Below are 230,265 nucleotides of genomic sequence, written 5' to 3' on the forward strand. Positions count from 1 at the left end.
GAGGCATACAGCGCCTTGACGTGATCCCTGGAGACATTGGGGTAAAAGGTGATTTGGTATTGCTGGTCGCGGGTACAGTCGTTGACTTCGAGAATGCCGCTGGGGCCGATGGTCCGATGAAGCGGCGCGCCGACTGGGCTGCCATCCCGAGCCAGGGCTTGCAGTGCCACCTGGGTGTTGCCGATGGGTACAAACCGGGTACTTTCAAACAGATGCACCAGGGTCAACCCACCCTGGGCTTTGCATTGAGCGACGGTACGGCTGGGTTTATCGGAAGAAGCCGGCGCGACCAGTGCGACGTCTTCCCCAACCTTGAACACCTGCTCCACGGCAAGTGCCGAACCACCCAACAGGCTGTCGGCCCATGCGTCGAACGTGTTCAGGCAGGTACGAAAATCCGCTAGAACGCGAGTGACATCCGGCGCCTTGGGATCCATGGGGGCCAACACAAAGCCAGCGATCACCGGAATCAAGAGCCAGCCCTGTCAACCAGGGCTCTAACGAAAACAACCATCTGCAATCCCTCGCACTGTTCAATCAGGCGAGGGACTTTGCAGAGGTTTTCAGGGCAGGGGAGTAGAGCTTATCCGGCGCTTGCGTGGGAAGTTTCAGCAACCTTGTCGCGCAGCACCAGGCTGCACAGCGCCGGCAGGAACAACAGCGTCAACACCGTGCCCACCAACACGCCGCCAATCAGCACATAGGCCAGCGACGACCAGAACACTGACAGCGTCAGCGGAATAAACGCCAGCGCCGCTGCCAGTGCGGTGAGGATTACCGGGCGCGCACGGCGCACTGTGGCTTCGATGATGGCCTCGCGAATCGCCATGCCGTGATCCTGGTTCTGGCGGATCTGGTCGGTAAAGATCAGTGTGTTGCGCATCAGGATGCCGCCGATGCCGATCAGCCCGAGAATCGCGTTGAAGCCGAATGGCTGGTTGAACAACAACAAGGTCGGCACTGCACCGATCAGGCCCAGAGGCGCGGTAGCGAACACCATGAACATCACGCCGAACGAGCGCACCTGGAACATGATCACCGTGAGGGTCAGCAGGATCATGATCGGGAACAGCGCCGCCAGGGCCACGTTGGCCTTGGCGCTTTCCTCTACCGGGCCGCCGATGTCGATTTTGTAACCACTGGGCAGCTTGGCGATCAGCGGTTGCAGGTCTTTGTACACGGCCATTTCCACATCGGGCGGTTGCACGCCGTCGATGATGTCGGCGCGCACTTCCACGGTGGTGGCGCGGTCACGGCGCTTGAGGATCGGTTCTTCCATCACCGCCTTGAAATGTCCGACCTGGGCCAGCGGCACCGACGTACCGGCGCTGTTGGTCAGCGTCATGTTATTGAGGTTGGCAAGGTCTTCGCGTTGGCTGCCCTGGGCGCGGGCCACCACTGAGACGGTGCGGTTGCCTTCGCGGACTTCGGTGATCGGGTTGCCGCTGAGCAGGGCGTTCAACTGGGACTTGACCTCGTCGGGGGTAAAACCCAGCAAGCGCAGGCGGTCCTGGTCCAGCACCAGGCGATAAGCGCTGGCACGCTCGCCCCATTCGAGGAATGTGTCCCTGGTCAGCTTGTTGCCGGCCACGACCTGGCGAACGTCTTCAGACAGCCCACGCAGCACATTCAGGTCTGGCCCGGAGACGCGAAACACCACCGGGAACGGCACCGGCGGGCCGAAGACGAGCTGTGTGACCCGCACCCGCGCCGATGGAAATTCACCTGCCGCAATGCGCTCGCGCATACGCAGTTTCAGCGCATCGCGGGCGTGGGAGTCGGGGGTTTGCACGATCAGCTTGGCGAACGCCGGGTCGGGCATTTCAGGGTTCAACGACAGGAAAAACCGCGGTGCACCGCCGCCCACATACGTGTCCACCATGCTGGTCTGCGGCTCTTGCAACAGGGCTTTCTCCACCTGCGCTGCCACCGCTTCGGTGCTTTTAAATGCGCTGCCGGGTGGCATATACACTTCAAGAATCAGCTCCGAGCGGTCGGAGTCGGGGAAGAACTGTTTCTTCACCACCGCCATACCCAGGCCGCACAGCACGAACGCGGCCACCACCAGCCCGGTTACCAGCCAGCGCCCGCGCACGCAGGCCTCCACCAGGCTGCGCAGTTTCTGGTAGTAGCGCCCGGCATAAATCGCATCATGCCCGCCGGGGACTGGCTTGATGTGCGGCAACAACTTCACGCCCAGGTAAGGCGTAAACACCACGGCCACCAGCCAGGATGAAATCAGCGCGAAACCTACGATCCAGAAAATATTCCCGGCGTATTCGCCCGCCCCGGAGCGCGCAAACCCAACCGGGAGAAAACCGATGATGGTGACCAGGGTCCCGGTCAGCATCGGCGCCGCCGTGGAACTCCAGGCGTAGGTGGCCGCGTGGATCCGATCAAAGCCTTCTTCGAGTTTGACCACCATCATCTCGATGGCAATGATCGCGTCGTCCACCAACAAACCCAGGGAAATGATCAGTGCGCCGAGGGTCACACGGTCGAATTCACGGCCGGTGACCAGCATGATCACGAACACGATCGAGAGCGTCAGCGGCACGGCTGCCGCCACTACCAGCCCCACGCGAAAGCCCAGGGCCAGCAGGCTGATCAGCATCACCACGGCCAGGGCAACGAAGAATTTGAGCATGAACTCGTTGACCGCCAGGCTGATGTTTTTCGCCTGGTCGGAGACTTTGGCGAAGTTCACGCCCAAGGGCAGGTCGGCCTGGATCCTGGCTTCCTGGGCCAGCAGGCTCTTGTCCAGTTCCAGGCCGTTCCAGTGTTTTTCCATGATCACACCCAGCATCAGCGCGGGGTCGCCCTGGTGACGGATGCGGTAGCTGGGCGGGTCTTCATATCCGCGGCTCACGGTGGCGACATCAGCGATGCGCAGCACGCGGCCATTGACTTGCAGCGGCACGTTTTCGATCAGCGCGAGGCTGTCGAAGGCGCCGTCGATGCGTATGTAGGCGCGGGCGCCGGCGGTTTCGACGAAGCCTGCGGGCGCCACGGCGTTTTGCGCGGCGAGGGCGGCGAAGATTTGCTCGGGCTTGATGCCCAGAGTTGCCAGGCGCTCATAGGAAAACTCCACAAACACGCGCTGGGCCTGTTCACCAAGGATATTGACCTTCTTTACCCCCGGCAGGTTGAGCAAACCCTGGCGCAGCTCCTCGGCCATTTGTACTTGTTGGCGGTGGGGCAGGTGTTCTGCCTCCAGGGCATACAAGGCGAAATACACATCGGAATATTCATCGTTGAAAAACGGCCCGATCACGCCCTTGGGCAGTTGCGCGGCTTCGTCGCTGAGCTTTTTGCGTGTCTGGTAGAACAGCGCCTGGATCTCGCTCGGGCGTGTGGATTCGAGGAAGGTCATGCGCATCGACACGAAACCCGGCTGGGCGATGGTCTCGACGCGGTCGTAGTAGTCCAGTTCCTGCAGGCGTTTTTCCAGGCGGTCGGCCACTTGCTCCTGCATCTCCTGGGCGGTGGCGCCGGGCCAGGCGGCGGTGATGGTCATGACCTTGACGGTGAACGAAGGGTCTTCGGCGCGGCCCAGCTTGCCGAACGCGAAGACCCCGGCGACGAGGATCGCAATCAGCAAAAACAGGGTGACAGCGCGGTGTTTGACGGCCAGTTCGGAGAGGTTGATCCCGCGCATACTCATTGATCCTGCTTACGGTTGAGGGCCAGCGCTTGGGAGGGCAGCAAGCGCACCGTATCGCCGCTGTGCAACAGGTGAGCGCCGAGGGCGACGATGGTTTGGCCGGGTGTTACGCCGCTGTCGAGCAAGGCGTCCTCCTGGCCGAGGCTGGCGACCTTCACCGGGGCGAAGCTGAGTTTGAAATCGTCGCCAATCACCCATACGCCCGTGCCTTGCCCTGCATCCTGCAAGGCGCCAATGGGTACGCGGGTTTGCAGGGGCTGGCCGTTGCCTTGCAAGCGCACGGTGATGGTGGAACCGAGGGCGAAACGTTCGACCGCACCCTGCAGCACATAACGTGCGCGGTAGGTGCGGGTCACGGGGTCGGCGCTGGCGGACAGTTCGCGCAGAGTGGCGGTCACGGCCTGGTCCGCTGCGCCAAAAGGAAGCGCCAGGGCTTTTTGCGTAGCCAGGTCACGCTGGTTCTCCGGCAGATTGACGATGGCTTCGCGGGCGCCGTCATGGGCCAGGCGCGCCACGATTTGCCCTTCGGCTACCACCTGGCCGCGATCGGCCAGCACGTCGGTGATGATGCCGTCGCCATCGGCCTTGAGTACTGAATAAGTGCGACGGTTTTCGATCTGGCTGGCATCCGATTGCGCCGCGGCCAGTTCGGCCTGGGCGACGCGCAGGTTAGTGGCCGACTGATCGAAGATCTGCCGCGACACCGCGCCGGTACTGGCCAGGCGCTGGTAACGGTTTTCGTCATCGCGGCGCTGGCGCAGTTGGGCCTGGGCGGCGTTGACGCGGTTTTTTGCCGAGCGCAGCGCCAGTTCGAAGTCGCCAATGTCCAGCACCAACAGGGTGTCGCCACGGGAGACGTGCTGGCCGGGGTCGACCTTGCGTTCGATCACCTTGCCGCTGACCCGAAAGCCCAGGTCGCTTACCGTGCGCGCGGCCACTACACCGGTATAGGCGCTTTGCTGGGTGCCGGCTGCTTCGACCTTGGCGGCGAGTACCGGGCGCGGCACTGGCACCTGGGCGGTATCGGCCTTGCTGTTGCAGCCATTGAGGAACATCAACAGGGCCAGGGGCATGAGAAAACGCAGGGGGAGAGGGGGCATGGCGAACTCCGGAAACCATTGTGCAAAAAATTACGGTCGTAATTTTTTGCTTATATTATGGTTGAAATATAAATTAATCCAGCCCCCCGATAATCCCAGTCAGCTATGTGCAGATCTCCTGTGGGCTTGTTCGCGAAAGCGCAGTGCCAGTCACTGATGAGTCAACCGAACCACCACTATCGCAGCATAGGCATCTACACAACTTTGTAGCTGCCGCACGCCCCGTAACCACGATGCGAAGCGAGCCGCTCTTGATCTTGATCTGCTCTTGATCTCAGGCGCCCCGTTAAACCACGCTGGCCGGAATTCGACTGGGATTTGGGGGGTAAACCGGCAGGGATGCCGGTTTAGCCGCCCCGCGCCATGGATGGCACGTGGCGGCGGCCCCCCAAATCCCTGTCGGATTACGGGCACACCGAGCCCAGGAGCCGCCGTAAGGGCGGAACCCTAAGTGGCCGTTACCGCAGGAATGGATATGCACCCGGTATAACTGCGTCGCCTGTCAGGCCGCCTTCGCGAGCAAGTCGAATCGTCGCACCGCCCCTCCCACAGTTGGATCGCGGGGTGTCAGGTAGTTAGGTGTCGGCTGGCAAGCCACCATCGCAGGCAAGCCCGCCTACAGGCTAAAGAATTGTTCTATATGTAGAACGATCAGGGCCAGTTTTGCCATCTAGTGCTCAGAGGTGAGGCGAATTAAGCTGTACTCACTTTGGAGGTACATCATGAAAAAGCTAATTGGTATCTACACCAGCCCCCGCGCCCACTGGGTCGGCGATGGTTTCCCGGTACGCACGCTGTTTTCCTACGACACCATGGGCAAGCACATCAGCCCATTCCTGTTGCTGGATCACGCAGGCCCGGCTGAATTCACCCCGACTGAACAGCGTCGCGGCGTCGGCCAACACCCGCATCGCGGTTTTGAAACCGTGACCATCGTCTACGACGGCGAAGTCGAGCACCGCGATTCCACCGGTGCCGGCGGCAAAATCGGCCCGGGCGATGTGCAATGGATGACTGCAGCCAAGGGCATTCTCCACGAGGAATTTCACTCCCAAGCTTTCGCTCGTAGCGGCGGGGCGCTGGAAATGGTGCAACTGTGGGTCAACCTGCCGGCCAAGGACAAAATGGCGGATGCCGGTTACCAGACCATCGTGGATGGCGATATCCCGGTGCTGCCATTGGCTAACGACGCGGGGCAATTGCGCCTGATCGCCGGTGAGTTCGCCGGTACTCAGGGCCCGGCCCGCACCTTTACGCCGATTGACGTGTGGGACTTGCGCCTCAACGCCGGTAAGGCGGTCACGCTGGACCTGCACGCCGGGCGCAACACGGCCTTGGTGATCCTCAGCGGCACTGTGTTGGTCAACGGCAAAGAAGTCGCGCGCCAAGGGCAACTGGCGTTGTTCGAGCGTGACGGTGATCAGATCACCCTGGAGTCCAATGACGACGCCAAGGTGCTGCTGCTCAGCGGTGAACCCATCGACGAGCCCATCGTCGGCCACGGTCCGTTCGTGATGAACACAGAGCAGGAGATTCACCAGGCGTTCGCCGACTTCCAATCGGGCAAGTTCGGGCAGATGCACGCCTGACGGTTCACCGCAAAAAACCTGTAGGAGCGAGCTTGCTCGCGAAGAACTTCAACATACTGCGTTCAATCAGACAGAACGCGTTATCGTTGTGGTTTTTCGCGAGCAAGCTCGCTCCTACATTTTGTTCCCAGGGTTCTTATTTCATGCGATCTTCTCGGCATTCGCCCTGGAGTCGCCTGGATGCCCTCATTTATCGCTGATCACCCGATGTTGTGCGCCGTGGCGTTGATCCTTATCGACATTGCCGTGTGGCGCCTTATTTCCCCCAGCCTGGCCAACTGGAAACTGGCGGCGCGGCTGGTGATCTTTGCGGTATTCAGTGCCGTGTTGTTCAACGACGGCATGAACCCCATGCAAGCGGCGCCCTATGCCGACGACACCACCTTGCACCTCGCCGCCACGGCGTTGCAGATCGGCTGGTGGCTGTTCGCGGCGCGCACCCTTACGGTGTTGCTCGGCGCGGTGATGATGCAGCGGGTCGGCCATACCGGGCGTTTATTGCAGGACCTGCTGGGCGCGGTGATTTTCCTGATCGCGATCATCGCCGCCATGGCCTATGTGCTCGACCTGCCGGTCAAAGGCGTACTGGCCACCTCCGGCGCCGTGGCGATCATCGTCGGCCTGGCGCTGCAAAGCACCTTGAGCGATGTGTTTTCCGGGATCGTCCTCAATACCACCAAGCCTTACCAGATCGATGACTGGATCTCAATCGACGGTACTGAAGGCCGCGTCACCGACATCGACTGGCGCGCCACGCGCCTGCAAACGTCCCAGGGCAGCCTGGCGGTGATCCCCAATTCCCTGGCGGCCAAAGCCAAGATCATCAACTTTTCGCGCCCGGCAGACATGTTCGGCCTGGCGGTCAGCCTGCAAGTCAGCCCCCATGCGCGCCCGCAAACCGTGATCGAGGCCCTGGAGCGTGCCATGCAGGGCTGCCGGCCGCTGCTGGCCAAGCCCGCCCCAAGCGTGGCGTTCAAGGCCTCCACCAGCGGCGGCGTGGAATATGAAATCAGTGGGTTTGTGCCGGCCATGGGCCTCAAGCGTGAAACACGCAACCAGCTTTACGACCTGGCCTATCGGCATTTGCAGGCGGCAGGTGTGGGGCTGTTGTCCTCCACCGAAGGCAGCACGCCGCCATCCGTGTCCGGCGCCCGCGCTCTGCTTGAGCGCTCATCGATCTTCTCCACCTTGCGTCAGGAAGAAAAAGACACCTTCAGCCAGAACATGACCCTGCACACCTACCGCGCCGGTGAGATGATCCTGGCGGCGGGAGAGCTCAGCGATCACCTGTTCATCATCGAGTCTGGCGTGGTCTCGGTGCTGTTGATCAAGGACGGGCACAAGTTCGAGGCCGGGCGCATGGGGCCGGGGGAGGTGATCGGTGAGTCCGGCATCCTTTCCGACCAGGCGGCACTGGCGGATTTTTCGGCCAAGACCTACTGCACGCTGTACCGCATCGAAAATGAATACCTCAAGCCGTGCCTGGACGCTCGGCATGATATCGGCGAAGCCATGAAAGCGCTGCTGGATTTCCGTCGCCATGCCGCCCAGGCCCTGACCGAAGACGTACCCGTGGTGCCGGTCAAGAAGGGCTTCATCCAGTGGCTGAGGAAGCGTGGCCTGTAGATTGGTCACCTGTTCTTCGCCCGGATTGGCTATTTCTCCAGAACGCTGCGCTGATTACTCTGCGCACCTGTCCCAACGTTCTGGAGTCTCATCATGCAAACCCGTACCGATTTCTACACCGCTTCCCCAGACGCGATGAAAGCCATGCTCGCCCTGGAAGCGGCGGTAGGCAAACTCTCCATCGAATTGCCACTGCTGGAACTGGTGCGCCTGCGCGTCTCGCAAATCAACGGCTGCGCGTTCTGCCTCGACATGCACACCGCCGATGCGCGCAAAGGCGGCGAGACCGAGCGGCGTCTGTACACCCTGTCGGCCTGGCGCGAAACGCCATTTTTCACCCCTCGTGAACGCGCCGCCCTGGCCTGGGCCGAAAGCCTGACCCTGCTCAGCCATACCCACGCCCCGGATGAAGACTTCAACGCCCTGGCCGCCGAATTCAGCCCACAGGAGCAAGTCGACCTGAGCGTGGCCATCGCCACCATCAACAGCTGGAATCGCCTGGCGGTGGGGTTTCGCAAGATGCCCAAGTAAGGCATCAGTTGGCTTTGAAATAACCACGCGGGGTGCTGCCGGTCATGCCTTTGAAAAAGGCGATCAACGCACTGTCGCTGGCAAAGCCCAGTTCAAAGGCGCAATAGCCCAGGCTGCGTCCGGTGGCGAGCAGTTCGATCACCCGCATCAGTCGCCACTGTTGGCGCCACTGCTGATACCCCAGGCCGGTCTCCCTGAGAAAAATCCGGCCAATGGTCTTGGTGCTGGCGCCAATGTGCTGCTCCAGTTCCTGCAATGTCGGTGGCAAGCGGTCGAGTTGGGCCAGCAAGGGTGCCAGGCGCTTGTCTTGCGGCAACGGCAGGAGCAGGGGCTGCTCGACCGCGTGGCGGATTTCGTCCAGGCACAGCCCAAGCAAGTGGGCATAGCGGCCGGTGTGCCAATCGGTCTCGAAGGGTGCCATAGCCATCGGTTCCAGTACGGCCCGCAGCAAGGTACTCACTTGGATCACTCGCACCTGCGCGGGTAACTGCCCGGCCAGGGCCGCGCTCACGTACACCGACCGGTAATCGACCGCGTGCTGCATCACCGCGCGATGGGGCAGGCCGCAAGGTATCCAGGCAGCGCGGGTGGGCGGCAGCAGGCACAGCTGGGTGTCCAGCGTGATGCGCGTGCAACCTTGCTGGGTGAACAGCAACTGCCCGCGCTGGTGGCGATGCATGCCGGAGTCGTGATTGCCCAGCACCGCAGCGATGCCGATCACGGGAGCGGCAAACGCGTCGGGATTGAAAGACGCAGTCGCTTCAAGCCAAGCCATGGTTTGTCCGATTTCATGGATAAAATGTCGAAGTCTGGATAATACCCCAGTTGGCGCGCCCTAGAATTCGTCCATTGTTTTTATGGATGGACCTGGTGATGAAGTCTGGAAATTTGCTGATGCTGACGATGGCCTTGCTGATGTTCCCGCAATTGGCCCAGACCCTGTACAGCCCGGCCCTGGGCGATATCGGCCGGGTGTTCGCGGTCGAGCCTGAGCGGGCGGGGCAGACACTGTCGGTGTACTTCCTGGCCTTCGCTTTTGGTGTAGTGGTATGGGGGCGCTTGAGCGATCGTTGGGGGCGGCGGCCCGTGATGCTGATCGGGCTTGGGGTTTATGCAGGCGCCTCGGCGCTGGCCTTGAATGTGACCACATTCAGCGGTTTGTTGCTGGCCCAGGCGTGTGCTGCTTTCGGTGCGGCGGTGGGGTCGGTGGTCACGCAGACCGTGTTGCGTGACCGGTTCCACGGCGCTGGACTGGCCCAGGTGTTTTCGCTGATGGGCATTGCGCTGGCGGCCAGCCCCGCCATCGGGTTATTCAGCGGTGCGAGCCTGGTGGAGTGCTTCGGCTATCGCGGCGTGCTTGGCACGTTGCTGCTGCTCGCATTGGGGTTGTGGGCCTGGTGCCTGTGGGCCCTGCCGGAAACACGCCCGGCATCGTTGCCCACGGCCGCCCTTGGCCAGACACTCGGATTGATGCTCAAGGATGCCGGAATCTGGCGCTCGGTCGGATTGGTGGCAGCCTTCAATATTGCGCTGTTCAGCTATTACAGCGTGGGGCCGTTTATCTTCGCGCACCTGGGGCGCTCCACTGCCGAGTTCGGCTACAGCGGCGTGCTGCTGGCGTTGGGGTCCGGCCTGGGGGCGTGGCTGAACAAAACCTTGCTCAAGCGTGGTATGGACAGCGATCAATTGGTGTTTGTCGCTGCTGCAGTGGCGGTGGTGGGGAGCCTGCTGGTACTGGCCCTGCAACACAGCTGGTTATTGGTATGGCCGATGTTGCTGGTGGTGCTGGCATTCGGCATGGCGATACCCAATGTGCTCGGCGGCGCGTTAGTCGACTACCGCGATCGCCTCGGCACTGCCGCCGCCTTGTTTGGCTTGCTGTATTACCTGGTGATTGGTGGCGGGCTGACCCTGGTGGCATGGACCCAGGACCTTGGCTGGAGCCTGTTGGTATGCAGCTTGGCGGCGTTGTGGCTGGCAACGCCGCGGGTCTTCAGAAGTTGACCGATGCACTCAAGCGCGCCGTCAGCGGTGCGCCCTGGAACAGGTAGTCATCGCCCATGTATTCGCCTGCGTCGCGCCAGTAGCGCTTGTCGAACAGGTTGTCGACGCTCAGGCGAAACACCGTCTCGTACCCATCGACCTTGGTGGTGTAACGGCTGCCGACATTGACCACCGCGTAATCACCCACCTGTACATTACCGGTGCGATTGGCGTATTTCTTGGCGCTGTATTGCACGCCGCCCAGTACCGCCAGGCCATTGACCCACGGCAAGGCATAGTCGGCGTACAGGCTGGCGCGCAGCTTGGGCACGTTGATCGCCTGGTGGCCTTCATAGTCCGGCGTGCCGCTGCCGCTGACCCGCGCTCGAATCGCTGCCACGCTGGTTGCGATTTGCAGGCGGTCGGTGGCCCAGCCGTTGGCGGACAATTCCAGGCCGGTGTTCTTCTGCTGGCCTTGCTGCAGGTAGGTGAAACCTTCACCTTCGGGCTTGGCGTATTGGTAAGCCTGGCGCGTCTGGAACACGGCAGCGGCAAAACTGATGCGGCGCCAGTCGTATTTAACCCCGGCTTCGATCTGGCGCGAGACGGTGGGGGCGAGGGTTTCATCCTGGTTTTTTGCGAACCACGGCGCCGTGCCGCCCAGTGACAGTCCCTTGCTGTAGCTGGTGTACAGCGAAACGTTGTCCACTGGTTTGTAGATCAGCGAGGCCTGGGGCAGGAACACGTATTGTTGGGTGTGGCGTGTCTGGTTGCCGGTGACGCCGTCAAAGGCTTTTTCATCCAGGCGTACTTCACGGCCACCGAGGATGGTTTGCCATTGTTCGTTGAAGCGAATACGGTCAGTGACAAACAGGCCGTATTGGCGGCTGTCGAGGTTGCGGTGGCTGTCGTTCAGCGGTTTGTCGGTAGGGGGAAAACTCGGAACTCGTTCGTTGATATTGGCGGTGCCGATAAATTCGTTGACCGACTTGCGTTTGTCGATCACCCGGCGAAAGGCGCTAGTGCCAAACGTCAGTTCGTGGCCTAGGCCGCCGGTGTCGAACAGGCCGGTCATGGCTGCCTGGATTTCGTCGTCGCGGCGAGTGTCGTCAGGGCTGCGGTAATCGTAGACGTCGTAATTGCCTTCGGGGCTGAAGTAGTTAGGTACGCTGGTTGAACTGCAACTGGCCGACCCGTAGCAGCCCCACGCAAACGAGCTGTAATCGTCAATCACCACCTTGCTGCGCGCCGCGCTGACACTGCCTTTCCATTGATCGCTGAAACGGTATTCAAACTTGCCGTTGAGGTTCAGCGAATCAATCCCCACCTGCTTGCCGCCGGTCTGGTGCCCCAGCAGCTTTTTCGGCGAGGCGTCATGGGGCACTTCCGTACCCCCCAACAGTTGATACCCCGGTACCGAACGTTGTTGCTTGTTCTGGTACTCGGCATCCAGTTGCAGCACGGCGTCGGGGCTGATGTTCCAGTCAAAGGCCAGGGACAGGAAATCGCGCTGGCCATTGGCGTGTTCCACATAGGAATTGAGGTCTTCATGGGCGACGTTGGCACGCAGGCCGAACTGCTGCTCGCTGCCAAACCAGCCGCCGACATCGGTGGCGATATAACCGCTGCCGCGATCATCGGTAGACACCGTTACCGAGCGCACATCCTCCGGCCGCTTGGTCACGTAGTTGATCACGCCACTGGGCTCGGAAATGCCGCTCTGCAAACCGGCCAGGCCCTTGAGCACTTCCACCTGCTGCTTGTTTTCCAGGGCGACGTTCTGCTCGCCTGTGATGGTGCGCCCGTTGATCTTGTAGCTGCTGGCCGCATTCAGCGAGAAGCCGCGCACCACGAAGTTTTCGTAATAGCCGATGGGCGCGTAACTGTCGCCCACCGAGGCATCGTTGCGCAGCACTTCACTGAGCAAGCGTGCCTGCTGGTCCTTGATCAAGGCTGCGTTGATCACCGTGATCGAGGCCGGAGTGTCGAGCAATGGTGCTTCATTGAAACCGCCCACCGAAGCGGTTTCATTGCGGTAACCGGACTCATCCAGGCCCTGGACCTTCACCGCCGGCAATTGGATCTCGGCGGCCAGGCTGCTGCCGATGCCGCCACTGAGCAGCAGGCCGAGGGCAAAACGTGAAGTGACGACGGGTCGAAAACGCAGAACCATGGGCAGGGCCTTAAACGCAGGGCGGGGGGGCGCATAAGCTAGGCATAACGGCCAGGTTTTACAAGCGTTCGGTACTCGCGCACACCGAGCCTGGGCGAGGTGCCGAGTGGAGGGGCAAGAACATTTGATTACTTTGCCGCTTTTGCAAGGTGACCCGCCGGTGGGCGGAACCGATAGTGGCCGTTACAGCACAATGGATATGTACTCGGTCTGGTTAAAGGTGGGAGGGGGCTTGCCCCCGATGGCGGTGGGCCAGCCCCAGATGTATTGGCTGACACTCCCTCATCGGGGGCAAGCCCCCTCCCACCTTTTTGAATGCGTTTCAACGTGAGCGCTTGAGGGTTTCGCTGGGCAGTTCCTTGAATAGTGCTCGATAGCTATTGGAAAACCGCCCCAAATGCCAGAACGACCAATTCATCGCCACCTCGGCCACGGTGGTATCCGCGCCACTCAATAGCTCCCGCCGCGCCCCATTCAACCGACGCAACCGCAACCACTGCGCCGGACTCATCCCGGTGTAGGTCTTGAACCCTTGTTGCAATTGGCGTAACGGCACACCCGCAATCTGCGCCAGCTCCAACAGGTTGGCAGTTTCATCCGGTGCATCCGCCGCCCATTCACCGATACGCGCCATCAACCGGCGTTCTTCATTGCGTTTTTGCAAGGAGCTGCCGTCCAGGCACACGCAGGCGTTGTCGAGGATAAACAGGCAATCGTCGAGCAACTGCTGGGTCAGGGCATCACGGCTGATGGGGTCGGTCAGTGCCGACAGGCGCGTAAGGGTACCGCTGAGCCAGCGAGTGAACAGCGCGTTTTGCTGACAGGCCAGTGGCGCCATGAACAACCCTTCCAGTCTGGCCATGTCCAGCCCATGGCGCTGCACGAACTGCGGGCCGAACACCACCGCCACTTCGCGGTAGTTCTGCGGGGTGATCCAGGTATTGCGGCTTTCGCCGTTAAGCAGGTACAGCGCGTTGTCGCTGCCATCGAAGCAGAACGACAGCGAGCCTGGCGGCGCGTTGAAGTGCTGTTCCACGCGGGTGTTCATACATTCTTCGTACACCTGCACGCCTTGCAGGTCGAGGTAGCGCACGCGCCCGGCGAAATGTCCGGGGGACATTTGCTGGTAATGCTGCACCCAACCGGGTGTCGCACTGCATTGGGCGGTCACATCGCCGGTAGCGAAGGCCTGTACGCGCAAAGCGGTTGCCTGTGTCATGGGGGATCCGTGCGCACTCTATTGGTGCGTTGTACTGCGTGCAAAGTGGATAGATGCCGTTTCAAGGCCGGCCCAAGATAGACCTCAATGTGTCGACTGTACAAGCCGGCGCCGCATCCCACCCAAGACGAGGTCCTTATGAATGCCCCCTTCGATCAGCTCTCCACCTGGCTGAAAGAACACAAGATTACCGAAGTCGAATGCGTGATCAGTGACTTGACTGGCATTGCGCGCGGCAAAATTGCACCCACCAACAAGTTCCTGCATGAGCGAGGCATGCGCCTGCCGGAAAGTGTGCTGCTGCAAACGGTAACCGGGGACTTTGTCGACGACGACATCTACTACGACCTGCTGGACCCGGCTGATATCGACATGATCTGCCGTCCGGTGGCCAACGCCACCTACGTGGTGCCCTGGGCCATCGAGCCCACCGCCATCGTGATCCACGACACCTTCGACAAACAGGGCAACCCGATTGAACTGTCGCCGCGCAATGTGCTGAAAAAAGTCCTGCAGCTGTACACCGACCAGGGCTGGCAGCCGATTGTCGCGCCGGAAATGGAGTTCTACCTGACCCAGCGCTGCGAAGACCCGGACCTGCCGTTGAAAACCCCCATCGGTCGTTCGGGGCGTGCCGAAACCGGGCGCCAGTCATTTTCCATCGATGCCGCCAACGAATTCGACCCGCTGTTCGAAGACGTCTACGACTGGTGCGAAGCCCAGGGCCTGGACCTCGACACACTGATCCACGAAGACGGCCCGGCGCAGATGGAGATCAACTTCCGTCACGGCGACGCCCTGGACCTGGCCGATCAGATCACTGTGTTCAAGCGCACCCTGCGCGAGGCCGCGCTCAAGCACAACGTGGCCGCCACGTTCATGGCCAAGCCGGTGGCCGACGAACCCGGCAGCGCCATGCACCTGCACCAGAGCGTGGTGGAAATTGCCACCGGAAAACCGGTGTTCGTCGATGCCGACGGCAACATGAGCCCGTTATTCCTGCATCACATCGGCGGCCTGCAGAAGTACATCCCCAAGCTGCTGCCGATGTTTGCACCCAACGTGAACTCGTTCAGGCGCTTTTTGCCGGACACCTCGGCGCCGGTCAACGTCGAATGGGGTGAAGAAAACCGCACCGTCGGCCTGCGCGTGCCGACTTCCAGCCCCGAGGCGATGCGCGTGGAAAACCGCTTGCCGGGTGCCGATGCCAATCCCTACCTGGCGATCGCCGCCAGCTTGTTGTGTGGCTACCTGGGCATGATCGAGCAGATCGAGCCCAGTGCGCCGGTGGAAGGCCGTGCCTATGAGCGCCGCAACCTGCGCCTGCCGTTCACCCTCGAGGATGCCCTGGCACGCATGGAAGACTGCGACACGGTCAAGCAATACCTGGGCGAAAAATTCGTGCGCGGCTACGTCGCGGTCAAGCGCGCCGAGCATGAGAATTTCAAGCGGGTGATCAGTTCCTGGGAACGTGAGTTCCTGCTGTTGAGCGTCTAAAACAACGATAAAAGGGGTGACGATATGCGTCTTGTGAACAAGTTTCTGCCGTTGGCACTTGCACTTGTACTGCCAGCGGCATTCAGTGCCAGCGCCCAGGCAGCGTCGACGGTGAGCGTCTACAACTGGACCGACTACATTGGTGAAACCACCTTGGCGGATTTCCAGGCCAACACCGGGATCAAGGTGGTCTACGACGTGTTCGACTCCAACGAAACCCTGGAAGGCAAGTTGCTCGCCGGGCGCACCGGCTATGACGTGGTGGTGCCCTCCAACCACTTCCTGGCGCGGCAAGTGAAGGCTGGCGCGTTCCTCACGCTGGACCGTGCGCAACTGCCAAACTTCAAGAACCTCGATCCCCGGTTGCTCAAGCTGCTGGAGCAGAACGACCCGGATAACGCGCACTCGGTGCCGTACCTGTGGGGCACCAATGGCATCGGTTACAACGTCGACAAGGTCAAGCAGGTGCTGGGTATCGAGCGCATTGATTCATGGGCGGTGCTGTTCGAGCCGGACAATCTCAAGAAGCTCCATGAATGCGGTGTGGCCTTCCTTGATTCGCCGGATGAGCTGTTCCCGGCGATCCTCAACTACATGGGCAAGGACCCTCGCAGTGAGAACGCCGAGGACTACAAGCAGGCCGAAGCCAAGCTGCTGACGCTGCGGCCGTACATCACTTATTTCCATTCCTCCAAGTACATCTCGGACCTGGCAAACGGCAATATCTGCGTGGCCTTCGGTTATTCCGGCGATGTGTTCCAGGCCGCCAACCGCGCCAAGGAAGCCAAAAACGGGGTGAACATTGCTTACTCGATTCCCAGGGAAGGCTCCAACCTGTGGTTCGACCTGCTGGCAATTCCTGCCGACGCCACCAACCCCAAAGAGGCCCACGCGTTCATCAACTACCTGCTCGAACCCGAAGTGATCGCCAAGGTCAGCGCCTCGGTGGGCTACGCCAACGCCAACCCGGCGGCCAAGCCGTTCATGGCCCCGGAACTGGTCAACAATCCTGAGGTTTACCCGCCCCAGGAAGTCCTCGACAAACTCTACATTTCCACCACGCCCACGCCGGCGACCATGCGCGTGATGACCCGCGCCTGGAGCAAAGTGAAGTCCAACCGATGATTCAGTCCAACGAACATGCGCAGTCCTATTACCGCGCGACAGCCAACACCATGCCGCAGCGGCCTGCACTCGACGCTGATCTGAGCGTCGATGTGTGTGTGATCGGCGGCGGGTTCACCGGGGTCAACACGGCCATCGAACTGGCCCAGCGCGGGCTCTCGGTGATTGTGCTGGAGGCCCGACGCATTGGCTGGGGTGCCAGCGGGCGCAACGGTGGGCAGTTGATTCGGGGTATCGGTCATGATGTCTCGGGGTTTGCCAAATACGTGGGTGAGGAGGGCGTGCGCTATCTGGCGCGAGCCGGTATCGACTCGGTGGCGTTGGTGGGCGAGCGCATCGGCGAGCATGGTATTGATTGCGACCTGCGCTGGGGTTTTTGTGAACTGGCCAACACCCCGGCGCAATTCGCCGCGTTCAAGAATGAACAGGCGCAGTTGGCGGCCATGGGCTATGCCCCTGAAACCCGGTTGGTGGGCGCGCAGGACATGGCCCAGGTGGTGGGCTCGACGGTGTACGCCGGAGGCCTGGTCGACATGGGCTCCGGGCATCTGCACCCGCTCAACCTGGTGCTTGGCGAGGCGCAGGTGGCCGAGGCCCTCGGGGTGCGGATCTTTGAACAGACCGAGGTGCTGGAACTGATCCATGGCAACACTGTGCAGGTGCGTTGCGCCGGTGGCAGCGTGCGCGCCGCCCATCTGGTGCTGGCGTGCAATGCGCATCTGGAGAACCTGGAGCCGCGCCTGGGCGGCAAGGTGCTGCCGGCGGGCAGCTACATCATCGCCACCGAGCCGTTGCCGGAAACGGTGGCCGAGCAATTGATTCCGCAGAATCTGGCGCTGTGCGACCAGAAAGTCGGGCTGGATTACTACCGGCTGTCCGCCGACCGGCGCCTGCTGTTTGGCGGTGCCTGCCATTACTCGGGGCGCGATCCCCAGGACATCGCCGCCTACATGCGCCCGAAAATGCTCAAGGTCTTCCCGCAGTTGGCCGACACCGCCATCGAGTTCCAGTGGGGCGGCAAGATTGGCATCACCGCCAACCGCTTTCCCCAGGTCGGGCGGTTGAAGCAGTACCCCAATGTGTTCTATGCCCAGGGCTATTCCGGCCATGGCCTCAACGTGACCCACTGGTGCGCACGGCTGCTGGCCGAAGCGATTCACGCGGGTGCAAGTCGCGGCCTGGATATTTTCAGCCAGGTGCCGCACATGACCTTCCCGGGCGGCAAGGCGCTGCGCTCGCCGCTGTTGGCGTTGGGTATGTTGTGGTATCGGTTGCGGGAGGTGCTTTGATCACACAAAGGGCGCAGGCAATCGCTGTACTGGGCGCCTTATTCACTAACCTCAGTTTCAGTCAGCACCTTGCGAAACGTCTCCACCAGCGGTCGCAAATTAACGCGGTGCCAGGCCGCCCACAGCGGTGTGGTGTAGGTCAGCCACGGCAACTCTCGCAACACCACGCCGGGCGGGGCATTGCGGCTCAGGCCCTTCTGCACCATCGCTACCCCGAGCCCTGACGCCACCAGGCCCAGTGCGGTAAAGGGTTCGCTGGCTTCCATGGGAATCTGTGGGGTGAAACCGGCACGGATGCAGGCGGCGACGAAATCATCGGCGGGGTTGGCGCCGGCTTTGCGCTGCACGCCGATCCATTGTTGATCGGCCAGGTGTTCGGGCAGCAGTTCGCGTTGCCGGGCCAGCGGATGCTGTTCGGGCAGGGCCAGCAGCATCGGGTCGTCGAGCACCTGCAAGGCGCTCAGGTTTGGATCGTCGTCGGCGGGGGGCTCGCTTACCAGGGCGATGTCCAGACTGCGTTGGCGCAGGCCCTCCAACTGTTCGAGGGAGGGCTGGTTATACAGCTTGATATGCACGGTGGGGCGATCGTCGCGCAGTATGCGCAAGGCATTGGGCAGAACACCGGCGTGCATGGCATTTTCGATATAGCCGATGCACAGGCCGCCTTCTTCCCCACGGCCCAGGCGCTTGCCCAGTGATTCCAGACGGTTGGCATGGGTCAGCAGCGCCTTGGTTTCAGCCAGAAAGGTCTGGCCGTCGCGGGTCAGGCGGATGCGCTGCTGGCTGCGTTCGAACAGGGTCAGGCCCAGGCGCTCTTCGAGCTGGGCTATTTGCCGGCTCAGGGGCGATTGGGAGATGTGCAAGCGCTCGGCGGCGCGGCCGACGTGTTCCTCTTCGGCGACCACTTCGAAGTAGCGCAGTTGGCGTAGATCGATCATGTAAGACCTGCAAGGACTCAAGTTGGTCGCAGTATGTCTTGGACGGTCTGACTAACGCAATCTAGCATCTGCTCAACGGTCACAACCAACCGATTGAGGATCTCACCATGAGCTTGAAAGACAAACTCCCCGGCGTACTAGGCTTTGGCACCGCACCCTTGGGCAATATGTTCCGCGCCATCCCTGAAGACGAAGCCCAGGCCACCGTCGAAGCCGCCTGGAACCACGGCGTCCGTTACTTCGATACCGCGCCGTTCTACGGCTCGGGCCTGTCGGAAATCCGCTTGGGCCAGGCCCTGTCCCACTACAACCGTGATGACTACGTGCTCAGCACCAAGGTCGGCCGGGTGATTCTGGATGAAGTCGAAACCGGCGCCCGCGACCTTGGCGAAAAAAGCGGCGTGTTCGAACACGGCCGCCCGAATAAAATCCTCAATGACTACAGCGCCGATGCCACCCTGCGTTCCATTGACGATAGCCTCAAGCGCCTGCAAACCGATCGCCTCGACATCGTGTGGATTCACGATATCGCCCAGGATTTTTACGGCGACCAGTGGCTGGACTACTTCAACCAGGCCCGTACCGGCGCCTTCAAAGTGCTGACCCGCTTGCGCGAGGAGGGTGTGATCAAGGCCTGGGGTCTGGGCGTCAATCGCGTCGAGCCGTGTGAACTGACCCTGGACCTGACTGAGGCGCAGCCCGACGGGTTCCTCCTCGCCGGCCGCTATACGCTGCTGGACCACGAGCGCGCACTGCAACGCCTGATGGACGCCGCCTTGGCCCAGCAGGTTGAAATTGTGGTCGGCGGCCCGTACAGCTCTGGCATCCTCGCCGGCGGCGCACACTTTGAATACCAACCCGCTAAGCCTGCGATCATCAGCAAGGTCGAGCAGATCAAGGCGATTGCCCAGGCATTCGGCGTCAGCGTGAAAGCCGCGGCGTTGCAGTTCTCCGTGGCACACCCGGCCGTGGCGGCGGTGATTCCCGGTGCCAGTCGTCCGGGGCGCATTGCTGAAGACGTTGCGGCGTTGTCAGAACAGATTCCAGCAGCCTTCTGGCAAGCGCTACGCGAGGCCCGACTGATTTCGGATCGTGCGCCTTTGCCTCTCTAATCTTAAGGAAGCTAACCATGAAAATTGATGTGAGCGGCAAAGTAGCCATCGTCAGCGGCAGCACTGCCGGTATCGGCTTGGGCATCAGCCAGGCCCTGGCGCAATCCGGCGCAACGGTGGTAGTGATCGGGCGGGACGCGGGCAAGGTCGACGACGCTTTGGCCAGCATTCGCCAAGGGGTGCCCGGCGCTGACCTGCGTGGGCTGGTGGCCGACCTTGGCACCCTGGAGGGCGCCGAGAAACTGTTCGCCGCCGAACCTCGCGCCGATATCCTGGTCAACAACCTCGGCATCTTCAACGATGTGGATTTCTTCGACGCGCCAGACAGTGAGTGGACGCGCTTCTATGAGGTCAATGTGATTTCCGGCGTGCGCCTGTCGCGCCATTATGCGCCGGGCATGGTCGAGCAGGGCTGGGGGCGGGTGATCTTTGTGTCGTCGGAATCCGGGGTGGCGACGCCGGCCGACATGATCAACTACGGCGTGACCAAAAGCGCCAACCTGGCGGTCTCCCACGGCCTGGCCAAGCGCCTGGCAGGCACCGGGGTGACGGTGAATGCGATTTTGCCGGGGCCGACCTTTACCGACGGCCTGGAACAGATGCTCAAGGACGCCACGGCCCAGTCCGGTCGCAGTGCGCGGGAAGAAGCCGATGTGTTCGTGCGTAATGCGCGGCCCACCTCGATCATCCAGCGTGCAGCCAATGTGGATGAAGTGGCGAACCTGGTGGCGTACATTGCTTCACCGCTGTCGTCTGCCACTACCGGTGCCGCTTTGCGCGTAGACGGTGGCGTTGTCGACAGCATGGCGATCTGATTTTTCCCCTGATTGGAGTATTTATTGTGGCAACAGCGTCTTCAGTAATTGAAATCCCGGCATCAGCCGACCAGGTCTGGCAACTGATTGGCGGCTTCAACAGCCTGCCCGACTGGCTGCCCTTTATCGCCAAGAGTGAGCCGAGCGAAGGTGGCCGTGTGCGTCACCTGACCACCGCTGACGGCGGCCAGATCGTCGAGCGTTTGCAGACCTTTGACAACGTGGCGCGCATTTACAGCTACACGATTGAAGAATCGCCGTTTCCGGTGAGCGCGTATCTGGCGACCGTGCAGGTTGAAGCGCTGACCGAGTCGTCGGCCAAAGTCACCTGGTCCGGCGTGTTCACTCCGGCAGCGGGCACCACGGATGCGGCGGTGGAGGAGTTATTTGCCGGCGTCTACAGCGGTGGCTTGGAGGCGTTGCGCGGCAACTTCCCCAACTGAACCGGTGTTATCGGGAAAAAACTGGTGATGGGCGAGGATCGCTGCAACTGACTCAGCAGGCGTCCTCTGCGCCGTATCGAGCCTGAACGGCGGCTCATCCCAGCATTCATACTCATGCACCAGCACCGACTGCCAGGTCGGCGGCGCCAGCCCGGGAACATCGCCCACGCGGCTTTCCACACGGCGCCGATGCTCGTGCTGATCAGCACACACCACCTGGATATTGATCAGTTCAACCTGCGCTGCCGTCGCCACGGCTTGCCAGGCTTGGCGGCTGTCCCTGACCGGGTTCACGCAATCGGCGATGACCCGATGCCCCAGGCGCAAATTGCTCAGCGCCAATGCATTGGCCACGCTGTAGCCGCTGGCGCCCACATCCCCCGCCAATACGGCGGCATCGCGCAGCGCCTGTTCGATCACATCAATACGCAGGTAAACCGCGCCGGTCTGTCGCGCCAGTTCCCTGGCAACGGTGGTCTTGCCGCTGCCGGGCAGACCGCTGAATACGATAAGCATGGTCATCAACTCTTTGCAGGAGCGAGCTTGCTCGCGAAAAACGTCAACGATAACGCGTACTTCCAGGTAAAACGTGTGGTCTTCACTATTTTCGCGAGCAAGCTCGCTCCTACAGTGTTATTAGAACTGCTTCACTTCGACAACAGGACCTGCGCCCCATGACCCTGCCATTCGTGAAGATGCACGCCCATGGCGACGACTTCATCATCATCGACCGCCGTGGCCAGGACAACCCCATCACTGCACAGGTCGCCGCCCGCCTGGGCAACCGCCGCTCGGGTATCGGTTTCAATCAGTTGGCGGTGATACTCGACTGTGGAGACGCCGCCGCACATGTCCAGTTCTGGAACCCCGACGGCACGCGGCTGCCAACCTGCGGCAGCGCGACTCGTGGGGTGGCCGACCGCCTGATGCACGAGACCGGCATCGACACCGTCGTATTACGCACCGACCGCGGTTTGCTGACGTGCACACGCGTCGACGGGCAGCGCGTGTCGGTGGACATGGGCGCGCCGTCGCTGGACTGGGCGGCGGTGCCGCTGGCCGAGGCGATGGACACCCGCGTGCTGCCCATGCACGGTAACCCGGCGGCCTGCAGCATGGGCAACCCGCATTGCACGTTTTTTGTGCAAGACATCGCTGCCATCGATGTCGCGGCGGTGGGCCCGGCGCTTGAAGCTCACCCGCTGTTCCCGGCCAAGACCAATGTGCATTTTGTGCAGGTGTTGAGCCGTGGCCGTATCCGCCTGCGCATCTGGGAGCGTGGCGGCGCGGTGCCGTTGGGCTCCGGTTCGTGCTGCTGCGGTGCGGTGGTCAATGGGATTCGGCGCGGGTTGCTCGATGACAGCGTGGAGGTCGAATGCGACGGCGGCACGGTCACGGTGCAGTGGGACGGGCAGGGCGGGGTGATCTTGACCGGCCGTGTCGAGCCGATCATGCAGGGCGCCGCATACCTGGGCTAGAACGTCACGGTAAACGTAGTACCGGCCGTGGCGCAGGACGTCACCGCCACATCGCCACCATGCACCTTGGCCAGTTCGCGCACGATATACAGGCCGAGGCCGACGCTGCGCACATCGCTGCCCTGGTCGGTGCCACGGGTCATGGGCTCGAACAACCTGGCCAGCAGTGTTTCGGGAATCGCCAGGCCATGGTTGTGCACCGCGACCGCGCAGGCGTTGTCGCCCAGGCGCGAGGTGATGGTGATCGGTTGCAGCAGGTCGCCATAGGCCACGCTGTTGGCAACCAGGTTACCGATCATCTGCTGCACTCGGTCGGCATCCAGGCACGCCTGGCCGTTGCCTTCGGCCTGATGCACCAGCGTGGCCCTGGGAAAGGCCACCCGCAACTCATCCACCGCATGTTGAATAACGCCGTGCAAATCCAGCGGCACCGCCTTGATGGTGATGCCTTGGCCGACCCGCGCCTGGGTGAAGTCCAGCAGGTCGGCGATCATGCGATGGGCGCGTTCGGCCGACTGGCCGATATGCCCCAACAGTTGGCGCTCCTTGGCCGTGCGCTCGCCGCGCTGCAGAAAGTCCGAAGCCATGCGGATTGCGGTAAGGGGGTTTTTCAAGTCATGACTGACAATCGCCACCATTTGTTCGGCAAACAACGCCCGGCGCTGGGCAACCGCATAGGCCGCGCTGAGTTCGGCCTGGGCCTGTTGCAGGGCGACCTCGGTGGCGGTTTTTTCCTGGAGCAGCGCTTCGGCCAACTTGCGTGCATTGAGCAGTTCGCGCTCGTATTTGTCGCGGTCGGTGGTGCCGAACAGTGCCAGGTCATGCACCACGCCGTCGGCCTGCCGGCGCTGGTTGGCATTGAGTAATACGGTCACTTTGTGCCCGGCGCAATGGCGGATGTCGAGCTTCACTTCGGTGACGCTGCCGTGCATGCGTAGCATCGGTGCCAGGTGGGTCTGGTAGAAAATCCGCCCGCCCATGGTCAGCAGGTCCTGGAAGCGCCGCCCTTGCAGCTCGGCGGCGCTGAACCCGAGCCAGTCGCTCAAGCGCGGGTTGACGTGCAGGATCGTGCCGTCTTCGTGGGTTACGGCCAGGGCGCAGGCGGCGCTGTCGAATAGCGACTCAGCAGGCATCGGCAGGCGCCCAGGGGGCCAGGAACCGGTCCATTGCCGCTGCGCACGCCTGGGGTGCACTCATATGCGGGCAATGGCCGACATTGTCCACCAGGCAATAAGTGCTGTTGGGCAGCACGCGGTGCAGGTATTCACCCACGGCTACGGGGGCAATCAGGTCGTCAGTCGATTGCAGGATCAACACCGCAGTAGGCAGGCCCTCTACATCCTGGCGGTTATCCGAAAGGAAGGTCACCCGGGCAAATTGCTTGGCGATGTCCGGCTCGGTGCGGCAAAAGCTCTCGGTCAACGCCTCACCCAGTGCCGGTTGGTCCGGCGCGCCCATGATCACCGGGGCCATCGCGCTCGACCAGCCCAGATAGTTGCTGTCGAGGGTGTCGAGCAGGTCGTCGATATCCTCGCGCTTGAAGCCGCCAACATAATCGTCAGTGTCGATATAGCTCGGCGATGGGCCGATCATCACGTGCGCAGCAATACGCCCGGGGACAAAACGGTCGGCGAGGGTGCCAATCATCGCGCTGACGGAGTGGCCCACCAGGATCACCGGGCCTTGGGCATAGGCGTCGATAATCTCGTTGAGGTCGCGGGCGTAGCCGTCCAGGGCCAGGTATTTGGCTTTGTCGAACGCGCTGAGGTCCGACCGGCCCGCACCGACCAGGTCGTAGAGAACCACGCGAAAGCGCTGGCTAAAGTGCGGCGCCAACTGGTTCCACATCGCTTGATTGCAGCCAAAGCCGTGGGAAAACACCAGCGTCGAAGGACCGTCGCCCATCACATTCACATTGTTGCGGTAGCGCAGGTCCATGGCGTTCTCGTAGCTGGCAATTTGCTATGCGGGGTAAGGCCGCAGTTTAGATAGTCGCGCACCTGGGGTCACGCGTTATACGTCGATAAGGTAAAGTCGGCAGCTTAAGGAAGAAACCTCAGGTAACAAAACATGATAGGAAATTGGCGTCAAAAGGTCTCGGGTTTGCTGGCCCTGGTGCTCCTCGGCGTGCTGAACATAGCCCAGGCGGACACTTCACCGATCGGGGTCGCCCTCGACCAGCGGGTGATTGACCTCACTAACACCCTCGACGCAACCACCACCCAGCGCCTTAAAAACCAGCTTGGCGACCTTGAAGCGCGCAAAGGCGCGCAAGTCGCGGTGTTGCTGGTGCCGACCACGGGCGGCGCCGCTATCGAAGACTATGCCAACCAACTGTTTCGCGCCTGGAAGCTGGGGCGCAAGGACGTCAACGATGGCATCCTGCTGGTAGTGGCCAAGGCTGATCGCGCAGTGCGCATTGAAGTGGGCTACGGCCTGGAAGGCATCGTCACCGACCTGCTGGCTCATCGCATTATTGAAGAACAGATCACCCCGGCGTTTCGCCAAGGTGATTTTGCCGGCGGTGTGCAACAGGGCGTGGACGCATTGACCGTACTGGTGGACGGCGGTGACTTACCGCCATTGGCGGGCGCCGGGATCAACCCTCAATTTATCGCGTTGCTGGTGGCGTTTATCCTGGGCGGCTTGGGCGGCGTGGCGATCGCTGCCGGCAAGCTGCATTGGCGCCGGGCGTTGATCGTCACCGTGGCGGCCACGCTGTTGCTGACGCTGCTGGCGGGCGGTCGCGAGTGGCCGATGTTCCTGTTTGTCATGCCGCTGACGCTGTTGATAGGCGGCGCGATATTCGGCGCGCTGTGGCAGGTGCGTACGCTGTTTTACTGCGTAATCGGGCTGCTGGCTTATATCCTCGGGTTGGTGGTGGCAAACCAGTACGTGGACGTCAGTTTCATCCATTGGCTGCTGTGGCCACTGGGCGTCTTGGTGGTGCTGGGGTTGTACCTGGTGCTACTGCTGATCATGAGAGAGACCTGGCGCACCAGCCGTGCAGGTTTTAGTGTGCGACTGCTGGCGGCGGTAGTCGTGTACGTGGTGGCAGGGTGGGTGATTGACGGCGGCCGCGACGGCTGGCTGTTGGCGTTTCCCATCGCATCGTTTGTCGCGCTGATCATCTTCGGCAAGGTCGGCGAAGGGACGGGATCGGGTAGCGGCTCCAGTTCGAGTTCCAGCAGTTCCAGCTCCAGTGGCAGTTCGTCCGGTGGCGGTGGTTCCAGTGGTGGCGGTGGGGCTTCCGGCAGTTGGTGACGCGTTAGCCGATACCCACACTTTCGAACCCCCCCATGGCAAGCGGGTCTTTGGCAATGCCATGGGGAGGCACAAAGGTTTGGACAGCAAACAGCCGGTTGCAGTGTTACGCCTTGACCCAATCGCCCTTGCCATCGGATTTGATTTCGAAATCAATGGGGTCACGGTTGGCGTTGCCTGGAGCGTTTTCAACGGCCTTTTCGTCCGACGGCAGGAAGTTGCGATCTAACTGGCTGCGGGCAGTGTTGACCTGAGAGTTGTCGACGGCCTTTTCGTCCGCAGGCAGGAAGTTCTGATCCAACCGACTACGGTTGGCGTGGGCCCTGTATTCGTCGCCGATGTTCTTCCAGCCGCCCTTGCCATCGGACACTTCTGCATCGTCCCCAATCTGGTTTTCTTCCTTGGGGTTGTATCTGGCTTTGTCGTTGTCGATCCTGCCGTTGTCAACGGGTTGGTATGCAGGGAAAGATGGGCTGGAACCATTGATTGAAGACACGATTGCACCTCTCTGATAGCTGGGATATTGACCCGCCAGGACGTGGTCCCGGCTCGGCGTTTCGCAGGCTACAGCGCCATGAGCAGTCGCTCAATGCGGCCCATTTCGGGTGAATGTAACCGAGTGAAACCGCTGTGGTCGCGGGTTTCCAAATAGTGAGAGTGGCGATAGGTGCAATCCGGCAAAAGGGGCAGCAGAGTCAGGCTGGATGTAAGAAAGCGTCGTTGGTTCTCAGGTTTTCATTTGTAGAAATACATTTGACGGCTCAGTGGTGTGCGCTTGTTTCACGATTGGAAACAGTTATGTAATGACCTTTCTTAGACAGTTCTCACCATTTCATGCCACGCCATCCCACCGTGATCCGACGGCGAAGGACGCACATAGGTGTAGCCCATGCGGGTGTACAACGGCACGTGCTGGTGCTTGCACATCAGGTGAATCGTCTGCTTGCCCATTGCTGCCATGCGCTGCACGAACGCGGTCATCAGTTTTTTTGCATAGCCTTTGCCTTGATGTGCCGGGTCGACCACCACCGACATGATCACCACATTCGGCGCCTCGGCCACATGGCCTACCAACTCCTTGAATGCCTCATCCGACATCACCACATTGTGGGCACAGCCGGAATTGATGAAACCTGCGATTTCGCCATCCGCCTCCAGGATCAAAAAGCCCTGGGGATACTGGGCGATGCGCGTGGTGATTTTTTCCAGGGTGGCGGCTTCGTCGCCTTCGTATGCGCTGGTTTCGATTTCAAAGCAGCGGTGGGCGTCGGTGGGCAGAGCGGTACGCAGGGTAAGGGTGGGCATGGGTGGTTCCAGGGCGTTGAGCGAAAGGCAACATCATAAAGAAACGTCGAGCTTATGGCACAGCAAGGCCATTTGCTTGGAGGGGAAGGTGTGAGGTTCAACTGAAATATCGGATGCAGAGCGCAGGCCTGACTGATGCGACTCAGTCCAATGTGGGAGGGGGCTTGCTCCCGATGAGGGAGTGTCAGTAAACGCATCTTGGACTGACCCACTGCCATCGGGAGCAAGCCCCCTCCCACATTTGGACGACCTAGAATTCCCCGGAATACTTTACTGCCGCCGCCGCCCGCGACGGCACATTCAAACTGCGCAGCAATGACGACACATGAATGCGCACGGTAAACGGCGAAATATCCAGGGCCTTGGCGATTTCCTTGTTGGTCTTGCCCTGGGCAATCAGGCGCAGCACTTCCTGCTGGCGGGTGGTGAGGGTGTGGGTGTCCAGCGGCAGCAGGCCCGAAGGCGCGAACTTGACCAGCACTTCGCCGTTGCGGATCGCCAGCAACGCCTGGCCGATGTCGTCGGGGGCGATGTTCTTGCCGATGAAACCGTCGGCGCCCAGGGCCATCACCTGTTCGATCAGCGCCGGGTCGTCGACCATCGACACCACGATCAACGTTGTGCGCCGCAGTTGCTGGCGCAGTTCGGCCAGTTGGCTGATGCAAGTCAGGCCGGGGAAGCGCAGGTCGAGGATCAGGGTGTCGACTTCGTTCGGCTCGCACAGCAGCGCATTCACCGTGGCCAGGTCGCCGGCCTCTTGCACCTGGGCGTCGGGTAGCAGGCGCCGCACGGTGCGCGCCATGCCTTCGCGAAACATCGGGTGGTCGTCGGCGATGATGATCCGGCCGGTCATGGTGAGCTCCTTCCTGGGGCAAGGTGGTGTCGAGGCATGCTACTTTACCAGCGGGCCGAGGGCCCCTTTTCCAAAGATGATCTGTCAAGGATATGACTATGAGTCCCGAGACCAACTCCGAACTCGATCAGGCTAACCTGCGCATCGTGGTGGCCACCATCGCCATTGTGTATATCAGCGTACTGGGTTTTTTGCCCGGGCAGTCGCTGGACACCTACCTGCCGGTGATCCTGTATATCTTCGGGTTCCTGCTGGCGTCCATCGTGTTGCGCCAGGTGATCGCACGTTGGCCCGGGCATTACCCGGCGCGGCGCATCTTCGGCATGATCCACGACTACACCGGCACGTCGTTCGGCCTGGTGGTGGGTGGTGAGGCGGCGTTGCCGCTGTATGCGGTGATGGTCTGGGTGAACCTGGGCAACGGGATGCGCTACGGGTCGCGCTACCTGGCGATTGCCACGGGGCTGGCGTTGCTGGCGCTGCTGATCGTGTACCAGCTTACGCCGCTGTGGCAGGCGCAACCGTTCATGGTGTTGATGCTGATGATCACCAGCACGGTGATCCCGGTGTACGCCCATATCCTTCTGGAGCGCACGCGCAAGGCTTCGGAACAAGCCATTGCCGCCAACCTGGAAAAATCCCGCTTTCTCGCCCAAGCCAGCCATGACCTGCGCCAGCCGATCCACTCCATTGGCCTGTTCACCGCCTGCCTGCGCGAAGCACGGTTGGGGGATGACGAGCGGCGGCTGGTGGACAATATCGATCGCTCGCTGCTCAACGTGTCGCAACTGTTCCGTTCGATCCTCGACCTCTACACCCTCGACAACGGTCGCCTGTTGCCCAAATACCAGGTGATCCACCTGGGCGACTTTCTCGCCGACCTGGTGCGTCAGAATGCCGAGGCCGCACGCTGGGCCGGCGTGGAGTTGCGCTTGCGCCCCTGCACTCACTGGGTACGGGTGGACCCGGGCATGTTGGCAACCATGGTGCAAAACCTGCTCTCCAATTGCTTCAAGTACGGCGCGCAGCGGCCAGTGCTGATCGGCGTGCGTAGTCGTGAAAACGGCTTGGTCATAGAGGTGCATGATCAGGGGCGAGGGATTGCACGGGAGCATCTGTCAAAGGTCTTCGAAGAGTTCTATCGCGTGCGCCAATTGCGTGACAAGGATGTCGAAGGCGTGGGCCTCGGGCTGTCCATCGTCAAGCGCCTGGGGCAATTGATGGGGATGCAGGTGAGCCTGCGTTCGCGGTTGGGCCAGGGCACCTCGGTGAGCCTGCACGGCCTGGCCCTGGCCACCGCGCCGCGTCAACTGGCGCTGCGCGACGATGTGCGCCAGGCCGGTCTGCTCACCGGTCTGAAAGTGTGCCTGGTGGAGGATGACCACAACGTGCTGCTTGCCACCCAGGCGCTGCTGGAGCGATGGGGGTGCCAGGTGCAGGCTGAGTCGAGTGGGAAGGGGCTGGTCAGCGACTGCGATATCATCGTCGCCGACTACGACCTGGGTAATCACGCCACTGGCATTGAATGCATCGACGAGCTACGCCAGCAACGCGGTTGGGCGGTGCCGGCGTTGATCCTCACCGGTCACGACGTGGAGAGAATCCAGGCCGCGTTGCACGACCGTCAGATCGCCATCTTGTCCAAACCGGTGCGCCCTGCGGAACTGCGCGGCAGGTTGCGTGACCTCAGCCAGGAAAAAGTTACTGCATGAACGGTGTCAGCCCGTTGCCACGTGCGCCTTTTGGCTGGCAGTAGGCGGCAGGTTTCATCAGGCCAAAACTGGCGATCGCAAATGCACCGCCGCTGGCCCCGCTTGGTACGGAGCAGTTGTATTCGCCGGACGCAGTGTTGGCGACATAGTAAGTGGTCATGGAATCGCTGCGCACATTGGAAATACGTTTAACCGGCTCGCCCAGGTTGGTTTCCGACAGCTTCTTGAGGTGATCTTCAGTGGGCTTGATATTGCTGCAACCGGCGACGCCGATGATCAAGGCGCCCAGCAGGGCAAGGCGAGTAACAGGGGAGTGGAGTTTCATGGTGCGTCTTCCTTGGGATTGTTTTGGTTTTTCCAGCGCGCAACAAACCCGCACGCAATGAATGCGCGGTGCTGAGGAAGCGTTGGAAGTGCCGAGGAATATAGCGCCGCAGGCGGGCAGGGTCGATTAGCACAAATGGGCTAATGGCAATTTGAAGTCATGGAAGGAACAGGCAGTGTTGGAGATAAAACGAGCTACGCCAGACGACGCCGACAGAGCGTTCGAGATTCGCCGTGACGCCATTCGCGGTCAGTGCATTGGCGCCTACAGCGCGGAGCAAATGGCGCTCTGGACCCGAGGTTGCGCAAGTGATGGCTACAGCGTGTTGATGGACAAACCGTTCTACCTGGGCTGGGTGAACGGTGAAGCTGTCGCTACCGGTATGCTCGATCCTGACCACCATGAGGTGGGAGCGTTGTTCGTGCGGCCTGCGTTCACTGGGCGCGGCTATGGCAAGGCGATGCTTGCGCATGTGGAGGGCATTGCACGGCAGATGGAGATTGAAAAGGTAGTGCTGGACGCCACCTTGAATGCGGTGAGTTTCTACCGCTCGTGTGGTTATGTGGGGGATGAGCAGGCGGTGTATCACTCACCCTCGGGGTTGGTGCTGGCGTGTGTGCCGATGGTGAAGCGGCTGCGGGTCATGCCGGCGTTTTGAATGCTGCGCGCAATTGCTCAATGACCTGAGCAACGCCTGGGCCCCGAATCCGTGGCGAGGGAGCTTGCTCCCGATAAGTATCGATATCTACACAACTCTCTAGCAGCCGACCGTAACCACGATGCGAAGCGAGCCGCTCTTGATCTGCTTTTGATCTTGATCTTAGGCGCCCCGTCAAACCACGCTGGCCGGAATTCGACAGGGATTTGGGGGGTAAACCGGCAGGGATGCCGGTTTAGCCGCCCCGCGCCATGGATGGCGCGTGGCGGCGGCCCCCCAAATCCATGGCGGATTACGGGCACACCGAGCCTAAGCGAGGTGCCGAGTGGTGGGGCAAGAGCGCTTTGGTTACTTTCGCGCTTTTCGAAAGTGACCCGCTGTAAAAGCGGAACCAATATCAGCCGTTACCTAAATAACGGATATGTACTCGGCCTGATCCAACATCCTGGTCGGCCCTGAGGCCGCCATCGGGAGCAAGCCCCCTCCCACAGGACCGCCTACACAGGGCAATCAATGCATCTTGCTATGGTCCATCTGGCTGTGATCCATGCCGTCCAGGCCACGGGCATTGGCCTTCACCTCAACGGTCTGCTTTTCACCCTTGGCATCCTTCACCGTAAGGGTCAGCGGCACCTGGTCGCCTTCCTTGATCTGGCCGGTCAGGCCCATCAGCATGACGTGATAGCCGTTGGGGTCGAGCTTGACGGCTTTACCCGCCGGCAGGGCCACCGAGTCAACCGGGCCCATGCGCATCACGTCGTCCTTCATGCTCATCTCATGGATCTGCACGTCCTTGGCCACCGGCGAGGCCACGCTGAGCAGTTGGCTGTCGCTGTCGGCGGTGAGGGTCATGAAGGCACCGCTGGACGGCTGGCCCGGTACGGAGGCGCGTACCCAGGCGTCGGTCACTTGCACCTGGGCGCTGGCGTGGGCGGCGAGGCCGAGCAGGGTAAGGCCGAAGGCAAAGCGTTTCAGGGATTGAGCGGTAGTCATTAGCAGACCTCCATGACGGTGAGCAGGTCTTCTGCGCACTCTTGAGCGGTAAGGGATGCCTGCAAGCCAAGGCGCAGGTTGCCACGGGTGTCGAACACGAAGCTGGTGGCGGTGTGGGACAAGGTGTAGGTGTCGCCGGCGGGGATCTTTTCATAAAAGATCCCGAACTCCTTGGCGGCCACGGCGATTTCTTCCGGGGTGCCGTAGAGGGCTTCGAAGCTGGGGTCGAAGGCCTTGACGTACTTGTCGAGAATCTCGGGGGTGTCGCGTTCCGGGTCCAGGGTGATGAACACCACCTGCATGATCTTGCCGTCGCGGCCCATCAGCTTCTTGGCCTGGGCGGCGCGTGCCAGGGCGGTCGGGCAGACCGCTGGGCATTGGGTGAAACCGAAGAACACCACGGGCATCAGGCCACGGTACGAGCTCAGGGTGACGGTTTCGCCGTCGGTGTTCTTGAGCTTGAAGGTACGGCCCATGATCTTGTCACTGAGGTCCTTGCCGTACTTGAAGTTCAGTTTGGGGCTGTAGTCACAGCCGCCCAGCAGGCTGCCCAGGCCCAACAGGCCCATGCCGGTCAGCACTTTGCGGCGGGTGAATAACGTACTCATCAACTGTGCATCCTGTGAAACGCCTGCAGGGCTGTGAAGCGGCCGATCAGGCTTGGAAAAGGAGTAACGAGAAGGGTGCAGAGTCTATCAACCCTGGCCACCCTGCGTAATCTGCGACGTTCTGCCACAGGGGCGCACCGTACTTCATCCTTTTGCGGCTTCAGTGGTAGAGTCGCCGCCATGAAATTGCGCCACTCTGACCGTTCGCTGATCGCCTGGGCCCTGTACTTCTGCGTGCTGATGAACCTGTTCGCCTGCGGTTTGGGGCACGGTCAGATGATGGGCCAGCAGCTCAATGGCATCGGTGGGCTGTTCTGTTCGGTGGAAGGTGGCCAGTTGCCAATTTCCGATAAAGGGTTGGCTGACCCGAGTTCCAGCAACATCTCGAACTACTTTGCCTGCCCGGTCTGCAACGCCATTACCGTCGCTATCGTATTCCTGATCGGCCTGGCCTGGCTTCTTGGCCTCGGGCAAACCCCGCGCCCGGGCCATGAGCGGCGCAACAAGGCGCCACCGCGTTACTCCTGGCCCTCGGCCAACCCCCGCGCTTCCCCTGCATTCTGACGTATGCCTTGGGCCTCCTGAGACCAGGGGGCATTCTGCCGTCACGATTATGGGTGCTATCCATGAATCAACTATTGCCTGCAGGCGCCAGCCGCCTGGTCAGCAAGGCGTCCCGTCGCCTGCGCGCGGAGCCCGCGCTGCCCGATTACCCGAGTAATGCCCGTTGCTTTGTGCACCTGGATGCACGCCTGTTGCCCCATTGGCATACCTTGTTCGATATCTGCCCGGCATTGCTCAAGCTTGACCCGCCGGAGGGGCTGAACCTGTTCCGCAGCTTTATGACCTGGGCCTATCGCAATCAGCCGCCGTTGGATTGGACCTACCATCTGAACGTCTGCCGCTGGCTGCTGGGCTCGATGTACCGTGCGCAAATAGATAACGAGCCGATAGAAACCTTTATGGCTGCCGCGGCGGCGTGCTGGGTGACGACCGATCAAAGCCCGGCCCAGGGCGTGGTTCTGGCCTGGCAAGACACACGGGTTGTCGATTGGAAGGGCAGGCCGCTGGTTGATATCGAACGCCAGGTGTTGCCTGCCCCGGCAGGGGATTTTGCCTGGTGCCCGTTGACCCGCCAGGCCGGCTTCAGCGGCTGGCAACCGGTGCCTTGAAGTGCTGGTCGAACTATGACGTGAGGCGACGTAAGAAGCGCGAACTTTTTGTAGGATGAAACTGTTTTTTCATACTGCTGATGGGAACGGTATTTTTTTACCCGCAAGAGTGCGATGTTCACGTTCGACGCCAAAAACACAAGAGGCTGCGATGAAGAAGATGTTCGAGACAACCCCTTTGCCCAGTGATCACTACGATGTTGTCAGTCGGGCGCTGCACTGGTTGATGGCCCTGGTTTTCACCTGGATCTATTGCACGGCGGTGGCCCACTACCTGGCTTCCGACTCTACGGTGGACAAACTGCTGTGGCCCTATCACAAGCCCACAGGGTTGTTATTGCTGGTGCTGCTGATACTGCGGGCCAGCTGGAACCTGTTGCACCGGCACCGTCGTCCTCCAAGCGTGAACCGCTGGTCATCGATCGGGCATGGCGCGCTGTATGCGCTGATGTTGCTGATCCCCGTGATCGGGCTGCTGCGCCAGTACGGCTCCGGTCGCGAATTTTCGGCGTTTGGCCTGACGATCATGGAGGGCCTGGAAGGCGAAAAGGTGCAGTGGATGATTGATCTGGGCCGCGACTTCCACAGCGAACTGGGGTGGACGATGCTGGTATTGATTGTCGGGCATATCGGCGCGGTGCTTGTGCATTCGCTGCGAGGCGAGCCTCAGGTATTGCGACGCATGTTCAGTCGTCGGGCTTGAAGCGCTGACGAGAGATTCGGAAGGCCCGCACGCTTCACAGCGTGGTGCGCTGCCATGCGACCTTCGAGCGGATGACTAGGCTTTGTGAACCATTGGTTTTCAGGTTTATCCGCTTATGCCTTCCTTGCACCAAAACACCCCGTCACTGACGGTTTTCGACCCGCGAGGGTTGACCGTGCGTAGCGTGGCTTACCACCGCAACACGCTACAACAGCAACCTCTGGAGTATGTCACACGCCAGGTATTCGGCGCCCGGGGCTTCCTGCAACAACAATGGGACCCCAGGCTATCTGACCTGCATGGCCTTGACGACGCTGTGCCGCCCAATCTGTCCCATCGCCATAGCCTCACCGGGCTACCCCTGAGTACCGATAGCGTGGATGCCGGTAGCCAGGTCATGCTGCCTGGCAGCGCTGGTCAGGTCGTGCAGCAATGGGACAGCCGTGGCGCCCGGCAGCGGTTTGAGTACGATCAGTTGCTACGCCCCGTGGCGGTGTTTGAGCGTGCCGCAGACGAAGCGGCAGAGCGCTGCGTGGAGCGCATGACCTACGCCGGCATGACGTCTCGGGAGGCGGCACGTAATCGCTGTGGCCGCTTGATCCGCCACGATGATCCAGCCGGTACGCTGTTCTTCGATCATTACAACGTACAGGGCAGCGTCACGGTGCAAACCCGGCGTTTGCGCGCACAATACACTGCGTCCGACTGGCCGCTGGCGGAGAGTGAACGCGACGCACACTTGCAGGCTGAGGCATTCACGACCACCTGGCGGTACGGCGCGCTGGGCCAGGTGCTGGAACAGGTCGATGCCCTCGGCAATCGTCAGCAATCGCGTTACGGCGTAGACGGCTTGTTGACCCACAGCGAAATAGTCTTCAAGAGCGGAGCGCGCAAGACCTTGGTGGATCAGCGCACCTTCAACGCCGCGGCGCAGGTGTTGGCCGAACGCACGGGCAATGGCGTCGTCAGCGTGGCCGAGTACGCCGATGCCGATGGCCGTCTGATGCGCTTGAGCGCCCACCTCAAAAACACGCCGGGTAGGCTCCTGCAAGACCTTTCATACCGCTACGACCGGGTCGGCAACGTGCTGCGCATCCACGACGCGGCGCAGCCGACGCGGTGGGCGACTAACGTTCAGGTGGCGGCGGTCAGTACGTTCGAGTACGACAGCCTGTCACGATTGATCAAGGCCACTGGCCGGGAAAACTCCCGTAGCGCCGGCACATCCGCGCTGCCGGGCAGGGTCACGTTCGGGGCCACGGACGACAATCTCTGGCGCAACTACACCCGACACTACGCCTACGACCCGGCCGGCAACCTGACGCAGATGCGCCATGTTCCTTCCTCCGGCAGCGGCTTTACCCAGCACATGCGCGCAGGTGAACACAGTAACCACAGCGTGATCGAGCGGGAGGGGGCGACGGCGCCCGGCCTGGGCAATCGCTTTGATCAGGCCGGCAACCTCAAGGAACTGGCGCGTGGGCAGGCGCTGACCTGGAATGTGCGCAACCAATTGGTTCGTGTTGCACAAGTGCTGCGTGACAGCGGCGAACATGACGATGAGGTCTATGTGTACGACGGCGCCGGCCAGCGGGTCAGCACACGCCGAGTGGCACACGCCGGCTCACAGACCCATACCCATGAAGTGCTGTATCTACCGGGCCTGGAGCTGCATCGCCAGGGCACCTCGGGTGAATGGCGCAATGTGCTGCTTGCTCAGGCCGGGCGCACTGCGGTCAGAGGGTTGCAATGGCAACAGGGGCGCCCCGAGGGCATGGTGGACGAGCAACTGCGCTTCAGCCTCTGCGATCACCTGGGCAGCAGTACCTTGGAGCTTGACGAAAAGGCAGCCTTGCTGAGCCAGGAAAGTTATTACCCGTTCGGTGCGACCGCCTGGTGGGCCGCGAAGAGTGCGCTTGAAGCAAGCTATAAAAACCGGCGTTACTCGGGCAAGGAGCGCGACGCCAGCGGCCTGTATTACTACGGGTTCAGGTATTACGCACCCTGGTTGATGCGGTGGATAAGTGCAGACCCGGCGGGGGATGTGGATGGGTTGAACCTGTATGCCATGGTCGGGAACAATCCTGTCGGCTACGTGGATGACAACGGCTTGCAGCGCAATCCTCTGGTTGAAGTGGTCATCATCATTATCATGGCGGTGTTGGCTGGGCCAGCCATTGGCCTGGACGCAAGCCAAGCCGCGCAGATAGCTATCGCGGGATTCATGATGGCAGTTGTGGGCGCAACGTTGTGGGTTCGCCAGCAGGCAAGAACTGACAGGAGCTGGGAAAACGAGCGCAGTGCAGTTTATCGAGAACTGGCCATGGAAAATGCCCGGAATATATTGCAAGGGGCCAACCCCAGCGAGGAGGAGATCACTGCGTTTGCGGATTTTCTTCATCAGTTCCGAGTGAACAAATCCGACAGTGGGAGCTACGCCTACGGATTGATACCTGATGATTACGGTGGCATTTATGCCTACACCGGACCCGGTCAGGGCAAGCACGCGGCTTTGAAAGCTGCCCAATCACACAAAAACCCGAATCGGGAGTTAAAAAGACTGGGATTTGAAGCGATGACGCTGCGCCCTCCGCGACATGAAAGGGTTGGCCCACTGCCGGCAGCCGGGCTGACAGCTACCGAAGTACGCCCGCTGACAAAAGCCGCAAGTGCGGGGCGACGAGGTTCTGGCGCAGTTGAAGAGGTGACGGCAGCTGAACGCCCAGGGCCTTCTTCCGGTCGAGCGCCGGAACGCCTTGTGATCGACGAATCAAATATTCTGAACGAGTTGCGTGGGCGTGATGGGGGAATTATCAGGGACGTCCTCAACAGGCTGGCATCCAGGGAATGGGCCATGGAAAGAGGGCACGCTTACGGAAATAACATCCGAGGCTTTGATTTGCCGGGGTATCGCGGCCAGCGCGGTCGCGGTGCGTATCGGCTATTGATTCAGCACGTCAGTGGCTTTCACTATCGGGCTGTCAGGGTGATGAATCCACACCGAGGGTGACGCGTTCTTTTGTCTTGAAGGCCGCTGCCTCGGCAACGGCCTTCAGTGCTGCTAATCGGCAGGATTGTCCTCCTCGGTGTCGTTTTCGTCCTCGCTTACGGTGTACCAGGCCCAATACGTTTGGCGCCGCAGGCCGCCATTGGCGTTGAGCACACTTACAGTGCGCCCCAGAGCATCATGCACCTGTCGCTCGCTGGGGCGTGAGGCGTTGAATGCCTCGTCATCGATGTACCCGGCACGGTCGGCGAAGTAAGGCCGCCAGGTCCGCGCCACGCCACCTCGGTTGTCGTATTCGACGCGCCCACTGATGCGCCAACGGCGACTGGCTTCGACTTGATCGGCGCCCTCGCTTAATGTCCCTGCGTGGTCGACCTCAAACGCGGGGCCTGATTGTGCCTGCTCCTGGGTTTGCCGCACGCGACCAAAACCATCACTGAAGGCGAGGGCTACGTGGATCTGCCGATCGGCCTCACCTGGCGTTCCCTGCCAGTGGTCGTCATGCAGCACCACGGCGTGCACCGGTACTCGACGGGCGGTCTTGATCAGGCTTATGAGCGTTTGATGATGGGGCTGCTGGCTGGGCAGGTGGTTGATGCGCGACAGCGCTGAGGCCCGAATGTGCCCGCTGGGCAGCAGGTAACCGCTGCTCACCCAGTGCCCCTGCACACTGGCAGGCGGGATGCGGCCCATCCAACTGAACACGTCATAAAAGCAGGCGCTCTGGGCATTGTTAAGGGCCGTGGCAGGATCGGCCAGCGCTTGTGTCGGGCCGCTGTCGAGGGCGCGGGTGACGGATTGCCAGTTGTCATAGCCGACAGGCGCGCCCTGTTCCTCACCCCCAAGGCCAGTGGCAATCAGATGTCCGCGGGCATCGTATTGCGCGTACTGCCGGGTGCGCTGTGCGTCGGTGACTATCACCGGCAGACCGTTCCGGTAGTCGTAGTCGGCTTGGGTCGAGCAGCCGTCCGCTGACTGAACCTTGATCACGTGTAGCCAGTAGGCATCGTATTCGGTCTGCGTCGCGGCGTGGCTCATGCTGGCCTGGTGGCGACGAGGCCGGTAGAACCCTTCAGGTTGCGCGTAACGGTTATAGCCGCGGCCGACCGACCAAAGTGTCATTGCATCGTCCTGCCCTGCAATCGCCGAGAGAAACGCGGACATCGGGCGATAATGTTGTTCGGTCAAGGTGGCGGTGATCTGTGGGTCCTGATAGACACTCAATGCCGGCGCATCGAGTTCAGCCACTTCGACGTAAGCGGGCAAAGCCTGGAAACTCGCGGTTCCGGGCGGTAACGGCGTGGTGTGCTCCGCCAGGCAATAGTGCTGCACCGACAGCCCGCCGAGTTGGCGCTGGTCACCCGGCCTCAAGGGGTTGGACGCGTCCTCGGCGACGAATTGTTCATAGCCGATCTGCCCGTGCGGCCATGCTTGCCTGGGTAGCGTCAGTACGTTGCTGCGCTGCTGGTAAGGCAGTTGCAGGCGCCAGCGTTGCGGTGCGTCCAGGTGAATGAAGCGGGCGAGGGTTTCGTTGAGGTAGTAAGCCTGTTGTGCCGGGTCGTGCGCCGCACGCCACCACTGCTGCTCATGGGGTTGGCCGGACGGCGCGGCGTCAGTGGCGCTCTTGCGGCGGGCATAATCGACCACCACGCTGTGCACAAGGCTTGCGTAGGTGTCCCAGCGCAGATTCAACAGGTGCCGACAGCGCGGATCATCCTGTTGGCGCTCGTAGTGACAGGTGATCGATTCCAGCAGCAAAGGCAGCAGTGTCGCCGGTTCGCCAGCCTTTCGCGACGGGCTTATAAGGCGTACCAGATAACGTTGCTGCTGCACCGAGTAGGGCACGCCGTTCGGCGGTTGATCGGCGGCGGCGTAGACCTCCTCGCGCAACAGGCTACCGGCCAGCGCACGCCGCACTTGATGCCAGGTCGATGCCTGCGGGTTGGCAATCAGGGTGTCCAGAGTGCGCCCGGTCTCCAACTGGCTCAGCAGGGTCGGCCCCACCACAGGCGCATGCCGATCCCCTGCATAAAACCCCTCTCGCGAAAGCTCAAGTGTATTGAACCAGCGCTTGGTCAGTATCCCCGATGCGGTATTGGCGGACGGCGGCATATCGCTTTCCAGCACCAGGCCGAAGCCGATGAACCGGCGCTCAACGCTGTCGTGACAGGCTTCACGGTAGCGAAAATACTGGGTCAGCCGATTGCCGCTGACCTGGTCTGTTTGCCGCTGATGCCGAACCACCGGCACGGGGAAGGGCAGGCTGCTGACTGAGGCTTTCCCCGATGACTGGCGCTGGTGTTTTTCGTCGAGCCATTCCTGGGCACTGCTGCGGTAACTCAGTTGGGTGGCCGCTCCCATGTTGTTGAGGGTTGCCGTCAACAAATAAGGTTTTCGGCGGACAAAGTCGAAGCGCCAATGCCGGGGTTTGATGTGCGGCACGCTCAGGATCAGGCTGGAACAGCCCAGGCCTTGAAGGTCGGCGAAACTGACCTGACACGTCGCGTCGTGGAGCACGCCGTCTGGCCAGGGCAACGTCACGGGCGGCATCAGCCCGCTGCCGGCGCGGTTCATGAGAATCAGCAGTTGTTCGGGCTGCAGGTAAATCAGGTCCACCGCGCCTGAACCGTCGAGGTCAGCCAGGCGGATATTGGCGGCTTCGAAGCTGGCGTAGTCGAACGGCAATGCCGCAAACATGAACCCCTTGCCGAAGCGTCCGCGGCCCAGGTTTGGCCAGCATCTGATTTCATTATGGCGAATACGCACCAAGTGCTGTTGACCGCTGCCCAACGGGTCGCAGAAGGCGACCAGTTCGGTCGATGTATGGCTGAGCGTGGGCAGACCCTCGTCGGCGTGCTCGTAGGGCACTTGGAGGCCGGCGCCATACCCCTCGCCCTGATGATGGGCATACAAACGTACGCTGTGATTGCCGATCAACGCAAGGTCCAGGCGGCCGCTGCCCATCAGGTCAGCGAATTGCCCGTGGGGATGGAAAAACTCCTGGGGTATTGCCGCGAACGGCGTAAAACTTGACCATTGTTGCTGCGTATCGAGGGTGAAAAAACCGCTCATGCCCGGTTGGGCCACCACCCATTCGAGGTGCCCGTCACCATTAAGGTCTGCCAGGGCCTGACGGGTGGCCTGGGCAGTGTCGGCGACGGGAATGCGTGGCAATGCCTGCCATGGCCCATAGGTCACCGCATCGAGGCCGGTCGCACGCGCAGCCCTGAGCGGTTCGCGGTAATACCAACTTTTGTCGGTACGGTGCAGGATGCCCGGCAGACCGTCGTTGCGCAGGTCCACCAGTTGATAGTGTTGCCCATCGTTGACACCCGCCATGCCGTCGAACGGCTGGTAGCGGGCGGGTTCCAGTACCGGCTTGAAGGCGCTATAGGCCAGTTCCAGGGGCGGCCAGGCGCTGGCCGCTCCCTGAGCGTCATATGCCTGGTTGTGCAAGGCATTCAAGCAACTGCCTGCGGCGTGACGGTCGGTGTGTTCCAGCAGCAGTCGCCGGGTCAGCACCGGGTTGGCGCCCATGCTCGGCTCATCCGGGAAGTAATGAAACATCAGGACTTGCCGGCAAAGCCGCTGGGTGCCGAGTTCAAAACCGTAGGCGTAATTGCAGAACGGGTCGCCGCGCGAGAGCCACGGCCGTTGCTCGGCGTAGGTCGGCACCTGGCTCAGCTCGATGTGGCGTTCGCCGTAGTCGAGCAGCAGCTCGAAGTGCCATTGTTTCTCGGCGAGCACATCGGTATTCCAAAGCGCCAAGTGTTCGCAGTGTCGCAGGTTGCCGTAGCACACCCTGGCCAGGTAACGCTGCGCACGGTAATCCCTGGTGATTGGAGCGCGCTGGTCTTCTGGCTTGTAGTGGTAATAAATCTGCTCTCCCAGGGGATTGAGACTTTCCTGCAACAACCATTGGGCCACATGGTGGCTGTCCTCCGGGTCTGTGCAGCGAGCCATCAGGGTTTTGCCGAACAGATGTACGCAGCCGTCCGCACCCTGTACCAGCCAGAACCCGGCAGTATCACTTGAGGATGACCAATGTTCGATCCGATCGAACCTGCCCTCGACGATGGGTACATAGCGCACTACCCGATGCGCTTCACCCAGGGACAGGCCGTTGTACTGGTCGCAAGCGGTGGCGTGAATCTCGCCATGGGCGTCACGCTCCGGGATCAGCTCGACACCTTGGGGGCTGACGAAACGGTCATCTTCGCCGTAGGCCGGGATACCCTTGCGTGTATCACGGCTGATCGCGCCCGCCGACAGTGTCCAGCCGAGTCCGAACGGGCCATTGCCTTGTGAGCTGCGATACCCGAGGCTCAACGCAGGGGCGAAACCGCGTCCGGGCGAAATCGGCAAAGGCACGTCCAGGCACGCCTCGCCCCGTGAGCCGACAGGCCCCCAACTGACGCCAGGGCCCTGGATGGCACCGCCGCCCTTGGGCAGGGCAGGGATTGCCGGCTGCAAAAAATCGGATGACTGCATGCTCATCGCAGGCCTCCGCTGTTCCTGGCGGTGTAACGCAGGTGCACGATGATATCGGTCAAGGATTTGAGCAGGTCCCCTTGCCGCGTATGGTTGGGGAAGCTCAGTTGCCAGGTGGAAATGGCGCCGGTGTATTCGAACGGCAGATAACGTTCGTCACCGTCGAAGTTCAAAGTAAACAGGCCGCTGTCGTTGAGCCCGTTGGACAGGGCGATTTCCTGCCTGGCGCGCCAGTCTTTCTTTGCTGCAACCTCGGGTTTATCAGAGGTGGGCGCAAGCTGCGTGGTATTGCCGGTCTGGGTCAGGAGGGCCTTGATGTCTTCGTAGGGCCCCAGGGTGGCAGGCAGTGAGACACTGACGCTTTTGATCCGTCGTAGGTAGTGGCCAGGGTAATCGTCGTCGAACAGCTTGCGGGTCAGTTCGAAGCTCAGCGTACCGTTAGTCAGCAGTTCGGCTTTAAGCGTTGCCCAGGGTTTATCGCCTGTGGCTGAAGCGTCTTGGTCGTGAAGCTGACGCAACGACACGGTTTTGGTGATCTCCAGCAGGCGTTCGTTCTGGGTGGCGTAGGCACTGCTCATGCTCAGCAAATTCTGTTTAAGGGCTTCGCCGGCGCTGAGGCCACGGTATTGGCGAACCCAGAGCCCGGTTTGAATGAAGTGTTTGTCCCACTCCGCGCGCTCCTCTTGCCAGCACGCCTCGGCGGCCAGGCACAGGGACAGGGTGGCGTCATACGCCTGGTAGTAGAACGTCGAAAGCTGGCCGTTGAGCCATTGATAGAGCTGAGCGTTGGTAAAGCGTTTACCCAGTAGGTCATACAAGGTTCGCGCCTGGGTGAACGAGGTTTGGGCCAGGCGCAATTGCAGGCGGGTATGTTGCTCTTGTTCGGTGTAAGCCAGCAGTTGTGCATCGACCTGGGCCAGTTCCAGGCGCGCCTGCTCCAGGGCATTGCCCCATTCGGCGGCGCGGCGGGCGAACAGGTCGGAGCGGTCGAGGTGGGCGGCGTTGGCGCGCTGTTCGTTGGCCATGCCTTGGGACATGGCTTGCAGCGCGTGAAAGGCACCTTCGTAACGCACGCCGCCATTGGAGGTGCCGAAAATATTCGGTATCAGCATCGCCAGGCCCGCGCCGGCTTGAGCAACCGCGGCTGCCGTTTCCCAGTGTGCGCTGTCCTGATACGCCTGGGTGGCCTGGGCTTCTGCCGGGCTGATGCCGACCTTGAGTTGCTGCTCGAAGAAGGCCACCCGGGCCTCGACGATGCGACGTCCGGCCAGCAAGGCATGCTTGTTTCTGGTATCGACCTGCACGGCCTGGGCTTGTTGCTCGACGGCTAACCTTGCCAGTTCCCAGGCCTGTTGTTGCTGGGATTCTACAGAGTGGGCCTGCTCCTTGCGCTCCCACAGTGACAGCAAGGTCACTCCCAACTGGATCAGGTTATCGACGGCCTGCAACGCGTGCCCCAGTACCACCTGGAAGCGATAGTGCCCGGCGTGCGCAGTGCGCAGGGTTGTCTGCACGCCGGCGCCGCCGGTGCCTTGCTGGTAGGCGGCCAGCAACGTTTGGGGTGTCAGCGTGGCGGCGTAGAGCGGCAGGCTCATGGGCTTGCCGGTCAGGTCAAGGTGATGGCGAAGGTTGTACAGGCGCGCATCAACCTTGTCCCAGCGCATCAGCAGGTCTGGGCTCAGGGATCGGCACAGCCGTGCTGTGCCGGCAGGCACCGGCGTTATGCCAAGTGACGAGGGACTTTGCAGTTTGTCCAGGGTCGTGGTCACCCAGGGATCAACAGCATTGAGCGGTGGGCGCAGCCCCAGCAATCCTTTAGCGCGGATGTACCACAGCTTGGCCTCGGCCAGACTGTCGCGGCTCATTTCCCGGTAGGCCGCGTCACCGCGATTAAGCAGGATATCGACATACAACAGGTACAGCGCCTGGCGAAAATGCACGGGGCTGCTTTTGGCCAGTCGATGAGCGCAGAGCAAGGTCTGGCTGGGTTGTGGCGTAGTGTCGGCCAACAGCATCGGCTGACGCCAATGGGCAGACTGGTGAGCAGGATCGAAAAGAAAACGTATCCAGACTTCGGCGTCGGCATATTGCTGTTCCAGGTTCAAACGGTGCGCCAACAACCAGGGCAGGTAAAGAAACAGCTCCCAGTAATACGCGCCATGGGCACCCTGGAAGTCCAGCAGGCTGTAATTCTTTTCGCCCGCCAGCGGTGGCTCACGCCAGGCGTCCGTTGGCAAGGAGAACAGGTGATGCACATCAGCCCCTGCGGTTTTTGTCAGCAGGCTCGCGACGCAGGTATTGGTACGAATGGGCGCGCGTTTGTGCTTAGGCGTAACGCCGTACTCGATGGCGCTGCCGTCGAAATCGATGAACTCCGCCGTGCCATAAGGCGCCGATGTGAGACGACGAATACGCGGGGCCAGCGGTATGACAGGAGGATTGCTATGGGTGCCGAGCGTGAATGTGGCAGTTTTCAGCGCATAGCCCAGAATGGTAGGCGAGGGATAGCGCACATCGCTTTCCAGTATCAACACGCCGTGGATAAGGGTCAATGAGGTCGGAGGAGGATTGCCGGGGTCCTCGCCATAAGGTCTCATCGTCTGCGGCGCGAACTCGATCGGCACGTCAAAAAAATGCTTTATGGACAGTTCCGGGAAGGCATCGCGCAGGTTGCGGCGCGAGTGTTCGGCCTGCCCGACCAGCACGGTATTGTTCCTGTTCAGGGTTTCCGGCAAAGCAGCATCGGCTTGTTTCATATACATCAGTACGGGTCTGTACAGACGTTGTTTTTGGTAGAGCGTGACAGTGCCGATGAACAAGTCGTGCTTATGGTCCGGTGGCGAGCCGTGATCTTCATGGAATGTCAGCGAAACGAGGTAAGCAGAATCCGGGGCGTTGGAAAAATACTCGAAGGCTTCGCGTGAAATTTATGCCCCGTCCAGGTCCAGGGTGACGGAATCTGTGGGGGGGCTGGCATTTTTTTTCGGTGGTAGGGCAAGACTGAACGGTTCATTACTTTGATTGCGAATAAAGTCAGCCTGCTCGACTCCGGTTTTCTGGCATTTGAGGCTCAGCCCTATTTGCACGGAGGACACTTCAATGAGCACGGCGCTCTTGAGATGGATCTGTGAGGTGGCGCTCAACTTCAGTGTTTCATTTGCCCGGGGCACGCCGTTTGTACTCAAGGTCAGGGTAAACGTGACCAGGTCGTTGTCGTAGTTGAAGATCAGGGTGCGATGCGGCTCGAAGCCTTCTGCGAGCCTGGTCGTCACCTCCAGTATCGAGGTCGTGGTATTGAACTTGATATCGGCGCTCGTCAGCGCACGGATCTTGTTCTGGTGGCCTGCATAATTCCAGCCGTTGACAGCGCCATGAGGCGCGTCATGGGTTAAAGCCTCCACGTTTACCTGCGCGGTTTTCGTAGCCCTGAACTGAAACCTGGCATGGTTGTGGTGTGCAAACATGGCCAGGTAGCGCCCCGCCAGTTCCAGGTGAGACTCATCGAGCCACAGGCGCGTCTTGCGGGTGCTACCGATGCTCTCAAGCCAATGGGTGTTGAAGTGTTCGTCCACGCGAATGGCTTGGTAAAAGTTTCTATGGGTACCGTTGTTCTGCGCGGGTGCTGGAGCGTCCGGATGGGCGATGAGGCCCAGAAACAGCGACGGTGCGTGGGTGTTCGCGTCTACAACGGCAATCGTATGGGTGGCACTCATCAAGTCCTCTGAACTCAACTCGTCGAGGTCTTTGGCGATGTTGTATTCCTGGATGCACAGTTGCGGCGTGCTCCAGCTGTCATCGAGCTTTTTGAACGAGAAGTACAGCCGGAACTGCAGGTAGGTACTCTGTATCCGGGTATCCAGGCGTTGCTGGTAGTCCTTGTCGGATTCAACGTCGCCGCGTCCAAACGGGGTGATGTCTTTGGTGGAGGACATCGGATTGATACATTGGGCCCACACCAGGAAAAGACGGCCATTGAACACCACTGGGCGGATCGTCTGTTCGGGAACATTGTCGTCGATGGATAGATGGATTTTTTTCCATCCAGACCAGGCCGTTGGGTTGGGAGCGGCGCCCTCGACTGGGCGCTCAGGCATAGCCAGCGTGCGCCAGTAATAGGTGTTTTCAGAGCTTGATTTGCCAATGAAGTAATAGGCGCTGCTGGCGAAGCTGTCCTTATCGCCATCGATATAGCCATTGAGGGTTCTGATATTGGCGAGTTCTTCGAAGCGATTGAGGTAACCGTGGACAGCCTTCAAGAGCGATGCCGGCTCGGTCCGGAACTGGTTCAACTCGTCTTCCAGTTGTCTGAAACTGTCGCTCTTGTCGTGGCGCAGGGTGGGGCTCAGGTAACTGGCCGGGTACTGGCGAAGTTGTTGGTTGGCACGCCACAGCGAGTAGGTCAGCAAGGTGTCTCGCCATTCGGTCTGCTGGGCATGGCTCATGCCTGTTTCTTCGTAGCCGGGTTCCAGGCCCAGGTAGATGGCGTTGATGTACTGCTGAAGGCTGGCAATCGCGCTGGCAATACGAGTAGTGGGCACCGCGTGGCTGACCTGGGGGTCGAGCAGCCAGTAGGTGTAGACATCGTCGACGCGCTTGAAGGTGTCGGCCAGTTGCAGTGCCTGCACGGTGGGATCTTCGGGCAGTACGGTGTTCATGTAGAACGCCAGCATCGCGTCGCGCAGCTGTTCGTTGAGGTATTGGGTGATGGGGGCAGACATGGTCGTTCCTTGATCCGGTCGCAACAAAGCGGTGTTATGGGGCGGTAGTGATCAATGCCGAACCGACGTGTTTCCAGTCCTCATTCATCAATGTGGCGTGCAGGTCGGTCGCCTTGAGCAGGGTTTTGGCACAGAGCCCGGTGAGTCTGACGGTTTGGTGGCAACGCAGGATCCAGTCCAGGTCGGCCAGGGTTTTTACCTGTTTGTTCGGGAGATGGTCGACCAGATGCTCGATCTCGCCGGCGTCCCACTTGAGCAGGGCGGCCAGTCGTGGGCTGGCCGAGGTGTCGACGTTTGCCGCAGAGGGTGTGTTGGCGCGTTGCAGGTAATCGAGAACGCTGTGTTGGGCAAGCCCATAGGTGTCGAGGCAGTGGGCAAAGCGCTGCAGCAGGTACAGCGTGTTCAGTGTCAGCTTGAGCAGCGAGCCTTGCGTCTGCTCCTGGCTCAACCAGTGCGGGTGGAGCAAAAAGGTGTGCAGGGTCTGGCGGCTCACCGTCAGCTCCAATAACACTTCGGCGTCCGGCAACAGCAGCAGCAGATGTTTGACCAGGTCAAGGGGCGATTGGGCGGTGGCCGCACGGGCAATCTGTCGGGCGGCGAGCTTGCGCGATTGCAGGTACAGTGCCGGATCGCCAGGCAAATGCGATGGGGCGCTGAACAGCGCATCGATTTTGTCCTTCAAGGGCTGCAGCTGCCGATAGAACTCGCCCAGCTTCTTGGTAACTGCGTGTTTGGCATCGGCGTGCAGGGTAGCGTTGCGGGTCGGGTCCAGGCTCAGGGTTCGAGCTTCAATGAGTTGCACAAGTGCCTTGGGCAGTTCGCTGGGAGCTGGCGGCTTGAGCTGGGGGTGGCTGTGCAGCAGGCCCTGGACGATGAGGGCATGCCAGGGAATAGGCGCGGCCCTGGTGTCAGGTTCGGGCTGGGGCAGCGTAAGGTCAGCGATGTCTTCTTGCGCCAGCAGCCCCTGTCGGGTCAATTGCACCAGGTCATCAAGCTGGGTGAGGTACGCCTGGACCTGGGCCGGCTGTGCGTCTTCCTCCAGGACTAAACGACGGCGAAGTTGATCAACCGATTGGCGCGCGTCCTTGAGCCAACCGAGCAGCCAATCCATTTGCATCAGCATATCGAGCATGTCTGGCGGTGCATTGACGCCGGAGCTGCGTAGGGAGGGGGTGACCAGTTGGGCTGTGTAATCCGTACCGCCGAGCAGTGCCGCCACGTGATGACTGTCGAGCACCGATAACCCGAACAACCGTGCGATCCGGGCCTGGCGGTACAGGGCGCTATAGAACGTCAGCGTTCGGCAAGGCGAAGGCAGGTATTGACGCGCCTGTCCGATCAGCCAATGCAAGGCGTCGGGGGTGTCCCCAAGGTTCAGACCGGCACATAGCCGATGTCGCAGGTTGTCCGGCAGCGCTTCATGCAGCGCCAGATTTGGCACATCCACCCGCAGTGTCTCGCCGGGCATTGAAGCGTGGTTGAACACCTGGTCGTACAGCGACAGGCGATTGCCCGACGCCCACACAGGAAGCTCATCCAGCATCGCCGCAAACTCTTCAAGTGGCAGGCCATGACGCCGCTCCAGGTAGCGGTAGACACCCAGCGCCCGCAGGGTATTGTCGTTGCAGGGCTGATGCGGATCAGCATCCTGCTCACGTCGCACAACGCTGATCAACAGCGCGTCCAGATCCTCAAACGGCAGTTGCGTCCAGCGTTGCAGGCGAATCATTCGGTGCAGGCGCTGGTAGCGGTTCCATGAGGTGTTTTGCAGTTCTGTGTGCTCTATCGACAGCGGTTGCCGCGTCTCGGCATTGCTGGTTATTGGGCCGTTCACGTAGGCTGCCCGTTCATGTGTCTGCAGCTCGGGCGTCGGCCTTGGCAGTGCGGCGGCAGATACATTGCCCGAGAGCACCGGCAGGTACCTGCCACATGCCAGTAATGCCTGAGCCTGGTCGCGAGTCAGAGCGGTTTGGTGCAGCCAATGGGGCGTTTTTCTGAGCGACTCCTCCTGGAGGCCATAGTGCCGCGCGAAAAACTCAGTGGCGTGCACATTCCCCGAGTTTTCCAGAAACGGTTCCGTCAACAAGTTTTGCTGTGCAGGGCTCAAGCCGCACAGCAATCGCTGTGCTTCATAGGCCGCGTGCCTGACGACGCCGTAGGCGTTCTGAGCGCGTTGGGTAATGGGCAGCTTCAGACTGATGCGATAGCTGAGTTCACCCAGTTGCGGCTTGCCTGCGGACAAGCTGAGCCAGCATTGCCGATGGGCTCGTTCAAACGGCAGTGCGAACGGAAAACGTTGAAGACCAAGCACCGTATCCAGCGAGCGTCCACGGTTTTCACCGGTGGTCTTTCCAAGGTATGTGTCGATCTGGTGAGTGAGGGTTTCATTAATGATCGACAGTTGGGGGATCACAGCCGTCAGGCTGTGTTCGTCGATGGGCAATGCCTTGAGCTCAGGTCGCCGCTGGTCCAGGGTGACTTTGCCGGCTCGGCCTTTTCCGCTGTCCTCAAGCACCTGGGCAAATAAATACAGCGCCTTTAGATAGGCTGCCGGTGAATCGACGGCAGCCATGGAGGAAGCCGAGCAAAGCAGCTCCCAGTCTTCCTTGAAGAGCCTGGTGTAGGTGGGCGAATGCGTGTCCATTTTGGTGAATCTCCTGAAAGCCCAGTGCCAATGCCATGGGCAACGGCACGCTAGCATGGGCGTCCAGGCCGGCTCGGTCGGCCGGGTCGCCGAGTAGGCGAGGAGAAATCACTGGTGAAGCTCGATAGCGCGACAGACCCCGTGGGGCCGTCGCTTGAGCTTTCATTTGCGGGTCAATCAGGCCGCGAGGGGTTTGTTGGTCGAGGCCTTTTTGTAGGCCGCTTTCATCGCCTCCATTTCGGCCCCCAGCTCTTCAAGTATTGCCTTGCCCAGCAGTTTTTTCGCCTGGGGAAACATCTCCGTTTCTTCCTCTTCGATGTGGTGCTCAAGCAGTTCCTTGACCACTTTCACACGGCCTGAAAATTCGGTGGAGGAGGGTTCGGTCTGCTTCAGGTCGGGCAGCACCAGCGAGTCGACGGTGCGGTGCTCTTCCTTGGCCTCGTGGTACATGATGTCTTGTTCCTTGCCACCGGCTTTTCTAAAAGCGGGATAAAGGATTTCTTCTTCGAGCTTGGTGTGCAGGGTGATTTCCATCTCGAGCTTGGCTAGCAACTCGGTGCGCTTTTTAACCCCGCGCTCGGTGGACTCGCTTAGTTGGGTCAGCAGGGTCTTGACGCGTTCATGGTCGGCTTTAAGCAGGTCGATGGCATTCATGTGCAACCTCACGGGTAGTTGTCGGGCATGTCGAAACGCACGCCTCGTAGTGAGGGAATTGCATCAGCCGTACCAACTTTAATCGGGGTTAAATAACTATTTAAATCAAATAGATAGGGATTTATATGGGCGGGTTCGTCGTGCAGCTTGCATGGTCTGGCCCTTTCGAGATTGCACAACGCACTCCTGCCGGTCACGTGCCGGGCTCGCGTGAGCGTTCCTGAAAATTCTAATGGAACCCTTGAGCGATCTGCTTGACCTAACCTTTAGACCTCAGGAGGTGAATCATGCAAATAGAATATATCTGGATCATATTGGCAGTGATTCTGCTGCTCTTGGAACTGTGGGCGATCAATATCGTCTTGCGCAGTACCGGTGGCTGGGAGACCAAGGGACTGTGGGTGGTGGTACTGGTTTTTGTGCCGCTGTTGGGGTTGATCGCATGGGCGATGTTCGGCCCCAAGCGCGAGATGGCCGAGCATCGCAAGAGCTGAGTCGGTGAGCCATATAAAAACAGGCGCCCATGGGCGCCTGTTGTCATTCGTTAGCCATGATCAGCCGGCCACAGCTCTGGCAATCGCCTCATTGAACGCCGGCAAATCGTCCGGCGTCCGTGAGGTGATCAAGGTCCAGCCATTGGCTTTGCATTCCTTGACCTCAGCATCCACTACGCCCGCAGCGCCAGCGTTTTCCAAGTCGATGCGTACGCTTTTGTACGAGGTCAGGGTTTTGCCCTTGACCACGCCTGCGTCGATCAGCGCCCACGGGCCGTGGCAGATCGCTGCGATGGTCTTGCCGGCCTGAGCGAACTCGTTGATCAAGCGCAGCGCCGCGGCATCCTGACGCAAAGTGTCGGCATTCACCGTCCCGCCCGGGATGACCAATGCATCGAAGTTGCTGCCGACCACATCAGACAATTGCACATCGGACTCAACTGTCCCGTCCTTTTCGGTATCGCCGACAAAGGTCTGGGTGGTGCCGCCCTTGCTGGAGGCGTGCGTCACCGTCGCGCCATAGCCACGCAGGGTTTCCAGGGGTTTGAGCAGCTCGTCGCGCTCGATCCCGGTGTTGGACGTGATGACGAGGATTTTCTTACCCGTGAGTTGCGAACTCATACTCAGATGCCTCCGGTGTCAGGTTGATTATTTGGTGTATTTGCTTTGCAGTTCCTTGGCCATTTTCAAGTGAGCTTCAAGGGTTGGCAGCGTCTTGGTGGCGAAAGCCTTCAGCTCGGCACTGTCCGAAGAGGCCGCTTCTTTCTTGAACAGTTCTACGGTTTTTTCATGGGCGGCCACCTGGTTGTTGGCGTAGGCCTTGTCGAACGATTCGTCGCGCATTTCCAGAATCGCTTTCTTCGCCTTGTCGGTCAGGGCGGCGTCATCCGGAACCTCGATATCGAGTTTTTTTGCCAAGGCCATCAGCTCGTTATTGGCTTTGGTATGGTCAGTCACCATATGCTGCGCAAAGGTTTTTACGTCTGCCGAGCTGCTTTTTTCCAGCGCCAGCTTGCCGGCTTCCACCTCGGTAATACCGCCCTCGGCGGCGTTGTCGACAAAGTCGTTGGACGTGGCCGCTATAGCGGTCGAAATCGAGCCGGCAACGAGTGCGAACGTCAGGCCCATTTGTTTCATCAGTCGAGTTGTCATGGGGTCTCTCCTCAGGAAATGGCGCGATGCCGTACCCAAGTGTTGAGCGGGGGGGCGAGCAAAAGGTTTAATTTTTTTTGCGCGTGTTTGCCCAACGGTCAGGTGTGGCAATTTCCTTGAACCAATTCAAATTCAGCGTGTTCTGCTGCATAAGGCCGCCACTGTTTGGAAGGCCGTTATAGGCAGGAGATTGCACTGTGAACGAACACAAGAGCGCCGATAAAACCCCCGACCCCGTCAGCTCTGAAGACGCGCAGAAGGGTAAGGCTGAAGGTCTGAAAGGGCAGACGCTGGAGCGTGCGAACCCGAAGACCGAAACCATCGACAAAGTGGTGACACCCACCTCGATCAAGGACATTGAACGCCAGACGGATGCGATCAACGAGAAGCTCGACAAAGGGCATTGAGCATGGCCCGCTCCATCAGCGCTGCCCAGTTGGGCATCGAGCTAAAACCCGATGATGACGCCAGTCTGTTCAAGTGGTTCATCGCCAGCTTCCTGATGGGCAAACGCATCCAGGCGCCCATCGCTGCCCAGGCTTACAAGGTGATCATTGAGGAGGAGGGGCGTGATACGCCGCGCAAATTGCAGCACTGTACATCGCGGGAGTTAGTGGCGATGTTGGGGCGGGCGCATTACGTGCGGTATGACGAAACCACGGCGCAGCGCCTGTTGGACCTGAGTGCCCGGCTCAATGCCGATTACGGCGGCAAGATTACCGGGATTCGGCAGGCCAGCGAAGATCGCCAGGCGTTTGAACAACGCTTGGCGGCGTTCGATGGCGTAGGTCCCAAGACCATCGAGATTTTCATGCGCGACGCGGCGGATATGTTGTTTTGATGCCAACGCTGTATGTGGGCTGCACTGGTTGGAGTCTGGGCGAGGAGCCAAAAGGTGGCACTGTCGGGCTTTTTTTATAAGTGACCCGCCGTCAGGGCTGAACTCTTTACTAGGTCTAAAACGGCAGGTTTTTAAGCATCGAACGATATCTGTGGATACACAGTCGTTGCTTATTGCGAACCGATATAGCTGACTGTCAACTCTGACAGTAGAAGCTTTTTTACCTGTGCGTATCTTTAAAGGCGTTTACACGCCGGCCTCAAACGGCTGGGTTTCGATAACGTTGAGCAAGGGTATGCAAAAATGGCTGATATAGAGCAACGTGTTAGAAAAATAGTGTCTGATCATTTAGGGATTTCTGAGGCTGAGTTTAGTAATGAGGCATCTTTCATTGATGACCTGGGTGCCGACTCTACGACCCTTGTTGAACTCGTCATGTTTTTGGAGGAAGAGTTTTTTTTCGAAATTCCAGACGATGTCGCCGAAACCATAACCACGGTGCAACAGGCGATCAATGTCATTACGAAAGTGGTTAAGCGTTAATGCTGCAATCAAACCTCCATCCGTAGCACTTCGATGCCTGATTGCTCATAAGCCTCCACCCCCGGCGCATCCCATTCGGTAATGAGCGTATGAATACGGCTGCACGGTGCCACCACAAACGGTTCCACTGCACCGAGTTTGTCTGAGGTTGTCACTGCAACCACTTGGGACGCGCTGTCTATCAAGGCTTGCTTGACTGCCACTTCGGCAAAATGCAGCGAGGTAATGCCCACTTGCGGGTGCAGTGCGCACACGCCGGTAAACAGCAGGTCGGCCTTGATGCTCTGGATCAGGCGTAGCGCTTCATGCCCGCCGGTTGAAAGGGTGGCGGGGTTGAGTTGGCCTCCGGCCAGGATCAGCGTTACATGCGGATGGTCCGCCAGGGCGATGGCGATCATCGGCGATGGGGTGACCACCGTCAGGTGGATCGCCTGCGGCAGTGACTGGGCGATCTGCAGGGTGGTGGAGCCGGAATCGAACAGCACGATCTGGCCGTCTTCAACTCGCTCGGCCGCCAGGCGCGCGAGGTGGCGTTTGACTTCGGTGGTTTCGCCGACACGAGTGAAGAAATCCTTGCCGGTGTCCTTGGGCCGGGGCAGGGCGCCGCCGTGTACGCGCTGCAATAAACCGGCGGCGGCGAGTTCGCCGAGGTCGCGGCGAATGGTGTCCTGGGACACGGCGAAATGCTCGACCAGCTCGGAAGCCGTGACCTTGCCGTCGCGTTCGAGCAACAACAGAATTTTTTGTTTGCGCAGGGAAGGCAGGTCAATGGCTTGATGGGTGTTGTGCATGTTTGTGCGCTGTTTTGCGGGTTTGTGCGAGATTAATCGTCGGGCGCGTTAAACGCAACGGCTGGTTGCGTGGGCGATGGCCGGTTACTCTCTGTGTTCAGTTCAGGGAGAGGTGACCCGATGTCGTTGATCACAACCATCGAAGACTTACGCAAGCTGGCGCAAAAACGTGTACCCCGGATGTTCTACGACTACGCCGATTCCGGCTCCTGGACTGAGAGCACCTACCGCGCCAATGAAAGCGATTTTGCGCGCATCAAGTTCCGTCAGCGCGTGGCGCGCAATATTGATGAGCGTTCGATCCGCGCCAGCATGATTGGCCAGGACATGGCCATGCCCGTGGCCCTGGCACCTACCGGCCTGGCAGGTATGCAGCATGCCGATGGCGAGATCCTGACCGCACGAGCCGCTGCGGCGTTCGGCCTGCGCTACACCTTGTCGACCATGAGTATTTGCTCGCTGGAAGACATTGCCGAGCATGTCGGCCAGCCATTCTGGTTCCAGCTTTATGTGATGCGCGACCGTGGGTTTATCGAGCAACTTATCGAACGCGCCAAGGCTGCCGGGGTGGATGCGCTGGTGCTGACGCTGGACTTGCAGATCCTGGGGCAACGCCACAAGGACTTGATCAACGGCTTGTCGGCGCCGCCCAAACTGACCCTGCCCAATATCCTCAACATGATGACCAAACCGCGCTGGGTCATGGGTATGCTCGGCACCCAGCGGCGTGGCTTCGGCAATATCGTCGGGCATGTGAAGGGCGTGGCCGACATGAGTTCGCTGTCGTCCTGGACTGCCCAGCAATTTGACCCGCGCCTGAGTTGGGACGATGTGGAGTGGATCAAGCGGTGCTGGGGCGGCAAGTTGATCATCAAGGGCATCCTTGACGTGGAGGATGCTCGCCTGGCGGCCGACTCCGGCGCGGATGCGTTGGTGGTGAGCAACCACGGTGGTCGGCAACTCGATGGCGCGCCGTCGAGTATCAGCCAGTTGCCTGCCATTGTTGAGGCCGTAGGCAACCGTATTGAAGTGTGGCTCGACGGTGGTATTCGTTCCGGCCAGGACGTGCTCAAGGCCATGGCGTTGGGCGCCAGGGGCACCATGATCGGTCGCCCGCACTTGTATGGCCTGGGGGCGATGGGTGAGGCGGGCGTGACCAAGGCGCTCGATATCATCGCCCGTGAGTTGGACGTGTCGATGGCGCTGTGTGGCTATAACGATATACGCGATGTGAACCGCGAAATTTTGCTGCCTGGCACCTTTCCTGAAAGTGCTGCCTGAGCAAAAAAACGTAAAAATATAAAAAGAGTTGTCCACGAAAACCGTGGGTATCTCTGTGGATAACTTTGCGAAGGCCCGGCTGCGTTGGCGATTTGCGTGAAGATCATTATTTGATCAACTTGTGTTTCGGGCCAGTATGGGCAGGGTTTGCGCTTGACAGCCAAACGCGAACCCAGTGTCGAAAAGTGTATTTATGACGCGTTGTCGCGCCCTGTGGAGTGTGTCACTACCCGGGCGGGTATCTGCGTGCGCATCAGGTTTTCCAGCGCCTTGCCATAGTTGCGAGCGGCCAGGCTCATGCTGTTGTTATGGCTGGCAACGGGCACCAATAACAATTGCTTGGGGTTGCTGGGCGGCTTCAAATAGTTGCTGGCTGAAGCGCGTGGTTACGTGCGGTAGCTACAAAGTTGTGTAGATATTTATGCGGTGATGACCAGGCAGTTGATCGCCGACTGACGGTTATTGTCAGAAATTTCCTACAGGAGTACAAATGTACTCCATGACCAACCTGACTCCCCGCCGTACCGCCATCCTGACCTTCATTCGCGAGCGCATCGCGCACCAAGGCCAGCCCCCCAGCCTCGCCGAGATCGCCGAGGCGTTCGGCTTCGCCTCGCGCAGCGTCGCCCGCAAGCATGTGGTGGCCTTGACCGAAGCCGGTTTCATTGAGGTCAACCCCAACCAGGCCCGTGGCATTCGTTTGCTCAATCAACCCGCGCGTCCCGAGTGGCTGGATGTCCCGGTACTTGGCCGCGTGGCGGCTGGCCGGCCCATCGGTGCCGATGCGGACGTGCACAGCCACTTGCAACTGGATCCGGCCACTTTCGCCAAGACCCCTGACTACCTGCTGCGAGTACAGGGCGATTCGATGATCGAAGATGGCATTCTCGACGGCGACCTGGTGGGCGTACGTCGCAGTGCCGAAGCCTTGAACGGGCAGATTGTGGTGGCGCGTCTGGATGGTGAGGTCACTATCAAGCGCTTCGAGCGCAACGGCGAGCGGGTGCGTTTATTGCCGCGCAACCCGGCATATCAACCCATTGTGGTCGGCCCCGACCAGGACCTGGCCATCGAAGGGGTGTTCTGTGGCCTGGTGAGGCAAGGCTGATGGGCGCCGTGGTTGCCCTGGACTCGCTGTTCAATGGCGGGCGAGTCTGGAAGGGCCGGCCCGCCGCACCACCGGCCAGCGTGCACCCCACGGGGCTGGCGGCGCTGGATGCGGTGCTGCCCACTGGCGGCTGGCCGGAAGCGGCCTTGAGTGAAATCCTCATGGCCAAGGACGGGGTGGGCGAATTGCAACTGGTGCTGCCAACCCTGGCACGCTTGTCGGCCCTGGGTGAGCGCATTGTGCTGGTGGCGCCGCCCTATACGCCGTATCCCCACGCCTGGCAGAGCGCCGGGGTAGATGTGCGTCAGCTTTCCATTATCCAGGCCCAGGAGCGCGATGCGCTGTGGGCGGTGGAACAATGCCTGCGCTCCGGCAGTTGCGGTGCGGTGTTGTGCTGGCCGCGCAAGGCCGATGATCGGGCCTTGCGGCGCTTGCAGGTGGCGGCGGAAACCGGACAGACCCTGGCATTTGCCTGGCGCTCCTTGAATGAGGCGGTCAATGCCTCGCCCGCGGCCTTGCGCCTGGCGGTCGAGGCAAAGCCTGCACAAGTGCGCGTGCTCAAGTGCCGGGGCGGGTTGGCCCATCCGGCACCGATTGCCCTGGCGGGGCATTGAGGTTGCCATGCGTTGGGTCTGTATCGTATTCCCGCAATTGGCGCTGGACGGGGCGCAGCGTGTGCATCCCGAACCTGACCAGCCTCTGGCACTGCTGGCCGGCACGCCGCAGCGGCGTGTGCTGCAAACCGTCAACGCCGCCGCCCGTGCCCTGGGCTTGCGCCCTGGTCAATCGTTGACGGCAGCCCATGCCCTGGCCAAGGGCTTTGCCTGTGTGGAATACGACCCTCTGGAAATCGAGCGCTTGCAGCAGTTGCTTGCCGCCTGGGCCTACCGTTTCAGTTCCCAGGTCAGCCTGTATTACCCGCGCGCCTTGTTGTTCGAGATCGAATCGAGCCTGGGCCTGTTTGGGCCCTGGTCGCAGTTCGAGGCGCGCTTGCGCAAGGAGTTGACCGACCTTGGCTTTCGTCACCGCATCGTCGCAGCGCCCAATCCGGCGGCGGCGCGGGTGTTGGCAAACCTTTACGATGGCCTGGCCGTGGCCGATGACAACGCCTTGATGCAGGCCCTGGCGCCACTGCCTGTCGACCGCGCCGGTCTTGACCCGCAGGCCGCCACCGCCTTGTCACGCATGGGCCTGCGCACCCTGGCCCAGGTGCAGGCATTGCCGCGGCATACCCTGGCGCGACGTTTTGACGCCAGCCTGCTCAAGCACCTCGACGCCCTGAGCGGGCAACGCCCCTTGGCCCTGGCGTTCTATCAGCCGCCGGACCAGTTCGAGGCGCGCATCGAGTTGAACTTCGATGTGCAATCCCACCAGGCCTTGCTGTTTCCATTGCGGCGCTTGACCGGCGACTTGTCGGCCTTCCTTTGCGGGCGCGACAGTGGCGTGCAGCGCTTTGACCTGCACCTGGAACATGCCCAGGCGCCCGACAGCGTGATCAAGGTGGGCTTGCTCAGTGCCGAGCGTGAGCCTTTGATGCTGTTCGAACTGGCCCGTGGCCGCCTGGAACAGGTCCAGGTCACCTCGCCGGTGCGCGGTTTGCGTCTGGTGGCCGAGGACTTGCCGGTGTTCGTGCCCCAGCGCCAGGACCTGTTCGACGACCGCCCGCAGCAAACCCTGCCGTGGGAACAATTGCGCGAACGCTTGCGTGCGCGCCTGGGGGATGAGGCGGTGCAGGGCCTGCGCTTTCACGCTGACCATCGTCCCGAATGCGCCTGGCAAGCCGCGACCGACAGCCGTCCATGCCCGAGCTTGAACAAGGTGCGGCGCCCCGGCTGGTTGCTGTCCGAACCGACGCTGCTGGCCGAGCAGGGCGTGCACATTCTGATGGGCCCGGAGCGCATCGAATCCGGCTGGTGGGATGGCGCCGATATCCGCCGCGACTATTACCTGATCCAGACCCGCGCCGGCCAGCAAGGCTGGGCCTACCGCAATGTGGGGTGCAGCGATGGACTGTGGCTGCAAGGCTGGTTTGCATGAGCTCTGTAGGGGCGAGTAGCGCATGAGTTACGCCGAACTGCATTGCCTGTCCAACTTCAGCTTCCAGCGCGGTGCCTCCAGTGCACTGGAGCTGTTCCAGCGGGCCAAACACCAGGGCTACAGCGCCCTGGCAATCACTGATGAATGCACCTTGTCGGGCATCGTACGGGCCTGGCAAGCAGCGAAAGCGGTGGATTTGCCGCTGATTATCGGCAGTGAAGTGCGCATCGAAAACGGCCCCAAACTGGTGCTGCTGGTGCAAGACCTCAACGGCTACCAGCATCTGTGCCGTCTGATCACCCTGGCCCGTCGCCGTGCTGAAAAAGGCCGTTACCGCCTGCTGCAGGAAGACTTTGAACAACCATTGCCCGGCCTGTTGGCGCTGTGGGTGGCGCAGGACCATGACACCCAGGCCTCGATCCAATGGCTGTGCCGCACTTTCAACGGGCGCCTGTGGCTGGCAGTGCAGTTGCATTGCGGCCAGGACGATGGGCGCCACCTGGAGCAGCGCCTGGACCTGGCCGCCCGGTTGCAGATCCCGGCGGTGGCTTGCGGCGATGTGCACATGCATGCTCGTGGCCGCCGTGCCCTGCAAGACACCATGACCGCCATCCGCCATCACGTCGCGGTGGCCGACGCCGGTACCTTGTTGCATCCCAATGGCGAGCGGCACTTGCGCAGCCTCGATGCCCTGACCGCGCTGTACCCGCAAGCGCTGCTTGACGAAACCCTGGCGATTGCGCGGCGTTGTACCTTCGACCTCAGCCAGTTGCGCTATCACTACCCACGCGAACTGGTGCCGACAGGTCATGACGCCGCCTCCTGGTTGCGTGCGGTGACCGAAGAAGGCATTGCCCGGCGCTGGCCCGAGGGCGTCGATGCCAAGACCTTGCAGCAGATCGACAAGGAACTGCTGCTGATCAGCGAGTTGGGCTACGAAAGTTATTTCCTCACGGTGCACGACATCGTGCGCTTCGCCCGCAGCCGCTCGATCCTGTGTCAGGGCCGTGGCTCGGCGGCCAATTCGGCGGTGTGTTTTGCCTTGGGTATCACCGAAATCAACCCGAGCTTGAGCGACTTGCTGTTCGAGCGCTTCCTTTCCAAAGAGCGCAATGAACCGCCGGACATCGACGTAGACTTCGAGCACGAGCGCCGCGAAGAAGTGCTGCAATACGTATTCCAGCGCTACGGCCGCAATCGTGCAGCGTTGACGGCGGTGGTCAGCAGCTACCACGCCGCCGGCGCAGTGCGCGATGTAGCCAAGGCCCTCGGGCTGCCACCAGACCAGATCAACGCGTTGGCCGACTGCTGCGGGCGCTGGAGTGATGACGCGCCACCTCTTGAACGTCTGCGTGAAAGCGGTTTCGATCCGGACAGCCCACTGCTGCGCCGCGTGTTGACGCTCACCCGGCAACTGATCGGCTTTCCCCGGCACCTGTCCCAGCACCCCGGCGGTTTCGTGATCTCCGAATACCCGCTGGACACCCTGGTGCCAGTGGAAAATGCGGCCATGGCCGAGCGCACCATCATCCAGTGGGACAAGGATGACCTCGACGCCGTCGGCCTGCTCAAGGTGGATATCCTCGCCCTCGGTATGCTCAGCGCAATCCGCCGCTGTTTCGATTTGTTGCGTCGGCATCGCAACCTGGATTTGAGCCTGGCAGGCATCCCAAAGGAGGATCCGGCGACCTACGCCATGATCAGCAAGGCTGACACCATCGGCGTGTTCCAGATCGAATCGCGGGCGCAGATGTCGATGTTGCCCAGGCTCAAGCCGCAAACGTTCTATGACCTGGTGATCGAAGTCGCCATCGTGCGCCCTGGGCCGATTCAGGGCGGCATGGTGCATCCGTATTTGCGCCGCAGGAACAAAGAGGAAGCAGAAACCTATCCTTCACCCGAATTGGAGGCCGTGCTTAAACGCACCCTGGGTATCCCTTTGTTCCAGGAACAAGTGATGCAGATCGCGATGGTCGCCGCCGACTACAGCCCTGGCGAGGCCGACCAGTTGCGCCGCTCCATGGCCGCCTGGAAACGTCACGGCGGCCTGGAGCCGCACCAGAAGCGCCTGCGCGACGGTATGCTGGGCAACGGCTACACCGAAGCCTTTGCCGCGCAGATTTTCGAGCAGATCAAAGGCTTTGGCAGCTATGGTTTCCCCGAGTCCCACGCGGCCAGTTTTGCCCTGTTGACCTACGCCAGTTGCTGGCTCAAATGCCATGAACCGGCGGCCTTCGCCTGTGCCCTGATCAACAGCTGGCCCATGGGTTTCTACAGCCCGGACCAGATTCTGCAGGACGCCCGGCGCCATCGCTTGCAGATTCGCCCGGTGGATGTGCAGGCCAGTGACTGGGATTGCAGCCTGGAGCCCATCGATGGCCAGCAACCAGCGATTCGTATGGGCTTGCGCATGATTTCGGGGTTTCGCGAGGACGACGGGCGGCGTATCGAAGCCGCACGCCACCGGCAACCGTTCAGCGACATCGCCGACCTGGACGCACGCGCCGGCCTGGATGCCCGGGCCCAGGCGCTGCTGGCGGATGCCGGTGCGTTGCGCGCCCTGGCCGGCAACCGACACCAGGCGCGTTGGGACGTGGCCGGTGTGCACAAGCAGCTCGGCTTGTTTGCCGGCCAGCCAGGTCAGGATGAAACCGTGGTGGCATTACCCGTGCCCAGCGTAGGCGAGGACCTGCAAGCCGATTACGCCACGCTGGGCACCACCCTTGGGCCGCACCCCTTGGCCTTGTTGCGCGCCGAGCTGCGCAAGCGACGCTGCCGCAGTTCCCAAGAGTTGCTGGCGGTGGAGCATGGGCGCAATGTGAGCATCGCCGGGTTGGTGACCGGTCGCCAGCGCCCTGGTACGGCCAGTGGCGTGACCTTTGTCACCCTCGAAGATGAATTCGGCAACCTCAATGTAGTGGTCTGGCGCGACCTGGCCGAGCGCCAGCGCAGGGCGCTGGTGGGGTCGCGCCTGCTCAAGGTGGATGGGCGCTGGGAGGCGGTGGGCGAGGTGCGGCATTTGATCGCAGGGCGCCTGACCGATTTGACGCCGCTGTTGGATGGCATGGTGGTGCGCAGCCGGGATTTTCATTGAGTTCAGTGGTTTCTGCATTCCAGCGTACACAAGATGAAACCATCCACCGTCGGCGCGCTCCAAAACTTGCGATCGTCCTCTCCTGCGCACAGAGCCCAATGATGCAATTTTTATCCAACCCCCACGGCTGTGAAGGCTGGGCCGGCGAAATGGCTCAGCGGATACGCACCTTTGACTGGTCAACTACCGACCTTGGCCCTTTGGATCAGTGGTCCACAAGCCTGGCTTGCACCGTGCAAATGATGCTGGCCTCACCCGTGCCGATGGTGATGCTGTGGGGGCAGGCGGGGTACATGATCTACAACGACAGCTATTCGGCATTTGCCGGCGGGCGCCATCCTTACCTGTTGGGCACGCCGGTGGAACTGGGCTGGCCGGAAGTGGCCGAGTTCAATCGGCATGTGGTGGATACGTGCCTGGCGGGCGGTACCTTGTCGTTCAATAACAAGGAACTGGTGTTGTCGCGTCACGGCCGACCGGAAAGCGTGTGGCTGGATCTCTACTACAGCCCGGTGGCGGGTGACAACCAGCAGCCGGCCGGCGTGCTGGCGATTGTGGTGGAAACCACCGAGTTGGTGAAGTCCGAGCGGGTACGCCAGGAGCTTACCCATAATCTGGAGCAACGCGTGGCCGCCGAGGTGCAGGCGCGCTCTGCCGCCGAAGACCAGTTGCGCCAGTCACAAAAGCTGGAAGCGATTGGCGGCCTGACCGGGGGCGTGGCCCATGACTTCAATAACCTGCTGCAAGTGATCGCCGGCAATCTGCATTTGCTTGCCCGGCATGAGCCGGACAATTGCCAGGTGCAACGTCGCGTGACCGCGGCCATCGCGGCAGTCGAGCGTGGGGCCAAGTTGTCATCGCAATTGCTGGCGTTTGCCCGTCGCCAACCGTTATCACCCGCGGTGTACAACCCGCAGCGCATTTATGCCGGCCTGGGCGAGTTGCTGCAACGGGCGCTGGGGGAAACCATCCATATCGACGTGCAATTGCCCCAGGACTCCTGGTGCATCAATGTCGACCGCAACCAGCTGGAAAACGCCTTGCTCAACCTGGCTATCAACGCCCGGGATGCCATGCAGGGCGAAGGGGTGATTCGGATCACCGGGGAAAACGTCATCCTCAACCCTGACGATTGCATCGGCAAAAGCATCAAGCCTGGCGAGTATGTGCGCCTGGCGGTGGCCGACACCGGTGTGGGCATGTCCCAGGCCACCCTCAAGCGCGCCTTCGAACCCTTCTTTACCACCAAACGCGAAGGCCACGGCACCGGTCTGGGGCTGAGCATGGTGTTTGGTTTTGTGCGCCAAAGCGGCGGGCATGTGGATATGTGGAGCGAGGAGGGCAAGGGCTCACTGGTGCAGATGTACTTCCCCCACAGCCTGGAGCCCGAGTGCCTCGACGACTACAGTGACGTGGACCCGCAAGGTGGCGGCCAGGAAACCATCCTGGTGGTCGAGGACAACGAAGGCGTGCGCCTGACGGTGGTCGAGTTGCTGCAGCAGTCGGGTTATACCGTATTGACCGCCGAAGATGGCGACCGCGCGATGCAGGTGTTGCAGCGCGGCGCAGCGCCGGACCTGATCTTCACCGACGTGGTGATGCCAGGCCGGGTCAAGAGCACTGACCTGGCCACTTGGGCGCGTACGCAGAACCCGCCGGTGGCGGTGCTGTTCACCTCCGGCCACACCCGCGACATCCTGTCCTCCAATCATTTGCTCGGCGCCGACATCCACTTGCTGAGCAAACCCTACAGCCCCGAGGCCCTGACTCAACGCGTGCGCAGGGTGCTCAGTGCAAGACAAGGTTGCCCATGACATCACAGCGCAACATCCCTGCGGTTACCGCCCAGCAACCGGGCTTTGTCAGGGTGCGTGGCGCCCGTGAACATAATCTGCGTAACGTCGATGTGGATATTCCACGCGATGCCCTGGTGGTGTTTACCGGGGTATCCGGCTCCGGCAAATCGTCCCTGGCGTTTTCCACCGTGTATGCCGAGGCGCAGCGTCGCTATTTCGAATCGGTGGCGCCCTATGCGCGACGCTTGATCGACCAGGTGGGCGTGCCGGATGTGGACAGCATCGAGGGCTTGCCGCCGGCGGTGGCCCTGCAACAGCAACGTGGCACGCCGAGTGCGCGCTCTTCGGTGGGCAGCGTCACCACGCTGTCGAGCTTGATCCGTATGCTGTATTCACGCGCCGGCAGCTACCCGCCGGGGCAGGCCATGCTGTATGCCGAGGACTTTTCCCCGAACCTGCCCCAGGGCGCGTGCCCGCAATGCCATGGCTTGGGCCGCGTGTATGAAGTGACCGAAGCGCTGATGGTGCCCGATCCGTCCTTGACCATCCGCCAGCGTGCGGTGGCGTCCTGGCCGCTGGCCTGGCAGGGCCAGAACCTGCGCGACATCCTTGTGACCCTGGGCTATGACGTCGACATCCCCTGGCGTGACCTGCCGAAAAAACAGCGCGACTGGATCCTGTTCACCGAAGAAACCCCCACCGTGCCGGTATACGCCGGCTTTACCCCGCAGCAGACCCGCGATGCGTTGAAACGCAAGCTCGAACCCAGCTACCAGGGCACTTTCAGCGGCGCACGGCGCTACATCCTGCACACCTTCGCCCATACCCAAAGCGCACTCATGAAAAAGCGTGTGTCGCAGTTCATGCAAGGCAGTGCCTGCCCGTTATGCCACGGCAAGCGCCTGACCCAGGCGGCACTGTCGGTGAAGTTTGCCGGGGTGGATATCGGAGAGTTGTCACAACTGTCCCTGGCGCAATTGGCCCAATTGCTGCGGCCGGTGGCGGCGGGGCAGGACAAGATGAAATTGTCGGTGGAAAAGCGTCTGGCAGCCCAACGCATCGCCCAGGACTTGCTCGAACGGGTGAACACCCTGATCGAGTTGGGGCTGGGCTATCTGTCGCTGGAACGCAGCACGCCGACCTTGTCCTCCGGAGAGTTGCAGCGTTTGCGCCTGGCGACCCAGCTGGGCTCGCAGTTGTTTGGCGTCATCTATGTGCTGGACGAGCCCTCGGCGGGCCTGCATCCGGCGGACGGCGAAGCGTTGTTCAGTGCGCTTGAGCGCTTGAAGGCCGCGGGCAATTCATTGTTTGTAGTGGAGCACGACCTGGAAACCATGCGCCGCGCCGACTGGTTGATCGACGTGGGCCCGGCAGCCGGTGAGCATGGCGGGCAGGTGCTGTACAGCGGGCCGCCTGCGGGGTTGGAGGCTATCGAGGCGTCGCAGACCCGTGAATACCTGTTTGCTCCACAGCGCCCGGCCAACGTGGCGCGGCGCGAGCCCACTGCCTGGCTGAAGCTCGAAGGCGTGACGCGCAATAACCTCGATGACCTGAAGGTGGACTTCCCGCTGGGCTGCTTTACCGCGGTAACCGGTATTTCCGGCTCGGGCAAATCCAGCCTGGTCAGCCAGGCGTTGCTGGAACTGGTGGCCACGGGCCTTGGGCGCGTGCTGGAAAATGACGACGAGCCAAGCCTGGAAGACGCCGCACCGCAAGCCAGTGGCGGGCGCATCAGTGCCGGGCTGGAACACATTCGCCGCCTGGTGCAGGTGGACCAGAAACCTATCGGCCGCACGCCGCGCTCTAACCTGGCGACCTACACCGGGCTGTTCGACAACGTGCGCAAGCTGTTCGCCGCTACGCCGGCGGCCAAGAAACGCGCTTACGACGCCGGGCAGTTTTCGTTCAATGTCGCCAAGGGGCGGTGCCCGAACTGCGAGGGTGAAGGCTTTGTCAGCGTTGAGCTGCTGTTTATGCCCAGCGTGTACGCGCCATGCCCCACTTGCCACGGTGCGCGTTACAACCCCGAAACCCTGGCGATCAAATGGCAGGGTTTGAACATCGCCCAGGTGCTGGGCTTGACGGTCGAGCAGGCAGTGGAAGTCTTTGCCGAGCAGCCTGGCGTACTGCGATCGTTGCAGGTGCTGCGCGATATCGGCCTGGGCTATCTGCGCCTTGGCCAGCCGGCCACCGAACTGTCCGGCGGTGAAGCCCAGCGCATCAAGCTCGCCAGCGAACTGCAACGCAACGCCCGCGGCGCTACGTTGTATGTGCTCGACGAGCCGACCACCGGCTTGCACCCCAAGGATGTCGACCGCTTGCTCAGCCAGTTGAATCAACTGGTCGATGCGGGGCATACCGTGGTTGTGGTCGAGCATGAGATGCGCGTGGTGGCCCAGAGTGACTGGGTCATTGACATCGGGCCGGGGGCAGGGGACCTGGGCGGGAAGGTGGTGGCGTGTGGTACGCCGCACAAGGTTGCCAAAAGCAAGCAAAGCCGAACCTCGCCTTATCTAACCCAGGCGCTGATCTAGCAGTTGTTGATGTCCAAATGTGGGAGGGAGCAAGCCCCCTCCCACATTAAGCCAAGCGCTAGTCAGTGAGATTATGCTGGATCTGCTCCTTGGCCAGCTTCACCACATTCTCCACGGTAAACCCGAACTTCTCCTGCAACTTGGCCAATGGCGCCGACGCGCCAAAGCTGTTCATCACCACCTTGGCACCGGTTTGCCCGACATAGCGATCCCAACCCAGGGGCCCCGCCTGTTCCACCACCACCCGCGCTTTTATCGCAGGCGGCAAGACGCTGTCGCGGTAGGCTTGATCCTGGTCTTCAAACAACTCCCAACTCGGCATCGATACCACTTGCGCGGCCACGCCTTCGCCCTTGAGTTGCTCGTAAGCAGCCACCGCCAGGCTGACCTCACTGCCTGTCGCGATCAGAATGACTTCAGGCTTATCCGCAGCGGCCAATACATAGGCACCTTTGGCCGCACCGGAGGCGCACGCATACTGGGTGCGATCCAGGGTTGGCAGCGCCTGGCGCGACAGCACCACGCAGCTCGGCCGATCGGTCTGCGCCAGGGCCACCTTCCACAACTCCAGGGTTTCATTGGCGTCGCCCGGGCGTAGGGTCAGCAGCCCCGGCGTGGCGCGCAGTTGGGTCAGGTGTTCGATTGGTTGGTGCGTCGGCCCGTCTTCACCCACGCCGATGGAGTCATGGGTAAACACGAAAATCACCGGCAATTCCATGATCGCCGCCAGGCGGATCGGTGGTTTCATATAGTCGCTGAACACCAGGAAGGTCGAGGTGTACGGGCGCAGGTAGGACAGTGCCATGCCATTGGCAATTGCGCCCATGGCGTGCTCGCGGATGCCGAAGTGCAGGTTTCGCCCGCTGTAGTCATCGGCGCTGAAGCGCCTGGCGCCGTCGAACGTCAGGTTGGTTTTGGTCGACGGCGACAGATCCGCCGAGCCGCCCAGCAACCAGGGGATCTGTTGGGCGAAGGCATTCAATACCTCGCCGCCGGAGGCCCGGCTGGCGACGCCCTTGGCATCGGCGGCGAAGCTGGGCAGGTGCGCCTGCCATTGCTCGGGCATTTCGCCGGCGCGCATCCGGTGCAGTTCATCGGCCCGTTGCGGGTCGAGGGATGCCAGGGTCTGGTTCCATTCGGCGAACAGCGGTTCGGCGCGTTCGTAGAGGGCATCACGCAGTACCGTGCGGGCTTCGTCGGGCACCAGGAAGCTCGAATCCTGCGGCCAGCCATAGGCAGCCTTGGTCAGGCGAATCTCGTCTTCGCCCAGAGGCTCGCCGTGGGCGGCGGCGGTGTTGTGCTTGTGCGGCGAGCCATAGCCGATCACGCTGTCGACCACGATCAGGGTCGGCGCGCCGGTATTGGCCTTGAAGGTTTCCAGCGCCACGCTCAACGCCTGCAAGTCATTGGCGTCGGTGACGTGCTGGGTGTGCCAGCCGTAGGCCTGGAAGCGCTTGATCACGTCTTCGCTGAAGGCCAGTTCAGTGTGGCCCTCGATGCTGATGGTGTTGTTGTCGTAGATCCAGCACAGGTTATCCAGCTTCAAGTGGCCGGCCATCGAGGCCGCCTCGCTGCTGATGCCTTCCATCATGTCGCCGTCACCGCACAGGGTGTAGACGTCGTAGTCGAACAGCACCTGGCCGTCGCGGTTGAAGCGTTCGGCCAGCCAACGCTGGGCCATGGCCATGCCCACGCTGTTGGCGCAGCCCTGGCCGAGCGGGCCGGTGGTGGTTTCCACGCCGGTGGTCATGCGGTATTCGGGGTGGCCTGGGGTCTTGGAACCCATCTGCCGGAACTGCTTGATATCGTCGAGGCTGATGGCCGGCTGGCCGGAGCGCTGGCCGTGGGCGTCAATCTCCACCACACCGGCCAGATGCAACAGCGAATACAGCAGCATCGACGCATGCCCCACTGACAACACAAAACGGTCACGGTTAGGCCAATCGGGATGTTCGGGGTGATAACGCAGGAAGCGACTCCACAACGTATAACCCACCGGCGCCAGGCCCATGGGCGTGCCCGGATGCCCCGAATTGGCCTTCTGTACAGCGTCCATGGCCAGGGTGCGAAGCGTGTTGATGCATTGAGTGTCGGCAGCAGTGGCAGCGTGATTCATGAAACCTGTCTCCCTCGGGTGGCGATCTACAGTGGAGGGCAGGGCACGGCAAAGGTTTGATCCCATCGCATGCTGCACGACGAACGGGACTGTATTGACCTCAAACATGACAAGACCCATTGGAATGGGCTAGCTTCAAGGGCGTAGACCATTGATCAATTTGTGGAGGTACGCCATGCCAGTGAAACACGACCTGTATGAGGACTTGGGTGTCAGCAAGGAAGACGTTCACAAGCGCAGGGCGGACGACAAACGGCTGGATTCGCTGCTCACTCAATATGACGATGCCGACGCGAATGTGCTGGAGGCGGAAAAAGCCAGTGCCAGCGATGAGAAAGTGGAAAACCTGAAGAAGAAACGGCTGCTGATCAAGGACGAAATCGCCGGGCGATTAGGCTAGGCGCAAAACGGCAATATTTGTTCAGATTTGTATGCGGGACATCGCAGGACTGTGTCTTTATGATGCGCCCCGTCCACCCGGCTCTGGGGACTGTTGCGGCGCAAGGATTGTGCCGCTGAGTCGGGGAGGACACCCTATTTCAGGCCAGCAGTGTGCCCAGACATTCATCAATGGAACGCTGCTGCGTCTCGCCGTAAAGCTGCAACTCATCAATCGTCTTGCGCCCCAGCGCCTGTTCGAATTGCGCCTGGTTGGCGTTGGCCGCGTAATGACTCTGCGCCGCATCCCCCAGGTTTGACTGGAAAATCCCCGCCGCACTGACCGGCAGAAAATCCTCATATACCAATGGCTCCACCGCCACGTGATCGGCGTTGACCAGCGCTTGCAACGTTCGCGGCTGCTCGGGCTGGCCGCGTGCCGCCAGGCCCTTTGCGGTAACGAAGTAACGAAAGTACGCCAGGCCCTGCTCGCGCATCTGTGCGGGGGTATCCGGGAACGCCGTAAAGTGCCGTTCCATCAATTGCACATAACGTTCGGCGTTGGCCTCATTGGGGAACGCGCCGAGTTCATCGCGGGCGGCGTTCAGCAGTTGGTCGTACAGGGCGCGGCCTTTAGGCGTGAGCGCTACACCGCGTTGTTCGATTTCGCCAAAGCGTGCGCTGTGGCTGCCGTGGGCGTCGGTGAACGCGATCGGTTCGTCGAGCGCCTTGAAGCTGGTCTGGCGCAGCAGGATCGGGCAATGGCGCCGGGGTGGGCCTTCAATCACGGCTTTGGGCGTAATGCCTTTGCCGGGCATGGCGGCCTGTACCTGGTCGATGTCCAGGGTGCGTGGCGTGAGATGGTTGATATGCGGGCCCCTGAAGGCGACCACGTCGGCGATCAGGCGGTGCTGGTTGCTCAGTTGCTCGTATTGCGCGCCTGTCACGGTGGCGGTGTTATGCCAGCGGAACGTCTCCAGCGCCTCGTCGATGAAAGCCTGGGCGTCGCGGGCATTCAAGCCGCCCTGTGTTTCGGCCTGTTCGATCAGCGCCAGGGCGCCGGGGGTGAAGATCGAGCGCTTGGCCAGGGCACTTTCGGCGAAGGTGCGCAGCTCCAGGTTTTCGATCAGCTCCAGGCGCAGCAGCGAGGTGAACACCCGGAACGGGCTGGTTTGCAGCGCGTGCTCATGCACGGCGCGAAAGGCCGTGGAATGCACCGGCACACCGGCGGGGGTGAGGTCGTAGTAGCCCACCGGTTGCATGCCCATGACCGCGAACAGGCGGCTGATTGTCGCCAGTTCTGCGGCAGTACCCAGGCGGATGGCACCATGGCGCTCCATGTCCAGGCGCTGGATTTCTCCGGTGCGCTGCAACTGCTGCACCAGCTCAGGTTGGCTGTCGAGTACGCGTGCATTGCTTTGGGCCACCAGTTCCAGCAGCGCGCCGTACAGAGGTACTTCATCGCGGTACATGTCGGACATGGCCTTGGAAAAGCCCTTGCGGATCTCATCGGGGCTGACATGTGCAGTGGCGTGCATAGAAAAATTCCTGATGGCTGTGGCGAGCAAAATGACCTTTGCCCGATTTTGTTGAGGCGCAGGCCGGCTTGCAAACGAAGATTCTTCTGGACTTCATTCTGCAAATGAATGAGATGCCATGAACAGGAGCAAACCCAGCCCCAGCGGCTTGTCAACGCCTGGTGCTGTGAGTCTTCATGTGCAACCGGGCACCATTGGGTTCTACACTGCGCCTCACTGTGTAGGTGATGGAGGACTCAATGACGGCCGTACCCGCAAACCGCCTGCTTGACACGATTGAAGGCCAGCGCCTGGCGACGCAAGATGCCGAGCGTTGGCGTGAGTGGGGCCCGTACTTGAGCGAACGCCAGTGGGGCACCGTGCGCGAAGACTACAGCGCCGATGGCGACGCCTGGGCCTACTTCCCCCATGAACAGGCGCGCAGCCGCGCTTATCGCTGGGGCGAGGACGGCCTGGCCGGTTTCAGCGACAAGGCACAACGCTGGTGCCTGGGCCTGGCGCTGTGGAACGAACGGGATGCGATCCTCAAGGAGCGCCTGTTCGGCCTCAATAACGCTGAAGGCAACCACGGTGAAGACGTCAAGGAACTGTACTTTTTCGTCGATGGCGTACCGAGCCATGCCTACATGCGCATGCTCTACAAATACCCCCATGCCGCCTTTCCCTATGCCGACCTGATCGCTGAAAACGCTCGCCGTGGGCTGGGCGATACCGAGTATGAAATCCTTGATACCGGCGTGTTTGAAGACAACCGTTACTGCGACATCAGCGTCGAATACGCCAAGCACCAGCCCGACGATATTTTCATGCGTGTCACCGTGCACAACCGCTCGGAGCAGCCGACACGTCTGCAGGTGCTGCCCCAGTTGTGGGCGCGCAATGACTGGAGCTGGACCTTTGATGCGCCCAAACCCAGGTTGACGCTGGACGGCGACCGCGTGCTCGCCCGTCATCATGAGATGGACGATCGCCAGCTCACCGCCTGGGGCCAGGATGGGTGGCAATGGTTGTTCTGCGAAAACGAGAGCAACTTCGCCAAACTGGGCGGGCAGCCGACGTCCGGGCCGTTCAAGGATGGCATCAACGATTACGTGGTGGAGGGTGATCAAGGGGCCATTCGCGGTGACGCGGGCACCAAGGTGGCGGCGCGATTCAGTCTTGAATTAGCGGGCCTGGAAAGCAAAAGCCTCTATCTGCGCTTTGCCCCTCTGGACGCCCCCGAGGTCAACGCACGCAAGTTGTTCGAACAGCGCCGCCGCGAGGCCGATGACTTCTACGCAGCCCTGCAACAGGGTATCGCCGATGACGATGCGCGCAATGTGCAGCGCCAGGCCCTGGCCGGCTTGCTGTGGTCCAAGCAGTTGTACTATTTCGACGTCAACCAGTGGCTCGACGGCGATCCGGCCCAGCCTGCGCCGCCGCCCGAGCGTTTGCATATCCGTAATACCCATTGGCGGCACCTGTCCAACTTCGACATCCTGTCCATGCCCGATACCTGGGAATACCCGTGGTACGCCTCCTGGGACCAAGGCTTCCAGGCGGTGGCCATGGCGCTGATCGATCCCGGCTACGCCAAGCAACAGCTGCTGTTGCTGGTTAAAGACCGTTTCATGCACCCCAACGGCCAATTGCCCGCCTACGAATGGCGCTTCGACGATGCCAACCCGCCAGTGCATGCCTGGGCCAGCTGGCGCGTGTATCAGCAAGACAAGGCGCTGACCGGCGTGGGCGATATGGACTTTCTGGAGCGGATCTTCCACAAGCTGCTGCTGAATTTTTCCTGGTGGGTCAACCGCAAGGACGCTGAAGGCCGCAACCTGTTCCAGGGTGGTTTTCTGGGCCTGGACAATATCGCCTTGTTCGACCGCTCGGCCACGCTGCCGCCGGGTTACCAGTTGGACCAGGCCGATGGCACTGCCTGGGTCGCGGCCTATGCCCTGGATCTGATGCGCATCGGGCTGGAGCTGGCCAAGCGCAACGCCGTGTACGTGGACATTGCGGTAAAGTTTTTCGAGCACTTCCTGTATATCGCCGGCGCCATCAACCGCGTCGATGACAGTGCCGAAGGCTTGTGGGATGAGCAGGACCTGTTCTTCTACGACGTACTGCACCGTCCCGACGGCCAGAGCGAACCGGTGCGTTTGCGGTCCATCGTCGGCCTGATGCCGCTGTTCGCTGTGCTGGTGCTGGAACAGCGCGAACATGAAGGCTTGAAAGGCCTGCGCGAGCGTCTGCTGGGGTTTATGCATCACCGGCCCGACCTGGCCAAACTGGTCTCGCGCTGGAACGAACCGGGGCAGGGCAATCGCCTGTTGTTGGCGTTGCTGCGTGGCGAGCGTACCAAGGATTTGCTGCGCCGCATGTTGGATGACCAGGAGTTCTTGTCGACCTTCGGTGTGCGCGCCTTGTCCAAGACCTTTGCAGAGCAACCCCTGGCGCTGAAGATGAATGGCGACACCCTGTGCGCCAGTTACCAGCCCGGCGAATCCGACTCTCGCCTGTACGGCGGCAACTCCAATTGGCGCGGGCCGCTGTGGATGCCGGTGAACTACATGCTGATCGAATCGCTGCGTGAATTTCACCGCTACTACGCGGATAACTTCTCAGTGGAATACCCCACAGGCAGCGGCTATCTGGCGTCGCTGGAAGACGTGGCCGACAGCCTCAGCCAGCGCCTGACCGGATTATTCCTGCGCGATGAAAATGGCCTGCGGCCATCCATGGCAGGGTATGCGCAGCTGGAGGCGGACCCGGCCAGCCGCGATCTGGTGTTGTTTCATGAATACTTTCATGGCGAGACAGGGCGAGGGTTGGGGGCGTCGCACCAGACGGGGTGGAGCGCCCTGGTCGCCTTGCTGCTGCAGCCAAAGGTCTAGCACCCATGGCGCGCATAGGTATCGGTAGCTACACCCCTTTGGCGCCGCGCCGCGTGCGCTCGATCTCTTCAAGCAAGCCATCTATGCCCGCCAGGCGTGCGCGGTTGTCATGTTCCCAAGGGTGAAACCCCGGTTTGAAATAATGCAGCCACGGCCTGAGCATCCGCGGGAATACGCCCTTGGGGCCGTACAAGTACTTGACCATGCGCCACAGCCCCTTCAGCGTGCCGCCCGAGCTGCGGTCGGCAATCAGCAGCCGCACGTGGAAGTCCAGCACCACTAGCCAGAACATGACGGTGGTGGTCAGCATGGTGCCGGTGCGCAGCAGGTAGCGTGCGGGGCCGGGTTTGATTACCTGGTTCCATACATCGAAGGCTACGGCTTTATGTTCGGTTTCTTCCAAGGCGTGCCAATACCACATCTGCTGGTAACCCTTGAGTGAATCACCAAAGCGCGAGGGGTCGCTCAACAGGATTTCCGCCAGCATCGCAGTGTAGTGCTCAAGGGCGATGGTCACCGCCAGGTTGAACGACGGCGGCAGGTGTTTCTTCTGCAAGTCGAGGAAGAACTTCAGGCGTCGGTCGAGGGTGTGCGCCGGCAAGCCCGCCGCTTGCAGCAGGTCGTTATAGGCCACATGTTCGCGGCTGTGCATGGCCTCCTGGCCTATGAAACCCTGGATTTCCTTTTTCAGTTCGGGATCGTCGATCTGCCCGCGGTAGTGGCGCACGCTGTCCATGAAAAACAGCTCGCCCTGGGGAAACAGCAACGACAGGGCGTTGAAGAAGTGGCTGATCACCGGCCCTTGTTCATGCCAGTCTTTGATGCGCTCGGCAGGCAAGGCAAAACGGATATCGCGACGGATCGGCAACATGCTGCGTCCTCCTGTTCAGAGATGGGACTGGTCGTTGGTTTCAAAGACCTGTGTGCACGGCTTGGGCGCCATGCGTTTGCTGGCAAACACCACCAGTGCCTGATAGGCCGACGGCAGGCAACGGGCGAGCAGGTCGAGAAAATAGGCGTCGCGGCCGATCAGCACACGGCGCTTGTTTTTGCGTACACCTAGCAGGATCACTTTGGCGGCCTGGTCGGCGTCGGTAATGAACAGCTTTTCGAAATCGGCGCGGGCCTGTTGTTCGCTGTGGATGAGGAAACCGGTCATGTTCGCGTCGATACGGCTGCTGCGGCAGATATCAGTACGAATACCACCGGGGTGCACACAGGTGGCCGATACGCCGCAGCGTTGCAGGTCGAGTTCCTGGCGCAGAGCCTCGGTGAAGCCGCGCACAGCAAACTTGGTGGCGTTGTAACCGCTCATGCCGGGTTGGGCGAACAGGCCGAACACGCTGGAAGTATTGACTATGTGGCCTTCGCCGCTGGCCTTGAGATACGGCAGGAACGCCTTGGTGCCATGCACCACGCCCCAGAAGTTGATGCCGACGATCCATTCCAGGTCGGCGTAGTCCACGCCTTCGACGGTACTCGACAGCGCCACCCCGGCATTGTTGAACACCAGGTTGACCTGGCCATGTTCCGCGGCACAGCGTGCAGCCCAATCCTGCATGGCTTGGCGGTCAGAGACGTCCAGCACCTGCGTGGTAACGGTCACGGGCGACAAGGTCGATGTGCGGATCAGCTCCAGGGTCTGTTCCAACCCCTGGTTGTTCTTGTCGGCCAAGGCCAGGTGGCAGCCTTCGCGTGCCAAGGCTAAAGCCAATGCGCGGCCCATGCCGGAGGCTGCACCGGTGATCGCCGCAACGCGGCCATTGAATGACTTCATGACAGGCTGCCTTCTGTGGCGGAGTGAGGGGCTGGTACGGGACGTGGCAGAGCGGGCGCCGGCAACGGGCTGGCGACGTAGTCCTTGAGCGCAAAGTGACGGGTGAGCTGTTTGAAACGCCAGGTAGAACCGGGCCACAGCGTGGTGTTCTTGCCGGTGCGTGGGTCCAGGTACCAGCTCTGGCAGCCGCCGGTGTTCCAGATGGTGCGCTTGAGCTTGTCCTGCAACTGGTGGTTGTAGGCGTGCTCTACGGCGGGTTTGACCTCGACCGTGGCAATGCGCTGGCGCCGCATATGTTTCAAGGCATCGAGGATGTAGGTGACCTGAGCTTCGATCATCAGGATCATCGAGTTATGCCCCAGGCCGGTGTTGGGTCCGACGATCAGAAACAGGTTGGGATAGCCCGGCACGGTGGTGCCTTTGAAGGCATGGGCGCCGTCGCTCCAGGCGTCCATCAGGTCGATGCCGTCGCGGCCGATGATGCAGTCTCGCGGCAAGGGGTCGCTGGCCTGGAAGCCGGTGCCGAAGATCAGGCAGTCAGCGGGATGCTTGATCCCGTCGGCGGTGATCACACCATCAGCTTCGATGCGCAGCACCCTGTCGGTGACCACCTCGACATTACTGCGCGACAGCGCCGGGTAGTAGTCATTGGAGATCAGCACGCGCTTGCAGCCGATGGTGTAGTCCGGCGTCAGCGTCTTGCGCAGGGAAGGGCGGGCCACTTGTTTGCGCAGATGCCGCAGGGCGATTTTCTGCACCATCTTCATCAGGCGTGGGTGCAAGGCAAAACCCACCACCCGGCCTTCCAGTGCCCAATAGAACGCGCCGCGCACCAGCTTTTGGGTGAACGGCAAGTGTTTGAACAGCCAGCGTTCAAGCGTTGAAATCGGCCGGTCCGGTTTGGGCATGATCCAGGGCGGCGTGCGCTGGAACAGGTCCAGGTGCGCCACTTGTGGCGCGATCTGCGGCACGAACTGGATGGCACTGGCGCCGGTGCCGATCACGGCCACGCGCTTGCCTTTCAAAGAGTAGTCATGGTCCCACTGCTGGGAGTGAAAACGCTTGCCCTTGAAGCTGTCCAGCCCCGGGATATCCGGCAGCGCCGGGCGAGACAGCCCGCCCATGGCCGAGACCAGCACCCGTGCGCTGACTTGGCGGCCATTGCTGAAGCTCAGGTGCCAGCGCTGCTGTTGCTCATCAAACACCGCACGTTGCAGGGCCATGCCAAAACGCAGATAGGGCGCCAGCTCAAAACGTGTGGCGCAGTGTTCCAGATAGGCGCGGATCTCAGGTTGTGTCGCGAACTGTCGCGACCAGTTCGGGTTAGGCGCAAAGGAAAATGAATACACATGGGACTGCACGTCACAGGCGCAACCCGGGTAGTGGTTATCGCGCCAGGTACCGCCGAGGGTCTCGGCCTGTTCGGCGATGAAGAAGTCGGTGAGCCCGGCCTCCTTGAGCTTGATCGCCATACACAGGCCAGCGAATCCCGAGCCAATGATGGCAATGTCAATTGAATCACTGTGGGCAGTCATGGGCGTGCCTCATAGATAGAAAGCGGGTGGGCATCGGATGTGCTCCTCTTTTTGTTTTGTCTTTTAGATAGAACACCATTGCAAAGGAAAATTGAATTAATTATTTTAAAAAAGATTTTAAATAATCTACCTGAAAATTTCGCCTACGCTAGGACCTTGTTCCGCATGTGCGATTTGTCCGACGGACGAGCGTGGTATGCAGGGCGTCCAGGTCCAAGGGGTGGACGATGGCTGAGGCCCTGATCAATTCCGGTCGGGTCGCCAGCAGCAGGGAAGCAGAGGACCGAGCTATGGCTGTGGAATGGGTTGTCGCTGCGGGTGTGCTGGCCGGCGCCAGCGCGGCGTTATGGGGCTTGAGTGCCTGGATGACGCGGCGCATTGAAGCGCGGGTTCCGATCAACGGGCGTTTCGTCGAGGTGGATGGCGAGCGCTTTCATTATGTCGAAGAGGGCAAGGGCCCGCCGCTGGTGATGATCCACGGGCTGATGGGCAGCAGCCGTAACCTCACGTATGCCTTGTCCGGTCAGTTGCGAGAGCATTTTCGCGTGATCACCCTCGACCGGCCGGGGTCAGGCTATTCCAGCCGACACAGTGGCACGGCCGCAGACTTACCGGGTCAGGCCCGACAAATCGCGGCCTTTATCGACACGCTCGACCTGGGCAAGCCGTTGGTGCTGGGCCATTCCCTGGGTGGCGCGGTTGCTCTGGCGCTGGCCCTCGACCATCCCCATGCGGTATCCGGGTTGGTACTGGTAGCGCCTTTGACTCACCCGCAACGCATGTTGCCGCTGGTGTTCCTGTCATTATCGGTGCGCCCGGCCTGGCTGCGACGCTGGATGGCCCACACCCTGACGATGCCCGTTGGCCTGCTGAGTAAAAATGCAGTGGTCAAAGGCGTCTTCGGCCCCGATGCCGCACCGCCGGACTTCGCCACCCGGGGCGGCGGGCTGCTGGGCATGCGTCCAGACAACTTCTATGCCGCGTCCACCGAAATCAACCGGGTCAACGACCACCTGCCCGACATGGTCAAGCGCTACCCGCAACTGACCTTGCCCATCGGGCTGATCTATGGCACCCGCGACAAGGTGCTCGACTTTCAGAAACACGGCCAGGCCCTGGCGAGCAAGGTGCCAGGGCTGAAAATGCAAGTGGTCGAAGGCTGTGGGCATATGTTGCCGATCACCGCGACAGAGCGAGTGGTGGCGCTGGTGGAGCAGGTCGCCAAGCGCGTCAGGCCCGGGGCAGGCATCCGGCTGTTGCACCCTCCCAAGGCTCTGGCGAGTAGATAAGGGTGCACCCGACTCGCGGTTCAAAGGCGTTGATGCCTGTCCTAGACACCTGACCAGACGGCTGAAAAAGAGACTGCCCGGTCACGGTAAAAAGGGCGGGAGAAACTAGTTGACGACCTAACGATTCCGCGCTATTTATTTAAAAAATTATTTCAATGTGTAATTTGAAATTATTTTTGAAATGCCTAAGAGCGAATAAAATAATGAAAAAAACGCCTTTTATCGCATGGTTGATTTCTCGGGGCAGTCAGCGCTCCGTAAACCTGTTTGCTGCCCCAATGCACACCGGATGTGTACGGAGGTTGCCATGAATCAGACCCTGGCCGCCCCGCACGTCTGGACCGACGCAAAGCGCCACCTGTGGTGGCTCGGCATCATGCCACTGGCAACCCCCTTGCTCTCTGGCGCCCTGGCGATCGGCACCGGCGTACAGCAATTGTGGTGGGTGGGTGTGCTGGTGATCTTCGGCTTGATCCCCCTGATCGACGGCCTGCTCGGCGAAGATGTCAGCAACCCGCCTGAATCTGCCGTCAGCAACCTTGAATCCCAACGTTACTATCGCTGGATCGTCTACACCGGCGTGCTGTTTGTGATCTCTTCAGTGATTATCACCGGCTGGCTGGCCGCCGGTGGCATCGACTGGATCATCAACGGCGGCCTGCTGAACGCCACGGCCACACTTGAGCCGTCGAGCTGGCTGGCCAAGGCTGCTGCATTCGTCACCGCACGCACTGAACTGCATGGCCACATCAGCGTGTTCACTTACCTGGGTATGGCAATGTCCACCGGCGCTGCCACGGGCATCGCGATCAACACCGCCCATGAACTGGGGCACAAACCCAAGCCCCTGGAAGTGTTCCTGGCCAAGGTCACCCTGGCGCCGACGTTCTACGGGCACTTCTACACCGAACATAACCGCGGCCATCACGTTCGGGTCGCCACCCCGGAAGATCCCGCCAGTTCGCGGCTGGGGGAAAGTTTTTGGGCATTCCTGCCGCGTTCGGTGTGGTTCAGCGCCGTGTCGGCCTGGAACCTGGAGCGCGAACGCCTGCGCAAACTCGGTTTGCCGGCCTTGCACTGGAAGAACGCCGTGCTCAGTGCCTGGATGTACAGCGTGGTGTTGTGGGGCGCGATGATTGCCTGGTTGGGCGCGGCGGTGATTCCGTTCCTGATCATCCAGGGCGTCTACGGGTTCTCGTTGCTGGAGGTGGTGAACTACGTCGAGCATTACGGCCTCAAGCGCCAGAAGTTGCCCAATGGCCGTTACGAACGCTGCTCGCCGCGCCATTCATGGAACAGTAACCGGATTGTCACCAATATCTTCCTGTTCCAACTTCAGCGGCATTCCGATCACCATGCCAACCCCACGCGCAGTTATCAGTCGTTGCGCCACTTCGATGAGTCACCGCAACTTCCGTATGGTTACGCGAGCATGATTGTCTGGGCCTATGTGCCTTACCTGTGGCGACGTCGTATGGACCATCGGGTACTCAATCATTATGCCGGGGATATCACCCTGACCAATCTTCAACCGTCACAGCGTTTGAAGTATCTGGAGAAGTACAGCAACAGCGCCAAGCCGTTTTGAAATGAAGTAAGCAGTACGTGCGTACTCGGGATCTGTGTATCGCGCAGGTCCTTGTCGCCCCCAGTATCAGGTGCAAGAACGTGGTTTGACCCTACAAAAATAATTTCAAGGGAAGGACGTACACCATGCAAAGTTCTGCCAAGTTCACCGCCCATATCCTGCTGGCAGCGATGGGCCTGATTGTTTATCACCAGGCCCAGGCTGCCCGTATCGAACCTGCCGGCAGTGCCTTCACGGCTCAAGGGCCCATCAGCTTTTCCAAAGGCAAGCTGATCAGCGCCGACTGCACGATCAAGGTGGCCGGCAAGGTCGCGGCCGATGGCTCATCGGTGAATGTCGATAAAGTCGAGTTTGACGGTGGCCTCAAATGCAGCCGTGTCGAAGCGATCAATTTGCCTTGGGTGCTGGTCGCCAAAGATACAAAGAGTGGCTCGATGTCCAGGATCAGCGTCGATGTGCACGCCTTTGGCCTGGGCGGCAAGTGCGGCCCTTCAACCGCCGACGGTACTTGGGATAACGCCACCGGCAAGTTGGAAGCCGCCAATGTTGCTATTGGCGAAGACTGCAAGATCAACACGGTATCCATCAAGATGCCGCCCAACTTCAAAGTGGTCGAATAAACCGTTCCAACTGTTGCAGCGGTAAATGCATTGAAATTTGGCTGGAAAGGGAAGTTCTGCAGTTTCACCGTGACCTCTCGATCATGGCCATTACCCCTGGCGAAATGAATCGCCATAACATGTGAGGAAAAACAATGAAAAGCTTGAAAACTCTCGTGTCGTTGACTGCCCTGGCTGTTTGCATGGGTGCTGCTTCGATGGCCAGTGCGGCTTCAATCAGCCCGGAAGGCCCTTTCACCACGACCGCAGGCTCCATCGTGGTGCAGTCACCGTCGTCGTTCGGGGGCTCTGTGACCTGTGGCATTACCTTCAGCGGCAATGTCAGCGGCGGCGTTGCGACTATCAACAATGCCTCGCTGACCGGCGGTGGCCTGTGTGCATTGCCCACCTTGAAAAGCATCCCGTCGCCAGGCTGGAAGCTGACGGCCTTGTCGGGCACTACCGGCCAAGTAGAGAACGTTGGTTACACCATTAAAAAGACCATCGTAATCCCAGGTACCGACTGCGGTCCATCCACTATCAGCGTGGCCTGGAATGCTGCGACTCACACGCTTACGGCTGCCAACCAGGCTCTGAGCGGTGGCTGCAACGTGGTCTCGCTGACCACCACTGCTGCTGGCCTGACCGTCAATCCATAACGGCTGCTTGTTGCTGGATAAAGGGTTGATCACCCGCTGAAAGGCCGGTACCTCGCCAGAGGTGCCGGCTGACGTGGAAAGCCGGCCATGCCGGGAGCGCATAATAATAAGGAGTGCCGCATGATCAGTAAGAAACAACAGGCTCAAACACTGCTGGGGCTGGCAATATTGGGAGGCTTGATGACGACTGCGCCCGTGCAGGCGGGTGGTTTCTCCACGCCGACTTATGGTGCTCCAGGCTGGGGCCGGGCATTCGGCGGCGGCTCTCTGTTCAAGAATGATCCAAGCTCTGCCTACAACAACCCGGCGGCCATGGCGTTCGTCGACCAGTCCGTGGTTCAACAGACCGTTGACTATGCTCGGGTCAAAATCAAATACAGCGGCCAAGCCTATGATTACACCGGTAACCCGGTCAGTAATACGGCGGTAATGCCTGATGGCAGCTTTGACCCCAGCACTGCAGCACTCAATAACAACGATGGCGGCCAGGGTGGTTTCACCGCCTGGTTGCCTACCGGCTTCCTCGTTATTCCAATCGGTGACCGCTTTGCATTCGGCCTCAGTCAGGTCGTGCCGCAAGGTATGCGCACCACCTGGAATGAAAACTCCAAGTTTCGCGACTTCGCCGTGGACACCAAAATCGAGACCGTCGGTCTGACGGGCTCCTTATCCTTCAAGGTGCGTGACGACTTCTCCATCGGGGGGGGCCTTATCGTTCAGCGCAGTCAAGGCTTCGTCAGCCAGAATGTTGACCTGTTTTCGGCCGCGTCAGTCTCACCAGGCTTGGGTAACGGGGCATTTCCGGCGGGCGTCGGCACCGCGCTGATGCGGGTGAAGGTCGATAACATCTCCACTGGCTGGTTTACCGGTGTTGTCTGGAAGCCGACTGATCGAGACTCGCTGGGCCTTAACTATCACGCCAAAATCAAAAACAAGCTGACAGGCAAATACAGCGTCCGGGCTGATGCCTTGAACAATGGCCTGATGACTGACGATACGATCTTCGGTAACGGCAAGACGCTGGTCGAAACGGCTTATCCGGGCCTGACGCTGTACCCCGGTGGCGCCCATGCCAGTACTCAGTTGGATATTCCAGCCACCGCGGCGCTCGACTGGGTGCACCAGTTCAACGACCGCTGGACCTTGGGTGTCAGCGCCATGTGGACCCAGTGGTCGTCCTTCAAGGACCTCACGCTCAAGTCTCAGGGTTCGACTATCGTCGCCATTCCCTATAACTACAAAGATGCGTGGATGTACTCGGTGGGGGGAGATTTCAAGGCAACGGACGAGCTGACCTTGCGCGCTGGTGTGGCCTATGACCAAACGCCAACCCGCAATTCGACGCGCGATCCGCGTATTCCTGACGGTGACCGTTATTTTCTCTCTTTGGGTGCGGGCTACGATATCAAAGCCGTTCCTGGCTTGACTCTGGACGCCGCGTACTCGCATCAATTTGTCGAGAAGGTCAACATCAAGACCCAGAACGTAGACCGACTGGGCGGTGGCAGGCTTGACGGCAAGGCCGAGTCCTCAGGCGATATTGTCAGCCTGTCAGCCACGTACAAGTTCTGAGCCCACCCTGACAGCGAGTACCAGAGCATCTGGTGCTCGCTGCTCAACGATTTTGATAACTGTTTTGAGGCCTTCGTTCGGCCTCAAATTATTGCGCTCAATGACTAAATAAAAATTTCAAAACAAAATTTGAATTTAGTCATTCAAGTTTGTAGTGTGGTTTTACGCCGCCGCGCAGCTCGACCTGCCTGTGCTTTGGCCACATCTCGAATCAAGTAGAGGTATCCCTATGCTTATCTGGTTATTGGTGGGTTTCGCAGCAGCGATTGCCCTGGCGTATCGACAAGCCGCCGCTACCCTGTGGCTGGTCACTGGCCTGGTTTGGCTGGCAGCGGGTTACCTGTTCAACGTCGTGGCCGGCCTGGGCACCGCCGTCGCGGCGGTACTGGTGGTGTTGCCGGCCCTGGTGCTGGCGCTCAAACCCCTGCGCCGCACGCTGTTGACCAGCAAGGCCCTAGGCCTGTTTCGCACGATCATGCCGGCGATGTCCGACACCGAGCGTGCGGCCATCGAGTCCGGCACTGTGTGGTGGGATGCCGAGCTGTTCAGCGGCAAGCCCAACTGGCAGCGCCTGTTGCAAGCCGCGCCGGCCAGCCTGAGTGCGGAGGAGCAAGCCTTTCTCGACAATGAGGTCGAAACCCTGTGCGACATTGCCAACGACTGGGAAACCACCCAAGTCTGGCAGGACATGTCCCCCGAAGGCTGGCAATACACCAAGGACGCCGGGTTCCTCGGCATGATTATTCCCAAGCAGTACGGAGGCAAAGGCTTCTCCCACTACGCCCACTCCCAGGTGGTGATGAAGCTGTCGACTCGCTGCTCGGCGGCGGCGATTTCGGTGATGGTGCCCAACTCCCTGGGCCCGGCCGAATTGCTGCTGCATTACGGCACCGACGCCCAGCGCAATTACTACCTGCCGCGCCTGGCGCGGGGCGAAGACATCCCGTGTTTTGCCTTGACCAGCCCGTATGCCGGCTCTGACGCGGGTGCGATCCCGGACCTGGGCATTGTCTGCAAAGGTCTGCACGAAGGCGAAGAAGTGCTGGGTTTCAAAGTGACCTGGGACAAGCGTTACATCACCCTTGGCCCGATTGCCACGGTATTGGGCCTGGCATTTCGCGCCGAAGACCCGGACGGCCTGCTGGGCGCGGCCGGTTCCCTGGGTATTACCTGTGCGCTGATCCCGACTTCTCATCCAGGGGTGAACAGCGGTCGTCGTCACTGGCCGCTGAATGCGGTGTTCCAGAACGGTCCTACCACCGGCAAGGACGTATTCATTCCACTGGAGTGGGTGATTGGCGGCCGTGAACAAGTCGGTAACGGCTGGCGCATGTTGATGGAGTGCCTGGCCGCGGGCCGGGCGATTTCCCTGCCTTCGGCTAACGTTGGCCTGGGCAAGGTCGCCGTGCGCGGCACTACAGCCTATGCGGCGATGCGCAAGCAGTTCGGCTTGCCAATCGGCAAGTTCGAAGGGGTGCAGGCTCCGTTGGCGCGCATGGCCGGGCACCTGTATGCCTGCGATGCGGTGCGCAAGGTATCGGTAGCGTCCCTGGATGCCGGCGAGAAACCTTCAGTGATCTCAGCCATTGCCAAATACCACGTCACTGAGCGCGCGCGCCTCATCGTCAACGACGGCATGGACATTGTCGCCGGCAAGGGTATCTGCATGGGGCCCAATAACTTCCTCGCCCGTGCCTATCAGCAAAGCCCCATCGCCATTACGGTGGAAGGCGCCAACATCATGACCCGCTGCCTGATCATCTTTGGTCAGGGCCTGATTCGTTGCCACCCCTATGTGTTGCGCGAAATGGAAGCGGCGCGCAACCCGGACCGGCGCAAGGCGCTGGAAGACTTCGACAGCGCGATGTTCGGCCATGTGAGTTTTGTACTGGCCAACACCGTCCGCGCAGCGGTGCATTCCCTGACTGGCGGGCGCCTGCTTGCCGCGCCTGCCAAGACCGACCCGGCGCTGGCGTCCTACTACCGTCAGGCCAATCGGCTGTCGGTGGTGCTGGCGTTGATCTCGGACATTTCCATGGGCGTGCTTGGGGGTGCCCTCAAGCGCAAGGAAAGTATCACCGGGCGTTTGGGGGATATTCTGTCGCAGCTGTACATCCTGTCGTGCGTGCTCAAGCGTTTCGAGGACGACGGCCGGCCCCAGGCAGATCTGCCGCTGGTGCATTGGGCGGCGCAGGACGCGTTGCTGCGCGCCCATGAAGCCTTGGCCGAAGTGCTCGACAACTACCCGTCGAAACCAGCGGCGAGGGTGGTGCGCGCGTTGAGTTTTCCGTTTGGCATTCCCCTGCACAAACCGTCGGATCGTCTGTTGGCGCAAGTGGCCGATGTGGTGCAAACCCCAGGGGAAACCCGCGACCGCTTGCTGGCCAATTCCTACATACCGCGCCCGGAAATCGACAAGCTGGCCTACGGCGAATTGGGCTTTCGTTTACTGCCACAGGTGGAGTCGATCGAGGCTCGGCTTAAACCCGCCATCAAGCAAGGTTTGCTTGGCCCGCTGCCGATTTCGGCCACGGCCTTTACCGAATGGCGCGTCAAGGCGCGGGCGCTGGACTTGATCAGCGACGACGAGGACGCCTTGCTGGGCCGCTACGTGGAATACGCCGATCACGGTATCCAGGTGGATGACTTCCCCCAGGATTTTGGTTTGCTGGAGGCGTTGCAGCAGCGCAAGCAGGCGCTCGAACCGGCCGCCAAACGGCGCAGCAGCCAAAGCGAAAACGCCCCGGTGAATTGACAGTGTGGGAGGGGGCTTGCCCCCTCCCACATTTGATTGGGTTTACAAGGCAAATGTGTGGCGTGAGTGAGTGCTTACCATGAGTGACAACTACCTTTCATTCGTCAACTCCCCCTGGGGCCGTCACCTGGCCCAGGCTATTGGCTTGCCGCAACCCTTGGCGCTGCAGCGTCATCGCAGCGGCCAGGCCGGGCTGGCCAACCCGGTGATCATCGCCGGGGCAGGGCGCCTGGCGGCGTCGGTGCAGCGTATTTTCAGCGCCACCGACACCGTCGCCGCCACGGCGGCAACCCTCAAGGCGCCGTCCACGGTCAAGGTGCAAGGCGCAGTGTTTGATGCCAGTGGCGTGGTCGATCTGCAACAGTTGGACGAGCTCTACCTGTTCTTCCACGCCAACGCCAAGCGCCTCGGTCAACATGGCCGAGTGGTGGTGCTCGGCACTGCGCCGGAACACAGCAAGGACTTGCCCCAGGCCATCGCCCAACGCGCCCTCGAGGGCTTGGTGCGCTCGCTGGCCAAGGAGCTGCGTCGGGCGATCACCGTACAATTGTTGTATGTGGCGCCGGGTGCCGAGGAGGCATTGGACAGCAGTTTGCGCTTCTTCCTCTCACGCCGCTCTGCCTATGTCTCGGGGCAGGTGGTGCGCCTGGAAAGACCTGTGGATGGCAACACCACCGTCAATTGGGACAAACCCTTCGCCGGTCGCCGTGCCTTGGTCACCGGTGCTTCCCGAGGCATCGGCCTGGCTATCGCCCAGGTGCTGGCGCGTGACGGCGCCCATGTGGTGTGCGTAGACGTGCCCCAGGCCCAGCAAGCCTTGCAACAGGCCGCCGCCAGCGTCGGCGGGTCGGCCTTGCCCCTGGACATCACCGCCGCCGACACCGCCGCGCTGTTGCAAGCCCATGTCAGCCAATACGGTGGCTTTGATGTGGTGGTGCACAACGCCGGGATCACCCGTGACAAGACCATCGCCAAGATGACCGAAGCCGCCTGGCGCAGCGTGATGGCGGTCAACCTGCAGGCACCGTTGCAGCTCAGTGAAGCCTTGCTCGACAACCAGGGCATCAACGCCGGTGGGCGCATCATCTGCGTGTCGTCGATCTCAGGGATTGCCGGCAACCTGGGGCAAAGCAACTATGCCACCTCCAAGGCGGGCGTGATTGGCCTGGTGCAAGGTCTGGCACCGCGTGCGGCGGCCCGGCAGGTCACAGTGAATGCGGTGGCGCCCGGCTTTATCGAGACCCAGATGACCGCGAAGATCCCGTTGATGATCCGTGAGGCGGGGCGGCGCATGAATTCATTGTCTCAGGGCGGGCAGCCCATTGATGTGGCCGAGACTATCGCCTGGCTCGCTCATCCTGCGTCGGGCGGAGTGAATGGCCAGGTCGTGCGAGTGTGTGGCCAAAGCCTGTTGGGAGCCTGAAGCGATGGACTATGTGACGCAGATTATCGACCCGCCGCCGTCGCGCACGCAGCTGCTGCTCGACGGTATGCGTGCTATGCGCAAGCCCAAGCTCGACGGTGCGCCGCAGTTACCCACGGCGTGCCTGGTGCGCTCTGCAGTGGCGCTTTCCCCCGCGGGTATCGCCGCTTACGCACGGGCCTGTGGCTTTCGTCCCGAACAGGGCGTGCCGCTGTCCTACCCCCATGTATTGTCCTTCCCCTTGCACTTGATGCTGCTGACCCGGCCAAGCTTTCCGTACCCGGCCAGCGGCATGGTGCATCTGGCCAATCGTATTCGTCAGCACCAGCGCCTGCACCAGGGCCAGGCGTTGCGCGTGGAGGTGTACTGCGAGCGCTGGGTCGCGCATCCCAAGGGGCAGGCACTGAGCATCGCCACCCGTGCCTTCAGTGCGGGCGCGCTGGTGTGGGAAAGCGACAGCCTGTACCTGCGCCGTAACGTCAACAACCCCGTGGGTGAGCCATGGAATGACCCATTGCCATTGCAGGAGGAAGGCTTGTTGCGCACCCAGCGCTGGGTGCTTCCCGCCGACCTGGGGCGACGCTTTGCCAAGGTCTCGGGGGATTTCAATCCGATTCACACCTCGGTCATTGGGGCCAGGCTTTTTGGTTTTCGCCGTGCCATCGCCCATGGCATGTGGACGCTGGGCCGTGCATTGGCGGCGCAACAACCGCCCGGTGGCCTGGAGCAGGCGCAAGCGCATTGCGATTTCAAGTTGCCGATTTTCCTGCCTGGCCAGGTCGCCCTGTGGAGCCACCCGGTGACTGGCCCACGCCGTGAGTTCGAAGTGCGCAATTTCGCCGGGGACAAACCCCATATGCGCGGGCTGTTTATTTGGAAAGAGAACCAGTGATGAGTGACTACAGCTTCAACCCGGCGCCAACTCGCCGCGTGGCGATTATCGGCGGCAATCGCATTCCGTTTGCTCGCTCCAACACGGTGTATGCCCATGACAGCAACCAGGATCTGCTGGTCGCCGCTCTCCAGGGCCTGGTCGACCGTTACAACCTGCATGGCCAACGCCTGGGCGAATTTGCCGCCGGGGCAGTGATCAAGCATTCGCGGGATTTCAACCTGGCCCGTGAAGCGCTGTTGTCCACCACACTGTCGCCGCAAACCCCGGCCTATGATGTGCAGCAAGCCTGCGGCACCGGGCTTGAAGCTGCGCTGCTGGTGGCGAATAAAATTGCTCTAGGCCAGATCGAAGTCGGCATTGCCGGTGGCGCCGACACGACCTCCGACGCGCCTATTGGCATCAACGAATCCTTGCGCCATACCTTGCTTGCGGCCAATCGCGCCAAGGGCATGGGCGACAAGCTCAAGCAACTCCTCAACGTGCGCCCGTCGATGTTGTTCAAGCCGCTGCTGCCGCGCAATGGCGAGCCGCGTACGGGGCTGTCCATGGGCGAGCACTGCGAAGAAATGGCCAAGCGCTGGCAGATCAAGCGCCTGGCCCAGGACGAGTTGACCCTTACCAGCCACCAACGATTGGACGCGGCCTACAACCGCGGTTTTTTCGACGACCTGATCAGCCCCCATCGCGGCCTGGCCCGCGACAATAACCTGCGTGCCGATATCAGCCTGGATAAACTGGCGGGCCTGTCGCCGGTATTCGACCGCCAGAACGGCACCCTCACTGCCGGCAACTCCACGCCCTTGACCGATGGCGCTTCGGTGGTGCTGCTTGCCAGTGAAGAATGGGCCACCGCCAATGGCTGGCCGGTGCTGGCCTACTTGCGCACGGGTGAGACGGCGGCGGTAAATTTTGTCGACGGCACCGAGGGCCTGCTGATGGCACCGGCCTACGCCGTGCCGCGCATGTTGCAACGGGAAGGCTTGAGTTTTGCCGACTTTGATTTATTCGAGATACACGAAGCGTTTGCCGCCCAGGTGCTGTGTACGCTCAAAGCGTGGGAAGACCCTGAATATTGCCGCGAGCGGCTCGGCCTTGAGACGCCCTTGGGCACCATCGAGCGCAGCAAGATGAACGTCAACGGTGGCTCACTGGGCTGCGGCCATCCGTTCGCGGCCACTGGCGGTCGGCAATTGGCGGCGCTGGCCAAGGCGATCCATGAACGCGGTGGTGGCCGCGGCCTGATCTCGATCTGTGCGGCGGGTGGATTGGGCATTACCGCCATCGTCGAAAAGTAACGCTTTTAAAAACAACAATAAGGACACTGCCATGAACGCTATCAGCCTGGAACACACCGAACGTATCTGGTTGAACACTTACCTGCCCGGCGTTCCAGCCGATATCGAGACCGGGATCGAGGAGTATCCGTCGCTGCGTGAAGTGTTCCTGGAGCATCTGGAAAAATTCAGCGAGCGGGTGGCCTACGTCAGCATCGGCACCGAAATGACCTACGCCGACTGGCGGGTTCAGGGCATCGCCTTTGCCGCTTGGTTACAGGGCCAGGGCGTAAAGAAGGGCGACCGCGTGGCGCTGATGATGCCCAACTGCTTGCAATACCCGATCTGCCTATTGGGCACGATCCTGGCCGGTGCCGTGGTGGTCAACGTCAACCCGTTGTACACCGCCCATGAACTCAAGCACTTGCTTAAGGACAGCGGCGCCGAAACCGTGGTGATCTTCGAGAACTTCGCCCACACCCTGGAAAAAGCCATGGCCGGCAGCAGCGTCAAGCGCGTGGTGCTCGCGGCTATCGGTGATTTGCTGGGGACCTTCAAGGGCGCGGCGATGAACTTTATCCTGCGCCGCGTGCAGAAGCAGGTGCCGGCTTTCAAGCTGCCCGGCGCGCTGCGCTTCAAGCAGGTGCTTGAACAGGGCAGGGGGTTGCACCACTTGCCGGTTGCATTGGATCGCGATGAACTGGCCTTCCTGCAGTACACCGGCGGCACTACCGGCGATGCCAAGGGCGTGATGCTCAGCCATCGCAATATCATTGCCAACCTGCTGCAAGCCAAGGCCTGGGTCGGCGACCAACTGGACCAGCAGAAGCAGGAAACCAATGTGACCCTGCTGCCGCTTTACCACATCTTTTCGCTGACCGTGAATTGCCTGATGTTCATGTGCCTGGGCGGGCGCAATATCCTCATCGCCAACCCGAGGGACGTGAAGCGGGTGCAGATGATCCTGCGCAAGGAGCGCTTCAACGGGATTGCCGGGGTTAACACGCTGTTTAATGGCTTGCTGGAGAACAAGGAATTTTGCTCGCGGGATTTTTCCGACCTGCGCCTGGTGATCGCCGGCGGTATGGCCACCCACACCGCGGTGGCCAAGCGCTGGAAGGAGGTGACCGGGCTGCCGATCATCGAAGGCTACGGGCTGACCGAGTGTTCGCCGGTGGTGAGCATCAGCCCTATCGATATTTCGCGTATGCGCGAGATGGAATTTACCGGCAGCATCGGTGTGCCGTTGCCGTCGACCTGGGTGCGTTTCATGCGCGAAGACGGCGAGCTGGCTGACATCGGCGAGCAAGGCGAGCTGCAAGTACGCGGCCCGCAAGTGATGCAGGGCTACTGGAAGCGGCCCAAGGAAACCGCTGAGGTATTGGATGCCGACGGTTGGTTGTCCACCGGTGATATCGGGGTGATGGACGCGCGCGGCTATATCCGCCTGGTGGACCGCAAGAAGGACATGATCCTGGTCTCGGGTTTCAATGTGTACCCCAATGAAATCGAGGACGTGGTGGCGATGCACCCGGGTGTCGCGGAAGTGGCGGCGATCGGTGTGGAAGATGCCGTGAGTGGGGAGAAGGTCAAGATCATCGTGGTGCGCAAGGATCCGGCCCTGACCCAGGAGCAGATTCTTGCGCATTGCCGGGAATACCTGACGGGGTACAAGGTGCCCCGGTATGTGGAGTTCCGCAGTACCGAGCTGCCCAAGACGACGGTTGGCAAGGTACTGCGGCGCGCATTGCGCTGACTCGGTTTACCGGGGCTGGCCAATCGTCAGAGGTAACCATCTTCGGGGAAATTGAGACCAATGACATCCTGGCTGTGGATCGGTCGGATGCTTTTGATCAAGAAATCAGTCTTGCCATTTCCCGTCAAATCGACACCGAGGAAGTACCTATTGGTTTTTGGGTTGAATGTCAGGATGGTATCGCCCGGTTGTCCGCTGTACTGACTGACGTAGTTGAGTTGGACTTGCGAATTTTCGCTCAGGCTGCTCAAGTCGATTTTGTCTTGGCCTGTGGTGAAGTCCATAAGCAAGTCAGCGTTGTTGCGCGGGGAGTCGCCGGCGGCATGATAAGTAAACGTGTTGGAGCCACCGTTGCCGGTCAGTATGTCGGCTCCGCCACCTCCAGTCAGGACGTTGTCCGCACTGTTTCCGGTAATACGATCGTTGCCTGTGCCGCCTTTCGCGTTTTCGATAAGGGTTTGGGCGCTGATGTGCACGTTGTTAGTCAAACCACCCACGCTGGAGCGTGAATCCGGGGTCAGGTTGATTCGCTGGTTTTGCGCGAAGCCAGAGAAGTCCAGCGTGTCATTGCCTTGTTTGTCGTGCACGCTGAAACCGGGCCTGTCGGTGGGAGACGTAAGGCTGGTTTCGGGCTTGCCCGTGTTGGAGTTGAAGCCGTAGACAGTGTCGGCGGCTGTGGATTTCGCAAGTGGAGGCGTAACCGGGGGTGGCGTCGTGGGTACCGGAGCGGGAACGGAAGGGCGTGTAGGTTTTGATTCAGGTAGCACCACTGGGGTGGCATTCGTCAAAATATCTGTGGGCTTTATGGGCTTTTCACTCAGGATCACCAGCATGGAATAGGGGTCGCCAGTTACATTCATGATCAGCCTGTAGCGCTTGATACTCTCATCGTAGTCCAGCGTCAGTTCGCCTTTCTTCCCCGTGTGCCAGTCAACAAGCTTGGGTTTCTGGATGCCCGCATCTTTCAACATGGTTGACAGGTCAATCTTGTCGATGCCACTTGTGAAGTCTGTGAGTGTATCGGGGTTTTCACCAGGTGAGTCGCTGACACTATTATATACAAACGTATCTGCGCCACCTCCACCGGTCAGCGTGTCGCCGCCAGCACCTCCCCTCATGCGGTTGTTGGCATCATTGCCGATCAGCACGTCGTGCCCCGAGCCGCCAATGGCATTTTCAATAACAACGCCCTTGGCGATTGATACATTACCCTGACGGCCGCCGACATCTGAGATTTTTCCCGCGTTCAAGTTGATCCTTTGATCTTTTTTGAATCCGGAAAAATCCAGAGTGTCTTCGCCGCCGTTATCCCAGATACAAAAGAACGGCAAGTCGTTGGGGGAGGTCAACGTGTAGTGGTCGCGCTCTGTGTTGGAGTTGAAACCGTAGGTCGTATTGCCTTTACGGGTTTCGTCGTTGGCCTTGTATCGCAAATGAGCGCCGGCAATATCGTGCATCATCGGGGTTTGGGAAGAGTCCGATACGAACGAGTTTTTATTATTTTCATTGGGGCGAAACAGGCTGAAGTTATAACTCATAGTGCTATAGACGTCGCTGCTTTGAGGGAGGTCAAGATCCGGATGCTCAAGTCCCAAGGTGTGCCCGATCTCGTGGACCATTGCCGCATGCAGCCCGGCCCCTTCATTTTTTCCGATATTTACGTCCTGAGCGCCGTAAGCATTTGGCAACGTAGCGTCACCGCCCCCACCTGAGACTTCCCGAACTGACAGGTGAGTGTCAGCATTTTTGCCATTTTCGACAAAATTGACTTTTATAACATCTTCCCAAGACCGAAGTGCCTGCCTGAATGCTCTCTTTTTGGTCTCGCTGAATTCGGTAAATGCATAGGACACAGTGAGTTGTCCGTCACCATTGCGATCTTGTATTTTATAGTTGCTGCGAGTGAGACTTTTAGCAACTTCATTGGGAGGATCGGAAGAGAGTGAGTTGCTAGCGGATAAGTTGGAAGTTTCGGTTGTTACAGGGAGCGATTTTGCGGGCGGGCAGTAAGCGCGAATCGACGACATGATTGAGACCCTTGAGTAAGTGGGTATTAGTTGCTGGCCATGCTTGCAATTGATGTTGAAGGCGGGGGGTAAGTTAGACGCTTTTGGGAGGCTGCTCTAGGGGTACAGTATTTCGATATATGATTGTGTTGTTAGGTAACTGTGATCATGTTGCTAGTGTGCTAAGTGTTGTCGGAATAATTACTTTGTGGGGGAGGTGCCAAGATAGTTAATCGAAGGGCGAGCGTTATCTTGTCAGATGGAATGGGCGTTGAATGGCTCGTGCTCTCATATTTTCGTTATTTAGAAAACAAGCACTGAGTGCGTGCAAAGAACATGCAACAGTGAGTGACGTCGCCCGTAGACAGGGCGACGTGATTAATTATTTGCACCGTGATTGATTAAAGTGCGCTGACCTTGACCCAGCGCTCCTCCAGGGCTGCCACGCGAATCGCTGTCGCCAATCGCTCTACCTCCCATGCAGCCTCAAAGTCCGTGCCATCCGCACCTTGCCCCGCCAGCGCCATGATCAATTCCTGCACCTCCAGCGTCTTCAGCTCGTTGTAGCCCAACTGATGCCCCGCCGCCGGGCTGAACGCCGCATAGCCGGGCAGCGTAGGGCCTGCCAACACGCGTTGAAAGCCGTCCTGGCCGACGCGGTGCATGCGCAGTTCATTCAAGCGCTCCTGATCGAACGCCAAGGTGCCTTTGGTCCCGCTTATTTCAAAGCACAGGTGGTTTTTGTAGCCGTGCTTGAGCCAGCTGCTGCTCACCGTGCCGCGCGCACCGTTGGCGAAGCGCAGCAGGGTGTGCACCTGGTCATCCACGGCGATGGATTTCAAATCAGCGCTGCCTTGGGTCGCGGGACGCTGAGCATGCACGGTCTGGGTATCGGCACACACACTGACCACATCGCCCACCAGGTAACGCGCCATCGACAGCAAATGGCTGCCCAGGTCAGCCAGAGCACCACCGGCGTGTCCCACTTCGCAACGCCACGACCACGGCGAGACCGGATCGGCCATGAAGTCTTCGCTGAACTCACCCTGGAAGCTGATGATCTGGCCCAGCTCACCCCGGGCTAGCATCTGGCGCGCCAACACGATCATCGGGTTGTGCTGGTAGTTGTAGCCCACTCGCGTCACCACCCCGGCGTTGCTGGCTGCACGGCGCATGGCATCGGCTTGCTCCAGGCTGATGGCCAGGGGTTTCTCGCAATACACCGCTTTGCCCGCCGCAATCGCGGCCATGGCCATGGGGTAGTGCAGGTGGTTGGGGGTGGTGATGGCCACGACATCGACCTTGGGGTCCTCGATCAGCGCCTGCCAATCACCATGGGCCTGGGCAAACCCCCAGGCCGTGGCGCAGCGTTGGGCTCGCTCGGTGTCGGCATCGGCCAGGGCAGCAAGCTTTAGCTGTACCGGCAACTCGAACACTGTGCGCGCGTTATTGAACGCTAACGCGTGGGCACGGCCCATGAAGCCTGTGCCGATCAAGCCGATTCCGAGTTCACGCATAGCCGTGGTCCTTTGATTATTGTTTTCAGGGATGGCATTAATGGAATAAAAATTCGCAAATATCAATAGTTGGAATAAAAATTCACTCATCACTTCAGTTGATATGAACCTATTCAGCCGTAGCCAAACGCCGCCAGTTAACAAAAGATAACGTAGCGCCGATTGTCAGACGATTCCAAAGCCCGATAGGATGGCCCGTGCTGACTCCAGGCGCTCTAGATTGCAGGTTTCAACGTCCTGGAAGATAAGCCGACCTAAAAATAATAAATGGGAGAAAGGTCTATGAGTGAGCCTGTCATGGGTTGGGTAGTTTGCCGCCCACGCGCCGCACGCAGGGTTGCGTTGCTGGCCACAGCGCTCTCGCTGCTTGCCGGTGCGGTGTTGTCTACGCCCGTACTGGCCGCCAGCGATACCTCCGCCGCCGCGGTATTTGCGATTCAATCCCCCAAGGCCGCCAAAGGCTTGATGATCGATGTGGTTCACGCCGGCAAGCGGCTGGTGGCGGTCGGTGATCGTGGGCATATCCTGTATTCCGATGACCAGGGCAACACCTGGACCCAAGCCAAAGTTCCCACCCGGCAACTGCTCACGGCGGTGTTTTTCGTCGATGACCAACAGGGCTGGGCTGTCGGCCATGATGCGCAAATTCTTGCCAGTTCCGATGGCGGCGCCACGTGGACCCAGCAATATGAAGACCTCAAGCGTGAAGCGCCGTTGCTCGATGTGTGGTTCAACGATGCCAAGCACGGACTGGCCGTCGGCGCCTACGGTGCGTTGATTGAAACCACCGACGGCGGCACCACCTGGGCCGACGTCAGTGACCGCCTCGATAACGAAGACCAGTTTCACCTCAACGCTATCGCCCGGATCAAGGACGCCGGCCTGTTTATCGTCGGCGAACAGGGCAGCATGTTCCGCTCCAGCGACGATGGCCAAACCTGGGAGAAACTCGAAGGCCCCTACGAGGGCTCGTTGTTTGGCGTGATCAGTACGGCGCAGCCGCAGACCCTGCTGGCTTATGGCTTGCGCGGCAATCTCTACCGCTCCACGGATTTCGGCAGCACCTGGGAACAGGTCGAACTCAATGCCACACGCGGTGCGCTTGAGTTCGGCCTGTCTGGCGCCACCTTGCTTGATGATGGCGCCATCGTCGTCGTCGGCAACGGTGGCAGCGTGGTGGTCAGCCATGACGACGGCCAGACGTTCAGCGTGTTCAATCGCCCGGACCGGATTTCACTCTCGGCAGTCACAGCCGCAGGCAATGGCAACTTGATTCTGGTGGGGCAGGGTGGCGTTCGTGTCGCCACGCCAGCCGGCGCCGAACTCGTAAAACAATAAGAAGGGCGGGGAACGCATGAGCAGTCATCACAACGATAAAGCGACCTTTCTTGAGCGCCTGATTTTTAACAATCGCCCGGCGGTGATCGTCATCTGCCTGCTGGTGAGTATTTTCCTGTTCTGGCAGGCGACGTTGATTCGCCCGTCTACCAGCTTTGAAAAGATGATCCCCCTCAAGCACCCCTTCATCGAAAAGATGATGGAGCACCGCAACGACCTGGCCAACCTGGGCAACACCGTGCGCATTTCGGTGGAGGCCAAGGATGGGGATATCTTCACCAAGGACTATATGGAGACCCTGCGTCAGATCAATGACGAGGTGTTCTACATCTCTGGCGTCGATCGTTCGGGCCTCAAGTCGCTGTGGAGCCCCAGCGTGCGCTGGACCGAAGTGACCGAAGAAGGCTTTGCCGGCGGTGAAGTGATCCCGCAGAGCTACAACGGCTCGCCGCAAAGCCTCGACCAACTGCGCAACAACGTGCTCAAGTCCGGCCAGGTCGGGCGTTTGGTGGCTAACGATTTCAAGTCGAGCATTGTCGATATCCCGTTGCTGGAGTCCTACCCGGACCCGCAGGACCAGGGCAAGCTACTGGCCCTGGACTACCAGAAGTTTTCCCACGAGCTTGAGGACAAGATCCGCAACAAGTTCGAGGCGCAAAACCCTAATGTAAAAATCCACATTGTCGGCTTTGCCAAGAAAGTCGGAGACCTGATTGACGGCCTGATCATGGTGGTGCTGTTCTTTGGCGTGGCCTTTGGCATCACCCTGATCCTGTTGCTGTGGTTCACCAACTGCCTGCGCAGCACCATCGCGGTGTTGAGCACCACATTGGTGGCGGTGGTATGGCAGTTGGGCCTGATGCATGCCGCCGGTTTCGGGCTGGATCCCTACTCGATGCTGGTACCGTTCCTGATCTTCGCCATCGGTATTTCCCACGGCGTACAGAAGATCAACGGTATCGCCCTGCAGTCCGGTGAGGCCGACAACGCCCTGACGGCTGCGCGCCGTACCTTCCGGCAACTGTTCCTGCCGGGAATGATCGCGATTCTCGCGGATGCGGTCGGCTTTATTACCCTGCTGATCATTGATATCGGCGTGATCCGTGAACTGGCCATCGGCGCGTCGATCGGCGTGGCGGTGATCGTGTTCACCAACCTGATCCTATTGCCGGTAGCGATTTCCTATGTAGGGATAAGCAAGCGCGCCATCGCCAAGAGCAAGAAAGACGCGAACCGCGAACATGCGTTCTGGCGCCTGCTGTCCAAATTCGCCAGCCCGAAAGTCGCGCCGGTCTCGATTTTCCTGGCCTTGGTCGCCTTTGGCGGCGGCCTGTGGTACAGCCAGAACCTGAAGATCGGCGACCTCGACCAAGGCGCACCGGAACTGCGCCCGGACTCGCGCTACAACAAAGATAACAACTTCATCATCAGCAACTACTCCACCAGCTCCGACGTGCTGGTAGTGATGGTCAAGACCCGTGCCGAAGGCTGCTCGCGCTATGAAGCCATGGCGCCCATCGACCAGTTGATGTGGAAGATGCAGAACACCGAGGGTGTGCAGTCGGCGATCTCGTTGGTGACCGTATCCAAACAAATGATCAAAGGCATGAACGAGGGCAACCTGAAATGGGAAACCCTGTCGCGTAACCCTGACGTACTGAACAACTCCATCGCCCGTGCCGATGGCCTGTACAACAACAACTGTTCCCTGGCGCCGGTGCTGGTGTTCCTCAACGATCACAAGGCCGAAACCCTCGACCGTGCGGTGCACGCTGTGCAGGACTTCGCCAAGGAAAACAACAAGGACGGCCTGGAGTTCATCCTCGCTGCTGGTAACGCAGGGATCGAAGCCGCCACCAACGAAGTGATCAAGGAGTCGGAACTGATCATCCTGATCCTGGTGTACCTGTGTGTGGCGACCATGTGCATGATCACCTTCCGGTCCTGGGCGGCGACTTTGTGCATTGTGCTGCCGCTGGTGCTGACCTCGGTGCTGGGTAACGCGCTGATGGCGTTCATGGGTATTGGCGTCAAGGTTGCGACCTTGCCGGTGGTGGCCCTTGGTGTGGGGATTGGCGTGGACTACGGTATCTACATCTACAGCCGTCTGGAAAGTTTCCTGCGTGCAGGTTTGCCGCTGCAAGAGGCGTACTACCAGACGTTGAAGTCCACCGGTAAAGCTGTGCTGTTCACCGGCCTGTGCCTGGCCATTGGTGTGTGTACCTGGATCTTTTCGGCCATCAAGTTCCAGGCCGACATGGGCTTGATGCTGACCTTCATGTTGTTGTGGAACATGTTCGGCGCGTTGTGGCTACTACCCGCACTCGCGCGGTTCCTGATCAAGCCTGAGAAACTGGCGGGGCAGAAGGGCAATTCGTTGTTTGCGCATTAAGCCAATGCAAAAAGCCGCACTGTGCGGCTTTTTGCAGAGCGTCAGTTGATCAGCCTCACAGCTCCAGAAAGAGCTTCTGGTCCAGCGGGGCTGTAATACTGGCTTTGGTTATTTTCTCCACGACGCCATTGTTTCCTGCTTCTCTAATCAAGTCCTTTTGGGTCTTGTAGCGTTGGGATGGGATTTTCAGATGCGCAGCGTTGTGGTCGGCTCGCTTCCAGCCTTTCTGCGGATAGTGGAAGTGGGCATACCACAACGGTTCGACTTCGCCTTTTTTGCGAACTTGGTACTCGGTGAGAAAGTCGTTTGGCTTTAATTGGAAGTCCCGCTTTACCAGGTTGATATCGACAAAGCGATGGGTCCACAAGAAGTCGACATTTTCCGCTGTCGGCGGCTGAACCAGAAAGCCGTCTGCGGCGTGTTGACGGGCCTTTTGCAGCAGCTCATCTGCGGCGGCCCTCCATTGTGCAACTAAGTCGGCGGTTTCCGGTCTGGCTCTATGGCTGGCTTCGGCTTGATCCGCTGTCTCCCTGAGTTTATTGGCCAGCGGTTCTAGCATATCGTTCCAATCCTTGGGGGTAACAGTATCGCGCCGCGCCGGATCGTTAAGTTTGCGTTTCTGGAAAAGAATTGACTGCTCCTCTTTCGCCGCGTCACTCATCAGCTTTTGTGCCTCGCTCTTATAGTTCGCCAGGGACCTCGGGGGGGAGGCAAGGCGGGGAGGTGTGGGCTGCCCACGGATGATCTTCACCCACCCACGATCATTCGCGTGTTCGCTGTAACTCGCCACGGGTTGGCCGCTTTGTGGGTCTATCACATCGACAATGTCAAAGGTCTGGCCCGGTTCCGGAGCGCGCAGGGTGCCGATCAAGGTCTCATTGTCTTCAGTCTTGAATACGCGTTGATTACTCGGTTTGGCCCGTTGGTCGCTGCGTGGGGGCGCTTTTGGAATTAGAAACTGCTCTTCTTCGACGACCTGGACCAACTCGGCTTCCGCTTCGGCGATGAGCTTATTGAGTACCTCGGTGAAACGCTGGTGGTATTGCGCCCGAAAGAGCTCTGGGTGCTCCTCCTGCATAAGGAGGCTGTCGCTCAATACCTGTTTGTATTTAGTGATAATGGTAGTCAGCGCGGCATTGCGTTCGCTCAAGGTGTAGCCGGTGTATTGGTGCAGATCATTAAAAGCGACTATTTCGGTTTTCAGGGATTCTGCCAGGAAACGCTTCATCTGCAGGTGGTCAGTTGCCCCTGCGCTGCGGGCAGACCATGTCGTGGTTAGTAATTTGAGGAACGACATCCTATTCAGTTTTGATGTCAGTATTCTGGCGGCGGGAGGGGAGGTGTAACGCTCTTTGATGTACTCCTCGGCTTTTTTATTACCGAAGGGGGAGTCGTTCTTCCACTGATCAAATGTGTCACTGACCGCCTGCTTCGACGCCAATAGGTTTTCAGTAGCGTGATAGGCCATTTCGGACACTTCCATCAATTCATCGTAAGCGATCTCGGAGTCGTTATTGGACTGCCGTATCAACTCCTCCAGCGAGGCGCCGTTCACTCCAACGTGGCGGGCGTCGTTGGCCAGCTTCGTGTAAACGTCATCTATTTCAGTCAGGGCGTGCAGGACTTTTTCGTACACCTCTGAGCGGTCCTCTTTGAATTTGGACAGGTCGTCGACCCCGCCGAATTTTTTGGGTGCAATGATTTCAATGGCTTTTTCGCCAGCCACCTTTAGGGTTTGTGTCAGCGGCTTGAGCGCCTGAAGTTGCTGGTCCAGGTTGCTCTCGAGCCGCTCGGAGGCCTCGTACTGTTCTAGATAGGGCGCAAGAAATCGCTGTGCCGAACCCTCACTCCTGGATAGGTTGCGAAGCGTCTTGAGTTTTTTTCGAGCGGTCTCGTAGTCGGAGAGGCTGGTTTGGATTTCTTTGAGTGCGCTTGTATGGGCTTCTACCACTTTGGTCAATTCCCGCGTGCTGCGCTGAAAGTTCGCCTTTGCTTGCTTCTGCGCTAGCAGGTTTTTTTTGACCATATCCTGCGGGCTCTCGTTTTTTGGCATGCCTCCCTTGAGCTTGGGTGCCACGTCAAAATGCCAACGACCCTGGGCATCGCGTTGTATTGGCGGTGCCGTACGTGCCTTGTTCTGTTCATCAATAACGTACGGGCCATCCAGGTCGGTCGCTACGCGATACCAGTGATTGTCGATGTTGGCATACAGCTTATCGTTCACTTGGTACAGACCTTTTTTGATGCCTTCGGCGATGGGCAATCCAGGGGCGGTCGGAGCCGTTACTTTGAACGAGTCTATGTGTGCAAGCAGGCTTGGCGTCAATCCACGCGGGCTGGATAAGCGGATATCGATGGCCATACCGTTGTCGCCAAAATTGCCGGAGGAGGGAGGTGTCGGGTCCTGACGGATCACAGCCTGGCGTACTATCGGCTGATTGCTGTCGCGAGGGCGCGGACCGCGGCTGTCGGAATGGGCGTCCTGCTCGAAGTGTTCAAAGGACTGCGCTGGTTTGCCAGGTTCGCCGGTCGGAGCATGGGTCAGCGTCATGCCCAAATTGATCAGCAGGTCGATCACCGCCGAAGTCGGGTCCGGGTCGTTTGATGTGGAGAGCCGCTTGATGTCTTCTTCGCTGTTGGCCAATTGCAGTAACCAGCCCGCCATAGCCCCCGGCCCGCGCAATACCGGCAGCAACGTGTTGAACAGCAGCCAACCGAGTTCCTTGTGCGAGGCCCAGCGGCTTTCAGCGTCGGAGGTGGATTGGCCTTCCGCCAGGGTGACGAGGCTGTTGGCGTTGGATCGGAACCAATGCGTGAATAGGCCACCGTTGAGCTGGTCCTGGCGTAGCGTGGTGGCCTCAGCATAGCCGTCGACGGCGAGGGTGGTGGGCTTGGGCGTGGTGGGTGGGTCGAACTCATTGAATACGGTGAAGCGTGCAATATTGGGGGTGCGAAAACCGCCATTGCCATACACTGCTCTGACCTTGTCATCCTTCAACCAGGCCAGCACGCTGTCTTGCAACGCACCCGGCTGGCGGATGGCTTCCAGCAGCGCGTCGCGGCTTGCAAACTCCAGCAACGCGGGCTTCAGTTGCGCACGATAGAGAATATGTGGGCCGCTGGTGCCGGCCACTGGTTCGATGATGAACATGTTGTCGACAACGTCTGGCGTTGCCCCTGGTTTGCGCACAAATGCCAGGGGGCGCACGGTAATCTCCTGTCCGTCCACCTGTTTGCTGCCCGCACCGGGCTGGGTGAGTGCTTCAATAAAGCGGTAACCCTGGGCGCTCATGCCGGCTTCGCCCTTGAGCTTGAGCTCCAGCGCCTGCATGGCGAGCTGGATCGGTACCTGCTCGACAAAACGCGCTGCCCGGTCCCGGGATTGCTGGGTCTCGCTGAGCAGTTCGCGATTGAGCAGTTGTGGGTAGTGGCGACCGATATCCACGCTGCTGATCAGGTTCTTGAGCATCTGCGGCATTTGCGGGTCGCTGCTCGGTTGCCCACGCAGATGGACTTCCATCTCGCCCTTGGGCAAGCCGGCGAGATTGTTCAGAGCCATATCCACCAGGCTCATCTTCACCCGCTCGATGTAGCCGCTGCCCAGATTACCCACGGCGACCTTGAACACCACCTCCACATCCTTTGCCGTGTAGCCCTTACCGGACAATTGCTCGTCCAGTTGCTGCTGGGCGTAGGTGCGGATATCGGGAATGCCGTCGAGAAACGTCCGGCCGTTGTTACGTTGTACGCTGCTGGCCAGTGTCAACGAGTGACGCCGGTAAGTGTCACGATCTGCTTCGCTGGCGTTTTTGAGCCAGCCTGGCAAATTATCGCGCAGCCGCCCAAGCTCGGCCGCATTTGCAGCATAGGCTCCGGTGAACCAGGGGCTCGGGTCGCTTGCACGGAAGAAGGCCTGCTCCAGTTGATCAGGCGTGCCCGACGTTGGGAGCTCAATGGATGCGACGTTTTCCACCATGGCATTGAGGATGAGCGCCGCTTGTGTATCAAAAATGTTTGTATCGATTTCCTGGCGCTTCCAATTCAGGCTGTCGAAAACAAACACTTTCTCCAGGTTTCTCCCCCAGGCTTCGCCGAATGCTTGCAATGAGTCATACGGTGTGACGACTCCAGCGGGGGTTGTATGCAGCACTTGCGTACGGCCGTCGACTTCTCGTGTGATCAACAGATCCGGGCTCAGTTGAGCTGAATTGCTGGCGCCATGGCTTACGGTGGTGTCGAGGATAAATACCTTGGCCGCTGCGTTGCCTTTTGCGGCTTGGCGGTGCACTTGATCCGGGTAGGTGGCGAGCTGATCGAGAGTCTCGCGTTGCGTGTCGGTGAGCCCGGGTTGTTTCAATGCGGCGGTTCGCAGGGTGTCCCTGAGTGTGTCGCTCAGCCATCGCCAACGGTTTGTCTCAAGATTGGGGATGTCCTGGGTGTTATAGGCGTTGCCGTTGAAGTGGCGAACCAGCGCTTGTTCGAAACCGCTTTTGAGAGTGGTTCGCAGGCTGCGGATGATCAATTCGATGGCTTGCATATCGATGCCCGGCACCAGCGCTCCCGCCAAGGGCCCCGGTTTGAGCATATGGCCCGTGGCTTGATCAATCAGCGTGCAGGCCAGTGAGTGTTTATCGGTAAAGTCCAGCTCGCCGTCGCGGGTCAGGTGCTTGAGTGCTACGTCCAGCAAAGGGGTCAAGCAGTACTGGGGGGGATTGTTGGAAATGGGTTCGGCCAACGCTGTGTATCGAGGGTCAAACGCCAGGGTGGGATACAGGTTTTTGATGGCGTCGCTGAGCAGGTTCGACACCACTGAGCGCAACGTGGGCCGGCCAGCGAACTGGTGTGCAACCGTATTGGCTGTGATGTCGGCAGCGGGCTGCGGCGTTGAGACCGTAGCGGTCGGCGTTGGGCTTAGCGGCACAAAGCTCAAGCCGGATCTGAGCGATGACGACCCCGGCGATGTTTCGTAATGGACGCTGGTATCGCGCCGGGATCTGCGCAGTGATTGATCGTGGTCCGTTTGGAGCGACGCCTCGGAGTGGCTGCCAGGGGGTATTTCGAGCACTTTCCCCGACTTGTGGATAACGGGGGGGAGCGGTACGGGGCTCAAGGTGTAGTCGGAAAGTCGTGAAGGGTGGTTTCCATGGATCATCGTGTAGCTTCCTTGTCGTTGAGATCTTGCTCGGCGTAGCGATTTGACCCTGAACGCCTAAAGCGAACAGGCGAGCGAAAATTAACGACCGGTGCTTAACCGTCAAATGAACAATGAGTAATCAGCTGTTTCCGGCAACGCTGTATCAGCGGCAAAAGCTGATAATGCGCAGGCCGACGTAGGGGGGAGTAATTATGGCGGCATGTGAACGCCCCCGATGGTTGAACGCAGCGTTTAGGCCGATGCAACAATTTGGCCTATCATGAGGTCTTTCCTCTGAACGACTGATGTGATGACTGCCGAATCTGCCACCCTGCCGGACACCCTTGAAACCAGCGACATGCTTGAAATCGATGGCTTGCACGCCTTTGACTTCGAACTCGATAACGAGAAGTTGCTGATCACCGCCATGGACGGCCGTGCAGAAAAACGCTGGGCGTTCAGCCTGGCCCAGGTGCAGGCGGCCACGTTCGACGGCACCCTGCAAAGCTGGACCCTTACCGGTGAATCGGGCGAGCACCGCTTGATCTGCATGAGCGCCTTCACCGGCAACAATAACGATGAGGATGTAGCCGATGATGATGCGTAAATTCTGGCCCTTGCTGATGGCGGGCAGTGTCGGTGCCATGTCGGTGCAGGCTGCACCGGCTGACACCTATGAGCTGCTGGTGGGCAGCTATACCGCCGGCACCAGCGAAGGTATCTACCGCCTGCAATTCGACAGCCGCACCGGGCAGTTCAGCGGCAAGCCGGTGCTCGCGGCCAAGACGGCCAACCCGTCGTGGTTGACGGTTTCCAAGGACCAGAAGTACCTGTTTGTGGTCAACGAGAACGGTCCAGGCCAGGAAGACCCGGTGGGTCGTGTCAGCAGTTACAGCATCGACCCGCAAAATCATCAGCTCACCCTGATCAACCAGGTGCAGAGCCTGGGCAACGAGCCGACCCATTCCAGCGTCGCCGCCGATGGGCGTCACCTGTTTGTTGCCAACTATTCGGTACTCGAAGACCCGGGCGGCAGCCTGGCGGTGCTGCCGGTAGGCGCCGAGGGCAAGCTGTCGGCCCCGGTGCAGTTGAGCGGGCATCCGGCCAGCCGGGTAAATCCTGAGCGCCAGGCGTCCAATCACGTGCATTCCGTGGTGTCGTCACCGGATGGCAAGTACGTATATGTGCAGGACCTGGGCGCGGACAAAGTGTTTGTCTACCAGTACGATCCCAAGGCCAATCACGAATTGCCGCTGACGCCGGCCAACCCGGCCTCGGTGCAACTGCCACCCGGCAGCGGCCCACGTCATTTGCTGTTCAGCGCCGACGGCAAACACGCCTGGCTGACCACCGAAATGAGCGCTCAGGTCGCGGTGTTCGATTACAGCGATGGCAAGCTGACGCAAACCCAGCTGCTGGACTATGCCGCTGGCCAACCGGTGTCCGACAAAGCCGGCGCGGCGCTGCATGCGTCAAGCGACGGCAAGTTCCTCTACGTGAGCAACCGCGGTACGGCCAATCAGTTGCTGGTGTTCAGCATCGACCCGGCCACCGCGCACCTCAAGGAAATCCAGCGTCGCTCTGTCGAAGGTGATCACCCTCGTGAGTTCAGCCTCGACCCGAGCGGCAAGTTCCTGCTGATCGCCAACCAAAAAAGCAATGAAATCGTGGTGGTTGAACGCGACCCCAAGACCGGTCTGTTGGGTAAAACCGTGCAGCAATTGCCGATCGATGCCCCCAGTGACCTCAAGTTCCTGGTGCGTCAATAAGCCACAGGCCCCGCAGTGCGGGGCCTGAGCCTTTGTATTAATTCGGTTGATAGCGGCTACTGTTTCAAAGCATTTCTAAGGTTCAATCCTCGGGCGTAAGTTTGGTTCCAAGGCCTCCACCGGCCACTCAACCAAACGAACACAAGGGTTACCGCCATGAACTTGAATCTCTTCTCCATCATCGCCGCTTCCGCTGTTTCCGCCACCGTGGCATTGCCTGCCAGCGCCAGCGTGGAAGTCACTGACAAGAAATCCAGTGTCACGGCCTACACCCAGAAATACCTGCAACAGAGTGCCAATTTCTATGCAGCGCTGGATCACAAGACTCAGCACTGAGCTTCAGACAATAGAGGCCTGATGTGGGAGGGGGCTTGCCCCCGATGAGCATGGGTATCTACACAACTTTTGTAGCCACCGCCGAGCGTAACCACGATGCGAAGCGAGCCGCTCTTGATCTTGATCTTGATCTGCTTTTGATCTTAAGCGCCCCGTCAAACCACGCTGGCCGGAATTCGACAGGGATTTGGGGGGTAAACCGGCAGGGATGCCGGTTTAGCCGCCCCGCGCCATGGATGGCGCGTGGCGGCGGCCCCCCAAATCACTGGCGGATTACGGGCACACCGAGCCTAGGCGAGGTGCCGAGTGGTGGGGCAAGAGCGTTTTGCTTACTTTTGCGCTTTTCAAAAGTGAGCCGCTGTAAGAGCGGAACCAATAGTAGCCGTTGCCTAAATAACGGATATGTACTCGGTTTGATCCGGCATCCTGGTCGGCCCTGAGGCCGCCATCGGGAGCAAGCCCCCTCCCACAGGTACAGCGCCATACCAGAAGTTGTGTAGATACCTATGCCCCGATGAGGGAGTATCAGTAAGCACACCTGTGACTGACCCACCGCTATCGGGAGCAAGCTCCTCCCACATTTAGTCGAGTAAGACTCAGGTTTTTGCCATCACCGCAATAAACAGCGGTGATTCCAGAAACCGTTGAAGCCACGCCTGCAACCGGTAGTACGGCGTCCCCGCAAACCACTCGCGATCCACATGGGCAAACTGCCTTACAAAGGGCACCAGCGCCGCATCTGCCAGGCTCAGGTGATCGGCAAGCAAATACTCCCGCTCTGTCAGCAAACCCTCCAGCTTGCGCAAAAACACCTCGCCCTCGGCCCGATAATGTTCCATCGGTTGCTCCGGGTAGCGTTCGGCGTACTTGTATCGATTCAAGTGATGTTTGAACACCTGATCGTTCTCGCTGATCAGCGCCAATACCGCAGGCTCACCCTGCAACAACCAATCCTCGGGATCGTGCTGTGCCAGCGCCCACTGCATGATCTCCAGGCTTTCTTCGATCACTCGGCCTTCGACGCTCAACACCGGCACCGTGCCCTTGGGCGACAGCGCCAGCATCTCGGTCGGTTTGGCTTTCAGGCTCACTTCGATAATGTCCACCGGCACGCCTGAATAGCGCAGCGCCAATCGCGCCCGCATTGCATAAGGGCAGCGCCGGAACGAATACAGCAGCGCCTGGCTCACTTGACCTCCAGGGTGCTCAGGCCATTGCCCTGGCGCTTGACCTGGATTTGCACCGGGATACGCTCGTGCATTTCCTGAACGTGAGAGATCACCGCCACCTTGCGGCCCTGAGCCTGCAAACCATCCAAAGCGTCCATGGCCAATTGCAGGGACTCGGGGTCGAGGCTGCCGAAACCTTCATCGATAAACAGCGACTCGATCTTCAAGGTGCTTGAGGCCATGGACGCCAGGCCCAAGGCCAGCGCCAATGACACCAGGAAGGTTTCGCCACCGGACAGTGAGTGTACCGAGCGCAATTCGTCACCCATCTCCGTGTCCATCACCAACAGCCCGAGCATACTGCCGCCGCGTTTAAGCCGGTAGCGGCGCACCAGTTGGCGCAACTGCACGTTGGCATGGTGCACCAGCAAATCGAGGTTGTAGGCCTGGGCGATCTTGCGAAAGGTGTCGCCGGTGGCCGAACCGATCAACGCATTCAGGCGCGCCCAGCGCTGCCATTCTTCATAGGCCTTGGTGATCTGTTCGGCCAGGGCCTGGTTGGCGTCCTGGCGGCGTTGATCTTCGGCTTGGCGGGCGCGCAGTTCGGCGCAATGCTTCTCGCCTTCGGCCAGCCGCTGATTGAGCGCCGCCAGGGTGTGGTCCAGTTGATCGGCGTCGAGATTGCCGTTGTGCAAGGCCTGGTGTTCGGCCAAGCGCTGTTCGCGCTCTTGCAGCAGCACCTTGGCTTGCTCGACAGTTTTTTCGCTGCTGTTCAGGTCCTGGCGTAGCTGCGCGATCTGAGCCTCATCGAAGGCTAATAAACGTGACAGGCCCTGGTTATCCAGATCGGGGTGCAGCGTGCGCCATTCATTGATGCGTGTTTCAAGCGCTTGTTGTTCCGCTTGCAGCGCGTGCTGGCGGTCCTGCTGGGCCTTAAGGTCAGCAGCCAGTTGGACCAGGGCCGTGTGCACGGTGTGCAGCTCGTGGTTGGCGTCGGTCTCGCTTTGGCGTGACTGCGCGACGGCCTGCTCCAGTTGCTGCTGCCAGTGTTCGGCGCTGGCGTGGTCGCCCAGCAAGGCACTGAGTTTTTCTTGAACAGCTTGTTGCTGTGAGGCCACTTCGGTGACTTGCAGCGTGAGCGCGTCGAGTTGCTGCTGGCGATGTTGCTGGTGGGTCTGCTGTTTCTCGATGGCCTGCTGGCGCTCCTGCTGCTCGGCCAGTTCATCGCGCTGATGGCCCAACTGCTCAAGACGTTGACTGACCTGTTGGTCGAGCTGCATGAAGGTCGCCGCAGGCGCACTGCGCAAGCCCTCCAGGGTTTGGGTGGGCAACAGGGTGGCGAAGGTGGCGAGTTCTGCGTCGAGGCGTTCGCGGTCCTTGGCCAATTCCCGTTGCTGGTCCACCAGCAATTGCCGGGCTTGTTGGCTGGCCTCCTGGGCGGCTTGCAATTGCTGCTGAAGGCGCCCGGCGTTTTGTTGCAGGTTGAGTAGGGCGTCCTGGCGTTGTTCGTCCTGAGTGAGGCTCTGGGTCAGTTGGGCCAGTTGCTGAGCCAACCAGCCGCTGCGTTTGGCCGCGTCCTGATTGAACAACGAGGCGGACAGCGAATGGGCCTCCAGGCTCTGTGCCAGGCCTTGCTGTTGTATCGCCAGCTGTTCCTGTTGGCGCAGGAACTCCTTTTGTTCGGCGATCAGGCCACCGACTTCACCGCGCAGTTCGTTGAGTTTTTCCTTGAGGTCGTCGACCGCCTTTTGCGCCGTGGCTTCTTCGTTCTCGTCATGGCGACCCAGGCTGTGCAACAGGGCTTCGGGCTGGTGATACGGATGCTCGTGGCTGCCGCACACCGGGCAGGGCTGGTCATCCTGCAATTGCGCGCGCAACTCTTCGACGCTGGCGCTGCGGGCCAGGCGCTGACGTTCCAGCAGTTGCTTGGTCACCGTCAGGGTTTGCTCAGCCACGCTGAGTTCGGCCTTGGTTTGCAAACCGCTCTGGTTCAGTCGCTCGCGGCGTTGCGCGGCATCGGCGAGTTGTTGTGTCAGCGCGGCTGTTTGTTGATCCAGTTGCTGCTGGCTGTCCCACAAGCGGGCCAGGTCTTCGAAAGCACGCTGTTGCTTGCGATTATCCTGCAGCAGGCTGGCCAGCAACTGAATTTGCTCGGCCACCGCGTGGGGTTCGGCACCGGCTTCCTGATAGAGCAGGTCGAGGGCTTCGCGCTGTTGGGTGAACTGATCGGCGGCGGCGCTGGCACGCTGTTCGAGTTGCGGCAGTTCGGCCTCGCCCTTGTTGAGGCGATTGCCGATCACCATCAGCTGTTGCAGACGGTCGCGGTAGGCGTTCCAGGCTTCGCTCAGCGGGGCAAGGGCGGTGCTGTGCTCAAGCTCGGCAGCCAGGCGGTGCAGGCGCTCGGCGACTTGGGTTTGCGTGTCTTGCAAACCCTTGAGCAGGGCGTGGCCTTCGTTGCAGGCGCTTTGCTGTTGTTGTTTTTCTTCGCTGCGCTTGGCCAGTTCCCGGGTCAAGTGGGCGAGGGTGTTCTGTTCTTCAACGGCCTGGCGCAGCAGGGGAGCCGCCTCGGCCTGGTTTTTCAGGGCGTCGGCCAGCGCCGCTTGGGCGGCCACTTGCTGTTGTTGCGCCTGGTCCTGGCGGGTATGCAGGGCGACTTGCTGCTCCAGCTGTTGCTGAATCTGTGCCGCGAGTGGCGTCAGCAGGGTGCCGAGTTCAGCCTGGCGCAGGAAGTGATGACGTTGCGGTGCCAATTGCTCCAGGCGATTGAGGTCCTGGCGTTGCGGGCCTTGGCTGTCCCACTGCTGCTGGGCCTGCTGCAGTTGTTCGACGGCGCTGAGCTGGCGCTCTTGCCACTCACGCAACTCTTTAAGCCAGGTGTGCTGCAACTCCAACTGCTTGAGCTGGGCCTGCTGGGTCTTGAGTTGTTGCTGGGCCTCGGCCAACTGTTGATCGAGTTCGGCGCGGGCTTCAGGTGCCAAGGGCACTACGCCGGTGGCCTGGTCTTGCAACTGTTTGTGGGCGTCCCTGGCCTCCTTGGCCTTGTCGAACGCACGTCGACCCAGTTGGGTGTACAGCGCGGTGTCGGTGAGCTTTTCCAGCAGTTCGCTGCGCTCATTGTCATTGGCCTTGAGGAAGGCGCTGAACTCGCTTTGCGCCAGCAACACCGCACGGGTGAACTGCTCGAAGTTCAGGCCCAGGGCCAGCTCAAGCTGAGTCTTGTATTCGGTTTTCTGGCTGGCCAGCAGTTGCTCGCTGTCCAGGTCGATCAAGCTTTGCCGGCTGTTCTGCAACTTGCCGCTGGCCTTGTCGCGGGCGCGGTTGGCTTCCCAGCGCGCACGGTAGCGACGGCCACTGACGCCGACGAAATCCACTTCGGCATAACCGCCGCCGGTGCCGCGCCGAATCAGCGTGCGCGGATCGCCGATGGAAATATCGGTGTCGGCGTCCGGCATCTTGGCCTGGCCGGTATCGCCCAGGCGCGGCACCGCGCCGAACAACGCCAGGCACAATGCGTCAAGCAGCGTGCTTTTACCCGCGCCGGTCGGCCCGGTGATAGCGAACAGGCCCGCACTGGCCAGGGGCTCGGCGGTGAAGTCGATCTCGAACGGGCCGGCCAGGGAGGCGAGGTTTTTCAGGCGGATAGCGAGGATCTTCATGGCTGTTCGCCCTCCTGTTGCACTTCCTGGAGCAGCACGGCGAAATCCTTCAGGGTTTGTTCATCCACTTCGCTGCCATAGCTGTCCTGCCAGGCACGGCTGAACAATTCCTGGGGCGTGAGCTGGTCGAGTTCGATCAAGCGCTCATCGTCGCTTTCGCTGTTGCCGCGCTGGCCGGCGTATTCGGCGGCGATGCGCACCAGGCGTACGGCCTTGCCTTGCAGGGCGGTTTCGATCTGCTGGCGCAGGTCTGGCTGTGGTTCGTCGAGGCGTACCCGCACTTCCAGCCAAGGGTGACGTTGGGTTTCGGCCAGCAGGTCGATGTCCGGCAGGTCGCGCAGCTGCTTGAGGATGTCCGCCAGCGGTGCGGCTTCCAGACGTTGCAGGTTGACTGAACGGGGGATCAGCAGCGGTTCGACGCCCACCAGCCGTTCGCCCTGAAATGTCACGTCGAGCACCTGATGCTTGTAGCCAATCTCGGAAAACGACAGCGGAATCGGCGAGCCGCTGTAGCGAATGCGCTCTTCGCCATTGACCTGTTGCGGCTTGTGCAAATGGCCGAGGGCAACATAGCCGACGGTTTTGTCGAACAGGCTGGCCGGCAGTGCCTCGGCATTGCCGATGATCAGGCTGCGCTCGGAGTCTTCCGATACCGACCCCCCGGCCATGTGCGCATGACTGATGGCTATCAGTGCCTGGCCTTTTTTGCGTTTGGCATTGGCGGCGGCGATCAGCCATTCATGCACCTGGCCGATACCCCGCAAGTAGTCGTCTCCCAGATGCGCACCGGTAACTTCCGCCGGGCGCAGGAATGGCAGCGCCAGGCACCAGGCGGCAATCTTGCCTTTGGCATCCGGCAAGGGGATCAGCAGGCGTTCGGCGTCCAACTGGCCATCGTCGAGCCACAACACCCGGCCCAGGGCATGAGTGCGCAGGCGGCGCATCAACGGCGCGGGCAGCTCGATACGCGAGCCGGAGTCATGGTTGCCGGCGATCATCACAATCGTCAGCGTCGGGTTTTGCTCATGGGCGCTGATGATGAAGTCATACAGGCGTTCCTGGGCCTTGAGCGGCGGGTTGACCGTGTCGAAGATATCGCCAGCGATCAACAGCGCATCCGGGCGCTGGGCCTTCAGTTGGCCCAGCAGCCACTCAAGGAAACAGGCATGTTCGAAGTCGCGTTCCTGGCCGTGGAGGTTTTGGCCCAGGTGCCAGTCGGAGGTGTGAAACAGACGCAAGGCGAACTCCGTGGAGAAGATGAAAAGGAGGGGAGTTTACCTGTAAACACGCACACAGTGCCTGCAAGTGGCCCAGACCCGATATAGCAGAGGACTTGCCCCGATGACGGTGAATCAGATATGGATTAATTGGCTGATCCACCGTTATCGGGAGCAAGCCCCCTCCCACAGGGGTTATGGGTGTTGACGGGGTTGGGGGGGGCAGGCAGGCCATTGCGCGGGCCATGTCGCGTTGGGCGCCAGCCGTGGGGAACGGTTGGGCAGGGGAGGACCACACACTCACGTGGACGCCTTAATTAACCTTCGGAATCAGAGACTCACCATGACAGTTTCAATAAATGCATCCCCTATTAGTCCTTTTCACGTGATGCCTCAGCAGGTGAACCCTGAAAAAACCTCACCCTCGTCCAGCCATCGGCAAGCGCGAAGCGCTGAGGCCCAAGCCGGCGCCCCTCACGCGCGTCCTTTTGGTGGAGTGACCGACCGGCAACTGATAGGGCTGGTCCGCGACCACTTTCGCGAGTTCGCCGCCGGGGCGACAGACAGCTACGTAAACTTCAATGAATTGAAAGAAGCGGCCGGTCTGATAGCCAGCGACAGGTCATTTTCTCCAGAGGCACACCACACGGCACTGGAGTTGTTGTCACGCCCCGAACTGCTGCGCAAGCTGGATATCGGCATCAGCTTCTTTGGTGGCCCCGGCAAGGAAGATGGCCGGTTCGATATGGATAACCTGAACTATCTGTACAAATTCCCCCATCGTGAATGGAAGGTGCCGCGCCGTAATCACTAACATCCAGATGGATGTCGAACAGGCGACACAGGGCAACTGTGGGAGGGGGCTTGCTCCCGATAGCGGTGGGTCAGTTAAAGATGTATCAACTGAAACTCTGCCATCGGGAGCAAGCCCCCTCCCACATGAGTTTGCGGTATTACTTGGGATACAACGGCGGCAAGCTGGTGGTGTCGGTCGCCGGGTCCTGCTCGCGTTCGGCCACGGGGATGGCCTTGATCGCACGCCACAGGTCTTCACCCAGCCAGTACTGGCCGCTTTCGCTGTACAGCGCGCCGTTCAAGCCATCCAGGGCATCTGACAATGGCACAAACCGCGCCGCCATGTCGGCCAGGGTTTCCGGCTGTTGACGCGCCCAGGCATCGAGGGCCTGGCGGGTGGCTTGCGGATCATTGGCCTGGGTGGCGCGCTTGAGGTCGTCGAGCAGGGTGCGCGGGCTCGGGCCGGTTTGCGCGGCGCGCTGTACGGCCGGCTGCCGACGGGCGCGCCACCACAGGCCGAAGCCCAGCAACGTGGTGCATGCCAGGATCAGTGTGCTCAGTTGCCACAGCCACAGGCGCTCATCGTCGGGTGCAGTGATGATGGTTGGCGTGGCGGGTGCGTCCACCACCAGGCTGGGATTGACCGCCACTTGCACAGTGCGCGCCGGCAGGCTGGTGCGTTCCAGGTGATCTTCGTGGGTGTTCCACCACACCACTTCCACCGGCGGCAGTTCCAGCTCGCCGGCGCGGGTTGGCACAAGAGCTTCGCGGTCTTCACGGCTGCCGATCAGGCCGCGGTCGCTGGTCTGGTTGCCCAGTACCGGTTGGTCCGGGTAGCGGCGCAGGCCGTTGACGTCGGCGCTGGGCAGCGCCGGCAACTGTGCGCTGGATAAGCCCTCGGCCTGCACGGTGAGGCTGCGAGTCAGAGAGTCGCCGACCTGCACGTGGTCCGGCGTAGGGTTCCAGCCTTCGCTCAGGGTCAGGCTGCGCGCCGGCAGCCAGGGAGCGTCGGCGGGGTAGAGGTCCGGCTTGGGTTTGATCGTCAACGGCAGGGCCGCAGAGCTGACGTGGATCATCTTGCCCGGCTTGGTGCCCTGCAGTGTGTTTTCCTGGGGTGGACGCGACTCCACCAGGGTAGCGCTGAAGGTCTGCGCCGGAATCACCACCGTGCCGCTGTGCTGCGGGTAGACAGCGTAGCGGGTCTCGATCACGCCATGGCGGATGCTGTTGATGACCTTCTCATAGGTACGCGACTCGCCCAGTTGTTCGACACGTGCATCGGGAATCTGCAAGGGCGTGAGGCTGCTGTCGTCATACAGCGATACCGAGTGGTACACGCGTACGGTCAACAGCGCTTGGGCCTGGACGTACACGGCGGTCTGGTCGAGGTTGGCCTCGATAAATACTGGGGCCAGCTCGGTGCTGGTGTTCTGGCTGGCGGTTTCGACCACTTGCAGGGTGATCGGCTGGGTCTTGAGTGCGCCCACTTGCAACGGCGGGATGATCACGTTGCCGTTTTCCTTGGGCAGCAGGGTGATGATCCAGCGGGTGGTGGCGTGGTTATCGCCGCCCAGGGTGGTGAGCTGGTTGATCTGGCGGGTGCCGCTGACTTCAAACTGTGCGTCCAGGGGCGACAGGTCCGGCTTGCCGAATTGGGTTACATCGCTGGACTCCACCGTCAGCTCCACCGTTTCCCCGGAGTTGAGGCGGTTACGGTCAACGCTGGCAACCAGGTTCGCCGCCTGGGCGTGGCCTGCCGACAACGCGAGCAGAAGCAAAAGGGTGGTGCGGCGGCTCATCGAGTCGTGTCCTGATGTTGTTGCTGTTCGTACCAGAATTTGCGCCGCAGCAGCTCACCGGGATTGTCCGGGATCTCTTGCAGCCATTGCTCCAGCGCCTGGCGGCGCTCACCTTCAAGGCGGGTGTCGACAGGGCGCAGGGGCGGCGTGGTGGTGTGCTCGTCGCCCAGTTCGCTGCCCGGCACTTCATTGTGGCCTGGCTGTGGGGTGGCGCCGACCTGAGTTTCACCGCTGCTGGCTTCGCCCTGGCCCTGGGGCGATTGTTCGCCACTCTGGCCCGTTTGCCCGCTGGCCCCCGGTTGCGCAGTTTGGCCGGGTTGGGGGCTTTCGTCATCTTCGTTTTTTGCAGGCTGGGTCGGCTCGGGCTCGGCTTGCTCTTGCATCAGGGTTTCAACCAGGGCCTTGTTTTTCAGCGCCGGTTGCAGATCGGGCTGGGCTTCCAGGGCTTGCTCGTAGGCGTCGATAGCGGCTTCGAGTTCACCGGCTTTGGCCAGGGCATTGCCTCGATTGTAGTGGGAATAAGCGTCGTTGCCCTGGGCAAAACGTTTGATCGCCTCGGCGTAATTGCCGGCTTCGTACAGGGCTACACCTTGCCATTGCGGGTCTTGAAAGTGTTCGGCGGCTTCGGCTGGGCGCTTGTGCTTGAGCAGGTATTGACCTTGCTGGTCGGGGCGCAGCCACAGGTCCTGAAGGCCAAAGGCGTAACTGGGTTGTGGTGCGCCCAGCAGCAGCAAAGGCAGGCAGAACAGCCAGCCGCGACGCCCGGCGCAGGCGGCCAGCAGTAACAGCGGCAGCAGCAGCCAGTAACCCTGATCGGCCCAGGTGTCCAGGTGCAGCACTTGGCCGTCGTTGCGCAGGGCTTGTACGCTGTCGAGCATACCCAGTTGGCGCAGGTCTTTGTCATCCAGGCGCGCCGCACGGTAGCGGCCACCCATTTCACTGGCGAAGGCCTTGAGCGTCGGGCTGTCGAGGCGTGGCACCAGGATCGCGCCCTGGTCGTCCTTGAGGAACTCGCCGCTTTCCTGGGTCACCGGTGTGCCTTCACGGCTGCCGATGCCGAGGATCGACAAGGGCGGTGCCTGGGCGCTTTGCAGTTGCAGGCGGATGCCTTGGCGCTCCTGTTTCGACAGCGAGGAGCCGATCAGCAGCAGGCGCCCCTGGCCGAGCCCGCCTTGCTTGAGCAGGCCGAGGGCTTTTTCCACGGCCAGATCGGCGCGATGGCCGGGCTCGGGCATGATCGAAGGGCGCAGGGCCTCCAGCAGATTGCGGCTGGTGGCCAGGTCGTCCGACAGCGGCACCAGCGTATGGGCGCTGCCCGCATACACGACGATGGCGGTTTGCGCATCGGTGCGTGCTTGCAGCAGGTCATACAGCTTGCGCCGCGCCTGCTCCAGGCGGTTGGGCGGGCTGTCGGTGGCAAGCATTTCCGGGGTCAGTTCCAGCAGTACCACCAGCGGGTCAGCGGGTTTCTGACTGGGCTGTTCAACCCGTTGCCAACTGGGCCCCAGCAACGCCAGCACGGCCAACAGCCAGGCGATGCCCAGCAGCACCCACGGCGATTTGCTCTCGCGGCCGTTGCCGCCACTGAGCAGTACGGCATGGAAGGCCGGTGGCAGGATCATCTGCCAGCGGCCGGCGCGCTTTTGTCGGTGCCACAACTGCCACAGCAACCAGCCGAGCAGCGGCAGCAGCAACAGCCACCAGGGCCGGAACCAGTGCGGCCACAGGGCGATCATCGACGTCTCCGCAAACGCAAGCGCTTGAGGCGCTGGCGCCATTCAGGGTGTTGTTGCAGGAAGATCCCTTTGCTCGACAGCTTGTTGAACCCGCGTTGCAAGGCGTTGTTGGGCCAGCGTTCCTGGATCACCAGCAACAGGCTCAAGATCAGCGCCAGCGCCAGCGGGCCGCTGTACAACGCCTGGGCCGGTCGCGCTTGGGTGGGTTGTTGTTCGACGGGCTCCAGGGTGTCGAGGGTCTCCTTGATCTGCTGCAGTTCCTCGCCGTCATGGGCGCGAAAATATTGACCGCCGGTGGCCTCGGCCATCGCCTTGAGCGCCGGCTCGTCGAGGTCCAGGCTCGGATTTACGCCGAGAATGCCCAGGGAACCGGTTTGCTCCGGGTCGGCGCCAATGCCGATCGGGTAAATCTTCACGCCTTCTTCGGCCGCCAGTCGCGCTGCCGTCAACGGGTCGATCTGCCCGGCGTTATTGGCGCCGTCGGTGATCAGGATCAGCACACGGCTTTGCGCCGGGCGTTGGCGCAGGCGTTTCAAGGCCAGGCCAATGGCATCGCCGATGGCGGTGTTCTTGCCGGCAATGCCGATACGCGCTTCGTCGAGCCAGGTACGTACGGTGCGCCGATCAAAGGTCAGCGGTGCCTGCAGGTAGGCTTGAGTACCAAACAGGATCAAGCCCACGCGGTCACCTTCGCGTTCTTCAAGAAAGTCCCCGAGCAGGTGTTTGACCAGGGCCAGGCGACTCACGTCCTCACCCTGCCAGTGCATGTCGGGGAAATCCATGGAGCCTGACACGTCGACCGCCACCAGCAAGTCCCGGCCACTGGCGGCAATTGGCAAAGGCTCGCCCAGCCATTGCGGGCGTGCGGCGGCAGTCAACAGCAGCAGCCACAGCACCACGAAGGGGGCCTGCTGGCGCCAGCCTGGCAGGTTGGCGCGGGCGCGACGGCGGGCCAAGCCTTCGAGGTCGCTCAGGTAGCTGACTTTCAATGCCGGTTCGCCGCTGTCGGCCACGGGCAGGATCAGGCGCATCAACCAGGGCAATGGCAACAGGGTAAAGATCCACGGCCAGGCGAACTCAAACATGTTTGCGGATCCAGGTGTCGACAGCTTGAGTCAGGCCGGCGATAGCTTTGTCGTCGAGTTTGCATTCGGGCTTGTAGGCGCCTTCCACCAGTACCATCCAGCGCGTCAGGCCGGCGGCGGGGCAGCGGTTGTCGAGGAAGGCCAGCCATTTGCGGCCGTTGAGGGTATGGCTCTGGCTATACGGGTAGTCGTTACGGCACAGGCGCTTGAGCAGGCCGTTGAGTTGTTGCAGCCAGGCACCTGCGGGCGCGCCGTCGTAGGGCTTGGGCATCAAGGCCAGTTCGGCGAGGGCGGCGATGCGCAGCGGGTCCAGCGGTTGTTCGGCGCGGGCCACGGGGCGGCGGGTTGGCAGGAAGCGGCGCAACCACCACAGGCCCCAGCCGAGCAGCGGGATCACCAGCAGCAACAGCCACCAGCCGGGCGCAGGCGGCCAGAAGCCGATGGCCGGCGGCGCGATCAGCGGTTGCAGTTGGTCCAGGCTGCTCATTGTTTTTTAACCGGGCGTTGCGGGTTGAGGTACTCGCGCAATTGCTCGACCATTTCACTCTGTGTGCTCAACGGCATCAACAGCACCCGCAGCTTTTGCGCGAGCCGTTCCCAGCGGGCGATACGTGCTTCGGCCTGGGCTTTGTAGGCCTGGCGCAAATCAATGTTCAGGGTGTCCAGTTCCAGCTGTGCGCCGCGTTCTGCGAAGCGCAGTAACCCGGCGGCGGGCAGGGCGTGATCAAGCGGGTCGGAAATGGGCAGCAGCAACAGGTCGCAATGTCGCGACAGCAGGCTCAGCTGTTGCTCGGCGCTGTCAGTCAGCGCCCGTTCATCGCAGATCACAATTCCCAGGCTGCCCGGTCGCAACACTTCACGGCCACGGCGCAAGGCCATGCCCAGGGCGTCAGCTTCGGGGCGGCTTTCGGTGTTCAGGCTCTGGTTGACCCGCACCAGGCGGTTAAGCAGCTGCAACAGGCTTTGTTTGCTGCGTCGAGGCTTGATTTCGTAGTGCTCGCTGTCGCCGAACACCAGTCCGCCGACCCGATCGTTATGCCCCAGGGCCGCCCAGCCGATCAGGCTGGCCGCTTGTGCGGCGAGCACCGACTTGAACATCTGCCCCGAGCCGAAGAACAGACGGCAGCTTTGCTCCACCATGATAAAGATCGGCCGTTCGCGTTCTTCGTGGAACAACTTGGTGTGCGGTTCCTGGGTGCGCGCTGTCACGCGCCAGTCGATGGTGCGCACGTCGTCGCCCGCCTGGTACACCCGCACCTGATCGAAGTCCACACCGCGCCCGCGCAGCTTGGAGTGGTGCAGGCCGATCAACGGGCTGCGCTGGCCGGGCGTGGAGAACAGCTGCACTTCGCGCACGTGGTGACGCATCTCAATCAGTTCACTGAGGGTTACGCGTATACCATCGCTGGCGTTCATCGGCTTCAAGCGACGGCAACAACGTCAAGAATGCGTTGCACCACGCGGTCCTGGTCGATCCCGGCAGCTTCGGCTTCGAACGACAGGATGATGCGGTGACGCAGCACGTCGAACAGCACCGCCTGGATATCCTCGGGGCTCACGAAGTCGCGACCGGCCAGCCAGGCGTGGGCGCGGGCGCAACGGTCCAGGGCGATGGAGCCTCGGGGGCTGGCGCCATAGGCGATCCACTCGGCCATTTCCGGGTCGAACTTGGAAGGCGTACGCGTGGCCATGACCAGTTGCACCAGGTATTCCTCTACCGCATCGGCCATGTACAGGCCAAGGATTTCCTTGCGGGCGGCAAAGATCGCCTGTTGGCTGACGCGCCGCTCGGGCTTGGTTTCGCCATTGAGCGCTTCGCCGCGGGCCTGCTGAAGGATGCGCCGTTCGACGGCGGCGTCCGGGAAACCGATCTTGACGTGCATGAGGAAGCGGTCGAGCTGGGCTTCGGGCAGAGGGTAGGTGCCTTCCTGCTCGATGGGGTTCTGCGTGGCCATCACCAAAAACAGCGGCGATAGCTCGTAAGTGCTACGGCCCACGCTGACCTGGCGCTCGGCCATCGCTTCAAGCAAGGCCGACTGGACCTTGGCCGGGGCGCGGTTGATTTCGTCGGCGAGCACCAGGTTGTGGAATATCGGCCCCTGCTGGAACACGAAACTGCCGGTTTCCGGGCGATAGATCTCGGTGCCGGTGATGTCGGCGGGCAGCAGGTCGGGGGTGAACTGGATACGATGGAACTGCGCTTCGATGCCTTCGGCCAGCTCCTTGATCGCCTTGGTCTTGGCCAGCCCCGGTGCGCCTTCGACCAGCATATGGCCGTCGGCGAGCAGGGCGATCAGCAGGCGATCGATGAGTTTTTCCTGGCCGAGAATCTGCGTAGAAAGAAAGGTTCGCAGCGCAAGCAGCGCTTCACGATGTTCCATCGATGACGGTTCCTGGAAAGATGAGCCTGATGGTGGAGCGCGAGCGCCAGGCTTGGGAGGCTTACTTTAATGCATCGAAGGGGGTGACGACTAACGACGTCACGGGTATTTTCAGAAAAACTTGTAGGCTTTTGGTGTGGGAACACGGTCAATGTGGGAGGGGGCTTGCCGCCGATGCCCGTGTGTCGGGCACCGATGTATTAACTGGCCCGCCGCTATCGGGGGCAAGCCCCCTCCCACATTTGAACCAGGGTGCAGCTCAAGTCCGGATGAAAGTGCCAGTGCCTGCGAGGATTTTCTGCAAGGTTTCCTCCACTTCAGCCAGGTCGGATGCGGCCGTGGCGTGGGTGATCTCCAGATGATCCTTGCCACCCAATGCATCGGCATCACCGGCTGCAAGTTCGATCAGCAACGTCGTGGCACTCAAGGTGATCTTCAGCCCATCCAGCGTCGACGGCTCGTAATCCCAGGTCAGTTCCACTTCCTCTTCATCCGGGTAGCGGCTCAACATGAACATTTCGCCGTTCTTGCCGTGGCAGCAAAGCATGGCCATGTTGTCTTCTTCTTCGTCGCACGGGGTGGCCATCAGGGCGTCGGTTTTCAGCTGCAGCATGGGAAATCCTGTGTGGAGGAGGGCGTTGCGCTGGCAATTGTGCCATTGCGGCGAATTTTATGCTGCAGGGTGTGTCAGACCCAGGGCATGACCTGGCTTGCGGTATCAGTCATTTTCGGTACTCAGGGGGTTGAAATACGCAGGTTTTTTGCCCGAAAAAACGCGGTTGCCCAAGTTGCAACCTATTGCCTGCTTACCGATGACCGAATATGTCGCAGCGTCGCAAGCAGCGGTCTTCCTACACTCGTTAAGCTGCGCAACGGATGTGCCCCGCGCCCGGCGCCTGACCTGCCCGTCGTACCGTCACCCGGCAAGGTGTGCATCTTGTGGAAGTTGTATGTGACCTGACTGTCCTGTCCAGCTTCACCCACCTGTCGGCCTGATTCGTTTATCGTGACCCACGAACAGAGCTGACGGTCTCCCCGCAAGGGGATAACACGCGACGCTTCCATCAATAACAAGCCCAAGCGGAGTACCACAGATGGCGTTCTTCACCGCAGCCAGCAAGGCCGACTTCCAGCATCAACTGCAAGCGGCACTGGCGCAGCACATCAGTGAACAGGCACTGCCACAAGTGGCGCTGTTCGCTGAGCAATTCTTCGGCATCATTTCCCTGGACGAACTGACCCAGCGTCGCCTTTCCGACCTGGCCGGTTGCACCCTGTCTGCCTGGCGCCTGCTTGAGCGCTTCGATCACACCCAACCGCAAGTGCGGGTCTACAACCCCGATTACGAACGTCATGGCTGGCAATCGACCCACACCGCGGTCGAAGTGCTGCACCATGACCTGCCATTTCTGGTGGACTCGGTCCGTACCGAGCTGAACCGCCGTGGCTACAGCATCCATACCCTGCAAACCACCGTGCTCAGCGTGCGCCGTGGCAGCAAGGGTGAGTTGCTGGAAATCCTGCCCAAGGGCACCCAGGGCGAAGGCATCCTGCAAGAATCGCTGATGTACCTGGAGATCGACCGCTGCGCCAACGCCGCCGAGCTGAACGTGCTGAGCAAAGAGCTGGAGCAGGTGCTGGGCGAAGTGCGCGTGGCCGTGGCCGATTTCGAACCGATGAAAGCCAAGGTCCAGGACCTGCTGGCCGGTATCGACGCCAGCGCATTCACGATCGACGGTGAAGAAAAAGCCGAGATCAAGAACTTCCTGGAATGGCTGGTGGGCAACCACTTCACCTTCCTGGGCTATGAAGAGTTCGTGGTACGTGACGAGGCGGACGGCGGTCATATCGAATATGACGCCAGCTCCTTCCTCGGTCTGACCAAGCTGTTGCGCGCCGGCCTCACCGCCGAAGACCTGCGCATCGAAGACTACGCCGTGGCCTACCTGCGTGAACCGACGGTGCTGTCGTTCGCCAAGGCTGCACACCCAAGCCGCGTGCACCGCCCGGCGTATCCGGACTACGTGTCGATCCGCGAGATCAGTGCCGACGGCAAGGTCATCAAGGAACACCGCTTCATGGGCCTCTACACCTCCTCGGTGTACGGCGAAAGCGTGCGAGTGATCCCGTACATTCGCCGCAAGGTAGCGGAAATCGAGCGTCGCTCGGGCTTCCAGGCCAAGGCGCATCTGGGCAAGGAACTGGCCCAAGTGGTTGAAGTGCTGCCCCGTGACGACCTGTTCCAGACCCCGGTCGACGAGCTGTTCAGCACCGTGATGTCGATCGTGCAGATCCAGGAACGCAACAAGATCCGGGTGTTCCTGCGCAAGGACCCGTACGGTCGTTTCTGCTACTGCCTGGCCTACGTGCCGCGTGACATCTATTCCACCGAAGTGCGTCAGAAGATCCAGCAAGTGCTGATGGATCGCCTCAAGGCTTCGGACTGCGAGTTCTGGACCTTCTTCTCCGAGTCCGTGCTGGCCCGTGTGCAACTGATTCTGCGGGTCGACCCGAAGAACCGCCTGGACATCGACCCGCTGCAACTGGAAAAAGAAGTGGTGCAAGCCTGCCGCAGCTGGCAGGACGACTACGCCAGTCTGGTCGTGGAAAGTTTCGGTGAAGCCCACGGCACCAACGTGCTGGCGGACTTCCCCAAAGGCTTCCCGGCCGGCTACCGCGAGCGTTTCGCCGCGCATTCGGCCGTGGTCGACATGCAGCATCTGAACAGCCTCACCGAAGCCAACCCGCTGGTGATGAGCTTCTATCAGCCGCTGGGCCAGGTCTCCGGTCAGCGCGAACTGCATTGCAAGCTCTATCACGCTGACACCCCGCTGGCGCTGTCCGACGTGCTGCCGATCCTGGAAAACCTCGGCCTGCGCGTGCTGGGCGAGTTTCCGTATCGCCTGCGCCATGCCAATGGGCGTGAATTCTGGATCCATGACTTTGCATTCATCGCCGCCGAAGGCGTGAACCTGGATATCCAGCAGCTCAACGACACCCTGCAGGACGCATTCGTGCACATCGTGCATGGCGACGCCGAGAACGATGCATTCAACCGCCTGGTATTGACCGCCGGCCTGCCATGGCGTGACGTTGCGCTGCTGCGTGCCTACGCCCGTTACCTCAAGCAGATCCGCCTGGGCTTTGACCTGGGTTACATCGCCAGCACCCTGAACAACCACACCGACATCGCCCGCGAGTTGACAAGGTTGTTCAAGACCCGCTTCTACCTGGCACGCAAGCTCACTGCCGACGACCTGGAAGACAAGCAGCAACGCCTGGAACAGGCGATCCTCACCGCCCTGGACGACGTTCAGGTGCTCAACGAAGACCGTATCCTGCGTCGCTACCTGGACCTGATCAAGGCGACCCTGCGTACCAACTTCTACCAGACCGACGCAAACGGCCAGAACAAGTCGTACTTCAGCTTCAAGTTCAACCCGCACGCGATCCCCGAGCTGCCCAAGCCGGTGCCGAAGTTTGAAATCTTCGTGTACTCGCCCCGTGTTGAAGGCGTGCATCTGCGCTTCGGCAACGTCGCTCGCGGCGGCCTGCGCTGGTCCGACCGTGAAGAAGACTTCCGTACCGAAGTGCTCGGCCTGGTAAAAGCCCAGCAAGTGAAAAACTCGGTGATCGTGCCGGTGGGCGCCAAGGGCGGCTTCCTGCCGCGTCGCCTGCCATTGGGCGGCAGCCGGGACGAGATCGCGGCCGAGGGCATCGCCTGCTACCGCATCTTCATTTCCGGCCTGTTGGACATTACCGACAACCTGAAGGACGGCGCCCTGGTGCCACCGGCCAACGTCGTGCGTCATGACGACGATGACCCCTACCTGGTGGTGGCGGCGGACAAGGGCACTGCAACCTTCTCCGACATCGCCAACGGCATCGCTATCGACTACGGTTTCTGGCTGGGTGACGCGTTCGCTTCCGGCGGTTCTGCCGGTTACGACCACAAGAAAATGGGCATCACCGCCAAGGGCGCGTGGGTCGGTGTGCAGCGTCACTTCCGTGAGCGCGGCATCAACGTGCAGGAAGACAGCATCACCGTAGTGGGCGTCGGCGATATGGCCGGTGACGTGTTCGGTAATGGTTTGCTGATGTCCGACAAGCTGCAACTGGTCGCGGCCTTCAACCACCTGCACATCTTCATCGACCCGAACCCGAACCCGGCCACCAGCTTCGTCGAGCGCCAGCGCATGTTCGAGCTGCCGCGTTCGTCCTGGACCGACTACGACACCAGCATCATGTCTGAAGGCGGCGGTATCTTCTCGCGAAGCGCCAAGAGCATCGCCATCTCGCCACAGATGAAAGAGCGTTTCGACATCCAGGCCGACAAGCTGACCCCGACCGAACTGCTCAACGCCTTGCTCAAGGCGCCGGTGGACCTGTTGTGGAACGGCGGTATCGGTACCTACGTCAAGGCCAGCACCGAAAGCCATGCCGACGTGGGCGACAAGGCCAACGACGCGCTGCGTGTCAACGGCAACGAGCTGCGCTGCAAGGTGGTGGGCGAGGGCGGTAACCTCGGCATGACCCAACTGGGCCGTGTGGAATTCGGCCTCAATGGCGGCGGTTCCAACACCGACTTCATCGACAACGCCGGTGGCGTGGACTGCTCCGACCACGAAGTGAACATCAAGATCCTGCTCAACGAAGTGGTGCAGGCCGGTGACATGACCGACAAGCAGCGCAACCAGTTGCTGGCGAGCATGACCGACGAAGTCGGCCACCTGGTGTTGGGCAACAACTACAAGCAGACCCAGGCCCTGTCCCTGGCCGCACGCAAGGCTTACGAGCGCGCCGCCGAGTACAAACGCCTGATGAGTGACCTGGAAGGCCGTGGCAAGCTGGACCGCGCCATCGAGTACCTGCCGACCGAAGAGCAGCTCACCGAGCGCGCTTCGACCGGCAAGGGCTTGACCCGTCCGGAGTTGTCGGTGCTGATTTCGTACAGCAAGATCGACCTCAAGGAAGCGCTGCTCAAATCCCTGGTGCCGGATGACGAATACCTGACCCGTGACATGGAGACCGCGTTCCCACCGAGCCTGGTGGCCAAGTTCTCCGAAGCCATGCGTCGCCATCGCCTCAAGCGCGAGATCGTCAGCACCCAGATCGCCAACGACCTGGTCAACCACATGGGCATCACCTTCGTGCAGCGACTCAAAGAGTCGACCGGCATGAGCCCGGCGAACGTCGCCGGTGCCTATGTGATCGTGCGCGATATCTTCCACCTCCCGCACTGGTTCCGTCAGATCGAAGCCCTGGACCACCAGGTGTCGGCCGACGTGCAACTGGAGCTGATGGACGAGCTGATGCGCCTGGGCCGTCGTGCTACGCGCTGGTTCCTGCGCAGCCGTCGCAACGAACAGGACGCCGGGCGTGACACTGCGCACTTCGGTCCGCATCTGGCAGCGTTGGGCCTCAAGCTCGACGAACTGCTGGAAGGTCCGACCCGTGAAGGCTGGCAGAACCGTTACCAGGCCTACACCCAGGCCGGCGTACCGGAGTTGTTGGCACGCATGGTTGCAGGCACAACCCACCTGTACACCTTGCTGCCGATCATCGAAGCCGCCGACGTGACCGGGCATGACGCCGCCGAAGTGGCCAAAGCCTACTTCGCCGTCGGCAGCGCCCTGGACCTGCCGTGGTACCTGCAGCAGATCAGCGATCTGCCTGTCGCCAACAACTGGCAGGCCCAGGCCCGTGAGGCCTTCCGCGATGACGTGGACTGGCAGCAACGGGCGATTACCATTTCGGTACTGCAAATGGCCGACGCGCCACAAGACATGGAAGCCCGCGTGGCCCTGTGGCTTGAACAGCATCAGGACATGGCTGATCGCTGGCGTGCCATGATGGTGGAAATTCGTGCTGCGGTTGGCACGGACTACGCCATGTACGCGGTGGCCAATCGTGAGTTGCTGGACCTGGCGTTGAGTGGTCAGTCGGTGTTGCAGCCGGCTTGATGCTTCGGTAAACCAAAAGCCCCCGCATCGTGAGATGCGGGGGCTTTTTATTTGATCTGGAATGCGATCAATGTGGGAGCTGGCTTGCCTGCGATAGCGGTGGGTCAGTTAATAATCGAGTCACTGGTACACCGCTATCGCAGGCAAGCCAGCTCCCACAGTTTGAACTTCATTCGGAATCAGTGGTGTTTGAGTAGCCGGGTTTCCAGGTGATCCAGGTGCTGAGTCATCAGGGCGACAGCCGTGTGGGCGTCGCGCTGTTCCACGGCATCCACAATCGCCACATGCTCCTGCCACGCACAATACGTGCAGGCCTTCGTTTCAAATTGCGCAATGATCAACGACGTCAACGGCACCAGGCTGTTGAGAAACTGTGCCAACGGCGCATTGCCTGCCATGTGCGCCAGTTGCAGATGAAACTCTCCAGAAAACCGGATCGCCGGCCCACGCTGGTCACGCTCAATGGCGTCGCGCTCCTGCGCAATCAGCTCGCGCAGTTGGCGGATTTGCATCGCTGTGGCCTGGGCGCAGGCCAGTTGCACCACGGTCATTTCGGTCAGGCGCCGTGCTTCCAGAATCTGCCGTGTGTGCTGGGCATCCGGCGCGGCGACCTGGGCGCGCTGGTTGGGGCGCAGGATGACCACTTGCTGATGGGACAGCTTGGCGAGCACCCGGCGAATCACGCTGCGGCTCACGCCAAAGAGTTCGCCCAGGCCTTCTTCGGTGAAGCGGCTGGCAGGCGCAATGCGTTGCTCAAGGATCGCGTCGAACAAGCGCGGGTAGATGTCGTCAACCGAAGGCTTCTTGCCCGACACCAGGCGCAGGCAGGGCAGAGGGTCACGTTGCAGGGCGTGGACGTTCATGGCCGGTCTCCAATTATTCAGCTGCCCAGATGGTCATCCGGGATATTCAAGCGAATGCCCATGCGCAAGCCTTCCTGCAGGATGTGCCGACGCATTTCGGCACTGGCCAGGGCGCTGTTCTTGTTGCGGATGGCGCGTACCACGGCTTCGTTCTCTTGCAGGCGTTCGGCCAGGTGTTCAGGGGAGTTGCGCAATACCTGGGCGCTTTGTTTGAGCGCGGTGCTGGTTTGCTGCACCACGTTCTGGAAGATCGGGTTGGAGGTCAGGGCAAACAGTTCTTCGTGAAAGTCGATGTAGGCGTTCATGCCCGCCTCGGCGTCGCCGGCATCCAGGGCTTCGCGCATGTCCATCAGCGTCAGGCGCAGTTGGCCGATTTCCTTGCTGCTGATGGATTGGGCGACCAGGCCGACGATGAAGGGTTCGAGGGTATAGCGCAGTTGCAGGATGTCTTCCAGGCTGGCGTCGGCCACCGCGTCGCTCGACTGCGGCTCGCTGACGCTGGTTTCCAGTACCACCACACCTTTGCCCGGCATGGAACGCACCAGGCCCAAGGTCTCCAGCACGATCACCGCTTCACGCAGGCTCGGGCGGCTGATACCCAGTTGCTCGGCCAGCTCACGCTGGCCTGGCAGCATTTCGCCACGCCTCCACTGGCCGCGTGCCAGGGCAGCGCGCAGTTTTTCTACCACTGAATTGACGACGGTTGAGGTGCTGATCACGTCGAAGGCTCCTTGATGTTGCTCATACAGTATTCAGTCTGGCAAAGGGCCAATGTGGGAGCTGGCTTGCCTGCGATGACTGAGTGTCAGGCACTACATTTGACGCTGACTCACCGCTATCGCAGGCAAGCCAGCTCCCACATTGGATGGGTGTTGTCCTAGAACTCCTGATGCGCCGGCAGCACCGGCTTCTTGGCCTGAAAGGCATAGCCCTGCTGGCCGTCGAGCACCTTGTTGGCACGCTGGATATCGATATCTTTTTCCCAGCGAGCAATCGCCACGGTAGCCACGCAGTTGCCGATCAGGTTGGTCAGCGCACGACCGATCCCCATGAACCAGTCCACCGCCAGCACCAACACCAGGCCCACCACCGGAATTGCCGGGATCGCCGTGAGTGTCGCCGCTAGAATCACCAATGCCGAGCCCGGAATGCCGTGGGCGCCTTTGGAGGTGATCAACGATACCAGGAGGATGGTCAGCAAGTCGGTCATCGACAGCGGTGTACCGGTGGCGTTGGCGATAAACACGATGGCCAGGGTCAGGTAGATCGAGAAACCATCGAGGTTGAACGAGTACCCGGTGGGAATTACCAAACCCACGGTGGAACTGCCAATGCCCAAATGTTCCAGCTTGCGCATGATCTGCGGCAGCACAGCGTCGGACGAAGCGGTGCCCATCACGATCAGCAGCTCTTCGCGCAGGTACTTGAGCAGCGGCAGCATCCGCAGGCCGGACAAGCGCATTACCAGCCCGAGGATCAGCGCGACAAAGGCAAAGCACGTCAGGTAGAACAGCCCAACCAGGCTGCCCAGGTGTTGCAGCGAGTCCAGGCCGTAGGTGCTGGTGGTGAACGCGATGGCACCGAATACGCCAATCGGCGCCAGGCGCACGATCATGCCCATGATGCGGAAGATCACATGGCTAAGCTCATTGATCAGCCGCGAGATACCGCTGGCCGCTTCGCCCACCAGGTTCAGCGCACTGCCGAACAGCACCGAGAACAGCAGCACCTGTAACACGTTGTTATCGGCAAACGCACCGATCACCGAGTTGGGAATCAGGTCCATCAGGAACTGGCTGGTGCCCTTGATGTGTTGGCCCTTGTCGGCCAGCTCATTCAAGCCGGCGGAAGAGAGTTGCTCAAGATGAATATTGGCGCCGCTGCCGATGCCGGTGCTGAAGGCCATGATCAGGCCAAGCACCAGGGCGACGGTGGTCAGCACTTCAAAGTAGATCACCGACTTGAGCCCGATACGCCCGACCTTCTTCAAATCGCCGGCGCCGGAAATACCGCTGACCACGACACAGAACACGATCAGGCCGATCAGCATTTTGATCAGCTTGATAAAACCGTCGCCCAGGGGTTTGAGTTGTGAGGAAAATTCGGGAAGGGCCAGGCCGCAGGCGATGCCGAGCATCAGGCCAATCACGACTTGCAGGAAAATCGAACGCGAGCACCATCTGAGCATGGGAGGGATCTCTATTCGGTGCCCTGGTGGTTCCAGGGCTTAATTGTTGTGGTCTTACCGGTAAGTCCAGTGCGCGGCCAGTCTACGCTTGGTTTTTTTCAAACAACAAGTAAATATTCAGCGGTTGGCAGGTCCCGGTCTGACCAGTTGGTCGGTAAGTACGGTGCTTGAGCGGTTGACGGGGATTAATTTTTTTTGCGTATCATCGCCTTGGGCATACGAGGTGATGGATGGACCAATCAGGGCTTACAACCGACGAAGCAGGGCGCATGTATTGCGCCTGGCGCACTGCAGCGCCTGCGTACCTGCATTACCACGACCACGAGTGGGGTGTGCCGGTGGCGGATGACATCGCGTTGTACGAGAAGATCTGCCTGGAGGGGTTTCAGGCTGGGATGGCGTGGATCACCATTCTGCGCAAGCGCGATAACTTTCGGCAGGCGTTCGAGGGTTTTGATTTTCGCCGGGTGGCGCAGTACGGCGAAGCGGACATTGAGCGGTTGATGAGCGAGCCGGGCATCGTGCGCAATCGGGCAAAGATCATCTCGGCCATCAACAACGCACGCCGGGCCTGTGAACTTGTGGAGGAGACCGGCTCGCTGGCGCGCTGGCTGTGGGCGTTCGAGCCCGCCGCAGAAGAGCGGCCGGCAGCGGTGGACATGGCTTACTGGACGGCCAATCCGACCTCAGCGGCTTCGATGCGCTTGTCCAAGGCCCTGAAGAAACGCGGCTGGACCTTCGTCGGCCCGACCACGATGTATGCGTTGATGCAGGCGATGGGGATGGTCAATGATCATCTGGAGGGTTGCGAGTGCCGGCTGCGCATTGAACACCAGCGCGACCTATTCAAACGTCCCTGACCAGACACGGTTAAAACTGTGGGAGCAGGCAAGCCAGCTCCCCCATGGGTTTTGTGGTGTTGCTGATTATTTGGGAAGCGGGGTGAGTACCTCAGCCTTGTCATCCAGCACCATCACCACCAGCAGCCTGGCCGGTTGGGTCTGGCTGGCATTGCTTGACTCAAAATGCCGCGAGCCGGCCGGTTCGTAGAACGATTGCCCGGCTTTGTAGGTGATCGCCTTTTCATCATTGACCCGCGAGGTGATCGCGCCTTCGAGCACATAAGCCACCGCAGTGCCGGTGTGGCTATGGGGCACGGTGGCCTGGCCGGGGGCATAGTCCACGGTGAGCATGATGGTTTTCTTGCCGGGCACGTTGGTCAAGGGGTGCTCCTGCAGCACCTTGAGCGTTTCCTGGTTGTATACCGGGTCGTGGGCAAATGCGCTGAGGGAGGTGAGCATCAGCGTGGTGGCGAGCAATCGTTTCATGATCAGGATTCCGCGTAGTTCGAGACCTCTTCACCCTACGCCGTAGCCTGTACGCCACCAATGACCAATACGCCGGAAAACCCCTTAGCCAATCTGCCGGAGAATATCGCGCACCTTGTCCAGCGCCGGGTCGATGTCCAGGGTCTCGATGGCGCCGAAGCCGAAAATCAGCCCCGAGCGTAATGGCACGTCGTGGAAGAATACGTCCAGAGGGTACAACCCCACCTCGACCTGACGCGCCTGTTCTATCAGCAATGGGATATTCAACGCCACCTTGCACAATGCCGCCAGGTGAAAGCCCGCCACCGTCGGAACCGCCTCGAACCACGGTGACAGATCGCCCGCCAGACGCTGCAGTATTCGTTCGCGACGCCCCGCGTAGATGCTGTGGCAACGGCGAATATGCTTGAGCAGGTAGCCTTCGCTGATGAACTTGGCCAATGCCCACTGCGGCAGGGTAGAGCTGTGCTGGTCGGTCAACTGCTTGGCCTTGAGCACCGCGCCATAGATCGCTGGCGGCAGCACCGCGTAGCCCAGGCGCAACTCGGGCAACAGGGTTTTGGAAAAGGTCCCGACGTAGGTGACCACGCCTCGGGTGTCCAGGCTTTGCAGGGAGTCGGTGGGGCGCCCTTCGTAGCGAAATTCGCTGTCGTAGTCGTCTTCGATGATGATCGCACCCAGCTCGATTGCGCGGTCCAGCAGTGCCTGGCGGCGCCTCTGACTCATCGGCATGCCGAGGGGGAACTGGTGGGACGGGGTTACGTAGATCAGACGGGTGCCATCGGGGATCTGATCGACCTGGAGGCCCTGTTCGTCGACGGCCACGCTGGCGACGCTGGCGCCCATCGCTACGAACATTTGGCGCGCGGGGCTATAGCCTGGGTCTTCCATCGCGACCATGCTGCCGGGTTCCAGCACCACGCGGGCAATCAGGTCCAGCGCCTGCTGCGCGCCATTGGTGACCACGATATCGCTGGCGCGGCATTTGACCCCTCGGGAAAACGCGATATGCCCGGCGATGGCCTCGCGCAATGCCGGTAACCCTTCCGGTTGGCTGTAGAAACCACTGTTCTGGGCGATACGGCGCAGCGCATCCTGGGTGCAGCGTCGCCATTCGTCCTGGGGGAATTGGTTGCGTGCAGTCGCGCCGCCGATAAATTCGTAGCGCAGGATGCCCTCACGGGACGGGTGGCCCATGGGCGAGGGCAGTGCTGCCCACTTGCCCAGGTTGGCGGCGCAGGCCAGGTCGGTGGCGGTTTGCACACGATCGGGTTGGGGCGCCCACGCATTGACGAAAGTGCCGCGGCCGATCTTGCCGATCAGCAGGCCTTCGTACGTGAGGGTGGTGTAGGTATCCGACACCGTCTTGCGCGATACGCCCAGTTGTTCGGCGAGCAGTCGGCTCGGTGGCAGTTGCGTACCCGCCGACAGTCGCCCGGTGGCGATAGCTTCGCGCAGTTGCTGATAAAGCTGGGCAGCCAGGTCCTTGCGGCCATTGATGACGAGGTGCAGTTCCATGTTTCATCCTGGAGACAGATCGATCCGCGCCAAGGTTACGCGCAAATCGATCTGAAGAAACCAGGCAGTGTCAGGACAGGAAGCCGCCGTCTACATTCAACGACACACCGGTGGTGTAGCTCGACGCATCGCTGGCCAGATACAACACCGCGCCGGCCATTTCGCTGGGGTCGGCGACGCGCTTGAGGGGGATCTGTGCCAGGGCCACTTTCAGGATCGAATCGTTCTTGACCAGCGCCGAGGCGAATTTGGTATCAGTCAGGCCCGGCAGCAGTGCGTTGCAACGGATGCCGAATGCCGCGCATTCCTTGGCGAACACCTTGGTCATGTTGATCACGGCAGCCTTGGTGACCGAGTAGATGCCCTGGAACACGCCCGGCGAAATGCCGTTGATCGACGCCACGTTGATGATGCTGCCGCCGCCGTTCTCGCGCATCAGCTTGCCGGCTTCCACCGACATGAAGAAGTAACCGCGGATATTCACGTCGACCGTCTTCTGGAATGCGCCAAGGTCGGTATCCAGCACGTTGCAGAACTGCGGGTTGGTCGCGGCGTTGTTGACCAGAATATCCAGGCGGCCGAACTGTTCGCGGATGCCGGCGAACACCTGGGTAATCTGCTCCATTTCACCGATATGGCAGGCAATCGCCGTGGCCTTGCCGCCGTCGGCAATGATCGCATCGGCGACGTGCTGGCAACCTTCCAGCTTGCGGCTGGAGACGATCACGTGGGCGCCTTGCTGGGCCAGCAGCTTGGCAATGGCCTCGCCGATACCACGGCTGGCGCCGGAAACGAAGGCGATCTTGCCGTCAAGGTCAAACAGGTTGGTCTTGGACATAAGGGTTCCTTGTGGTTGCGATCAGAGCGCTGATTTGCCAATGACATTCAGGCTCATTTGCTCCAGCAGCTTGTTCATGTGGATGAACTGCGCAAAGCGTTTGTCCTGGGTCTGGCCGTGGAAAAAGCGGTAGTAGATCTGCTGCACGATGCCGGCCAGCCGGAACAGGCCGTAGGTGTAATAGAAATCGAAATTGTCGATCGCAAGCCCCGAGCGCTCGGCGTAGTAGTCGACAAACTGACGGCGGGTGAGCATCCCCGGGGCGTTGCTCGGCTGGCGCCGCATCAGTTGCACCGGCGCCGGGTCTGCGGCTTCGATCCAGTAGGCGAGGGTGTTGCCCAGGTCCATCAGCGGGTCGCCCAGAGTGGTCAGTTCCCAATCCAGCACACCGATGATTTGCATCGGGTTATGCGGGTCGAGGATCACGTTATCGAAGCGGTAGTCGTTATGCACGATGCTGGATGTGGGCGAATCGGCTGGCATTTTGTCGTTGAGCCAGGCGCGCACCGCTTCCCATTTTGGCGCATCAGGGGTCAGGGCTTTTTCGTAGCGCTCGCCCCAGCCACGAATCTGCCGCGCCACGTAGCCTTCAGGCTTGCCCAGGTCGGCCAGGCCGCAGGCGCTGTAGTCGACTTGATGCAGTTCGACGAACTTGTCGATAAAGCTTTTGCACAGCGCTTGAGTCTTGGCCGCGTCCAGGCCCAGTTCGGGCGGCAGGTCAGAGCGCAGGATGATGCCGTTGACCCGTTCCATCACATAGAACTCGGCACCGATCACTGATTCATCGGTGCAGTGCACGTATGCCTTGGGGCAATACGGAAAACCATCTTTGAGCTGGTTGAGAATGCGGTATTCGCGGCCCATGTCGTGGGCGGACTTGGCCTTGTGGCCAAACGGCGGGCGACGCAGCACGAATTCCTGGCTTGGATATTCCAGCAGGTAGGTCAGGTTCGATGCGCCGCCGGGGAACTGACTGATCGCAGGCGTGCCGTTCAAGCCCGGAATGTGGGCCTTGAGGTAGGGATCGATCAGGCTGGCATCAAGTTCTTCGCCGGGGCGAATCTGGGTCGATTGGTCGTTCAGCGCCATGCTTATCCCTTCTGCTTATTCTAAAGGCCTTGGACTATTTCCTAATCTAATGCGCACCGCCGCCCAGCGACAAGGTCGGGGCGGCTTAATAGGTTAGCGTGTTGAAGGGTGATCAGCGTGCCTGATCGGTCATTTTGCGGGCGCTGGCAGCGCAACCGGCGTGAGCACCGGACGGCCGGCGAAGTATTCCACCAGGTTGTCGGCCACCCGCTGCACGGTGTCATGGGCCGCCTCCGGTGACAGGCCGGCCACATGAGAGGTCAGGACGGTATTGCTCAGGCGCTTGAGGGCGTCGGGCACCTTGGGTTCGTCGTCGAATACATCCAGCGCGGCGCCGCCGATACGCCGTTGCTCCAGGGCAGCCACGAGGTCAGCGGTCACCACCACGCTGCCGCGGCCAATGTTCACCAGATAGCCATTGGGGCCCAACGCATCCAGCGCATGTTTATCGATCAGATGGCGAGTGCTGGCCCCACCTGGCGTGGCCAGGATCAGGAAGTCCGAGGTGCGCGCCAGTTCGACGGCCGTTGAACAGTAGGTGTAATCCACGTCATCGCGGGGTTGGCGGTTGTGATAGCTCACCTCCATGCCGAAGCCGAGGGCGGCGCGCCTGGCGATTTCCATCCCCACGGCACCGAGCCCGAGAATTCCCAGTTGCTTGCCGGCCAGGGAAGGGCGCATGACCTTCGGCCATTCGCTGCGCCGCACGGCGGCATCGGTCTGGGGAATCCCGCGCACCAGCGAGAGCAGCAGCGCCATGGCGTGATCGGCCACCGAGGGGGCGTTCACGCCGGCACCGTTGGTGACCACGATCCCACGGTTGCTTGCCGCTTGCAGGTCTACATGCTCGTAGCCAGCACCGATCACGCAGATGATCTCCAGCAATGGAAGCGCGGCGATTTCCTCGGCATACAGCCCCAGCGGCCCGCGGGTCAGCACGGCCTTGATCTGCCCTGCGTGGGCCTTGATCGCCTGGGCCCGTTCTGCGGGCGTCGGCGCCAGGATCACGTGAAAGTCATTGCTTTCGATGATTTGCAGGTATTCGTTGATGGTTTCAACCAGGACTAGAACGGTGGTGGGCATGGGGCAGCTCTCCGGTGAGTTCGATGCTCGGATTATGCTGCATTTGTGTTGTGTGAAATGCTGAGGGCGCAGAGAAAGCGCCACTGATTTTGCGAAAAGTGCCAGCGTCTCGGCGAGTGGGAGACGCTGTTTGCACGCGTGCGAATTATTTAGCGGGTACGGGCTTGCGCACCTTGCTCTGTTCGGCCGCTACGATGTCCATGTAATCGTAGGTAGGAAAGAACTCCGTCCTGAAGGGGCCCCATGCAGAGCGTTCGATGGCGAGATTGACTTCCCGCAGGCGCGAGGCGGGGAAGCGTAGAACGATGACGTGACCGATCCCCATGGCGATGTTCCAACTGACAATCTCTACCCCTTCAGGAGGGAATACTTTAAAGAGTTCCTGTTCGGTGAGTTTTGTTCTTATTTCGTTCAAGTTGCGAGATTGGTCATGTTTGAGGAAGACGGTCAACATGACCGCATTGTCAGCGCTGATGGCGACAGGTTTTCCTGACGTGGAAGCCTGCGCATGAAGGCCGCCTGAAACAAGGGTAGAGAGCAATAAAACAGACGCCAGTAAAGGCTTTAATAGTGTTTTCATTGAGTGAGGCCTTTTATGAGTATTGTCGCTACTCGTGGGATGAGTGTTGAGGGTTAGTGGGTGGGGGTGGTTTTGACTGATCCGGTATAGGGCGCATGAACCACATGTATTCGAACAAGAGGGTTGGCGTCGATCATGTCGCGCGGCACTTCACGAGAATAAGTGAATTCCTGATTGTTCAACGTCTCAAGTTTTCTGACGATGGTTTTCGTTGCACCTTTATCCGGTATCAGGATATGGTTTTTCTTGTCACCCGTTACCATGAAGTAACCGCCGCCGCCGTTGTCATATTTTGATAGCCCGGTATCGGTGTAGAAAAATTCGTAGCGATTACGTTCAGGGTCCCACACTGATATTCCAACGACACCTGGGTACTTGTCCTTTACGTCGATCTCCGGGGCGCCTTCTATATAAACTTTTGTCGTCAGCCAGCGGGGGGATGTACCCAGGGCACTTGCGTCTGAGTTTTCTACTGCCGGTTGTGCTTGGCTGGCCAATGGGCTGAGTATTCCGGTGGCAAGTATCAGGGAGAAAATAAGGTTGTGTTTGTTCATCTAGTCGCTCCTGATGAGTGAGGTTTTTAATTCTGCTGTGGTGGGTTTAGATGCTTTTGTTTTTTTTGAACTGGACTGGAATATAAACGTGATAGAAGGGGCTCTCAATGCCTGGGAAAACCCTTGCAACAAATGCCGCAATCATTAGAGTTTCAATCGAGAGGCGTTGATTAACTGTATGTAAGAACTTTCTTATATGTGAGGGTGTTTAACTTTAATTGATATTGGGTCTCTGTCAGCGGCTCCCCACTGGCGAACTTTGAGTGACTGGGTTTATTTAAACAAAGCTTCATCGGCCTTGCGTGATCGACCCTCCCAATGCCCCGCTGGCAGGGGCGTTCGTGAGGTGGGTAAAGGCGGTGGACATCTGGCGTTGAATCAACTGAGCCGCCCCATGGGCTGCCTTCCAGCCTTTGCACTGCATTACCGTTCCTCATCTAAGTCTTTGCTTATTCAAGAGAATCCCGGACAATCCGGCCCTTGTTACGGCCAGGGCGCTGCCTGTCAGGTTTTTCTGACTCGTGCTGGCCATGTGAATGCGGAGATCCGACCGGATGAATGATCAGGCCAATAGCGTCGACGAACGCTATGCAACGACACCTGCAACCCTCACAAGCTGGAGCCGCCAGGACACCACCTGGATGCTCGGGCTATTCGGTACCGCCATTGGCGCCGGTACTTTGTTTCTGCCAATCAACGCGGGCCTGGGGGGCTTCTGGCCGCTGGTGATCCTGGCGTTACTGGCGTTCCCGATGACGTTCTTTGCCCACCGTGGGCTGACCCGTTTCGTGCTGTCTGGCCGTGAAGGCTCAGACATCACCGACGTGGTCGAAGAGCATTTCGGTATCAAGGCGGGTGCGTTGATCACCTTGCTGTATTTCTTCGCGATCTTCCCGATCCTGCTGATCTACAGCGTGGCACTGACCAATACCGTGAGCAGCTTCATGGAACACCAACTGCACATCATGCCGCCGCCTCGTGCGATCCTGGCGTTTGTGCTGATCCTCGGCCTGCTGGCCGTGGTGCGCTGCGGCGAGCAAGTGATCGTCAAGGCGATGAGCCTGATGGTGTATCCGTTTATCGTCGCCTTGCTGTTCCTGGCCGTGTACCTGGTGCCGCACTGGAATGGCGGCATTCTCAGCACTGCCAGCGAGGTGCCGGCACCGTCGGCGCTGCTCAATACGCTGTGGCTGGCGATTCCGGTGATGGTGTTCTCGTTCAACCATTCGCCGATCATCTCGGCTTTCGCGGTTGACCAGAAACGCCAGTACGGCGCACACGCCGAGGAGCGCAGTTCGCAGATCCTGTCCCGCGCTCACTTGTTGATGGTGGCGATGGTGCTGTTCTTCGTGTTCAGTTGCGTGCTGACCCTGTCGCCCGCGCAACTGGCCGAGGCGAAAGCGCAGAACCTGTCGATCCTGTCGTACCTGGCCAACCACTTCGACAACCCGACCATCGCTTTTGCCGCCCCGTTGATTGCGTTCGTGGCGATTGCCAAGTCGTTCCTGGGCCACTACATCGGTGCCAGCGAGGGTCTCAAGGGGCTGGTGGTCAAGACCGGTCGCCGCCCGGCACCGAAGACCCTGGACCGCATGACCGCCGCCTTCATGCTGGTGGTGTGCTGGATCGTCGCCACGCTTAACCCAAGCATCCTCGGTATGATCGAGACCCTGGGTGGGCCGGTGATTGCGTCGATCCTGTTCCTGATGCCGATGTATGCGATCCGCAAGGTTCCGGCCATGGCCAAGTACCGTGGGCAGGCGTCGAATGTGTTTGTCACAGCCGTCGGCTTGGTTGCCATTACGGCATTGGTGTATTCGCTGGTTGCCTAAGCCCTGATGCGGTCTATCTGACTGCACAGCTCTAAAAATGTGGGAGCTGGCTTGCCTGCGATAGCTATGTGTCAGTCATTACATTCATGACTGATACATAGCTATCGCAGGCAAGCCAGCTCCCACATTGGTTTTGTGTTGGCAGTAAAGGTTAGTTCCAGGCATAAAAAAACGCCGCGTATCTTGCGATACGCGGCGTCTTTTACATCAACACACCCTTAAGCTTGAATCACCGGGATGTTGGCGCTTGCTGCGATCTTGCGGAACTCGGCGATCTGGTCGAAGTTCAGGTAGCGGTAGACGTCACTGGCCATGGTGTCCAGTTTCGCTGCGTAGCCCATGTACTCTTCGACAGTCGGCAGGCGACCCAGGGTAGAGGCCACTGCCGCCAGTTCGGCCGATGCCAGGTAGACGTTTGCACCGTCACCCAGGCGGTTCGGGAAGTTACGGGTCGACGTCGACACGACGGTGGAGTTCGGTTCTACACGTGCCTGGTTACCCATGCACAGCGAGCAGCCCGGCATTTCCATGCGTGCGCCAGCCTTGCCGTAGATGCCGTAGTAGCCTTCTTCGGTCAACTGGTGAGCGTCCATCTTGGTCGGCGGCGACAGCCACAGACGAGTCGGCAGCTGGCCCTTGACCTGCTCCAGCAGCTTACCGGCAGCGCGGAAGTGACCGATGTTGGTCATGCACGAACCGATGAACACTTCGTCGATTTTCTCGCCGGCAACGCTGGACAACAGACGGGCATCGTCCGGGTCGTTAGGCGCGCAGAGGATCGGCTCGTTGATTTCCGACAGGTCGATCTCGATGATTTCGGCGTATTCGGCGTCGGCATCGGCTTCCATCAGTTCCGGGTTGGCAACCCAGGCTTCCATCGCTTGGGCGCGACGTTCCAGGGTGCGGGCATCGCCGTAGCCTTCACCGATCATCCAGCGCAGCAGGGTGATGTTGGAGTTCAGGTACTCGGTAACGGACTCTTTGGACAGCTTGATGGTGCAACCGGCAGCCGAACGTTCAGCCGAGGCGTCGGACAGCTCGAAAGCCTGTTCCAGCGTCAGATCGTTCAGGCCTTCGATTTCCAGGATGCGGCCGGAGAAGGCGTTTTTCTTGCCTTTCTTCTCTACGGTCAGCAGGCCAGCCTGGATCGCGTAGTAAGGAATGGCATGAACCAGGTCACGCAGGGTGATGCCAGGCTTCATCTTGCCTTTGAAGCGCACCAGGATCGATTCCGGCATGTCCAGTGGCATTACGCCAGTGGCTGCGGCGAACGCGACCAGACCGGAACCGGCCGGGAACGAGATGCCCATCGGGAAACGGGTGTGGGAGTCGCCACCGGTACCGACGGTGTCCGGCAGCAGCATACGGTTGAGCCAGCTGTGGATGATGCCGTCGCCCGGACGCAGCGATACACCGCCACGGGTCATGATGAAGTCAGGCAGGGTGTGGTGGGTGGTCACGTCGATCGGCTTCGGGTACGCCGCGGTGTGGCAGAACGACTGCATCACCAGGTCGGTCGAGAAGCCCAGGCACGCGAGGTCTTTCAGTTCGTCACGGGTCATGGGACCGGTGGTGTCCTGGGAGCCCACGGTGGTCATCTTCGGCTCGCAGTAGGTGCCAGGGCGAACGCCTTTGCCTTCCGGCAGGCCGCACGCCTTGCCGACCATCTTCTGTGCCAGGGTGAAGCCCTTGCCGGTGTCGACAGGCGCTTCAGGCAGCTTGAACAGGTCGGTAGGGCCCAGGCCCAGTTCGGCGCGGGCCTTGTCGGTCAGGCCGCGACCGATGATCAGCGGGATACGGCCGCCGGCGCGAACTTCGTCCAACAGTACCGGAGTCTTCATTTCGAAGGTGGTCAGGACTTCGTCGGTGCCGTGTTTGCAGACTTTGCCAGCATGAGGGTACAGGTCGATCACGTCGCCCATGTTCATGTTGGTGACGTCGAATTCGATTGGCAGTGCGCCAGCATCTTCCATGGTGTTGTAGAAGATCGGAGCGATCTTGCTGCCGAAGCAGAAACCGCCAGCACGCTTGTTCGGCACGTAAGGCACGTCGTCACCGAAGAACCACAGTACCGAGTTGGTGGCCGACTTACGCGACGAACCGGTACCGACCACGTCACCGACGTAGGCGATCGGGAAGCCTTGGCCGCGCATTTCTTCGATCTGCTTCATCGGGCCGGTCTTGCCTTGCTCGTCCGGCACGATGCCTTCACGAGCCATTTTCAGCATGGCCAGGGCGTGCAGCGGGATGTCAGGGCGGGACCAGGCGTCAGGCGCCGGGGACAGGTCGTCGGTGTTGGTTTCGCCGGTAACCTTGAACACGCGCAGGCTGATCTTGTCGGCCAGGGTAGGGCGGTTGCGGAACCACTCGCCGTCAGCCCAGGACTGGATCACGCCTTTGGCGTGTTCGTTGCCGTTGCGGGCTTTTTCGGCGACGTCGTGGAACGCATCGAACATCAGCAGGGTGTGCTTGAGTTGGGCGGCCGCGACGGGCGCCAGGGTGGCGTCGTCCAGCAGCTCGACCAACGTCACGATGTTGTAGCCGCCTTGCATGGTGCCGAGCAGTTCAACAGCGCGTTTCTTGTCGATCAGGGGGGAAGTGGCTTCGCCCTTGGCCAGGGCAGACAGGAAACCGGCCTTGACGTAGGCAGCTTCGTCAACGCCTGGTGGAATGCGGTTGGTGATCAGGTCAACGAGGAATTCTTCTTCGCCAGCCGGAGGATTTTTCAGCAGCTCGACCAGGCCTGCGGTTTGTTCGGCGTTAAGCGGCTGGGGAACGATACCCAGTGCTGCACGCTCTTCGATATGTTTGCGGTAGGCTTCAAGCACAGTTATTACCCTCATCAGTGGTCCCACGGGACGCTCATCCAGAAATGAACGGCACGCATGCGCTCAGGGGCTTTTTGGGCCGCAAAGCCAGCGCTGCCGGCATTCCTTTACAGAAGCTGCTTTCAAAGTTTTACGCCTGCAGAACGGAGCTGATGAGGGTTGGCGTGGGCTCTGACCTATCGGGTCGAAACCACGCCAACACCGTTCTGAAGGAACGACTGTGCTCGTGACGCTTTGAAAACAGCTTCCAGCGGATTATTGGCGCCTTACAAGGCCGGGTGATTCTACGGCAAAAAAAATCTAAAGGTAAGTTGCCTGGCCAAGTTTGCTGGGTGATCAACCTTAGACAAAGGGCTAACATGGCGCACTGTTTCGCTGATTTGCGTGTTGTCGCCCATGTCCAACCAAACCATCAAGACCCCCTGCGTCGGCCTCTGCTCCACGGTCTACGGCGACCTCGTGTGCCGCGGCTGCAAGCGCTTCCACCATGAAGTGATCCAGTGGAATGGCTATAACGAAGAAGAAAAGCGTGCAGTCTGGCTCAGGCTTGAGCAACTGCTGGTGCAGGTGATGGCCGGCAAAGTGGAGGTGTTTGACCCCAAGACCCTGCGCGGGCAGTTGGAGCAACGCAAGATCCGCTTCGTGCCGCACCAGTCCGAGTATTGCTGGGCCTACCAGTTGATCGCACGCGGGGCGCGGGTGATCAATAACCTTGAGGCGTACGGCATGGTGTTGTTGCCGGAGTTTCGCGACTGGCCCTTGCCGGACCTGCGCGATGCGATTGACCGGGAGTTCTTTATCTTGTCCGAGGCGCATTACCAGCGCTATATCGCCCCGGGGTTTCTGAGAGATGCGCTGTCTACCTGACAGCATGCATCCAAATGTGGGAGGGGGCTTGCTCCCGATAGCAGTGTGTCAGTCAGCCCATCCTTCACTGACCCACTGCTATCGGGAGCAAGCCCCCTACCACATTTTGCCCTCTATTGTTCTTCAGGGCTTGGTTGCCAGTTCTTGCAGATGATCCATCAACGTCTGTGGCTTGAGCACCAGCACGTCGCTTTCCACCGCATCCAGCACCACCTCCGCTGTATTACCGATCAACGCCCCCGAAATCCCGGTGCGGGCCACGGTGCCGATGATGGTCACCGCCGCGTGCAGCTGATGGGCCATATGCGGGATCAGCACATCGGCCGGGCCTTCCTTGATATGCAGGTGCCTGCCGTCCACGTCGAACTCGTCCTGGAATGCCTTGCATTGTTCGCGATAGCGCGCCTCGATGGTTTCCTTGAGCTGGAAGGTCGGGTCGGCTGCCGACAGCATCGGCGACGGGTGGGCGCTGATCACATGCAGTTGCGCCTTGGCCAGGCTGGCGATATCAAAGCCATGGTCGATGATCGCATTGTGCAGTGAGCGGTGTTCGCTGTCGGTATTGCCCACATCGATGGCCGCCAGAATCACTCCGCCAGCCCATGGCGTAGCAGTCTTGACCAATAGCACCGGCGTCGGGCAATAGCGCAGCAGCTTCCAGTCCGCCGGCGTCAACAGGGCTTTTTTCAGCGGGCTGTCGGGAAAGTGCTGTTTGATCACCAGGCCGCAGCCTTCGGCTTGCTGCACCTCGATAATGGTGTCATGCAGGCTTTCGTTCCACGCCTGCTCGGTGGAGACGCTGTAACCGTCGTTCTTTAAACCCTCCTTGAGCACACTCAACAGCGCCGAATGCTCGTGTTTCTTGTCGCAGACCAGCAAGTGCAGATGTGCGTCGGTCACCCCGGCAATCAGCTTGCCACGCTTGAGGGCCAGGCTTTCCGAATGCTCGGGCTCGATGACCACCAGGATGCTGCGGATGGCTTGCATGATCGGGATCTCCAGGAAGGGGCATGCAACAACTATAGTTGCTGCCCGCCAGACGTCATGTTGATGCACATCAAGGCCGGTGGCTGGTGGTCTGCGGCGGGGTCGGTATAATCGGCGCCCTTTTGTGATCCTTTGCCCGTGAGCCCGATGAACCTGCCCGAAATCCACGAATTCCTCGGCTGCCGCACCCCCGACGCCTGGGTCCAGGCCGCTCTGGCCGATCAGGAAACCCTGCTGATCGACCACAAGAACTGCGAATTCAAAGCCGCCAGCACCGCCCTGAGCCTGATGGCCAAGTACCACGGCCATGTTGACCTGATCAATATGATGTCGCGCCTGGCCCGCGAAGAACTGGTGCACCACGAGCAAGTCATGCGCCTGATGAAGAAGCGCAAGGTTGAACTGCGCCAACTGCACGCGGGCCGTTATGCCTCGGGTTTGCGCAAGGTGGTGCGCAGCCACGAGCCGGTCAAGCTGGTGGACACCCTGGTGGTCGGCGCTTTTATCGAAGCACGCAGCTGCGAGCGTTTCGAAGCATTGGTGCCGCATTTGGACGAAGAGCTCGGCAAGTTCTACTTCGGTTTGCTCAAAAGCGAAGCCCGGCACTTCCAGGGTTACTTGAAGCTGGCCTACCAGTATGGCGACGCCAAGGACATCGCCCAGGTGATCGAGCGGGTGAGGGCGGCCGAGCAGGAGCTGATCGAATCACCCGACATCGAGTTCCGCTTTCACAGTGGCGTGCCAGCCTGAGGCCACCGCCACGCCGATCAAGGCGGTGATCCCGGCGAGCAGCAGGATCACCGTTTGCGTGCCCAACGGCGCTGCCAGCACGGCGATCATCAGGCCCGCCAACGGCTGCGGCAGGTTGTTGAGCAAGGTGATCACGCCTACCGTCTTGCCGAAATCCTGCACCGGGATCACTTTTTGACGGGTGCTGCGCAGGTACACGTTGAACATCTTGTCGAAGCCCGTCACCAGCAGGAAGCCCACGGCATACGCCCACACACCGGGGCTGACGGCGGTGATCAGCGCGCCGACCGCAATCATCGAATACGACAGCCCACCCATTACTTTCAACGGCAGTGACGAGCGTGCCAGGTAAAACAGAATCCCGATGGTGACCAGCGCGCCGGCGGCTTGCAGCAGGGCGTAGGCATCCTTGTCGGCGGCGTATTGGCCGGTAACCATGGCGGCCGAGGTGGCCAGTGTGACCCCTATAATCAGGTTCACGCCGACTGCCAGAATGATGATGCGCTTGAGTTCCACCAGGTTGCGGATGTGGCCAAACGCGGTGCGCAGCGGTTGCAGCCAGATACCCGGGTGCTGCTCACGGCTTTGCAGGCTCACCGTGGTGTTGCGCTGCCAGATCAGCATTGCCAGGTCAGCGAGAACAAACAGTGCGGCGATGGCCAGCACCACCCAGGGCCAGGCCCAAACCTGCAGCATCAACGCTGCCAGCAACGGCCCGAGCACCAGGCCGCTCTGGTCGGCAATCTGCGAATAGGACAAGGTCTTGGCGTAGGTGTAATGCTGGAAGACATGCGGCATCACCACCTCCCGCGCCATGATGCCTTGAGTGGTCAATACCCCGCACAACGCGGACAGCATCACCAGCCAATGGATCCCGTCGAACAGCCCATACAGCGCCACCGCCACCACGCAGGCCAGTGCCCGATACACCTGGCTGATATGCAGAATGCGTACGGGTGAAAACCTGTCGCACAAGGCTCCGCACACCGGAAATGCCAGATAGCGCGGCAGCGATTCGACAAAAAACGCCAGGCCCGCCCACGACACGCTTTGAGTGGTCTGGAACACGATCAGCGGCACGATGAACAGCAGGATCTGGTCGGCCAGCCGCGAGAGGAACAGCGAAACGAAGAACGCCAGATAATCCTTGCGCATACAACTCCTTGAGAATGGCGTTAAAGATTGCAGGCTATTTGTTAAAAACTCTTAAAAGCATGAAGCTTCATCAGCTCGTACTGGCCAGCTGCTTCTGTGCGCCTGCTTGCCACCTATAATGCGCGCACTTCAATCTGCGTTTCTACACTGAGAACTTATGGAAAACCTGGGTCTGGGCAAGGTCCTGCTCGTTGAGGACGATGAAAAGCTGGCAGGGCTGATCGCGCAGTTCCTGTCGCAGCATGGTTTTGAGGTGCGTGTCGTGCACCGGGGCGATGAAGCCCTGGCGGCGTTCCTGGACTTCAAACCCAGGATTGTCGTGCTCGATTTGATGCTTCCGGGCCAGAGCGGGCTGCATGTTTGCCGCGAAATTCGCAATGTGTCAGACACGCCCATCGTGATCCTGACAGCCAAGGAAGACGATCTGGACCATATCCTGGGCCTTGAGTCTGGTGCTGACGATTACGTGATCAAGCCGATCAAGCCGCCAGTGCTGCTTGCACGTTTGCGTGCGTTGCAGCGCCGCCAGGTGCCCGAACCCGCGGCGCGGGGTGCCCTGGAGTTCGGCCGCTTGTCGATTGATCGCAGTTGCCGGGTCGTCAGCCTGGGCGGTCAGACCATCGATCTGACGACCATGGAGTTCGAGTTGCTGTGGTTACTGGCCAGCAGCTCGGGCAAGATCCTCTCGCGCGATGACATCCTCAACCGTATGCGTGGTATTGCCTTTGATGGCCTCAATCGCAGCGTTGATGTCTACATCAGCAAATTGCGCGGCAAGCTCAACGACAACCCTCGCGAGCCGGTGTGCATCAAAACCATCTGGGGCAAGGGTTACCTGTTCAATCCGTTTGCGTGGGAGGTTTAGATGCTGCGCTTGTATCTGCGCCTCTATGTGATCCTCGCGCTCGGCCTGGCCGGGTCGGTCTGGCTGGTCAACTATGGCCTGGACGCGTACATGCCCGAGTCCAACGAGACCTATAACCGTGAAGCCTTGCGCGGCCCGGCGTGGGCCCTGGTGGAACAATTGCGACCGGTACAGGGAGAGGCGCGCCAGGCACGCCTGGCTGAGCTGCAACCGCATTATGGCTTGCGCCTGAAACTGGTGCAGCGCGACGCCCAGCACCTGAGCGAGCGCGAACAGAAACTCCTGGCGAGTGACCAAGTGGTGGTACGCGAGGATTTTATGAAGTTCCTGTCAGCGATTGACGGCGGCCCGCAATTACTTGAGATCCAGCTGCCGGAAGAACCCAAATGGCTGTATTTGTGGGCTTATGGCTTTCTGGGCGCAGGCCTGGCCATCGTCCTGTATTTCTGGGTACGCCCGCACTGGCGTGACCTGGAGCATATCCGCCTGGCGGCGCAACGTTTTGGTGACAATGACCTCGGCTCACGCATCCTGTTGCCAAGGCGTTCCACCGTGCGCGAACTGGCGGGGCACTTCAACCAGATGGCCGAGCGCATCGAGAGCCTGATCGCCAACCAGCGCGAACTCACCAACGCCGTATCTCACGAATTGCGCACGCCGATTGCGCGCTTGTCGTTTGAACTTGATCAACTGCGCCAGCAGGTCGATCCACGCCAGAGCAGCGAGTTGATTGCCGATATGTACGCCGACCTCGGCGAGCTGGAAGAAATGGTTTCCGAACTGTTGACCTACGCCAGCCTGGAGCGCGGTGCCACCCAGGTCACCCGCGAGAACATCGAAGCCCACAGCTGGCTCGACAGCGTGATCGGCAGTGTGGCCCTGGAGGCCGAAGCACAGGGGGTGCAGTTATCGCTGCGTACCTGTGAGGTCGACTTTATCCGCATCGAGCCACGCTTTATGGCGCGGGCGGTGATCAACCTGCTGCGTAACGCCATCCGTTATGCCGATCGCCGCGTGGAAGTGTCGCTGGTCAAGTTCGGCAACGGCTATGAAGTACGGGTCAATGACGATGGCCCAGGCGTGCCGCTGGAGGGCCGCACCAAGATCTTCGAACCGTTCCTGCGCCTCGATGCCAGCCGCGACCGCCGTACTGGAGGGTTTGGCTTGGGCCTGGCATTGGTCAAACGCGTCAGCCAGTGGCATGGCGGGCAGGTGGAAGTGCTGGATTCGGAGTGGGGCGGGGCGTCGTTTCGGATGACCTGGGCGTATGGCGAGTAACACCTTTTGAATACTGCACTGCCCCTCCCACATTTTGATTGGGTTACCAACTTGAATCAGAAGGTGTATTCCACCATCCCCATCACCGACGTCTGCAAGCGGCGCTCCACAATCGGGCTCTTGCCCGCTTTATCCGCCAGGTACTGCACATCCAGCAGCGTCGAGAACTGTGTGTGCTCGCTGATTGGCAAGCTCCACGTAAGGTTCATGCCATTGCTGATATTGCCGCCGCTGGCCTTGTATGCCTTGAAGCGGCTGCGCGCGGCTTGGCCGGTGGTCACGCCGTACCAGGTCTGCAGGTAGTCGCGGTCACCAAAGTGGCTGTTGATGGCGGTATCGACGGAACCGTAACGGCCTTCATAGAGATTGGTCCCCAGGCTCAACTCCAGATGGGTAAAAGCCTTGCCGGTGTCCTTGTGTTTATCTTCTTCAAGCGCATGTTCCAGGGTGGCGCCGATGATCACACCGCCGAGGTTGTACGCGGCACTCACCCCCAATTGCGTGCGTGACTTGATCTCGCCCATGCCTTTGAGGCGTTTGGAGCCGGCATGCATGCTTTCGTTTTTATCCTTGCGCGAATCGCTTGCGCCAACGTATGCGCTGAAGCTCAAGGCATTGCCTTCATAACCCCAGCCCAGGCCCGTATCAGTGTCGAGGAAGACGCCCCAAGGGCTGATGATTTTGCCGCCCAGCACAGGCGCCGTCATGCGTTCGTCGCTGCCACTGTAGCGGGGGGCGTTGGCTATGCCGGCCTTGAGGCTGTATTGCCAGTCTTCGGCAAGCGCCGTGTCGGCGGCGGCAAGCAGGCACAGTGAGGTCACTGACAGGCACAGGTTTTTTGCGTGCATCAGGTGTTTCTCCAGGTTAGAAATTCAAGGGTGTGTGGGGGGACTGGGTGCGTTTGAAGGAATAACCCGAAGCGCTCAGCCCGTTGACCTGGCGGCTGACGGTGTCGCCCAGGCCATAGCCGGTGCCGGCGAGTACCGCGTGGGCGTTGTCGACCGGCAGCAGGATGTAGTCAGTCAGAGGCTCGTCGTGCAATTGGCCGCGTATCACCAGGAAGCCATCTTCCAGGCGCACACTGATGCCGCTCAACGGTGCGTCGGGTTCATGGCTGTTGAGTACCTGATAGGTGCCGATGGTGTCGGCCCAAGCCGTAGACAGGGTCGGCGGCTCGATGCGCTCACCGATAGCAATGCGTTGGCCGTGGCTGCGGGCCGTGAGCATCTGCCGGCCTTGTACCGTCACTACATCAAGCTGGATGCGACCCAGGTCGCCCAGGTCCTTGAGCCAAAAACCCAGGACCTTTTTCTGCGCACGCAGCCAGCCCTGGTCATCGCGCAACAAGTCGAAGGTGTAGCCGGCCAGTTCGCCAGCCAGGCGCTCACGGTCATCCTTGATACGGAATACGCCCCAGGGGGTCGCGTAGAACCCGGCCAGGCGCTTGCGGTCGACGGCCGCTGGCACGTGGCGCAGTTTCAGACCGTGGCCGGGAGCCTGGCAGTCGTCGGCGCAGGGGCGCTCGCCGGTTTGTGCCTCAAGCATCAGGCGCAGGCTGTCGATGGACAGCGACACCACCATCTCTTCGGCATTGCTGTCGTTGGCCATGATGATCACGGCCAGTTGCTGGTCCGGCAGCAGAGTCACCTGGGCGGCGAAATCATCGCCGCCGCCGCTGTGCTGGTAAGTACGCACACCGGGGGCAATCGGCTCGTCACCGCATGGCGCCAGAAACCAGCCCAGGCCCATCTGGCAGTCAAAATCCAAGGCGTTGCCGGTGTTTTGCTGGGTGAACATTTGATCTATTGAAGCGCTGCCCAGCACGCGGTTGCCCTTGTAGGTGCCTTTGGCAAACAACATCTGCACGTAGTGACTCAGATCCTTGGGGCTGGCCCACAGGCCACCGGCGGCAAGGTCGCGTACCTGGGCGTCGGTGCTGGCGTTGCCGTCCTCATAACCCAGGGCGCGAAAGCTCAATTGCGCGCCGGTGCCGAGGAAACTGGCCTGGTTCATGTGCAAGGGGGTCAAGAGGCTGCTTTGTAGCTGGGCTTCGAAGCTTTTGCCGCTGCTGCGCTCGATGGCGGCACCCACCAGCGAATAGCCGAGGTTGGAATAAGCCACCTGAAAACCGGGCGGGCTGCTCAGCCATACGCCCGACACGCGCATCGGCATCTGCCCCATGGCATAGGTGCTGTGCAGGTCACGCAGGTGCTCACTGGGCAGGCCGGATTGATGGCTGAGCAAACGCCGTAACGTGATGGCGCGATCTGCTTCGGCCTGGTCGTCATGAAAGCGCGAGCGTACGTAAAATTCACGCAGGGTTTGCTGGATCGGTGCATCCAGTGCCAGACGCTGTTGCTCCACCAACTGCAGCGCCGCCGTGGCGGTGATCAGTTTGGAAATCCCCCCGGCGCGAAACGCCGTGTTGGGCGTAACCGGCACGCCCTGGGTCTTGTCGGCCAGGCCAAAGCCACGGGCCCAGATCAACTCCTGGCCATTGACCAGGGCAATCGACAAGCCTGCCACATTTTCCCGGACCATCTCCCGGGGTATGCGTGTTTGCAGGTAACGGATGATCGCGCCGTAATCGCCTTTTTGAATCGGCGGCGGAGCAGGCGGTTGCGAGTGGCAACCGATACTGCTCAGCAGGCAACCCAATAGCGGGATACCGCGCAGTCTACGAAACATCAAGAGCACCCGAATGATGATTTGGATGCTGGAATGCTAGGGCGGCGGGGGCTGAGAATCTTTGAGTGCTTTGTCGGGAAACTGTCAAAGACTGTTAACGGCCAACTGTAGGAGCGAACTTGCTTGCGCCTACAAGATCAGGGCATCAATGTGGCGATCAGTGCCCGAATGGTCCCCGGCAATGCCTCCAACTCGCGCACCAGAATGCTGCGCTCGCGAATCGCCCAAGGCTCGTCCAGCTTCACCGCCGTCAACTGCATGGTGCGGCTGTGGCGCTGGGCGGCGGACTCGGGAATGATCCCGATGCCCACGCCGGCCTCGACCATCCGGCAGATCGCCTCGAAGCTCGACACCTGGATGCGCAGCGACAACTGCTTGCCCAGGCGCTCGACGTGTTCGCGCAGGAAACTCAGCAGCGTGCTGCCTTCATGCAGGCCGATATGCTGGTAGGCGAGGGTTTGTTCGAGGGTGACCGAAGGCTGATCGGCCAAAGGATGCCCGACGGGCACCATCAGCACCAATTCATCCGTACTGAAATGCAGCACCTGCAAGCCAGCAGCTTCCACGGGACCGGCAATAATGCCCATGTCGCTGGTGCCATCGAGTACGCCGCGCACGATGTCCCGAGACAGGCGCTCCTGCAGGTCGACGGTCACGCCTGGGCGCTGGGACAAAAAGCCCGCCAGCACTTCCGGCAAGAACTCGGTGACCGCCGTGGTGTTGGCGAAGATGCGGATATGCCCGGCTGAGTCCACGCCGTATTGGGTGAACTCGCTTTTCAGGTAGTCCACCTGACGCATGATCAATCGCGCATGGTGCAACAGGCGCTCGCCCGCCGGGGTGATCTCCACGCCACGGCTGTCGCGGTACAACAGGCGGGTGTCGAGCTGACCTTCCAGGGCCTTGATCCGCGCACTCGCGGCGGCCGGCGACAGAAACGCGCGCTTGGCGCCCTGGGTCAGGCTGGGGGATTCGGCGATATGGATAAACAGGCGCAGGTCGGCGAGATCAAAGTGCATGCAAGACTCCCGGTACAGGGTGGCAGCGTTCAGCATAACCGAACGCTGGTTTATTGAAATGCAAATTCTCAGAACGGGCAGGCCCTTGCATGATCGGCAGCAGACACCCACTGCCTGAGGATCTGCACCCGATGAGCGCCACTGATTGGATCGGCCGAAGCGAGACTGCCCACGATCACCTGAGCCATAACCTGCTCAAGCGCATCGCCGCCACGTTCGGTGAAGGGGTGCCTGCCGACGGTGCAGCCGTACCCGCATTGTGGCAATGGTGCTTTTTCCAGGACCCGCTGCCGGAGTCGGCCCTGGGCAGCGATGGCCACCCGGCTCGCGGCGGGTTCTTGCCACCGGCCGATAACCGTAATCGCATGTGGGCCGGTGGGCGTATCGAGTTTGTGCACCCGCTGCGAGCCGGCGAGGCGGCGACCCGCGTGTCGACCATCACTCAGGTCGAAGAAAAGACCGGTCGCACCGGTTCGCTGTTGTTTGTCACGGTGCGCCACGACTATTCCCAGGCCGGGCGCCTGGCGATCCGCGAGGAACAGGACATCGTCTATCGCGAGCCCACGCCGCCCAAACCCGGCAGCGGCGATGCCCTGGTCCGGGGCGAATGGACAGAAGCGGTCGAACCGACACCCACCCTGCTGTTCCGCTACAGCGCCGTGACCTTCAACGGCCACCGCATCCATTACGACTATCCCTATGTCACCGCCACTGAAGGCTACAGCGGCTTGGTGGTGCATGGCCCACTGATCGCTACCTTGAGCCTGCGCGCGTTCTGCCGGGCGCACCCTGAAGCCACGCTGCGCCGTTTCATCTATCGCGGCGTGCGCCCGTTGATTGCACCGCAGCCGTTTGAAGTAGGCGGGCACATCAGCGCAACCGGCGTCGCAGAACTTTGGGCTGGCAACGCTGAAGGTCTGGCGCAGACCGCCCAGGTGCATTTCGAATAACCCAAGAACAACAGGCGGAGAGCCGCGCATGAACCCCAATGACAACGAAGAACTCAATGCCATCCGCGAAGGCGTGCGCGCCTTGTGCGCCGAGTTCGATGCCGCCTACTGGCGCAGGATCGACGAAGACAAAGGCTTCCCCGAAGCCTTCGTCAAGGCCCTGACCGCTGCCGGCTGGCTGTCGGCAATGATCCCCGAAGAGTACGGCGGTTCCGGCCTGGGCCTGGCCGAAGCGTCGGTGATCCTCGAAGAGGTCAACCGTTGCGGCGGTAACTCCGGCACCGTGCATGGCCAGATGTACAACATGTTCACCCTGTTGCGTCACGGCAGCGAGGCGCAAAAGCGCTTCTACCTGCCCAAGCTCGCCAGCGGTGAACTGCGTCTGCAATCAATGGGCGTCACAGAGCCCACCACGGGCACTGACACCACCAAGATCAAGACCACCGCGATCAAACGCGGCGACAAGTACGTGATCAACGGGCAGAAAGTCTGGATCTCGCGAGTGCAGCATTCCGACCTGATGATCCTGCTGGCGCGCACTACGCCCTTGGCCGAGGTGAAGAAAAAGTCCGAAGGCATGTCGATCTTCCTGGTCGACCTGCGCGAGGCCATCGGTAACGGCCTGACCGTGCAGCCCATCGCCAATATGGTCAACCATGAGACCAACGAACTGTTCTTCGACAACCTGGAACTGCCGGTCGACAGCCTGATTGGCGAAGAGGGCAAGGGCTTCAAATACATCCTCGATGGCCTGAATGCCGAGCGCACCCTGATCGCCGCCGAGTGCATCGGCGACGGCCGCTGGTTTATCGAAAAGGCCAGCGCCTATGCCCGCGACCGCGTGGTGTTTGGCCGGCCAATCGGGCAGAACCAGGGCGTGCAATTCCCGATTGCCGAAGCGCATATCGAGATCGAAGCGGCCGACTTGATGCGCTGGCGTGCCTGCGAGGAATACGACAGCGGCAAGAACGCCGGGGCCAGCGCCAACATGGCCAAGTACCTGGCGGCCAAGGCGTCGTGGGAAGCAGCCAACGCTTGCCTGCAAACCCACGGTGGCTTTGGTTTTGCCTGCGAATACGACGTGGAACGCAAATTCCGCGAGACGCGCTTGTACCAGGTGGCGCCGATTTCCACCAACTTGATCCTGTCCTACGTGGCCGAGCATCTGCTCGAACTGCCACGCAGTTTCTGAGGGCCTGAGCATGCGTCATACCCAAGCCCTGTGCCAATTCCTCGCTGATCTGACCTACTCGCAGTTGCCCGAGCACGTACTGGATCGCATCGAGGAGCTGTATCTGGATTGGCTCGCCTCGGCGCTGGCCAGCCAGGGCGCACACCCGATTCCCCTGTTCGAGCGCTATGCGCAGAAGATGGGGCCGAGCAGCGGCCCGGCCCAGGTGATCGTCAGCGGCGCCAGCAGCAGCGCGTATTTTGCGGCACTGGTCAACGCGGCATCGTCGCATCTGGTGGAGCAGGATGACCTGCACAACAGTTCGGTGCTGCACCCGGCCACGGTGGTGTTTCCCGCCGCGCTGGCGGCCGCCCAGGACCTGGGCAAATCGGGTCGCGATCTGTTGCTGGCTGCGGTGGCCGGTTATGAAGCCGGGATTCGCATCGGCGAGTTCCTGGGCCGCTCGCACTACCGCATCTTCCACACCACGGCCACCGTCGGCACCCTGGCGGCGGCGGTCGCCGTGGGCAAATTGCTCGACTTCAACCAGGAACAGTTCATCAACCTGCTCGGCAGTGCCGGCACTCAAGCGGCAGGGCTGTGGGAGTTCTTGCGCGATGCCGCCGACTCCAAGCAACTGCACACGGCCAAAGCCGCAGCGGATGGCTTGCTGGCAGCTTACCTGACAGCCGATGGATTGACCGGTGCGCGCAATATCCTTGAAGGCGATCAAGGCTTGGCGGTGGGCATGTCGAGTGATTCAGAACCTAGCAAGTTGTCCGCTGATTTGGGTAGCCGCTGGGCGCTGGTGGAAACCTCGTTCAAGTTCCATGCCTCCTGCCGCCACACCCATCCCGCTGCGGATGCGCTACTGGACGTGATGCAGCGTGAAGGCTTGAGCGCGGCGCAAATCTCCCGAGTGGAAACCCGCGTGCATCAAGGCGCCATTGATGTGCTCGGCCGGGTGACGGTGCCGGCCACCGTGCACCAGGCCAAATTCTCCATGGGCACCGTGCTTGGCCTGATCGCGGTGCATGGCAAAGCAGGGTTGCCCGAGTTCCATCAGCTGGCGTTGACCGACCCTGCGGTCGCGGCCTTTCGCGACAAGGTCAGCATGACCCTCGACCCTGAGGTCGATAGCGCCTATCCGCAACGCTGGCTGGGCCGTGTCATCGTCACCACCACTGACGGGCGCACGCTGCACGGTGCCATCGACGAGCCCAAGGGCGACCCGGGCAACACCCTGAGCCGCGCCGAACTGGCGGATAAGTTCCAGCGCCTGACTCACTTCAGCGGCGCCCGTACCCCCGCCCAGGCAAGTGGCCTGATCGAGCAGGTATGGAACCTGCGTAACACCGTGTCCATGGCCCATTGGCTTTGAGGGATTTGTCATGAGTAATCAACGACCGCTGGACGGCATCACGGTTGTCAGCCTGGAACACGCGATTGCCGCGCCATTCTGTACCCGCCAATTGGCCGATCTCGGCGCCCGCGTGATCAAGGTCGAGCGCCCCGGTGCCGGTGACTTTGCCCGAGGTTATGACGAACGCGTGCGCGGCCTGGCATCGCATTTCGTCTGGACCAACCGTTCAAAGGAAAGCCTGACCCTGGACCTCAAGCAGGACGAGGCGGGCGCAATCCTTGAAGCGCTGCTGGCCGATGCCGATGTGCTGGTGCAAAACCTTGCACCCGGCGCGGCGGCGCGCATGGGCTTGTCGTTCGAGGTACTGCATCAACGTTTTCCAAGGCTGATCGTCTGCGATATTTCCGGTTATGGCGAAGGCGGGCCCTACGAGAAAAAGAAAGCCTACGACTTGTTGATCCAGAGCGAAGGCGGCTTCCTGTCGGTGACTGGCGGCCCGAGTGATGAGCAGATGGCCAAGGCCGGTTGCTCCATCGCGGATATCTCCGCGGGCATGTATGCCTACAGCGGCATTCTTTCGGCGTTGCTGCTGCGGGGCACGACCGGCAAGGGCAGCCGTATCGATGTGAGCATGTTGGAAAGCCTGGTGGAGTGGATGGGCTACCCGATGTATTACGCCTTCGACGGCGCGCCGCCGCCCCCGCGTGCGGGCGCAGCACATTCAACGATTTACCCCTATGGGCCGTTTCCCACTGGTGATGGCGGCACGGTGATGCTCGGGTTGCAGAATGAGCGCGAGTGGGCGGCGTTCTGCGACAAGGTACTGCTCACCCCGGCGCTGGCGACGGACGAACGTTTCAGCGCCAACTTCAAGCGTTCGGCCAACCGCGAGGCGCTGCGCCAGATTATCGTGGACAGTTTTGCCCGGTTGGACGCCGAGGCGGTGATTCAGCGTCTGGAGGATGCGCAGATCGCCAGCGCGCGGGTCAACGATATGCAAGGCGTATGGGCCCACCCTCAACTCAAGGCCCGCGACAGTTGGCGTGAAGTCGACAGCCCGGCCGGGCCGTTGCCCTCGCTGCTGCCACCAGCGCGTAACGCCGCGTTTACCCCGCGCATGGATGGTGTGCCGGCACTGGGGCAACACAGCCAGGGCATTCTCGACCAGCTGGGTTATTCCGGTGAGGCCATCGACAGCCTGCGTGCGCGCGGCGTTATCTGATCAGGAAGTGTGCGATGCCAAAGCCTTTAGTTCGTTCAGCGTTGTTTGTGCCGGGCAGCCGCCCGGAGCGGTTCGCCAAAGCCTTGGCCAGCGGCGCCGACGCAGTGATTGTGGATTTTGAAGACGCCGTGGAAGAGCCGCTCAAGCGCCAGGCCCGGGACAATCTGGGGATGTTCCTGCAGGCCCACCCCGAGGCTCAGGTGTGGGTGCGCATCAATGCGCCTGGACACGTCGAGCATTTTGAGGATGTGGCGTTCTGCAAGGCTCATGCAAATGTCGCGGGTGTGCTGCTCCCCAAGGTCGAGAGCGCAGCCCAGGTCGCCGTAGTGGCTGCCACCGGCAAACCCATCTGGCCGATCATCGAAAGCGCTCGCGGCTTGTTGGCGGTGGCCGAGATTGCCCATGCTCCGCTGGTAGAGCGGCTGTCGTTCGGTGGCTTGGACCTGGCCCTGGATCTGAACCTGAGCAGCCATTCCCGCGCTGCTGAGTTTGCCCTCGACCAGGCGCGCCTGTCACTGATCGTGCATTCGCGCGCCGCCGATCTGGTGGCACCGCTGGACGGCGTACATCCGGCCATCGACGACCCTGAGGGCCTGCGCAGTTCGATCCGGCACGCCTATGAAATGGGTTTTGCCGGGGCGTTGTGTATCCATCCCAAGCAGGTTCCGGTGATTCATCAGGCGTTGGCGCCCAGCACTGAAGACCTGGCCTGGGCCAAGCGGGTAGTGGAGGCGAGTGCCCATGGGGCAGGGGCCTATCAGATTGATGGGCAGATGGTGGATGCGCCGGTGTTGCTGCGGGCACAAAGACTGCTGGCTGCCCAACCCTGACTGGATAAGCCTTCCCACAGGATCGACATGCTCCTTGAGGTTGGTGTTCGGCCAGGCCGAACGCAGGTATCTAAAATTCGAAATTCTCAATATGCAGCACATCAGGCACTTTGCCTTACAACACAACAATAAGAAGGTGATTTCCCATGCTCAAGCTCTCTCGGGCGCTGCTGTGCGCCGCCACCTTGTTCGCCGCGGGCCTGGCCCAGGCGGCTGACCCGATTGTGATCAAGTTCGCCCACGTGGTGGCCGAGAACACGCCCAAAGGCCAGGGCGCGCTGCTGTTCAAGAAGCTCGCCGAAGAACGCCTGCCCGGCAAGGTCAAGGTCGAGGTGTACCCCAACTCGTCGCTGTTCGGCGATGGCAAGGAAATGGAAGCGTTGCTGTTGGGTGACGTGCAGATGCTGGCGCCGTCCCTGGCCAAGTTCGAGCAGTACACCAAACAGGTGCAGATCTACGACCTGCCGTTCCTGTTCAACGACCTGGCTGCCGTCGACCGTTTCCAGGCCGCCCAGGGCAAGCAACTGCTGACTGCGATGCAGGACAAGAACATTCTCGGCCTGGCCTATTGGCACAACGGCCTCAAGCAACTCTCCGCCAACAAGGCCCTGCACGAACCCAAGGACGCCCGTGGCCTGAAGTTTCGCGTGCAAGCCTCCAGCGTGCTTGAAGAGCAGTTCAAGGCGATCCGCGCCAACCCGCGCAAGATGAGCTTTGCCGAGGTTTACCAGGGCTTGCAGACCGGCACCGTGAATGGCACCGAGAACACCTGGTCGAACTATGAAAGCCAGAAGGTCAACGAGGTGCAGAAGTATTTCACCGAGTCCAACCATGGCCTGATCGACTACATGGTCATCACCAACGCCAAGTTCTGGAACGGCCTGGCGCCGGATGTCCGCAGCACGCTGGAGCAGATCATGGCCGAAGTCACTGTCGAGGTGAACAAGCAGGCCGAAGCGCTGAACCAGTCGGCCAGGCAGAAGATCATCGATGCCAAGACAAGCGAGATCATCGAACTTACCCCCGAGCAACGCACGCTCTGGCGCGAAGCCATGCGCCCGGTGTGGCAGAAGTTCGAAGGCCAGATCGGGGCTGAGCTGATCAAGGCAGCGGACGCTTCCAACCAATAATCCCAGGGTGTACTGAGATCCAATGTGGGAGGCGGCTTGCTCCCGATAGCGGTGGATCAGAGACAGATCTGCAAGCTGACACATTGCTATCGGGAGCAAGCCCCCTCCCACATTTGGGCAAGTTCCACCCTGGTATTTCATTTGCCTCGCGAGGTTTTGCCATGCAAACGCTAAGGCGCGTCTGGGAGCACCTGGAGGAAGGCTTTATTGCCTTCCTGCTGGCCGCCATGACCCTGGTGACATTCGTCTACGTCATGCTCAACAACATCTACACCCTGTTCTTTGCTCTGGCGGATAAATGGGCCTGGAGCAGTCACTTCTTCAATGCCCTGGGCGACACCGCCATGACCTGGGCCCAGGACATGACCTGGAGCGTGGCGCTGACCAAGGCCATGTTCAGCTGGTTGATTTTCTTCGGCATTTCCTACGGAGTACGCACCGCCGGCCACCTGGGCGTGGACGCGCTGGTCAGGTTGACCAAACGCCCGGTACAACGCTTGCTCGGGATGCTCGCCTGCCTGTGCTGCCTGGCCTACGCCGGCCTGTTCATGGTCGCCAGCTACAAGTGGGTGAGTGCGGTAATGACCGCGCATATCGGTGCCGAGGACCTTGACCAGTTCGGTATCGACGTCGGTGACATCGTGGTGATCGTGCCCATCGGTTTTGCCTTGGTATTGATTCGCTACCTGGAAATTTTCTACCGCATTTTTACCCACCGCCAGGTCGGGTTGGGATTGGCCGATGAGGCCGGTGAGGCCAGCAAGTTGGCCGGCAGCCATGAGGAGCGTCACTGATGGCCGTGCTCTGTCTGTTTCTGCTGTTGTTCGTGTTCATGTTCCTTGGCGTGCCGATTGCGATTTCCCTCGGGCTGTCCGGCGCGGTGTCGATCCTGATGTTCAGCCAGGACTCGGTGAGCTCCCTGGCGATCAAGCTGTTTGAAACCAGCGACGCCTATACCTTCCTGGCGATCCCGTTCTTCCTGCTGTCCGGTGCCTTTATGACCACTGGTGGCGTGGCTCAGCGGCTGATCGACTTTGCCAATGCCTGTGTCGGTCATATCCGTGGCGGTCTGGCGATTGCAGCGGTGCTGGCCTGCATGTTGTTTGCCGCGCTGTCCGGCTCGTCACCGGCCACGGTGGCGGCGGTGGGCTCGATTGCCGTGGCAGGCATGGTGCGTTCCGGTTATCCGAAGGAGTTTGGTGCGGGGATCATCTGCAACGCCGGGACCTTGGGTATCCTGATTCCGCCTTCGATTGTGATGGTGGTGTATTCGGCGGCGACCGAAACCTCAGTGGGCAAGCTGTTCATGGCTGGGGTGATCCCGGGACTGTTGCTGGGCCTGATGTTGATGATCGCGATCTACATCGTCGCGCGTATCAAGAAGCTACCCGCGCAACCACGGGCGACGTTCCGCGAGTGGCTCAGTTGCGCACGCCGGGCGTTCTGGGGCCTGTTGCTGTTGGTGATCATCCTCGGCGGCATCTACAGCGGCATGTTCACCCCCACCGAAGCAGCGGCGGTGGCGGCGGTGTATTCGGCGTTTGTCGCGCTGTTCATCTACAAGGACATGACGCTGCGCGACTGCCCCAAGGTGTTGCTGGAGTCGGGGCGCTTGTCGATCATGCTGATGTTCATCATCGCCAACGCCATGCTGTTTGCCCATGTGCTGACCACTGAGCAGATCCCCCAGGAAATCACTGCGTGGGTGATTTCCGAAGGGCTGACGCCGATTGGTTTCCTGATCATGGTCAACGTGGTGCTACTGATTGCCGGCAGCTTTATGGAGCCTTCGGCGATTGTGTTGATCCTGGCGCCGATCTTCTTCCCGATCGCGATGAAGCTTGGGATTGACCCGATTCATCTGGGGATCGTGATGGTGGTGAATATGGAAATCGGCCTGGTTCATCCGCCGGTGGGACTGAACCTGTTCGTGACCTCGGCGGTGACCGGGCTGACATTGGGGCAGACCATTCGCGCGGCGATGCCGTGGCTGATGATTTTGCTGGTGTTCCTGATCATGGTGACTTACTTGCCATTCATTTCCCTTGCGCTGCCGCATTGGCTGGGGATGTAAGGTGGGAGGGATTGCCCCCTCCCACATTTGTTGATTGTTTCGGCCTTACTGATCCATCGCACTCAAGATCGCATGGGCCACTTTTACCCGCTCGGCATTCGGGTAGTTCTTGTTGGCCAGAATCACCACGCCCATATCCTTGCTCGGCACATACGCCACATACGCACCAAAGCCACCGGTAGAGCCGGTCTTGTTGTACAACACGTTGGCCGGCTGCGCCTGGGCCGGGTTGAGCCAGGTGACCTTGTGCGGCTCCATTGCCATCGGTGTGGAGTTACCGTCGATCAACGCTTGCAGGGTGATAGGGTAGGGGTAGCGCTCCCAGCCCAGGCCCTGGGTCATGCCGTTCACGGTGTAGTAGCCAGCGTGGGTGGCGGCGATGGCCTGTTGCACGGGCTGTTCCAGGGTTTGCGGGTGCATGTTCGCAATGACATAGCGGGCGAGGTCCTGGCTGGTGGTCTTGAGCCCGTAGGCTTCACTGTCCAGCGCGCCGGGGCTGACGCGCACAGGTTTTTGCTGCTTGTCATAGCCTTGGGCATATTGGCTGGCTTTGTCCGTGCGCACGCTGACATACGTGTTGGTCAACCCTAGCTTGGGCAGCAGCGTCTTCTCCATGGCAACGTTGAACGGCTGGCCCAGGCTTTGCGCGGTCAGGTAGCCGAACAGGCCGATGCTGGGGTTGGAGTACAAGCGTTGTTCACCCGCAGCGTAAGTGGGCTTCCAATGCTGGAAGTAGCCCAGCATGGTCGATGCACTGTCGGCTGCATCCGGAAATTGCAGCGGCAAGCCGCCAGGGGTATAGGTCGCCAGTTGCAGCAGGCTGATGCGATCGAACGCGCTGCCGGCCAGGGACGGCAAGTACTGGCTGGCTGTGTCCGACAGCTTGAGCTTGCCGATGGCCTGGGCATAACCACCAAGGGTAGCGGTGAAGGTTTTACTCACCGAGCCGATTTCGAACAGCGTGTTTTGGGTGACCGCGGCCTGGGTGTCCTTGGCGGCTACGCCGTAATTAAAGTATTGCACCTTGCCCTGGTTCACCACCGCGACCGCAAGGCCGGGGATGCCTTGCTGTTGCATCAAGGGTTTGACGTTGCTGTCCACGACCTGGCGTATATCGGTGGCGGCCATACAGCCGCCGGATACGAGCAGCAAAGCTGAAACCAGGTACTTTGGCTGATATTTCATGGTGATTCGCTTCCATGTAAAAGTGGCAATGATGATCAGAGCCTGCGCAGGCGTGGCAAATCTAGGTGGATTTTATACCCGGAGCAAACGATGATATCTCGCACCAGCCATTAGAAAAATTGGGGTAAGCCTTGTTGCGTTCCCATCTGCCCCTCAATGCCCTGCGCGCTTTTGAAGCCTCGGCGCGCCATTTGAGCTTTACCCGCGCGGCCATCGAGCTATGCGTGACCCAAGCCGCAGTCAGCCATCAAGTCAAAAGCCTCGAGGCGCAGCTCAATGTCACGCTGTTCAAGCGCCTGCCACGCGGCCTGATGCTCACTCGCGAAGGCGAAACCCTGCTGCCGGTGTTGCGTGAAGCCTTCGACCGCATTGCCCACACCCTGGGCCAGTTCGAGGGCGGTCACTACCGCGAGGTGCTGACAGTGGGCGCGGTCGGCACCTTCGCCGTGGGCTGGCTATTGCCTCGTTTGGCGGATTTCCACAGCCGCTATCCGTTTATTGATTTGCGCCTGTCCACCCACAACAACCGCGTTGATGTCGCTGCCGAGGGCCTGGATTACGCCATTCGGTTTGGCGCAGGCGCCTGGCATGGCACCGAGGCCTGCCCTTTGCTGGAAGCCCCGCTGACGGTGTTGTGTGTGCCGCAGATTGCCGAGCAATTGCACAGCCCGGCCGACGTGTTGAAGTACACCTTGCTGCGCTCTTACCGTGCCGATGAGTGGAGCCTTTGGTTGCAGGCTGCCGGGTTGCCGGCAGACACCCTGGTGCCGCGCAGTATCGTGTTCGACTCGTCGCTGGTGATGATGGAGGCCGCCTTGCAAGGCAGCGGTGTGGCCCTGGCGCCAGCGTTGATGTTTTCACGCCAGTTGGAAAGCGATGTGATCCGCCAGCCGTTCGATGTGGGGATCACGACCGGCAGTTATTGGTTGACCCGTTTGCAGTCACGCAACGAGACACCCGCGATGTTGGCGTTCAAGGGGTGGTTGCAGACGTGTATTGAATAAGAATGTGGAAGGCGGCGGCTAGGCGAGGTATTTGCGGAACCAGCCCAGGGTGCGCTCCCAGGCCAGGTTGGCTGCTGCCTCGTCATACCGCGGCGTTGAGTCATTGTGAAAACCGTGGTTGGCGCCTTGGTAGATGTAAGCCTCATACGTCGTGCCCGCAGCTTTCAACGCCTGCTCATACGCCGGCCAACCCTCATTGATCCGCGTATCCAGTTCCCCGAAATGCAACATGATCGGTGCCTTGATGCGCGGCACGTCTTTGGCCTCGGGTTGGCGCCCGTAGAACGACACCGCAGCGCCCAGTTCCGGGTAGGCCACCGCCGCCGCGTTGGTCACGCCGCCGCCGTAACAGAAGCCGGTGATGCCGACTTTGCCGGTACTGCTGTCGTGGTGCATCAGCCATTCGATGGCGGCGAAGAAGTCGTTCATCAGTTTGGTCGGGTCGACAGTCTGTTGCAGCGCCACGCCTTTTTCATCGTTGCCGGGGTAGCCGCCCACGGACGTCAGGCCATCGGGTGCCAGGGCAATGAAGCCGGCTTTGGCCAGGCGCCGGGCCACGTCTTCGATATAGGGGTTCAGGCCACGGTTTTCATGCACCACCACCACGGCGGGCAGTTTTGCCGCAGCCTTGGACGGGCGCACCAGGTAGCCGCGCACCGTGCCGTTGCCCTTGGGCGAAGGGTAGGTGATGTAGTCGGCGACGATATCCGGATCGGTGAATTTGACCTGTTCGGCCAGGGCGTAGTTGGGGCTCAGGGCTGCCAGCAGCGCCGAGGCGGTGAGGCCGCCCAAGGTGAACAGCGCGGCACGGTCGAGAAACTCGCGGCGGTTGATCTTGCCGTGGGCGTAGCCGTCGTAGAGTTCCAGCAGTTCGGGAGCAAAGTCCTTGGCGGTAAGACGGGGCATGGGTGCAGTCCTCGATCAGCGGTTGCAGTCACTGTAGACCAGGATCACGCCTCGCGACCATGGGCGGCCGCGGCCAATTGCCCGGTGTCGACGCGTACGAAAACTGAATCGCCGATGGCCGTGAGCACGTCACCGGCGTACACCTCGCAGACCACGCGGCTTTTGCGCCCGATGTCGCCTTCGACCCGTGCGCGCAGGGTCAGCGGCACGCCCATCGGTGTGGGCTTGATGAATTTGATCCCCAGGTTGCCGGTGACGCAGTCGATGCGCGGCAGGCTGCCGGGTTCGCGCTGTTCGGCGCGGTAGTGGTAGGCCATGGCGGTCCAGTTGGAATGGCAATCCACCAGCATGGCGATCAGGCCGCCGTAGACCAGGTCTGGCCAGCCGCTATATTTGGCTTCGGGTTGATGCTCGGCGACCACGTGTACGCCATCTTCGGCCCAGCGGCTCTTGATATGCAGGCCATGGGGGTTGCTGCTGCCGCAGCCGTAGCAGATGCCTTCTGGCGCGGTGATGTCTTGGAGAGAAGCGGTGGTCATGCAAAGTCCTTGTTATTGTTCAGGCGACTTCCCTGTTTAGCAGGCCACGCGTCAGCGGGCAAACTTCTTCGCCCCGGCCACGCAGCCGATCACCGCGAACGTCACCAGCACCATGCCCAGGCTGACCTGCTCATGCAGCAGGCCCGCGGCCAGCGCCAGGCCGAAGAAAGGTTGCAGCAGCTGCAACTGGCCGACTGCGGCAATGCCGCCCTGGGCCAGGCCGCGGTACCAGAACACAAAGCCGATCAACATGCTGAACAGCGCCACGTACCCCAGGCTCAGCCACGCCGGCAGGCTGATGCCGCTGAGGGTCGAAGGCGCCAGCAGCAGGCTCAACGGTGCCACCAGCGGCAGCGACACCACCAGCGCCCAACAAATCACCTGCCAGCCACCCAGGCTGCGCGACAGCTTGGCGCCTTCGGCATAACCCAGGCCGCAGACCAGCACCGCCAACAGCATCAACAAGTCGCCTGCAGGGGCGGCGCTCAAGCCTTGGGCAAAGGCGTAACCCATCACCAACAGGCTGCCCAGGATGGAAAACAACCAGAACACTGGCTTGGGTCGCTCGCCGCCACGCAGCACGCCAAATACCGCCGTGGCCAGGGGCAGCAGGCCGATGAAGACGATTGAATGGGCCGAGGTCACGTATTGCAGGGCCAGGGCTGTGAGCAGTGGGAAGCCGATCACCACGCCCAGAGCGACGATCACCAAGGGAGCCCATTGCTGACGGGTGGGGCGTTTTTCCTTGAATAGCCACAACAGGCAGCCCCCCAGCAGGGCGGCGAGGGTGGCGCGGATCATGGTCAGGAACACCGGGTCGAACTCCATGACCGCCAGGCGCGTGGCCGGCAGCGATCCGCTGAAAATCACCACGCCGATAAAACCGTTGATCCAACCCTGAGTGCTGACATCCAGGGTGCCGAAGCGGGCGATGCGTTCCATGGCGGTATGTCCGAAAGTGGGGTTGCGTGCGGCTCATGCTAGGGCTGAAGATTAGGACAATCAAAAAATTGTCATGGATACATCCCGATGCCCCGTGCGCGCTACAAATTGCTGGTCGATACCTTCGCCGAGGCCATCCGCAGTGGGCAGATGCCTGCCGGCGCGCGCTTGCCCACCCATCGTCAGTTGGCCGCTGAGCATGGCTTGGCACTGGTCACCGCGAGCCGGGTGTACAGCGAGTTGGAAGCCATGGGCCTGGTCAGTGGCGAGACCGGTCGCGGTACCTTCGTGCGTGAAATCACCTTGCCGCCGGGGCAGGGCAGCGGGCAGATGACGGTGGCGCCGGGCCTGCTCGACCTGAATTTCAACTACCCGTCCTTGCCTGGGCAGGCCGAGCTGTTGCGCACGGCGTTGCGCCAGTTGGCGTTGTCGGGCGATCTGGAGGCACTGCTGCGTTACCAGCCCCATGCAGGGCGCGTGCATGAGCGCGCCGCCATGGCCCGGCACTTGTTGAATCGAGGACTCACGGTGGCCGCCGAGCAGGTACTGGTGGTCAGCGGCGCCCAGCACGGCTTGGCGGTGACCCTGATGACGTTGCTCAAGCCTGGGGATGTGATCGCGGTGGATGCGCTGACTTATCCGGGCTTCAAGGCGCTGGCCGAAACCCTGCACCTGGAAATCGTCGCCATCCCGGTGACCACGGCCGGCCCGGACCTGGACCATCTGCATAGCCTGTGTCGCCAGCGCCCGGTACGTGCGGTATACAGCATGCCAACCCTGCATAACCCGCTGGGCTGGGTACTGAGCCTGGAGCAGCGCGAGCGTTTGGTGGCGATTGCCCGGCAGCACAACCTGATGATCGTCGAGGATGGCGCCTATGCGTTTCTCGCCGAAGATGCACCTGCGCCGTTGGCGGCACTGGCCCCGGAGCGCACGGTGTATGTGGGTGGGCTGTCCAAGAATGTCGCCGCCGGTTTGCGCATAGGGTTTATCGCGGCGCCTTCAGCTTGGGTGAGCAGGTTGGAACGTACGATCATGGCCACCACCTGGAGCGTGCCAGGCGTGATGAGTGCCATTGCAGTGGCCTGGCTCGAAGACGGTACGGTGGCGCAACTGGAGGCGCAAAAACGCGCGGATGCCCAAGCCCGCCAGGCACTGGCAGCCCAAGTGCTGACGGGCGTGCGGTATGTCAGCCATTCGTCATCGTATTTTTTGTGGCTGCCTTTGGCAGAAGAGGCTCGCGCCGATCAAGTCGTCATGACCTTGCAGCGCGAAGGCATTTGCGTGTCCACCGCCGAACCGTTCGCAGTCTCGGCCCAGGTGCCCCACGCACTGCGCGTGGCCCTGGGGTCGGTGCCGATGGCGCAGTTGCGTGGGGCCCTGGAGACGATACGCAAAGTGGTGGCGTGGTGAGCTGTGCTCAGTATTTGTAAGCCTGGCGCCCGATCAGCAACCACTTGCCGTGTTGCTTCTGCCAGACCTGGAAGTTGTCGATATCGGTTGGCGTGTCCACACCACTGTTCACCGCCAGAGCATGGAAGTGGTTGCGCACCAGGGCGGTATCGCCATTAAGGGTGATGGTCTGGTTCTGCATTTCCAGAGTCTTGAAGGCGCTGGTGTGGGTTTGCAGGTCGGCGATAAATTGCGCCTTGTTCTGCACTTTGCCGCTGGAGTGGCCGTAGGTGAGCGTGTCGGATGTCAGCGCGTGAAGTTGCTTGACGTCCAGATGCAACATGGCTTGGGTCAGCTGGTCGACTGCCTGGGCCACTTCCTTTTCAGCGGGGGCAGCGGCGACGTAGCCGGAGAACAGGCACAGGAAGCCGATCAGCACTTTGAGGTTGGGCATGGGTGTTCCTTGTTTTTGTTGGGTGGATACGACGAGGTATGTCGTCGTACAACCATGCAATAATTTCGGCAGGGAAGGAAAGTGAAATTTTGAAATGGGCTGAGATGATTCGAGGTTAGAGTGGTAACCAGCACCCCATAGCCGAGGTAAAAATGGCTTTTGACTGGCACAGCGACCCTCTCACCCGTGGGACACCGGTGACCCCGGGCTATAAAAACACTCAGAACGTGCGCCGTTTCATGCGTGATCAGTGCGGGCCGACGTTCAAGTTCAACCGCCCCTTTATGGCGTGGATTCTCAATGGCGTCCCCAAGACTATGGGTGATGTGGTGGACGAGTGGCAGCGTCGCGAGGTGACGCTGCCCTAAGCCACGGTGCTTGATTGCAAATACAGCAAAATGTAGGAGGGGGCTTGCTCCCGATGGCGGCCTCAGGGCCGACCAGGATGTTGGATCAGGCCGAGTACATATCCATTGCTGCGGTAACGACCACTATTGGTTCCGCTTTTACAGCGGGTCACTTTTGAAAAGCGCAAAAGTAACCCAAACGCTCTTGCCCCACCACTCGGCACCTCGCTTCGGCTCGGTGTGCCCGTAATCCGACATGGATTTGGGGGGCCGCCGCCACGCGCCATCCATGGCGCGTGGCGGCTAAACCGGCATCCCTGCCGGTTTACCCCCCAAATCCCTGTCGAATTCCGGCCAGCGTGGTTTAACGGGGCGCCTCAGATCAAAAGCAGATCAAGAGCAAGATCAAGAGCGGCTCGCTTCGCATCGTGGTTACTGTTGGCGACTGCAAAGTTGTGTAGATACCCTCCCATATTTGAATTGCTTTTATTCGCTGGGCAGCGGTGGTGTGCGTGGCGGTATCACGCGTTTGCTGCCGGTGGCTTCAAACGCTGCGGCAAAGCGCAGCAGCGCCGAATCATCATAAGCACGCCCGGCAAACGTCAGCCCCACCGGCATACCGATATCCGCCATCACGCCCATCGGCACGGTGACGGTGGGCACGCCCAGGTGGCGAATCGCGAGGTTACCGTTGGCCACCCACACGCCGTTGCTCCAGGCGATGTCGGCAGACGCTTCGTTCACGTCGGCATCGGCCGGGCCTACATCGGCTACGGTCGGAAACAGCACGGCGTCGAGGCCGAGGTTGTCCATCCAGTCTTCCAGATCCAGGCGTCGGGTTGCTTCCAGGCCACGCAGGCCATCGGGCACGGTACCGATCTGGTCCCACGGTGTGATGCCGCGTTGGGCCATGCGCACGTATTCATCCATGCCGGCGGCGAGGTCGTCTTCACGGTTGGGCAGGGTACCGGGGTCATGGGGGAAGATCTTTGGTCCGTCCACATCCGCCAGGCGGTTGAGCGCCGGATCGTTGTTGGCGCGCAAGAAATCATCAAAGGCCCAGGCAGATAGCTCCCACAGTTCGTCGTGGAGGAACTCCTTGGACACCAGGCCACGGGTAAACACCGTTGGCGCGCCGGGGCGGTCGCCTTCGCAGTTGGATACCAGCGGGAAATCCACCTCGATCACTTCGGCGCCGGCGGCCTCCAGCGCCTGGCGGGCGGCTTGCCACAACTCGATCACCGTGGCGCGGGTATTGATCCTTTGCCCGGTGGGCCCGCCGATACCGGGTTTTTCGCTGGTGCCGGCGTCGGGGTCGGCATTGATGTACATGCGCGGCACGCCAAAGCGCTTGCCGGCCAGGCTTTCGCTGCTGGTGGCCAGTGCGGCGTATGAGGTCGGGCGCACCGAGGTGACGCTGGGGATCGGCACCCAGGGTTGCAGGCGCCACAGGTCGCCGCGCTTGTCGGGGTCTTCGGCCACCACGACGTCGAGCACTTCCAACAGGTCGGCCATGGTGCGCGCATATGGCACCACGACGTCCATCGTCGGGGTCAATGGCCAATTGCCGCGTACCGAAATCACCCCACGGGAAGGCGTGTAGGCACACAAACCATTGTTGGAGGCCGGGCCGCGGCCACTCGACCAGGTTTCTTCAGCCAGGCCAAACGCTGCAAAGCTGGCGGCGGTGGCAGTGCCCGCGCCGTTGGAAGAACCGGACGCAAATGGCGCGGTCAGGTAGTCGGCGTTGTAAGGGCTTTCGGCGCGGCCATACACGCCACGCTGCATGCCGCCATTGGCCATCGGCGGCATGTTGGTCTTGCCCAGGCAGATCGCGCCACCGGCACGCAGACGCTCAATGGTGAAGGCATCGCGCTGGGCCACCAGCTTGGCAAACGCCGGGCTGCCGGATGCGGCCGTCAGACCTTTGACCAGGTAACTGTCCTTGGCCGTGTAGGGAATACCCTCCAACGGTCCCAGGGTCTGGCCCTTGGCGCGGCGCGCATCCGACGCCTCGGCTTCTTTCAGGGCGTCAGGGTTGCGCACCACCACGGCGTTCAGCGCCGTAGCTGTCTGCGGGCCATCGTAGGCATCGATCCGTGCCAGGTATGCCTGGACCAGTTCAACGGCCGTGGTCTGCCCGGCTTCAAGCGCAGCGCGCAATTGGGCAATGGAGACTTCAGTAACTTGCATCACGTTTTTTCGCCGCCTTCACGTGGGGGGATGGCGGCAGTCTACGTACAGATATTTCACAAAACCAGCTAAGGTGGCCGCGATGACTACCATTGCGCTTCAAGGAAGAGACAATGCACAGACCCTATATTGCTCTGGTTGCCCTGCTGGGATTTACCCTCTACACGGCGGCGACGATGCTCACGGCCGAGCAATCACTGCTGGCATTTGGACGCGAGCTGATGTCGCGGCCTGATACCGCACAGGTGGTGATTGACCTGTATTTGATGGCGGTGCTGGCGTGTGTGTGGATGTACCGGGACGCGCGCGGACGAGGGCGCTCCGTGGCGTCGTTGATCCCGTATTTCCTGTTGACGGCGGTGTTCGTGTCGGTAGGGCCGCTGCTGTATATCGTCGTTAATGGGTTCTCGCGACGCACCTGACGGTAGATGCCAACGACAGTAACCACGATGCGAAGCGAGCCGCTCTTGATCTTGATCTGCTTTTGATCTTAGGCGCCCCGTCAAACCACGCTGGCCGTAATTCGACAGGGATTTGGGGGGTAAACCGGCAGGGATGCCGGTTTAGCCGCCCCGCGCCATGGATGGCGCGTGGCGGCGGCCCCCCAAATACCTGTCGGATTACGGGCACACCGAGCCTAAGCGAGGTGCCGAGTGGTGGGGCAAGAGCGTTTTGCTTAATTTTGCGCTTTTCAAAAGTGAGCCGCTGTAAGAGCGGGACCAATAGTGGCCGTTACCCAAATAACGGATATGTACTCGGTCTGACCCAGCATCCTGATCGGCCCTGAGGCCGCCATCGGGAGCAAGCCCCCTCCCACAGTTTCGGCGTCGCACCAAAGTTGTGAAGATACCTATGCTTACCGGGCGCAAGTCCCTCCCACAGTTTGATCAGGTAAATACTCACCTGCCTTCGTTCAAACGCCTTTGGTCGAAGGCAGCAGTACCGTCAAGATGCCCACCAACGGCAAGAACGAGCACAGTTTGTAGACGTATTCGATCCCGTGGTTATCGGCAAGCAACCCCAGCAACGCCGCGCCAATCCCGCTGAAACCGAACATCAGGCCGAAGAATATCCCAGCGATCATGCCCACGTTGCCCGGCACCAGTTCCTGGGCAAACACCACAATGGCCGAGAACGCCGAGGCGATGATGAAACCGATGACCACGCTGAGTACGGCGGTCCAGAACAGGTCGACGTAGGGCAGGGCGAGGGTGAACGGCGCGGCGCCGAGGATCGAGAACCAGATGACTTTCTTGCGGCCGATCTTGTCGCCGATCGGGCCCCCGGCGAAGGTGCCGACCGCCACCGCGCCAAGGAACAGGAACAGGTACATCTGCGAGCTGGCCACCGACAGCTGGAATTTTTCAATCAGGTAGAAGGTGAAGTAGCTGGTCAGGCTGGTCATGTACCAATACTTGGAGAACACCAGCACGGCCAGAACCACCAGGGCGAAAGTCACACGGCCTTTGGACAAGCCATGGGTCGCCTGGCTGCCCTGTTTGAGCTTGAACAGATTGAGATGGTGACGGTACCAGCGGCTCAAGCCATACAGCACCAGGATCGCGAACACCGCAAACAGGCCGAACCAGGCGATATGGGTCTGGCCGTAGGGAATGATGATCGCTGCCGCCAGCAAAGGGCCGAACGCGCTGCCGGTGTTGCCGCCGACCTGGAAGGTCGACTGCGCCAGGCCATAGCGCCCACCGGACGCCAGGCGTGCGACCCGCGAGGTTTCCGGGTGGAAGGTCGACGAGCCGACACCCACCAGCCCCGCCGCGAGCAGAATCGCCGGGAAGTTGCCGACAAACGCCAGCATCAAAATACCGATCAAGGTGCACACCATGCCCGCCGGCAACAGCCAAGGCTTGGGGTGGCGGTCGGTGTGATAGCCGATCCACGGTTGCAGCAGGGAGGCGGTCAACTGGAAGGTCAGGGTGATCAGGCCGACCTGGGTGAAGCTCAGGCCGTAGTTGGCCTTGAGCATCGGGTAGATCGACGGCAGCACGGCCTGGATCAGGTCATTGATCATATGCGCCAGGGCGCAGGCGCCGAGGACGCGCATGACCAGAGGGCTTACCTGGGGTGTCGTGGTGGCAGCGGCGGGTGTCGCGGTGAGGCTCGACATGCGGGCATTCCATACAAGGCAGCGAACAGGGGCAGACAGTACTTTAGCTGGCAGCCATTTCTAATTGTTTCGAAAGCTATGCTAAATTCGAAGAAAATGCCTGTCTCGCGAAATTCGGGCATAAACCATCGCAAAAAGGGCGAAACAATCAAATCCCTAGACAAATTTCTCCAAGAGATCGATGAAGGCGATTGGGCCGTCATCAGCTCGGCCACCGATTATCCGGAAAACTGGGTGATCCCGGAACACAGCCACAACAAGCATCAACTGCTCTATGCCATTGGCGGGGTGATGGTGGTGTATTCGGCGCTGAATCAATGGACGGTGCCACCCAACCGTGGCTTCTGGATGCCGTGCGGGCAAGTCCATTCGCTACGATGCGTGGGCACGTTGAAGATGCGCAGCGTGTTCGTGCGCCCGGACAGCTTCCCGAACCTGCCAGCCGAGCCGAAGACGGTGACGGTTTCGCCGCTGTTGAGTGAACTGATCAAGGCCTCGGTCAGCCTGAAGCCGCCGTATGCCGAGGACTCACGCGATACCAGGATCATGCACCTGATCCTCGACGAACTGGCGATCCTACCGGACTTGCCGTTGTCCCTGCCGCAGCCTGCCGACCCGCGCCTCAGCCAGATTTGCCTGGCGTTGCAGGACGAACCGGGGGATGCCTCCACCGTCGCCGATTGGAGCGCGCGCCTTGGGCTGGATCAAACCACCATTCAGCGCCTGTTTCGCAAGGAAACCGGCATGACCTTCGGCCAATGGCGCCAGCAGGCGCGGCTGCTGCTGGCGCTGGAGCGCATAGCGGTAGGGCAGAAGATTATCGACGTGGCATTTGAACTGGGTTACGAAAGCCCCAGCGCCTTTACCAGCATGTTCAAGAAACAGTTTGGCAAGACGCCGAGTCATTTTTTCAGGTAGCACCGCTGATAACACGAGCTTGCACAGCACGGCGTGACGTCAGGCAGGCGAGCAGGGTGGCGACTACCAGCAAGCCGGCACTGAGTTCAAAGGTGGCCTGGTAGCCGCTCAGGTCGAACGCCACGCCGCCGACGGTGGCGCCGGCAGCAATCGCCAATTGGATGATAGCCACCATCAATCCGCCGCCGGCTTCGGCGTCATCGGGCAAGGTCTGCGCCAGCCACGTCCACCAGCCCACAGGTGCGGCGGTTGCCACCAGGCCCCAACTGCCGAGCAATAGCGTGGTTATGATCGTTGAATGGCCCCATTCCACCAGCGCAAGTGCGAGGCCTGCCATGATCAGCGGGATGGCAATCAGTGTCGGGTACAGGTTGTGCTTGAGGAAACGTTCAATCAAAAACGTACCGGCCAGGCCTGCCAGGCCAAGCACCAACAGCATCAACGACAGCGTAGACACCTCAACCCGCGTGACGCTTTCCAGAAACGGGCGCAGGTAGGTGAACAACATGAACTGGCCCATGAAGAACACGCTGACGGCGAACATGCCCAAGGCCACCTTGGGGTTTTTCATCAGGCGCAACGCATTGGCGGTTTTCGCCTCACCCTGGTTTTTCAGCGCGGGCAGGCTGGCGAGCAGCCATACCAGTGCAACCACCGCGACCGGCACCACGCAGAAGAACGCACCGCGCCAGCCGATGATCCCGCCGAGAAAGCTGCCCAGCGGCGCAGCGATCACCGTTGCCAGCGCGTTGCCGCCGTTGACGATGGCAAGGGCCCGCGGTATCTGCGCTTGCGGCACCAGGCGCATCGCCGTGGCCGCCGACAATGACCAGAAGCCACCAATCGCCACGCCAATCAAGGCTCGACCGAGCATGAACACCAGGTAATTGGGCGCGAACGCTACCACGGTGCCGGAGATAATCATCAGCAGCGTCAACGCCATCAACAGGCGCTTGCGGTCCACCCGTGTAGCGATCGAGGCGATCACCAGGCTGGTGAGCAGGGCAAACACCCCGGATACGGAAATGCCCTGGCCAGCCTGGCCTTCGGTGATGTGCAGGTCGGCGGCCAACGGTGTCAGCAGGCTGACGGGCATGAATTCGGAGGCGACCAGGGCGAACGCGGCGAGCGACATCGCCAGCACTGCGCCCCAACTGCTTTTGATAGGTGTATCAGACATGGCGTAAACCCGTTAATGCGTCAATGGCCTGCGCATTTTCCGGATCAAACCCCAGGTTCCATAGTTCGATTCGCCAGATTACTTGCCTGATCCTCTGAGTCTCGCGGTATACCTGGGACTCGCGAGGCGTGCGGGAGTAAAGTTGCGCAAAGAGGCAAACGAGTCCGCTATGAGCATCCACCCTGCGTCCCTGCAAACCCTCGCGCACTCCATCGAGTCGCGCACCCCGTCGCCCGGCGATTACCCCATGCCGATTCCCGGGCTGGGGTTTTATCGGCGTGAGCAACCCGCTGCGCCAGTGGTGTGCATGGTTGAGCCGTGCATCGTGCTGGTGGCCCAAGGCGAGAAGCAGCTATGGGTCGGCGGCGAGGGCTACCCCTACGACACTTCCCGGTTCCTGGTGACATCGCTGGACATTCCGGCCAATTCCGAGGTGCTGGTCGCCAGCCCCGAGCAACCTTGCCTGGGGCTGACGTTCAAACTGGACTTGCGCATGTTGGCCGAGCTGATCGCCCAGGGTGGTTTGCCGCCGGCTCGTGAGCGTGCAGTCATGAAAGGCGTGGGGATCGGCACGGTCACCGACGGCATGCTGACCGCATTCGCGCGCCTGGTGGCGTTGCTGGATGAACCCGAAGCAATCCCGGTACTCGCGCCGTTAATCCAGCGCGAGATTCATTACCGGTTATTGAAAAGCGACCAGGCCGGCCGCCTGCGCCAGATCTGTTCGGTGGACGGGCAGGGTTATCGGATTGCCAAGGCCATCGACTGGCTGAAGTTGAATTTCGATGCCGCCCTGCGTGTGGAAGAACTGGCTGCGCGGGTGCAAATGAGCGCGGCGACCTTCCACCATCACTTCCGGCAACTGACTGCGATGAGCCCGCTGCAGTACCAGAAATGGCTGCGTTTGAATGAAGCGCGACGATTGATGTTGAACGAGCACCAGGATGTCTCCAGTGCCGCGTTCAAAGTTGGGTATGAGAGCCCGTCTCAATTCAGCCGTGAGTACAACCGGCTGTTTGGGGGGCCGCCCAAGCGTGATATTGCCACGTTGCGAGGCAGAAGCATGGCTCAAGTCAGCGCGGAAAATACAGAACATCAGTCATGCAAACAGGCGTAGGGGCTGGACAGGTTGGGGAAGTCGAACCTGCCGAGTTTTTTACAGGGCATATATAGCTATTTCTGCTAACGGTTATTAGTAACGCCTCTAAGTAGCTGTTAATGTTGACAGTAGACAGGCAGATGAAAAAACGTACATTTCTCATATCGATGCTGAGCTTAATGCCTGATCGATTTTTTTGGACTTTATTTAAATCATGATCAGGAGTGATAGAGATGAGTGATGTATTTTTGAGTCTTAAGCTGGAAACGCCCGGTATTTTTACACTGGAACTTGACGAAGGTGATGGCGTTATCACAACGTTAACGACTTTTGACTAATTGGACCCGTCGAAAGTGCAATATAATGCCTTTGTGCCCTATGGCAGTACGTTAGAGACGATACCGGTTGTTATAGAGTCCGGTGACGATGATGTAGTGGGTGACCATATACCCTACGATGTAAAGGTTTCCGCTAAAAAATCGGGCAGTCAGCCTATTTGGATATTACATAATCTGGCTCCGTACGGGAGACTAGTAAAGGTGGCGCCAGGGATGAGTTATGAATTGGAATTTTCTTCTGAATTCTATAGCGATTATACATTTGTCAATAGTGTAAAAGGGTATTAGGTGTAGATATTTGTGAGCCAAGGCGGGCATTATTGGTTCGGCTGGCTAAGTAGTGCCGGTCGATTGCGGTGAGGGCTGATCTACCGACACATGCTGGCCGAAAAGAGCATCAAAGGGTCATTGTTTGGACAATGCCGCCATGGAAAGCTTTTTCGGCACGCTCAAGAGCGAGTTTTTCTAGCTGGAATCATTTGAGAGTTATGAGCTTCAGTCGTTATTGTCGCGAATTCGTCTAAAGAACTGCCGAGATTGACAGTCGACAAACACATTAACACCAATTATTTTAATTGAGGTTAAATCATTGTTTGTTCTTGTTATTCATTAACGTCTAAGTGTGGGAGTGCTGATCATGAAACCTGTGAGTCTGGAATTTACGTTGATCGAACCTGACGATATTATTTTGAACTATCAGTCCGAGGGCAAGATATTTATATGCTTAAAGCGCTGCACAAGGAGACCCGTTGGGGCACTACCCTAAGGTTGGCAGGCGTGCTGAGTGTGCAACCTTCTAATGCTAATTTAAAGACGGCTGTTGTTCTCGTTTCAATAAAAAATATTGGTGAAACTGCTGTTTTATTGGACTATATCCCTTACGTGCCGGGGGACAGTGTTGAGGTGCACTTTGGATTGGTCGATGATTGTGCAGTTGAGGGTGTTGGTTAATGCGTTTGAACGACAGTTGTCGCCGCTTTTTTATTAGGGTTCAAACAGAGGGCAAGCATCCTACCCTTGCACGAATAATGCCCGGCAACTGAATTCGGGGATCCAGTTGCAATAACCGAAATCGCTGCGTTTGAACGAGGCGCGACATGGTCGCCCTGCGGGGCAGGGCGGGGGTTACTGATCCGGGGCCAGGTTAGCGTAGAAAATGCAGCCGATCAGCCGCGCAAACAGGCTCAGGGTTTCGGGCAGGTTGGGGTCATCGAACAGCATTGCCCGTGAGTCCAGCGCGCACAGCGCGCCGAACAGGCGCCCATCGGGTAAAAAGATCGGTGCACCGGCATAGCTTTCGATGGCGTATTGCTTGACCACCGGGCGCGAGGCAAAGCGGCCGTTATGGCTGATCTGCGGGATGAACAGGGCTTGAGGGTCGATGCAGAACTCACTGCACAGGGTAGTTTCGAGGTCGAGTACGTCGTCGACATTGATGCCCATTTGCAGAGGGTCGTAGGCCGAACACACCACCCATTCCAGGTCGGTGAATTTGGCAATGCCGGCAAATCTCATCCCGGTCAGGCGCGTGACCAGCTTGAGGATGTTGGTAGTCGCTTCGATTTCTGCAATAGCGGCGCGTTCGTCTGCGCTGAGTAACGATTGTGCGGTGACGCTTGAAACCATGCTGGGCACTCCAGTGGCGTGGTCGCTTGGCGCGACCACGCACAGTCAGGTCTTAGTTAATCCGTGGATGCTGCTGCACCAGGTTTTCACGCTTGGCTTGCAGCGCGGCAATCTCGGCGTCGATGTCTTCGATCTTCTGCTCGATGTTGTCGTGATGCTCCTGCAGCAGTTCTTTGGCTTCTTCCATGTCGGAAGCCGCCGGGGCCGCGCCGCGCAGTGGCTTGTTGGCGGTTTCTTTCATGGTCAGGCCGGTGACCAGGCCAACCACGGCAAACACCATCAGGTAGTAGGCGGGCATGTACAGGTCGTTGGTGCTTTCCACCAGCCAGGCGACGACGGTTGGCGTGACGCCGGCGATCAGCACCGAGACGTTGAATGCACTGGCCAGGGCGCTGTAGCGCAAGTGCGTTGGAAACATTGCTGGCAAGGTCGAGGCCATCACGCCGATAAAGAAGTTCAGCACGATCGCCAGGATCAGCAGGCCGCTGAAGATCAAGCCGGTCTTGCCGCTGGTGATCAGCATGAACGCCGGGATCGACAGAAACAGCAGGCCGATGCTGCCGGCGATGATGAACGGCTTGCGGCCGATCTTGTCGCTGACAAAGCCAATGAATGGCTGCACGAACAACATGCCGACCATGATCGCGATGATGATCAACACGCCGCTGTTTTCGGCGTAGTGCAAGTTATGCGACAGGTAGCTGGGCATATAGGTGAGCAGCATGTAGTACGTCACGTTGGTCGCCGCGACGATCCCGATGCAGGTCAACAGGCTGCGCCAGTGTTTGGTGGCGATTTCCTTGAACGAGACTTTAGGGCCGTGGCTCAGGCCTTCGCGGTCGCCCTGTTCAAGCTTGTCGACATGCTGCTGGAACGCTGGAGTCTCTTCCAGTGCGTGGCGCAGGTACAGGCCGATGATGCCCAGGGGCAGGGCAAGGAAGAACGGCAGGCGCCAGCCCCAGGATTCGAATTCCGCTTCGCCGAGCACGGTGGAGATCAGTACCACCACACCCGCGCCGAGGACGAAACCGGCAATCGAGCCAAAGTCCAGCCAACTGCCGAGGAAGCCGCGCTTGCGGTCCGGGGCGTATTCGGCCACGAAGATTGACGCACCGGTGTATTCGCCGCCTACCGAGAAGCCCTGGGCCATTTTGCACAGCAGCAGCAGGATTGGCGCCCAAATGCCAATGGAGGCATAGCCGGGAATCAAGCCGATGGCGAAGGTGCTCAGGGACATGATCACGATGGTGGCAGCGAGGACTTTTTGCCGTCCGTACTTATCTCCCAAGGCACCGAAGAACAGACCGCCCAGTGGGCGAATCAGGAAGGGCACCGAGAAGGTACCCAATGCGGCGATCATTTGTACGCTGGGGGACGCATCGGGGAAGAACACCTTGCCCAGCACATAGGCGACAAAGCCATACACGCCGAAGTCGAACCATTCCATGGCATTGCCAAGGGCGGCGGCGGTGATCGCCTTGCGCATCTTGTTGTCGTCGACAATGGTGATGTCTTTCAAGCCGATGGGTTTGACGCGTTTTTTCCGTAGTTTCATGCGGGCCACTCTAAAGCTGAACGGGGAGGTGCCATCGCTACGATGGCACCGCTCTGTCAGTTCAGATACAAGTGGACACGAAAAAATTCACCGCATCGGGTGTTTTTTCTCGCATTAGCGAAAATATCGTGTGAGTGCCCTCGCGGCGGCGTGCGAATCCACGCCTCAACCAAATTTAAATGTGGGAGGGGGCTTGCCCCGATAGCAGTGCTGCCAGACGCTTATTATTAACTGACTCACCGCCATCGGGGGCAGGCCCTCTCCCACATTGGGTCGTCGCTGCTTTGAGCATTTCGTTCGCTTAACTGACTGCGGCGACGATAGCGATATTGGCTAAACTCCGCTCGCAGGCTCATGCCGCAAATGGAGACGTCATTTGTATGCCAAACCGCTATTCACGCCTCATCTACCGCCAACCACGACTGGCCGATGTCCAGCGGTTGTTTGCGATCTTCGGTGATCCGCAGACCAATCTGTTCAACCCGGCCGGGCCCATGCCCGATCTTGCGACGGCTCAACGCTTGTTGGCTCACTGGATGGCGCAATGGGCCACTCACGGCTACGGCTGGTGGGCGATTGCCCGTAAAGAAGCGCCCGAACACATCATCGGGTTTGGCGGCATTGCACCGCTTAACTATCTGACCCAACGACGCATCAACCTCGGTTATCGCTTTGCCGTCGAAGCCTGGGGGCAGGGCTACGCCACCGAGGTGGGCCGTGACGCGTTGGAGCTGGCTTTTGTAACCTTGGGTTTGCCCGAGGTTTTCGGTCTGGTACGACCCGATCATGCCGCGTCGATCCGCGTACTGGAGAAGATTGGCATGCAGCCCTTCGGCCTGCTGGACGACGTACCTGGCCAAGCTCCCAGCTTGGTGTTGCGGGTTTGTCATCCTACAACTGCTGGCACCTGACGTTTTTCGTACTTACGTAATTCCTCGATAAACGGTGCTTGTTCAGATTGACACTGCGCAGGCGTCCCGATATAAAAGCCATAGTTGTACGACGACATATGACGTTACATGTGTCCTGCCTAACAAAAATAAAAAAGTGATGCCATGAATCTGAACGAGCCCATCAGTGCCTATCGTGTCGGCCAGGCGGTCGGCAGCTATCGCTGGACGATCTGCGCGATGCTGTTTTTCGCGACCACGGTCAACTACCTCGACCGTCAGGTGCTGAGCCTGTTGGCGCCGCAACTCTCGACACAATTTGGCTGGAGCAACACCGATTACGCCAACATCGCCGCGGTGTTCCAGTTCGTCTACGCGATTTCCATGCTGTTTGCCGGGCGGTTTGTCGACAAGATCGGTACCAAGGCCGCGTATGTGGTGGCGATCGGCATTTGGTCCACTGGGGCGATCATGCATGCGTTTTCGGTGCCGATGGGCGAGGGCATTGCGGCGGTCAGCAGCGCTGTCGGCCTGGTGGTGATTCCGGTGTCGATTGCCGGGTTCATGCTGTCGCGTGCCGTGTTGGCGATCGGCGAAGCGGGTAATTTCCCTATCGCGATCAAGGCCACCGCTGAATATTTTCCCAAGAAAGAACGCTCACTGGCTACCGGCATCTTCAACTCCGGTGCCAACGTCGGCGCGATCCTGGCGCCGATCTGCGTGCCGTTGATCGCAGGCTGGTGGGGTTGGGAAGCGGCATTTATAGTCATTGGCATGTTGGGGTTTGTGTGGGTGGCAGTCTGGGCCGCCGTGTACGAAAAACCGGAACAGCAAAAACGACTGTCCGCTGAAGAACTGGCCTATATCCGCAGCGATCAGACCGTACAGCCTTTCACTCCTGAGCCTACGGGCGCCAACGCAAAGAAAGTCTCCTGGTTCAAACTGCTGACTTACCGCCAGACGTGGGCGTTCGCCTTTGGCAAGTTCATGACTGACGGTGTGTGGTGGTTTTTCCTGTTCTGGTTGCCCACCTACCTGTCGGCGCAGTACGGCATGAAAGGCGCGGATATCGTCATGCCGCTGGCGGTGCTGTACAGCATGACCATGGTCGGCAGCATCGGTGGCGGCTGGTTCCCGAGCTACTTCATGGCGCGCGGCGATGCACCCTATGACGGGCGTATGAAAGCCATGCTGGTGATTGCGCTGTTCCCGCTGGTGGTGTTGCTGGCACAGCCTCTGGGTTACCTGAGCTTCTGGGTACCGGTGCTGCTGATTGGCGTGGGGGCCTCGGCGCACCAGGCGTGGTCGTGCAATATCTTCACCACCGTGTCCGATATGTTCCCGCAGAAAACTGTGGCCTCGGTGGTCGGCATTGGTGGCATGGCAGGGGGCCTGGGCGGTGTGGTCATGACCAAGATCGGCGGTTGGGTGTTCGACTACTACAAGTCTGTCAACGACATCCACACCGGCTACATGATCATGTTTGCCATCTGCGCCCTGGCTTACCTGGTGGCCTGGAGCGTGATGAAGGCATTGGTGCCCCGTCACAAGGAAATTACTGATCTTTAGGGGCCGCTTCAGGCAACCGTAGAAACGCCATCAGCGCGGCAACGATGGCTTCTGGTGCATCTTCTTGCACCAGATGCCCGGCGTGGGGGATACGCAGGTAGCGTGCCCCGGCCAATCTGCCAGCGAGTGCATCGCCTTGCGCCAGCGGGATCCACCGGTCTTCTTCACCCCACAGCAGCAGCACCGGGCAGCGGACGCTGGCGAGTTGATCTTCTATCGCATCGGTATAACGCTGATCCATTTGCACGATCTGTCGGTAAAAGGCGGCCTGGCCAATCTCGCCCGTCCATGGCGTGACATAAGCTTGCAATACCTCGGCAGGCAGCGACTTGAAAGCGGCGCCCTGAAGATAGGCACGCACGATCGCTTCATGGATGTATGCCGGCGCATCGCTGAAGGCCCGTTCATGTTGACGCACATGCTGAATCAGCGGCGAACCCCAGGGCGCCAGGGCAACGGGATCGATCAGGGTGAGGCTGGCGTAGTTGCAGCCATCCAGCAGATGCGCGCGCAGTGCCGTGGCACCGCCGAAATCATGGGCGAGTAGATGAGGACGTTCCAGGCCCCAATGTTCAAGCAGTGCGGCCAGCAAGGTGTTTTGCACGCCGAGGGAGATGTCCTGCCCCGGCGCCTTTTGCGACTGGCCGTAGCCGAGCAGGTCGTAATAGAACACTCGACAGTGCTGGGCGAACAATGGCGCGATGCGTCGCCACACATGAGCAGAGAAAGGCGTGCCATGCACCATCACCAAGGCCGGGCCCTGAGTACCGAGTTGGCCCCAGCGCACCGCCTGCCCGTGAAAGTCGAAAGTTTCGCGCAGTGCCAAGGCATCACTCGCGTGGGTCATGATTGAATCTCCCCTAAAGCATCGTGGGTTGTGACGGTCTTTACGTCCGCCAAGATGATACGAACTGCCATTACTACGCCGATCAATACCGCGGCCAGGCCCGCTGTTTCCATGGGCGTTGGCCAGCGCTGGTGAAACCACAAGCCCAGCAGGCTGGCGAACAGTGATTCGAGGGCAATCAACTGGCCGCTCAATACCATGGGCAGGCGCCGCGTCGCGGCGTTCCAGGCCCAGGCGCCGACGACGGTGGACATCATGGCGATCACCAGGCTCCAGGCATACAGCGGCCATGCCTGGCTCCAGCCAGCGCCAAGGGTGGGCAACCGCAACACGCCCAACACGTATAGCCACGGGAGGATGATCAGCGCAGCGGCACCGGCCCCCACTAGCATCAGGGCGGTCCACACACCTGTCACCTTGGCCGGCAGGTGCGCCAGTTGCTGTTGGTTGATCACGCTGAACGCCATCCATAAGGCGACGGCGCCCAAAGAAAAAAACAGACCGGCCAACCAGGAGCCGCTGCCCGAAGAGGGCTGGTGCAGACTGCTGATATTGACCAGTAACAGCCCCACCGAGAGACAGAGCAACGGCATAACCAGTTGACGCCACTGCAGGGTTTTATCGCTGGCGTTGCCTATCAGCGCCAGCAGCACCGGGACCATCCCGACAAACGCTGGCGTCAGCACCGGGCCACCGACGATCACGCCGCCTGCAATGCAAACGCCGTAGCCCAGGCAACCCAGTGCGCCCAGCAGTGCCGCGAGCAGGCACTGGCCATGGCTGAGCATCCGCAGTTGCGCTCGACACACAATCATCCAGACGATGCCCAGCCCGCCGGCTATCAGAAAGCGCACAGCCATCAGATCGTAGAGGCTGTAGGCCCCGGTGACGTAGGGCGCAATGAAGTTCAGTGCCCAGCCAAGGGTGGCGACCACCGCGCATATCACGCCGGTAAAGACTGAAGCTTGGGAAGTGCTCATCAGGCTGATCCATGAAGTAATGGATCCATGGTGCCCAGCCGCACGGCTGTGCTACAAACGAGTTCTCGGCCCTTGATGCATTACCTCAGATTATGAATCTACTTGGCAAAACCTTACCGCCCCTCGCCAGCCTGTTGCCGTTTGAAGCCGCTGCGCGCCTGGAAAGTTTTTCCAAGGCGGCCGATGAGCTGCACATCACCCAGGCGGCTGTCAGCCGGCAGATTCGCGGGCTGGAAGATAACCTGGGGGTGAAACTCTTTAGTCGGCGCAACCGTGCGGTGTTCCTGACGCAAGAGGGGCGTGAATTGGGGCGGGTGGTCAGTGCCGCGTTGCAAAGCATCAGTGATGGCGCGGCTCAGCTGCGCACGGCGCCGCAACGCAATCGGGTGGTGCTGTTGTGCCAGTTGTGCGAGGCGTTTTATTGGTTGATGCCGCGCCTGTCGACCTTCCACCAGCAATACCCGCAGGTCGAGATCCAGGTGGTGACCTGTACGCGGCCCATCACGCAATTCGAGGGCCACTTCGATGTCGCCCTGCAAAGTACCCGGCGCGCCAGTGGTGCCCATACGCTGATGTTTACCGCTTCTGATGAAGTGTTTCCGGTGTGCAGTCCCGCCTACCTGTGCCCGCAGCAGCCGTTACCGCTCTCTGAGTTACAGCCTTGCACCTTTTTGCACCATAGCTCTGAACCTCCGCACTTGATGGAGTGGGATGAGTGGCTGCAGGTGTTCGGGCGGGCGTTGGCCAAAGATGCGCGCAGTGCCACCTTTGACAGCTACCCGCTGATGTTGCAGGCGGCGGTGGAAGGGCACGGTGTTGCGATGGGCTGGCGTCGCACCGCCAGCAGGCTGATTGACAGTGGGGCACTGGTGCGCCCCTGTGCTGAAAGCGTGTTTCTGCCGGAGGCTATTTCGGTGTACAGGCAGCATGGGGCAAGCAGTCGGGGGAAGGTGGCTGCGTTGCTGGCCTGGCTTGAAGCGCAATTGCACAAGGACGACTGACAGGGGCGTCGCCGCCCCTGTCACACCCGGTTATTTATTACGGGTGACGCGCCAAAGGGTATTGGCCAGGTCGTCGGCAATGATCAACGCACCTTTGGGGTCCACCGTCACGCCCACCGGGCGCCCACGGGTCTTGCCGTCGTCACCACGAAAGCCGGTGGCGAAGTCGATGGGCTCGCCCGCCGGCTTGCCATTGCTGAACGGCACAAAGATCACCTTGTAGCCCACCGGCGCGTCGCGGTTCCAACTGCCGTGCTCGCCGACGAACACACCCTCGGCGAATTTTTCACCCATGGCCGGGATGGAAAAGTCCACCCCCAGCGCGGCCACATGGGAACCCAGGCTGTAATCGGGCTTGATCGCCGAGGCTACTTTGGCTGGGTTCTGCGGTTGTGCGCGTGGGTCGACGTTCTGGCCCCAGTAGCTGTAGGGCCAACCGTAGAAGGCACCTTCGCGCACTGACGTCAGGTAGTCCGGCACCAGGTCGGGGCCGAGTTCATCGCGTTCGTTGACCACCGTCCACAGTTGCCCGGAGCCCGGTTGGATGGTCAGTGCCGTGGGGTTGCGTAGCCCGGTAGCGTAGGGTTTGTGCGCGCCAGTGACCGCGTCGATCTGCCAGACCATGGCGCGGTCAATCTCAACTTCCATGCCGCGCTCGGTGATGTTGCTGTTGGAGCCGATGCCCACATACAGCTGGCGCCCGTCATCACTGACCGCCAAGGACTTGGTCCAGTGGTGATTGATCTGCGCCGGCAGGTCGGTGACTTTGACCGGCGGCGCACTGGCCTTGGTCTGGCCGTCGGCGTAATCGAAACGCACCAGCGCGTCCTGGTTGGCCACATAGAGTTTGCCGTCGGCGTATGCCAGGCCATAGGGGGCGTTGAGGTTGTCGGCGAACACAGTCTTGAGTTCATAGGTGCCGTCGCCGTCGGCATCGCGCAGCAGGGTAATGCGGTTGCCGCCTTTGACCTTGGTGTTGCCCTGAGCCTTGATCACGCTGGCAATCACGTCCTTGGGCTTGAGCTTGGCCGCACTGCCGCCACGGCCTTCGGCTACGAGGATGTCGCCGTTGGGCAACACCAGAGTTTGGCGGGGGATTGCCAGGTCGGTGGCGATGGCGGTCACGCTGTAGCCTTCGGGCACCTTGGGCTTTTGTTCGCCCCAAGGCGTGGGCTCGGCGATCTTCATGCTCGGCAGCAGGCTGCTTTGTTGTTCGGGCAGCTTGGGATCGGGGCCGCGGGCCTGGGTCTTGTCACCTTCGCCGCCACAGGCACTCAGCAACAGGGCAGCGCTGAGCACGGTCAATGTGTTGAGTGGTTTCATCGGGCAGCTCCTGAGCGCAGGTTGGTCAAGCCGATCCAGGTGGCGATGATCGCCAGGGCGGTGACAATCGCCGACAGCACCAGGCCGGTGGGCATCATGGCGTACGCGTCCTTGGCGTGTTGGAAGGCATTGATCAGCCCGAGTACCCAAGTAGCCAGCAACAGCAGGAAATACGCCACGGGGCGCCCGCCCTTGTGTTCGGCACGCACCAGGTTGACCAGCGCAAACAACAGGGCAAAACCACAGAACACCAGCGCCCCGGCGATCAGCCAGGAGGCGAAGTTGGCCCATTGGATCTGGTAGCTCTGGCCGTAGGCGATATCACTGAGCAAGGCGCCGAGAAACAACGGCACGGTGCCGGCCAGTAAGGTCCCATGTAGCGGGCCAGGTCTGACGACGGGGTAGGTGGGTAGGGTAGTCATGTCGGTGGCGGCTCCTTATCGTTCTGCACCCTGGACTCAGGGCGCGCTGACTTCGCATAGGAAAGGAGCCTGTCATTTGTCAGAAAGTTCATTGAGAGGTGAAGATGTTTCCTGGCAGATGTACCTGGATGTGTTTACGACGCCAGCTCCATGACTCATCCTGCTTGGCCCCAACAAGGAATCGTTTTATGCCAACCCTGCATCTGTTGTGCGGCAAGATCGCCTCCGGCAAGTCCACGCTCGCCAAAACCCTGGCTGCCGAGCACGCGGCCATTGTGCTCAGCGAAGACCACTGCTGCCGCGCCCGCCTGCATGAGCGTAACGTCCGGGGTGAGCATGACTTTGCCGCGACCGACGCCGAGTTCGACCTGATCACTCGCCACTTCTGCGTGCCGAGTGAAGAAGAAGGGCTGGTGATCAAGGTGCATCGGCCATGAGCACCCAACAACCTGCGGGTATCGATGCCGACGGCTTTATCCTCACCGTCGCCGATGCGCCTATACAACCCGAATTCAAGCCCGTGCTGGTGGATATCTGCGCCACCCTGTCCCAGCCCGCGTTGGGGCTGCACGGGATTTACCTGTATGGCAGCGTCGCACGGGGCCAGGCCGAGGTCGGGATTTGCGACTTGGATCTCACGCTGATACTGATCGAACCACCGGATGCGCCCGTGCTTGAGCAATTGGAGGCGGCTCGAATCGCCTTGGAGCAACGGCATCGGCAAGTCACCAAGATCGATTTCGACATCGGTCATTGCGCTCAAGTGTTGGCGCCCGAAAACCGAAACAGTTGGGGCTTCTGGCTCAAACATCATTGCCGCTGTATCTGGGGCGAAGACTTGTCACTGCACTTCGAAGCGTCTCGCCCGTCCCGGGCTATCGCCTTGGCGATCAATGGTGATTTCGAGCAGGCGCTCACGGACTACCTGGTGCGCATCGAACAGGCCAGCACTGAACACATACGCCATCGCTTGCAGCGGGAAGCTTCGCGGGCCTTGATCCGCGCCACCCATACCCTGCGCCCGAAAGAAGCACGGATGTGGCCGCATACGCTGGAAGAATACGTCGCGCTATTCGTTGAGCATTACCCCTCGATGCGCGTACACATTGCCTATTTCCTGTTTGAAGCACGCAACCCAAGCGCCGAGTGCGAGACGTTCAGCACGCGATTGCGCGCATTTTTAAGTTGGATGGTTTCAGCGGCTGGAGAAAGGAATCAATCGAATGCGTGAGCGCCCGCAATCGTCTAACTCTTTTCAGGATTGAAAAAGCGCTCGGGTCGGCAAGGCGCCAGGGCAGGGGACGTTATGCTCTCCATGATCTCTTCACTGACCAACTGCCCCACGATGGCCGCAAGTGTCACGCCTGGATGCATCACGCAGACATACACACCGTTGGCACTCGGCAACTCGCCAATGATCGGCAGGCCATCGACGGGGATGGGCCTGAGCCCGACGCACGCCAGTTGTGGCTGGATGGAAGTGACGCCCTCAAGCTCACCGGCAATGGCCAGGGCGGTGCGGCGGGCGATGGCGGCGGGCTGATGTTCCGGGGCGTTGCCAAGGTAGTCTTCGGCTGCCAGCCAAATACCCTCTGCACTTTCGCGTACTTCCATTTCAGGGTTGGAAATGAGCGTGTGCACAATCCCGGGCGGGGCGCTGTAGCGGATGAAAATCGCTGGCGAGGCGTCTATCGGCAAGGGCAAACCCAGCAGGCTTGTCAGTGCTGCCGTGCCCGTTCCGGCTGCGAGCACCACCCTGTCGGCATGGATGACGCCCCGGCTGGTTTCAACGCCGGTGACCTGCGAACCCTGCCTGCTGAAGCCCAGCACTGGGTTGTGTGTCAGCAGCCTGGCACCGAGGGCCTGGGCGGCGGCTATTAACGCATGGGTGGTTTGTACAGCGTCCAGTGCGCCTTCTTCGGCTTTGAACTGAGCGTATTCAGGCGGGTTTTTCAACTGCGGCTCAAGTGCCTGGATACGCTCACGAGTGATCCGTGAGTTCGCCCTGGGTTGAATGTTTGGGCCGTAACACAGGGCGCCCGTCCAGCGTATCTTCACGTCGGGCAACTCATGTTCCAGGCGGTGATACGCGTCAATCGCAGCACTGCGCAATGAGGCGATGGGGTCGGGTGCGTCGCAGGTAGTGTTTATCCAGGCAAACGAAGTAGCCGTGACCCCGCAAGCAACGTCACCGGCATCGACCACCGTCACCTTCGCACCCTTGCCGGCCAGGTGATAGGCCAGTGAAGCCCCGACGATACCGGCGCCAATGACCACAATGCGCTTGCCCTGATTCATGTCCGCTCTCTCTGTTAACAATGGGTGAGGATTTCACCGCTTTGGAGCACCCTGGCATAGTCCATCGCGAGGTTACTGAGCGATAACGCGTGCACGTCTTCGGCGAGCCACAGGCGTCCCGACAAGTCGGTTTGATCGAAAGTAAAACAGGCATCCGCCGCCACGATTACGTCGAACCCCAAGTTGCCCCCAGAGCGTGCGGTGGCCTCTACTGAGTTATTAGTGATGACGCCTACGATCACCAGTTGTTTGATCGAGCGCATGTGCAGCCAGCGTTCCAGGCCCGTGGCGATGAAGGCATCCGGTACATTTTTTTCCACCACATGCTCGTGGCCCAGGGGTTGCAGCGTGTCTTGGAATTCACAGCCTGGTTGGCCTGGCCAGAACACCGAGCCGGGAGAGCGGGAGATATGCCGCACATGGACGATCGGGCGTTGCGCCTGTCGCCAGGCATTGAGCAACTGTTGTATGCGCAGTTCGGCGTCTGGGTTGTTGCGGCGGCCCAGGGCGGGATCGGCCATGCCTCTCTGCATATCAATGATCACCAGTGCAGCGTTCGTCGCTATCGGTTCCATGGCCTGTCCTTGTAGGGATGAGTATCGCGGTTCAAGTGTGGGAGCGGGCTTGCTCGCTCCTACAGGTCGGTTGGACGTTACCACCGATCGGCAACCCACACGCAAAACCCTGAGACTTCCCGGCGAAACGCTTCATAATGGCCGCCAATTTGTTTAGCTCGTTATTCTGGTGTGCCCGCATGGAAATTAAGGTCAACTTTCTCGACAACCTTCGGCTTGAAGCCAAGTTCGATGACTTCACGGTCATTGCCGACCAGCCCATCCGCTACAAGGGCGATGGGTCGGCACCGGGGCCATTCGATTACTTCCTGGCTTCGTCGGCGTTGTGTGCGGCGTACTTTGTGAAGTTGTACTGCCAGACGCGCAATATTCCCACCGAGAATATTCGCCTGTCGCAGAACAACATTGTCGACCCGGAAAACCGCTACAACCAGATTTTCAAGATCCAGGTCGAGCTGCCGGCGGACATCTCGGACAAGGACCGCCAGGGCATCCTGCGTTCCATCGACCGTTGCACCGTGAAGAAAGTGGTGCAGGCCGGGCCGGAGTTCGTGATTGAGCAGGTGGAAAATCTCGACGCCGACGCCCAGGCGTTGTTGATGCCCAATTCCACGTCCGAGGCGGGCACCTACATTGCTGGCAAGGACCTACCGCTGGAGCAGACCATCGCCAACATGTCCGGCATCCTCGCCGGGCTGGGCATGAAGATCGAGATCGCCTCGTGGCGCAATATCGTGCCCAATGTCTGGTCGCTGCATGTGCGCGATGCGCATTCGCCGATGTGCTTTACCAACGGCAAGGGCGCGACGAAGGAGGGCGCACTGGCGTCGGCGCTGGGCGAGTTTATCGAGCGGCTCAACTGCAATTTCTTCTACAACGACCAGTTCTGGGGCGAAGAGCTGGCCAATGCGCCGTTCGTGCATTATCCGGATGAGCGCTGGTTTCAGCCGGGCCCGGACGATGAGCTACCGAGTGAAATCCTCGATGCCTACTGCCTGAAGATCTACAACCGCGAGGGCGAGTTGCGCGGTTCGCACCTGTTCGACACCAACTCGGGCAATGAAGCCCGAGGCATTGTCTCGCTGCCGTTCGTGCGCCAGTCCGATGGTGAAGTGGTGTATTTCCCGTCCAACCTGATCGAAAACCTCTACCTGAGCAACGGCATGAGTGCCGGCAACACCCTGGCCGAAGCTCAGGTGCAGTGCCTGTCGGAGATTTTCGAGCGGGCGGTGAAGCGCGAAATCATCGAAGGCGAATTCGCCCTGCCGGATGTACCTGCCGAGGTGTTGGCCAAATACCCTGGCATCCTCGCCGGTATTGAGGGGCTGGAGGCCCAGGGTTTCCCGGTGCTGGTCAAGGATGCATCCCTGGGCGGTGAATTTCCGGTGATGTGCGTGACCTTGATGAACCCGCGCACCGGTGGCGTGTTTGCCTCCTTTGGCGCGCACCCGAGCCTGGAAGTGGCGCTGGAGCGCAGCCTCACCGAGCTGCTGCAAGGCCGCAGCTTCGAAGGCTTGAACGATCTGCCGCAGCCGACCTTCGAAGGCCAGGCGGTGACCGAGCCGAACAATTTCGTCGAGCACTTTATCGACTCCAGCGGCGTGGTGTCGTGGCGCTTTTTCAGCGCCCAGTCCGATTATGAATTCGTCGAGTGGGACTTCTCCGGCCACGGTGAAGACTCTAACGCCCAGGAAGCCGCGACGCTGTTCGGCATTCTTGAAGGCATGGGCAAGGAGTGCTACATGGCGGTGTACGAACACCTGGGCGCCACCGCCTGCCGCATCCTGGTGCCGGACTATTCGGAAATCTACCCGGTGGACGACCTGATCTGGGATAACACCAACAAGGCGCTGTTCTTTCGCGAAGACATCCTCAACCTGCATCGCCTCAACGAGGACGAGCTGCAAGCCTTGGTCGAACGCCTGATTGAAAGCGAGCTGGACGACTACACCGACATCACCACCCTGATCGGCATCGAGTTCGACGACAACACCGCGTGGGGCCAGTTGACCATCCTTGAGCTGAAGCTGCTGATATTCCTGGCCCTCAAGCAGTATGAAGAAGCCAAGGAATGCGTGGAGATGTTCCTGCAGTACAACGACAACACCGTCGAGCGCGGCCTGTTTTACCAGGCGATGAACGCGGTGCTGGAGATGGAGCTGGATGACGACCTGGAGCTGGCCGACTACGAGGCCAACTTCCGGCGCATGTTCGGCAATGAGCGCATGGACGCGGTGATTGGTTCGGTCGACGGCAGTATTCGGTTCTACGGGTTGACGCCGACCAGCATGAAGCTCGAAGGGCTGGACCGGCATCTGCGCTTGATCGACAGCTACAAGAAGCTGCACAGTGCACGAGCCAACATCACCCAAGGCTGATTACGCAGTTGATTTAATGTGGGAGGGGGCTTGCTCCCGATAGCGGTGTATCAGTCAACAAATACAGTGACTGACACCCTGCTATCGGGAGCAAGCCCCCTCCCACATTTTGCTCGATATTTGACGTTAGATGTGTGCCAAGGCTTGGGCTAAATCCGCTCGCAAATCCTCCACATCCTCAACCCCCACCGACAACCGCACCAGCCCATCACCAATCCCCAACTGCGCCCGCGTGGCCGCCGGGATGCTCGCGTGCGTCATGATCGCGGGGTGTTCGATCAGGCTTTCCACACCACCCAGGCTCTCGGCCAGGGCGAAGATCCTGACGTTCTCCAGAAAGCGCCTGGCACCGGCCAGGTCACTGTTCAAATCCACCGAAATCATCCCGCCAAAACCGCACATTTGCTGCTTGGCCAGCGCGTGCTGTGGATGGGATTTCAGGCCGGGGTAATACACTCGCGCCACTTGCGGTTGCTGTTCCAGCCAGGTGGCCAGCTCCAGGGCATTGCTGCAATGGCGCTCCATGCGCAGCGCCAGGGTTTTCACGCCGCGCAGGGTCAGGAACGCATCGAACGGCCCGGCAATGGCACCGACCGAGTTTTGCAGGAAGCCCAGGCGTTCGGCCAGGTCCGGATTGTCACCGACAATGGCGATACCGCCGATCACATCGGAATGCCCGTTCAGATACTTGGTAGTGGAGTGCACTACGATATCGAAACCCAGTTCCAGCGGCCGCTGGATCCACGGGCTGGCGAAGGTGTTGTCGGCCACGCAGATAATTCCGCGGGCACGGCAGATGCGTGCGACGGCGCGCAGGTCGGTGAGGCTCAGCAGCGGGTTGCTCGGGGTCTCGACCCAGACCATGCGCGTGTCGTCCTGCAACGACGCTTCAAAGGCCGACAAGTCGCTCAGGTCGATATAGCTGAAACGGTGCCCAGCGCTGCGTTGGCGCACCTTGTCGAACAGCCGGAAGGTGCCGCCATACAGGTCATTGCCCGAAACGATATGCGCACCGGCATCGAGCAATTCGAGCACGGTGGAAATCGCCGCCAGCCCCGACGCAAATGCAAAGGCCTGGCTGCCGCCTTCAAGGTCGGCCACGCAGCGCTCCAGGGCAAAACGCGTGGGGTTGTGGGAGCGGCCGTAGTCGAAGCCCTTGTGCACACCGGGGCTGTCTTGCAGGTAAGTGGAGTTGGCGTAGATCGGCGGCATCAGCGCGCCCGTGGTCGGGTCGGGTGACTGCCCGGCGTGGATCACACGGGTGGCAAACGCGCTTTTATCGGGCTGACTCATGCAAGGGATCTCCGTAGGTGATTAAGCAGGTCGACGCGGGTGATCAGGCCATGGAAGCCCGAGGCGTCGGCAATAATGGCGACCAGGCCGCGATCCAGTTCTGCCTGCAGTTCGGCCAGGCTGGCGCTGGGGGGCAGGGTGTGCAAGGTGTCGGTCATGGCGCTGGCGACGGTCATGGAAAAGTCCGCCGCGTCATGGTGCAGGCCCAGCAGAATGTCCGATTCGTCGATCACGCCCGCCAATTGTTGGCCGTCTACCAGCACCGGCAGTTGCGACACATCCGCCAGGCGCATGCGTTGGAACGCAGTGAGCAGGGTGTCGTCGGGGCTCACGCTGATCACACGGCCGTCTTCGAAGCGGCGGGCGATCAGGTCGCGCAGGTCGCCGTAATGTTTGTACTGCAGCAGGCCGGCGTCGTTCATCCATTGGTCGTTGTAAACCTTCGATAAATAACGCGTGCCGGTGTCGCACACAAAGGTCACCACGCGCTTGGGCTCGGTTTGCTCGCGGCAGTAGCGCAGGGCAGCGGCGAGCAGGGTGCCGGTGGACGAGCCGCCGAGAATGCCTTCGGCCTTGAGCAATTGGCGGGCGTGGTCGAAGCTCTCTTCATCGCTGATGGAGTAGGCGTGGCGCACGCTGGACAGATCGGCAATCGACGGGATGAAGTCTTCGCCGATGCCTTCCACGGCCCAGGAGCCAGGCGTTTCAAGTTGCCGGCTGCGGCTGTATTCGGCCATGACTGAACCCACCGGGTCGGCCAGTACCATCGTGAGATCGGGCTGCACACGCTTGAAAAAACGCGTCAAGCCGGTGAGGGTGCCGGCCGAGCCGACGCCGACCACAATCGCGTCGACGTCATGTTGGGTCTGCGCCCAGATCTCCGGCGCGGTGCTGGTTTCGTGGGCCAGTGGGTTGGCCGGGTTGTTGAACTGATCAGCAAAGAACGAGCCCGGAATATCCTTGGCCAGCCGTGCCGCCACGTCCTGGTAATACTCCGGGTGGCCCTTGCCCACATCGGAGCGGGTGATATGTACTTCGGCGCCCATGGCCTTCAGGTGCAGCACTTTCTCCGTGGACATCTTGTCGGGCACTACCAGCACCACCCGATACCCCTTGGCCCGGCCTACCAGCGCCAAGCCCAGGCCGGTATTGCCTGCGGTGGCTTCGATGATGGTACCCCCAGGACGCAAGCGCCCATCACGCTCGGCGGCGTCGATCATGGCCAAGCCGATGCGATCCTTGATGGAACCGCCAGGGTTTTGCGATTCAAGCTTTAGAAACAGCGTGCAAGGGCCGGTATCGAAGCGGCTGACCTTGACCAGCGGCGTGTTACCGATCAGTTCAAGTACGGCAGGGCGGGATAGGGTGGGCATGTCGTCACCTGGTTACGGGATGGGCACAGGGTGGGGGACAGCAAATCACAGCATGGCTTGAAACATAGGCCGGTATCGCCCGGGTCGCAACCGGGCGGTCCGATGCATGACTTTTTTTGGCGCATGGGTGATGCGCAGGAGGGGAGATGGTGGAGATCAAATATGGTAGTTGTCGAGCTTTGGCGAGGCTGCGAAGGCGGCGGCACTGTCGGCATTTATGTTGCCTGACCCACCGCCATCGCGGCCTCGCTAAAGCTCGAGCGCTCCCACATCGGCGTTCGGCTATGGCCATTTCTAGGCATAGCCGGACGCTTTTATGGCTCTATCGGACGAGCTATCGAACCTTCAGCCAAAGTTTCATAAAAGAGCCCCAAGGTAACCATGTTAAGTCGCCAATGGTGTTATTGATTTGGTTAGCCACATCAGAGTCAAAGGCTTCAGTATTTCCAAGCGTCCCAGTGGTAAAGAATGCGACCGTGTTGGCTTCAGCCGCAGTAAAGAAGTTTTTGGCCCGCTTTCCTTCTTCCAATGCCTTCACAGCCTTGCCTGGTATCCGCCCGACCATGTATGGGGGCTTGCCATTTGCAAAATCCCCGTACAAGCGACGATAGTCTTTGAATTGTCCGAGTCGTCTAAGTCTTGGGATCAAGTTCGGGACGGTTCTAGAAAGAAGGTTTCTGGCCATCGCGATTCCAGAGCGCCCCAGGTACAGGGCAAGAGAGGCGACTTTTTTAACGAGCATGGCCCCGCCGCCCAATACTCCTGTGCCCAAGGATACCCAGGCGAGAATACTCGAGAGTTCAGGATTGGTATCTTGGGTAAGCACCGACGCGATATTTGCCGCTAATGACACGACCGCGAGCCCGACCAGCGCAGCCGTAAGCAGTAAAGATGTGCCCCCACTCACGATGGCGGCCAGTATGCCAATCGCACCGAAAATCCAGGTGCCCAATGGATTATCGGGCCCGAGCGAGATGGGTCCAGGCTCGCGCCCTTGGCCCTGCCATTGATTCCACAAAGCGTCATTCACTGAAAAATGTCCGCTGGGGTCGCTGAAATTGACTGGATCACCCTCGGCGCAGTAGGCATACAGATTAGGGCCACCTGGCCCGAAAGGGCTGAGGCTGTCCGGAGTGTAGAAACACATGCTGGAAGCTGAGTAATAGCGTCCTTGTCCGCCCGCCCCCAAAACGTATTGACCCGTATCGGCATCAAGGAATTCGTCCTTGAAACCCAGCATGGAATCGGTCTCGGCCGGGGATTGCTCGCCGTATGCCGTATAGGCGTGATGCCTGAGAGTTTGGGCCTGAAGGTCATAGCTGGCCCATACCGTGCCATGGGCGTCTCTGAGTTCAAACAGGGTTCTTTTCACGCCCGAGCGTTTGATCTGTAGAACCGTACAGCCCTCGCTCCCGGGATTCAGCTCCCGGCTGCTGTCGTTATTGGCAGTCGAATATTCTCCACACACCGTTAGCCCGTCATAGATGAGTTGAGTTTGCACGCCGTTGTTGTCCCGGATCATCAGGCGGTCGGAGGGATCATAGCTATAACGGATACTCCCGGCCTGGATCAATCGACCGAGCCAGTCATACGTGTATTTTTTTCCCGAAGCGTCCTGTGTCACCCGCCCGGCTGCGTCGTACCTCAATGTGGCGGCTTCGGGGTAGTCCGAATGGCTGTTGTAGACTGTCGCCAACCGAAAACCATTCAGGCTATCGTTGCTGTTGGTTGTGGTGTTCTTGAACCCACCAAAGCTTGTGACGCAAGTGGTGACATTTCCCAATGCATCGTAAGTGAACTCTTGCTTGTCGATGTCCTGGTTTTTTGGGGTCTTGGGTCGCCATACGCCCGTGGTGGTATAGGACTTGAGTCGCCCGCCCGGCGTGTAAGCCATGATGCGTGACCCCAGCACGATGTTGTCCTGTTTCAAGAACACCGATTTCAGTTTGCCGTCGCCGTAATACGCACTCTCTATTTTGAGATCAACTTTGCCACTGAGTGTAAATCGGCGACTGGTTTCACGCCGTTCTGCGTCGTAGGTATATGTCACATCGAAAGTGACCTTCGGATCGGTTGAGTTAATAGGACCAATAATCAGCTCCTTACTCAAAAGTCCCTGACTGTCATAATTATGGCTACACGTAAAGTGGAAATTGTTGGCTGCATAGCGTTGATCTCCGCTGTAAAGGAACAGTGTCTTATTACCTGTAGGGTCTGTATTGGTGAGCAGGCGTCCACCGTGTGAATACTCGGAAAATGTCTCTTTGGTTTGACCGGGCTGAGTTTGTATATGCTGATTAGTTATATACAGGTTGGCGTCATGATTGTACTCGAGAAACTTTTCGCCCTCGCTCGCTGACGAGATCTTCTGTGCCCCATACGCGTAGGTGTAAGATTGCTGCTCGGTGCGGTTGGTCGTGCCGGTGTTTGCCAAGCGGTTGCCAAGTTCCTTGATGTATTCATGTTGGAGTAGAGTGCCATCGGCGGTTTGGGTTGACGCAGGGACTGAGCTGGCGCCTATATAGGTATAGGTTTCAGTGCACTTGCCGCGGGTGAGTGAGGTGACTCGGCCCCAACTGTCGATGGTGCGTTTGCCCAGTATGTGGCGGTTATTCGAGAATTCGATATCGATCTGGGTGGCTTCGGTCATCAGCCAGTGTTTAGGGTAAGTGTAGTAATAGGTGTAGACCAGGCTGGGGGCCAGTATTCCGTTGTTCTTTTCGCTATGTTTTTCGCTCAACAGACGGCCACTGCCATCGTAAGCGTAATCAATGGTTGTATCGCCCAGTTCACCATCCGTGTGCAGTTGCTTGATCTGCCTGGCGCGGGTATAGGTGGCAGTCTGGGTCTGATAAATGTTGCCCTCCTTGCCTCTCCATTCAATCTTCTTGATGGTCTCATCCAAGTTATAGGTGGTAATTGTTCTGTGCTTGTCGGTTGCCTTGCCGGTCCATTGTGTAAGCGTCAGTGCGATGGGGTCTTTGAGGTCGAAATCTTCCCTGCCGTTGCTGTAGCGTCGTCCGCTGACCCGATTCCAGTCATCATATTTCAACTCCTGCCATTCAAGGAGTTGGAGTGGCATATTCTGGTAATCATACTGGGTGGTACGTAGTTCACGCCCAATACGGTCGTAGCTGACGGCTTTGATCAGCTTTTTTTGGCCATCTTCGATCAAGTATTCACTGACCAGTCGGTCTTGGCCATCGTATTGACTCAAGCGGGTTTGCCCATTGGGGGTGGTCATTTGTATCTGCCCGGGGGCCGGGTAAGTGTAGGTGGTGACTTGGCGATAGGTAGTGCTCTGCGCGCACACTGTCAAAGTGCTCAGTTGGCCGTTATTGTTGTAGCTGTACTCGGTGCGGTTGCCATCAACGTCGACTTGGCGAATGAGGCGTCCGTCAAGAGTGCTCTTGGTTTCCGAAGAGGTGCGGCTGTTACCTTGTTCATCGGTTTCGGTCGTTGTGGTGGTAAGTTCGATATTACCCACGCCCCCCAAGGCATAGGCGAACGAACGTAGAGGGTCACTCACCAGGGGCGCCAAATGTTTATTGCCCAATGTCGACCGGCGGATGCTCTTCACACGTCCGGTGCGAAAGTCTTCGATGACATTGCCTTCCTCTGTAACGTTAGCCTCGAAGTATTCGTACTGTTGGCCTACCAGCGCGGCATCGGCAAATTTATCCGTCGCTAAACTGCATTGCAACGTACTGTAAAGTCTGGCCTCCAGCGAGGGGGTCATTTCATATCGGTGAAGTTCGAACTCGGCAACATTACGCAAGCCGGGGATCAAGTCGGACAGCCCAGGGATGATTGCCAGTAAACCGGGTGTTTCGACAAACTTGGTATCCAGCGCGGCAGATGGGAACAGGCTCTCATATGTATAGTCTGCGGTTTCCCACTGAGTGCCCGGTTTGTCATTTTGTTCTTCCTTGGAAGCGCGTGCGATTGCGCTTAGTAATTCGCGGGCTTTTAGCGTACCGTTGCTATGTTTCAAAAAATTGTAAATCGGGTCTGTAAATGAGCGTAGATAGTCCATCTCGGTAGTAATGGTCTGTTGTTGGTTTTTGATAAGGCCAGAACTATCGTTAAAAGTATTCTTGTTCGTCGTTGTCCGGCTTCTGTTCGCTTGTTGGTAAGTTACTCGGGTTTCACGACTATCAAGGTCATCATCCTTACTCATGTTATACGCTGTCAGGGTTTTGGCAGAACCTTGGGAGAGCGTCTCAGTCTTGACGTCATGTTCATCGTCGTATTGATAAACCGTGGTGCGAATGGCCGGTACGCCCTCAGCCATGATCGTCCGGTATTTTTTTTCATCTTGACGCTCATACGCATAGGTTGTAATAACAGGCGTGCCGCCACCCGTTGGGGTGAGCGTGTGAGTACTGACGCAAGGCAACGCTGACAACTGTGGGTTGTCCGGAAATGTCAGTCCGTTGTCTTTATATTCGACCGCCTCTTGGAGTCCGTCGACATTGGTGATCTTGTTCAACAGCCAACCACACACCGGATGGTCCAAATACTCCAAGGTGGTTTTGTGAGTATTCCCGAGGGTAACGGACTGCAGGGCGTAATCTTTAAGTGCCAACGTGTAGGTGAGGGTTTGAGTTGCATCATCAGGCCAGAACATAATCTTGACTGTCCCAATGGCCGGCGATGTATCGGGCGCGGGGGGCGTGTATTCAATCTTGAGCAGGTTTCGCTTGGTGCTGTCCGTGATGCCTGTTAATTGAAGTTGATAATACGTTTTGCCCTCTATAACGTGGGGCGTTGATGTCCATGTGAAATATAAGTTTTTCGACTCCTTGAGGTCGGGATTATAGGTTGTCAATATTTTTGGTACATAGATGCCTGTGTTGTCCAGCAATTCCAATACTTCATGTCTTGTGTCCTTGCGCATCACGGTCAGTTGGTTGTTGAACCAGGAGACATTAACGGCATCGTTTTGTGGGTCAGGATCGATACCTTTTTTTATATTTAGTACTTCGCCGGAGTGCAATGTTAAACGGTTATGCGCAGTGCTATAAGTGGTTAGCCCAAAAAAACAGCCATCCCCCAATGCGAACAGGTTATTGAAGGTGGGGGCACAGTGAAGCCCCATTTCAAACACAGGGCCGCTGCCGTCGTTACCGACGATTGAGGGGAGGGGAATAAAGGCCTCGAACAGGCCTGTGCGTGGATCGACCACGTTGCGTTTTTGAGTGGTGGCGTTAAAAATTGGATCGTTCTCGGAATCGCTAGGGTCCGTACCCATTGGATTGTGGGCCATGTTCATTTCCTTATGTCGTAGTAGGCCCCCTTCGTGGGGGAGATATGCACTACTTGAAAACTACACGGTCGGTAAGCCTGCGATAACTGTAAGAGTTCACAGTATTTTATATTAAATAGTTTTTGAATTTATTGTTTTAATCTCCTTTGCGAATAAGGATGTTTGTGATCTGTATGAAAGGTGGAGGCCTTCAAGTTCGGATCGACATCATGCACATCAACGTCCGGCCACAGCGTCTTCTATAGTTGCAATATCAATCTTGGTCATTTTCATCATCGCCTCAAACGCACGCTTGGCGATGGCAGGATCTTTGCTGGTAACCGCATCGACCAACACCCGTGGCGAGATCTGCCACGACACCCCCCACCTGTCCTTGCACCAGCCGCAGGCGCTTGCCCGCCCACCATTATTGATGATGGCATTCCACAAGCGATCGGTTTCTTCCTGGTCATCCGTAGACACCTGAAAGGAAAACGCTTCGCTATGCTTGAACATCGGCCCGCCATTGAGGCCGACGCAGGGGATACCCAGCAAGGTGAATTCCACGGTCAGCTCATCGCCCTGTTTACCCGCCGGGTAGTCGCCAGGCGCATGGTGCACGGCCTTCACTTCGCTGTCGGGGAAGGTCTTGGCGTAGAAAGTCGCGGCCTCCAGGGCATCGTTGTTGTACCAGAGGCAGATCGTATTTTTGTTGTTCATCGCAAGGCTCCTCGGGTTGGACGGTGCGTGAAGTCTAGACGATAACCGCGGGCGTTCTACCCCGTTTAGAACCGCTCATCCAGGATCGCCGGCAAGGTGATGTCCTTGACGAAACTGGCCGGCGACAAGTTCAGCGTCATGCGCACCACTTGCACCACGTCATGCACCGGAATCGACTGGCCTTCACCGCGTTGCGCCGCCACTGCGAGCGGTGTGCTCAACGGGTCTTCGGTGTTCAGGTAGCCCAGGTTCAGGCAGGTCACGCCCAGGCGCTGATGCCGATAGCCTTCACGCAAGGCATCGGCAATCCCGCGCAGCGCAAACTTGGAGGCACCGAAGGCCACCTCCGGGCGGCCACTTTGCGGCAGGCCGGAGGTCGAGCCAGTCAGGATGATTCGTGGGTTGGCGCTGTCGAGCAGCACCGGCAGCAGGCGTTTGATCAGCAACAAGGTAGCGGTGATGTTGCACGTGACAATGGCTTCGAGCTGCTCATCACTGTCGGCCAAAAAGTTGTACGCCGGGTCGAAGGCAAATTCTTCCCAGATACCCAGGTTGTAGATCAAGGTATCCAGCCCACTCTCGGTCACCGAGGCTTCAATGGCCTGGGCAGCTTTGGCGGGTTCGGCCAGGTTGGCTTCGATCCAACGCACCTGCACATCAGCCTTGTGGTTGAGCTGTTCTGGACGGCTGCGGGATACACCGATCAGCGTATCCCCGGGTTCGCCCAACCCCTCGATCAGCGCCTTGCCCAGGCCTTTGCTGGCGCCCACTACCATGGTTTTCATTACGCGTCTCCTTGACTGAAGGGCGTAGTTATAAGGCAGTTGGGTGGGGCTTTCCAGCCTGCTGTTCAGGCTTGCACGGCTTCCCGGCAAGTGCGTAAACCCGCACGCCGCGAGCGCCAGGCCAAACCCAGCACCATCAGCAAGCCCAGGCCCGCCATGATTGCACCGGCCAGGGAAATAGCCGGGTAGCCCAACCCGGCGTTGATCACTGCGCCACCCAGCGCCGCACCAATCGCATTGCCAAAATTGAACGCGCCGATGTTCATCGCCGACGCCAGGTTAGGCGCATCCTTGGCGGCCTCCATCACACGCATCTGCAACGGCGGTACCAGCGCAAAACTGGCGGCACCCCATAGCAGGATCGACACGGCGGCAGGCAGCGGCCATTGCATCAGTACCGAGAAGGCCAGCAGCACGGCAATCAACACCACCAGCGAGGTGATCAAGGTACGGTCCACCGAGCGGTCGGCCGACTTGCCGCCCCACACGTTGCCCAGGGTCAGCCCGATCCCGAACAGCACAAGCATCCCGGTGACGAAGTTGGTCGAGGCGTGGGTGACGTTGCGCAGAATCGGCGCGATGTAAGTGAACACCGTGAACATCGCACTGGAGCCCACCACGGTCAGCGCCAACGCGGCCAGCACCGGCCCGCGGCCCAATACGCGGATTTCCGCCATCAGGCTGCCACCTTTAGGCGCGGGTGCATTCGGCAACGCCCACCACAGCGCCGCCATCACCACCGCACCGAGGCCGCTGATCCCCCAGAACGCCGTGCGCCAACCAAAGTTCTCGCCAAACCAGGTCGCCAGCGGCACGCCGCCGATGGTCGCCAAGGTCAGCCCGAGAAACATCGCCGCGACCGCCCCCGCGCGTTTCTCCGGCGCTACCACGCTGGCTGCCACAATCGAACCAATGCCAAAAAACGCCCCGTGGTTCAGCGACGTCACCAGCCTTGCGACCATCAAGGTCTGGTAGTTGGTGGCCAGCGCCGACAACAAATTGCCCAGGGTAAAAATCGCCATCAGCCCGATCAGCAAATAACGACGCGGCACTCTCGCCGTGGCGAGGGTCATGATCGGCGCGCCGATCAGCACGCCCATGGCATAAGCACTCACCAGCAGCCCGGCGGCTGGAATGGATACGCCAAGATCGGCGGCAATACCGGGCAACATGCCCATGGGCGCAAACTCCGTGACCCCGATGCCGAAGGCACCGATGGACAAGGCTACAAGGGGTGGATTGATACGCATGGTTGACTCCTCATCTGTGTGCCGAATGCTACAATCCAGCCTTTTCAAGCAGTAGCCCTTGCTCGGGAACTACAGCTTTGCGCAGGAGGCACAAATGGACATCGGCGGTCGGTCAGGAGAGATGGAAGTGTTCGCCATGGTCGCCGAGCAGGGCAGCCTGTCGGGCGCGGCGCGAGCCCTGGGGCTGACGCCATCGTCCATCAGCCGCATCATCACCCGCACCGAAAAGCGCATCGGCACCCGACTGCTGCTGCGCACCACTCGCGCCATCACCTTCACCGCCGAAGGCGAAGCCTACCTGCGCGGCGCCCGGCGCATCCTCGCAGACATGGCCGAAGTCGAAGACGCCATCACCGACCAGGGCACCCCACGCGGCCGCCTGCGAGTCAGCGCCGCCCTGGCCCATGGCCGCATGACTATCGTCCCGCTGATCGCCGCCTTCAGCGCCCGCTATCCGGCCATCGTCGTCGACCTGATGCTCGGCGATGAAGTGGTGGACATCCTCGGCGGCCAGGCCGACGTCGCCATCCGCTTCGGCCCCCTCGCCGACAGCCCGCTGACCGCCCGGCATATCGGCTCCACCGGGCAAGTTATCGTCGCCTCACCGGAGTACCTGGCAAGGCATGGCACCCCGGTAACGCCGCAGGATCTACTCCAGCACAACTGCCTGCGCTTCAACTTCCGCCGAGCGGCGCCGGATTGGCCGTTCAGGGCGGATGGGCGGGAGTTTTCGTTGAAGGTGGCGGGGACGATTGAGGGCAACAGTGGCGAGGCATTGGCACAGTTGGCAAAGCTGGGGGCAGGGATTGCGCGGATTGGGGCGTTTAGTGTGGTGGAGGAGGTGAAGCGGGGGGAGTTAGTGGTGTTGCTGGAGGACTTTAACCCGGGGGATGTGGAGCCGATTCATGCGGTGTTTGTGGGGGGAGGGGCGATGCCGGCGCGGGTTAGGGCGTTTGTGGATTTTTTGGTGGAGAGGCATGGGGGTTGAGGAGGTGCGGGTTTAGGTCTGGATTTGTTGGGAGGGGGGGATCGGCGGATTTCGGCCAATAGCTGCCTGTCGGAACCGGCTGAAATAGCCCCAGAGCGGTCATCTCCGCGTTCCAGTATTATCATGCCGATCTTCGGACTGTTTATTGGTAGGTTGATCCATGGCCAGAAGCGTTAGGCTTCAAAAAAAACTGCATACACGGCATCTGATGGAGACAGCTGAAGAGGTGGTACTTGATGACAGCCTTGTTGGAAAGCTATGGGCGCTCAATCAAGGTGACAGATTTGAGTTGAATTCAGCTTCTCTCAGTTCTGCAGCCGTTCAAAAGTACCGCTTGGAATACGTGATAACGAGAGGCCCTGTTCCTGGGCACTGGCTGTACACAAAATTTGACCCCGAGGAACTTGTATTATTTTTTACGGCAAAAGACTTTGACGGCATTTGCCATGGCTGGACTCTGTTTGACGAGTGACAACCTCAGCTTTAGCTCTCTGAGAGGCAACTCTGGGTCGATTGTAGCCGGTCGCAAAAGACCGGAACTGGCCGTTTACGGCCCGTGAGAAATAACCAGTTTCTCCTCCACGCGCTGGCCTGCCTTGCTCCAGCGCACGGAGCCCTTTCTAGCTAACCGCTGTAGAGTGCGCTTCTACCTCCGAAGCCTGCTCCCGCAATCGACGCGCGATAACATCCATCAGATCACACCCATCCCGCAACGGTATCGCCAGTAGTTGAGCAAAATCCGAAAGCACCACGCAGTCAGCCTCCACTTCACCCCGAAAAGCGATGTTTTCCAATACTTGAGTCACGGTACGAATGCGATAGTCAGCCATCGCTTGCAGCACATCGAGCGGTGCTTGCGAGTCAATGAGCAGGGACGCTGGAACCCGATCGATTCCAGTAAGAGGGATATATCTTTCCATTTTTGAAACTCCGATAAATGCAATGATTTACCGATAATCAGGTCGCCAAATCTGATCGCCACATGGGCGACCGGGAAACTATAAGCGTCGTTGCAGCCGACGATCAACGCAAAGGTTGTAACCGGCACGGATGGACTGAGGCTCGAACGCCGCTCACTCCACTTTTTCGCTGCAGTCTGCTCCCGACTAGCCTCATTCCCTTCTTGATATTTCCCCACACCATCACGCTTTTTAAGCTTGCTGAAACGTTTCATCGAGTTTATAAAACCCCCACAACTCCAATAAAGGCCACCGCTATGACCCCGCTAAAACTCCTCGTTGCCCTAAGCGCACTGTCCGCTGCCTCCCACGCCATGGCCTGGGATTACGTGCTCCTCGACACCGACAAAGCCGCCCAGAACTGGCAGATCACCAGCCAGCAGCTCGGCGTACAAACCGACAAGCCCTTCAGCGTTACCCTGCGCACCTTGCACGGTGGTCGGCAGGAGGGGGTGAGCATCGTTGATATCGATAACGGCACGATGAAGCTTTCGGTGGTGCCGACTCGCGGTATGAACGTGTTGCAGGCTTCGGTCGGCGATGTGCGCATGGGTTGGGATTCGCCGGTCAAGGAAGTGGTCAATCCGTCGTTTATCGAGCTCAATGGCCGCGGTGGGCTGGGCTGGCTGGAAGGTTTCAACGAGCTGGTCACCCGCTGCGGCTACGAGTGGGTCGGCCACCCTGGCATGGACAACGGCGAACTGCTGACCCTGCACGGGCGGGCCGCCAATATTCCTGCGAATAAAGTCACGCTGCATATCGATGAAAAACCACCGTATGCCATCACCTTGCGCGGCGAGCTGAAAGAGCAGGCGTTCAAGAAGGTCGACTTCTCTGTCGCGACCGAACTGGTTACCCAACCTGGCAGTGTGGTGTTTGCCCTCAACGACACCCTGACCAACAACGGCGACTATCCGAAGGAATACCAGGCGCTGTATCACAGTAACTTCAGCACCCCGTTCCTGGAGCAGGGCGCGCGGTTTGTCGCGCCGGTGAAGCAGGTGTCGCCGTTCAACGACAAGGCCAAGGGCGAATTGGCCGACTGGCAAACCTATCGCGCACCGACCAAGGACTATGACGAAACGGTCTACAACGTGGTGCCATATGCCGATGCCAAGGGCGATACCTTGACCGTGCTGCATAACAAGGCCGGCAGCCTGGGCGTTTCGGTTGGCTTCAATACGCAGACACTGCCGGTGTTTTCCCTCTGGAAAAACACCGACACCCAAGGCCAGGGCTATGTCACGGGGCTGGAGCCAGGGACGAGTTTTTCCTACAACCGTCGTTATCAGCGGCCACTGAATCTGGTGCCGACAATCGGGCCGAAGGAACACAAGCAGTTCCGCATCAGCTACAGCCTGTTGGCGGACAAGGCCGCTGTTGATAAGGCTTTGAAGCAGGTCAGCGAAATTCAGGATGGGCGTGAGACTGAGGTGCGGCAGACGCCGTTGGTTGATTTGACCAAGGAATGACGCCGCCTGGAGCATCATTGCGATGTCATTGATGTTGAGCACCCACGCTTATGCGGGGTGCGGCAACATTAACGACGGAGTGAAGCCGTCAGCCGACGATCAATCTGGCGTTGTCTGGCCAATCGAACGTCCAATGCTTGCAAGAAAAATCCGGGTATCCCGATTGGACCGCAGATGAACCACACGGCAGGCGGGTGGGGCAGCCTCCACGAGTTGTTGCATCTTTACTCGCGCTGATTCTTTGGTCTGCCACATGAATCTAAAAAACTCCGGCAGGTTCGCCAGTCGTTCGGGGCAGTTCTCCGGCAAGTCAGGCCGAGTCTGACCGCGTTTGAGCAGCGTCCTGAGCAATACGCGCCAGAATCGGAGCGTCGCCGAACGGTCAATCCATATCAACAGATCTGCGCGGGCCAGCCGGTTGTCCCAAGTGGTTGAATGGCCTCCTTCGAATATCCAGCGTTCACGGGCCTCGACCTCAAGGCAAAGCTGCGTCTTCGCGTCGCGGCTGCGTTCGATCCACCCTGGCTGCCAGTGGATAGTGTCGATATGAACGACCGGCAAACCCGTGCACTGACCAAGCTTGCGCGCCAAGGTGCTTTTGCCTGACCCAGGTTGACCCACAATCATCACCCGTCGCATCTAAGCTCCTTCTCGCTGTGCGCGCTGAATTTTTGGGGTGGCGATTCTACGTCAATGCCTGTCTGCGTCAACGTGCTCACGCAAACCCAAGAGCGCCACCTTTTATCCAGGCACCCCGTGCCAACGTTGGCGGCCTTCGCGAGCAAGCTCGCTCCTGCAGTCGTTGGGTTAGGCCCGGCGAGCGGTCAACAACACTGCCGCCGCCGCTGATAACAGCCCCGCGCAGCAACGATTGAAGATGCGCTTGCCCCTTGGCTCGCCAAACCAGCGGCGCATATGCAGGCCCATGTAGCCGTAGGCGCTGATGGCGATCCATTCCAGGACCAGGAACATCGCGCCCAGCAGGGCGAACTGTGCGGTGATGGGTTGGTCAGGTACCACGAACTGCGGCAGGAAAGCGGTGAAGATCAGGATGGCTTTCGGGTTGCCCGCCGCCACCAGAAACTCCTGCCGTGCCAGAGCCCATAAGCCGACCTGGTGAGCGGCTGTTGGTGACTCTGCCTGTGGTTGCGCACGCCATAGCTGATACGCCAGATAAAACAGATACGCCGCGCCAAGTATCTTGATCCCGTAAAACAACAACTCCGACGTTTGCAGCACTACCGCCAACCCGGCGGAGGCGAGGGCGATCATGCCGGCAAAGGCCAGCAACCGACCGAGACCTGCGAGGCAGGAGGTGCGGTAGCCGTAGCGGGTGGCGTTGCTTACCGACAGCAGGTTGTTGGGGCCAGGCGCCATGTTCAGGGCGAAGCAGGCAGGCAAGAAGAGGGCGAGGGTGGCGAGGTCCATGGCGGCTCCGGGTTTGGTCGGACGAGAGCGTTGAGGATAGGGGCAGTCGGCAGGGACAGCAATGAGGCTGGCAGTGTATCTGCGTGCCGGAGCGCAAGATCTTTATTTAGTCCCCGGCGAAACTGATTTTGTCATAGGCCCGTAGGCACACTGCGAAGACAAGATTCAGTGCACGATGGAAGGAGCCCGCATGATTCGCAGAGCATTACCCACCGACGCAAACGCCATTGCCCAAGTGCATATCAGCAGTTGGCAAGAGGCGTATCGCGACCTGATGCCCACCGACTACTTGAACGGGTTACAAGCCACCCTGGCTCAGCGCGAAGCCTATTGGCGTCGCTCGATAGCCGCGGGCGAACCGGAAGTATGGGTCGCAGAGGTGGACCAGCAGATTGTCGGGTGGATAGCCGTTGGCGCCAGCCGTGACGAAGAGGCCGCCGGGGCAAATGCAGGGGAGGTTATGGCCATCTATGTTCTGACCAGGTATTGGCAAACGGGCGTCGGGCTGGCGCTGTGGAACGCGGGCTTGCAGGCGTTGGTTCAGCAGGGGTATGACTGCCTGACGCTTTGGGTCCTGGCCCGCAATGAACGGGCCATGCGCTTTTATCGCAGGGTCGGTTGTGTCGAGGACGCAGGCAGCGAACTCAAGATTGAGAGGGGCGGTGTCACGCTGGTGGAGGTGCGGTACAGGTTGTCCTTTACCTGAGCTTTTGTTCCAAACAACCGATCAGCCAGTTGCCGGCCTCGCTCCAGCCCTTGCGTCGTCAACCAAATCGACTTGTTCTTGTTGACCGGGTTCAGAATATAACCATGCCGGTCAGTTAAACGTAGATCTCCTGTGGGAGGGGGGCTTGCTCGCGAAAGCGGTGGGTCAGTCAACACCAATGTTTGCTGGGCCGACGTCTTCGCGGGCAAGCCCGCTCCCACATTTGATCTGCGCTGCTTTGAGCATTTCGTTCGCTTAACTGACTGGCATTAGGGCTTGCCCCTTCCCATCGGTTCAGGGTCGCGCCGAAGCTGTGTTGATACCTAGGCTATCGAATTGAGGGGAAGCCGCACATGAAACACCGTGCCGTGTTCGGTATCAGAGCTGACCTCAATCGATCCGCCATGGGACGCGACGATTTCCGAGGCGATGAACAGGCCCAGGCCCAAGCCTTCTGTGGGGCCGTGATTGACGGCAGTACGCTGAGAGAAGCGGCCCATCGGGTTGAAGATGAACGGCAGCACATCCTCAGGTATCGCCTCTCCACTGTTGTGCACGGAAAATACCGCGAAATCTTCCTGTAACTCCAACTCGACCTGGATAGGCCGCGTGGTGTCGCCGTGCTGCACGGCGTTGCTGACGATGTTCGAGAACACCTGCTCCATTCGGGCGCCGTCGAACTGGCCCGACGCCTGGGTCTTCGAATCGAACAGGATGATCGCTTCAGGATGAAACGTGCGGATTTCTTCTACGACACGCTGGCAAAGCGGTGAGAGATCTATATCGGCCGTTCTGACCGGAATGCCCGGCCCCATCTGGCAGCGGGTCAGGTCGAGCAAGTCGCCGACGATCTTGCTCGCTCGACGCACACTGGTGTAGATCTGGTTGGCCACTTTGTTCGCCTTGGGGCCTGCATCCTGGGAGCGCCGCAGCACGTCGGCACCCAGCAGGATCGCGCCGAGCGGCGTGCGCAGGTCGTGGCCGAGGATGCCCAGAAACACGTTGCGCGATGCCTCGACCGCGCGCGAATAGCTGGCGATGGACTCGGCGAGCGCCTGGTCAATGGCCTCGTGGAAACGGGTCATGTCGTCAACGTTGATCGGCGTGCCGTCCTTGATCTGGCGCATCCACTGGCTGACCACACTGGTGCGCAGGGCGCGGTATTCCGACACCATCTGATCGATGGTGAAGCCGGCCATCAACCGCGTGATGGCGTGGATTTCTGCCGCGGTCTCCTGCTCCTCCGCGGGGGCCAGGCCCTGGGCCTTGGCGATTTGCTCTTGGCGGGTCTGTTTGGTTCGCAGGTCGCTGACGATGGCTCGCAACATCTGCTCGGCATGGTCGCGCAGCGCCACGCTGTCGAGATCCTCGCCCGGGGTGTCGAGGGTTCTGGCGAAATCTTCCCAGGCTTGCAGAATCGGTTCGAGGTGCTCAAGGATGAAATCGGCCAGGCGCATGTCTGTAATCCTGAAGGGTAGGGCACAAGAGCGAGGCTGCGCAGATGCAGGGAAATTCCCGGCAGTGTAGGAGGTTGTTCGCAGCTTTAAAAGCGCGGCCGGGGGTAGCGATAGCATTGATCCACTCTGCGTGCCGACAGAGTTCATCCCGCTGACGCTAAAACCCGAGTGTCAGCGACCTCAGCTTGCGCTCTACAATGCTGTCAAAATGGCTTGCCAGTTGCTCACAGCGCTCGGATGTCAGCCCCTTGCAGCAGGTTATTCCCAGAACAAACCCCTGGGCTTTGGCCCCCCCTTTTACTGCAAGAATCATCGACCCCGCGAGTTCGATCTCGCGAAGGAGTCTGTCAGCCTGTCGCTTTATGGGGCCGGGCAAATCGTTGAAGGCTTCTTTCATGGCTTGTCTCCGCAGCATTCATTACACACAAGACATCTGAGGCGCTAACGGCCTCTTCTTGTAGCATCGACCGAAGGAAGGTTGCGGAGTTTCGCAGTGGGCCGGTAGGAAGCGATGACGTGCAGCCTGTTACAGTTTTCAGTGGCGCTACGGCTTACTTGTGCAGCCACTCGGCCTGTAGCTGCACGAAGTTCTCCTGCAACCATTCAATGAATACCTGCACCTGCGGCGCCAAGTGAGTACGGCTCGGGTACAGCAGCGACACCGGGCGTGGGGCAGGCCGATAGGCGTGCAGGATTTCCACCAGCGCGCCGCTGTGCAGATGTTCTGCCACGGTGATGCCGGGCGCCTGGATAATGCCGAAGCCCGACACGCCGCACTGCACGTAGGCGTTTGACTCGGTGACGGTAATGCCCGCTTGACTGACCAGGGTTCGATTATGACCCTTGACCGAGAAATGCCACGGCAATATACGGTTGCTTTGGCCGGACAGGAAGTTGACGCCTCGATGGCCGGCCAGCGCTTCAAGGGTGTCTGGGTGGCCATGGGCACGCAGGTAGTCGGGGGCCGCGCAGGTCACCATGGTTGCCCGGGCGATGGGACGAGCGATGAGGCTGGAGTCAGGCAAGTTACCTATGCGCAACGCACAATCGATACCTTCGCCAACCAAATCCACGGCCCGATCAGTCACGCCCAGCACCAGGTTGATGCCGGGGAAACGGTCGGTGAAGCCCTTGAGACTATCAATGAATTTCATTTGTGCGAAGGCGGTCGGGATATCGATCCTCAGACGTCCCGCGAGCGTCGCCCCGGTGCGGTCGAACATGCTGGTGGCGGCGCTGATATCCGCGAGAATGTCCTGCACGCGTGCGTAAAAGCGTTCGCCCTCGGCAGTGAGGGCGACTTTGCGGGTGGTGCGCTGGAACAGGCGTACGCCCAATGATGCCTCCAGCTCCTGGATATACCGGGTGACTTGGGGGCGACCGATGTTCAGTGATTGCGCGGCCTTGGTAAAACTGCCGAGCTCCGCCAGCCTGGCGAATAGGCGCATTGATTCGAGTAATTGCATGACAGCCCTGAATGTGATTGTTGTCTCAGGATAGAACAAAGCTGTCTTTTTCTGCGTATTTATTGCGCGCCGCCGCTGGCCAATGATGAGCCCCTGGCAAACCGATTGCGGTTTGCGGGTATTACCTGCATTTGGAGACTCATCATGAAAGCGTGGTTATTGAAAGACTTCGGCCTCGACAACCTGCAACTGGGCGAAGTAGCCACCCCACAACCGCAGGCTGGCGAGTTGTTGGTCAAGGTCGGGGCCGTCTCGCTGAACTATCGCGACAAGGCCATCGTCGACGGCATTTATGAACCGCATAAAGTCCCCAAACCATTGATTCCAGTGAGTGATGCGGCCGGCACCGTGGTAGCGCTGGGGGATGGGGTGACTCGCTTCAAAGTCGGCGACCGGGTCAACTCCCATCTTTATTCACGCTGGCTGGATGGCGCGCCTGGGCCGCACGAACCGGATTACTGCTTTGGCTCGCCGCTACCGGGCGGATTGGCTGAGTACATGATCATCCACCAAGACAGCGCTGTGGCTGCACCTGCCAACATGAGCGATGAAGAGGCCGCGACATTGCCTATCGCGGCGCTCACTGCCTGGTATTCGCTGGTCGACTTCGGCCAGATCCAACCGGGGCAAACCGTGCTGGTGCAAGGTACGGGCGGGGTGTCGATATTCGCCGTGCAAATCGCCACCGCGTTGGGTGCGAAAGTGATTGCAACCTCAAGCCGCGATGACAATCTACAGGCCGTGAAACGCCGGGGCGCGGTCGCTGGCATCAACTATCGAACCACTCCGGACTGGGCTGGCGAGGTACTGAAACTCACCGACGGCAAGGGTGTCGACCTGTTGCTCGACGTGGCTGGCGGCAGCGGCGTCAACCAGTCAGTGGCAGCCACCAAGGCATCCGGGCGGATTGCGCAGATCGGCTTTTTGACCGGTCAGACGGCGGCGCTTGATTTGATGCCGCTGATCTTTCGGCAGACAACCCTTCGCGGTATTGCGGTAGCACCTCGGTCATCGTTCGACCGGATGAATGAATTCCTCAACCAACACGATATTCGCCCTGTTATCGACCAGGTGTATCCGTTTGAGCAGGCACGTGAGGCTTACGCGCATTTGGCGAAGGGTGCGTTTGGGAAGATAGTTATCAAGGCGGGTTAACCGACCTTGATCACTGCAATGAGCACGTCTGTCGCCAATGCGTGAGCGGCATTTACGCTGATATTCGGGTTGACGGATCAAGGATGAAACCTGCGCCCCAATGCATCCAGGCGCACCGCAATCGGCGGCAGGCGTTCGCTGCTGCGGGCCAGGGTTTCCACATCGTCGGCAGTGCTTTGGGCGATGCTCTGCACCGACTGCAAGCGCTCGACGATCTCCAGGTTGGCCGAGGTCTGCTCGCGGGTGGTCGCGACGATGTGGCCGTTAAGTTGATCGATATGCGCGATGTCCTCGCCGACCGCCCGGAGCATCTGCACCGCCAATTGGCTGTCTTGCACGCAACGCTCCACGCCTTCGCGGCTGGCGTGCATGGCTTCGACGGCCTCGCGGCTGCCATGCTGCAGGCCCTCGATGATGGTTTTGATTTCCTGGGTGGAGAGGGCGGTGCGCTGTGCCAGGCTGCGCACTTCGTCGGCGACCACGGCAAACCCGCGGCCTTGCTCGCCGGCGCGGGCGGCTTCGATGGCCGCGTTGAGGGCCAGCAGGTTGGTCTGGTTGGCGATGCTGCTGATCACTTCCAGCACCGAGCCGATTTGCTCGGCCTGCACGGCCAACGATTGCACGGTGGATTCAGTGCCGTTGATGCGTGAGGCCAACTGGCTGATTTCAAGCTGGGCGCGGCCGACGCTCTCCTGGCCGCGAACAATTTGCTGACTGGCTTGGCCGGCGTGTTCCACGGCTTGTTCGACTTGCACCGTAATGTGGCCCATGGCGTCTTCCATGCGCTGCATCGAACCGTTCATTTCGCCGATCTGCACCAGTTGATGCCGCGCACCTTTTTCCAGGGTGCCACTGGCGCAGGCCAGTTCCTGGCCGAGTTGCCCCAGGCCGTGGGAGTCGCGGGCGACACCGTCGATCAGGTGAGTCAGTTGTTGCAGGAAGTGATCGAAGCGCTTGGCCAGGGACACGCGCACCTTGTCTTCACCCTGCGCGCTTTGCTCGGTGAACTGTGAAGTTACAGCGAGCATCTTCTCAAGCATTTCCTGGCTTTCGACAGCTTCCGCCTGGCTGTGGACCGCCAGGTACAACAGGGCCACGGTTTCCATCAGCACATAGAAGGCGTGGACGAAGATCATCGTCCAGCCGCCGTGATGCTCCATCACAAACACCTGCAAACCCTGGTGCTGCAGCGCATGGAACACCAGGTGGTGCACGGCGATGGTCAGCGCCGCCACCAGGATCGGCAGCCAGTCACGGTAGAAGGTCAACACCGCCAACAGCGCGAAAATACCGAAGTGGGATTCGATCACCCCGTGTGCCTGGTTGATGTGCAGCGCCGCCATCACCATCAAGCCGGCGCCCAGTGCGCAACGCATCACGCGGGTGCCGCCGATGACACGGTAGAGCGCCGTCAGCACGATGCCGGTGCCGCCACCGACGATCAGCGCCTGGAGCAAGGTGCCATGCCAGAACGCCAAGCCCAGGGAGAACAGGAACATCAGCCAGATCAATGCCAGCATGATGCGGTCGGCTTTGCGATAGTGCTCCTGAAAGCGTGTGCGAAGGGGCATTCACGGTTACTCCATGTAGTGATGCCAGCAACCAAGCATGTGGCGTGCCACGATGGCCGCTGGTCGATAGCAAGTCAGGTGCAGCGTTTTTTACCGGATCAGATCCGGCAATCGGTTATCGGCAGGAGGGAAGGGGACTTGAGTGGGAGGGCGCAGGCCCTCCCACGGTACAGCCTGGAATCAGAAGCTGTACTTGGCGGTCAGCATCATGTTGCGTGGGCTGCCATAGGAGTCGCCGCCATAGTCCACATCGTTGGAAATGGACTGGTAGTACCGGCGATCGAAGATGTTGTTGGCATTGACTTGCAGGTCCAGGTGTTGGTTGACCCGGTAGCCGGCCATCAGGTCGGTGACGGCGTAACCGCCTTGCTTGAGCCGGTAGGTGCTGCCATCGGCCAGCTTGATGTCGTTGTACATGCGGCTCTGCCAGGAGATGTTGCCGCCGACCCGGAGTTTTTCCAGCGGGCCCTGGAAGTTATAGCGAGTGGTGACTTTGAACAGGTGTTCCGGGGTGTCGGTGTCGAACTGCTTGTTGACCTTCTGCGGGTTGGCGTCGTCCTTGATCGTGTGGGTTCGCGCGTAGGTGTAGCCACCGCCGACTTGCCAGTTCTCGGTCAAGGCACCTTGCAGTTCGAAGTCGATGCCCTGGCTGCGGATTTCCCCCGAGGCCTGGTTGCAAGAGGCCTGTGGGCAGTTCGGCACAACGATCTGCACGGCGCGGTTTTCCTGGTCAACGCGGAACAGCGCCACGCTCGCATTCAACGCGCCCCCCAGGTATTCGCCCTTGAGGCCGATTTCATAGTTCTTGCCGACGATGGGCTTGAGCGGGGTGCCGGCAGTGCTCTTCTCTTTCTGTGGCGTGAAGATGTCGCTGTAGCTTGCATACACCGAGTGCTGGTCGTTCAGTTCGTAGATCAAGCCGGCGTAGCGGGTGAGGTTGCGGGTAACCTTGTAGTCGCCGTCGCCATCACGGTTGTCATAGTCATACCAGTCCAGGCGCCCGCCAAGGATCAGCTTCAACGGGTCGGCCAGGCTCAGGCGCGAGGTCAGGTAGAAACCGTCCTGGGTGGTGACTTCACGAGCGTTGTTGGTGCGGGTGAAGTTCGGTTTGCCGGCATTGATCGGCCAGTTCATTTCATACGGGCTGTAGTTATGAGTGGTCATGTCGTAGATGCGCTTGCTGGCGCCCACCACCAGCTCATGAGTGCGCCCGAACGCCTCGAACGGGCCGCTGGCAAAGGCGTCGACGCCGGCCTGGTTTTCATCATAGCGGGCCTGATACACCGTGCGGGCGAGGGTCTTGTTCGTCCAGCGCGATTGGTAGGAGCCGGAGAACAATGCGTCCTGTTCGGAATAATTGGCGTTGACCTGCAGGCTCCAGTCATTGGCCAGGCGCTGGCGCAGCTCGGCGAACACCGTGTTGATTTCCTGGTCTTTGTTTTCCCAGTCGGTGCCGGGGTTGTAAGAGCGCGACAGGTCCAGGTGACGGCCATCCAGGCCGACCATCGAAGCCCCCCAGAAGTAGTTGGTCTTGTCCTTCTGGTTCGAGTAGCCGAGGGTGAGAGTGGTGTCTTCGCTCAGGTCGGCTTCGGTGACGGCGTAGAACAGGCCGTGATCCTGCTCGGCCTTGTCGATAAAGCTGTTGGCGTCGCGGTAGGACGTGACGACGCGACCGCGCCAGGTACCACTGGGGTTGAGTGGGCTGGAGGCGTCGAATTCGCCACGGTAGTCATCCCAGCTGCCGGCGGCGCCGGTGAGGGTGACTTTCTGTTCGTCCAGGGGCCGCTTGCGGATCAGGTTGATGGCTGCCGAGGGGTTGCCCGCGCCGGTCACCAGGCCGGTGGCGCCGCGCACCACCTCGACACGGTCGAACATCGCCAGGTTTGGCTGGGCGCCCACCGACGCGCCGTTGTAACCGCTGGGGATACCGTCATACATGAGGTTGTCGATGTCGAAACCGCGAGCGGTGTAGCTCTGGCGGCCAGGCCCGTTGGAGTAGTTGAGGAACAACCCGGGCGTTGCGTTGACCACGTCGTTGATGCTGGTCATGGCCTGGTCATCCATGCGCTGGCGCGTAATCACCGTGACAGCTTGTGGGGTTTCACGCAGGGTCAGCGGCAGTTTGGTTGCAGTCTTCATCGAGCCGGTGGTGTATGACTCGCTGCCTTCAGTGGTTGCGCCAAGCTGCTGGCCCGACACCTGGGTGGCGCCCAGCTCAATGGTGGCCGGGGCTTCGGCGTCGGCGGCCAGGGCCGCTTGTGAGGTTGCTAGGCAGATCGCCATCGCCATTGAGCTGGGTGAAAAAGCGTTGCTGACGCGTTGTTGCACAGACATGGATATAGGGCTCCCAAAGGCCATCCGTGGCGAATAAAAAATCTGTTGATAATTATTCGCATCAGTGTGGCAGATCCAAGCTCTGGGAAAAAGTCTTACACGGCCGTGTAGGAGCGAGCAAGCTCGCTCCTACAGCGGTTTCTGGGTCAGAAATCCATTCTTACGCCGAGCGTCCCATGGCGGCCGTTGAAGCTATTGCTGTCCAGGTTGCGGTCATAACCGACTTCACCGTACAGGCTGATGCCCTGGGCAACTTGCAGGGTTGCCCCGAGGCTGGCATCCATCGTGGTGGATTTCTGTTCGGTGTCTATACGCGTCACATCGTTGAATATCACACTGTTGTCCCCAGCGCTGGAATGCCAGACATTCGCACGCACATAAGGCTGCAGCGGCAGGCCATTAACGGTGTAATCGCCGCGCAAGCGCACACCCAGGCGCGTAGTGACGTTGGTATCGGCGTCATAGGACACGTCGGAAATACCGTCGTTCTGGCTATCGAGCTTGGTTTTGCCGACGATCAACTGCGCCTGGGGCTCCAGAATCCAGCGAGCACTCAGCGCGAACGGCCAGCCCACTTCGGCGGAGGCGGTAACGTTATGCCCGCGGGTTTTCATCTTGACGCCACGCGCTGACTCGTCGTTGCCATCAAAGCGGGTGCCCATCAACACCAGGTCAAGATAAGCCTGGTTGGCGCCGATCAGTGTCCAGTAGACCCCCAGGCTATCGCCGCGCAAGGTGGTTTTGCCGGCGTCCTTGTTCTCCCAGCCGCCGTTGAAGCCTTTTACATTGCCTTTGAGGCGACTGTGACCGACAAAGAACCCAAGGCGCTGCAACAGGCCGTTGTCCAGCAGGCTGGCGAACACATCGGTGCCGACCTGGAACCCTGTCAGCGAACCGTCCAACGTAGGGTTGACCGCACCGGCGAGACTCTGGCGGCTGCTGCTGCCGTAGACCCGGCCCCAACCTGCCGGCATGACGCCGGTTTGCTGTTGCCGGCTCTGATCGCCCATGCGCTCGTGATACGTGCCGAGCATGCCCTGCACGATTTGCTGCGCGGCAGGAAACAACACAGAGTACAGCGGATAGATCGGGACCTCCTTGTCAGTAGGGTTAGACGGCAGGGGCGGGGTTCCAACCACCGGCTCAGGCACTGGCGTGACCGGCCCTTCAGGTTCGGGCAGCGGTGTGACCGGAATCGTGGAGCGCAGGTAATAACTCTGCTCGGTTCCAGCCGTGCCCGCGCCTTTGAACAGGTAGTAGTCAAACGCCCCGGCCGTTACCGTATTGCCCAAGGTAAAGGCAGTGCCAGGCCCGCTGGCGCCATTGAGCGCCTGCACTACCTGGATGCCGTCTTGTAACGTCGCCGCGCCGGCGCCCCCAAGGTTGGTAATCAACAGGGTGGTGTTGCCCTGCAGTGTGCCGTTGCTGACCACCAGTTTGTCGCTGGCCGAGTCGTCTGCTCCCAACACGGTTTGCAGCGCCAGACGCCCGCCGTTGCCGGTGTAGTTGCCGTTGATGGTCAAGGTGTCACGGGCGGTGGTGCTGCCAGTGACCATGTCGAGGGTGCCGCTGTTGGTCACGTTGACCAACTGGCCGGCGGTAAACGGATTGATCCCGCCCGTGTTGACCAGCAGCGAACTGGTGCTATCAATGAGCAGGGCGCCGGTGCCAGTCTCGCTGTCCCCCAGAGTCAACGTCCCGCCCAGGTTCATTTGTGAGCCGTTGTCCAGGCGAATGCTTTCCCAGTTGGCAAACAGGCCGGGATCAGCGGTTTTGGTGTTGTCCAGGGTCAAGGCGTCAATCCCCACGCCACCATCTATCAGTTGCGCCGCCGCCACTTGCTCAGCCACCAGCCCCTGAAGCAGCGCCGTATCGTCGCCGGCCCCCATTAACACGGAGGAATGCAGGTTGCCGCCGGACCAGATAAATTCATCGTTACCGAAGCTGAGCAACACTTGCCCGTTAACCTCACCACCGGAAATGATCACCTGATCGTCACCGCCGCTGACGCTGATATTGCCGCCCACGAACGCGTTGTTTGAAATCAGGATGGTGTCTTTGCCGAAGCCGGTCACCAGGTTGCCGATGATCCTGCCACCAGACATATCGAACCGGTTGTCATCGAGTTTCATGTTGACCCGGCCGATGGTGCCGCCGGTCATCGTCGCATCGTCGCCGTCGTCGAAGCCGCCGGTGATGATGCCGTCGCTCATGTTGAAGACGTCCAGGCCGTCGCCCTGCTCCAGCGAGGCAATGGTGCCGCCGCGCATGTCAAAACGGTCGATCCCCGAGCCCTGGTTGACAGCGCCTGCCTGGCCCCCGGAAATCTCCACCCCATCAGCGCCCGCGCCTTGGCTGATGGATCCGGTGATACTGCCCTGGTTGAGCTGGAAAATGTTATTGCCATCACCCTGGTTGAGGTTGCCATCGATGCCCGCGCTCGGGCCGTTGACAACCACGTGATCATTGCCGCTTCCAAAGATCACATTCCCGCTTACTCGACCCGTGGCGGTGAGTTCGAGGGTGTTGTCGCCGCCGGTATCGGTAAAGCCCGGCGCGGTGGCGCTGTCACAACTGGAGGTGTCGTTGCCTGGCGTGTTGTTGACCGTGCACGCTGCATACGAGGCAAACGGCGATGCCGTCAGAATAATCGCTGAGTACAACAAAGAAGTTATCCGTGTGCGCATGATCCGTCCTCGCTTGAGCACAATGATGTCCCGTCGCCCGGTACAGCGGGCGCGGTTCAAAACCATGGCAACAACGAACGCGATACGGATCAGGGACTACGAGTTACCTGCATCTGAAAACACCGGGCAATGCAATGGGTTGGCATGGCTTTCTCGACTGCACCTCAACTGGCGCAGCACTTGTCGCACCTTAGTTGCAGATCGAAAAGGCCGCCACTGTAAAACCTGACAGGTATAGACGAGCCAACGCCTAGGTGAACACGATCTCGTAGGGTTCGCGCATACGCTCAAGCAACACTTGGGCGAGCATGGGCGGCAAGCCTATCTGCGGGTCGCCGACCAATTGGCTGGCATAGGCATGGGCAGCGTGCAGTTTGCGCGCCACGCTCCAGGTGTCCAGGCGCACCTTGCGTGCGCGTTGCCAGGGAATCACCGCACCCTCGCGTGCCGGCCAATGCCAGGCCCAGATCGCCAGTTCATACAGTCGCGCGCCCACCAGGCTACAAGCTTTTGCACTCGCCCGACCGACTGCATCGTGGTCGTCATTACCGTCATTGCGCCAGGTGGTAAACACCACGTCTCCAGGTTGCAAGTAGCGCGCAATGAACTGGCTCATCGGCTGCTCGTGGGCAGCTAGCGCGTCGTCGCAAAAACCACCGCGAATCCATTTGAGGCTGTGCAACGGCATACCGAGGCGGCGCAAGGCCTCGGCGCTTTCCTGGGGACGCACTACGCTCAAGCGCCTGGCCGGCCACACCTGGGAGCCTGGATGGCTGGCGCTGCCATCGGTAATGGAGATCAATTTCAGCGGATGCTCGCGCGTGCTGAGCAGTTGCAGCAAACCGCCGCACGCCAGGACTTCATCGCCAGGGTGGGGCGCTATCACCACAACCCGGGCACCGGGCGGCACCAGGGTAGCCAGTGCGATGCAGGGGATTTGCGCCAACTGCGGCGCGCTGTTCCAGATTTGCGCGGGGCCGCGACGGCCTTCGCTTGAGGAGGCAGGCTTCATGGGGTGTCACGTCCTTGTCGGTGGGTAATGCTCTTGACTTCAGCGCAGGCTCCGCTGCGGTGAGTGCACGGCATTCCAATCCTGGGATGCTATGCAAGGCACTCTCAGCATAGACAAGGATGTGTCACAGGTTTGTCGTTTTTTTACGAAACCATCATCAGGCTTTTCAGGTAATCGCCGAAACCTCCCTGGGCGCGGCAATCCAGGCGTGCGCTGGTGACCACTTGCGGCGCATGGCTCCAGGCAATGCAAGCACCGCAACGTTCCAGTTCGCGCACCAATTGCACATCCTCGTGGCACGCCAGCGGTTCAAAGCCGCCGGCCTGCACATAGGCACTGGCACTCACGCCCAGGTTGGCGCCATGGATGTGCCGATGGCCATCACGCGCCTGGTAAGCCTGGTGATAACGAATCTGCGCCGCGGGGTCAAACCCCTCACTCCAGGCGTCCACGGTCACGGTGCCACACACCGCGTCACAGCCCAGGGCCAGTTGAGCCACCAGCCAGTCGGGGGCCACGCGGCTGTCGGCGTCGGTACAGGAAATCCAGCGCGCACCCTGGTTCAACAAGTGCCGTGCGCCGACGCCTCGGGCTCGCCCTACGTTGCGTGCCTGCACCTGGACACTTTGCACATCATGCGCCTGGGCGATCGCTGCACTGGCATCGCTGCAACTGTCGAGCACTACCAGGATCTGCACCGTTTCCCCGTGCAACCCCGGATGGTTGGCGGCGATCTGCGCAGCCCTCAGGCAGTCATCCAGCAGCGCTTCTTCGTTGTGCACCGGAATCAAGATGCCGATCATCGCAACCCCTCATGGCGCGCGACCGAGGTGCCATCGCGGCTCCACAAATCGAGCAGAAAATCCTTGTCATGGTGCTGTACCAGCGGTGGCATACCCAGTCGGTGCTGGAGCAGGGCGTGCACCTGTTCGGCGGTTTGCGGGCAACCGTCAATGGGCGGGCGCCAGTGGCAGGCCAGGAGTTGGCCGTTATCGGTCAAGGCCGCCAGGGCGTGATCGATCAGACGATTCAGATCATTTACATCAAGGTAGTAACAAAGCTCGCTCAACACGATCAGTTCGAACTGACCCGCGGGCCATTCATGGGGCAGCCGGCGCTGTTCTACATGAGCATGAGCAAACGCGGTCAGGCGCGTCTGTGCCAGTTGCACGGCGGCGCTAGCGGTGTCGCAACACAGCAGGCGCTCACAACGGGTTGCCAGTTCGGCGCTCAGCTCGCCGTTGGCACAACCAGGCTCGAAGATCGAGGCATAGTGCGGTCGGGTCAGCACGGCCAGGGTCAGTGCGCGCTTGCGTTGTTCGTACCAACGCTGACGAAACGCCCAGGGGTCGTCGTTACCAGCAAACAGTTGATCAAAGTACGGGGTGGCCACACTCATACAAACACCACTTCAAAAGGTTGCAGCAAGCGTTCCACTACGTAGGGTGCCAGCACCGGCGGCAGGCCGACCTGCGGGTCGCCCTCCAACTGGCTGGCGAACGCGTGGATCGCGTGGCGTTTGCGTGCCACTTGCTCGGGCGTCAATGCAATCTTGCGCGCCCGATGCCAGGGCACCCGGTGGTCTTCGGCAGTCGCCCAGTGCCAGGTCCACACCGGCAGTTCGCACAGGGTGGCGCCGACAACCTGGGCCGCTTTGGCGCTGGCACGGCCCACCGCTTCGTGGTCGCAATGGCCATCCTCGCGCCAGGTGGCGAACACGATGTCGGTGGGTTTGAGGTGACGCTGGATGAACTCGCACAGTTGGGCTTCGCGCTCGGCCACCTTGCTGTCGGTAAAACCGCCGCGCAGCCACTTCAAACTGTGCAACGGCAGGCCCAGGCGGTGCAGGGCCTGGGCCGACTCCTGCGGGCGCACCACACCCAGGCGTGCCACCGGCCAGCGTTTGGAGCCGGGATGGCTGGCGCTGCCGTCGGTGACGGAGATCAACAGGATTGGGCGCTCCAATACGGCCAGACCTTGCAGCAGGCCACCGCTGCCGAGCACTTCATCGTCCGGGTGCGGTGCGATGATCACCGCGCGGTGCCCCTGCGGTACCAACTGCGCGGCGCTGATGTGCGGCAACTCGGCCAGCCGTGCCGAGGTTTGCCAATGATTGAGTGGGGTGCCCTGGCCGACAATCGGATTGGGTTTCATAGCTGCCACCGTCCCGAGTCGTCGCCGGTGACCAGTTCGCCAAGGGCAGCCAGGTCGCGTTCGGCATGGCTTTGCCGCACATACACCGGCAAATCTGCCATCAACCGGGCAAAGTGCGGGTCTTTGCAGTAGGGGCCGGCGCCTACCGCATGGCCGACATGACGCATGACCTGCTCGACGGTGTCTTCAATACATGCGCGTGCCTGTTGGGCAAGTTGCCTGGCATCGGCGCGAGGCTCGCGGTCTATCTGCTCGGCGCTGGCGCGTAGTACGCAAGCGGCGCTGTTCAGTGCGCTGTCAACTGCCCCCAAATGGGCCAGCGCGTGAGGCTCCGAGCGTTGCGCACATTGGGTGCGCAGCGCTTCGCCCAGGCGTTGCGCGCCGCCATACCAGCACGCGGCGATACCGACTCCGCCCTGCCAGAAACCGGGGCGCGACAGGTAATCACCCGGCCCGCCCACCGCGATACCCCTGGCCGCGTTGAACAGAACGTCAACGCTGCCGGTGGCAGCCATGCCTACCGCATTCCAACCCTCGTCCGACACCGTGACGCCGGGTTGATCCATCGCCACGGCCACCAGCTGCTGCCGATCATCCTCGTCCCAGGCAGTCAGCAAGCCGTGGCTGACCACCGCCGCGCCGGAACACCAGGCTTTGCGTCCATCGACGATCAGCCACTGACCGTCGCGCCGTACGCGCACCTTGGCTGCGGGTGGTTCGGCCGCCCACATGCCCCACGTACTGCCAAGCGGCGGCGCGGGGCTGTCGAGTTCGGCCATGATCGCCAGCGCGTCGGTATGACCTTCGAACAACTTGCACAGGCGCAAGTCATGGCCGGCCACCTGGGCCAGCCGACTGAAGCGGGCCAGGGTTTCGCCGCTGCCCGGCAGCGGCAGTTGATCGAGGCCTTCTTCCTGAAGTGCCTTCAGTGCCGTACCCAGGGCGTACGTATCCGCGTAGCCCCGGTAGCCCTGAAGGAAACTGTGCAACGCCATTTCACACCTCGTCTTCACGCTGCAGTTCAAACAACAGCAATGAGCGGCCGGTCACGGCGTACTCATGCTCAAAGTCAAAACGCTCCTGGCCGCGTATCGCCGGCTCATTGGTATCGAGCATGCACGTCCAGAATTCACCCTCCGGCACCGGCGGCAGGCGGAAATTGACCATGTCATGGTGGGCATTGACCACCAGCAACAGCGTAGCATCGGCACCCGCCCGGCGGATCCCGGTTTCCTGGGCGCGGCCATCCATCAACATGCCCAGGCAGCGACCCTGGCTGTCTTCCCATTGCTCGGTGTTCATTTCGTTGCCATCGGGCGCCAGCCAGGTGACGTCTTTTACGCCGATGTCTTCGTTGTAGTCGCCGACCAGGAAGCGTCCACGACGCAGAATCGGGTAGGCCAGGCGCAGCTTGATCAAGCGCTTGACGAACTTGAGCAGGGCCTTGCCGTCATCGTCCAGGTCCCAGTTGACCCAACCGATTTCGCTGTCCTGGCAGTAGGCATTGTTGTTGCCGTGCTGGGTGCGGGCGAACTCATCACCGGCGACGATCATCGGAGTACCCTGGGCCAGCAGCAGGGTGGCGAAGAAGTTGCGCATCTGGCGCAGGCGCAGTGCGTTGATCTCAGGGTCGTCGGTCGGGCCTTCGACACCGTGGTTCCACGACAGGTTGTTATTGCTGCCGTCCTGGTTGTTTTCGTCGTTGGCCTCGTTGTGCTTGTCGTTGTACGAGACCAGGTCGTGCAAGGTAAAACCATCGTGGGCGGTGATGAAGTTCACCGAGCTGTAAGGCCGGCGCCCACGATGGTTGAACATCTCGCCCGAGGCGGTCATGCGCCCGGCAAAATCCGCCAGTTGGCCGTCGTCGCCTTTCCAGAACGCACGCACGGTGTCGCGGAAGCGGTCGTTCCATTCCACCCAGCCTGGCGGGAAGTTGCCCACCTGGTAGCCGCCGGGGCCGCAGTCCCAGGGTTCGGCAATCATTTTCAACTGGCGCAGCACTGGATCCTGGCGGCAGGCGACCAGGAAGCTGTGGCGTTCGTCGAACCCGTCGCGGTAGCGGCCCAGAATGGTTGCCAGGTCGAAGCGGAAACCGTCCACATGCATCTCGGTGGCCCAGTAACGCAGGGAGTCGGTGACCATTTGCAGCACGCAAGGGTGGCTCAGGTCCAGGGTGTTGCCGGTACCGGAGTCGTTGATGTAGAAGCGCTTGTCGTCGGGCATCAGGCGGTAGTAAGAGGCGTTGTCGATGCCGCGCATGGACAGGGTCGGGCCGCGCTCGTTGCCTTCGGCGGTGTGGTTGTAGACCACGTCCAGAATCACTTCCAGCTTCTGCTCATGCAGGTGCGCGACCATTTCCTTGAACTCGGCGATCTTGCCGCTGGCCAGGTAGCGCGGGTCGGGGGCGAAGAAGGCAATGCTGTTGTAGCCCCAGTAGTTGGTCATGCCTTTTTCCAGCAAGTGCTGGTCGTTGACGAAGGCGTGCACCGGCAGCAGCTCGACCGAAGAGACGCCCAACTGGCGGATATGTTTGAGCACATCGTCTTCCATCAAGCCGGCGCAGGTGCCGCGCACGGACTCGCCCACCGAAGGGTGGCGCATGCTGATGCCGCGCAGATGGGTTTCATAGATGATCGTGCGGTCCCAAGGCACCCGTACGGGTTGATCGTTGCCCCAGGTGTGTGCCGGGTCGATAACCTTGCACTTGGGCACGAAGGGTGCGCTGTCGCGCTCATCGAAGCTGAGGTCGTCATCCGGGTGGCCGATGGTGTAGCCGAACAGCGCCTCCGACCATTTGAGTTCGCCCACCAGTTGCTTGGCGTAGGGGTCGATCAGCAGCTTGTTGTGGTTGAAGCGATGACCATTGGCCGGGTCGTACGCGCCGTACACGCGGTAGCCGTAGATCAGCCCGGGGTGGGCGTCGGGCAGGTAACCGTGGAAGATCTCGTCGGTGTATTCGGGCAGTTCGATGCGCTCCAGCTCGACTTCGCCGGTGTCATCGAACAGGCACAACTCCACTTTGGTGGCGTTGGCCGAAAACAGTGCAAAGTTGACGCCCAGGCCATCCCAGGTGGCGCCGAGCGGGAAGGGCAAACCTTCACGAATCCGCGACGGTTCATGATCCGGCGTCGCTGTGGTGTTCTCGGGTTTGCTCATGGTGTTGCTCCTGCAAGGGGTCTTTTCTCGGGCCGAACGCGGCCGTGCTGACGGTGTTTCAGCAAAGGACATGGACGAAAAAGGGCCTGCAGCCTGGGATAACGGCTGCAGGCCCGAGAAATCATGGGGCGGGTGGTTTTGGCTTCTTCGGGGCGGTCGGTTTTTTCGCCGCGGGCTTGGCGGCTACCGGATTGGGTTTGGCGGCCGCCTTGGGCGCGGTTTTCGGCTTGGCGGCAGGCTTGGGCTTGCTGGGCGTCAGCGCCTCGGCTTCGGCCAGTTTGCGCGCCATCTCCCAGTGGCGATCGTGCGCACCGTCCGGCTTGCCTTCAGACTCCCAGATCTGATGCGCCAGTTCGCGAATACGTTTGTCTTCTTTACTCATCACAAACTCCTCACAGAAAATGTTCAGCTTTCTTGATTATCAGGATTGATAAAGACATTGACCGGGAGATCCCCCAGGGCAGCGCTGATCAACAGCTCCTTGTTGGGTGTGACTGCGCCTGTTTGAAAAAGTCCCTTCCAGTTTTGTGTTGTGGTGGCGAACGGTAATTTCACCCGGGTATCGCCCCACACCTGCGCATTGATGTGGGGAAATACACCGTTTTCCAGCAATGGATAAGGCCAGCGCGGCACCACCACCAACAGCTGTTGGCCCTGGTGCTCACGGTAAAACGCAACCACGCGCTCCGCGTGCCGACCCACCACTTCGAGCGGCGTATAGCTGCCTTTGCGAAACAGCTCGGGACAGGCTCTGCGCGCGTTCAGCACCTGGGCGATCAACGCTTGTTTGATACGCCCATCGCGCCAGTTGAACAACAGCTCACCGATGTCGGGTGGGGTATCCAGGGCACGCTGGCGTGCATCGAAATCCACCGGGCGTCGGTTGTCCGGATCCACAAGGCTGAAGTCCCAGAACTCGTCGCCCTGGTACACATCCGGTACACCCGGCACGGTGAGGTGAAGCAAAGTTTGCGCCAGGCTGTTCAGAGCGCCGGAGGGGGCGATGGCTTGAGCGGCGCTGTCGAGCGCATCGCGCAGCGCTTGGCCGGCTTCGCTGAGCAGTAGACGCTTGAGGAAGCGCTCGACACCCTGCTCATAGGCTTCGTTGGGCGCGCTCCAGCTGCTTTGTAACTTGGCTTCGCGCAGGGCTTTCTGTTGCCATTGCCAGAGCCGTTGCTGGTAAGCCTCAAAGTCCGGGTTGTGCTCCAGCGGCCAACTGCCGAGCAGCACCTGATACAGGATCAGCTCATCACCCGCCGAGGGGCTGTCGGTGCCCTCGCGCAAAGGCGCGGCGAGGTTGCGCCAGTGTTCGACCTGTTCGGCATACCAGGGCGCGCACTCGCTGAGCACCGCCAGGCGTGCGCGGGTGTCTTCGCCGCGCTTGTGGTCATGGGTGGCGGTGGCCAGCAGATTGTTCGGGAAGGTAGCGAGGCGCTGTTGATTGGCCTGGTGAAAATCTGCCAACGGCGCACTGAATTGTTCGGTACTGAAGCCCACGTCGTTACGCGACAGCAATACGGCCGAGCGATAGAACGCGGTGTCTTCCACGGCCTTTGCTGCGGCGGGTGATGTCAGCTGCTGGAAGCGCACGCAGGCATGTTTGAGGATCTTGCGCTCACGGCCCACCGGGCGATTGCGCCAAGGCTGGCCGCCCAACCATTTTTCCAGGTGCTCAAGCACCGGCCAGTCGCCTTCGTTAAGGGTACTGCGCGCACCGTCCATGGCCTGCTGGAACACTTTGTCGTCGGCGGTGCTGCGGCCCCTGGCACTGATGTAGGTGCGGTACACCGGGAAATGCACAATCAGCTCCTGCAAGGCCCGACGGATCGCACCCAGGGTCAGGTCGCGGGTCATCACATCATCGCGGGCCACTTGCAGCAGGGCCTGGGCCACGCTTTCGAAGTCGCCGCCCAACGAGCCATTGAGGATTTGCTGGCGCGCCAAGCGGGCTTCGTCGATAAACGCCGAGGACCGTTCGCTGTGGCGCGTCCACAGGTCGGCCAGCGGAGCAAAACCGTCAGGATGGTGTTGCAGCAACGACAGTTGATTCATGAATTCGTAGCCAGTGGTGCCGTCCACTTGCCAGTCTTCGCGCAGGGTTTCGCCTTCGCCGAGGATCTTCTCCACGAAGATCGGCAAATGGCGCTGTGGCGACAGCGCGTCCACGCGGCGGCGCAGTTTGCGGCAATAACCACGTGGGTCGGCCAGGCCGTCGATATGGTCGATGCGCAGGCCATCGATCAAGCCCGCGCCGATCAGCTCGAAAATCTTGCCGTGGGTGGCTTCGAACACTGCCGTGCGCTCCACGCGCAGGCCGCCCAGCTCATTGACGTCGAAGAAGCGCCGCCAGTTGATGTCGTCTGCGGCGGTGCGCCAACTGGCCAGGCGGTAGGTCTGTTGCTCAAGCAGATGATGCAAGCGCTCGAAACCCTCAGGCTGGCGACCATCGAAAGCGGCCAGCCGTTGCTTGATGGCCGGTAAGACCTCGGTGGCGCGTTCGGTCAGCGCCTGCTTGAGCCTAGCGGCTTCGGTGTAGGCATCGTCCTGATAGGCGAGGGCGGCGAAACGCTCGGCCAGCGGTTTGAGCACCTCATCGCCGCCCAGGATCAAGGCGTAGTCCCGTGGGCAGATCGGGAAGCGATGCTCGTAATGCTCGGCGTAGAAGCTGCCGTGAGCGGCGTCGAACTTGAGCGTCAACGCTCCGCTCTGCAAGGCTTCGCCGTAATCGCTGCCCAGGAACGGCATCAGCAATTGGCCTTTGAGCAACGGGTCGGGCGAGTGCCACTGGATGTCGAAAAACTCGCTGTAGGGGCTCAAGCGCCCCCATTCCAGCAGGTCCAGCCACCAGGGGTTATCCGCGCCACCCACGGCCATGTGATTGGAAACGATATCCAGGATCAGGCCCATGTTGTGTTCACGCAGGATGGCGACCAGGCGACGCAATGCTGCCTCGCCACCCAACTCCGGGTTGACGCGGGTGGGGTCGACCACATCGTAGCCATGCATGGAGCCGGCGCGGGCGCTCAGGAGCGGCGAGGCATACAGGTGGCTGATGCCCAGTCGGGCAAAATACGGCACCAGCGGCACCGCATCATCGAGGGTAAAGCCTTTATGAAATTGCAGGCGCTGGGTGGCGCGCAGGGGCAGTACGTTCATCGGTCACGCTCATAGGCTTGGTTGCGCGCCACGGCCAACAGTTCGAGGCGGCGCGCAGCACTGTCGTGGTCGAGCAGGCTGGCGGCCTCGCCTGGCAAGCGTCGGCGCCAGTTGGGGTGGGTATCGAGGGTGCCGGGCAGGTTGGCTTGCTCTTCGATGCCCAGCGCGTCCTCCAGCGGCAGCAATACCAGTGGCGCACGGGTGTGGCCGAGGTAGCGCACGCTGGCGTCGATCACGTGGTCGGTGTCGTTGCGGATCTCATCGACAAAGTTCTGCGGGTCCTGGCTCAAGGCCTGACGCAGTGCATGACGTTCGCGCAGACGGTGTTCGCTCCATTGCTCCACGGTGGGAGGGTCGATCAGGTCGAGCTGGATATTCCACTCGATATCACGGCTGTGCCACCAGCCATTGAGCGTGGGCAGGTCGTGGGTGCTGGTGGTGGCCAAGGCGTTGTCGGGCCAGTCAAGAATCGGCGTGAACCGGCCTTCGTGGTCCTGTTCGAACAGCAATACGCGCATACCCAGAATCGAGCGGGCGCTGAGCTTTTCACCCAGGCCCTCGGGCACCGTACCCAGGTCTTCACCGAGGACGATGGCCTGGTGGCGGTGCGATTCCAGCGCCAGCAAACGCAGCAGGTCGTCCACGGGGTAATACAAGTAGGCGCCTTCGCGGGGCGAGGCACCCAGGGGGATGACCCACAGGCGTTGCAGGCCCATCACATGATCGATGCGCAAGCCACCGGCATGGGCGAAGTTGGCCCGCAGCATTTCGATAAACGCACGGAAGCCATTGCGCTTGAGACCTTCCGGGGAGAAGGCGGAGATGCCCCAACCCTGGCCTGCACGGTTGAGAATATCCGGCGGTGCGCCAACCGTGAGGTCGGCCAGCAGTTCATCCTGGCGACTCCATGCCTGGCTGCCGCCACCGTCGGCACCCACCGCCAGGTCGGCAATCAGGCCGATGCCCATGCCGCTGCCACGGGCGGCCTGTTGCGCGCGCGCCAGGCTGCGGGCGATCAACCATTGGGTGAAGGCAAAGTAGCCGATCTCATCGCGGTTTTCTTCAGCAAACTGCGCCAGCGCCGGGCTCTGCGGCGTGCGCCAGTCTTCGGGCCAGTGGCGCCAGTCGAGCTCTTCGCCGGCGGCGGCACGTTGCGCTTGCACGGCTTCGAAGCGGCAGTGGTTTTCCAGGGCCTCGCCGCCGGCCTGGCGGAAGCTCTGGAAGTCGGCATGTTGCGGATGTGCGCCGTGGCGGAAGTCTTCATACAGCGCACGCAGCAGGCGTTGCTTGGCCTTGGCTGCGGTGGGCCAGTCGATCAGCGTGAGTTGCTCCAAATCCCGCAGTTCGTCGGTCAGGCCGACGGCCTCGGTAGCGTCGCGCACTTCACGCTCGCCAAGGATGCAGGCGGGCGAGGCGTACAGGCTGTTGAGAAACAGGCGGCTGGACGGTGAATAAGGGCTGAAACGTTCGGTGTCGGCGCTGAACATTGCGTGCATGGGGCTGATCGCCACCGCGTCGGCACCGCGCTCGGCCGCCGAGCGCACCAGATGCTCCAGGGCCAGGGTGTCCCCGAAGCCACCATCGCCGCGGCGACGCAAGGCATACAGCTGGGCACTCAAGCCCCAGGCGCGAGCGGGACGGCTGTCCACCGCGTCGGCCACGCTGTAGCAGTGGCTGGGCGCAACGGCCAGGGTGAAGGTTTGCCCATCGATATGCACCTGGTGGTAGCCGAGGGCAATCACCCCGGGCAGCACCGCATTGCCGTCCAGGCGCAGCTCCAGGGTTTCACCACCTTCCAGGCTGACGCGACACGGGGTGTCCGGGGCGAAGTAGCGCGCCAGGTCCAGGCTTGCGCCGCTGTCGATGGTGATCAAGGGCGGCAGGTGCGTGTCTTGTTGCACCTGCTCCAGTTCCTGCAGGCTGGCGTCGATCTCGGCGTCGGTATCGGCCGGGTGCCCCAGCCCTTTGAGAACGGCGCGCAAGGCCTCGGGCTGCACGTGTTGCGGGCGACCGTTGGCATCGATCCAATCGACGGCCAGGCCCGCGCGACTGGCGAGTAGTTCCAGGTTCGCTTCGCTCAAAAGTGTTCTCCGGCAGGTGATAAGCAAACGCGTGCGCTCAACGGTGGTAACTGCGTACCTTGCTGGGCAGGCGTCTGGAAAATGATGGGGTGTGGCGCGGGGTGATCCAGACGCTGTTCGCTCAGGTTCAGGTCGATTTGCAACAGGCTGCCGTTGCCCAGGCGCCAACGCGCCGTGACAGCTCCCTCGGCCATCACCTGCGCGCCCAAGGCCACAGTGCCCGGCAAGTGCGGCACTATGTGTTGGTGACGCAGGCTCAACAGCTGACGATAGAGCTGGGTGTGCTCGTTCTCGACGAAGGAGGGCGCCGATTGCGCAAAGGTTTCCAGTGCGTTGGGATCGGGAATGCGTTCGCGTTGCTCGGGGTCGTGAAACGCCGCGAAATCGGCGAACTCGTTGCGCCGGCCTTCGCGCACCGCCTCGGCCAGTTCGCCGTGATGGTCGGTGAAAAACAGAAAGGGTTCGGCCGCATTCACCTCATCGCCCATGAACATCAGCGGAATCATCGGGCTGAGCAGCAATAGAGCCGTCGCCGCGTTCAGCGCCTGGGGCGAACACAGTTGGTGCAGGCGTTCGCCCAAGGCGCGGTTGCCGATCTGGTCGTGGTTCTGCAAAAACGCCACGAAAGCGCTGGGCGGCAGATCTGCACTGGGTTCGCCGCGTGCATGGCCGTGGCGGGTAGTTTCGCCCTGATATATAAAGCCCTCGCCCAGGCAACGCGCCAGTTTGGCGGTGGGCTGTTCGGCGAAATCGCTGTAATAGGCGTCGGTTTCACCGGTCAGCAGCACGTGCAGCACGTTATGAAAGTCATCATTCCACTGGGCGTTGAAATCTTCCTTAAGCAGGCTGGCCTGGTTCAGCTCGTTCTCCAGCACCAGCCAGACGTGCCGGTCGTCGTGCACCTGCTGACGCACGCGGTGTGCCAGTTCCTGCAAGAACCCGGGATTATCGATGGCGTGTACCGCATCCAGGCGCAGGCCGTCGAAGCGGTATTCCAGCAGCCACATCAGCGCGTTATCAAGGAAGAAATCCCGCACTTCACGGCGCTCGAAATCGATACCGGCGCCCCACGGGGTATGCACGTCCTCCTGGAAGAACCCCGTGGCGTACTGGCCCAGGTAATTGCCATCGGGCCCGAAGTGGTTGTAGACCACATCGAGCATCACCGCCAAACCATGGGCATGGGCAGTGTCGATCAAGTGCTTGAGCTGCTCGGGCGTACCGTAGTCGGCGTGCGGTGCGTAGGGCAGCACGCCGTCATAGCCCCAGTTGCGTTCACCGGGGAACTGCGCCAGTGGCATCAACTCGATCGCAGTGATTCCCAGCTCAGCCAGACGTGGCAGGTGCTTCTCGACTTCGGCGTAGCCACCCATGGCGCCCACATGCAGTTCGTAGATCACCGCGGTGTGCCAAGGGCGGCCTTGCCACTGGGTATGGCGCCATGGGTAAGCGTTGGGGTCGACCACTTGGCTCCAACCGTGCACGCCCTGGGCCTGGGCCCTGGAAGCGGGGTCGGGAACCGCCTTTTCCCCATCGATGTTAAAGCGGTAGAGCGTGCCGGCAGGGCAGGCTGCTTCGACTTCGAACCAGCCATCCGCCTGGGGCAGCAGGGTGATGGATTTACCGTGTTGCAATTCAACGCTGACATAAAAAGCGTCTGGCGCCCACAAGGCAAAACGCGTGTGTTGCGCGTCCAGCATGATTGCGCCGTGGGGCCAGGTGTCCAGAGTCCGTAACGGCATCTATGAAGACCTCCCGGGTTGGTTCAAGTGGCTATTTGGTTGGTTTCCCCAAGGCCTTGGCCACCAGTTGTTCGTAGAGCTCGGCGTAGGGTTCAACCGCCTGGCACCAGTTGAACGGTTGTGTCATGGCGCGGCTGCGCATGGCGTTGAGCAGGCCGGGGAAGGCGAATACCTTGAAGGCACGGCGCAGGGCTTCTTCGTAGCTTTGCACCGTCGACTCATTGAACAGGAAACCGGTGACGCCATCTTCAATGGTGTCCGCCAGGCCACCGGTGTTCCGCGCCACCGGCAACGAACCAAAGCGTTGCGCGTACATCTGGCTCAGGCCGCAAGGTTCATAGCGCGAGGGCATCAACAGGAAGTCGCTGCCGGCAAACATGCGACGGGCATCGGTCTCGTTGAAGCCGATGCGCACGCCCACCTGGCCCGGGAAGCGCAGCGCCAATTCGCGCATGGCCTGTTCCTCTTCGGGTTCGCCACGGCCGATGATCGCGATCTGGCCACCGTTTTCGACGATAAAGCCGGCGACCGCTTCAGTCAGGTCCAGACCCTTCTGATAAACCAGGCGTGACACCACGGCGAACAGCGGGCCGTTGGACGCGTGCAGTCCAAACAGCTCGCGCACATGGGCGGCGTTTATCGCCTTGCCTTCCCAGTCGCCGATATTGAAATTGTGGGTCAAGTGCGTATCGGTGGACGTTTCCCAGCTTTCGTCGATGCCGTTGGGAATCCCGCTGAGCAGACCTTGTTGAGTCTTGCTGGCAAGAAAGCCATCCAGGCCACAGCCGAATTCCGGCGTGGTGATTTCCTGGGCGTAGGTGGCGCTCACGGTGGTGATGTGGCTGGAATACGCCATGCCCGCCTTGAGGAACGACATCTTGCCGTAGAACTCCATGCCTTCCTGTTGCAGGGCGTGGGGTGGGATGCCCAGTTCGGGCGTCGACGCCAGGCTCACCACACCCTGATAGGCCAGGTTATGAATGGTGAACAGTGTTGGTGTGCGTGACCCACGCCAGTGCATGTACGCCGGCGCAAGGCCCGCGGGCCAGTCATGGGCGTGCACCAGGTCGGGGCACCAATGGATCTGTGCCAGGTTGGCGGCCATGTCGGCGGCGGCCAGGCCCAGGCGGGCGAAGCGAATATGGTTATCCGGCCAGTCGCGGCCGTTATTGGCGCCGTACGGCGTGCCTTCACGCTCATACAGTTCGGGGCAGATCAGCACATAGATGACCAGGCCGTCCGCCAGGTCCATACGCCCGATCTTGCACGGCGGCAGCGCCGCGTGGCCGCCCAGCTCACCGACGATATGAATCGGATTGTCGCTTTCCATCACTTGCGGGTACCCGGGGATCAGCACCCGCACATCGTGCAAATGCGCCATGGCGCGGGGCAGGGCGGCGGACACATCGCCCAGGCCACCTGTTTTCACCAGGTCGGCGAACTCGGAAGTGACGAACAAGACTTTCTTTCGATTCGGATTCTGACTCACGATCGGCCGCACAGTGTTGGGCAGGTCGACCAAAGACGTTGGCCCCCCTACCGGCTGACTAAAACGCTCTCCCTGAGTATCTACTGCGGCACTGATCATAATGCACTCCCATTTGTTGGTTCGCTAATGGCCCGCTGCCATCAGCTCCAAGTGGCCGCATCCTGCGGCCAGGCACACCAGCGCTATACAAGCTGGCAAGGCGTATGCCAGTTGCAACGTCGGCTGAAAAAGATTGGATGAACGGGCATTCGGCGTGAAACGCTCGTGCACGTCCTTACCTAAAACTTGACCTGAGGCGGAGTTGGAAAGTTTAGATTTTTTGCGGGGTTTTTGTTTTGGAACGGACCCATCGGTCATGAGTCTAGGCCAGATCCCAGAGCCTGCAGGGTTTAGCGCGGTTTTTTGTAGGACAAAATAAATCTAACGATATGCAGCGTGTTCTCTGTAGGAGCGAGCTTGCTCGCGAAAGACTCACAGACGCCGCGTTTATTCAAGAAACATGCTTTATCGTTGACGATTTTCGCGAGCAAGCTCGCTCCTACAGGAAGGCAGGGCCGCACCTTTTTGATGCGTCAGCCCAGCACGCGGATGGGCACGCCATCGGCCCAGGCCTGAATGTCTTCAATCATCTGTTGATAGAACTGCCGGTAATTGTGCTCACTCACATACCCCACGTGTGGCGTGGCCAGCACATTGGGCAAGCGGCGAAATGGATGATCAGTCGGCAGCGGTTCCTGGGCATACACATCCAGCGCCGCCCCGGCCAGGCGGCCACTGCTCAATGCCTGCACCAGCGCCTGCTCATCCACAATCGGCCCGCGCGCGGTGTTCACCAGGTGCGCCGTGGGCTTCATCCACGCCAAAGCCTGGGCATCCACCAGCCCACGGCTGCGCTCACTGAGCACCAGATGGATGGTGAGGATATCCGCCTGTTCAAACAACTCGCGCTTGCTGACCCATGTCACGCCTGCTTCAGCCGCCCGTTGCGGCGTGAGGTTTTCGCTCCAGGCGATCACCCGCATACCGAATGCCTGGGCGAACGTTGCGACTTTCTGGCCGATACTGCCCAGGCCGAGCACGCCCAGGGTCTTGCCATGCAGGTCACCGCCCAGGCCCACCTGCCATCCGCCTGCGCGCAGCGAGTTGGCTTCGGCCAGCAGATTGCGCGCAGAGGCCATGATCAGCGCCCAGGTCAGTTCCGGCGCCGCGTGTTTATAGCTGTCGGTGCCGCACACCTGGATACCCAGGGCCTTGGCGGCGGTAATATCGATGGCGGCATTGCGCATACCGCCGGTGACCAGCAATTTGAGCTTGGGCAACTCTTGCAGCAGGGCCTGGTTGAAGGTGGACCGTTCGCGCATGGCGCAAATCACCTTGAAGCCCTTCAAGCGTTCAACCATTGTCGCCGTATCAGCGGGGTAGTCGTGGAGAAAATGTACCTGACCCACGCCGTCCAGCGCCGACCAATCCACCACGTCACTGGCGACGTTCTGCCAATCATCTATCACTGCGATCTGTATCGACATGCCATGGGCCTCGAAATCAAAGGGCATTCATACCCTGCAACAGCGCTTTATGAAACTGCTCCGGTTCTTCCATCTGTGGCGCATGGCCCAGGCCGGGGAATTCCACCAGTGTGGCGTGGGGAATCAGCTTGGCTACCTGCTTGCCCAGCACCTGGTAATTGCCAATCCTGGCCTTGACTGCCGGCGGCGCCACATCTTTGCCGATGGCTGTGGTGTCGCTGGTGCCAATTAGCAACAG

The 230,265-nt window shown here is 60.4% G+C and carries 183 protein-coding genes and 2 pseudogenes; 80 read left to right on the forward strand and 105 right to left on the reverse strand.

All coding sequences use genetic code 11. The features are described 5' to 3' along the window. The 3 genes and pseudogenes from TK42_RS20070 to TK42_RS20080 all read right to left on the reverse strand — a co-directional run. Positions 1-473 (reverse strand): annotated as a pseudogene (locus TK42_RS20070) (type IV secretion protein Rhs); the annotation flags it as partial. Positions 474-583: 110 nt separating this feature from the next. After that, positions 584-3,658, reverse strand: coding sequence for an efflux RND transporter permease subunit (locus tag TK42_RS20075; protein WP_103734943.1), 3,075 nt, complete (start codon positions 3,656-3,658; stop codon positions 584-586). A 2-nt stretch (positions 3,659-3,660) separates the two neighbouring features. Beyond that, the gene (locus tag TK42_RS20080; RefSeq protein WP_103734944.1) at positions 3,661-4,764 is read right to left on the reverse strand and encodes an efflux RND transporter periplasmic adaptor subunit; all 1,104 of its coding nucleotides are present in this window, start codon (positions 4,762-4,764) and stop codon (positions 3,661-3,663) included. Between the two features lie 722 nt (positions 4,765-5,486). Between TK42_RS20080 and TK42_RS20090 the strand changes: the two genes are divergently transcribed. From TK42_RS20090 to TK42_RS20100, 3 genes are all read left to right on the forward strand, one after another. Continuing rightward, positions 5,487-6,353 (forward strand): pirin family protein, encoded by an 867-nt coding sequence (locus tag TK42_RS20090; RefSeq protein ID WP_032880753.1) that lies wholly within the window; start codon positions 5,487-5,489, stop codon positions 6,351-6,353. Positions 6,354-6,533: 180 nt separating this feature from the next. Beyond that, positions 6,534-7,979, forward strand: a complete 1,446-nt coding sequence (locus tag TK42_RS20095; protein ID WP_103734945.1) for a mechanosensitive ion channel family protein — start codon at positions 6,534-6,536, stop codon at positions 7,977-7,979. 93 nt (positions 7,980-8,072) lie between these two features. Further along, positions 8,073-8,510 carry a carboxymuconolactone decarboxylase family protein gene (locus TK42_RS20100; protein WP_005788953.1) on the forward strand — a complete coding sequence of 146 codons (438 nt, stop codon included), beginning with the start codon at positions 8,073-8,075 and terminating at the stop codon, positions 8,508-8,510. A 4-nt stretch (positions 8,511-8,514) separates the two neighbouring features. Here the strand turns inward: TK42_RS20100 and TK42_RS20105 are convergent, their stop codons facing one another. Beyond that, on the reverse strand, positions 8,515-9,285 hold the full coding sequence (locus TK42_RS20105) for a helix-turn-helix transcriptional regulator (protein WP_032880755.1): 771 nt from the start codon (positions 9,283-9,285) through the stop codon (positions 8,515-8,517). A 98-nt stretch (positions 9,286-9,383) separates the two neighbouring features. Between TK42_RS20105 and TK42_RS20110 the strand changes: the two genes are divergently transcribed. Continuing rightward, positions 9,384-10,514, forward strand: coding sequence for an MFS transporter (locus TK42_RS20110; protein WP_078821281.1), 1,131 nt, complete (start codon positions 9,384-9,386; stop codon positions 10,512-10,514). Here TK42_RS20110 and TK42_RS20115 read toward each other — a convergent pair. Further along, a complete protein-coding gene (locus tag TK42_RS20115) occupies positions 10,504-12,666 on the reverse strand; it encodes a TonB-dependent siderophore receptor (protein ID WP_103734946.1) in 2,163 nt (720 codons plus the stop codon). The genes TK42_RS20110 and TK42_RS20115 overlap by 11 nt on opposite strands. Positions 12,667-12,988: 322 nt before the next feature. Further along, a complete protein-coding gene (locus tag TK42_RS20120) occupies positions 12,989-13,885 on the reverse strand; it encodes a helix-turn-helix domain-containing protein (protein WP_078821166.1) in 897 nt (298 codons plus the stop codon). Between the two features lie 138 nt (positions 13,886-14,023). On the opposite strand from TK42_RS20120, the gene TK42_RS20125 reads away from it, so the two are divergent. Genes TK42_RS20125 through TK42_RS20135 form a run of 3 tightly spaced genes read left to right on the forward strand, consistent with a single transcriptional unit; the run spans position 14,024 to position 17,796 of the window. Then, positions 14,024-15,382, forward strand: a complete 1,359-nt coding sequence (locus TK42_RS20125; protein WP_005788943.1) for a glutamine synthetase family protein — start codon at positions 14,024-14,026, stop codon at positions 15,380-15,382. Between the two features lie 24 nt (positions 15,383-15,406). Continuing rightward, positions 15,407-16,507, forward strand: a complete 1,101-nt coding sequence (locus TK42_RS20130) for a polyamine ABC transporter substrate-binding protein (RefSeq protein ID WP_103734947.1) — start codon at positions 15,407-15,409, stop codon at positions 16,505-16,507. Beyond that, a complete protein-coding gene (locus tag TK42_RS20135) occupies positions 16,504-17,796 on the forward strand; it encodes an FAD-binding oxidoreductase (protein WP_103734948.1) in 1,293 nt (430 codons plus the stop codon). Before TK42_RS20130 ends, TK42_RS20135 begins: the two co-directional genes overlap by 4 nt. 38 nt (positions 17,797-17,834) lie before the next feature. Here the strand turns inward: TK42_RS20135 and TK42_RS20140 are convergent, their stop codons facing one another. After that, on the reverse strand, positions 17,835-18,734 hold the full coding sequence (locus TK42_RS20140; protein ID WP_103734949.1) for a LysR substrate-binding domain-containing protein: 900 nt from the start codon (positions 18,732-18,734) through the stop codon (positions 17,835-17,837). A 107-nt stretch (positions 18,735-18,841) separates the two neighbouring features. Here TK42_RS20140 and TK42_RS20145 point away from each other — a divergent pair, with 107 nt between their 5' ends. Genes TK42_RS20145 through TK42_RS20155 form a run of 3 tightly spaced genes read left to right on the forward strand, consistent with a single transcriptional unit; the run spans position 18,842 to position 21,104 of the window. Continuing rightward, positions 18,842-19,846, forward strand: a complete 1,005-nt coding sequence (locus TK42_RS20145) for an aldo/keto reductase (protein WP_103734950.1) — start codon at positions 18,842-18,844, stop codon at positions 19,844-19,846. Between the two features lie 17 nt (positions 19,847-19,863). Beyond that, the gene (locus tag TK42_RS20150) at positions 19,864-20,661 is read left to right on the forward strand and encodes an SDR family NAD(P)-dependent oxidoreductase (protein ID WP_103734951.1); all 798 of its coding nucleotides are present in this window, start codon (positions 19,864-19,866) and stop codon (positions 20,659-20,661) included. Positions 20,662-20,687: 26 nt separating this feature from the next. Next, on the forward strand, positions 20,688-21,104 hold the full coding sequence (locus TK42_RS20155) for an SRPBCC family protein (protein ID WP_032880764.1): 417 nt from the start codon (positions 20,688-20,690) through the stop codon (positions 21,102-21,104). Here the strand turns inward: TK42_RS20155 and TK42_RS20160 are convergent. After that, a complete protein-coding gene (locus TK42_RS20160; RefSeq protein WP_248129085.1) occupies positions 21,045-21,620 on the reverse strand; it encodes an AAA family ATPase in 576 nt (191 codons plus the stop codon). The genes TK42_RS20155 and TK42_RS20160 overlap by 60 nt on opposite strands. Before the next feature lie 158 nt (positions 21,621-21,778). Between TK42_RS20160 and dapF the strand changes: the two genes are divergently transcribed. Further along, positions 21,779-22,582, forward strand: a complete 804-nt coding sequence (dapF, locus tag TK42_RS20165; RefSeq protein ID WP_103734952.1) for a diaminopimelate epimerase — start codon at positions 21,779-21,781, stop codon at positions 22,580-22,582. On the opposite strand, the gene TK42_RS20170 is transcribed toward dapF, so the two are convergent. After that, complete coding sequence (locus TK42_RS20170; protein WP_103734953.1) at positions 22,579-23,715, reverse strand: PAS domain-containing sensor histidine kinase; 1,137 nt, start codon at positions 23,713-23,715, stop codon at positions 22,579-22,581. The two genes, dapF and TK42_RS20170, sit on opposite strands and share 4 nt — an antisense overlap. Continuing rightward, a complete protein-coding gene (locus tag TK42_RS20175) occupies positions 23,705-24,520 on the reverse strand; it encodes an alpha/beta fold hydrolase (protein WP_103734954.1) in 816 nt (271 codons plus the stop codon). The genes TK42_RS20170 and TK42_RS20175 overlap by 11 nt, the downstream gene beginning before the upstream one ends. 132 nt (positions 24,521-24,652) lie before the next feature. Here TK42_RS20175 and TK42_RS20180 point away from each other — a divergent pair, with 132 nt between their 5' ends. Next, positions 24,653-25,846 carry a YgcG family protein gene (locus tag TK42_RS20180; RefSeq protein ID WP_103734955.1) on the forward strand — a complete coding sequence of 398 codons (1,194 nt, stop codon included), beginning with the start codon at positions 24,653-24,655 and terminating at the stop codon, positions 25,844-25,846. Between the two features lie 106 nt (positions 25,847-25,952). Here TK42_RS20180 and TK42_RS20185 read toward each other — a convergent pair whose 3' ends face one another. The 3 genes from TK42_RS20185 to TK42_RS20195 all read right to left on the reverse strand — a co-directional run bounded on the left by TK42_RS20185 (position 25,953) and on the right by TK42_RS20195 (position 28,004). Beyond that, a complete protein-coding gene (locus TK42_RS20185; RefSeq protein WP_032880769.1) occupies positions 25,953-26,342 on the reverse strand; it encodes a hypothetical protein in 390 nt (129 codons plus the stop codon). 317 nt (positions 26,343-26,659) lie between these two features. After that, a complete protein-coding gene (locus tag TK42_RS20190; protein ID WP_032880770.1) occupies positions 26,660-27,151 on the reverse strand; it encodes a GNAT family N-acetyltransferase in 492 nt (163 codons plus the stop codon). 250 nt (positions 27,152-27,401) lie between these two features. Further along, positions 27,402-28,004 carry a response regulator transcription factor gene (locus TK42_RS20195; RefSeq protein ID WP_103734956.1) on the reverse strand — a complete coding sequence of 201 codons (603 nt, stop codon included), beginning with the start codon at positions 28,002-28,004 and terminating at the stop codon, positions 27,402-27,404. Between the two features lie 98 nt (positions 28,005-28,102). Here TK42_RS20195 and TK42_RS20200 point away from each other — a divergent pair, with 98 nt between their 5' ends. Further along, on the forward strand, positions 28,103-29,716 hold the full coding sequence (locus tag TK42_RS20200; RefSeq protein ID WP_103734957.1) for a hybrid sensor histidine kinase/response regulator: 1,614 nt from the start codon (positions 28,103-28,105) through the stop codon (positions 29,714-29,716). On the opposite strand, the gene TK42_RS20205 is transcribed toward TK42_RS20200, so the two are convergent. Next, positions 29,706-30,041 carry a hypothetical protein gene (locus tag TK42_RS20205; RefSeq protein ID WP_032880773.1) on the reverse strand — a complete coding sequence of 112 codons (336 nt, stop codon included), beginning with the start codon at positions 30,039-30,041 and terminating at the stop codon, positions 29,706-29,708. The two genes, TK42_RS20200 and TK42_RS20205, sit on opposite strands and share 11 nt — an antisense overlap. 175 nt (positions 30,042-30,216) lie before the next feature. Between TK42_RS20205 and TK42_RS20210 the strand changes: the two genes are divergently transcribed. Next, on the forward strand, positions 30,217-30,699 hold the full coding sequence (locus TK42_RS20210; protein WP_032880774.1) for a GNAT family N-acetyltransferase: 483 nt from the start codon (positions 30,217-30,219) through the stop codon (positions 30,697-30,699). A 510-nt stretch (positions 30,700-31,209) separates the two neighbouring features. Here the strand turns inward: TK42_RS20210 and TK42_RS20220 are convergent. Then, positions 31,210-31,692: a copper chaperone PCu(A)C gene (locus TK42_RS20220; protein ID WP_032880775.1), complete on the reverse strand. Its 483-nt coding sequence runs from the start codon at positions 31,690-31,692 to the stop codon at positions 31,210-31,212. Beyond that, entirely contained in the window at positions 31,692-32,300 is a 609-nt protein-coding gene (locus TK42_RS20225; RefSeq protein ID WP_103734958.1) for an SCO family protein, read from the reverse strand. The genes TK42_RS20220 and TK42_RS20225 overlap by 1 nt, the downstream gene beginning before the upstream one ends. 180 nt (positions 32,301-32,480) lie before the next feature. Between TK42_RS20225 and TK42_RS20230 the strand changes: the two genes are divergently transcribed. The 4 genes from TK42_RS20230 to TK42_RS20245 all read left to right on the forward strand — a co-directional run bounded on the left by TK42_RS20230 (position 32,481) and on the right by TK42_RS20245 (position 37,185). Further along, complete coding sequence (locus tag TK42_RS20230) at positions 32,481-32,864, forward strand: DUF2946 domain-containing protein (protein WP_005788904.1); 384 nt, start codon at positions 32,481-32,483, stop codon at positions 32,862-32,864. Between the two features lie 62 nt (positions 32,865-32,926). Beyond that, complete coding sequence (locus tag TK42_RS20235; protein WP_032880777.1) at positions 32,927-33,472, forward strand: putative natural product biosynthesis protein; 546 nt, start codon at positions 32,927-32,929, stop codon at positions 33,470-33,472. 151 nt (positions 33,473-33,623) lie between these two features. Continuing rightward, positions 33,624-34,175: a cytochrome b gene (locus tag TK42_RS20240; protein WP_103734959.1), complete on the forward strand. Its 552-nt coding sequence runs from the start codon at positions 33,624-33,626 to the stop codon at positions 34,173-34,175. A 115-nt stretch (positions 34,176-34,290) separates the two neighbouring features. Continuing rightward, a complete protein-coding gene (locus TK42_RS20245; protein ID WP_103734960.1) occupies positions 34,291-37,185 on the forward strand; it encodes an RHS repeat-associated core domain-containing protein in 2,895 nt (964 codons plus the stop codon). 51 nt (positions 37,186-37,236) lie between these two features. On the opposite strand, the gene TK42_RS20250 is transcribed toward TK42_RS20245, so the two are convergent. The 5 genes from TK42_RS20250 to TK42_RS20265 form a co-directional block, all read right to left on the reverse strand. Continuing rightward, on the reverse strand, positions 37,237-41,679 hold the full coding sequence (locus TK42_RS20250) for a SpvB/TcaC N-terminal domain-containing protein (RefSeq protein WP_103734961.1): 4,443 nt from the start codon (positions 41,677-41,679) through the stop codon (positions 37,237-37,239). Further along, positions 41,676-44,435, reverse strand: coding sequence for a hypothetical protein (locus tag TK42_RS27180; protein WP_256584615.1), 2,760 nt, complete (start codon positions 44,433-44,435; stop codon positions 41,676-41,678). The genes TK42_RS20250 and TK42_RS27180 overlap by 4 nt, the downstream gene beginning before the upstream one ends. A gap of 165 nt (positions 44,436-44,600) precedes the next feature. After that, the gene (locus TK42_RS27185; protein ID WP_256584616.1) at positions 44,601-46,391 is read right to left on the reverse strand and encodes a neuraminidase-like domain-containing protein; all 1,791 of its coding nucleotides are present in this window, start codon (positions 46,389-46,391) and stop codon (positions 44,601-44,603) included. Positions 46,392-46,425: 34 nt separating this feature from the next. Continuing rightward, the gene (locus TK42_RS20260; protein WP_103734962.1) at positions 46,426-49,035 is read right to left on the reverse strand and encodes a Tc toxin subunit A; all 2,610 of its coding nucleotides are present in this window, start codon (positions 49,033-49,035) and stop codon (positions 46,426-46,428) included. A gap of 177 nt (positions 49,036-49,212) precedes the next feature. Further along, complete coding sequence (locus tag TK42_RS20265; protein ID WP_032880783.1) at positions 49,213-49,689, reverse strand: hemerythrin domain-containing protein; 477 nt, start codon at positions 49,687-49,689, stop codon at positions 49,213-49,215. Between the two features lie 287 nt (positions 49,690-49,976). Between TK42_RS20265 and TK42_RS20270 the strand changes: the two genes are divergently transcribed. Further along, positions 49,977-50,183, forward strand: a complete 207-nt coding sequence (locus tag TK42_RS20270; RefSeq protein ID WP_005788888.1) for a hypothetical protein — start codon at positions 49,977-49,979, stop codon at positions 50,181-50,183. Positions 50,184-50,243: 60 nt separating this feature from the next. Here TK42_RS20270 and TK42_RS20275 read toward each other — a convergent pair whose 3' ends face one another. Both TK42_RS20275 and TK42_RS20280 read right to left on the reverse strand, forming a co-directional pair. Beyond that, entirely contained in the window at positions 50,244-50,804 is a 561-nt protein-coding gene (locus TK42_RS20275) for a type 1 glutamine amidotransferase domain-containing protein (protein WP_078821187.1), read from the reverse strand. A 27-nt stretch (positions 50,805-50,831) separates the two neighbouring features. After that, a complete protein-coding gene (locus TK42_RS20280) occupies positions 50,832-51,335 on the reverse strand; it encodes a DUF4142 domain-containing protein (RefSeq protein WP_103734963.1) in 504 nt (167 codons plus the stop codon). 197 nt (positions 51,336-51,532) lie between these two features. Here TK42_RS20280 and TK42_RS20285 point away from each other — a divergent pair, with 197 nt between their 5' ends. From TK42_RS20285 to acpP, 3 genes are all read left to right on the forward strand, one after another. Further along, on the forward strand, positions 51,533-51,742 hold the full coding sequence (locus TK42_RS20285) for a hypothetical protein (RefSeq protein WP_032880786.1): 210 nt from the start codon (positions 51,533-51,535) through the stop codon (positions 51,740-51,742). 2 nt (positions 51,743-51,744) lie between these two features. Further along, on the forward strand, positions 51,745-52,176 hold the full coding sequence (locus TK42_RS20290) for a DNA methylase (RefSeq protein WP_103734964.1): 432 nt from the start codon (positions 51,745-51,747) through the stop codon (positions 52,174-52,176). Positions 52,177-52,479: 303 nt separating this feature from the next. Next, positions 52,480-52,719 carry an acyl carrier protein gene (gene acpP, locus TK42_RS20295; RefSeq protein ID WP_103734965.1) on the forward strand — a complete coding sequence of 80 codons (240 nt, stop codon included), beginning with the start codon at positions 52,480-52,482 and terminating at the stop codon, positions 52,717-52,719. Positions 52,720-52,727: 8 nt separating this feature from the next. Here the strand turns inward: acpP and TK42_RS20300 are convergent, their stop codons facing one another. Beyond that, the gene (locus TK42_RS20300) at positions 52,728-53,510 is read right to left on the reverse strand and encodes a DeoR/GlpR family DNA-binding transcription regulator (protein ID WP_103734966.1); all 783 of its coding nucleotides are present in this window, start codon (positions 53,508-53,510) and stop codon (positions 52,728-52,730) included. A 120-nt stretch (positions 53,511-53,630) separates the two neighbouring features. Between TK42_RS20300 and TK42_RS20305 the strand changes: the two genes are divergently transcribed. Then, positions 53,631-54,791 carry an alpha-hydroxy acid oxidase gene (locus TK42_RS20305; RefSeq protein WP_032880790.1) on the forward strand — a complete coding sequence of 387 codons (1,161 nt, stop codon included), beginning with the start codon at positions 53,631-53,633 and terminating at the stop codon, positions 54,789-54,791. A 191-nt stretch (positions 54,792-54,982) separates the two neighbouring features. On the opposite strand, the pseudogene TK42_RS20310 reads toward TK42_RS20305, so the two are convergent. Continuing rightward, positions 54,983-55,184: pseudogene (locus TK42_RS20310) on the reverse strand (alpha/beta hydrolase); the annotation flags it as partial. Positions 55,185-55,281: 97 nt separating this feature from the next. Here TK42_RS20310 and lexA point away from each other — a divergent pair. The 6 genes from lexA to uvrA all read left to right on the forward strand — a co-directional run bounded on the left by lexA (position 55,282) and on the right by uvrA (position 65,360). Continuing rightward, on the forward strand, positions 55,282-55,899 hold the full coding sequence (gene lexA, locus TK42_RS20315) for a transcriptional repressor LexA (RefSeq protein WP_032803494.1): 618 nt from the start codon (positions 55,282-55,284) through the stop codon (positions 55,897-55,899). Further along, on the forward strand, positions 55,899-56,513 hold the full coding sequence (imuA, locus tag TK42_RS20320) for a translesion DNA synthesis-associated protein ImuA (protein ID WP_032880793.1): 615 nt from the start codon (positions 55,899-55,901) through the stop codon (positions 56,511-56,513). The genes lexA and imuA overlap by 1 nt, the downstream gene beginning before the upstream one ends. 7 nt (positions 56,514-56,520) lie before the next feature. Continuing rightward, positions 56,521-57,936 (forward strand): DNA polymerase Y family protein, encoded by a 1,416-nt coding sequence (locus TK42_RS20325; protein WP_032880794.1) that lies wholly within the window; start codon positions 56,521-56,523, stop codon positions 57,934-57,936. Positions 57,937-57,958: 22 nt separating this feature from the next. Further along, the gene (locus TK42_RS20330) at positions 57,959-61,030 is read left to right on the forward strand and encodes an error-prone DNA polymerase (RefSeq protein WP_103734967.1); all 3,072 of its coding nucleotides are present in this window, start codon (positions 57,959-57,961) and stop codon (positions 61,028-61,030) included. A 101-nt stretch (positions 61,031-61,131) separates the two neighbouring features. Then, positions 61,132-62,844, forward strand: coding sequence for an ATP-binding protein (locus tag TK42_RS20335; RefSeq protein ID WP_103734968.1), 1,713 nt, complete (start codon positions 61,132-61,134; stop codon positions 62,842-62,844). After that, the gene (gene uvrA, locus TK42_RS20340; protein ID WP_103734969.1) at positions 62,841-65,360 is read left to right on the forward strand and encodes an excinuclease ABC subunit UvrA; all 2,520 of its coding nucleotides are present in this window, start codon (positions 62,841-62,843) and stop codon (positions 65,358-65,360) included. Before TK42_RS20335 ends, uvrA begins: the two co-directional genes overlap by 4 nt. 58 nt (positions 65,361-65,418) lie before the next feature. Here uvrA and tkt read toward each other — a convergent pair whose 3' ends face one another. After that, complete coding sequence (gene tkt, locus TK42_RS20345) at positions 65,419-67,476, reverse strand: transketolase (RefSeq protein ID WP_103734970.1); 2,058 nt, start codon at positions 67,474-67,476, stop codon at positions 65,419-65,421. A 175-nt stretch (positions 67,477-67,651) separates the two neighbouring features. On the opposite strand from tkt, the gene TK42_RS20350 reads away from it, so the two are divergent. Further along, the gene (locus TK42_RS20350; RefSeq protein WP_032880801.1) at positions 67,652-67,876 is read left to right on the forward strand and encodes a DUF465 domain-containing protein; all 225 of its coding nucleotides are present in this window, start codon (positions 67,652-67,654) and stop codon (positions 67,874-67,876) included. A 139-nt stretch (positions 67,877-68,015) separates the two neighbouring features. On the opposite strand, the gene TK42_RS20355 is transcribed toward TK42_RS20350, so the two are convergent. Then, positions 68,016-69,392 carry a VOC family protein gene (locus TK42_RS20355; protein WP_103734971.1) on the reverse strand — a complete coding sequence of 459 codons (1,377 nt, stop codon included), beginning with the start codon at positions 69,390-69,392 and terminating at the stop codon, positions 68,016-68,018. Between the two features lie 239 nt (positions 69,393-69,631). Here TK42_RS20355 and TK42_RS20360 point away from each other — a divergent pair, with 239 nt between their 5' ends. Further along, complete coding sequence (locus tag TK42_RS20360) at positions 69,632-72,268, forward strand: glucosidase (RefSeq protein ID WP_103734972.1); 2,637 nt, start codon at positions 69,632-69,634, stop codon at positions 72,266-72,268. 28 nt (positions 72,269-72,296) lie between these two features. On the opposite strand, the gene TK42_RS20365 is transcribed toward TK42_RS20360, so the two are convergent. The 3 genes from TK42_RS20365 to TK42_RS20375 are packed head-to-tail and all read right to left on the reverse strand — an operon-like array spanning position 72,297 to position 75,580. Continuing rightward, the gene (locus tag TK42_RS20365) at positions 72,297-73,139 is read right to left on the reverse strand and encodes a metal-dependent hydrolase (RefSeq protein WP_103734973.1); all 843 of its coding nucleotides are present in this window, start codon (positions 73,137-73,139) and stop codon (positions 72,297-72,299) included. A gap of 15 nt (positions 73,140-73,154) precedes the next feature. After that, a complete protein-coding gene (locus TK42_RS20370; RefSeq protein WP_103734974.1) occupies positions 73,155-74,045 on the reverse strand; it encodes an SDR family oxidoreductase in 891 nt (296 codons plus the stop codon). Beyond that, positions 74,042-75,580: an NAD(P)/FAD-dependent oxidoreductase gene (locus TK42_RS20375; protein WP_103734975.1), complete on the reverse strand. Its 1,539-nt coding sequence runs from the start codon at positions 75,578-75,580 to the stop codon at positions 74,042-74,044. The genes TK42_RS20370 and TK42_RS20375 overlap by 4 nt, the downstream gene beginning before the upstream one ends. A gap of 290 nt (positions 75,581-75,870) precedes the next feature. Here TK42_RS20375 and TK42_RS20380 point away from each other — a divergent pair, with 290 nt between their 5' ends. From TK42_RS20380 to TK42_RS20425, 10 genes are all read left to right on the forward strand, one after another. Further along, positions 75,871-76,869: an alpha/beta fold hydrolase gene (locus tag TK42_RS20380; RefSeq protein ID WP_032881324.1), complete on the forward strand. Its 999-nt coding sequence runs from the start codon at positions 75,871-75,873 to the stop codon at positions 76,867-76,869. 307 nt (positions 76,870-77,176) lie between these two features. After that, positions 77,177-78,457 carry an alkane 1-monooxygenase gene (locus TK42_RS20385; RefSeq protein WP_103734976.1) on the forward strand — a complete coding sequence of 427 codons (1,281 nt, stop codon included), beginning with the start codon at positions 77,177-77,179 and terminating at the stop codon, positions 78,455-78,457. Between the two features lie 125 nt (positions 78,458-78,582). Then, positions 78,583-79,077 (forward strand): alkane oxidation protein activator PraA, encoded by a 495-nt coding sequence (praA, locus tag TK42_RS20390; RefSeq protein WP_078821199.1) that lies wholly within the window; start codon positions 78,583-78,585, stop codon positions 79,075-79,077. 134 nt (positions 79,078-79,211) lie between these two features. Then, a complete protein-coding gene (gene praB, locus TK42_RS20395; protein ID WP_032880810.1) occupies positions 79,212-79,715 on the forward strand; it encodes an alkane oxidation protein activator PraB in 504 nt (167 codons plus the stop codon). A gap of 120 nt (positions 79,716-79,835) precedes the next feature. After that, positions 79,836-81,287 (forward strand): outer membrane protein transport protein, encoded by a 1,452-nt coding sequence (locus TK42_RS20400; RefSeq protein WP_103734977.1) that lies wholly within the window; start codon positions 79,836-79,838, stop codon positions 81,285-81,287. A gap of 229 nt (positions 81,288-81,516) precedes the next feature. After that, on the forward strand, positions 81,517-84,042 hold the full coding sequence (locus TK42_RS20405; protein WP_103734978.1) for an acyl-CoA dehydrogenase: 2,526 nt from the start codon (positions 81,517-81,519) through the stop codon (positions 84,040-84,042). A 79-nt stretch (positions 84,043-84,121) separates the two neighbouring features. Then, positions 84,122-85,465 carry a 3-oxoacyl-ACP reductase gene (locus tag TK42_RS20410; RefSeq protein WP_103734979.1) on the forward strand — a complete coding sequence of 448 codons (1,344 nt, stop codon included), beginning with the start codon at positions 84,122-84,124 and terminating at the stop codon, positions 85,463-85,465. A gap of 4 nt (positions 85,466-85,469) precedes the next feature. Continuing rightward, the gene (locus TK42_RS20415; protein ID WP_103734980.1) at positions 85,470-86,357 is read left to right on the forward strand and encodes a MaoC/PaaZ C-terminal domain-containing protein; all 888 of its coding nucleotides are present in this window, start codon (positions 85,470-85,472) and stop codon (positions 86,355-86,357) included. Continuing rightward, positions 86,357-87,655 carry an acetyl-CoA C-acetyltransferase gene (locus TK42_RS20420; protein ID WP_103734981.1) on the forward strand — a complete coding sequence of 433 codons (1,299 nt, stop codon included), beginning with the start codon at positions 86,357-86,359 and terminating at the stop codon, positions 87,653-87,655. Before TK42_RS20415 ends, TK42_RS20420 begins: the two co-directional genes overlap by 1 nt. A gap of 31 nt (positions 87,656-87,686) precedes the next feature. Beyond that, positions 87,687-89,390, forward strand: a complete 1,704-nt coding sequence (locus TK42_RS20425; RefSeq protein ID WP_103734982.1) for an AMP-binding protein — start codon at positions 87,687-87,689, stop codon at positions 89,388-89,390. Between the two features lie 26 nt (positions 89,391-89,416). Here the strand turns inward: TK42_RS20425 and TK42_RS20430 are convergent, their stop codons facing one another. Together TK42_RS20430 and TK42_RS20435 are read right to left on the reverse strand one after the other, a co-directional pair. Then, positions 89,417-91,417 carry a M10 family metallopeptidase C-terminal domain-containing protein gene (locus TK42_RS20430; protein WP_103734983.1) on the reverse strand — a complete coding sequence of 667 codons (2,001 nt, stop codon included), beginning with the start codon at positions 91,415-91,417 and terminating at the stop codon, positions 89,417-89,419. A gap of 380 nt (positions 91,418-91,797) precedes the next feature. After that, the gene (locus TK42_RS20435) at positions 91,798-92,913 is read right to left on the reverse strand and encodes a Gfo/Idh/MocA family protein (protein ID WP_103734984.1); all 1,116 of its coding nucleotides are present in this window, start codon (positions 92,911-92,913) and stop codon (positions 91,798-91,800) included. 297 nt (positions 92,914-93,210) lie between these two features. Here TK42_RS20435 and TK42_RS20440 point away from each other — a divergent pair, with 297 nt between their 5' ends. Further along, on the forward strand, positions 93,211-94,251 hold the full coding sequence (locus tag TK42_RS20440; protein WP_103734985.1) for a YCF48-related protein: 1,041 nt from the start codon (positions 93,211-93,213) through the stop codon (positions 94,249-94,251). 16 nt (positions 94,252-94,267) lie between these two features. Then, entirely contained in the window at positions 94,268-96,643 is a 2,376-nt protein-coding gene (locus tag TK42_RS20445) for an RND family transporter (protein WP_103734986.1), read from the forward strand. A 55-nt stretch (positions 96,644-96,698) separates the two neighbouring features. On the opposite strand, the gene TK42_RS20450 is transcribed toward TK42_RS20445, so the two are convergent. Then, positions 96,699-101,795 (reverse strand): dermonecrotic toxin domain-containing protein, encoded by a 5,097-nt coding sequence (locus tag TK42_RS20450; protein ID WP_256584617.1) that lies wholly within the window; start codon positions 101,793-101,795, stop codon positions 96,699-96,701. 292 nt (positions 101,796-102,087) lie between these two features. Here TK42_RS20450 and TK42_RS20455 point away from each other — a divergent pair, with 292 nt between their 5' ends. From TK42_RS20455 to TK42_RS20465, 3 genes are all read left to right on the forward strand, one after another. Then, positions 102,088-102,384, forward strand: a complete 297-nt coding sequence (locus tag TK42_RS20455) for a DUF5629 family protein (RefSeq protein WP_078821210.1) — start codon at positions 102,088-102,090, stop codon at positions 102,382-102,384. Further along, positions 102,371-103,546: a lactonase family protein gene (locus TK42_RS20460; protein ID WP_103734987.1), complete on the forward strand. Its 1,176-nt coding sequence runs from the start codon at positions 102,371-102,373 to the stop codon at positions 103,544-103,546. The genes TK42_RS20455 and TK42_RS20460 overlap by 14 nt, the downstream gene beginning before the upstream one ends. Positions 103,547-103,702: 156 nt before the next feature. Next, complete coding sequence (locus TK42_RS20465) at positions 103,703-103,882, forward strand: hypothetical protein (protein WP_005787847.1); 180 nt, start codon at positions 103,703-103,705, stop codon at positions 103,880-103,882. 596 nt (positions 103,883-104,478) lie between these two features. Here the strand turns inward: TK42_RS20465 and TK42_RS20470 are convergent. The 3 genes from TK42_RS20470 to TK42_RS20480 are packed head-to-tail and all read right to left on the reverse strand — an operon-like array spanning position 104,479 to position 109,945. Further along, complete coding sequence (locus TK42_RS20470) at positions 104,479-105,072, reverse strand: glutathione S-transferase (protein WP_103734988.1); 594 nt, start codon at positions 105,070-105,072, stop codon at positions 104,479-104,481. Beyond that, positions 105,069-108,707: an AAA family ATPase gene (locus tag TK42_RS20475; protein ID WP_103734989.1), complete on the reverse strand. Its 3,639-nt coding sequence runs from the start codon at positions 108,705-108,707 to the stop codon at positions 105,069-105,071. Before TK42_RS20475 ends, TK42_RS20470 begins: the two co-directional genes overlap by 4 nt. Continuing rightward, a complete protein-coding gene (locus tag TK42_RS20480) occupies positions 108,704-109,945 on the reverse strand; it encodes an exonuclease SbcCD subunit D C-terminal domain-containing protein (protein ID WP_078821214.1) in 1,242 nt (413 codons plus the stop codon). The genes TK42_RS20475 and TK42_RS20480 overlap by 4 nt, the downstream gene beginning before the upstream one ends. 322 nt (positions 109,946-110,267) lie before the next feature. Here TK42_RS20480 and TK42_RS27005 point away from each other — a divergent pair, with 322 nt between their 5' ends. Continuing rightward, positions 110,268-110,738, forward strand: a complete 471-nt coding sequence (locus tag TK42_RS27005; RefSeq protein WP_177327417.1) for a hypothetical protein — start codon at positions 110,268-110,270, stop codon at positions 110,736-110,738. Between the two features lie 139 nt (positions 110,739-110,877). Here the strand turns inward: TK42_RS27005 and TK42_RS20490 are convergent, their stop codons facing one another. The 7 genes from TK42_RS20490 to TK42_RS20520 form a co-directional block, all read right to left on the reverse strand. Beyond that, a complete protein-coding gene (locus tag TK42_RS20490) occupies positions 110,878-112,518 on the reverse strand; it encodes a BatD family protein (RefSeq protein ID WP_032880828.1) in 1,641 nt (546 codons plus the stop codon). Further along, positions 112,515-114,254, reverse strand: a complete 1,740-nt coding sequence (locus TK42_RS20495; protein WP_103734990.1) for a tetratricopeptide repeat protein — start codon at positions 114,252-114,254, stop codon at positions 112,515-112,517. Before TK42_RS20495 ends, TK42_RS20490 begins: the two co-directional genes overlap by 4 nt. After that, positions 114,251-115,339 (reverse strand): VWA domain-containing protein, encoded by a 1,089-nt coding sequence (locus tag TK42_RS20500; protein WP_032880830.1) that lies wholly within the window; start codon positions 115,337-115,339, stop codon positions 114,251-114,253. The genes TK42_RS20495 and TK42_RS20500 overlap by 4 nt, the downstream gene beginning before the upstream one ends. Next, positions 115,332-115,826, reverse strand: coding sequence for a DUF4381 domain-containing protein (locus tag TK42_RS20505; RefSeq protein WP_017136650.1), 495 nt, complete (start codon positions 115,824-115,826; stop codon positions 115,332-115,334). Before TK42_RS20505 ends, TK42_RS20500 begins: the two co-directional genes overlap by 8 nt. Next, entirely contained in the window at positions 115,823-116,755 is a 933-nt protein-coding gene (locus TK42_RS20510) for a DUF58 domain-containing protein (RefSeq protein ID WP_005787858.1), read from the reverse strand. Before TK42_RS20510 ends, TK42_RS20505 begins: the two co-directional genes overlap by 4 nt. Positions 116,756-116,760: 5 nt before the next feature. Continuing rightward, entirely contained in the window at positions 116,761-117,720 is a 960-nt protein-coding gene (locus tag TK42_RS20515) for a MoxR family ATPase (protein WP_005787860.1), read from the reverse strand. A 259-nt stretch (positions 117,721-117,979) separates the two neighbouring features. Further along, complete coding sequence (locus TK42_RS20520; protein WP_078821216.1) at positions 117,980-118,333, reverse strand: hypothetical protein; 354 nt, start codon at positions 118,331-118,333, stop codon at positions 117,980-117,982. 481 nt (positions 118,334-118,814) lie between these two features. Between TK42_RS20520 and TK42_RS20525 the strand changes: the two genes are divergently transcribed. Further along, the gene (locus TK42_RS20525) at positions 118,815-123,683 is read left to right on the forward strand and encodes an NAD-glutamate dehydrogenase (RefSeq protein ID WP_032880832.1); all 4,869 of its coding nucleotides are present in this window, start codon (positions 118,815-118,817) and stop codon (positions 123,681-123,683) included. A 179-nt stretch (positions 123,684-123,862) separates the two neighbouring features. On the opposite strand, the gene TK42_RS20530 is transcribed toward TK42_RS20525, so the two are convergent. The 3 genes from TK42_RS20530 to TK42_RS20540 form a co-directional block, all read right to left on the reverse strand. Continuing rightward, a complete protein-coding gene (locus tag TK42_RS20530; protein ID WP_078821218.1) occupies positions 123,863-124,546 on the reverse strand; it encodes a GntR family transcriptional regulator in 684 nt (227 codons plus the stop codon). 17 nt (positions 124,547-124,563) lie between these two features. Further along, complete coding sequence (locus TK42_RS20535) at positions 124,564-125,265, reverse strand: FadR/GntR family transcriptional regulator (RefSeq protein ID WP_014718317.1); 702 nt, start codon at positions 125,263-125,265, stop codon at positions 124,564-124,566. 158 nt (positions 125,266-125,423) lie between these two features. Beyond that, positions 125,424-126,749: a C4-dicarboxylate transporter DctA gene (locus TK42_RS20540; RefSeq protein WP_177327440.1), complete on the reverse strand. Its 1,326-nt coding sequence runs from the start codon at positions 126,747-126,749 to the stop codon at positions 125,424-125,426. 215 nt (positions 126,750-126,964) lie between these two features. Here TK42_RS20540 and TK42_RS20545 point away from each other — a divergent pair, with 215 nt between their 5' ends. After that, positions 126,965-127,594, forward strand: a complete 630-nt coding sequence (locus tag TK42_RS20545; RefSeq protein WP_103734991.1) for a DNA-3-methyladenine glycosylase I — start codon at positions 126,965-126,967, stop codon at positions 127,592-127,594. 66 nt (positions 127,595-127,660) lie between these two features. Here the strand turns inward: TK42_RS20545 and TK42_RS20550 are convergent, their stop codons facing one another. The 7 genes from TK42_RS20550 to TK42_RS20580 form a co-directional block, all read right to left on the reverse strand. Next, positions 127,661-128,062 carry a cupin domain-containing protein gene (locus TK42_RS20550; RefSeq protein ID WP_032880835.1) on the reverse strand — a complete coding sequence of 134 codons (402 nt, stop codon included), beginning with the start codon at positions 128,060-128,062 and terminating at the stop codon, positions 127,661-127,663. An 84-nt stretch (positions 128,063-128,146) separates the two neighbouring features. Continuing rightward, positions 128,147-129,580, reverse strand: a complete 1,434-nt coding sequence (locus TK42_RS20555; RefSeq protein WP_103734992.1) for a PLP-dependent aminotransferase family protein — start codon at positions 129,578-129,580, stop codon at positions 128,147-128,149. Between the two features lie 70 nt (positions 129,581-129,650). Next, positions 129,651-130,418, reverse strand: a complete 768-nt coding sequence (locus TK42_RS20560; RefSeq protein ID WP_032880837.1) for an SDR family oxidoreductase — start codon at positions 130,416-130,418, stop codon at positions 129,651-129,653. 21 nt (positions 130,419-130,439) lie between these two features. Next, positions 130,440-131,507 carry a phosphotransferase family protein gene (locus TK42_RS20565; RefSeq protein ID WP_103734993.1) on the reverse strand — a complete coding sequence of 356 codons (1,068 nt, stop codon included), beginning with the start codon at positions 131,505-131,507 and terminating at the stop codon, positions 130,440-130,442. A 129-nt stretch (positions 131,508-131,636) separates the two neighbouring features. Further along, positions 131,637-132,590, reverse strand: coding sequence for a 2-hydroxyacid dehydrogenase (locus TK42_RS20570; protein WP_032880839.1), 954 nt, complete (start codon positions 132,588-132,590; stop codon positions 131,637-131,639). 145 nt (positions 132,591-132,735) lie between these two features. Then, on the reverse strand, positions 132,736-133,170 hold the full coding sequence (locus TK42_RS20575) for a hypothetical protein (RefSeq protein WP_032880840.1): 435 nt from the start codon (positions 133,168-133,170) through the stop codon (positions 132,736-132,738). Positions 133,171-133,223: 53 nt separating this feature from the next. After that, on the reverse strand, positions 133,224-133,724 hold the full coding sequence (locus tag TK42_RS20580; protein WP_032880841.1) for a DUF4822 domain-containing protein: 501 nt from the start codon (positions 133,722-133,724) through the stop codon (positions 133,224-133,226). 554 nt (positions 133,725-134,278) lie between these two features. Here TK42_RS20580 and TK42_RS20585 point away from each other — a divergent pair. Continuing rightward, on the forward strand, positions 134,279-135,556 hold the full coding sequence (locus TK42_RS20585; RefSeq protein WP_005787881.1) for a serine/threonine transporter: 1,278 nt from the start codon (positions 134,279-134,281) through the stop codon (positions 135,554-135,556). Positions 135,557-135,774: 218 nt separating this feature from the next. Here TK42_RS20585 and acnB read toward each other — a convergent pair whose 3' ends face one another. Next, on the reverse strand, positions 135,775-138,384 hold the full coding sequence (acnB, locus tag TK42_RS20590) for a bifunctional aconitate hydratase 2/2-methylisocitrate dehydratase (protein ID WP_005787883.1): 2,610 nt from the start codon (positions 138,382-138,384) through the stop codon (positions 135,775-135,777). Between the two features lie 396 nt (positions 138,385-138,780). On the opposite strand from acnB, the gene TK42_RS20595 reads away from it, so the two are divergent. Continuing rightward, on the forward strand, positions 138,781-139,251 hold the full coding sequence (locus TK42_RS20595; RefSeq protein WP_078821225.1) for a DUF1289 domain-containing protein: 471 nt from the start codon (positions 138,781-138,783) through the stop codon (positions 139,249-139,251). Positions 139,252-139,374: 123 nt separating this feature from the next. Here TK42_RS20595 and TK42_RS20600 read toward each other — a convergent pair whose 3' ends face one another. Further along, positions 139,375-140,238: a universal stress protein gene (locus tag TK42_RS20600; protein WP_103734994.1), complete on the reverse strand. Its 864-nt coding sequence runs from the start codon at positions 140,236-140,238 to the stop codon at positions 139,375-139,377. Between the two features lie 147 nt (positions 140,239-140,385). Between TK42_RS20600 and TK42_RS20605 the strand changes: the two genes are divergently transcribed. Continuing rightward, positions 140,386-140,988, forward strand: a complete 603-nt coding sequence (locus TK42_RS20605) for a tRNA-(ms[2]io[6]A)-hydroxylase (protein ID WP_032880843.1) — start codon at positions 140,386-140,388, stop codon at positions 140,986-140,988. Here the strand turns inward: TK42_RS20605 and TK42_RS20610 are convergent. After that, the gene (locus tag TK42_RS20610) at positions 140,944-142,143 is read right to left on the reverse strand and encodes an MFS transporter (protein ID WP_103734995.1); all 1,200 of its coding nucleotides are present in this window, start codon (positions 142,141-142,143) and stop codon (positions 140,944-140,946) included. The genes TK42_RS20605 and TK42_RS20610 overlap by 45 nt on opposite strands. Positions 142,144-142,300: 157 nt before the next feature. On the opposite strand from TK42_RS20610, the gene TK42_RS20615 reads away from it, so the two are divergent. Together TK42_RS20615 and TK42_RS20620 are read left to right on the forward strand one after the other, a co-directional pair. Then, positions 142,301-143,008, forward strand: a complete 708-nt coding sequence (locus TK42_RS20615) for a response regulator (protein WP_032880845.1) — start codon at positions 142,301-142,303, stop codon at positions 143,006-143,008. Further along, entirely contained in the window at positions 143,009-144,286 is a 1,278-nt protein-coding gene (locus TK42_RS20620; RefSeq protein ID WP_103734996.1) for an ATP-binding protein, read from the forward strand. It begins immediately after the preceding gene. Between the two features lie 56 nt (positions 144,287-144,342). Here the strand turns inward: TK42_RS20620 and TK42_RS20625 are convergent, their stop codons facing one another. The 3 genes from TK42_RS20625 to TK42_RS20635 form a co-directional block, all read right to left on the reverse strand. Beyond that, on the reverse strand, positions 144,343-145,134 hold the full coding sequence (locus tag TK42_RS20625) for a MipA/OmpV family protein (protein WP_103734997.1): 792 nt from the start codon (positions 145,132-145,134) through the stop codon (positions 144,343-144,345). Between the two features lie 16 nt (positions 145,135-145,150). Beyond that, positions 145,151-146,974: a serine hydrolase gene (locus tag TK42_RS20630; RefSeq protein WP_103734998.1), complete on the reverse strand. Its 1,824-nt coding sequence runs from the start codon at positions 146,972-146,974 to the stop codon at positions 145,151-145,153. Between the two features lie 137 nt (positions 146,975-147,111). Beyond that, on the reverse strand, positions 147,112-147,993 hold the full coding sequence (locus TK42_RS20635) for a LysR family transcriptional regulator (protein WP_103734999.1): 882 nt from the start codon (positions 147,991-147,993) through the stop codon (positions 147,112-147,114). A 131-nt stretch (positions 147,994-148,124) separates the two neighbouring features. Between TK42_RS20635 and TK42_RS20640 the strand changes: the two genes are divergently transcribed. The 8 genes from TK42_RS20640 to dctM all read left to right on the forward strand — a co-directional run bounded on the left by TK42_RS20640 (position 148,125) and on the right by dctM (position 156,733). Beyond that, on the forward strand, positions 148,125-148,943 hold the full coding sequence (locus TK42_RS20640; protein ID WP_103735000.1) for a MaoC family dehydratase N-terminal domain-containing protein: 819 nt from the start codon (positions 148,125-148,127) through the stop codon (positions 148,941-148,943). A 28-nt stretch (positions 148,944-148,971) separates the two neighbouring features. Next, positions 148,972-150,135, forward strand: coding sequence for an acyl-CoA dehydrogenase family protein (locus TK42_RS20645; RefSeq protein WP_103735001.1), 1,164 nt, complete (start codon positions 148,972-148,974; stop codon positions 150,133-150,135). A 10-nt stretch (positions 150,136-150,145) separates the two neighbouring features. Beyond that, positions 150,146-151,495 (forward strand): MmgE/PrpD family protein, encoded by a 1,350-nt coding sequence (locus TK42_RS20650; protein WP_103735002.1) that lies wholly within the window; start codon positions 150,146-150,148, stop codon positions 151,493-151,495. Between the two features lie 10 nt (positions 151,496-151,505). Continuing rightward, positions 151,506-152,699 (forward strand): CaiB/BaiF CoA-transferase family protein, encoded by a 1,194-nt coding sequence (locus TK42_RS20655; RefSeq protein WP_103735003.1) that lies wholly within the window; start codon positions 151,506-151,508, stop codon positions 152,697-152,699. Between the two features lie 14 nt (positions 152,700-152,713). Beyond that, positions 152,714-153,529, forward strand: coding sequence for a CoA ester lyase (locus TK42_RS20660; RefSeq protein WP_103735004.1), 816 nt, complete (start codon positions 152,714-152,716; stop codon positions 153,527-153,529). Between the two features lie 146 nt (positions 153,530-153,675). Continuing rightward, positions 153,676-154,659: a TRAP transporter substrate-binding protein gene (locus tag TK42_RS20665; protein ID WP_005787905.1), complete on the forward strand. Its 984-nt coding sequence runs from the start codon at positions 153,676-153,678 to the stop codon at positions 154,657-154,659. Between the two features lie 161 nt (positions 154,660-154,820). Then, positions 154,821-155,453 (forward strand): TRAP transporter small permease, encoded by a 633-nt coding sequence (locus tag TK42_RS20670; protein ID WP_103735005.1) that lies wholly within the window; start codon positions 154,821-154,823, stop codon positions 155,451-155,453. After that, positions 155,453-156,733, forward strand: a complete 1,281-nt coding sequence (gene dctM, locus TK42_RS20675; RefSeq protein WP_032880861.1) for a C4-dicarboxylate TRAP transporter large permease protein DctM — start codon at positions 155,453-155,455, stop codon at positions 156,731-156,733. Before TK42_RS20670 ends, dctM begins: the two co-directional genes overlap by 1 nt. A gap of 45 nt (positions 156,734-156,778) precedes the next feature. Here the strand turns inward: dctM and ampC are convergent, their stop codons facing one another. Continuing rightward, positions 156,779-157,918: a class C beta-lactamase gene (gene ampC / locus TK42_RS20680; protein WP_032880862.1), complete on the reverse strand. Its 1,140-nt coding sequence runs from the start codon at positions 157,916-157,918 to the stop codon at positions 156,779-156,781. A gap of 131 nt (positions 157,919-158,049) precedes the next feature. Between ampC and TK42_RS20685 the strand changes: the two genes are divergently transcribed. Further along, positions 158,050-158,922, forward strand: coding sequence for a LysR family transcriptional regulator (locus TK42_RS20685; protein WP_103735006.1), 873 nt, complete (start codon positions 158,050-158,052; stop codon positions 158,920-158,922). 18 nt (positions 158,923-158,940) lie between these two features. Here TK42_RS20685 and yghX read toward each other — a convergent pair whose 3' ends face one another. Genes yghX through TK42_RS20700 form a run of 3 tightly spaced genes read right to left on the reverse strand, consistent with a single transcriptional unit; the run spans position 158,941 to position 161,309 of the window. Further along, the gene (yghX, locus tag TK42_RS20690; RefSeq protein WP_005787912.1) at positions 158,941-159,828 is read right to left on the reverse strand and encodes a YghX family hydrolase; all 888 of its coding nucleotides are present in this window, start codon (positions 159,826-159,828) and stop codon (positions 158,941-158,943) included. A 44-nt stretch (positions 159,829-159,872) separates the two neighbouring features. Next, positions 159,873-160,367 (reverse strand): PaaI family thioesterase, encoded by a 495-nt coding sequence (locus tag TK42_RS20695; protein ID WP_103735007.1) that lies wholly within the window; start codon positions 160,365-160,367, stop codon positions 159,873-159,875. A 51-nt stretch (positions 160,368-160,418) separates the two neighbouring features. Next, positions 160,419-161,309 (reverse strand): DMT family transporter, encoded by an 891-nt coding sequence (locus TK42_RS20700; protein ID WP_032880867.1) that lies wholly within the window; start codon positions 161,307-161,309, stop codon positions 160,419-160,421. 87 nt (positions 161,310-161,396) lie between these two features. Between TK42_RS20700 and TK42_RS20705 the strand changes: the two genes are divergently transcribed. Continuing rightward, the gene (locus TK42_RS20705; protein WP_103735008.1) at positions 161,397-162,722 is read left to right on the forward strand and encodes a PLP-dependent aminotransferase family protein; all 1,326 of its coding nucleotides are present in this window, start codon (positions 161,397-161,399) and stop codon (positions 162,720-162,722) included. A 7-nt stretch (positions 162,723-162,729) separates the two neighbouring features. Here TK42_RS20705 and TK42_RS20710 read toward each other — a convergent pair whose 3' ends face one another. Further along, on the reverse strand, positions 162,730-163,155 hold the full coding sequence (locus TK42_RS20710) for a nuclear transport factor 2 family protein (protein WP_032880870.1): 426 nt from the start codon (positions 163,153-163,155) through the stop codon (positions 162,730-162,732). 152 nt (positions 163,156-163,307) lie between these two features. On the opposite strand from TK42_RS20710, the gene TK42_RS20715 reads away from it, so the two are divergent. Then, the gene (locus tag TK42_RS20715; RefSeq protein WP_103735009.1) at positions 163,308-163,523 is read left to right on the forward strand and encodes a DUF6434 domain-containing protein; all 216 of its coding nucleotides are present in this window, start codon (positions 163,308-163,310) and stop codon (positions 163,521-163,523) included. A 465-nt stretch (positions 163,524-163,988) separates the two neighbouring features. Here the strand turns inward: TK42_RS20715 and TK42_RS20720 are convergent, their stop codons facing one another. Next, a complete protein-coding gene (locus TK42_RS20720; protein WP_032880872.1) occupies positions 163,989-165,698 on the reverse strand; it encodes an amidase in 1,710 nt (569 codons plus the stop codon). Positions 165,699-165,808: 110 nt separating this feature from the next. On the opposite strand from TK42_RS20720, the gene TK42_RS20725 reads away from it, so the two are divergent. Continuing rightward, the gene (locus TK42_RS20725) at positions 165,809-166,117 is read left to right on the forward strand and encodes a DUF2834 domain-containing protein (protein ID WP_103735010.1); all 309 of its coding nucleotides are present in this window, start codon (positions 165,809-165,811) and stop codon (positions 166,115-166,117) included. 491 nt (positions 166,118-166,608) lie between these two features. Here the strand turns inward: TK42_RS20725 and TK42_RS20730 are convergent, their stop codons facing one another. Then, entirely contained in the window at positions 166,609-167,820 is a 1,212-nt protein-coding gene (locus tag TK42_RS20730) for an MFS transporter (protein WP_078821240.1), read from the reverse strand. A gap of 96 nt (positions 167,821-167,916) precedes the next feature. Here TK42_RS20730 and TK42_RS20735 point away from each other — a divergent pair, with 96 nt between their 5' ends. Continuing rightward, on the forward strand, positions 167,917-168,738 hold the full coding sequence (locus TK42_RS20735; protein WP_032880875.1) for a helix-turn-helix domain-containing protein: 822 nt from the start codon (positions 167,917-167,919) through the stop codon (positions 168,736-168,738). Here the strand turns inward: TK42_RS20735 and TK42_RS20740 are convergent. After that, the gene (locus tag TK42_RS20740) at positions 168,731-169,918 is read right to left on the reverse strand and encodes an MFS transporter (protein ID WP_103735011.1); all 1,188 of its coding nucleotides are present in this window, start codon (positions 169,916-169,918) and stop codon (positions 168,731-168,733) included. The two genes, TK42_RS20735 and TK42_RS20740, sit on opposite strands and share 8 nt — an antisense overlap. A gap of 169 nt (positions 169,919-170,087) precedes the next feature. On the opposite strand from TK42_RS20740, the gene TK42_RS20745 reads away from it, so the two are divergent. Then, positions 170,088-171,035: an AraC family transcriptional regulator gene (locus TK42_RS20745; protein ID WP_103735012.1), complete on the forward strand. Its 948-nt coding sequence runs from the start codon at positions 170,088-170,090 to the stop codon at positions 171,033-171,035. A 1,040-nt stretch (positions 171,036-172,075) separates the two neighbouring features. Further along, on the forward strand, positions 172,076-172,306 hold the full coding sequence (locus TK42_RS26840) for a hypothetical protein (RefSeq protein ID WP_146097889.1): 231 nt from the start codon (positions 172,076-172,078) through the stop codon (positions 172,304-172,306). Between the two features lie 174 nt (positions 172,307-172,480). On the opposite strand, the gene TK42_RS20750 is transcribed toward TK42_RS26840, so the two are convergent. Together TK42_RS20750 and proP are read right to left on the reverse strand one after the other, a co-directional pair. Further along, the gene (locus tag TK42_RS20750; RefSeq protein ID WP_032880879.1) at positions 172,481-172,981 is read right to left on the reverse strand and encodes a GAF domain-containing protein; all 501 of its coding nucleotides are present in this window, start codon (positions 172,979-172,981) and stop codon (positions 172,481-172,483) included. A 52-nt stretch (positions 172,982-173,033) separates the two neighbouring features. Next, positions 173,034-174,536 (reverse strand): glycine betaine/L-proline transporter ProP, encoded by a 1,503-nt coding sequence (gene proP, locus TK42_RS20755; RefSeq protein ID WP_005787944.1) that lies wholly within the window; start codon positions 174,534-174,536, stop codon positions 173,034-173,036. A gap of 380 nt (positions 174,537-174,916) precedes the next feature. Here proP and TK42_RS20760 point away from each other — a divergent pair, with 380 nt between their 5' ends. Together TK42_RS20760 and TK42_RS20765 are read left to right on the forward strand one after the other, a co-directional pair. Then, complete coding sequence (locus TK42_RS20760) at positions 174,917-175,447, forward strand: GNAT family N-acetyltransferase (protein WP_032880880.1); 531 nt, start codon at positions 174,917-174,919, stop codon at positions 175,445-175,447. A 144-nt stretch (positions 175,448-175,591) separates the two neighbouring features. Further along, a complete protein-coding gene (locus TK42_RS20765) occupies positions 175,592-176,995 on the forward strand; it encodes an MFS transporter (protein ID WP_103735013.1) in 1,404 nt (467 codons plus the stop codon). On the opposite strand, the gene TK42_RS20770 is transcribed toward TK42_RS20765, so the two are convergent. Together TK42_RS20770 and TK42_RS20775 are read right to left on the reverse strand one after the other, a co-directional pair. After that, positions 176,982-177,842 (reverse strand): alpha/beta fold hydrolase, encoded by an 861-nt coding sequence (locus tag TK42_RS20770; protein WP_103735014.1) that lies wholly within the window; start codon positions 177,840-177,842, stop codon positions 176,982-176,984. The two genes, TK42_RS20765 and TK42_RS20770, sit on opposite strands and share 14 nt — an antisense overlap. Continuing rightward, the gene (locus tag TK42_RS20775; protein ID WP_103735015.1) at positions 177,839-178,822 is read right to left on the reverse strand and encodes a DMT family transporter; all 984 of its coding nucleotides are present in this window, start codon (positions 178,820-178,822) and stop codon (positions 177,839-177,841) included. Before TK42_RS20775 ends, TK42_RS20770 begins: the two co-directional genes overlap by 4 nt. 92 nt (positions 178,823-178,914) lie before the next feature. On the opposite strand from TK42_RS20775, the gene TK42_RS20780 reads away from it, so the two are divergent. Beyond that, positions 178,915-179,823: a LysR substrate-binding domain-containing protein gene (locus TK42_RS20780; RefSeq protein ID WP_103735016.1), complete on the forward strand. Its 909-nt coding sequence runs from the start codon at positions 178,915-178,917 to the stop codon at positions 179,821-179,823. A 30-nt stretch (positions 179,824-179,853) separates the two neighbouring features. Here the strand turns inward: TK42_RS20780 and TK42_RS20785 are convergent, their stop codons facing one another. Together TK42_RS20785 and TK42_RS20790 are read right to left on the reverse strand one after the other, a co-directional pair. After that, on the reverse strand, positions 179,854-181,146 hold the full coding sequence (locus TK42_RS20785) for a sorbosone dehydrogenase family protein (protein WP_103735017.1): 1,293 nt from the start codon (positions 181,144-181,146) through the stop codon (positions 179,854-179,856). Then, positions 181,143-181,568, reverse strand: coding sequence for a DUF2231 domain-containing protein (locus tag TK42_RS20790; RefSeq protein ID WP_005787957.1), 426 nt, complete (start codon positions 181,566-181,568; stop codon positions 181,143-181,145). Before TK42_RS20790 ends, TK42_RS20785 begins: the two co-directional genes overlap by 4 nt. A 188-nt stretch (positions 181,569-181,756) precedes the next feature. Between TK42_RS20790 and TK42_RS20795 the strand changes: the two genes are divergently transcribed. Continuing rightward, on the forward strand, positions 181,757-182,005 hold the full coding sequence (locus tag TK42_RS20795; RefSeq protein ID WP_103735018.1) for an AAA family ATPase: 249 nt from the start codon (positions 181,757-181,759) through the stop codon (positions 182,003-182,005). Continuing rightward, positions 182,002-182,799 carry a DNA polymerase III subunit beta gene (locus TK42_RS20800; protein WP_103735019.1) on the forward strand — a complete coding sequence of 266 codons (798 nt, stop codon included), beginning with the start codon at positions 182,002-182,004 and terminating at the stop codon, positions 182,797-182,799. Before TK42_RS20795 ends, TK42_RS20800 begins: the two co-directional genes overlap by 4 nt. A gap of 14 nt (positions 182,800-182,813) precedes the next feature. Here TK42_RS20800 and TK42_RS20805 read toward each other — a convergent pair whose 3' ends face one another. Beyond that, positions 182,814-183,866 carry an FAD-binding oxidoreductase gene (locus TK42_RS20805; protein ID WP_078821255.1) on the reverse strand — a complete coding sequence of 351 codons (1,053 nt, stop codon included), beginning with the start codon at positions 183,864-183,866 and terminating at the stop codon, positions 182,814-182,816. 14 nt (positions 183,867-183,880) lie between these two features. After that, positions 183,881-184,441: a cysteine hydrolase family protein gene (locus TK42_RS20810; RefSeq protein WP_103735020.1), complete on the reverse strand. Its 561-nt coding sequence runs from the start codon at positions 184,439-184,441 to the stop codon at positions 183,881-183,883. 179 nt (positions 184,442-184,620) lie between these two features. Here TK42_RS20810 and TK42_RS20815 point away from each other — a divergent pair, with 179 nt between their 5' ends. Further along, entirely contained in the window at positions 184,621-186,819 is a 2,199-nt protein-coding gene (locus TK42_RS20815; RefSeq protein ID WP_103735021.1) for an OsmC domain/YcaO domain-containing protein, read from the forward strand. A 126-nt stretch (positions 186,820-186,945) separates the two neighbouring features. Here TK42_RS20815 and TK42_RS20820 read toward each other — a convergent pair whose 3' ends face one another. The 6 genes from TK42_RS20820 to TK42_RS20845 form a co-directional block, all read right to left on the reverse strand. Further along, complete coding sequence (locus TK42_RS20820) at positions 186,946-188,112, reverse strand: cystathionine gamma-synthase (RefSeq protein ID WP_103735022.1); 1,167 nt, start codon at positions 188,110-188,112, stop codon at positions 186,946-186,948. Next, complete coding sequence (locus TK42_RS20825; RefSeq protein ID WP_005787970.1) at positions 188,109-189,485, reverse strand: cystathionine beta-synthase; 1,377 nt, start codon at positions 189,483-189,485, stop codon at positions 188,109-188,111. The genes TK42_RS20820 and TK42_RS20825 overlap by 4 nt, the downstream gene beginning before the upstream one ends. Positions 189,486-189,819: 334 nt before the next feature. Next, the gene (locus tag TK42_RS20830) at positions 189,820-194,754 is read right to left on the reverse strand and encodes an RHS repeat domain-containing protein (protein WP_158254343.1); all 4,935 of its coding nucleotides are present in this window, start codon (positions 194,752-194,754) and stop codon (positions 189,820-189,822) included. A gap of 216 nt (positions 194,755-194,970) precedes the next feature. Further along, on the reverse strand, positions 194,971-195,453 hold the full coding sequence (locus TK42_RS20835) for a VOC family protein (RefSeq protein ID WP_103735024.1): 483 nt from the start codon (positions 195,451-195,453) through the stop codon (positions 194,971-194,973). A gap of 65 nt (positions 195,454-195,518) precedes the next feature. Further along, positions 195,519-196,238, reverse strand: a complete 720-nt coding sequence (locus tag TK42_RS20840) for an SDR family oxidoreductase (RefSeq protein ID WP_103735025.1) — start codon at positions 196,236-196,238, stop codon at positions 195,519-195,521. Between the two features lie 65 nt (positions 196,239-196,303). After that, on the reverse strand, positions 196,304-197,488 hold the full coding sequence (locus TK42_RS20845) for an MFS transporter (RefSeq protein WP_103735026.1): 1,185 nt from the start codon (positions 197,486-197,488) through the stop codon (positions 196,304-196,306). A gap of 94 nt (positions 197,489-197,582) precedes the next feature. Between TK42_RS20845 and TK42_RS20850 the strand changes: the two genes are divergently transcribed. Together TK42_RS20850 and TK42_RS20855 are read left to right on the forward strand one after the other, a co-directional pair. Further along, positions 197,583-198,476 (forward strand): LysR family transcriptional regulator, encoded by an 894-nt coding sequence (locus tag TK42_RS20850; RefSeq protein ID WP_103735027.1) that lies wholly within the window; start codon positions 197,583-197,585, stop codon positions 198,474-198,476. 160 nt (positions 198,477-198,636) lie between these two features. Continuing rightward, a complete protein-coding gene (locus tag TK42_RS20855) occupies positions 198,637-198,948 on the forward strand; it encodes a hypothetical protein (protein WP_103735028.1) in 312 nt (103 codons plus the stop codon). 148 nt (positions 198,949-199,096) lie between these two features. Here the strand turns inward: TK42_RS20855 and TK42_RS27190 are convergent, their stop codons facing one another. Continuing rightward, positions 199,097-199,396: a hypothetical protein gene (locus TK42_RS27190; protein ID WP_103735029.1), complete on the reverse strand. Its 300-nt coding sequence runs from the start codon at positions 199,394-199,396 to the stop codon at positions 199,097-199,099. After that, entirely contained in the window at positions 199,279-199,650 is a 372-nt protein-coding gene (locus tag TK42_RS26900) for a hypothetical protein (protein WP_158254344.1), read from the reverse strand. The genes TK42_RS27190 and TK42_RS26900 overlap by 118 nt, the downstream gene beginning before the upstream one ends. Positions 199,651-199,692: 42 nt before the next feature. Between TK42_RS26900 and TK42_RS20865 the strand changes: the two genes are divergently transcribed. Further along, positions 199,693-200,907, forward strand: coding sequence for an aldose 1-epimerase family protein (locus tag TK42_RS20865; protein WP_103735030.1), 1,215 nt, complete (start codon positions 199,693-199,695; stop codon positions 200,905-200,907). A gap of 99 nt (positions 200,908-201,006) precedes the next feature. Here the strand turns inward: TK42_RS20865 and TK42_RS20870 are convergent, their stop codons facing one another. Both TK42_RS20870 and TK42_RS20875 read right to left on the reverse strand, forming a co-directional pair. After that, a complete protein-coding gene (locus TK42_RS20870; protein WP_103735031.1) occupies positions 201,007-201,546 on the reverse strand; it encodes an AAA family ATPase in 540 nt (179 codons plus the stop codon). Positions 201,547-201,714: 168 nt separating this feature from the next. Then, positions 201,715-202,335: a LysE family translocator gene (locus TK42_RS20875; RefSeq protein WP_103735032.1), complete on the reverse strand. Its 621-nt coding sequence runs from the start codon at positions 202,333-202,335 to the stop codon at positions 201,715-201,717. Between the two features lie 190 nt (positions 202,336-202,525). On the opposite strand from TK42_RS20875, the gene TK42_RS20880 reads away from it, so the two are divergent. Continuing rightward, positions 202,526-203,041 carry a GNAT family N-acetyltransferase gene (locus TK42_RS20880; protein ID WP_103735033.1) on the forward strand — a complete coding sequence of 172 codons (516 nt, stop codon included), beginning with the start codon at positions 202,526-202,528 and terminating at the stop codon, positions 203,039-203,041. Here the strand turns inward: TK42_RS20880 and TK42_RS27415 are convergent. The 4 genes from TK42_RS27415 to TK42_RS20900 all read right to left on the reverse strand — a co-directional run bounded on the left by TK42_RS27415 (position 202,939) and on the right by TK42_RS20900 (position 205,964). Continuing rightward, entirely contained in the window at positions 202,939-203,262 is a 324-nt protein-coding gene (locus TK42_RS27415) for a DUF6429 family protein (protein ID WP_371920279.1), read from the reverse strand. The genes TK42_RS20880 and TK42_RS27415 overlap by 103 nt on opposite strands. Positions 203,263-203,364: 102 nt before the next feature. After that, positions 203,365-204,498, reverse strand: coding sequence for a sensor histidine kinase (locus tag TK42_RS20890; protein WP_032880919.1), 1,134 nt, complete (start codon positions 204,496-204,498; stop codon positions 203,365-203,367). A 157-nt stretch (positions 204,499-204,655) separates the two neighbouring features. Further along, on the reverse strand, positions 204,656-204,895 hold the full coding sequence (locus tag TK42_RS20895) for a hypothetical protein (RefSeq protein ID WP_032880922.1): 240 nt from the start codon (positions 204,893-204,895) through the stop codon (positions 204,656-204,658). A gap of 154 nt (positions 204,896-205,049) precedes the next feature. Continuing rightward, positions 205,050-205,964 carry a LysR family transcriptional regulator gene (locus tag TK42_RS20900; RefSeq protein ID WP_103735035.1) on the reverse strand — a complete coding sequence of 305 codons (915 nt, stop codon included), beginning with the start codon at positions 205,962-205,964 and terminating at the stop codon, positions 205,050-205,052. Positions 205,965-206,108: 144 nt separating this feature from the next. On the opposite strand from TK42_RS20900, the gene TK42_RS20905 reads away from it, so the two are divergent. After that, the gene (locus TK42_RS20905; protein WP_103735036.1) at positions 206,109-207,119 is read left to right on the forward strand and encodes an NAD(P)-dependent alcohol dehydrogenase; all 1,011 of its coding nucleotides are present in this window, start codon (positions 206,109-206,111) and stop codon (positions 207,117-207,119) included. A gap of 77 nt (positions 207,120-207,196) precedes the next feature. Here the strand turns inward: TK42_RS20905 and TK42_RS27275 are convergent, their stop codons facing one another. The 16 genes from TK42_RS27275 to TK42_RS20985 form a co-directional block, all read right to left on the reverse strand. After that, on the reverse strand, positions 207,197-208,690 hold the full coding sequence (locus TK42_RS27275; RefSeq protein WP_103735037.1) for a methyl-accepting chemotaxis protein: 1,494 nt from the start codon (positions 208,688-208,690) through the stop codon (positions 207,197-207,199). A 180-nt stretch (positions 208,691-208,870) separates the two neighbouring features. Then, the gene (locus TK42_RS20915; RefSeq protein WP_103735038.1) at positions 208,871-211,024 is read right to left on the reverse strand and encodes a TonB-dependent siderophore receptor; all 2,154 of its coding nucleotides are present in this window, start codon (positions 211,022-211,024) and stop codon (positions 208,871-208,873) included. Positions 211,025-211,170: 146 nt separating this feature from the next. After that, complete coding sequence (locus TK42_RS20920) at positions 211,171-213,711, reverse strand: autotransporter outer membrane beta-barrel domain-containing protein (RefSeq protein WP_103735039.1); 2,541 nt, start codon at positions 213,709-213,711, stop codon at positions 211,171-211,173. Between the two features lie 250 nt (positions 213,712-213,961). Continuing rightward, positions 213,962-214,723, reverse strand: a complete 762-nt coding sequence (locus TK42_RS20925) for a PIG-L deacetylase family protein (RefSeq protein ID WP_032880929.1) — start codon at positions 214,721-214,723, stop codon at positions 213,962-213,964. A gap of 143 nt (positions 214,724-214,866) precedes the next feature. After that, positions 214,867-215,526 (reverse strand): glycosyltransferase family 2 protein, encoded by a 660-nt coding sequence (locus tag TK42_RS20930; protein WP_103735040.1) that lies wholly within the window; start codon positions 215,524-215,526, stop codon positions 214,867-214,869. Beyond that, complete coding sequence (locus tag TK42_RS20935; protein ID WP_103735041.1) at positions 215,523-216,122, reverse strand: SAM-dependent methyltransferase; 600 nt, start codon at positions 216,120-216,122, stop codon at positions 215,523-215,525. The genes TK42_RS20930 and TK42_RS20935 overlap by 4 nt, the downstream gene beginning before the upstream one ends. Next, a complete protein-coding gene (locus TK42_RS20940) occupies positions 216,119-216,877 on the reverse strand; it encodes a PIG-L deacetylase family protein (protein WP_103735042.1) in 759 nt (252 codons plus the stop codon). The genes TK42_RS20935 and TK42_RS20940 overlap by 4 nt, the downstream gene beginning before the upstream one ends. After that, a complete protein-coding gene (locus TK42_RS20945; RefSeq protein WP_103735043.1) occupies positions 216,874-217,872 on the reverse strand; it encodes an acyl-CoA dehydrogenase family protein in 999 nt (332 codons plus the stop codon). Before TK42_RS20945 ends, TK42_RS20940 begins: the two co-directional genes overlap by 4 nt. 1 nt (position 217,873) lies before the next feature. Continuing rightward, positions 217,874-220,033 carry a glycogen debranching protein GlgX gene (gene glgX / locus TK42_RS20950; RefSeq protein ID WP_005788025.1) on the reverse strand — a complete coding sequence of 720 codons (2,160 nt, stop codon included), beginning with the start codon at positions 220,031-220,033 and terminating at the stop codon, positions 217,874-217,876. Between the two features lie 121 nt (positions 220,034-220,154). Beyond that, a complete protein-coding gene (locus TK42_RS20955) occupies positions 220,155-220,415 on the reverse strand; it encodes a DUF2934 domain-containing protein (RefSeq protein WP_005788027.1) in 261 nt (86 codons plus the stop codon). A 23-nt stretch (positions 220,416-220,438) separates the two neighbouring features. Beyond that, entirely contained in the window at positions 220,439-223,189 is a 2,751-nt protein-coding gene (locus TK42_RS20960) for a malto-oligosyltrehalose synthase (RefSeq protein WP_103735044.1), read from the reverse strand. Then, entirely contained in the window at positions 223,186-225,270 is a 2,085-nt protein-coding gene (gene malQ / locus TK42_RS20965) for a 4-alpha-glucanotransferase (protein WP_103735045.1), read from the reverse strand. The genes TK42_RS20960 and malQ overlap by 4 nt, the downstream gene beginning before the upstream one ends. Next, complete coding sequence (gene treZ, locus TK42_RS20970; RefSeq protein ID WP_103735046.1) at positions 225,267-227,012, reverse strand: malto-oligosyltrehalose trehalohydrolase; 1,746 nt, start codon at positions 227,010-227,012, stop codon at positions 225,267-225,269. Before treZ ends, malQ begins: the two co-directional genes overlap by 4 nt. Positions 227,013-227,043: 31 nt before the next feature. Further along, positions 227,044-228,600 carry a glycogen synthase GlgA gene (gene glgA / locus TK42_RS20975; protein ID WP_005788034.1) on the reverse strand — a complete coding sequence of 519 codons (1,557 nt, stop codon included), beginning with the start codon at positions 228,598-228,600 and terminating at the stop codon, positions 227,044-227,046. Positions 228,601-229,073: 473 nt separating this feature from the next. After that, complete coding sequence (locus TK42_RS20980; protein ID WP_103735048.1) at positions 229,074-230,027, reverse strand: D-2-hydroxyacid dehydrogenase family protein; 954 nt, start codon at positions 230,025-230,027, stop codon at positions 229,074-229,076. A 16-nt stretch (positions 230,028-230,043) separates the two neighbouring features. Continuing rightward, positions 230,044-230,265, reverse strand: a 222-nt coding sequence (locus TK42_RS20985; RefSeq protein ID WP_218276556.1) for an alpha/beta fold hydrolase, incomplete at its 5' end; no start/stop codon positions are given.

It is taken from the genome of Pseudomonas sp. GZJR-8 (genome assembly GCF_002916705.1).
GTDB lineage: Bacteria > Pseudomonadota > Gammaproteobacteria > Pseudomonadales > Pseudomonadaceae > Aquipseudomonas > Aquipseudomonas synxantha_A.

Coding starts and splice junctions, on each gene's coding strand:
- TK42_RS20075 (WP_103734943.1), bottom strand. CDS start 3,658: ATGCGCGGGATCAACCTCTCCGAACTGGCCGTCAAACACCGCGCTGTC.
- TK42_RS20080 (WP_103734944.1), bottom strand. CDS start 4,764: ATGCCCCCTCTCCCCCTGCGTTTTCTCATGCCCCTGGCCCTGTTGATG.
- TK42_RS20090 (WP_032880753.1), top strand. CDS start 5,487: ATGAAAAAGCTAATTGGTATCTACACCAGCCCCCGCGCCCACTGGGTC.
- TK42_RS20095 (WP_103734945.1), top strand. CDS start 6,534: ATGCCCTCATTTATCGCTGATCACCCGATGTTGTGCGCCGTGGCGTTG.
- TK42_RS20100 (WP_005788953.1), top strand. CDS start 8,073: ATGCAAACCCGTACCGATTTCTACACCGCTTCCCCAGACGCGATGAAA.
- TK42_RS20105 (WP_032880755.1), bottom strand. CDS start 9,285: ATGGCTTGGCTTGAAGCGACTGCGTCTTTCAATCCCGACGCGTTTGCC.
- TK42_RS20110 (WP_078821281.1), top strand. CDS start 9,384: ATGAAGTCTGGAAATTTGCTGATGCTGACGATGGCCTTGCTGATGTTC.
- TK42_RS20115 (WP_103734946.1), bottom strand. CDS start 12,666: ATGGTTCTGCGTTTTCGACCCGTCGTCACTTCACGTTTTGCCCTCGGC.
- TK42_RS20120 (WP_078821166.1), bottom strand. CDS start 13,885: ATGACACAGGCAACCGCTTTGCGCGTACAGGCCTTCGCTACCGGCGAT.
- TK42_RS20125 (WP_005788943.1), top strand. CDS start 14,024: ATGAATGCCCCCTTCGATCAGCTCTCCACCTGGCTGAAAGAACACAAG.
- TK42_RS20130 (WP_103734947.1), top strand. CDS start 15,407: ATGCGTCTTGTGAACAAGTTTCTGCCGTTGGCACTTGCACTTGTACTG.
- TK42_RS20135 (WP_103734948.1), top strand. CDS start 16,504: ATGATTCAGTCCAACGAACATGCGCAGTCCTATTACCGCGCGACAGCC.
- TK42_RS20140 (WP_103734949.1), bottom strand. CDS start 18,734: ATGATCGATCTACGCCAACTGCGCTACTTCGAAGTGGTCGCCGAAGAG.
- TK42_RS20145 (WP_103734950.1), top strand. CDS start 18,842: ATGAGCTTGAAAGACAAACTCCCCGGCGTACTAGGCTTTGGCACCGCA.
- TK42_RS20150 (WP_103734951.1), top strand. CDS start 19,864: ATGAAAATTGATGTGAGCGGCAAAGTAGCCATCGTCAGCGGCAGCACT.
- TK42_RS20160 (WP_248129085.1), bottom strand. CDS start 21,620: ATGCTTATCGTATTCAGCGGTCTGCCCGGCAGCGGCAAGACCACCGTT.
- dapF (WP_103734952.1), top strand. CDS start 21,779: ATGACCCTGCCATTCGTGAAGATGCACGCCCATGGCGACGACTTCATC.
- TK42_RS20170 (WP_103734953.1), bottom strand. CDS start 23,715: ATGCCTGCTGAGTCGCTATTCGACAGCGCCGCCTGCGCCCTGGCCGTA.
- TK42_RS20175 (WP_103734954.1), bottom strand. CDS start 24,520: ATGGACCTGCGCTACCGCAACAATGTGAATGTGATGGGCGACGGTCCT.
- TK42_RS20180 (WP_103734955.1), top strand. CDS start 24,653: ATGATAGGAAATTGGCGTCAAAAGGTCTCGGGTTTGCTGGCCCTGGTG.
- TK42_RS20190 (WP_032880770.1), bottom strand. CDS start 27,151: ATGCCCACCCTTACCCTGCGTACCGCTCTGCCCACCGACGCCCACCGC.
- TK42_RS20195 (WP_103734956.1), bottom strand. CDS start 28,004: ATGACCGGCCGGATCATCATCGCCGACGACCACCCGATGTTTCGCGAA.
- TK42_RS20200 (WP_103734957.1), top strand. CDS start 28,103: ATGAGTCCCGAGACCAACTCCGAACTCGATCAGGCTAACCTGCGCATC.
- TK42_RS20205 (WP_032880773.1), bottom strand. CDS start 30,041: ATGAAACTCCACTCCCCTGTTACTCGCCTTGCCCTGCTGGGCGCCTTG.
- TK42_RS20220 (WP_032880775.1), bottom strand. CDS start 31,692: ATGACTACCGCTCAATCCCTGAAACGCTTTGCCTTCGGCCTTACCCTG.
- TK42_RS20225 (WP_103734958.1), bottom strand. CDS start 32,300: ATGAGTACGTTATTCACCCGCCGCAAAGTGCTGACCGGCATGGGCCTG.
- TK42_RS20230 (WP_005788904.1), top strand. CDS start 32,481: ATGAAATTGCGCCACTCTGACCGTTCGCTGATCGCCTGGGCCCTGTAC.
- TK42_RS20235 (WP_032880777.1), top strand. CDS start 32,927: ATGAATCAACTATTGCCTGCAGGCGCCAGCCGCCTGGTCAGCAAGGCG.
- TK42_RS20240 (WP_103734959.1), top strand. CDS start 33,624: ATGAAGAAGATGTTCGAGACAACCCCTTTGCCCAGTGATCACTACGAT.
- TK42_RS20245 (WP_103734960.1), top strand. CDS start 34,291: ATGCCTTCCTTGCACCAAAACACCCCGTCACTGACGGTTTTCGACCCG.
- TK42_RS20250 (WP_103734961.1), bottom strand. CDS start 41,679: ATGAGCATGCAGTCATCCGATTTTTTGCAGCCGGCAATCCCTGCCCTG.
- TK42_RS27180 (WP_256584615.1), bottom strand. CDS start 44,435: ATGTATATGAAACAAGCCGATGCTGCTTTGCCGGAAACCCTGAACAGG.
- TK42_RS27185 (WP_256584616.1), bottom strand. CDS start 46,391: ATGTCTGCCCCCATCACCCAATACCTCAACGAACAGCTGCGCGACGCG.
- TK42_RS20260 (WP_103734962.1), bottom strand. CDS start 49,035: ATGGACACGCATTCGCCCACCTACACCAGGCTCTTCAAGGAAGACTGG.
- TK42_RS20265 (WP_032880783.1), bottom strand. CDS start 49,689: ATGAATGCCATCGACCTGCTTAAAGCCGACCATGAACGCGTCAAGACC.
- TK42_RS20270 (WP_005788888.1), top strand. CDS start 49,977: ATGCAAATAGAATATATCTGGATCATATTGGCAGTGATTCTGCTGCTC.
- TK42_RS20275 (WP_078821187.1), bottom strand. CDS start 50,804: ATGAGTTCGCAACTCACGGGTAAGAAAATCCTCGTCATCACGTCCAAC.
- TK42_RS20280 (WP_103734963.1), bottom strand. CDS start 51,335: ATGACAACTCGACTGATGAAACAAATGGGCCTGACGTTCGCACTCGTT.
- TK42_RS20290 (WP_103734964.1), top strand. CDS start 51,745: ATGGCCCGCTCCATCAGCGCTGCCCAGTTGGGCATCGAGCTAAAACCC.
- acpP (WP_103734965.1), top strand. CDS start 52,480: ATGGCTGATATAGAGCAACGTGTTAGAAAAATAGTGTCTGATCATTTA.
- TK42_RS20300 (WP_103734966.1), bottom strand. CDS start 53,510: ATGCACAACACCCATCAAGCCATTGACCTGCCTTCCCTGCGCAAACAA.
- TK42_RS20305 (WP_032880790.1), top strand. CDS start 53,631: ATGTCGTTGATCACAACCATCGAAGACTTACGCAAGCTGGCGCAAAAA.
- lexA (WP_032803494.1), top strand. CDS start 55,282: ATGTACTCCATGACCAACCTGACTCCCCGCCGTACCGCCATCCTGACC.
- imuA (WP_032880793.1), top strand. CDS start 55,899: ATGGGCGCCGTGGTTGCCCTGGACTCGCTGTTCAATGGCGGGCGAGTC.
- TK42_RS20325 (WP_032880794.1), top strand. CDS start 56,521: ATGCGTTGGGTCTGTATCGTATTCCCGCAATTGGCGCTGGACGGGGCG.
- TK42_RS20330 (WP_103734967.1), top strand. CDS start 57,959: ATGAGTTACGCCGAACTGCATTGCCTGTCCAACTTCAGCTTCCAGCGC.
- TK42_RS20335 (WP_103734968.1), top strand. CDS start 61,132: ATGCAATTTTTATCCAACCCCCACGGCTGTGAAGGCTGGGCCGGCGAA.
- uvrA (WP_103734969.1), top strand. CDS start 62,841: ATGACATCACAGCGCAACATCCCTGCGGTTACCGCCCAGCAACCGGGC.
- tkt (WP_103734970.1), bottom strand. CDS start 67,476: ATGAATCACGCTGCCACTGCTGCCGACACTCAATGCATCAACACGCTT.
- TK42_RS20350 (WP_032880801.1), top strand. CDS start 67,652: ATGCCAGTGAAACACGACCTGTATGAGGACTTGGGTGTCAGCAAGGAA.
- TK42_RS20355 (WP_103734971.1), bottom strand. CDS start 69,392: ATGCACGCCACTGCACATGTCAGCCCCGATGAGATCCGCAAGGGCTTT.
- TK42_RS20360 (WP_103734972.1), top strand. CDS start 69,632: ATGACGGCCGTACCCGCAAACCGCCTGCTTGACACGATTGAAGGCCAG.
- TK42_RS20365 (WP_103734973.1), bottom strand. CDS start 73,139: ATGTTGCCGATCCGTCGCGATATCCGTTTTGCCTTGCCTGCCGAGCGC.
- TK42_RS20370 (WP_103734974.1), bottom strand. CDS start 74,045: ATGAAGTCATTCAATGGCCGCGTTGCGGCGATCACCGGTGCAGCCTCC.
- TK42_RS20375 (WP_103734975.1), bottom strand. CDS start 75,580: ATGACTGCCCACAGTGATTCAATTGACATTGCCATCATTGGCTCGGGA.
- TK42_RS20380 (WP_032881324.1), top strand. CDS start 75,871: ATGGCTGTGGAATGGGTTGTCGCTGCGGGTGTGCTGGCCGGCGCCAGC.
- TK42_RS20385 (WP_103734976.1), top strand. CDS start 77,177: ATGAATCAGACCCTGGCCGCCCCGCACGTCTGGACCGACGCAAAGCGC.
- praA (WP_078821199.1), top strand. CDS start 78,583: ATGCAAAGTTCTGCCAAGTTCACCGCCCATATCCTGCTGGCAGCGATG.
- praB (WP_032880810.1), top strand. CDS start 79,212: ATGAAAAGCTTGAAAACTCTCGTGTCGTTGACTGCCCTGGCTGTTTGC.
- TK42_RS20400 (WP_103734977.1), top strand. CDS start 79,836: ATGATCAGTAAGAAACAACAGGCTCAAACACTGCTGGGGCTGGCAATA.
- TK42_RS20405 (WP_103734978.1), top strand. CDS start 81,517: ATGCTTATCTGGTTATTGGTGGGTTTCGCAGCAGCGATTGCCCTGGCG.
- TK42_RS20410 (WP_103734979.1), top strand. CDS start 84,122: ATGAGTGACAACTACCTTTCATTCGTCAACTCCCCCTGGGGCCGTCAC.
- TK42_RS20415 (WP_103734980.1), top strand. CDS start 85,470: ATGGACTATGTGACGCAGATTATCGACCCGCCGCCGTCGCGCACGCAG.
- TK42_RS20420 (WP_103734981.1), top strand. CDS start 86,357: ATGAGTGACTACAGCTTCAACCCGGCGCCAACTCGCCGCGTGGCGATT.
- TK42_RS20425 (WP_103734982.1), top strand. CDS start 87,687: ATGAACGCTATCAGCCTGGAACACACCGAACGTATCTGGTTGAACACT.
- TK42_RS20430 (WP_103734983.1), bottom strand. CDS start 91,417: ATGTCGTCGATTCGCGCTTACTGCCCGCCCGCAAAATCGCTCCCTGTA.
- TK42_RS20435 (WP_103734984.1), bottom strand. CDS start 92,913: ATGCGTGAACTCGGAATCGGCTTGATCGGCACAGGCTTCATGGGCCGT.
- TK42_RS20440 (WP_103734985.1), top strand. CDS start 93,211: ATGGGTTGGGTAGTTTGCCGCCCACGCGCCGCACGCAGGGTTGCGTTG.
- TK42_RS20445 (WP_103734986.1), top strand. CDS start 94,268: ATGAGCAGTCATCACAACGATAAAGCGACCTTTCTTGAGCGCCTGATT.
- TK42_RS20450 (WP_256584617.1), bottom strand. CDS start 101,795: ATGATCCATGGAAACCACCCTTCACGACTTTCCGACTACACCTTGAGC.
- TK42_RS20455 (WP_078821210.1), top strand. CDS start 102,088: ATGACTGCCGAATCTGCCACCCTGCCGGACACCCTTGAAACCAGCGAC.
- TK42_RS20460 (WP_103734987.1), top strand. CDS start 102,371: ATGATGATGCGTAAATTCTGGCCCTTGCTGATGGCGGGCAGTGTCGGT.
- TK42_RS20465 (WP_005787847.1), top strand. CDS start 103,703: ATGAACTTGAATCTCTTCTCCATCATCGCCGCTTCCGCTGTTTCCGCC.
- TK42_RS20475 (WP_103734989.1), bottom strand. CDS start 108,707: ATGAAGATCCTCGCTATCCGCCTGAAAAACCTCGCCTCCCTGGCCGGC.
- TK42_RS27005 (WP_177327417.1), top strand. CDS start 110,268: ATGACAGTTTCAATAAATGCATCCCCTATTAGTCCTTTTCACGTGATG.
- TK42_RS20490 (WP_032880828.1), bottom strand. CDS start 112,518: ATGAGCCGCCGCACCACCCTTTTGCTTCTGCTCGCGTTGTCGGCAGGC.
- TK42_RS20495 (WP_103734990.1), bottom strand. CDS start 114,254: ATGATCGCCCTGTGGCCGCACTGGTTCCGGCCCTGGTGGCTGTTGCTG.
- TK42_RS20500 (WP_032880830.1), bottom strand. CDS start 115,339: ATGTTTGAGTTCGCCTGGCCGTGGATCTTTACCCTGTTGCCATTGCCC.
- TK42_RS20505 (WP_017136650.1), bottom strand. CDS start 115,826: ATGAGCAGCCTGGACCAACTGCAACCGCTGATCGCGCCGCCGGCCATC.
- TK42_RS20510 (WP_005787858.1), bottom strand. CDS start 116,755: ATGAACGCCAGCGATGGTATACGCGTAACCCTCAGTGAACTGATTGAG.
- TK42_RS20515 (WP_005787860.1), bottom strand. CDS start 117,720: ATGGAACATCGTGAAGCGCTGCTTGCGCTGCGAACCTTTCTTTCTACG.
- TK42_RS20520 (WP_078821216.1), bottom strand. CDS start 118,333: ATGCTGCAGCTGAAAACCGACGCCCTGATGGCCACCCCGTGCGACGAA.
- TK42_RS20525 (WP_032880832.1), top strand. CDS start 118,815: ATGGCGTTCTTCACCGCAGCCAGCAAGGCCGACTTCCAGCATCAACTG.
- TK42_RS20530 (WP_078821218.1), bottom strand. CDS start 124,546: ATGAACGTCCACGCCCTGCAACGTGACCCTCTGCCCTGCCTGCGCCTG.
- TK42_RS20545 (WP_103734991.1), top strand. CDS start 126,965: ATGGACCAATCAGGGCTTACAACCGACGAAGCAGGGCGCATGTATTGC.
- TK42_RS20550 (WP_032880835.1), bottom strand. CDS start 128,062: ATGAAACGATTGCTCGCCACCACGCTGATGCTCACCTCCCTCAGCGCA.
- TK42_RS20555 (WP_103734992.1), bottom strand. CDS start 129,580: ATGGAACTGCACCTCGTCATCAATGGCCGCAAGGACCTGGCTGCCCAG.
- TK42_RS20560 (WP_032880837.1), bottom strand. CDS start 130,418: ATGTCCAAGACCAACCTGTTTGACCTTGACGGCAAGATCGCCTTCGTT.
- TK42_RS20565 (WP_103734993.1), bottom strand. CDS start 131,507: ATGGCGCTGAACGACCAATCGACCCAGATTCGCCCCGGCGAAGAACTT.
- TK42_RS20570 (WP_032880839.1), bottom strand. CDS start 132,590: ATGCCCACCACCGTTCTAGTCCTGGTTGAAACCATCAACGAATACCTG.
- TK42_RS20575 (WP_032880840.1), bottom strand. CDS start 133,170: ATGAAAACACTATTAAAGCCTTTACTGGCGTCTGTTTTATTGCTCTCT.
- TK42_RS20580 (WP_032880841.1), bottom strand. CDS start 133,724: ATGAACAAACACAACCTTATTTTCTCCCTGATACTTGCCACCGGAATA.
- TK42_RS20585 (WP_005787881.1), top strand. CDS start 134,279: ATGAATGATCAGGCCAATAGCGTCGACGAACGCTATGCAACGACACCT.
- TK42_RS20595 (WP_078821225.1), top strand. CDS start 138,781: ATGTCCAACCAAACCATCAAGACCCCCTGCGTCGGCCTCTGCTCCACG.
- TK42_RS20600 (WP_103734994.1), bottom strand. CDS start 140,238: ATGCAAGCCATCCGCAGCATCCTGGTGGTCATCGAGCCCGAGCATTCG.
- TK42_RS20605 (WP_032880843.1), top strand. CDS start 140,386: ATGAACCTGCCCGAAATCCACGAATTCCTCGGCTGCCGCACCCCCGAC.
- TK42_RS20610 (WP_103734995.1), bottom strand. CDS start 142,143: ATGCGCAAGGATTATCTGGCGTTCTTCGTTTCGCTGTTCCTCTCGCGG.
- TK42_RS20615 (WP_032880845.1), top strand. CDS start 142,301: ATGGAAAACCTGGGTCTGGGCAAGGTCCTGCTCGTTGAGGACGATGAA.
- TK42_RS20620 (WP_103734996.1), top strand. CDS start 143,009: ATGCTGCGCTTGTATCTGCGCCTCTATGTGATCCTCGCGCTCGGCCTG.
- TK42_RS20625 (WP_103734997.1), bottom strand. CDS start 145,134: ATGCACGCAAAAAACCTGTGCCTGTCAGTGACCTCACTGTGCCTGCTT.
- TK42_RS20630 (WP_103734998.1), bottom strand. CDS start 146,974: ATGTTTCGTAGACTGCGCGGTATCCCGCTATTGGGTTGCCTGCTGAGC.
- TK42_RS20635 (WP_103734999.1), bottom strand. CDS start 147,993: ATGCACTTTGATCTCGCCGACCTGCGCCTGTTTATCCATATCGCCGAA.
- TK42_RS20640 (WP_103735000.1), top strand. CDS start 148,125: ATGAGCGCCACTGATTGGATCGGCCGAAGCGAGACTGCCCACGATCAC.
- TK42_RS20645 (WP_103735001.1), top strand. CDS start 148,972: ATGAACCCCAATGACAACGAAGAACTCAATGCCATCCGCGAAGGCGTG.
- TK42_RS20650 (WP_103735002.1), top strand. CDS start 150,146: ATGCGTCATACCCAAGCCCTGTGCCAATTCCTCGCTGATCTGACCTAC.
- TK42_RS20655 (WP_103735003.1), top strand. CDS start 151,506: ATGAGTAATCAACGACCGCTGGACGGCATCACGGTTGTCAGCCTGGAA.
- TK42_RS20660 (WP_103735004.1), top strand. CDS start 152,714: ATGCCAAAGCCTTTAGTTCGTTCAGCGTTGTTTGTGCCGGGCAGCCGC.
- TK42_RS20665 (WP_005787905.1), top strand. CDS start 153,676: ATGCTCAAGCTCTCTCGGGCGCTGCTGTGCGCCGCCACCTTGTTCGCC.
- TK42_RS20670 (WP_103735005.1), top strand. CDS start 154,821: ATGCAAACGCTAAGGCGCGTCTGGGAGCACCTGGAGGAAGGCTTTATT.
- dctM (WP_032880861.1), top strand. CDS start 155,453: ATGGCCGTGCTCTGTCTGTTTCTGCTGTTGTTCGTGTTCATGTTCCTT.
- ampC (WP_032880862.1), bottom strand. CDS start 157,918: ATGAAATATCAGCCAAAGTACCTGGTTTCAGCTTTGCTGCTCGTATCC.
- yghX (WP_005787912.1), bottom strand. CDS start 159,828: ATGCCCCGTCTTACCGCCAAGGACTTTGCTCCCGAACTGCTGGAACTC.
- TK42_RS20695 (WP_103735007.1), bottom strand. CDS start 160,367: ATGACCACCGCTTCTCTCCAAGACATCACCGCGCCAGAAGGCATCTGC.
- TK42_RS20700 (WP_032880867.1), bottom strand. CDS start 161,309: ATGGAACGCATCGCCCGCTTCGGCACCCTGGATGTCAGCACTCAGGGT.
- TK42_RS20705 (WP_103735008.1), top strand. CDS start 161,397: ATGCCCCGTGCGCGCTACAAATTGCTGGTCGATACCTTCGCCGAGGCC.
- TK42_RS20710 (WP_032880870.1), bottom strand. CDS start 163,155: ATGCCCAACCTCAAAGTGCTGATCGGCTTCCTGTGCCTGTTCTCCGGC.
- TK42_RS20715 (WP_103735009.1), top strand. CDS start 163,308: ATGGCTTTTGACTGGCACAGCGACCCTCTCACCCGTGGGACACCGGTG.
- TK42_RS20725 (WP_103735010.1), top strand. CDS start 165,809: ATGCACAGACCCTATATTGCTCTGGTTGCCCTGCTGGGATTTACCCTC.
- TK42_RS20730 (WP_078821240.1), bottom strand. CDS start 167,820: ATGTCGAGCCTCACCGCGACACCCGCCGCTGCCACCACGACACCCCAG.
- TK42_RS20735 (WP_032880875.1), top strand. CDS start 167,917: ATGCCTGTCTCGCGAAATTCGGGCATAAACCATCGCAAAAAGGGCGAA.
- TK42_RS20740 (WP_103735011.1), bottom strand. CDS start 169,918: ATGTCTGATACACCTATCAAAAGCAGTTGGGGCGCAGTGCTGGCGATG.
- TK42_RS20745 (WP_103735012.1), top strand. CDS start 170,088: ATGAGCATCCACCCTGCGTCCCTGCAAACCCTCGCGCACTCCATCGAG.
- TK42_RS26840 (WP_146097889.1), top strand. CDS start 172,076: ATGCTTAAAGCGCTGCACAAGGAGACCCGTTGGGGCACTACCCTAAGG.
- TK42_RS20750 (WP_032880879.1), bottom strand. CDS start 172,981: ATGGTTTCAAGCGTCACCGCACAATCGTTACTCAGCGCAGACGAACGC.
- proP (WP_005787944.1), bottom strand. CDS start 174,536: ATGAAACTACGGAAAAAACGCGTCAAACCCATCGGCTTGAAAGACATC.
- TK42_RS20760 (WP_032880880.1), top strand. CDS start 174,917: ATGCCAAACCGCTATTCACGCCTCATCTACCGCCAACCACGACTGGCC.
- TK42_RS20765 (WP_103735013.1), top strand. CDS start 175,592: ATGAATCTGAACGAGCCCATCAGTGCCTATCGTGTCGGCCAGGCGGTC.
- TK42_RS20770 (WP_103735014.1), bottom strand. CDS start 177,842: ATGACCCACGCGAGTGATGCCTTGGCACTGCGCGAAACTTTCGACTTT.
- TK42_RS20775 (WP_103735015.1), bottom strand. CDS start 178,822: ATGAGCACTTCCCAAGCTTCAGTCTTTACCGGCGTGATATGCGCGGTG.
- TK42_RS20780 (WP_103735016.1), top strand. CDS start 178,915: ATGAATCTACTTGGCAAAACCTTACCGCCCCTCGCCAGCCTGTTGCCG.
- TK42_RS20785 (WP_103735017.1), bottom strand. CDS start 181,146: ATGAAACCACTCAACACATTGACCGTGCTCAGCGCTGCCCTGTTGCTG.
- TK42_RS20790 (WP_005787957.1), bottom strand. CDS start 181,568: ATGACTACCCTACCCACCTACCCCGTCGTCAGACCTGGCCCGCTACAT.
- TK42_RS20795 (WP_103735018.1), top strand. CDS start 181,757: ATGCCAACCCTGCATCTGTTGTGCGGCAAGATCGCCTCCGGCAAGTCC.
- TK42_RS20800 (WP_103735019.1), top strand. CDS start 182,002: ATGAGCACCCAACAACCTGCGGGTATCGATGCCGACGGCTTTATCCTC.
- TK42_RS20805 (WP_078821255.1), bottom strand. CDS start 183,866: ATGAATCAGGGCAAGCGCATTGTGGTCATTGGCGCCGGTATCGTCGGG.
- TK42_RS20810 (WP_103735020.1), bottom strand. CDS start 184,441: ATGGAACCGATAGCGACGAACGCTGCACTGGTGATCATTGATATGCAG.
- TK42_RS20815 (WP_103735021.1), top strand. CDS start 184,621: ATGGAAATTAAGGTCAACTTTCTCGACAACCTTCGGCTTGAAGCCAAG.
- TK42_RS20820 (WP_103735022.1), bottom strand. CDS start 188,112: ATGAGTCAGCCCGATAAAAGCGCGTTTGCCACCCGTGTGATCCACGCC.
- TK42_RS20825 (WP_005787970.1), bottom strand. CDS start 189,485: ATGCCCACCCTATCCCGCCCTGCCGTACTTGAACTGATCGGTAACACG.
- TK42_RS20830 (WP_158254343.1), bottom strand. CDS start 194,754: ATGGCCCACAATCCAATGGGTACGGACCCTAGCGATTCCGAGAACGAT.
- TK42_RS20835 (WP_103735024.1), bottom strand. CDS start 195,453: ATGAACAACAAAAATACGATCTGCCTCTGGTACAACAACGATGCCCTG.
- TK42_RS20840 (WP_103735025.1), bottom strand. CDS start 196,238: ATGAAAACCATGGTAGTGGGCGCCAGCAAAGGCCTGGGCAAGGCGCTG.
- TK42_RS20845 (WP_103735026.1), bottom strand. CDS start 197,488: ATGCGTATCAATCCACCCCTTGTAGCCTTGTCCATCGGTGCCTTCGGC.
- TK42_RS20850 (WP_103735027.1), top strand. CDS start 197,583: ATGGACATCGGCGGTCGGTCAGGAGAGATGGAAGTGTTCGCCATGGTC.
- TK42_RS20855 (WP_103735028.1), top strand. CDS start 198,637: ATGGCCAGAAGCGTTAGGCTTCAAAAAAAACTGCATACACGGCATCTG.
- TK42_RS27190 (WP_103735029.1), bottom strand. CDS start 199,396: ATGGAAAGATATATCCCTCTTACTGGAATCGATCGGGTTCCAGCGTCC.
- TK42_RS26900 (WP_158254344.1), bottom strand. CDS start 199,650: ATGAAACGTTTCAGCAAGCTTAAAAAGCGTGATGGTGTGGGGAAATAT.
- TK42_RS20865 (WP_103735030.1), top strand. CDS start 199,693: ATGACCCCGCTAAAACTCCTCGTTGCCCTAAGCGCACTGTCCGCTGCC.
- TK42_RS20870 (WP_103735031.1), bottom strand. CDS start 201,546: ATGCGACGGGTGATGATTGTGGGTCAACCTGGGTCAGGCAAAAGCACC.
- TK42_RS20875 (WP_103735032.1), bottom strand. CDS start 202,335: ATGGACCTCGCCACCCTCGCCCTCTTCTTGCCTGCCTGCTTCGCCCTG.
- TK42_RS20880 (WP_103735033.1), top strand. CDS start 202,526: ATGATTCGCAGAGCATTACCCACCGACGCAAACGCCATTGCCCAAGTG.
- TK42_RS20890 (WP_032880919.1), bottom strand. CDS start 204,498: ATGCGCCTGGCCGATTTCATCCTTGAGCACCTCGAACCGATTCTGCAA.
- TK42_RS20895 (WP_032880922.1), bottom strand. CDS start 204,895: ATGAAAGAAGCCTTCAACGATTTGCCCGGCCCCATAAAGCGACAGGCT.
- TK42_RS20900 (WP_103735035.1), bottom strand. CDS start 205,964: ATGCAATTACTCGAATCAATGCGCCTATTCGCCAGGCTGGCGGAGCTC.
- TK42_RS20905 (WP_103735036.1), top strand. CDS start 206,109: ATGAAAGCGTGGTTATTGAAAGACTTCGGCCTCGACAACCTGCAACTG.
- TK42_RS27275 (WP_103735037.1), bottom strand. CDS start 208,690: ATGCCCCTTCGCACACGCTTTCAGGAGCACTATCGCAAAGCCGACCGC.
- TK42_RS20915 (WP_103735038.1), bottom strand. CDS start 211,024: ATGTCTGTGCAACAACGCGTCAGCAACGCTTTTTCACCCAGCTCAATG.
- TK42_RS20920 (WP_103735039.1), bottom strand. CDS start 213,711: ATGCGCACACGGATAACTTCTTTGTTGTACTCAGCGATTATTCTGACG.
- TK42_RS20925 (WP_032880929.1), bottom strand. CDS start 214,723: ATGAAGCCTGCCTCCTCAAGCGAAGGCCGTCGCGGCCCCGCGCAAATC.
- TK42_RS20930 (WP_103735040.1), bottom strand. CDS start 215,526: ATGATCGGCATCTTGATTCCGGTGCACAACGAAGAAGCGCTGCTGGAT.
- TK42_RS20935 (WP_103735041.1), bottom strand. CDS start 216,122: ATGAGTGTGGCCACCCCGTACTTTGATCAACTGTTTGCTGGTAACGAC.
- TK42_RS20940 (WP_103735042.1), bottom strand. CDS start 216,877: ATGAAACCCAATCCGATTGTCGGCCAGGGCACCCCACTCAATCATTGG.
- TK42_RS20945 (WP_103735043.1), bottom strand. CDS start 217,872: ATGGCGTTGCACAGTTTCCTTCAGGGCTACCGGGGCTACGCGGATACG.
- glgX (WP_005788025.1), bottom strand. CDS start 220,033: ATGAGCAAACCCGAGAACACCACAGCGACGCCGGATCATGAACCGTCG.
- TK42_RS20955 (WP_005788027.1), bottom strand. CDS start 220,415: ATGAGTAAAGAAGACAAACGTATTCGCGAACTGGCGCATCAGATCTGG.
- TK42_RS20960 (WP_103735044.1), bottom strand. CDS start 223,189: ATGAACGTACTGCCCCTGCGCGCCACCCAGCGCCTGCAATTTCATAAA.
- treZ (WP_103735046.1), bottom strand. CDS start 227,012: ATGCCGTTACGGACTCTGGACACCTGGCCCCACGGCGCAATCATGCTG.
- glgA (WP_005788034.1), bottom strand. CDS start 228,600: ATGATCAGTGCCGCAGTAGATACTCAGGGAGAGCGTTTTAGTCAGCCG.
- TK42_RS20980 (WP_103735048.1), bottom strand. CDS start 230,027: ATGTCGATACAGATCGCAGTGATAGATGATTGGCAGAACGTCGCCAGT.